This is a genomic window from Fibrobacter sp. UWB2 (assembly GCF_002210425.1).
In the GTDB taxonomy this organism is placed as follows: Bacteria; Fibrobacterota; Fibrobacteria; order Fibrobacterales; family Fibrobacteraceae; genus Fibrobacter; species Fibrobacter elongatus.
In genome coordinates this window covers 519043-686621 of the sequence record NZ_MWQK01000002.1, presented here as the reverse complement: position 1 = coordinate 686621, position 167579 = coordinate 519043, and the positions used below count along the sequence as shown (strand labels likewise).

The 167579-nt window shown below is 49.3% G+C and carries 134 protein-coding genes and 1 tRNA gene (1 of these 135 running past the window's edge); 36 read left to right on the top strand and 99 right to left on the bottom strand.

Features of this window, described 5'->3' with window-relative positions; genetic code table 11:
• Window positions 1-110 precede the first annotated feature (110 nt).
• Entirely contained in the window at window positions 111-719 is a 609-nt protein-coding gene (gene ruvA / locus B7982_RS06265) for a Holliday junction branch migration protein RuvA (RefSeq protein WP_109572183.1), read from the top strand.
• Between the two features lie 64 nt (window positions 720-783).
• Window positions 784-1821, top strand: a complete 1038-nt coding sequence (gene ruvB, locus B7982_RS06260) for a Holliday junction branch migration DNA helicase RuvB (protein WP_088659999.1) — start codon at window positions 784-786, stop codon at window positions 1819-1821.
• A 6-nt stretch (window positions 1822-1827) separates the two neighbouring features.
• On the opposite strand, the gene B7982_RS06255 is transcribed toward ruvB, so the two are convergent.
• Window positions 1828-3018 carry a polysaccharide deacetylase family protein gene (locus tag B7982_RS06255; protein ID WP_233138402.1) on the bottom strand — a complete coding sequence of 397 codons (1191 nt, stop codon included), beginning with the start codon at window positions 3016-3018 and terminating at the stop codon, window positions 1828-1830.
• A gap of 253 nt (window positions 3019-3271) precedes the next feature.
• Here B7982_RS06255 and B7982_RS06250 point away from each other — a divergent pair, with 253 nt between their 5' ends.
• Window positions 3272-4501 carry an endo-1,4-beta-xylanase gene (locus B7982_RS06250; RefSeq protein WP_233138401.1) on the top strand — a complete coding sequence of 410 codons (1230 nt, stop codon included), beginning with the start codon at window positions 3272-3274 and terminating at the stop codon, window positions 4499-4501.
• Window positions 4502-4510: 9 nt separating this feature from the next.
• On the opposite strand, the gene B7982_RS06245 is transcribed toward B7982_RS06250, so the two are convergent.
• Window positions 4511-5620, bottom strand: coding sequence for a hypothetical protein (locus tag B7982_RS06245; protein ID WP_088659996.1), 1110 nt, complete (start codon window positions 5618-5620; stop codon window positions 4511-4513).
• 164 nt (window positions 5621-5784) lie between these two features.
• On the opposite strand from B7982_RS06245, the gene leuB reads away from it, so the two are divergent.
• Window positions 5785-6876: a 3-isopropylmalate dehydrogenase gene (gene leuB / locus B7982_RS06240; protein ID WP_014547244.1), complete on the top strand. Its 1092-nt coding sequence runs from the start codon at window positions 5785-5787 to the stop codon at window positions 6874-6876.
• A gap of 76 nt (window positions 6877-6952) precedes the next feature.
• Here leuB and B7982_RS06235 read toward each other — a convergent pair whose 3' ends face one another.
• The 10 genes from B7982_RS06235 to B7982_RS06190 all read right to left on the bottom strand — a co-directional run bounded on the left by B7982_RS06235 (window position 6953) and on the right by B7982_RS06190 (window position 17860).
• On the bottom strand, window positions 6953-7831 hold the full coding sequence (locus B7982_RS06235) for a hypothetical protein (protein ID WP_088659995.1): 879 nt from the start codon (window positions 7829-7831) through the stop codon (window positions 6953-6955).
• 37 nt (window positions 7832-7868) lie between these two features.
• The gene (locus B7982_RS06230) at window positions 7869-9182 is read right to left on the bottom strand and encodes a hypothetical protein (protein ID WP_088659994.1); all 1314 of its coding nucleotides are present in this window, start codon (window positions 9180-9182) and stop codon (window positions 7869-7871) included.
• A 17-nt stretch (window positions 9183-9199) separates the two neighbouring features.
• Window positions 9200-10504, bottom strand: a complete 1305-nt coding sequence (locus tag B7982_RS06225; RefSeq protein WP_088659993.1) for a hypothetical protein — start codon at window positions 10502-10504, stop codon at window positions 9200-9202.
• Between the two features lies 1 nt (window position 10505).
• Window positions 10506-11339: a TIGR02147 family protein gene (locus B7982_RS06220; RefSeq protein WP_088659992.1), complete on the bottom strand. Its 834-nt coding sequence runs from the start codon at window positions 11337-11339 to the stop codon at window positions 10506-10508.
• 306 nt (window positions 11340-11645) lie between these two features.
• Window positions 11646-12242 carry a nucleoside monophosphate kinase gene (locus B7982_RS06215; RefSeq protein WP_014547240.1) on the bottom strand — a complete coding sequence of 199 codons (597 nt, stop codon included), beginning with the start codon at window positions 12240-12242 and terminating at the stop codon, window positions 11646-11648.
• A 51-nt stretch (window positions 12243-12293) separates the two neighbouring features.
• The gene (locus B7982_RS06210; RefSeq protein ID WP_088659991.1) at window positions 12294-13622 is read right to left on the bottom strand and encodes a TldD/PmbA family protein; all 1329 of its coding nucleotides are present in this window, start codon (window positions 13620-13622) and stop codon (window positions 12294-12296) included.
• 78 nt (window positions 13623-13700) lie between these two features.
• On the bottom strand, window positions 13701-13937 hold the full coding sequence (locus B7982_RS06205; protein WP_088629222.1) for an XRE family transcriptional regulator: 237 nt from the start codon (window positions 13935-13937) through the stop codon (window positions 13701-13703).
• A 94-nt stretch (window positions 13938-14031) separates the two neighbouring features.
• On the bottom strand, window positions 14032-14298 hold the full coding sequence (locus tag B7982_RS06200) for a GIY-YIG nuclease family protein (protein ID WP_233138400.1): 267 nt from the start codon (window positions 14296-14298) through the stop codon (window positions 14032-14034).
• Window positions 14299-14422: 124 nt separating this feature from the next.
• On the bottom strand, window positions 14423-16285 hold the full coding sequence (locus B7982_RS06195) for a hypothetical protein (protein ID WP_088659990.1): 1863 nt from the start codon (window positions 16283-16285) through the stop codon (window positions 14423-14425).
• Window positions 16286-16324: 39 nt separating this feature from the next.
• Window positions 16325-17860 (bottom strand): SUMF1/EgtB/PvdO family nonheme iron enzyme, encoded by a 1536-nt coding sequence (locus tag B7982_RS06190; protein WP_233138399.1) that lies wholly within the window; start codon window positions 17858-17860, stop codon window positions 16325-16327.
• 111 nt (window positions 17861-17971) lie between these two features.
• Here B7982_RS06190 and B7982_RS06185 point away from each other — a divergent pair, with 111 nt between their 5' ends.
• Window positions 17972-22405 (top strand): acyl-CoA dehydratase activase, encoded by a 4434-nt coding sequence (locus tag B7982_RS06185; protein WP_233138398.1) that lies wholly within the window; start codon window positions 17972-17974, stop codon window positions 22403-22405.
• A 149-nt stretch (window positions 22406-22554) separates the two neighbouring features.
• Here the strand turns inward: B7982_RS06185 and B7982_RS06180 are convergent, their stop codons facing one another.
• The 9 genes from B7982_RS06180 to B7982_RS06140 form a co-directional block, all read right to left on the bottom strand.
• Window positions 22555-24786, bottom strand: coding sequence for a hypothetical protein (locus tag B7982_RS06180; RefSeq protein ID WP_088659988.1), 2232 nt, complete (start codon window positions 24784-24786; stop codon window positions 22555-22557).
• A gap of 404 nt (window positions 24787-25190) precedes the next feature.
• On the bottom strand, window positions 25191-26639 hold the full coding sequence (locus B7982_RS06175; RefSeq protein WP_088659987.1) for a glycosyl hydrolase family 8: 1449 nt from the start codon (window positions 26637-26639) through the stop codon (window positions 25191-25193).
• An 88-nt stretch (window positions 26640-26727) separates the two neighbouring features.
• The gene (locus B7982_RS06170; protein WP_088659986.1) at window positions 26728-28521 is read right to left on the bottom strand and encodes a hypothetical protein; all 1794 of its coding nucleotides are present in this window, start codon (window positions 28519-28521) and stop codon (window positions 26728-26730) included.
• Window positions 28522-28540: 19 nt separating this feature from the next.
• A complete protein-coding gene (locus B7982_RS06165; protein WP_233138397.1) occupies window positions 28541-31462 on the bottom strand; it encodes a TIGR02171 family protein in 2922 nt (973 codons plus the stop codon).
• Window positions 31463-31540: 78 nt separating this feature from the next.
• Entirely contained in the window at window positions 31541-34297 is a 2757-nt protein-coding gene (locus B7982_RS06160; protein ID WP_088659984.1) for a TIGR02171 family protein, read from the bottom strand.
• Between the two features lie 25 nt (window positions 34298-34322).
• Window positions 34323-37073, bottom strand: coding sequence for a TIGR02171 family protein (locus B7982_RS06155; protein ID WP_088659983.1), 2751 nt, complete (start codon window positions 37071-37073; stop codon window positions 34323-34325).
• The gene (locus B7982_RS06150) at window positions 37070-39916 is read right to left on the bottom strand and encodes a TIGR02171 family protein (protein ID WP_088659982.1); all 2847 of its coding nucleotides are present in this window, start codon (window positions 39914-39916) and stop codon (window positions 37070-37072) included. Before B7982_RS06150 ends, B7982_RS06155 begins: the two co-directional genes overlap by 4 nt.
• A gap of 95 nt (window positions 39917-40011) precedes the next feature.
• Window positions 40012-40710, bottom strand: coding sequence for a transglutaminase family protein (locus B7982_RS06145; protein WP_233138396.1), 699 nt, complete (start codon window positions 40708-40710; stop codon window positions 40012-40014).
• A 40-nt stretch (window positions 40711-40750) separates the two neighbouring features.
• The gene (locus B7982_RS06140; protein WP_088659980.1) at window positions 40751-42703 is read right to left on the bottom strand and encodes a hypothetical protein; all 1953 of its coding nucleotides are present in this window, start codon (window positions 42701-42703) and stop codon (window positions 40751-40753) included.
• A gap of 88 nt (window positions 42704-42791) precedes the next feature.
• On the opposite strand from B7982_RS06140, the gene B7982_RS06135 reads away from it, so the two are divergent.
• From B7982_RS06135 to B7982_RS06120, 4 genes are read left to right on the top strand one after another with little or no spacing between them, the layout of a single operon-like run.
• Entirely contained in the window at window positions 42792-42983 is a 192-nt protein-coding gene (locus B7982_RS06135) for a TM2 domain-containing protein (protein WP_015732344.1), read from the top strand.
• Between the two features lie 7 nt (window positions 42984-42990).
• The gene (gene rdgB / locus B7982_RS06130) at window positions 42991-43617 is read left to right on the top strand and encodes an RdgB/HAM1 family non-canonical purine NTP pyrophosphatase (RefSeq protein ID WP_088659979.1); all 627 of its coding nucleotides are present in this window, start codon (window positions 42991-42993) and stop codon (window positions 43615-43617) included.
• Window positions 43618-43619: 2 nt separating this feature from the next.
• Window positions 43620-44585 carry a tRNA-dihydrouridine synthase family protein gene (locus B7982_RS06125; RefSeq protein ID WP_088659978.1) on the top strand — a complete coding sequence of 322 codons (966 nt, stop codon included), beginning with the start codon at window positions 43620-43622 and terminating at the stop codon, window positions 44583-44585.
• Window positions 44586-44629: 44 nt separating this feature from the next.
• Entirely contained in the window at window positions 44630-45502 is an 873-nt protein-coding gene (locus B7982_RS06120) for a radical SAM/SPASM domain-containing protein (RefSeq protein WP_233138395.1), read from the top strand.
• Between the two features lie 11 nt (window positions 45503-45513).
• Here the strand turns inward: B7982_RS06120 and B7982_RS06115 are convergent, their stop codons facing one another.
• Window positions 45514-46008 (bottom strand): nucleoside deaminase, encoded by a 495-nt coding sequence (locus B7982_RS06115; RefSeq protein ID WP_085490664.1) that lies wholly within the window; start codon window positions 46006-46008, stop codon window positions 45514-45516.
• 92 nt (window positions 46009-46100) lie between these two features.
• On the opposite strand from B7982_RS06115, the gene B7982_RS06110 reads away from it, so the two are divergent.
• Entirely contained in the window at window positions 46101-46973 is an 873-nt protein-coding gene (locus tag B7982_RS06110) for an arginase family protein (protein WP_088659977.1), read from the top strand.
• 5 nt (window positions 46974-46978) lie between these two features.
• On the opposite strand, the gene B7982_RS06105 is transcribed toward B7982_RS06110, so the two are convergent.
• From B7982_RS06105 to B7982_RS06095, 3 genes are all read right to left on the bottom strand, one after another.
• Window positions 46979-48667, bottom strand: coding sequence for a carbohydrate-binding protein (locus B7982_RS06105; protein WP_088659976.1), 1689 nt, complete (start codon window positions 48665-48667; stop codon window positions 46979-46981).
• A 116-nt stretch (window positions 48668-48783) separates the two neighbouring features.
• Entirely contained in the window at window positions 48784-49284 is a 501-nt protein-coding gene (locus tag B7982_RS06100; protein ID WP_088659975.1) for a hypothetical protein, read from the bottom strand.
• 11 nt (window positions 49285-49295) lie between these two features.
• Entirely contained in the window at window positions 49296-49676 is a 381-nt protein-coding gene (locus tag B7982_RS06095) for a hypothetical protein (RefSeq protein ID WP_088659974.1), read from the bottom strand.
• A gap of 76 nt (window positions 49677-49752) precedes the next feature.
• Between B7982_RS06095 and hisC the strand changes: the two genes are divergently transcribed.
• Window positions 49753-50862: a histidinol-phosphate transaminase gene (hisC, locus tag B7982_RS06090; protein ID WP_088659973.1), complete on the top strand. Its 1110-nt coding sequence runs from the start codon at window positions 49753-49755 to the stop codon at window positions 50860-50862.
• Window positions 50826-51701, top strand: a complete 876-nt coding sequence (locus tag B7982_RS06085; RefSeq protein WP_088659972.1) for a pseudouridine synthase — start codon at window positions 50826-50828, stop codon at window positions 51699-51701. Before hisC ends, B7982_RS06085 begins: the two co-directional genes overlap by 37 nt.
• Here the strand turns inward: B7982_RS06085 and B7982_RS06080 are convergent.
• Genes B7982_RS06080 through B7982_RS06060 form a run of 5 tightly spaced genes read right to left on the bottom strand, consistent with a single transcriptional unit; the run spans window position 51698 to window position 56643 of the window.
• Window positions 51698-52582, bottom strand: coding sequence for an NAD(+)/NADH kinase (locus B7982_RS06080; RefSeq protein WP_015732341.1), 885 nt, complete (start codon window positions 52580-52582; stop codon window positions 51698-51700). The two genes, B7982_RS06085 and B7982_RS06080, sit on opposite strands and share 4 nt — an antisense overlap.
• A gap of 41 nt (window positions 52583-52623) precedes the next feature.
• Entirely contained in the window at window positions 52624-53991 is a 1368-nt protein-coding gene (locus tag B7982_RS06075; RefSeq protein WP_088659971.1) for a 3-phosphoshikimate 1-carboxyvinyltransferase, read from the bottom strand.
• 19 nt (window positions 53992-54010) lie between these two features.
• On the bottom strand, window positions 54011-55195 hold the full coding sequence (locus tag B7982_RS06070; RefSeq protein ID WP_088659970.1) for a prephenate dehydrogenase/arogenate dehydrogenase family protein: 1185 nt from the start codon (window positions 55193-55195) through the stop codon (window positions 54011-54013).
• Window positions 55195-55458: a chorismate mutase gene (locus B7982_RS06065; RefSeq protein ID WP_014547164.1), complete on the bottom strand. Its 264-nt coding sequence runs from the start codon at window positions 55456-55458 to the stop codon at window positions 55195-55197. The genes B7982_RS06070 and B7982_RS06065 overlap by 1 nt, the downstream gene beginning before the upstream one ends.
• A 21-nt stretch (window positions 55459-55479) precedes the next feature.
• A complete protein-coding gene (locus tag B7982_RS06060; protein ID WP_088659969.1) occupies window positions 55480-56643 on the bottom strand; it encodes a mechanosensitive ion channel family protein in 1164 nt (387 codons plus the stop codon).
• A gap of 57 nt (window positions 56644-56700) precedes the next feature.
• Between B7982_RS06060 and galE the strand changes: the two genes are divergently transcribed.
• Window positions 56701-57717, top strand: coding sequence for a UDP-glucose 4-epimerase GalE (gene galE, locus B7982_RS06055; RefSeq protein WP_088659968.1), 1017 nt, complete (start codon window positions 56701-56703; stop codon window positions 57715-57717).
• Window positions 57718-57842: 125 nt separating this feature from the next.
• Here galE and B7982_RS06050 read toward each other — a convergent pair whose 3' ends face one another.
• The 3 genes from B7982_RS06050 to B7982_RS06040 form a co-directional block, all read right to left on the bottom strand.
• Window positions 57843-58358 carry a hypothetical protein gene (locus B7982_RS06050; protein ID WP_233138394.1) on the bottom strand — a complete coding sequence of 172 codons (516 nt, stop codon included), beginning with the start codon at window positions 58356-58358 and terminating at the stop codon, window positions 57843-57845.
• A gap of 234 nt (window positions 58359-58592) precedes the next feature.
• Window positions 58593-59183, bottom strand: coding sequence for an inorganic diphosphatase (locus tag B7982_RS06045; protein WP_014547160.1), 591 nt, complete (start codon window positions 59181-59183; stop codon window positions 58593-58595).
• A 119-nt stretch (window positions 59184-59302) separates the two neighbouring features.
• A complete protein-coding gene (locus tag B7982_RS06040; protein WP_233138393.1) occupies window positions 59303-60574 on the bottom strand; it encodes a BamA/TamA family outer membrane protein in 1272 nt (423 codons plus the stop codon).
• A 98-nt stretch (window positions 60575-60672) separates the two neighbouring features.
• Here B7982_RS06040 and B7982_RS06035 point away from each other — a divergent pair, with 98 nt between their 5' ends.
• Both B7982_RS06035 and B7982_RS06030 read left to right on the top strand, forming a co-directional pair.
• Window positions 60673-61137 (top strand): hypothetical protein, encoded by a 465-nt coding sequence (locus tag B7982_RS06035; RefSeq protein WP_088659966.1) that lies wholly within the window; start codon window positions 60673-60675, stop codon window positions 61135-61137.
• Between the two features lie 121 nt (window positions 61138-61258).
• A complete protein-coding gene (locus B7982_RS06030; protein ID WP_088659965.1) occupies window positions 61259-63892 on the top strand; it encodes an ATP-dependent helicase C-terminal domain-containing protein in 2634 nt (877 codons plus the stop codon).
• A gap of 38 nt (window positions 63893-63930) precedes the next feature.
• On the opposite strand, the gene B7982_RS06025 is transcribed toward B7982_RS06030, so the two are convergent.
• From B7982_RS06025 to thiL, 14 genes are all read right to left on the bottom strand, one after another.
• The gene (locus B7982_RS06025; protein ID WP_088659964.1) at window positions 63931-65511 is read right to left on the bottom strand and encodes a choice-of-anchor I family protein; all 1581 of its coding nucleotides are present in this window, start codon (window positions 65509-65511) and stop codon (window positions 63931-63933) included.
• A 19-nt stretch (window positions 65512-65530) separates the two neighbouring features.
• A complete protein-coding gene (locus B7982_RS06020; RefSeq protein WP_088659963.1) occupies window positions 65531-65980 on the bottom strand; it encodes a hypothetical protein in 450 nt (149 codons plus the stop codon).
• Between the two features lie 10 nt (window positions 65981-65990).
• Window positions 65991-66950 carry an adenosine kinase gene (locus tag B7982_RS06015; RefSeq protein ID WP_088659962.1) on the bottom strand — a complete coding sequence of 320 codons (960 nt, stop codon included), beginning with the start codon at window positions 66948-66950 and terminating at the stop codon, window positions 65991-65993.
• Entirely contained in the window at window positions 66950-67840 is an 891-nt protein-coding gene (locus B7982_RS06010) for a rhomboid family intramembrane serine protease (RefSeq protein ID WP_088659961.1), read from the bottom strand. The genes B7982_RS06015 and B7982_RS06010 overlap by 1 nt, the downstream gene beginning before the upstream one ends.
• A complete protein-coding gene (gene coaD, locus B7982_RS06005) occupies window positions 67827-68408 on the bottom strand; it encodes a pantetheine-phosphate adenylyltransferase (RefSeq protein ID WP_088659960.1) in 582 nt (193 codons plus the stop codon). Before coaD ends, B7982_RS06010 begins: the two co-directional genes overlap by 14 nt.
• Before the next feature lie 19 nt (window positions 68409-68427).
• Entirely contained in the window at window positions 68428-68970 is a 543-nt protein-coding gene (gene rsmD, locus B7982_RS06000) for a 16S rRNA (guanine(966)-N(2))-methyltransferase RsmD (protein ID WP_088659959.1), read from the bottom strand.
• A gap of 1 nt (window position 68971) precedes the next feature.
• Window positions 68972-69961 carry a hypothetical protein gene (locus tag B7982_RS05995; protein ID WP_088659958.1) on the bottom strand — a complete coding sequence of 330 codons (990 nt, stop codon included), beginning with the start codon at window positions 69959-69961 and terminating at the stop codon, window positions 68972-68974.
• On the bottom strand, window positions 69958-70869 hold the full coding sequence (locus B7982_RS05990; protein WP_088659957.1) for a hypothetical protein: 912 nt from the start codon (window positions 70867-70869) through the stop codon (window positions 69958-69960). Before B7982_RS05990 ends, B7982_RS05995 begins: the two co-directional genes overlap by 4 nt.
• Window positions 70870-70902: 33 nt before the next feature.
• Window positions 70903-71385: a helix-hairpin-helix domain-containing protein gene (locus B7982_RS05985; RefSeq protein WP_233138392.1), complete on the bottom strand. Its 483-nt coding sequence runs from the start codon at window positions 71383-71385 to the stop codon at window positions 70903-70905.
• Window positions 71372-72124, bottom strand: a complete 753-nt coding sequence (locus B7982_RS05980; RefSeq protein WP_088660020.1) for a 3-deoxy-manno-octulosonate cytidylyltransferase — start codon at window positions 72122-72124, stop codon at window positions 71372-71374. Before B7982_RS05980 ends, B7982_RS05985 begins: the two co-directional genes overlap by 14 nt.
• 58 nt (window positions 72125-72182) lie before the next feature.
• A complete protein-coding gene (gene gatC / locus B7982_RS05975) occupies window positions 72183-72464 on the bottom strand; it encodes an Asp-tRNA(Asn)/Glu-tRNA(Gln) amidotransferase subunit GatC (protein WP_015732335.1) in 282 nt (93 codons plus the stop codon).
• A gap of 133 nt (window positions 72465-72597) precedes the next feature.
• The gene (locus tag B7982_RS05970) at window positions 72598-75129 is read right to left on the bottom strand and encodes an ATP-dependent helicase (protein WP_088659956.1); all 2532 of its coding nucleotides are present in this window, start codon (window positions 75127-75129) and stop codon (window positions 72598-72600) included.
• Window positions 75130-75324: 195 nt separating this feature from the next.
• Entirely contained in the window at window positions 75325-77250 is a 1926-nt protein-coding gene (locus tag B7982_RS05965; protein ID WP_233138391.1) for a GspE/PulE family protein, read from the bottom strand.
• A complete protein-coding gene (thiL, locus tag B7982_RS05960) occupies window positions 77247-78233 on the bottom strand; it encodes a thiamine-phosphate kinase (RefSeq protein WP_088659955.1) in 987 nt (328 codons plus the stop codon). Before thiL ends, B7982_RS05965 begins: the two co-directional genes overlap by 4 nt.
• 65 nt (window positions 78234-78298) lie before the next feature.
• On the opposite strand from thiL, the gene B7982_RS05955 reads away from it, so the two are divergent.
• The gene (locus B7982_RS05955) at window positions 78299-78754 is read left to right on the top strand and encodes a hypothetical protein (protein ID WP_144065927.1); all 456 of its coding nucleotides are present in this window, start codon (window positions 78299-78301) and stop codon (window positions 78752-78754) included.
• A gap of 17 nt (window positions 78755-78771) precedes the next feature.
• Window positions 78772-79746: a hypothetical protein gene (locus B7982_RS05950; protein ID WP_088659953.1), complete on the top strand. Its 975-nt coding sequence runs from the start codon at window positions 78772-78774 to the stop codon at window positions 79744-79746.
• Window positions 79747-79757: 11 nt separating this feature from the next.
• On the opposite strand, the gene B7982_RS05945 is transcribed toward B7982_RS05950, so the two are convergent.
• Entirely contained in the window at window positions 79758-81332 is a 1575-nt protein-coding gene (locus B7982_RS05945; protein WP_088659952.1) for a sialate O-acetylesterase, read from the bottom strand.
• 192 nt (window positions 81333-81524) lie between these two features.
• A complete protein-coding gene (gene efp, locus B7982_RS05940; protein ID WP_014547140.1) occupies window positions 81525-82109 on the bottom strand; it encodes an elongation factor P in 585 nt (194 codons plus the stop codon).
• Window positions 82110-82150: 41 nt separating this feature from the next.
• On the opposite strand from efp, the gene B7982_RS05935 reads away from it, so the two are divergent.
• Entirely contained in the window at window positions 82151-83119 is a 969-nt protein-coding gene (locus B7982_RS05935) for a KamA family radical SAM protein (protein WP_088659951.1), read from the top strand.
• Here the strand turns inward: B7982_RS05935 and B7982_RS05930 are convergent.
• From B7982_RS05930 to B7982_RS05885, 10 genes are all read right to left on the bottom strand, one after another.
• Window positions 83116-83877 carry an outer membrane beta-barrel protein gene (locus tag B7982_RS05930; RefSeq protein WP_088659950.1) on the bottom strand — a complete coding sequence of 254 codons (762 nt, stop codon included), beginning with the start codon at window positions 83875-83877 and terminating at the stop codon, window positions 83116-83118. The genes B7982_RS05935 and B7982_RS05930 overlap by 4 nt on opposite strands.
• Before the next feature lie 29 nt (window positions 83878-83906).
• Window positions 83907-85748: a hypothetical protein gene (locus tag B7982_RS05925; protein WP_088659949.1), complete on the bottom strand. Its 1842-nt coding sequence runs from the start codon at window positions 85746-85748 to the stop codon at window positions 83907-83909.
• Window positions 85735-86571, bottom strand: a complete 837-nt coding sequence (locus B7982_RS05920) for a TIGR02147 family protein (protein ID WP_088659948.1) — start codon at window positions 86569-86571, stop codon at window positions 85735-85737. Before B7982_RS05920 ends, B7982_RS05925 begins: the two co-directional genes overlap by 14 nt.
• 221 nt (window positions 86572-86792) lie before the next feature.
• Entirely contained in the window at window positions 86793-87851 is a 1059-nt protein-coding gene (locus B7982_RS14880) for a hypothetical protein (protein ID WP_088659947.1), read from the bottom strand.
• Window positions 87852-88037: 186 nt separating this feature from the next.
• Window positions 88038-88622 (bottom strand): imidazoleglycerol-phosphate dehydratase HisB, encoded by a 585-nt coding sequence (gene hisB / locus B7982_RS05910; RefSeq protein ID WP_014547135.1) that lies wholly within the window; start codon window positions 88620-88622, stop codon window positions 88038-88040.
• An 11-nt stretch (window positions 88623-88633) separates the two neighbouring features.
• Window positions 88634-89578, bottom strand: a complete 945-nt coding sequence (locus B7982_RS05905; protein ID WP_088659946.1) for a helix-turn-helix transcriptional regulator — start codon at window positions 89576-89578, stop codon at window positions 88634-88636.
• 3 nt (window positions 89579-89581) lie between these two features.
• Window positions 89582-90154 (bottom strand): nucleoside triphosphate pyrophosphatase, encoded by a 573-nt coding sequence (locus B7982_RS05900; protein WP_181369047.1) that lies wholly within the window; start codon window positions 90152-90154, stop codon window positions 89582-89584.
• The gene (locus B7982_RS05895) at window positions 90147-92579 is read right to left on the bottom strand and encodes a putative LPS assembly protein LptD (protein ID WP_233138390.1); all 2433 of its coding nucleotides are present in this window, start codon (window positions 92577-92579) and stop codon (window positions 90147-90149) included. Before B7982_RS05895 ends, B7982_RS05900 begins: the two co-directional genes overlap by 8 nt.
• A gap of 147 nt (window positions 92580-92726) precedes the next feature.
• Window positions 92727-93536: a PDZ domain-containing protein gene (locus B7982_RS05890; protein ID WP_088659944.1), complete on the bottom strand. Its 810-nt coding sequence runs from the start codon at window positions 93534-93536 to the stop codon at window positions 92727-92729.
• Between the two features lie 98 nt (window positions 93537-93634).
• Complete coding sequence (locus tag B7982_RS05885; RefSeq protein WP_088659943.1) at window positions 93635-94417, bottom strand: BspA family leucine-rich repeat surface protein; 783 nt, start codon at window positions 94415-94417, stop codon at window positions 93635-93637.
• Between the two features lie 268 nt (window positions 94418-94685).
• Here B7982_RS05885 and B7982_RS05880 point away from each other — a divergent pair, with 268 nt between their 5' ends.
• Entirely contained in the window at window positions 94686-96971 is a 2286-nt protein-coding gene (locus tag B7982_RS05880) for an ATP-binding protein (RefSeq protein WP_088659942.1), read from the top strand.
• Window positions 96972-97070: 99 nt separating this feature from the next.
• A complete protein-coding gene (locus B7982_RS05875) occupies window positions 97071-97631 on the top strand; it encodes a hypothetical protein (RefSeq protein ID WP_088659941.1) in 561 nt (186 codons plus the stop codon).
• Between the two features lie 2 nt (window positions 97632-97633).
• Here the strand turns inward: B7982_RS05875 and B7982_RS05870 are convergent, their stop codons facing one another.
• From B7982_RS05870 to B7982_RS05780, 19 genes are all read right to left on the bottom strand, one after another.
• Window positions 97634-98746, bottom strand: a complete 1113-nt coding sequence (locus B7982_RS05870; protein WP_088659940.1) for a hypothetical protein — start codon at window positions 98744-98746, stop codon at window positions 97634-97636.
• A gap of 10 nt (window positions 98747-98756) precedes the next feature.
• Entirely contained in the window at window positions 98757-99563 is an 807-nt protein-coding gene (locus tag B7982_RS05865; protein ID WP_088659939.1) for a metal ABC transporter permease, read from the bottom strand.
• A 17-nt stretch (window positions 99564-99580) separates the two neighbouring features.
• A complete protein-coding gene (locus B7982_RS05860; RefSeq protein ID WP_233138389.1) occupies window positions 99581-100309 on the bottom strand; it encodes a pyrimidine 5'-nucleotidase in 729 nt (242 codons plus the stop codon).
• Window positions 100293-101600 (bottom strand): deoxyguanosinetriphosphate triphosphohydrolase, encoded by a 1308-nt coding sequence (locus B7982_RS05855; RefSeq protein ID WP_088630291.1) that lies wholly within the window; start codon window positions 101598-101600, stop codon window positions 100293-100295. The genes B7982_RS05860 and B7982_RS05855 overlap by 17 nt, the downstream gene beginning before the upstream one ends.
• A 17-nt stretch (window positions 101601-101617) precedes the next feature.
• Entirely contained in the window at window positions 101618-102610 is a 993-nt protein-coding gene (locus B7982_RS05850; protein ID WP_088659937.1) for a metallophosphoesterase, read from the bottom strand.
• Window positions 102610-103422 carry a thymidylate synthase gene (locus B7982_RS05845; protein WP_072827012.1) on the bottom strand — a complete coding sequence of 271 codons (813 nt, stop codon included), beginning with the start codon at window positions 103420-103422 and terminating at the stop codon, window positions 102610-102612. Before B7982_RS05845 ends, B7982_RS05850 begins: the two co-directional genes overlap by 1 nt.
• A gap of 22 nt (window positions 103423-103444) precedes the next feature.
• Window positions 103445-103699: a hypothetical protein gene (locus tag B7982_RS05840; RefSeq protein ID WP_088659936.1), complete on the bottom strand. Its 255-nt coding sequence runs from the start codon at window positions 103697-103699 to the stop codon at window positions 103445-103447.
• 62 nt (window positions 103700-103761) lie between these two features.
• A complete protein-coding gene (locus B7982_RS05835; RefSeq protein WP_088659935.1) occupies window positions 103762-106086 on the bottom strand; it encodes an OmpA family protein in 2325 nt (774 codons plus the stop codon).
• Window positions 106087-106255: 169 nt separating this feature from the next.
• Window positions 106256-106960, bottom strand: a complete 705-nt coding sequence (gene radC / locus B7982_RS05830; protein ID WP_233138388.1) for a DNA repair protein RadC — start codon at window positions 106958-106960, stop codon at window positions 106256-106258.
• A 92-nt stretch (window positions 106961-107052) separates the two neighbouring features.
• Window positions 107053-107979, bottom strand: a complete 927-nt coding sequence (locus B7982_RS05825) for a porin family protein (RefSeq protein ID WP_088659934.1) — start codon at window positions 107977-107979, stop codon at window positions 107053-107055.
• Between the two features lie 175 nt (window positions 107980-108154).
• The gene (locus B7982_RS05820) at window positions 108155-108976 is read right to left on the bottom strand and encodes an amino acid ABC transporter ATP-binding protein (protein WP_088659933.1); all 822 of its coding nucleotides are present in this window, start codon (window positions 108974-108976) and stop codon (window positions 108155-108157) included.
• A gap of 8 nt (window positions 108977-108984) precedes the next feature.
• On the bottom strand, window positions 108985-109644 hold the full coding sequence (locus B7982_RS05815; RefSeq protein ID WP_088659932.1) for an amino acid ABC transporter permease: 660 nt from the start codon (window positions 109642-109644) through the stop codon (window positions 108985-108987).
• Window positions 109645-109650: 6 nt separating this feature from the next.
• Window positions 109651-110397, bottom strand: coding sequence for an acetolactate decarboxylase (locus tag B7982_RS05810; RefSeq protein ID WP_088659931.1), 747 nt, complete (start codon window positions 110395-110397; stop codon window positions 109651-109653).
• A 6-nt stretch (window positions 110398-110403) separates the two neighbouring features.
• Window positions 110404-111195, bottom strand: coding sequence for an amino acid ABC transporter substrate-binding protein (locus B7982_RS05805; protein WP_088659930.1), 792 nt, complete (start codon window positions 111193-111195; stop codon window positions 110404-110406).
• 288 nt (window positions 111196-111483) lie between these two features.
• Window positions 111484-112260: a succinate dehydrogenase/fumarate reductase iron-sulfur subunit gene (locus B7982_RS05800; RefSeq protein WP_014547104.1), complete on the bottom strand. Its 777-nt coding sequence runs from the start codon at window positions 112258-112260 to the stop codon at window positions 111484-111486.
• The gene (locus B7982_RS05795) at window positions 112260-114173 is read right to left on the bottom strand and encodes a fumarate reductase/succinate dehydrogenase flavoprotein subunit (RefSeq protein WP_014547103.1); all 1914 of its coding nucleotides are present in this window, start codon (window positions 114171-114173) and stop codon (window positions 112260-112262) included. Before B7982_RS05795 ends, B7982_RS05800 begins: the two co-directional genes overlap by 1 nt.
• 11 nt (window positions 114174-114184) lie before the next feature.
• Entirely contained in the window at window positions 114185-115033 is an 849-nt protein-coding gene (locus B7982_RS05790; protein ID WP_088659929.1) for a succinate dehydrogenase cytochrome b subunit, read from the bottom strand.
• Window positions 115034-115073: 40 nt separating this feature from the next.
• On the bottom strand, window positions 115074-115526 hold the full coding sequence (ndk, locus tag B7982_RS05785; RefSeq protein ID WP_014547101.1) for a nucleoside-diphosphate kinase: 453 nt from the start codon (window positions 115524-115526) through the stop codon (window positions 115074-115076).
• Between the two features lie 42 nt (window positions 115527-115568).
• The gene (locus tag B7982_RS05780; RefSeq protein ID WP_088659928.1) at window positions 115569-117650 is read right to left on the bottom strand and encodes a peptidyl-prolyl cis-trans isomerase; all 2082 of its coding nucleotides are present in this window, start codon (window positions 117648-117650) and stop codon (window positions 115569-115571) included.
• 234 nt (window positions 117651-117884) lie between these two features.
• On the opposite strand from B7982_RS05780, the gene B7982_RS05775 reads away from it, so the two are divergent.
• Complete coding sequence (locus tag B7982_RS05775) at window positions 117885-121856, top strand: hypothetical protein (protein WP_233138387.1); 3972 nt, start codon at window positions 117885-117887, stop codon at window positions 121854-121856.
• Window positions 121853-123784: a BamA/TamA family outer membrane protein gene (locus B7982_RS05770; protein ID WP_088659926.1), complete on the top strand. Its 1932-nt coding sequence runs from the start codon at window positions 121853-121855 to the stop codon at window positions 123782-123784. The genes B7982_RS05775 and B7982_RS05770 overlap by 4 nt, the downstream gene beginning before the upstream one ends.
• Before the next feature lie 17 nt (window positions 123785-123801).
• Here B7982_RS05770 and B7982_RS05765 read toward each other — a convergent pair whose 3' ends face one another.
• From B7982_RS05765 to glyA, 7 genes are all read right to left on the bottom strand, one after another.
• On the bottom strand, window positions 123802-124629 hold the full coding sequence (locus B7982_RS05765) for an ABC transporter ATP-binding protein (RefSeq protein WP_088659925.1): 828 nt from the start codon (window positions 124627-124629) through the stop codon (window positions 123802-123804).
• Window positions 124626-125324 (bottom strand): hypothetical protein, encoded by a 699-nt coding sequence (locus tag B7982_RS05760; RefSeq protein ID WP_088659924.1) that lies wholly within the window; start codon window positions 125322-125324, stop codon window positions 124626-124628. The genes B7982_RS05765 and B7982_RS05760 overlap by 4 nt, the downstream gene beginning before the upstream one ends.
• A 153-nt stretch (window positions 125325-125477) precedes the next feature.
• On the bottom strand, window positions 125478-127097 hold the full coding sequence (locus B7982_RS05755; RefSeq protein WP_088659923.1) for a carbohydrate-binding protein: 1620 nt from the start codon (window positions 127095-127097) through the stop codon (window positions 125478-125480).
• Between the two features lie 172 nt (window positions 127098-127269).
• Window positions 127270-130869: a fibro-slime domain-containing protein gene (locus B7982_RS05750; RefSeq protein WP_088659922.1), complete on the bottom strand. Its 3600-nt coding sequence runs from the start codon at window positions 130867-130869 to the stop codon at window positions 127270-127272.
• Between the two features lie 296 nt (window positions 130870-131165).
• Window positions 131166-131288: a hypothetical protein gene (locus B7982_RS15135; protein ID WP_255396740.1), complete on the bottom strand. Its 123-nt coding sequence runs from the start codon at window positions 131286-131288 to the stop codon at window positions 131166-131168.
• Window positions 131289-131371: 83 nt separating this feature from the next.
• Window positions 131372-132184: a fibrobacter succinogenes major paralogous domain-containing protein gene (locus B7982_RS05745; RefSeq protein ID WP_088659921.1), complete on the bottom strand. Its 813-nt coding sequence runs from the start codon at window positions 132182-132184 to the stop codon at window positions 131372-131374.
• Window positions 132185-132461: 277 nt separating this feature from the next.
• Window positions 132462-133745 (bottom strand): serine hydroxymethyltransferase, encoded by a 1284-nt coding sequence (gene glyA, locus B7982_RS05740; protein WP_088659920.1) that lies wholly within the window; start codon window positions 133743-133745, stop codon window positions 132462-132464.
• A gap of 69 nt (window positions 133746-133814) precedes the next feature.
• Between glyA and B7982_RS05735 the strand changes: the two genes are divergently transcribed.
• Window positions 133815-134468: a bifunctional 2-polyprenyl-6-hydroxyphenol methylase/3-demethylubiquinol 3-O-methyltransferase UbiG gene (locus B7982_RS05735; protein ID WP_088659919.1), complete on the top strand. Its 654-nt coding sequence runs from the start codon at window positions 133815-133817 to the stop codon at window positions 134466-134468.
• On the opposite strand, the gene B7982_RS05730 is transcribed toward B7982_RS05735, so the two are convergent.
• The 5 genes from B7982_RS05730 to B7982_RS05710 all read right to left on the bottom strand — a co-directional run bounded on the left by B7982_RS05730 (window position 134469) and on the right by B7982_RS05710 (window position 143823).
• Window positions 134469-136163: a polysaccharide lyase family 1 protein gene (locus B7982_RS05730; protein WP_088659918.1), complete on the bottom strand. Its 1695-nt coding sequence runs from the start codon at window positions 136161-136163 to the stop codon at window positions 134469-134471.
• Window positions 136153-137070 carry a TIGR02147 family protein gene (locus tag B7982_RS05725; RefSeq protein ID WP_088659917.1) on the bottom strand — a complete coding sequence of 306 codons (918 nt, stop codon included), beginning with the start codon at window positions 137068-137070 and terminating at the stop codon, window positions 136153-136155. The genes B7982_RS05730 and B7982_RS05725 overlap by 11 nt, the downstream gene beginning before the upstream one ends.
• A 403-nt stretch (window positions 137071-137473) precedes the next feature.
• On the bottom strand, window positions 137474-139222 hold the full coding sequence (locus tag B7982_RS05720) for a GDSL-type esterase/lipase family protein (RefSeq protein WP_088659916.1): 1749 nt from the start codon (window positions 139220-139222) through the stop codon (window positions 137474-137476).
• Between the two features lie 96 nt (window positions 139223-139318).
• Entirely contained in the window at window positions 139319-141178 is a 1860-nt protein-coding gene (locus tag B7982_RS05715; protein ID WP_088659915.1) for a GDSL-type esterase/lipase family protein, read from the bottom strand.
• An 11-nt stretch (window positions 141179-141189) separates the two neighbouring features.
• Window positions 141190-143823, bottom strand: a complete 2634-nt coding sequence (locus B7982_RS05710) for a carbohydrate-binding protein (RefSeq protein ID WP_158212974.1) — start codon at window positions 143821-143823, stop codon at window positions 141190-141192.
• 308 nt (window positions 143824-144131) lie between these two features.
• Between B7982_RS05710 and B7982_RS05705 the strand changes: the two genes are divergently transcribed.
• Window positions 144132-145061: a YihY/virulence factor BrkB family protein gene (locus B7982_RS05705; protein WP_233138386.1), complete on the top strand. Its 930-nt coding sequence runs from the start codon at window positions 144132-144134 to the stop codon at window positions 145059-145061.
• Window positions 145058-145657 (top strand): hypothetical protein, encoded by a 600-nt coding sequence (locus B7982_RS05700; RefSeq protein WP_088659913.1) that lies wholly within the window; start codon window positions 145058-145060, stop codon window positions 145655-145657. Before B7982_RS05705 ends, B7982_RS05700 begins: the two co-directional genes overlap by 4 nt.
• Before the next feature lie 127 nt (window positions 145658-145784).
• Here B7982_RS05700 and B7982_RS05695 read toward each other — a convergent pair whose 3' ends face one another.
• The gene (locus tag B7982_RS05695) at window positions 145785-146534 is read right to left on the bottom strand and encodes a fibrobacter succinogenes major paralogous domain-containing protein (protein WP_088659912.1); all 750 of its coding nucleotides are present in this window, start codon (window positions 146532-146534) and stop codon (window positions 145785-145787) included.
• Window positions 146535-146891: 357 nt separating this feature from the next.
• On the opposite strand from B7982_RS05695, the gene B7982_RS05690 reads away from it, so the two are divergent.
• The 6 genes from B7982_RS05690 to B7982_RS05665 all read left to right on the top strand — a co-directional run bounded on the left by B7982_RS05690 (window position 146892) and on the right by B7982_RS05665 (window position 155167).
• Window positions 146892-149402 (top strand): ATP-binding cassette domain-containing protein, encoded by a 2511-nt coding sequence (locus B7982_RS05690; protein WP_088659911.1) that lies wholly within the window; start codon window positions 146892-146894, stop codon window positions 149400-149402.
• A gap of 123 nt (window positions 149403-149525) precedes the next feature.
• Window positions 149526-151148 (top strand): glycosyl hydrolase family 8, encoded by a 1623-nt coding sequence (locus tag B7982_RS05685; protein ID WP_088659910.1) that lies wholly within the window; start codon window positions 149526-149528, stop codon window positions 151146-151148.
• Window positions 151149-151245: 97 nt separating this feature from the next.
• Complete coding sequence (locus tag B7982_RS05680) at window positions 151246-152484, top strand: glycoside hydrolase family 18 protein (protein ID WP_088659909.1); 1239 nt, start codon at window positions 151246-151248, stop codon at window positions 152482-152484.
• A 74-nt stretch (window positions 152485-152558) separates the two neighbouring features.
• The gene (locus B7982_RS05675) at window positions 152559-152975 is read left to right on the top strand and encodes a Fur family transcriptional regulator (protein ID WP_088659908.1); all 417 of its coding nucleotides are present in this window, start codon (window positions 152559-152561) and stop codon (window positions 152973-152975) included.
• Between the two features lie 35 nt (window positions 152976-153010).
• Window positions 153011-154168 carry a GTP-binding protein gene (locus B7982_RS05670; protein ID WP_088659907.1) on the top strand — a complete coding sequence of 386 codons (1158 nt, stop codon included), beginning with the start codon at window positions 153011-153013 and terminating at the stop codon, window positions 154166-154168.
• A 93-nt stretch (window positions 154169-154261) separates the two neighbouring features.
• A complete protein-coding gene (locus B7982_RS05665) occupies window positions 154262-155167 on the top strand; it encodes a TIGR02172 family protein (RefSeq protein WP_088660016.1) in 906 nt (301 codons plus the stop codon).
• 3 nt (window positions 155168-155170) lie between these two features.
• On the opposite strand, the gene B7982_RS05660 is transcribed toward B7982_RS05665, so the two are convergent.
• Complete coding sequence (locus B7982_RS05660) at window positions 155171-156661, bottom strand: glycosyl hydrolase 53 family protein (protein ID WP_088659906.1); 1491 nt, start codon at window positions 156659-156661, stop codon at window positions 155171-155173.
• A gap of 97 nt (window positions 156662-156758) precedes the next feature.
• On the opposite strand from B7982_RS05660, the gene B7982_RS05655 reads away from it, so the two are divergent.
• The 5 genes from B7982_RS05655 to gatA all read left to right on the top strand — a co-directional run bounded on the left by B7982_RS05655 (window position 156759) and on the right by gatA (window position 161886).
• A complete protein-coding gene (locus tag B7982_RS05655) occupies window positions 156759-158105 on the top strand; it encodes a class I SAM-dependent methyltransferase (protein ID WP_088659905.1) in 1347 nt (448 codons plus the stop codon).
• 16 nt (window positions 158106-158121) lie between these two features.
• Complete coding sequence (gene ung, locus B7982_RS05650; RefSeq protein ID WP_073423075.1) at window positions 158122-158799, top strand: uracil-DNA glycosylase; 678 nt, start codon at window positions 158122-158124, stop codon at window positions 158797-158799.
• A 120-nt stretch (window positions 158800-158919) separates the two neighbouring features.
• Window positions 158920-160056, top strand: coding sequence for a cation diffusion facilitator family transporter (locus B7982_RS05645; protein WP_088659904.1), 1137 nt, complete (start codon window positions 158920-158922; stop codon window positions 160054-160056).
• A gap of 85 nt (window positions 160057-160141) precedes the next feature.
• Window positions 160142-160468 carry a DUF4321 domain-containing protein gene (locus tag B7982_RS05640; protein ID WP_088659903.1) on the top strand — a complete coding sequence of 109 codons (327 nt, stop codon included), beginning with the start codon at window positions 160142-160144 and terminating at the stop codon, window positions 160466-160468.
• Window positions 160468-161886, top strand: coding sequence for an Asp-tRNA(Asn)/Glu-tRNA(Gln) amidotransferase subunit GatA (gatA, locus tag B7982_RS05635; RefSeq protein ID WP_088659902.1), 1419 nt, complete (start codon window positions 160468-160470; stop codon window positions 161884-161886). The genes B7982_RS05640 and gatA overlap by 1 nt, the downstream gene beginning before the upstream one ends.
• A 65-nt stretch (window positions 161887-161951) precedes the next feature.
• Here the strand turns inward: gatA and B7982_RS05630 are convergent, their stop codons facing one another.
• The 7 genes from B7982_RS05630 to B7982_RS05605 form a co-directional block, all read right to left on the bottom strand.
• Window positions 161952-163040: an expansin-like protein gene (locus tag B7982_RS05630; protein WP_088659901.1), complete on the bottom strand. Its 1089-nt coding sequence runs from the start codon at window positions 163038-163040 to the stop codon at window positions 161952-161954.
• A 179-nt stretch (window positions 163041-163219) separates the two neighbouring features.
• Window positions 163220-164677, bottom strand: coding sequence for an IMP dehydrogenase (gene guaB, locus B7982_RS05625; RefSeq protein WP_014547067.1), 1458 nt, complete (start codon window positions 164675-164677; stop codon window positions 163220-163222).
• Window positions 164678-164871: 194 nt separating this feature from the next.
• Window positions 164872-165975, bottom strand: coding sequence for a glycoside hydrolase family 11 protein (locus B7982_RS05620; RefSeq protein WP_088659900.1), 1104 nt, complete (start codon window positions 165973-165975; stop codon window positions 164872-164874).
• A gap of 106 nt (window positions 165976-166081) precedes the next feature.
• A complete protein-coding gene (pth, locus tag B7982_RS05615; RefSeq protein WP_088659899.1) occupies window positions 166082-166636 on the bottom strand; it encodes an aminoacyl-tRNA hydrolase in 555 nt (184 codons plus the stop codon).
• Window positions 166637-166659: 23 nt separating this feature from the next.
• Window positions 166660-166812: a hypothetical protein gene (locus B7982_RS14875; protein WP_158212973.1), complete on the bottom strand. Its 153-nt coding sequence runs from the start codon at window positions 166810-166812 to the stop codon at window positions 166660-166662.
• Between the two features lie 84 nt (window positions 166813-166896).
• Window positions 166897-167523: a 50S ribosomal protein L25 gene (locus B7982_RS05610; protein ID WP_088659898.1), complete on the bottom strand. Its 627-nt coding sequence runs from the start codon at window positions 167521-167523 to the stop codon at window positions 166897-166899.
• A 30-nt stretch (window positions 167524-167553) separates the two neighbouring features.
• Window positions 167554-167579 (bottom strand) — tRNA-Gln (locus B7982_RS05605) (it continues 46 nt past the right edge of the window).

Genomic DNA, 167579 nt, shown 5'->3' with positions numbered 1-167579 from the left:
ATTTACAGCCAATAAAGATTTTTAACGCAGCAATACGGAAAGGCTTGACAGAGCCTTAAAAATAGTGTATATTCGTGCAGTAGCACAAAAGTGCATATTTTGGAGATTTTATGATAGAACGGGTTCGTGGCATCTTGGTACAAAAATCCCCCACATTTGTAGTTGTGGAATGTGCAGGAATTGGTTACGGCATCAATATTTCGGCATTTACGGCAGGCAAGTTGCCCGAAGAAGGGGCCGAAATCACTTTGCACACGAATCTCGTCGTACGCGAAGATTCCATGACGCTTTTTGGATTTGCGGATACGACAGAAAAGAACCTGTTCCTGATGCTTCTAGAGGTCAACGGAGTCGGTCCAAAGCTCGCACAGCGGATTCTGAGCGGGAGCACGCCAGCAGACCTTTTGAACATGATTGCTAGTGACAACAAGTCCGCACTTGGCAAAATCAAGGGGCTTGGCAAAAAGACCTGTGAGCAAATGACATTAACGCTCAAAGAAAAGGCCTCGAACATGTTACAGGCCCTCGGCGATGTCGAGGGCAGCGGTATTACAAGTGTCGGAGCGTTGACAGGAGCAAAGCTCGAGGCCGTTTTGGCTCTGCATACGCTTGGAGTAAAGGACCCAGCAGCAGAAAAGGCTGTCGTGAAGGCAGTAGAGGTTCTTGGAGATGCGGCAGATGCCGCAGCACTCATTCCGGAGGCTCTCAAGTATTTGTAAAATGGTGCCCCCGGCACGGAGGCCGGGCATGACAAGGATAGACGGCGGACGAGACAGGAAAAATATGGAAGATCAGCGTATAATTTCACCGCAGAAGTGTTCTTTTGACGAAGGCGATACCGACCGCAACTTGCGACCGCCTAGCTTGAGTGAATTTACAGGCCAGGACGACATCAAGGAAAGCCTTTCTATCGCCATTGAAGCCGCAAAACAGCGCGGCGATGCGCTTGACCATTGCTTATTTGCTGGTCCTCCGGGACTCGGCAAGACTACGCTATCAAGCATTATCGCCAAAGAGATGGGCGTAAACATCCACATCACAAGCGGTCCCGTGCTCGAAAAGGCGAGCGATCTCGCGGGACTCCTTACAAGTTTACAAGAAAATGATATTTTGTTCATCGATGAGATTCACCGATTGAACCGCGTGGTCGAGGAATACCTCTACCCCGCTATGGAAGATTTTCGCCTTGACATCATGCTAGATTCTGGACCTGCGGCAAGAAGCGTAAACCTCCCGCTCAAGCATTTTACGCTCGTAGGCGCCACCACCCGCAGCGGGCTTTTGACCGGACCGCTCCGTGACCGTTTCGGGCTGCAGTATCGCCTGGAATTATACAACGAAAAAGACATTGTCAAAATTTTAATGCGTAGCGCACGCATTTTAGGCGTAGAACTCTCGGAAGAAGCAGCCAAAATTCTTGGCGGGCGGTGTCGCGGGACGCCACGTGTGGCGAACCGCGTGCTCAGGCGATGCCGAGACGTGGCACAAGTGCGCGGAACGGGAGTCATCGACGAACGAGCAGCACTCAAGACGCTCGAAATGCTCGGCATCGACAGCGAGGGTCTCGACCCGACCGACCGCAAGATTCTCGCAATGATGATTGACAAGTTCAATGGCGGGCCCGTCGGACTTGGCACCATCAGCGCCGCCATGGGCGAAGAACCGGATACACTCGAAGAAGTCTACGAGCCGTACCTGCTCCAGAAGGGGCTTATTTCACGCACTCCGCGCGGCCGTATCGCCACGCAGAATGCCTACAGGATGCTCCACAAGCCGATTCCAAAGTCCATGTTCAACGAACAGACTGAGCTTGAGCTGTAAAGCAATTTACTTTATCCGTTTTCTCGTCATTGCTTTAAGTCCTGCGGCTTCGGCGCGGACAATATAGGTACCCTTGGGGTAATTTGCGGGAATAGTCCAGCCATTTGTCTCGCCGAGGCAATTTCCGTTCATATCGAATATGGTGTATTTCGAATAACCTTGATTCGCGAAAGGCGATTTCGGGAGAGCGATTGTCTCGTCATTTGAGCTAGACTTGCGCACCTTGAGTTCTTTCGCCATGAACTCGATGATGTAGGAGCCATCGCTTTCAGGAGACAGTTTTTTGCCACCCTGTTCCACAACTGCATTTTCGCCAACGCTCTTCGTATCGATTTTCACACGCAGCGGAACGCTTTTCGGCATGTGTTCATTCGGGATTTCCCATTTCACCGTAAAGCCATCGTCTGTTAAAGTCGAAGTTGCGGCATCAACCACAAAGTGCGCCCGATGGTAAGCGCCGACAGTCCCGAACGGAGCAGTCCACAATTTATTTTCGACGGCATGTTCAAAAATTTTCTTGATGTCCGATGGATCAATAGCATAGTCATCCCCCGCATCGTCCGTGACACCGTGATTCAGCACAACAAGCCAAGAACCACCCTTCACCTGCACGTCCCAAGGGTTTGCGCCTTCGAAATTTCCAATGAAAGCGGCCGTATCAAGCGCCGAAAGCATTTCGGTAACGGTCGCACCCGAGCGCGTCCAGATTTTTGCCTGAAGACTCATCCAGTCCGGTTCCGTATCCCAATCGTTACGGCCATGCCAACCGCAATCGCGATTGATGAAATGCCGCTTGGCAATCACGCTTTTGATTTTGTCATTGTTTTCGCAGAACGGAGTCGCAAGAGAAGTCACCTTCACATCGGCGCCCTCCTCAGCAAGCGTACTTTCAATTGTATTTGCAAACTTGACGATTTCTTCTTCAAGTTCGCTATCGCTGGCTCCGGTCAAATGCGGATGCGACTGGGTATGGTTCCCAATCTCATTCCCCGCTTTCGCAAGCGCGGCAAAACCCGCGGCATTCTGCGTCAAGCCATTCCCCATGCTCGTCAGGAAAAACGTCACGTGGACATCCGGCAGGTCATCTAGAATCGGTTTAAGATTTTCCACCTGGTTTGCGTAAGCATCATCGAAGGTAAAACTTACAGCCCCGACATAGCCGTTCCAAGGAATGGTTTTTATAGGAGTTTCTGCCATACAAAGTCCTGCCAAACTAAGGGAAACAGAGCTCGCCACAACCGCGGCACGCATTGCTCGTTTCAGAAAAAATATTTTCATAATTCTAATCCATTAAATATCAATAAATATAGTTCATGACCGTAGATTGTAGACGTTTTGTCAATGGTAAACATCGCCTCATTGGACATTTATCCGCAAAGTGAAAGTATGTTTATATTGGTAAATTATGTGTTCTAGAACCTTAAAAATTGCGTTTTTAGCCCTTTGGGGCGTGGCAGTGAGTAGCGTTTCAGCCCTCGGCCTTGCCGACGGTGCCGCAAAGTTCGTCGGCAACATTCCGATTGATGGCGAAGTTCCGTCTGATTTCGCGAAATACTGGAACCAGATTACCCCTGAATTCGAATGCCTGTGGGTCCAAATCGAAGCGACTCGTGGCGAATTCGACTTTTCCAAGTGCGATGCCATTTACAACTGGGCAAAAGAGAACGGAGTCCTATTCAAGTTCAACACACTCGTATGGGGCTCACGCTACCCAGGTTGGGTCAGTCAACTTAATGTTGAAGAAACCAAGGATGCCATTACCGCCTGGTTTGATGCCGTCGCGGAACATTACCCCGACCTAGAAATGATCGATGTGGTAACCGAGGCTGGCCGATCAGCGACAAACCAGTACCACTCTGGATTCGGTAGAGGCAATCTCTTTATCGATGCCCTAGGCGGTGACAACGATGGCGACTACAATTTCGTCACTACGGCCTTCAAGATGGCTCGCGAGCGCTGGCCCAAGGCGATCCTCATTTACAACGACTACAATACGTTCCAATGGCAAAGAGATGTCGGAATAAATCTTATCAATACCATCAAAAAGAACGGTGCGCCAGTCGATGGCTACGGAATGCAAGGACATGATTTAATGGCTACGGGCTCCAGCCCGACAAACTGTCTCAACTTCAATATCCTAAAAAAATACCTACAAGAAATTATAGACAGTACGCAGATTCCATTGTTCATTACCGAATACGATATTGCGACTTTGGACGATGAAATTCAGAAAAGATGCTATTCAGAACAAATCTCCCTCTTCATGGAAGAGGAGCATATTGCTGGCATTACCCTTTGGGGCTATATCTACGGCAAGACATGGGCATCTTGCAACGCAAGGGAACAAGGGTGTTCCGGCATTATCAGGGATGGCATAGACCGCCCGGCAATGACCTGGCTCAAGGAGTATTTCAATTTTCAGGAAGATACTACTGCGAAGGATTCGACTATTGGCGATTCCACGATTGCAATCGGTAGCGGCCTCCACCTGCAAGCGAATACCCTCCAGGCATACGACGTCTTTGACGTAAACGGAGTGCGCCTCGGCCGCCTGCGCGCCTACACCATGGACGAGGCCGTCTCGACACTCCAGAACACCCGCGACATCAAGGCCCAAGGCATCTACATGCTCCGCTCCGTGAAGAACGGCATCGTAAAGCAAGTGCGGATTGCACGGTAAAATCAAATATTAACGTATTCCCGCGATAAGGGTTCCGTCCTTTTTGCGGAGCCCTACAGTGGCAAGGGGAATCTTATCAAGATAGTCTAACTGCTCTAACGTAAAAGATAAGTCCGTCATTTTAAAGCGATATAACGCCAACCATCCCAGAAAGCCCTCTTCATGTTCTTTGTTTCTGCGGGCAAGGGCAAATATTTCATCACAGGTTTTCCCGGCAGTAGATTTACAAGTATGTAGGCCAGACATTCCATCCAGGGCAAACGATTCCATTGTCCATATTCTATGGCTCTGGTGAGATAGAGCAATCAATGTGTCGCCATCTTTTTCAATAGCCCGTTGAATGCGGGAAAAGTCTGTTGAAGACAAATTGCAAGGGTATGCCAAACCGTCTTTAAAGCACATTTCAAACGGAATAACACCGTCACCTTCATAAGGGTGTATTCGCTTGTAATAAATAGAACTAAATAGGTAATCTGTTTCAAAGCGTTCTGCAAAAATTGATTCATCGACATAGACACTATATTTTTCTTCCACCCAAGGTATTTTTTCGGCAGTAAGAACGCTGTCCGGGAAAAGTTTCTTTGAAACAACAACTCGAGCGAACAATTCATCGCATTTTAAGCCATCAGAAGACTGACACAGCGCCTGATAGGTACTGTCGTCATTAAGATATATAGGCGAATAGAACGGATCACCCTTAAAAATCAAGAGGCCATCCTTTAAGACTAAACTTGGAGAGGAATTTTCGTACGCATTATAGTAGACATACTGCAAACGGACCCTTATTCCCTTTTGGGGATCGCTATAGTTCAACTTCTTGGCAAGACTCACAAGCAAGGCTGAATCCAGGGAACAAGGATGTTTCACCGAGACGCTATCAACGTCCGAAAAACAGACGTCGTACAATAATTTTCCACTTGTGCTGTCCAGACTATAATCTGGTTTAAGAAAATCAATGGCGCGCGAATATTTATCATCACTCGTGTCATAAGGAGTGAAATAATTATTGAATTGTGCGGAATCTAGCACCCTATAGGCTTTTACGGAAACCGTCTCGGCCTGCTGGCCACACCCCGCCAAAATCGCTAAAATCAAAAGAATCAGAACTCTATAAAGCATACATCAATCGTAAAAAAGCGCCCTTCACCCATAATTTTACTAAATTGGCGCTCTTTCAGAGCGCAGATAGTGCGGCTCGGTCATGTCAAAGTGTAAACACTTTGCCGCGACACTCACCTTTTACTATCTTTGAACCCGTTCAAATTATAAACCAAGGATTAACAATGAGCAAGAATTACAAGATTGCAGTGCTCCCGGGCGACGGTATCGGTCCGGAAGTGATGAAAGAAGCTGTCCGCGTGTTGGACGTTGTTTCCAAGAAGTTCGGTTTCGACGTGAACGCCGAATGGGCAAACGTCGGTGGTGCCGCATACGACGAAAGCGGTTCTCCGCTTCCGGAAAGCACCCTCAAGCTCGGTGAAGCTTCTGACTGTATTCTTTTCGGTTCTGTCGGTGGCCCGAAGTGGGAACACCTTCCGCCGAACCTCCAGCCGGAACGCGGCGCTCTCCTCCCGCTCCGCAAGCACTTCAAGCTTTTCTGCAACCTCCGCCCGGCCCGCGTTTACAAGGAACTCGCAGGCGCTTGCCCGCTCCGCGCTGACATCGTCGGTGACGGTTTCAACATCCTCACCGTCCGCGAACTGACGGGTGACGTTTACTTTGGCCAGCCGAAGGGCCGCGAAGGTGTTCCGGGCTCCAAGGAAGAAATCGGTTTTGACACCATGAAGTACAGCCGCTACGAAGTCGAACGCATCGCTCGCTTCGCTTTCGACGCAGCTATGCTCCGCAACAAGAAGGTCGCTTCTATCGATAAGGCCAACGTGCTCACCACGAGCGTGCTCTGGCGCGAAGTCGTGAACGAAGTCATCAAGGACTATCCGGAACTCACACTCGAACACCTCTACGTAGACAACGCCGCTATGCAGCTCCTCAAGCGTCCGCGTGAATTCGACGTGCTCCTCTGCCCGAACCTCTTCGGCGACATCCTCACCGACGAATGCGCAATGCTCACCGGTTCCATGGGTCTCCTCCCGTCCGCTTCTATCGCCGAAGGTTCCTTCGGTCTCTACGAACCGGCAGGTGGTTCTGCTCCGGACATCGCAGGCAAGGGTATTGCAAACCCGCTCGCACAGATCCTCTCCGTGGCCCTCATGCTCCGCTACACCTTCAAGGAAGAAGAAGCAGCAAAGGCTATCGAAGCCGCTTGCGAAAAGGTCATCGCTCAGGGCTACCGCACTGGCGATATCTACCAGGAAGGCTGCACCAAGGTCGGCACGACTGGCATGGGCGACGCTATCATTAAAGCACTCGCTTAATCTTTGCGACAAAGCGCACCACAGCGCAAAAAGCGACCGGATTTCTCCGGCCGCTTTTTTATTCCTCCTATCGATTTTATTTTTCTTGAAGAGCCTCTATAAACCTTTTTATAAAATCAATGGCGCTATCGCTATTAGATTTTTGTCGTTTCCACACGTTTAGTTCATCAACAAAGAATTCCCTAATCGGAGTATTCGTTGAAAGCGAGCCCTTATTGCCAAAGGCATTTGCAACCTGCAATGGCGATGCATAGGACGACCATTCAACAATCAAATTCTCTAGCAGGTTATTGACAATTTGGTGGTCTTGATTACGAACATATTCTCTTTTGTCAAAATCGAACGTTTCGCCAGAAAGTCCAACGGCACTCATGATTTCTTTATCGGCACGTTCTTTGGCATCGACCAAACTGTAGCCCAAGCGGACTAAACGGTGCAAACGAAAAGTTTCCAAAAATGTCATCGCATTTATATCGACAGTTCTCGTTTTTCTCAAATCGACAATCACACCATACGTCGCCACAAAACGGTCTTTTTCCTGATCAAACATATCAAAGGACCAGTCGCCATTCCATTGCCATGATTCGCTTTCTGCATACGGAGCGATTTCAATTTTCACATACGGGCCACGAAGTGAGACATGGTCAAACGCAAACTCACCTGTAGAGCCATCGCAGCGGCTATAGAACACCACTCCTGTTGTATCCAAGGTAACGGAATCCAGTTCCGCCATCCTTACCATGGTACCCGCATCCGCCACACGTCGCAACATCGTTGAATTTGTTGCGGTCGATGCAGATAGATGCGAGGCATGGCCTTCGACCGTGATATTGTCAAGAGCTACGCGATTATCTTGTTCACTCAAGGCAGGATCCGTCACCGAATCACCGACATCCGAGCAAGCAGTCAACGTTACAGCCACCAACATGGCATAAGCAATTTTAGAAACCTTCATATTTCACTCCAACTCGTTTTTATGATTCAATTACAATTCAATTATTTAACGACATGCAATAGTTAAAGAGAGAATCCGTAGCCGTCGCCACTCCACCAAGCGATTCTACCATCTTACTAAATTCCTCTTGTATTTCTGCATACTCAAGCGATTCGCTTTCAGTTCCATCGGCACATCTAAACCTTAGAGGTTGAGGATTGTCACAAGGACGTGAAACGTCATCTGCTGATTTCTCTGCATGCAAAGCGCTCAAGCTATCAAGGGTACTTTTTAGACATTTTTTCGATGAATCAGACAGTGGTACAGAATCATTTTCCGCATTGTATTTTTTGTCCGCAAAATTCAAATAGTTCCAAAACGCAATATGTGAAAAAGCTTTTTCTTCTGAGTAGTCGCACTCACAGAAGGTTTCGAGCACCGCAATCGGTGCACACGTTTCATTGACAGGATGAAGATTCGTCGTTGGAGAATTAGCCAAATGGTACCGACCAATACTTATAATATTAAAGTTTGTATTTGTCTCACTAAAGTGGAAGTAGAAACGCACTCCTTTTAAATGGGCGACAACATTTTCAATTGGAACGAATACCCATTTGGGCATTTTTTCATAACCAGCTAAAGATGCAGTTAATCCAAATTGATTCCAAGGGAAACACAATTCTTTACTTTCAGACAAAGAATCATCATCTTTATCCACGGGAGGACGCAACGAGACTGTATAACTAAAGACATTAAGTAAGTCAGCAATTGAATCATTGGGTAAAAGTTCCAGTTTAGCAACATTCCCCGAATATTCAACACAAATTCCCTGCATGACGCTAACATCCGCGTCTTCTACATTGCCCGAAGCATCCTTCCCTGCAAAATAGAATTCAACATAAGCACGACCATTTGATTTGACATACGCTGCAGCGGAATCAACTTTATTTTCAATCGGTTCATATACGACCTTTCCGCATAAGCTACCACCACACTTGTCTATAACATCGGCAAGTGCCATCGAATCATATTCTGCTGTAGCTGTTCCAGGCCAATCAATGCTAACACTGTTATAATATCCCTGTTCTACATGCCATGTCCAAATACCCGAAGTATTCGTCCCGTTATCGTAACCAGTGCGAACGCGGTATCCCGATGTACGGCTCCACATTTCAGGCGACCAAATGCAACCTTTTTCAATGGCTTCCAGTGAATCCGTCACGCCCATTACACTGCACAGCACAGGCGTGTTCGGCATTAAATTATTTTCCATATTCGGGACACTCGTCGAGCCCGAAATCTGCGAAGCATTGTCGGAGCATGCGGCAAACAAAACAGCCCCGAGAGCAAACAAACTATAAAGCTTTTTCATACGATGCCTCCTGCAGATCAGTCTTTTAACGACATGCAATAGTTAAAGAGAGAATCAGCAGATGCAATCATTTTTTCTTCAATCGGTTTTTCAATCTTATCCATATATTCCCCGTATTTTTCATAAAACTCGATCGTGGTACTATGAGATCCATCAGCGCACGCAAATGCAAGAGGATGAGGATCGTCACAAGGTAGACGACCAAATGCATAACTCCGTCTTATCTCACGTAAACTATCCAGGCTATCAAGGGCATTATCTAAACATTCTTTCGTTAAATCAGAAAGGACATTATCATTTTCAGCATTATTTTTCCATCTCTCGAGTTGGAATCTTGCCTCAGTCGTAGCCACGTCAAGAGCTCTGTCTTCCGTAGTAAACTCGCAATCACAGTAAGATGCATCCACGTAAATCGGTTCACATGTTTCATCAGAAGGATGAGCATCCGTCATTGGAATTTTAGTTATATCATACCAATCAATACTTATAATATCAAAGTCTGTATTTTCTTCATTATAGTTGAATATGATGCGAATACCCTTTAAATGAGCGAGCACATCCTTTATTGGCACAACTTTAGACCAATCCATTTCACCAGATGTGTAAATTCCAAATCCCCCAAAAACATTACACGTCTTTATACTTTTAGACAGAAGATTTTCAGGATTAAACAAATTTGTACGGATCCCCAAATGAGTAGATATTTTATTTAAATTAGTAATAGAATCACTAGGTATTAGTTCCACAGAAATATCTCCCGAATATTCCACACAAATTCCATGCATAGCGCGGGCATCGATTTCTCCGACATTTCCCAAAGAATCTTTCCCCGCAAAATAAAATTCTACATAAGCACGGCCATCATCCTCAATATATTTCATTGCGGAATCTATTTTATCTTCATTCGGTTCACGAATAACCTTTCCGCACAAGCTACCACCACATTTGTCTATAACATCGGCAAGCGCCATTGAATCATATTGGTCCGTAGCGACACCAGGCCATTCAAACCGAATATTATTATAAACACCCTGATCTACATGCCAAGTCCAAATACCCGAAGTATTTGTCCCGTTATCAACACCAGTGCGTGCACGGTATCCCGATGTGCGGTTCCACATTGTAGGTGACCATATACATCCTTTTTCCACGGCTTCTAGGGAGTCCGTCATGCCCATCACGCTGCACAGCACAGGTGTTTTCGGCATTAAATTATTTTCCATATTCGGGACACTCGTCGAGCCCGAAACCGGCAATGCATTTTCGGAGCATGCGACAAATAAAAGAGCACCGAGAGTAAACAAACTATAAAGCTTTTTCATACTAAGCCACCTCATCTTTATTTAATTTCCAAGTTAGCGGGAACAGTTGCATATTCAAATGATAGATTTGATCGGCATCTTCTGTTTCCGATGCCATTGCGGCAATCTTTTTGCGGAACGCATCGATTTCTTGTGCAATACGTTCGTAACTTTCGCGATTGACCGTAAGGGTCACGCTCGACACGCTGCGCTCTTGCGGTTCAAAGCGTTCAATAGATTCACTGGCAAGTCGCAACATTTGGCGTTGCATCGAGTGTACGGCATAGGCCATGCCTTCCTTTGACGCAGTCACGTTCTTTTCGGTCTGTCGATACGAGCCGTCCTCGCCTTTTTTTAGGAACCCCGCTTTCGTCAGGAACTCTAGCGACTTGCTGACATCGGCAGCGGAGATTTCGTTGCAGCATGTTTTCGCCATCTGCCCTGGGGTGGCCCCATTCATCATCGGTGCAAGTTCGCGAACGACCTGATTTTTCCAACCATCGAAATATTCAACAGCCTCCTTATCGACGACGCGTACTTTAAATTCAAGCGCAATCTGGCGCATTTCTTTCCAATACGGCTTTTTAGCTTCATCGTCCTTGGCATTGCAAAAATTGACGAGCGCAATGAAGTAGTTCGCTTCATAGCCCGCAAGCCCCATTGCCGAAATCATGCGGTTCATAGACACTCGGCTCAAGTTGCTCTTGCCTTCGCTCACAAGTCGCAAGTAAGTCGGTGAAGAGAACCCCGCGAGTTTCGCGAATTCCCGCCAGGAGAAATACGAAGTCCGCTTTTGCGCTTCGTAAAAATCCTTGATCAAGGGATGGTAATCTTTATATTCTGTTATCGGTTTCATGTTACCAAATATACCCTATTTACAGGTTTTTATGACACAAAATATGTGTTTTTAGTTAAAATTCAATATCAAATTTAAAGATTTTTCGTATATGACACAGCATAGTGTTTTGCGATACAAGAAGGCGATTCCCTCCCCATACGCGGATCATGCTCACATAAGTGCTAAAGCACTAAGTGATCAAAGAGATCAAGTCGGGAATGACATGCAAAAGAGGGGATGCCCGCTCGGTGGCGGGCATGACAGTTCAAAAAAAACACCCTGCCGCGGGGCAAGGTGCATTCTGAATAAAGTTCAGCGAACGAATTAAGCGTTCTTCGTGAAGTCCACGTATGCCTTGAGCACGTCGAGGAAGACTTCGTCCGGAGTGTTGTCGCCAACGATGTGGCTGATGATCTTCGGATCGTACTTTTCGAGAACCTTAGCGGTGGATTCCTTGTAAACCTTGAGACGGTTCTTGATGACGTTTTCGTCAGCGTCGTCCTTACGGCCTTCGATCTTGGCGCGGTTGAGGAGGCGAGCAACGATAGTAGCTTCGTCCTTGATGTCGAGAACGAAGATGTGCTTCACATCGACGATCGGCTTGATGAGATCGACCTGAGCAACCGTGCGAGGAATACCATCGAGGAGGAGGGTGTCCTTTTCCGGGTTGAGCTTGTTCGTGTTCACGAGGCCTTCAACAAAGCGGCCGAAGATTTCAACGGTAGCTTCGTCCGGGACGAGGAGACCCTTGCTGGAGTAAGAAGCAAGGAGCTTGCCGGATTCGCTAGACGGAGCGATGCCACGGAAGATGTCGCCCGTGGAGAGGTGCTTGAGAGCGGTCGTAGCGGCGAGCTTTGCGCCCACAGTGCCCTTGCCAGAACCCGGAGCACCGAAGATAAGAACTGCAGAAATCTGAGACATTTATAACCTCATAGGTTGATTGTTAAAATTTTCACCGCAAATTTAGAAAAATTAGGCGCTCACGCTCAACTCACTGATGGCAAGTGCGGGCACTTTGTAGCTTGCAAACGGATCGCGGTATTCGTTGCCGACCGCCACGATGTTCTTGATGATGTCGAAGTAATTGCCGCTGAGCGTCACGCCATCGACCGGATGTTTAATAGTCCCGTTCTCGCACCAGAAACCGTGCGCCCCGATGCTGAGTTCACCGCTCACGGAATTGCAGCCGGAATTGCCTTCTAGGCGTACAACGAGCAAGCACTTCGGGAAGAGCTTCAAAAGTTCCATGGTCGTCATGCTTCCAGGCGGCACGAGCATGTTGTAGAAACTCGTGGACATCTTGCTACCGAAGCTGCGAGCGCCATTGCCTGTCGTTTCGCGGCCCGCCTTGGCAGCCGTTTCAAGGTTGTAAAGCGCCGAATTGAAGACGCCGTTTTCGACGACCTTCACGCGCTTCGTGAGGCAACCTTCAGAATCGAAATAGAACTTGTGTTCAAACATTTCGCCTGTCGGATCGTTCCACAACGAGAACACGTCACTTGCAATTTTTTCGCCTTCCTTGCCGTCGAGACGGGACTGGCCCTTCTGCATCGTTTCGGCGAAGAACGGCTGGCTGTACATGCCGAGGAAACGTGCGGAAATGCGTTCCGAAAGAATCACAGGAATCTTGCCGCTCTCGATTTTTTGGGCGCCAAAAAGTTCCGTTGCATATTCGGCTGTCTTGCTTGCAATTTCATCGACAGAAAATTCGTTCCAGTCGCGGCCATTCTTGACAAAGTTGCCAAGCTTCTTGACGCCACCCCGGCTTGCGACTGCACCGGCACCCGCAGAAGCGCAGTTCGAGCGGGCTTCGTAGAAAAGTCCCGTGTTGTTTGCGACGATGGAATAATCCTTTTCGATATCGCCACCGAGGTACGGGATATTTTCGATTTCCTTAGACTTTGCAAAAGTCGCCTTTTCAAGCTCTATGCAGAAGTCCTTCATCATCGCAAGGTCGAGCGATTCAAGCGCCGGATTGTAATTCGGTTCGCCCTTCGGGAGTTCAACGGCCTGTGGGAGCGTAATGTCGATTTTTTCAGTCCACTGCGTGTGACAAAGAGCGTCCTTGAGCGTCTGGTGCAAGGCTTCGTCGGTGAGGCGTTCTGTATGCGCGTAACCCGGACGGCCATCCTTGATGACGCGGACACCGAGACCTACGGAATCCGAGATTTCGGTATTCTGCACCTGGCCCTGGAAGACGGACAAGCCTTCGGAATGGGTGTTAGAAGCGATGACATCAAACTGTTCGGCTTCGCCCTTGGCGAGGTCACACATAAAAGAAACGGCATCTTTAATATTCATATCGCAAGTATAATAATTATATAGTCAGGCAAAACTACTCTAATTTGTCATGCCCGCCTCCGAGCGGGCATCTCCCATTTATCGAGAAGCGCGGCTTTTTCGTTCGAGCATTTTCCAATAGGCGGCGGGGCTACCCGTCACGGATTCAAGCGCATTCGCCATCTCGGTCGAGATGCTGATTTCACCCGCAATCAGCTGGTCGAGCATTTCTACAGAAACGCCTACCCTACGTGCAAATTCCGGCTTGTCGATTTTAAGCCATTCAATTCCTTCGAGGATCGCCTGTCCCGGCGTCGGGGTTCCATGTCTTGGCATATCTTAGTCACTAGTTAAAGGTCAATAGTTAATAATTAGAAATGAAGCAAACAGTGTCATTCTGAGCGAAGGGCGTAGCCCGTAGTCGAAGAATCTAAGAGTCATCCTGCAAAAGATCCTTCCATAAAGGATTCATCTGCATAATGAGGATCTCCTTTTTCTCTCGCCGCCAGCCTTTCAACTGTTTTTCACGTTTTATTGCATCTGTAATTTCCGTATATCGTTCAAAGTAAATCAACTTATTAATCTTATATCTTGAAGTAAAAGTAGCTCCACAACCTTCAATATGCTCTAAAGCGCGGCGACTTATATCATTTGTAACACCTACATAAAGAGTTGTATTACTTTGATTTGTCATCATATATGTATAATAACTATTTGGCATACTTAAAATTATAGATCCTTCGACTCCATTACATTCCGCTCAGGATGACACAAAGCATAGATTCGATATTCAACAACATCTTAATCCCAACGCCCGATTTTTAAAATTCCACATCTTTCCAGCCTTCAGCGCCGAAGCGGAGGTCACGTTCCACGAATTCCCAAATGAGGAGCTTTTTGCCCTTGAGCACACTCGCCTTGCGGGCAAGCTTTTCACGGACAAGCGTCGAGGCGCCGCCGTCACTTACGATGGATGCGACCGGGCGGTTCATGTTCTTCGCGAAGTGCGCAATCCATCCGGCGTTCACCGGCGAATCGGTCTGGTAAATACGGCTGAAGCTGTCACCGAGAATCAAAATTTCGGACTTGCGGAAATCGTCTTTGAATGGAGTGATTGTGGTGTCGTAATAAAGCGAATCATTTTCCTCGCATGGATTCAATCTAGTATAATAGCAAGAATCAAAAGCACTCCCCTTAGGACAACTTTTCGTCAAAGCCCGTACACAAGCCATATCTTCTTCATCACACGGATTTCTTTTTACTCTAAAACAAGAATCATCTCCTTTAGGGCATTCTCTCTTTAACGAATCCAAACAATTAGCACTACTCTGAGCCATATCAATTCTTTCTTCTATATTCTGCTGCATTACGACATGGCCTGTCACTTTCTGTACCTTGAACACATTGAACTTGTTAAGCCCACTCATCTCGCCCACGTCGCCCATACGGTCTGCAACGGAATCCTTTGTTACAAAACTCAAAGGATAACTACCATCCTCATGCTTCTGGAGTTTTTTCAACTTAATTTTACCCTCGGATTCCAAACGATTTACGGCAGCCGCAATTTCACCCGCCGCAAGTTCAGCACCGCGCGGAGTCCAGTGCGTATCGTCGTTCAGGTAAAGCGCACCTTCAACGGAATCGCGAGACTTCGCCGCCAAAAGCGGAGTGTACAAATCCACTGTGTTAAAGCCAGCACGCGTGAGGGAATCAAGAATCTTCTTGCCATGCGACTGGAGCCCGGCGGCGTTTCCAAAGTCGGCATTCCCGACTGCGGCAGCATTTCCAGCACCATCTACGCGAGAATCGCGCCCCGTCAAACGTTCGGTATAGATGCTCGGTTTGCCCGGCGTAATCACCACCAAGAGTTCCACGCCTTTCGCCTTGAGCTGGTCGCGGAACTTTTCAATCGCTTTCACTGGATTGTCGAGCTTGGCACTACGCACATCAAGCGGAGACGGCTGCACCAGGAATTCCACATCCTGGCGGTAGAAAAGCCACTTGTCTTCGGGCTTGGCATTTTCCCTGCCGCACGACTTGCCGATGCAATCGCCAGCAGCGCCGAGTACCACCTTCTCGCCCGGATCGCTAAAGAGGTTCCACACTGCAAGTTGGTACTTGGGACGCAGAGCCAACACAATAGCGCTCTCGTCATCAATCTTATTTTCAAAAGCACGCAAATAACGGCTCGTCCACACGCCGTAATGCTTCACATCCAAGAAAGCACGCCACAGCGACACATGTCCAAGGTCAGCCACGAGTGACTTGATGCAAGAATCCGCCTGCGGGAACGATTCCGGTTCATCCTCCAACTTCGAGAGGAGCGTATCCGCCAACTTGAGGCTCTTGTAACGAGCTTCAGATGTATCAAGTTCGGCATACGTATTCACCGAAAGCACCGCCGCTTCCAAGTCCGAAAGCGAAGACGTCACAGGCTCCAAAGCATCGGCCACCTCAGCACCCGCAGCAATAGCCTCTCGCGCCGCACGCCACTTCACATCGAGCGAGTCCGCAGCCGCAGCGACCTTTTTCTCGCGCACAATCGGAGTGTAAACCACATCCTTGAAAATGTCAAACGGCTGGAAGCGCTTTTCGCCACGCAAGTCGGCAACCGCCTGCACGCCAAACGGGACCAGCAAAAGGACTGAAAATACAATAACGGATATTAAATATTTCTTATTCACGAGAAATAAGATAGTATTTTGTTGCTTAGCGGCAGGTCACTACTCTTTGCCAACTGTTTTAATTTTGGTCCATTTGGCATTATTGCCGATGTTGCGGATGAGGCGGAAACCCGCTCCATTACCTGGATGACCAGGTTCGTAATATCCGTAGTTTATCCATTTCCAATAAGGACTTACGGTATCGTCGAACCCATCTTCTAGAGAAACGTGATAATCTCCGCCCTTCAAACAAGACGCAAACCCCAAGTTTCCTTCAAACAAATCGTATTCAAAAAGAACATGCTCTTGAGCGAGACCAAACATATCGTATAATCCGTATCCATTGGGCATCAGTTGGCCAACGGGTTCTGTTTCAAAGGAAACCATTTTTGTTTTAAATCTAGCGTATTTTTTTGTTTTTTCAAAAGAGCCCGAAGAATCTCCCCAAGGGGCCTTATTCTTTTTGTCGCCACCACGAGCAAGCATCATCCATTCATTGTAATATGGAAGTCTATAACCGTTCGAGGTACTGTCGTCAGAAACTTGAATATATCCGAGAACATATTGTTTAATAATACGTTGTCGAGCCGATAAAATACTTTCTCTTTCTGCATATTCTACAGGAGAAAATATATAATAAGGCTTTAGACCTTCACGAATACTGCGCACGTTGGCATATTCCATAGCCCAAAATAGAGATACAGTATTTGCGGCCGTGTCTTGAGTTATGCAGTTTCCATTACGTGTAGAAGCCCTTTTTCTGTTTTGCCACTTATAATCAAGAAGACTATCATCCCACATCAGTTGTGTAAATTCGCAGTTTGTAACAGGATATTTATCGACTAAGTATGTACCAGTAATGGAAACAAGCCTTTCTGGATCCTCATTTTTGGGACCACAAGCTATTGTTCCGTTCTCCTCTGTATTGCAAAACCCTTGCATCTGTAATTCTTTTTCGGAGTATCGATTAAATCCTAACAGAACTTCTTCGTTTTTGAAATCAAGATACTTCATACCGACAGCTAAATTGATTTTCTTCGAACTATCCGAGTCAAGGAAATACACATTAATGGTTTCAACTCCAACAAGCGTCGGTGTTTCGAATGTCAGGCACAAATCGCTAGATATAATCGCCTTTAACGATGTTTCCCACGCGACAACAGGCGCATCAACACAAATTTTAACGATTTCGTTCTTTTCGACTTCGAGCCACTTTTCTTTGTTCAAAGTATCGCGATTTACATTAAATGTTCTTTGGATTTTATTTTCAGGAATCTTTTCCAAATTTTTTCTCGGCTTGACACCATCAACCGGCTTTTTCACCAATATCGGACCACGAAATCTTTTTGCAAGCCCAACAAGCTTTGAATACTCCAAGCTGTCCTTATACGCACCGCGACTTTCTCCATGCTTGTCGTAATAGAATTGAGCATTCGCAAACGTAACGCATATCGTTAGGAACAACAAAATTTTTTTCATACAGTTGAATATACAAAATTCAGGCGTTTTAAAGAACTCCGCTGGATCCTTCCGCTTCGCGTCAGGATGACAAGATTGAGGATGACGCAGTTGCGCCGCATTTCGTGTACTACTCATGCGAGCAATTACCCAAAATTCGCCAAATTGCGCGTTTTATCGCCTTAAACGCCAAAAAACATTTTCAAATAATGAAAAAAAACTAAATTTGGCTTCACTATGAATACTTCTATGAACGATTTATGGGTGGGTGTCGACGTAGGCTCCACCACTGTGAAAATTGCTGTAGTCGATCCCGAGACATCTAAGCTTTTACACTATACATATCAGCGTCATAACGCCATGCAGGCGAAAAAGGTCTACGAGGTCCTGCGCGAAGCCCATGCCCTTTTCCCGGGCAAGAACTTCAGGGTCACGTTCTGCGGTAGCGGCGGTCAGCCGTTCGCCGAGGCCACTCACGCCTTCTTTGTGCAAGAAGTAGTCGCAAACGCACTTGCGGTGCGTGCCACCTACCCCGATTCCAGGGTCGCCATCGAACTCGGCGGTCAGGATGCCAAGGTTGTGTTCTTCGAAAAGGACAAGACCACCGGTAAGCTCATCGCCTCCGACATGCGCATGAACGGTGTGTGCGCCGGCGGTACAGGTGCATTTATCGACCAGGTCGCGGAACTCCTCCGCATCAAGACAGAAGTATTCGAAAGCTACGCCAAGCGTGGCCAAAAAGTCTATGAAATCTCGGGCCGTTGCGGCGTGTTCGCCAAGACGGACATCCAGCCGATGCTCAACAACGGCATCGCCAAAGAAGATATCGCCCTTTCGAGTTTCCACGCCATCGCGAAGCAGACCATCGGTGGCCTTGCCCAGGGCATGGAAATCAAGCCGCCTGTCATTTTTGAAGGAGGCCCGCTCACATTTAACCCGACTCTCGTGAAGGCATTCAAGGAACGCTTGGGCATCTCCGACGAACAGGCGATTGTTCCGGAACATTCCGAAGTGCTTGTGGCCATGGGCGCCGCTCTCGCTAACGGTTCCATGTTCGCAAACCAGGAATGCATGTACCGCGAAGAGGGTTCTCTCGACGCGCTCGTTCACTTCAACGAAATCCGCCAGGCCGAGAACAAGGCAAAGGCTGCCTCCGACCTCTTCTTCCAGAGCGAAGCAGAATACAAGCTGTTCCTCGAAGAACACAAGATGGCGGACAACCATTACCCGCAGCCGCCTTCCGGCACGACCATCAACGCCTACCTCGGCATCGACGCAGGTTCTACCACCACGAAGTTCGTGCTCATCGACGAAAACGAAAAGGTCATCGACGGCTTCTACGCGAGTAACGACGGTGAACCGCTCGCCGTCTTGAAGCGCGCCATGGTGGACCTCGCCGACCGCTACGAAGAATACGGCGTGAAGCTCAACATCTTGGGCGTGGGTACAACCGGTTACGGCGAACAGCTCTTTGCAAAGGCCGTCCACGCGGACTACCACACGGTGGAAACCGTCGCCCACGCAAACGCAGCCCAGCGCCTCTGCCCCGATGTTTCGTTCATCTTGGACATCGGCGGTCAGGACATGAAGGCCATCTCCGTGCAAGACGGTGTCGTCACGGGCATCATCCTCAACGAAGCCTGCTCCTCGGGTTGCGGTTCATTCATCGAAACGTACGCCCGCAGCCTCGGCATCCCGATGGAAAAGATTGCGGAACTCGCATTCAACTCCAAGAGTCCGTCTCAGCTCGGCAGCCGCTGCACCGTGTTCATGAACAGTTCCATCATCACGGAACAACGCGATGGCAAGCAGCCCGAAGACATCATCGCGGGTATCTGCCGTTCCATCATCAACAACGTTTTCACGAAGGTCATCCGCATCCGCAACCTGAACACCCTCGGCAAGAAGGTCGTGGTGCAGGGCGGTACGTTCAAGAACAACGCCGTTCTCCGCGCCTTCGAACAATATACGGGCCTCAAGGCCATCCGTCCGGAACGCCCGGGCGAAATGGGCGCTATCGGTATCGCTCTCCTCACGAAGAAGTTCATGGAAGAAAAGCGTGCCGCAGACCCGAACGTGCAAAGTAAGTTTATCGGCCTCGAAGCCATGCGCACCTTCAGCTGGCACAACCAGCCGGGTCAGCTCTGCCAGTACTGCACCAACCATTGTTCCCGCACCATCGTGACCTTTAGCGATGGCCAGAGCTTTGTGACGGGCAACCGTTGCGAACGCGGCGAAGTCACCGCCGACCCGAACGATCCGGCAACGAAGAAGCTCATCGCCGAAATCAACAAGAAGATGCAGGCCGTGCCGGACATGATCAAGCGCACGAACCAGCTTTTGGTCAAGGACTACGCTCCGCAGATTCTCTTGCCGCAGAACGGAAAGACCATCGGTATCCCGCGCGTACTCGAATTCTGGAACAGCCTCCCCTACTGGAAAGCATTCTTCACCGCCCTCGGTTACACCGTTGTTGTAAGCCGTCAGAGCGACTACAAGATGTTCGAAGCTGGTCTCCACAGCGTGCCCAGCGACACGGTCTGCTTCCCCGCCAAGCTCGTCCACGGTCACGTGCTCAGCCTCATCGAAAAGAAGGTCGACCGCATCTTCTTCCCGATGATGATTTCGCTCCCAAGTGACCACACCAAGTTTAACGCAACGACGGTCTGCCCGGTCGTGCAAGGCTACCCGAACATTTGCCAGAACACGGACGAACCCGAAAAGAATTACGGCATTCCGATGGACCAGCCGATTTTCCACTGGGCAAACACGAAGCTCCGCAGAAGCCAGACGATTGACTGGTTCCACGACAACTGGAACATCGATAAGAAGATTTTGGACAAAGCCGTCACGGAAGGCGAAAAGGCACTCAACAACTACCGCACCACGCTCCTCGAAGAAGGCCAAAAGATTCTCGACGAAGTGAAGGCAAACGACAGCTTTGCCGTTGTGATTGCAGGCCGCCCCTACCATGCCGACTTGCTCATCAACCACAACATCGCAAGCCACTTTACCGCAATGGGCATTCCGGTGCTCACCACCGAATCGCTCCCGGGCGTATACGACCAGGACGTTCCGAGCCACACCCGCGTAGAAATCAAGAACACGTTCCACTTGCGCATGCTCGGTGCAACGATGATTGCTTCGAGAGACCCGCATGTTGAACTTGCCCAGATCGTGAGCTTCGGTTGCGGACACGACTCCGTCTTGACCGACGAAATGATGCGCATGATGCACCGCGATTCCAACAAGGAAATGCTCATGCTCAAGCTCGACGAAGGCGACGCAAGAGGCCCGGTCGGCATCCGCATCAAGAGCTTTATCGAAACCGTGAAGGCCCGCCGTGCGGCAAACCTCCCGGAAAAGCCGATTTCGAACGAACCGCAGTTCCACACGCCGTACGTGGCAAGCGACAAGAACAAGCGTATCATCTTGACGCCGAACCTTTCCCCTGCATTTGCAATCCTCGCCAGTAGCTACATCCAGGGCAAGGGTTACCTCTCGGATTACCTCCCGGTTGCAGACAAACGCGCTATTGAACTCGGCAAGAAGTACGTGCACAACGACATTTGCTTCCCGTGCCAGATCAACATCGGCGAATGCCTCAAGTGGCTCGAAGAACACCCGAACGTTCCGCAGACCGAAGTTTCAATGTGCCTTGCCAAGAACTGCGAAAACTGCCGCGCTGTGCAGTACTCCGTGCTTGGCCGTAAAGCTCTTGACGAAGCGGGTTACAAGGACGTTTCCATCATCACGACCGGCATCGACTATAAAGGCATGCATCCGGGATTCCAGCTCGGGCTCGACTTCCGCCTCCATACGCTCTGGGGCCTTGCATTCATGGACGCCATCGAAACGGCATACCGTGCACTCCGCCCCTACGAAATCAACAAGGGCGATTCCAAGAAGATTTACAGCAAGTGGATGCCGGAACTGATGAAGACCGCAGCCACCCTCAAGAAAACGGAACTCGGCTCTGCCAAGCGCCTTGTCGAAATGCTGCGCCAGTGCATCGACGAATTCAACAAGGTCGAAATCACGGAAGCCCGCCAGAAGGGCATCCGCAAGCCGCGCGTTGCCGTGCTTGGCGAAATCCTCATGAACTACCACCCGAGCGCAAACGGACATGTCGAAGACTACCTCATGGACAACGGCATGGAAGTTTACCTCCCGGGCATGATGGACTTCTTCCGCGTCGACGAAGTTGTGCGCGCCGAAAAGATCAAGCGCGGTTTCTCGGCCAATCCGATTGCAGACCGCCTCGAAGGTAGCGTCACATCAAAGCTCTTTGAACACGCCGCAGCAACAGCCAATAAGGTTATGCAGTCGTTCAAGCTCTACGAACACCACGCCGACTGCTTTGAACTCGTGAACTACATCGACGGTATTATCGACCCGACGTACAACACGGGTGAAGGCTGGCTCATCCCGGCAGAAATCCTTTACAACTCGAAGCACGGCATCAACAGCTTCATCATTGTGCAGCCGTTCGCCTGCCTCGCCAACCACATCAGTGGCCGTGGCCTCACGAAGGCAGTGAAGGAACGTTGCCCGCACGTGCAAATCCTGAGCTTGGACTACGATCCAGATACCAGCTTCGCCAACATTGAAAACCGCTTGCAGATGCTTATCATCAACGCTCGCGAACTCGAACGTGCAAATAAAGTAAACGTTAATCGCTAGCCAGTAAGCAGTGTCATCCTGAGCGAAGTCGAAGGATCTAAACATTAGAAGAGGAACCCCCGACGGGATTCCTTTTTTGCATTTGCAACAAAAAAGGCTTCCTCTTTCGAGGAAGCCCTTTTTCACTTTGACATTAAATCGTTAGCGAATTAGCGGACTGCAATGCGCTTCGTAGCGAGGACCTTGCGGCCTTCAACGAGGCGAACAATCACAGCGCCCTTGCCAGCAAACTGAGCCATGTCAACGGTCTTTGCAGCACCGGAGAATGTTTCAGAGAGGAGCATGTCGCCGCGAACGCTAAAGATCTTCACGGACTTCGTGCCGTTGGAGGTCGTTGCGATGCTCAACATGTTGTTGGCAACAGCCATGCTAGCCTTGGCTTCAACAGCCGTGGCGAGAGCGGTCGTGCCATTGTCGCGACCGATAACCTTCTTCGGTTCCGGAACCGGTTCCTTGAGAATAATAATTTCCGGTTCGTCTGCGCAAGAAACTTCGGACCACCAGTAGGTATCAACAGCACGGTTGTTGATCCAAATGTCATTAACCTGGCCACGATCCGGGTTCAGAGCATAGCACTTGCCTTCAGCCATTTCATTGAGACCAGCGTTGAAGCACTTGCCATTGTAATCACCAGAGCCGTTCACGAATTCGACGCACTTGGTGACGACGATTTCGCTAGAGCTGGATTCCGGTTCAGAAGAGCTAGAGGATTCTTCGCTAGAGCTGGATTCTTCAGAGCTAGAAGATTCTTCGCTGGAGCTGGAGACTTCTTCGGAGCTGGAGGATTCTTCGCTGGAGCTAGAGACTTCTTCGGAGCTAGAGGATTCTTCGCTAGAGCTGGAAACGACGACTTCGCCGCATTCCGTTTCTTCCCACCACCAGCTATCGTTGGCGCGGTCGTTGATCCACTGCTGACCCTTAACGTCGTTAGCGCGGTCGTCCTTCAACTTGTAGCACTTGCCTTCTTCCATGTCGGCAAGGCCAGCGTTGTAGCACTTGTCCGTCGTGTAGTTGCCTGCACCGCGAACGAATTCTTCGCACTTGGAAACGACAACTTCGCTGGAGCTAGATTCTTCAACAGAGCTGGAGGATTCTTCTTCGCTGGAGCTGGATTCTTCAACAGAGCTGGAGGATTCTTCTTCGCTGGAGCTAGAAACTTCTTCAGAGCTGGAGGATTCTTCGACAGAGCTAGAAGATTCTTCAACACTGGAGCTAGATTCTTCGACAGAGCTAGAAGATTCTTCGACGCTAGAGCTAGAGACGATGATTTCTTCGTAGCACGGAGTTTCGAGCCACCAATTAATCTTTTTCTTTCCAACTTTCTTAGTCTTGGTAACATTCGTGCTATATCCTTCATAAGGACTTAATTCCGGATTAATGGCATAGCAAGTTTCCGGTTCCATCTTAGACAAGCCCTTGTTATAGCAATGATCAGCTACATTTTCAGCAGTGATCTTCTTGTTGTACTTAATGCAACGTTCGACGAGAACGACTTCCTGGCTAGAGCTAGATTCTTCAACAGAGCTGGAGGATTCTTCGCTGGAGCTAGAAACTTCTTCGGAGCTAGAAGATTCTTCGCTGGAGCTGGATTCTTCGGAGCTGGAAGATTCTTCGCTGGAGCTAGATTCTTCAGAGCTGGAAGATTCTTCGCTAGAGCTAGAGACTTCTTCAGAGCTAGAAGATTCTTCGCTGGAGCTGGATTCAACAACTTCACCGCAGGAAGTTTCTTCCCACCACCAACTATCGTTGGCGCGGTCGTTGATCCACTGCTGACCCTTAACGTCATTAGCGCGATCGTCCTTCAACTTGTAGCACTTGCCTTCTTCCATGTCTGCAAGGCCAGCGTTGTAGCACTTGTCCGTCGTGTAGTTGCCAGAGCCGCGAACGAATTCTTCGCACTTAGAAGCAACGATGATTTCGCTGGAGCTGGAGGCCGGTTCTTCGCTAGAGCTGGAGACTTCTTCAGAGCTAGAAGATTCCGGTTCTTCGCTGGAGCTAGAAACCGGTTCTTCACTAGAGCTGGAGAGCGGTTCTTCGCTAGAGCTAGATTCTTCAACAGAGCTGGAAGATTCTTCGCTGGAGCTAGAAGATTCCGGTTCTACACTGGAGCTAGAAACTTCTTCGATGCAAGGAGTTTCAATCCACCACCAGCTCTGAGAGGCAATGTTATTGACCCACTGCGGAACAGGATTTGCATCAATGCGATCCGGATTGAAGGTGTAGCACTTGCCTTCTTCCATTTCGAGGAGGCCGGAATTATAACAATGCTTGTCATAATCACCAGAACCGTTGACAAACGGAATGCAGGCAGAGCCATCCTGAGCAAAAGCCATTGCAGAGGCTACGCCCAAGACGAGGGTTGTTATTTTGGTTGTTTTCATTTATATGACCTTTTTTAGTTTATTTTTAAGGTCGTACAAATTTAGTAAATGAATCATACAAAATAATTTCAAACATACAAAAATTATATATATTATGGATAAAACGCTTAAATTTTTAAAATTTGAGCAATATCACATATTTTGTAATTTTATTTTTACCATTTGACAGTAGCAAATTTCGTTTAGTTGTCATCAATTATACGCAAAAAAGCAAACAAATATTTACACATAAAGATTGTTCAAATTAGTTCGTTAAAAACCGCATTAATTCGTCTTAACACTAAACAATAAAAGGAGATCCCCGCCTTCGCGGGGATGACAACGTAAAACAAGAAAGCCCGAGAATTCACAATTCCCGGACTTTTAAAGTTTTTCCGCAGAAGCGGGCTTCGCTGTTTTAGCTTTTAGTCGAGTTTGATTTTCTTGAGGCTCGTGACGCCAGCATTTTTCACGCGAACGACATAGAGACCGTTCGGGACAGACTTCAGCGAAACATTCAAAGAACCATTGGCATGATTGTCGAAAGACTTCAACACGCTACCCGTCATAGAAATCAAATCTACGCGGACATTGCCATTGGCGGCAATCTGGAGAGTCCTGCCAGAAAGGGTCATCTTCGGAGATTTCGTTGCAAGAGTCGGCAAGGCAATCGTAGCATCGCTGGAGCTAGACTCCGGAGTCACAGAGCTCGAAGAAGTCGGCTGAGTCGGAGTAGCTGCGGCGAGGTTCGGCATGTTACCCGAAACGAGCAAACCATTCAAAAGCTTGAGAGACTGGTTGAAGTAGTTTTCGTCACCGAGAGCAACCGCCTCTTTCCAGTATTCATCAAGTTTAGCCTGGTACTTTGCATCAGAGATAAGCGAAGTCATGAGAGAGGTCACGAACGTGCTGTTGTGATCGTTACCGAGGCTACCGGACTTTCTCATCACAGGGCCACTCATACTTGCAGCACTGACGGTAGAGACAAATTCAGCCATTTTCTTGTCGAGTGCGAGTGCGCGCTGATCGCCATGCCAGCAGACGGCCTTCGCATTACGCCACGGAGCGCGAGAAGCGTCGTAGCTGTAATAGTCGTCTTCGCTCTTGCCGTTCTTGTCGGTCCAGTCATCAATGAGGCCCGTCGACGGAGCGTCAGAAGCACTTGCTTCGTAAAGGCTCATGTTGGCTTCGTAAGCGGTTTTGCTCCAGAATTCAGCATTTTCGGTATCGATCATGGCAAAGACAGGCATGTAGGCCGGATCAAAGTAACCCGGATTCTTGCGGTTGTAACCCGCATCGCCCCACTTGTCGCCCGGCAAATGCAAGCCGTTCGATTCGAATTCGGACTTTTTCATGGACTGGATGAGCTTCTTGGCGTCTTCCTTGTACTTTTCATCGCCAAACTGGTAGTAAGCCATCACGAGAGCGGCGGCAGCATCGATATCGCCATCGAGAGCGGCACCGTTACCGGCATCCCACGACTGAGAAAGGTTACCGACCTTCCAAATCATGAAGCCGTTTTCGTTCATCATCTTCTTGTAGAAGTTCCAAATTTTGTCGAATTGCGGCTGATAGCTCGTCGTATTGTCACTAAAGTAGACCATCAGGAGCATGCCGTAGCCGACACCTTCCGAGAAATACGTATCGGAACCCGGATCGGAACGAACACCGGCAACATCGCCCTGTTCGTTGTACATGGCCTTCATCCAGTAAGCAAACTGGGACTTCAATTCTTCGGAAGCCTTGGCCTTGTCGCTCAAAAGCGTCGCATTTCCACCGTAATCGGACATTTGCGGGAACGGGAAGTTCACCTTAGCCTGGGCAAGTCCAAAAGCGAACAGGCCGGCAAGACCCATTTTCACCAAACGATTCATACACAACTCCAATGCCCACACAGGGCCGTTAAATCTATCTAAAAATAAATTATTAGCGACTAAATTTAAATTTTTTTAGTCTTACGATTTAGCGCAATGTGCGGTCCATCACGACAAAAAGGGAGTCGCGGTACGCAACGTGCCATTTTTCGCTAGAATCAAGCGTTGCAAGCAATTTATCCCACCTTGCATAATAGCGAAGCGGGAGCACAACACGGTCGATATCCTGCGAATCGGCATCCACCAAAAAGAGCCGAGGCATATTCGCATAGGCCAGATAACGTTCAAAGAAATCTGCCGTTTTCAAGATAAAACGCCCATCGATGTATATCGAATCGAGCGGGTTCATAAAAGCCAAATAGCCTCCCGCACGGTCATCGTTAAACAACCTGCCCGGATGCGGATTTTCCATCATCCAATGCGCGGCCCCCACAGGCACACGCTGGTAGGCCACCATAGAATCGTAAGCCGAAAGCGACTTGCTCCAGTGTCCAAATACAAAAGCCAAAACAACAGCCGCAAGCAAAAATTCCGACGTCAAAAGCGGGCTCAACGTATGGCTCAAATTGCGCGTTTTTTGAGCCAGTTTCCCTTTAAGCTTTAGCTTAGAGCCAAGCTTTCGCGACTTTTCAGCAAGACGGTTCTTGAGCTTTATACTTGTATTTTTGATTTTCAATTTTGTATTCTTGAGTTTCACGTTTGAACTCGACGGCCGCATCGAAAAATGCACAACAATGGCCACAAAAATCGGCAAAAACAGAACAAAGTTGCGTTCGGCAACAAGAGCGAGAATCGCAGTGATAAATAGCCAGGACGGGAGCATCCTGCGATTAAAAATAGCCTCGACACGTTCATTCGTCTGCCACGACAATTGCCACGAAGCGTCAGGCGAAGGTTGCAAATACCAACGGACCGCAGCAAGAACAATCCCAGCCACACAAAGCACAAGCATCAAGGCGGACTGCAACACATTTTCACCGTTTAGCAAAAGCGTAATCGGCGAACGGTTCTCCGCAATTTCATTCGAAAAAATAATTGCCGAAGGAGAAAGGCCAAGCAAACGATCCAGCAACTCAAACGGATAAGGAAGCAAGTCCAAACCATCATGGTGGAAGAACGGCATTGCAAAAAGGAGAATCACAAAGAGAATCTGCCATGCAATCGTCCTAAGCGGGATTCGTACCCCATTCCATTGCCTTACCTTTCCGAATCGCACCCAACGCCGGAACCAGAGACTGTACGAGAAAAAGCCAAATGCCAAGACCAATCCCAGAATATACAGCCCCTGGCATTTGCACCAAATCCACTGGATAAAAAGGATTAGAAGCACACCTAGAAACTTAAACAGTTTCGTCACATCATGGAACGTCAGGTGCAGCACATGATGAAATTTCTTGGATATCGAGCTACGCTCCACATTACGTTCGCGCCAACCGAAAAAGAGCCAAGGCAACACGTTCCAATAAATGCCGAGGAACAGCATGCTTAAAAGCACTGGACGCATTTCAAATTGGTAGCGGAAAATAAAGAGAAGGACCGCAATCCCCGCAAACGTTACCGGAGAAATATCGCCACGAGAATCAACGGCGTTTTCGTTATTCAAATTTGGGGAGAGCATCGAGGGCAACAAGAACAGCACAAAGACAATGCCCCAAAGGATAGCCTTAAACGCGACCAACAGCGGAGCGCCACCAATATCATAAACAAGCGCTACAGTCTGTTGAAAATACTGATGCACGTTCACGACAGGCTCGCGCACAGGAGTCCATGTCGTCACCCATTCACGCGCACACGCTAAATGCCACCAGATATCGGTATCTGTCAGCGGAAAAATCGCAAAGAGCGCAACCGCGATAGGGATCAATATCAGAGGCAAAAACATAAACGACCTGCTCTAGAATTTACTTGGACTTGGCTTCCAGCGACTTTATCAACTCGTCAATGCGAGCCGTGACTTTCTTAGCGCCGTCCTTGTTCAAATGGTCAGAATCATTTGCCATAGAGGATGCGTAATCGTGGTCACCAAAGTTATTCTCGTTCATGATGACAAAGTTCGACTTGCCTTCGGCCCACGTTTCAATCTCTTCGATCAAAGCCTTTGCGTGGCTGCGGCGCATACCGTGACGTCCATAAGTTCCGGTAGTCTTGTAATACGGGCTAATCGGGAACATCACGCCAATCACCGTAATGTCGTTTTCCTTGGCCAAGCGCACCAAGTCCTTGAGCTTGTCCACATCGCCCGAGAAAATAGCCAAGCACTGGTTCAAATCAGACTTCGCAAGGCACATGTTCAAGTTCGTATCCGGCACGCACACATCCATCGTGTAATTGGAAAGGCACGTATTCTGGTCCATATCCACAAGGCAATTGGCAAGGTTCTTGTTGAACAGGCAATCGCTCCAGGTTGAATCTCCGCTCATGACGGAAACACCATTTTCGTCCGTCCAGCCGAGATTTTCCGTGGCGGCATGCCAACCACGCGCCTCAATGATTTCACCGGCATCGTCCGTAGCGTTATCCATGACCAGCTTTACAAAGTTAGCATCGACGCCTTCCGGGTAGAATTCATGACTTTGGTCATACACAAAGCCCGCTGCGCCACCCATGCCCGCATTGATATCAGTACGCGGGTCGATATTGTACCACAGGTCGATATCAAGGCTCAAGACAACATATTTCACCTTCGGGCAATGGTTCAAGACATAATTTTTAAAGAGGTAATGCATGCAGTGCATATCACACGGCACAACGCCCATGTTCATTGCAGGCTTGCTCATTTCGGGAGCCGCAAAACCTGCCCACAAGTGAGAATTGCCAAGGCCAACGACTTCGACAGAGTCCTTCAGGTTCCAGAACATTGACATCTTGTGCGAAAGCAGGTAATTCGTTTGGTTTGCCGCAGACACGTAGTGGCCAACGCTATCAGCGTCCCAATCCGATGCAATCTGGGACTTATCCGACGGCGTCCAGAAACACGGATGCCAAAGTTCATCACCTTCGACAATATCCGTCACAGAATTATCCTTCGTGTCCACAAGAACAATCTTCTGATGAGCGCCATCAGCATTTGTAAGGGTGGCAACGGCCATTTTTTCGTCATTCAGAACCCATTCGCTATGGTCGAACGTATAACCCGCAGGAGCCCCGACAGAAGAAACCAGCTTGCCATCGCTATCGGCAATCAGCAAGCGTTCATGCGTGCGGTATTTGGAACCGACAAACTTGATTCCCGTTTCGTCACCAAAATCAAGGAACAGCGTACGCTTGGTCGTCTTGTTGAGCGAAGCATTGCAAGCCTGTTCGTTACCATACCAGACAACATCTTCGGCCTTCGACTTTACCGTCGATTCCTTTGCGGCAACACGGGCGCGGAGCAAGCGAGCGCCAGAGACCGTCAACGCTTCATCGGAGCTAATACCACCATGATAAGCGCCATCGAAGAGTTTGGATGGTTCGCCAAACTTGCCATCTGCAAACTTCACCTGCCATGTAGACGCAGCCTTGAAAGTAGATTCGTCCTTGTTGTTGCCAGCATCCGTCACGTACACAATCACGGTATCGCCATTTTCGAGCACGCGCCAGCGCGGAATCGCCGCCGACTTCACGTCAAGCTTTACAAGTGAGCTCCCGTCTGCATCCAAATTGCGGACGTAGATTGCAGAATTACCGCTAATGCCCTCCTGCCCCGTGCAGAAAGCCACGCGCTTGCCATTTGGCGAAATATCGGGATGATAAACACTGAGCGAATCCTTGATTTCAACAACCGTTGGAGAAACCCTTGAAAAATCAACATAAGCCAAGTTTCCCGTCACATCGTTACGGAACGCAAGCTTAGAACGTGAAATTCCAAAAAACGACGAGATTTTTTTCGAAGAGGTCACAATAGAAATGTTCGATGCCACGACATCGCCCGAAGCATCAAGCCAAACCGGATTGCTTATTTTGCCATACGCCAGACGGAAGCCGAGATATTCCGAAGAACTCGCTCCCGTAACCGTATAGACATCGCCACGTGCATACAGGGTAATTGCAGAAGTTTCACTCCTGAAGCTACCGCCCTTGATGACGCGTTCGCCAAGGCTACCACCATTCGTGGCACCCACGTAATCTGTAATTGTCGTATCGCGGAAACTCCCAAGCCAGTCGTTCACCCATTCCGTCACGTTGCCGAACAAATCGCAAAGTCCGTTTTCATCTTTTTTGCCACAGACTTCGTGAGCCTTGAAATCGGAATTTCCGGCATTCCAGCTGTTTTCAGCATTCGAAGAAATCCCTGCCGCAAAAACCCATTCGGCTTCGGTCGGCAAACGGAACGCATCGACATTCGGATCAAACTTGAAACCTTCCAGAAGGACGCAATTGCCACTTTTATTGAATTCTGCAGAAGTATAGCTATAGGCCGAATCTAGCCCTGCCTTTTTGCTTTTGGCATTGGCAAAGAGAACGGCATCGTAGAACGTCACGTTGACGGCAGGTAAATTTTTGTTCGAGCACTCCAACTTAAGGTGGCTATCTTTACCCATCACATCGTTGAATTCACCACAGGTGACTTCGTGCTTGCCAAGCTGGAAATCGTATGCAAACTTGACATCCATCTGGGGGCGTTCTTTTTGCGGAGCGGACTTGACATTCGTCCCTAGTTCCGTATACTTTCCAGAAGACTTGATCAGAGCAAAACCATCCTGCAAAGAAACATCACGGCAGTTTTCGGACGATGAGCAGACAAGGGACGAACCCATTTCAGTCTGCGTCGGAGAATCCGAACAGGATTCGAGGAAAGTTACGGATAAGGCTGTAACACCCAAGACTAAAGCTTTACTCATTCCAAAAATTTTCATAATACGATTCCTTGGAACTAATATACAAACTTTCCATCATCCCAAAAAGTACCAAATCCGTTATCACTTCAGCGTTTTCAGTAGTGAATCAATACGCCCCGTGACTTTGGCCGCACCAATTAAACTCAGATGGTCCGTATTTACCGCACAGTCATCCTCATAGTCATGATATCCACTCTTATTTTCGTCTAGCACATGGAAATGCGGATACTGTTTCTGGAACTTGCTGAGGGAATCCATGATATCCTTGGCCACAGAGCGTCTCGGTCCGTAACGGCCCCAAGAACCGGTATTGCGGTACCCCGGATTCTGCGGGAAAATGACGCCAACGATATTCACGCCCAAAGGTTCCGTTTTGATAATGAAGTCCTTCAAGCGCTTGATGTTCCATTCAATCTTTTGCATGCCGACATCGCCATGCCAGTTAGAGTCAAGTTCCACAGAAGCATTCCCCCAGCCCGAGCCCACATCGCTAAAGAATCCACGTGTAGGTTCATAAATCGTCCTTGCCACATCGGAATACTGCGAAGAAAGCTCAACCGCTTCCAAGAAGCCATCCGGCAATCCAGAAGTCCAGAATCCATGGCTAGCATCGTACACAAATCCCGGTGTCGTCGCAATCAGGATTTCCGTATATTCCATGGAGTTGTGCCAAAGGTCCAAATCCAGGGATACCACGATGCTCTTCAGTTTTTTCAAATGGTTGAGGCCATAGTTTTCGGCAACATAAAGCGAGGCGTTCATGTCGTTACCCGAATGCCCAGTGTTCAGAGCAAAACCAGATGTAATCGACGTGACCATCACACTATTTTCGGTTCTCGAGCTACCGACGCACAGGATTTCGACATCGTTTCTGTACTTCCACAAAAGCGACATCTTGTAGCCCATCGAAATGTGCGCCCAGTCTTGCCCTTCTCTAAAGTACACGCCTGCACTATCGAGATTGAGCATCAAGTCGTCATCCAGGTCAAAATCCTTTTTCACCCACAGATTCGGGTGCCAAAGTTCATCACCTTCAGCGAGTTCGATTTGCTGATCTTTCGACAAATTAAGCAGCACAATCTTTGAATGCGCACCATTTATGTTTGTCAACGTTGCAACGGCAATGTTACGGGCGCCAAACGCCCATTCGCTATGGTCAAATGTAAATCCGCTCGGTGCCGCCACCGACTGGACAAGCGTTCCCGTCGAATCCACGACAAGCAAGCGTTCATGCGTCATGTAACTCGTTTCAGCAAAGCTCTGACCAGTCTTGCCGCCAAAATCGAGGAACAAGGTACGCTTACTGCTATCCTTTGCAAGCGAGGCATTGCAGGCCTGTTCCGCCTCGTCATTATACTTGTACCAAACCGTGTCAACCGCATCAGTCATAACTGTAGAACCCGGCTTTGCGATACGTGCACGCAGGATTCTCGCCCCTGTAACGGCAAGGCGATTGTCTTCGCTGACACCACCGTGATAAGCGCCATCAAAAAGTTTTTCAGGTTTGCCAAACTTGCCATCTGCAAACTTGACCTGCCACGTAGACGCGGTCTTGAATGAAGCTTCATCCTTGTTATTGCCCGCTTCCGTCACATACACAATCACAGTATCACCGTTTTCGAGCACACGCCAGCGCGGGATTGCGGCACTTTCGACATCGAGTTTCACGAGGTTTGATCCCGAGGTATTCAAGTCGCGCACATAAACTTCAGACTTTCCTGAAAGGCCTTCAATATTCGTGCAGAACGCAACCTTTTTCCCATCAGGTGATATTTCAGGGTGGTACACGGGGATGTTATCCACAATTTCATTTACAACCGAAGCGCCGCTCGAGTAATCAATATAAGCCAGATTTCCCGTAAGGTCGTCACGGAAAGCAAGCTTCACTTTATATGTCCCCGTCTGAGAACGAATGACTGTAGAATTGGCAAGCGATACAACGCGGCTTGTTGCCGGCTTTCCATTAGAGCCAAGCCACACCGCATCAGGAATAGAGCCATAAGCCAGGCGGAACCCGACATAGTCCACATGGCTCGAGCAAGTTACTGGGTACACGTCGCCACGATTGTAGAGATGGATTGAATTTAACGCATTCCTATAGCTACCGCCCTTGACCACGCGCATTCCAAACATGCCCGCATCCGGAGACCCCACATAGTTTGTCAAAGTCGTATCCAAAAATCCGCCATACCAATCGTTCACCCATTCCATGGCGTTACCGAGCATATCGCAGACTTTCGTATTCTTATCAAACTTGCCGCAAACTTCATGGAGCTGATAGTCCGAATTCTCGGCAGTCCAGCCACCAGCGTTCCAAGCTGCCTTCGCCACAAGAGACCATTCGGCTTCGGTCGGCAAACGGTAACCATCGACTTCGGGGTGGAAGGCAAAACCATCCAAGTTCGTACAATGTTTTCCATCATCAAACTGAGTCGCGATATACGTATAGGCGGTATCGCGCCCCTCGGACTTGCTACGTTCGTTCGCGAAAAGCACCGCATCGTAATAAGTCACATCCGTTGCCGGATACATATTCGTAATGCACTTCACCTTGAGCCCCGTTGCCGGTTTCATCAAGGCATTGAAGTCTCCACAAGTCACCTCATTTTTTCCAATCGAAAAATCATAGGTCAACAGGACATCCATTTGCGGGCGTTCCGTAGACTTTGCCGTAGCGTCATTTGTTCCCAAGTGAGCCACGGCATTTCCAGAAACACGGATCATACCCGAAAGGGAATCTTCAGCTGTATTCACAGCATCTTCGTTAAATCCCGTTGTACTGTTAGAATCAGTACATGCATATAAAAGCGCCGATAAAGCAATTAAAAGATATCTCATATTTGCTCCCCTTATACCTTATAATCTACTTTTTTAAAGTCGACAATAACGAATCAAGTCTATGGGTGTACTGTTTTGCACCTGATGTACTCAAGTGGTCAACGTTATACGCCATCTCGTCCGTATAGTCATGAGCTCCGAACTTGTATTCATCAAAAAATATAACATCCATTGCCTTTATGGAATCAATAACATCCTTGGCAATACTCTTTCTTGGACCATAAACGCCAAACGAGCCCGTCTCTGCGTATGCAGGATTCTGCGGTAGGATTGTCACAACGACCTTGAGCCCCTTCTGACGAGCTATTTTTATCACATACTTAAAGCACTCAAAATTTTCCTTGTAGACCGGAGAATCAAATTCAGCCTCCGTGGAATCTCTCAGCAATACCGGATACCCCCATGTAGCATCCGGAAGCAAGAAATCTTCTAGCGTATAAGGATGCTGAAGCGCCGTTTCCGGGCGCGGGGTCACCTTTACGGCGTCGACAAAATGTTCCGGCAAGCCATCAACCCAGAAATTGTGGTTTTCGTCGTACTTGAAGCCCGGGACCTTATTGTATATAATATTTATCCATGTCGAAAAGCCGTCATACCATAAGAAGTCCGGAGAAAGTTCAAGCACCAGGACCTTCAAATTCTTGAGATGGTTCAGCACATAGTTGACAAACAAATACCCCATTCCCGTAATTTGCCCCGCGGAATAGGCCATATTGAGCAAGTGGTGCGATTCGACATCCTTGTCGTGCAAGGCGAACATCGTGCGCGAAGAGCCCAGGGCGACGGCTGTAATTTCATCGCGATTTTCCCAGAATCGCTGCATTTTCACACGAAGTTCCAAAGCGCTATAATAGGCACTGGACAAATAATAGACGCCTGCGCTATCGGTATCAAGTTCCTTGCTGTTATAGAGGTTTTTAGAATGCCACAGGCACGGATGCCAGAGTTCATCGCCTTCGGCAAGAGTTGTCACCGTGCTATCGGACAAGTTAATCAATACGATTTTCTGATGGGCGCCACTGGCATTGGCAAGCGTTGCAACAACGTAATTAGAGCCACCCAGCACCCATTCCGTATGGTCAAAGGTATAACCCTTCGGAGCTGCAACACTCTGTATGAGTTTTCCCTTCGCATCAGCAATCAAGAGGCGTTCATGCGTGCGGTAAGACTGGCCTACAAATTCTGCACCCGTCTTGCCACCAAAATCGAGGAAGGCCGTTCTATCGCTACCGTCATTAGCCAAAGACACATTACAAGCCTGTTCACCGCCATACCAGACGGTATCGATTCCATTAAGAACCGTTTTCCCGCTCGGGGCAACTCGAGCACGCAAAAGTCTCGCGCCAGAAACAGCGAGTTGCTTTGTCGCACTCACGCCGCCATGATAAGCGCCATCAAAGAGCTTTTTGGGCTTGCCAAACTTGCCATTGTTAAAAGGCACCTGCCATGTGCTCGTAGCCGCAAATGCTTCATCGTCCTTGTTATTTGCGGAACTAGTCACATAGACAATCGCCGTATCGCCATTTTCCAAAAGTTTCCAGCGCGGGATAGCGGCATTTTCAACATCCAGCTTGACAAGGTCCGAACCCGTTGCATCCAGGTTGCGCACATAAACGCTAGATACTCCACCCAAACCTTCAATGCTCGTGCTATACGCCACGCGCTTGCCATCTGGTGAGATATCGGGGTGATAAGCCTTCTCCGTATTGTCGATTTCGACAACGGAAATAACGCCACTTCCAAAATCAATAAAGGACAAATTGCTCGATATGTCATTGCGGAATACAAGCTTGGATTCAAACGTTCCCGTCAAGTGTTTCATTTCGAAAATGGCTATCTGCGACTTCACGACAGATTCCTTGACAGAGCCGTTTTCGTCAAGCCAAGAAGCGTTGGGAATTTCACCTAAAGCAAGCCTAAACCCAAGATAATCGCCCTTGCTTGAGCCAGTCACCGTATAGACATCGCCACGGTTGTACAAGGTTATCGCCAAAGGTTCATTCCTGTAACTGCCCCCCTTGACAACGCGTTCACCAAGGCTACCTTCATCGGCACCGCCGACAAAATTAGTCACCGCCTCTTTCTGGAAATAAGTCATCCAGTCATTTACCCATTCAAGGACGTTACCAGCCATGTCGTAAACGCCAAGAGGGTTCGCCGGAGATGTCGCCACATCATGGAACGTATAATCCGAATTGACGCTATTCCAGCCCTTTTCAGGATCCCAGCCCTTGCTTGCCACATAGACCCATTCGGCTTCCGTCGGCAAACGATACCCCTTCACAGTTTCATGGAAGATGAGTCCCGTCAAGTTGTCGCAACTGCCGGACGCATCAAAAGAAGCGCTAGTGTACGTATAAACGGTATCAAGGTTTTCGCTCTTGCTTTTGGCATTGGCATAAAGGACTGCATCATAAAAAGTCACGTTCGTGATGGGACTTTTGTTACCATATATGCCATCGCACTTGGCACCAGCCTCCTTGCGCAAGGCGTGGTACTCACCACAGGTAACCTCATGCTCGCCTATGTAAAAGTCATACGTAAAATAAGCTTCCATCTGGGGCGTATCGCTCTTGCGGGCACTATTCAAATTAGTCCCCAAAAGTGCCGACCGACCACTAGCCTTTACGAAGGCAAAACCTTCAATATCCGAATCGACAGGCGAAGGTTCTCCCGAAGAAAGAGAACTGTTGTGATCGGTACACGAATTCAAAAGCGCTAGAGTCAACGCAAAAAATGCAAGGAACCCGATATTTGCAAAGGCTTCTCGTTTCATTTTTTTGCCTCCCAGGACAACAAGAGATCATTCAGTCTAGAAGTCAAAACAACGCTACCGCCATAGCAGAGATGGTCTTCATCTACAGCCATCATATCGGTATAGTCATGCTTCCCCATTTTATTTTCATCCATCACAACAAAATTCGGATATTCCTTATTCAAGGACTTAAGCTCGTTAATCAGCTTTTCCGCAGAACTACGACGGAGTCCATAGCGGCCAAAGGCACCCGTTTCTGCATACGCCGGGCTTTGCGGGAAAATGAGACCCACCACGCGGATATCGCGTTTTGCGGCTTCCTTGATAATAGTCAGGAGCGCATCCTTGCTATCGTCAATCAAATTTCTGTGTTCATCCAGGTAAAGACTGTCCTGTTCGATTTCGGGCTCTTCGCGCCAGGAACCGCAATTGGCATTCGAATAGCGTCCACGATCCTTCATGTAATAGCGTTCATCCGATGAGCCTACCGAGTTTTCCGTAAATTCAAGCAAGCCTTCCGGGTAGCCGTCTTTCCAGAAATCATGGTTTTCATCATAAATGTACCCAGGGTAATTTCTGAAATCGGTATAGAAGAAGTTATCCCCGTACGGGCCATCTACCTTGTGCCAAAAATCAATGTCCAGCGAAACCACAATGTACTTGAGGTTCTTCATGTGATTGAAGATGTAATGGTCCAAGTAATCTCTCGACATGTATATGGAATTCGGAGTTTGACCAAAATTCACGGCAAAGAACTTTTTATTGAAACCAAGCGGAGTCACGCCAAACATCGGCCTCGAAGACCCCAGAATGACCACATTCGCAGAATCGCGGTATTTCCAGAGGAGTTCCATCTTATAGCGCATAATGACGGATTCCCACTTATCGGAGGGACGCAAGTAAACGCCTGCGCTATCGGGGTCCAGCTTATCCGTTTCTGGCACATAAATCTTTTTACGCCAGATACTCGGATGCCAAAGTTCATCGCCCTCGACCAAATCCAGAATAGAGCCATCCCCCACATTCACAAGGACTACTTTTGTATGGGCTCCATTGGCATTCGTAAGGGTCGCCACAATCAGGCCACCATCCGGGTCCGGGCTCACATAGTTCAACGCCCATTCTGCATGGTCAAAGCTATAGCCAACCGGAGCGGCAATCGCCTTAATCAGTTTACCAGTGCTATCGGCAATCAACAAACGTTCATGCGTTCCGTAGCTTTCCCCCACAAAATCGGCACCGGTTTTGCCGCCAAAATCGAGGAAAGCCACACGTTTGGAGCCATCCGTCGCAAGCGACACATTGCAAGCCTGTTCGCCATTGTACCAGACGGTATCGCGCGCATTCGCAAGCGTCCCCCCTGCAGGAGCCACTCGAGCACGCAACAAGCGCGCTCCGGTCACAGCAAGCTTATAATCATCCGAAATTCCGCCATGGTAAGCACCATCAAAAAGTTTCTGAGGCGTACCAAATCGGCCATTGCCGTACGTCACCATCCATGTGCTCTTGGACTTGAACTCGCCATCATCTTTGTTATTTCCGGCATCGGACACATAGACAATCGCCGTATCGCCATTTTCGAGCACGCGCCAACGCGGAATCGAGACGTTTCCATCGGCCTTGACTTTCAAGGGCTTTGTGTTACTTGTCGAAAGCGAACGGATATACGCCTCGGACTTTCCAGAAACGCCTTCCATACCAGTGCAGAAAACCACAAGCCTTCCATCCGGTGAAATATCGGGATGGTACGAATCTATCGAATCCGAAATTTCGGTAACGGAAAGAGTCCCGTTGACGTAATCGACATACGCCAAATTGCCCGTGACATCGTTTCGGAAAACGAGCATGGTGCGGTACGTATCAAAAGCGTTCTTGATGTTTGTCGCACTCGCCATCGGAATGATTCGGCTATCACGAGCCTTGCCATCGCGCCCCATCCACACAGCCCCCGGAATTTTTCCAAACGCAATGCGGAAACCCAAATATTCAGACTTTGCGGCAGAGGTCACGACATACACATCGCCACGACTATAAAGCTTAATGGCAGAAGGTTCGTTGCGATAGCTGCCGCCCTTGATGACGCGCTCGCCAAGGACGCCCCCATCGGGCCCACCGACATAATTTGTAATCGTCGTATCCTTGAAATAGCCAAGCCAGTCCGAGACCCATTCCTTGACGTTACCGCCCATATCGCAAAACTCCCCGTGAAGGCGAGGATACGAGCAGACATTTTTCGGTTCGAACCCAGAATTTTGCGCATTCCATTCCCCAGACGGGTTCCAGTCACGGTCAGCCGCCATGAGCCACTCCGCTTCGGTCGGCAAACGATAAGCATCAACTTCCGGATGGAACACAAGGCCTTCCATCGAAATACAGTTTCCATTGCCATCAAACGTCGTTAATGTGTACGAGTACGACGTGTCATAGCCTTCGCGCTTGCTCCGTTCGTTGGAATAAAGGACGGCATCGTAATAAGTCACCTTGGTCACCGGCAAAAGATCCGAATCTTCGCCATTGCAACGTTCGTCAAAAGTAGTCCCCATGATGCTTTTGAACTCGGCACAGGTGACCTCGTGCATGCCCATGGAAAAATCATAATTCAAAGCGGCGCGTAATTGCGGACGTTCGCTCGCCTTGGCTGACGACGCATACGTACCCAAGTACGAAAGAGTTCCGCCACTCGAATTTTTTACCTTCGAAGCCTTGATGAGAATCAGTCCGTCATGGGCGTTGTCCGCTTCGACAGGGGCATTCAGCCAGACGTGTTCTCCAAAAAATGTATCACAACCAAAGAAAACGAGCAAAAACGGTACTAAAAAGAGTACCTTTCCAAAGAAGAAAGTATGAGCAAAGGACTTCGACATTTTCTCCTAAAAATAGCTTTTTAAGCTAGCCCAAACCACTCGTTCTCTAGCCGTTTTCCCCTTTAAAACAGCGATTCATCAATTAAAATAAGTAATCAGAATGGATTTGGCAATCTATTTTTCGCAATGGATTGATTTGCCTCAATTCCCGGATATTCCGGGAAGAATTCTTCGGCCATGCGGTACCACGTGAGCGCACGCGGAATGTCGTTTTCGAGGTACAAATTGCCGATATCAAACGCAGCAAGCCCGATGAACTGTCGCGATTCAAGCGGTTTAAATTCGAGGCCAGTCCAAGTGCCTTTTTGGTACTTTTCACGATATTCTTCATCGGTATAGGTAAAACCACGACGATTCGGTTCCAAGTTCACGGAACTGTCCGAAGAGCCGTAACGCAAAAAGACATGCCCCGGGAGAAGAATGGCGTCAAGATGCAAGTCTCGCGCTTCGGCCACCATAAGCGCAAGCCAAGAAAGCCCCATACAACCGGATTTTTTGTTTGCAAGAACGCGGAGCGGGAGCACCGATTCTTTTGCAACAGCCGCCTCGCCCGCCCCTGCAAATTCAATGTTCCAGAATTGCCAAAGCAGATTCTTTAAGGATTGCAAAGTATCGTGAGTCGTTGCAACGTTACTATCAAAGTAAGCAAGTCCCGCATGCCAGTCGCTAATGGAATCAAGGCAACCCGGCGCGCGTTCTTCAAAAACGCACGCCATCTCGCGATAGCTCATGGATTCGCTTTTCCCGTTCCAAAGCAGAAACGGGAGTGCAATCACGAGCGTCGCGAAGAACAAAGGCCAAAAAATTCGCGCAAGCATAAATGCGCCGAAGACGCTACAGGCCGTCCCATTCCATCGGGCTTTGCCAGTAGTCGCGAGCGGTCATCATGTAAATCACGAGGCGCTTGCTCAACATGTCCTTTTTCATCTTCTTGAGGCGAGCACGAACGCCAGGGCCTCCGCCCCAGCTCGTAAGCACCTGTACATCGAGACCTGTTGCATAAGCAAGCAAGGAACCCGGGCCACCACTCTTCTGGTCCACAGATTCAAACACACCCGTGAAAGAATCTCCCATCAAGAGGATCGGAGCATTTTTGCCACCCTTGTACGGCTTGTCGCCCTTGTAGATTTTCATGCCCGCAAGAGTATCTGCGGCATACTTGGACTTTTCCTTATCCGGCAAATGAGCCACCAAGTCCCCTTCGCGGAGCACAACCGTATCCTTCATCACGAGGCTACCCGGCTGCGGATTGGCATCGGCATACCAACTGTACTGCGTCACGCGAGAAGCGAGCTGTTCCATTGCGGCAAGCATGCCCGGCAAAGCCCAGTGCGTATCGTAGCGCTGGTAGCTGTAATGCGGAGCGTCATCGCCACTGCGGGCCGCCATCAGAGACGGGTAAAGGTCGAGCACATCAATCCCGGCAGCGAGCATTTCGCGGATAAACTCACGGCCGTTCACGTTCACGCACAAGTCTGCAGGTGTTCCCTTTACAAGCTTGTCTGCATAGATTTCTTCTTTCACAGGAACAGGAATCACAAGAAGCTGAACGTTCATGGAATCCAGGTACTGCTTGAGTTCAATCATTCTCGGGAGCGGATTGTGGAGGCTATCCTGACCGCTAATTTTATCAGCAACGAGGTAGTTTGCATTACGGCGGAACCAGAGCATTCCGTTATCAGCCCAGGCATTCTGTTCCTTCGGGAGCTTGGCAAGCTTTTTCTTCAAGGCTTCGCGGAACTTCTTTGTCGCAGGCGTTGCAGGGCAGCTATTTTCCATAGCGGCAAGCGTTTCCAGGCGAGCATAAGAACTCGTATCAAGCGTGCGGTTCACCGGCACCACTTCACCCGCAGCAGCCAAAGAATCGGCAACAGCAGCGGCACGCAACTGTTCATCCGTCAAACGGAACGCCGGAACTTCAAAAGCAACCCACATGGGACTTCCCATCGGGTTTCCGCGCATCACCGCAAACGGGCGGTTTGCACTCGAGTTTTCCCAAATAGCGCCCGGAGTATGTTGTTCCAAATCGGTATTCAAAGTCGGGTACCAATAAGACGAAAGCGTACGGGCCCAGTTCATCGCCTCTTCATTGTTCATCTCGGCCGTCATGTAGTAGTTCAAGACTTCGAGAGATTCACCACCCGAAACGACCTTGAGCTTACCGTAGAACGGAGTACGGCCAGTCCAAACGGCAGGCATGACTTCGGCCCACCATTCAATCTTTCCCTGATTTTCACCAGTTCCAGGCACACCCCACAAACGGCTTACCGTCTGGAAAGCGCGGAACACATCGGGTTCATTCCACTTGACCGCCTCGACTTCATTCAAGGCTTTTGCAAGAGCATCATCACCAGTCTGCGCGTAAAGGATCTTCGCAAACGGTTCCCACGCAATCGGGGCTACACCGGCAACCGCGGCAGGCTCATAATCCGAAATCGAGTCGAGCATCGGGAACGGGAATTCCTCAAGCTTTGCATTTGCCATCTTGCCCGTGTAATTTTCAGGCTTTTCATCCATGCCCGCCATGCGGATCGGGTTTGCAAAGTACGCCGCAAAATCAAGAGCGGCAAACGTCGGCTTTTCGACGACGCGGACTTGCTTATCCCTGTCGAGCACGCGCATTTCGAAGACGGTCACAGGAGCCGCATAAACCGGGACGTGAATCGTCGGAGCAGCTTCATTAGCCTGCACGGAAGGATTGACAGACGGAGCAGCACAGGATGCCGCAAGGAACATGCCCGCAGAAAGCCCTGCGAGACTCAATAAGGAAAGAGATAATTTTTTCATTTTCACGTAAGGAATTATAATAAAAATATAAGTACGGATGTGGGGCTATGAATTTTCTAAATTATATATCGTTAAAAAAGGAGTCTTTATGCCCGCTACTGGTGAACACAACAAGTGGATTGCACTCGCCCTCTGTATCCTTCTCGGATACCTGGGTCTGCACCGTTTTTACGAAGGAAAAATCTGGACTGGCATTCTGTGGCTTTGCACCGCAGGTCTCTTTGGCGTAGGCGTTGTCGTTGACGCCATCTTGATCGTCATGAAACCGGAACATTACTAATTCAACTATGAAACACCTTTTTGTTATTGCAACCGGTAGTGCCGGAAAAATTAGAGACTTCGCCCATATTTTGGGCACAGACCATTACGAATTCAAGACTTTGAAAGACATCGGTTTTGACGAAGACATCGTTGAAGACGGAAATTCCTTTGCCGAAAACGCCATCATCAAGTCGAATACAACGGCTCAATGGCTCGCCAAGCGCAACATCGAAGCAACAGTTCTCGCCGATGACTCCGGCCTTGAAGTTTTCGCTTTGAACGGCGAACCGGGCATTTACAGCGCCCGCTATTGCGGCAAGCACGGCGATGACGAAGCCAACAACGTCAAGTTGATGCAAAAGCTCGAAGGCATCGGAGACCGCAAGGCTCGTTACTTCTGCGCTCTTTCGTACCAGACCGTGACCAAGAACGAACAAGGTGAATTTGTCATCAGCAAGCCGATTATTTTCGAAGGCGAATGCCGCGGCGAAATCAACCACGCTCCTGTTGGCGACATGGGCTTTGGCTACGATCCGCTTTTTGTTCCGGATGGTGAAACGAGAACGTTCGCGCAAATGGAACTTGAAGAAAAGAAGGTCATCAGCCATCGCGGAAACGCCATTAGGGCTTTGAAGAAAGCGCTCGGGAAATAAAATTGAAAATTCTATTCGCACCGCTACAAGGTTACACGACGGGAATCTATCGCAGAGCCCACGCAGAAATCTTTGGTGGTGTTGATGCTTATTACGCACCTTTCTTGCGAATTGAAAACGGGAAACCGCGCGAAAAAGATTTGCGAGATTTAAATTCGTTTGATGGGAATGCACGCGAAAGAAATGCACGCGAGGGGAATGCGCGCGAGATTCCGCAGATTATCGCGAACAGCGTCGATGAATTTAAAATCCTCGCAAACGCGCTAATCGCCAAAGGCTACACTGAAATCGACTTCAACATGGGATGCCCCTTCCCGATGCAAGTCAACCGTCATCGCGGCGCCGGGCTTTTAAGCGACATTCAAGCAGTCCAAGCAATTATGGACGAAATCAAAGCCACACCGGTAAAATTTTCCGTCAAGATGCGCCTTGGGCAAGACTCCCCCAACGAAGCCTTTGCTCTCCTCCCGATTCTAAACGAAGCACCGCTCTCGCAAATCACGCTCCACCCAAGACTCGGCAAACAGCAGTACAAAGGCGCAATAGACTTCAAGTCGTTCGAAAAATTTTATGCAGAATGTCGCCATCCGCTCGTTTATAACGGCGACATCACAAGCGTTTCGCAAATCTGTGAAATAGAACGACGCTACCCGAAGCTTGCAGGCGTGATGATTGGACGAGGAATGCTTGCGAGACCAAGTATGGCCGCGGATTACAAGGAATTGCGCGATATAAACTGCGCCGACCCGCAGGATTTTCTCAGCAAGCTTTTCCAAATGCACCAGGTCATATTCGACCACGCTTGCAAAACGTACCAAGGCGACAGCCAAATTCTCTCGCACATACAAAGTTTTTGGGAATACCTCGAACCAAGTATTCCCAAAAAGATTTTCAAGAAAATCAAGAAAGCAGGCAAGCTCAGCGAATACCAAGCAGCAATCATCGAGATAACATCGCATCTTCCTTGAAAACGTCATCCTGGAGCGTAGCGATAGGATCCATAATTTTTCCAATGATTAACAGCGTCTACATCGAAATCACGAACGTTTGCAATTTGCATTGTAGCTTTTGCCCCTGTGGCAAAGAGCCTGCGAGCCGCACGTTCATGGATTCCAAGCTGTTCGAAGATTGCATCGCTGGCGCGCAAGAAATCGGCGCAACAAACGTCTACTTTCATGTTCTCGGTGAACCCACGCTCCACCCCGGCTTTGCGCATTACCTCAAAAAGTTAGAACAAACGCCATTAAGGCTCACGCTCACGACAAACGGCACAACGATTGAACGTACAGGTCGCCAAATTCTAGCCTCGCCCGCCGTTCGCCAAGTCAACTTTTCGACGCATGCCTACGCGGAACTCCCCCGAGAAACCGCGGAACGACATTTGCAAAACGCCCTAGATTTTTGCACTCTCGCTATTGTTGAGCGCCCCGATCTCTACATCAATTTACGCTTATGGAACGTCGGCGCCGACGAAGCCTCCTCGTGGAACAGCTACATGCTTAAACGTATCCACGAAACTTTTGGCGTTGAGGTTACACCAGGGCATTTTTGCAGCCGCCACAAAAGTTTCAACATCACCGGACGAGTTTATCTGCACGAAGACACAAGATTTGAATGGCCAAGTCTAAGCGAGAGGACGAGTGAGGAAATCGTCGCGGGCACATGCCGTGCGCTTGACACGCACATAGCAATCCTCCACGATGGGCGCGTTGTCGCCTGTTGCCTTGACCACAGCGGACAAATTACGCTCGGTCACATCGGTGAACAAAGCCTTGACGAAATCATCAATAGCCCAATGGCGCTAAATATAAAAGAAGGGTTCGTGCAGCATGAACTACGCCACCCTTTTTGTCAAACTTGCAATTTTTGCAAACGATTTAAATAAGCGAATTCAAATTAATAACGGGTTTTGTCCGTCTTTGTCGCCCACTTTTTGAACGCGACGAGCGCTTCGTTTCGCATAAAATGATCACACTTGATAGCACGTTTTTCGTACGGCAAATCGAGTTGGTCATAGATAAAAGAATCGTCGAATTCGATGGCCGCGGCATCGGCTTTTGTATTGGCGTAGCAGATGCGTTTGACTCGAGCCCAATACAAAGCGCTCAGGCACATCGGACAAGGTTCACAGCTCGTGTAAACGGTACAGCCATCCAGCATGAACGTTCCGAGTTTTGCGCAAGCATTGCGAATTGCAGTCACCTCAGCATGAGCCGTCGGGTCGTTATTCGGCACAACGCGATTTGCACCCGTAGCCACAACCTCGCCATCCTTGACAATCACAGCGCCAAACGGACCACCACCATTATCAACATTTTCAACGGACAACTGAATTGCCATCTGCATAAAACGCTTGTCTTCGTCCGTAATATTCTTCAATTCTTCTTGCATAAAAACTCCTTGACCTCATTAAAATAATCAAAAACTCAAGGAAAAACAATAAAAAGCGCTCGTCGTAGCCCCATCTTAGCTATTTTTGAATCATGATGATTACGGTTCAAGATTTCACGGGCATTTATGCCGAGCAAGCCTTTATGCAAAAACTGCGCACCGCCGCAGGAACAAGCAAGAATGTTCGTTGGCTCGACTGCACGAAAATCGTAGGAACCGACTGCTACTGTGATGATGACGCCATCAAGGAAATCAACGAATTGATTGATAACGCTGAAAGCAACAGCAAAAGTGAATGCAACCGCATTATCGAGAATCGCGACAATTCCACAAACGACATTGCGCCGCAACCAAGTATTCACTTCTTTGACAACGGCAATTACCATTACATGAGCAAGCTCTGGACCGATAGAGTCCAGGAACCATTCACGCTCATCGTATTCGACCATCATCCCGACATGCAACCGCCCCGATTTGGCGGAATCTTAAGTTGTGGCGGTTGGGTCAAAGAAGTCCTCGATAACAACAAGTTTATTCAAAGCGTCATCATCATCGGTGTCAAAGACGAACTCGTTGAAACCGTCCGCGAAGAGCTTTCGCAATCCGGGGAAGCAAATATTTTAGAGAAGGTTACGTTCATCAAAGAAAGCGAACTCAGCACACTCCCGTCTATAATCTGCAGCGATTCTGTGAACGTTTTCTCGTCTAATCTCTACATTTCCATCGACAAGGACGCACTCTCGCCATCCTATGCTGTAACCAATTGGGACCAAGGCTCGCTTATGCTTGACGCCCTCAAAGATTGCATCACGACACTTGCCTCAGGTCGCAAAATTCTTGGTATCGACATCTGCGGCGAACGCGCCCACGATTTCGAAGGCGACGAGCACCACACCGTTCAAGAGGCTGATTCGCTCAATAGCGAGCTGAATCGCGAACTTGTTGTGTTTTTAAAGAATCTTTAAAAGTATTACTTCACGGCAATAAACTTGCGGCGTTCCGTATTTGCGCTCTTCAGCTGCATCACATACAAGCCAGCAGGCAGGCCACGGGTCATCCAAGCGACATCGCCGACTTTTGCGGATTCCACATTCATACGACGCACTAAAGCACCCTTCGTATCGAAAATGCTAACGCGATAAACGCTCGGCTCAACCACAGCAGCTGTTTTCGTGTGAATCGACGTCGGCTTTTCCGTCGAATCTTTTTCCGCAGCCTTTACGAGCGTGACATCGAACTGGTCGATGTTCGGGCCATCATTACCGCCAACGGTTGCAAACTTCACTGCATTTTCGCCTGCAGCAAGATTCACCAAGACCTTAGCCGTTTCCCAGACAGTCCAGCCACCAGTTGTCTTGAAAGATGTCGTTGCCGTATCTAAACCAGCAGAAACCGCAAGAGAGCGTGCTTCGCTAGAGCCGTTCGCGAAATCGATATCGAATTTGTATTGACCAGCCGTATCGACTTTCACGTTCACGACGACATCGCCGCCCTTATCGAAATTCACATAGCCATCACCGTGGTACCCGCCATTGCTACTTTCAGAAACACCACCTGTAACCGTACCCGTTTCGGTCTGGTACTGTTTATCAGGTGTCGGCGGTTCCGGTTCCACATAATTAGCATCACATTCCGTCGGACTCTTGAGCGTAGCGCCCGCATTCGCCTTCACGGCAGCTTCAACTTCGCTCGCCTTGAGCATAAAGCTCGTGTATTCATACGGCGGTGTAAAAGAAGTCCCCGTTCCCTTCGTATTGCCTGAGCAGTTTGTGAAAATGTTGTCTATAACTTCATTCACGCCCGTGCCATTTGCAACACCTGTATAAATCGGATTATTTTCGTTGATGAACACATTGCGTTCGGTGCGCACTCTGCACATATGCCCTGCAGCAACACCAAGCACATCCGTACCATTCGTGATGCTAGCGTCACCCGTAAAAAGGTTGTTCACCACATGCACATTACCATAGCGGCAGCGAGGTTTGCGCTGGTTTGCAGCCTTCCACCAGTTGAACATGTAAGTCACATTCAATTTGCCTTCGCTCACGGGCTCGTTATCGGAACTGCCAATGAGGTTAGATAAGTTGTGCGTACTCTTTTTCTTGTAGCCAAAAATGCACCATGTGAATGTTACGTTATCAGAACCTTTCACCACGTCAGCGTTGCCATCTTGACCATCCCAAAATTCGCAGTGGTCAATCCAGATGTTCTTCGATTCACCTTCAATCGTGAGATTGTCCCACGCCTGGTCTGCATTGCTGCCTGGACCCTGAATCACGATATTGCGGATGATGATGTTCGAAGCCTTGCTCGTGATGTGGATGGGAGCTTTCAAAAGCGTTCCCGGCTTGAGTCCGATAATCGTCTTGTTCGATGCGGTGATATTCAGGCGACTGCCCGATGTTCCGCTCCAGCCATCGCCAAGCGTACCATCAATGTAAATCACACGCGGAGAAGAATCCTTCGCGTACTTTTGCAAATCAGCAAATGTTTTTACGGTAATGGGAGTCGAGTTTCCGCCACCGGTCACATTAAATTCGGTCGACGTACGGCCCGAACGAGTCACCCAACCAATCGGCTTGCACTGATCTACCGCAGCAGACGCACAAACAGCAAGTCCGCACAGCACCGCTAAAATTCGATTCGAAGCTTCAAACATCTCAAAAAATTCCTTATTTTACCAATATATAATCTACATTCCCAAAGCCATTATAGGGCGCAATTCCGAATTAAATTTCTAGACATTTTGTCAAGAAACGCTAAATCGCACAAGATTCATTCACTGGCACAGGGCTTATTGTCGTAAATAAGATATTCAATAAAATCCTTTGTCGTTTTATTTTCACATAATACTTTTTTGTCTATTGAATATTTCTTCTTCATTTTTTCGTTCACCAACATTCGGCCCGCATTTTTAAGCTTTACGTTTTTATTCTCAACCAAATATTTTAAGCTAGCGGGAGACAAGAAAAACACGGTATCAGGGACAAAAGTCATCCACAGTAAATGATTTAGATTATAATCGTACTTTTCCTTTTTTATAATGGAATCGAGAATGCAATTCATTTTCTGATACCCTAACGGCAAAAGAATATCGGCATCATCAGCTTCATATTGACCATAAACGTTTTTTTCATATTTGTCAAAAGCTTGACCCAGCTTTGTATTCCACTTGCAACAGGACTTTTGCGAGCAATTGGAAGATGCAAAAAGTGGAACTTCGCAGAATAATACAAGAACGAGAATGATTAAGAACGACAGACGGCAGTATTTCATATTTCAAAGCCTTATTCTTTTTCGCTCATTGACGGCCACTGAATGATTAACGGCGTTTTATGAATAAACCTATTTAGAACAACTTCAATCCAAGTGGCTATACCTATGCACGGGCAAAACAACAAAAAGGTAGCATTATCCCAAACACCACCATCAGACTGAATCATCCGAGGAAGCACATCGAAAACCAACCATGCAATTGGAACAAATAGGGAAAATAAGAAATAAACATTTAAAGACGAATTAAACCGCATTATTCGAGAGAAAGCCCAAATTAAAAACGAGAATCCCAAAAGCGGGAAAAACAAGCCATCACATTTAAAACTCAAACCAATTACAATGGCAAGAGCTTCTAACGATGCGACAACGCTAAAAACGATAGATTTCGTCATAACCCTAATATAAAAAATTGCTATTATTCCTTACGGATTACAAATAATCAATAACTATAACTAGCAAATAACAACTATGGATATCAATCAGCTCGCACAACAGCACATTTTGAAGCAGCCGCTCTACGTGACCGGCAAACCCATCGCCTACACCGCTCGTGAATTCGGCCTCGACCCGAAAGACATCGACAAGCTCGCCAGCAACGAAAACCCGTTTGGTCCGAGCCCGAAGGGCATGGCCGAAGCTCGCAAGGCTTTGGAAGAAGTGAACCTCTATCCGGATGGCGGTTCTTACGACCTCATCGGAAAGATTGCTGAATTCCGCGGTGTGAACCGCGACCAGATTGCTGTGGGTAACGGCAGTAACGAACTTTTGGACATGATTGCCCAGGTGTTCCTCGGCCCCGGCACGGAAGCCGTCATGGGCAACCACAGCTTCGCTGTTTACAAGCTTGCCACGATGGCCATGAACGCCAAGATTGTTGAAGTTGACATGCCGGCTCCGGGATACAACTACAACCTCAAGGCTATGCGCGACGCCGTGAACGAAAAGACCCGCATCGTGTTCCTCGCTAACCCGAACAATCCGACGGGTTCTGACCTCACCGCCAAGGAAATTTTGGACTTCGCCGACAGCCTCCCGGAAACTTGCGTTCTCGTGATGGACGAAGCCTACACCGAATTTATCGAAGACACGCCGGAACTCGTCCCGGATTTCAACAGCCGCATCGCCGCTGGCAAGAACATCATCTGCTGCCGTACGTTCAGTAAGATCTACGGTCTTGCAGGGCTGCGCGTGGGCTACTGCATCACCCGTCCGGAAATCGTCGCCCTCATCAACCGCGTGCGTGAACCGTTCAACGTGAACAGCATCGCTCAGGCAGCTGCCATCGGCGCTATCGACGACCAGGATTACGTGAACAAGGTTCGCGAACTCAACAAGAAGGGGCTCGAACAGCTCAAGGCAGGTTTCAAGGAAATGGGCCTCCCCTACGTCGACAGCCACGCAAACTTCATCGCCGTCAGCGGATTCAAGGATCCGATGGACGCCTTCAAGTTCTTGCAGGCCAAGGGCACCATCATCCGTCCGCAGCCGGCTATGGGTGACGTGCTCCGCATTACCGTCGGTACCGAAGCTCAGAACAAGAAATGCCTCGAAAACATCAAGGCATATCTCGGCAAGTAAACCGGGAAAGAGGCTGCACAAAGCCCGCGTCTGGCGCCACTAACGCCAAAGCTCACGGCGTTGCCCGTGTGATTTCTAAGCGCGGTTTTTGCAGCAGAAGCCAAGCAGAAAACCTGGTCCGCGAGGGCCGGGTTTCTTTGCGTGGTAAAATTGTCCGCGATCCGGACACTCCCGCCCGTGAAAATGATGAAATTTGCGTTGACGGAAAGCCCGTAAAGGCAAGCGAGTTCGTCTACTTTATGATGAACAAGCCGCGCGGCTATGTCACTACGGCAAGCGACGAAAAAGGGCGCGCAACCGTCATGGACCTTTTCCGCGAGCAATACGCCAAGATGTTCCCTGGCAAGCCAGTGCCGCACATATCGCCCGTCGGCAGGCTCGATGCCGCTAGCGAAGGGCTTTTGCTATTTACAAACGATACGCAATGGGCGGATGCTTTATTAAAGACGAAAGACGAGAGACGAAAGACGAGAGACGACAAATGCGTAGAACGAGAGTCGCGCGGCCCCACCCACACAAAAATCTACCGAGTGCAGGTTAACGGGCACCCCACCGCCGAAGAACTTTCGCAAATGGAAGCAGGCTTCAACGTCCCACCCCGCGTTTTTGGCGAGCCCGAAGAATTCATGCACGCCGTCAGCGCCAAGCTCTATAGCGCAGGCGAAAAGAACTGTTGGTTAGAAATCACTTTGGACGAAGGCAAGAATCGCGAAATTCGTCGCATGCTCGCGAAGCTCGGCTACGAAGTTTTGCGCCTTGTGCGCATCAAGTTCTGCAATTTTGAGTTGGGCGATTTAAAGCAAGGCTGCATCAAAAAAATTGACGCCCCGCAGCATTAAGCAGAACGCGGCTTCCCCGTCCAGCCAAGCTTTTCGCGAAGAGCGCCTACAAATCCCGTGTGACGCATACGAATAAACGTCGTCACAAGCTTACTTTCAGACAACATCACATATTCATCCGGTTTCATTTCAAGCGTGATGCGCCCGTCAAAAACGAGGTCGAGCGAGCAATTCACCGCCGAAGCCATTCGCAATTTTTTATCCGTAAGCGAAAGCACAAGCGGACGCACCGAGAGGCTGCTCGGAGCCACAGGCGTGAGCACCACCGCAGGCGTCGAAGGGTGGATAATCGGGCCACCAGCAGCAAGGTTGTATGCAGTCGAACCCGTCGGCGTCGAAACGAGAATCGAATCCGCCCAGTATTCCGTCAGGCAAGTATCGTTATAAGCCACGTTGACGTTCACCATGCGTTCCGGAGCGTGTGCACGCACATGGACTTCATTCAGAACAGTCTGCTTTGCAATGCACTTTCTGCCGTGATAAACCGCAGCCTCGATCATCATGCGTTCGCGAGTCGAGAAGTCGCCAGCAAGCAAGCTATCAAGCGTCTTGGTCAAGCCTTCCACACGCGATTCCGCCAAGAATCCCACGCGCCCGGCATTCACACCAAGAATCGGAATGTTATGGCCAAGCGCCATATGCGCAGCCGTCAGCACCGTGCCGTCACCGCCAATAGCAAGCAGCAAATCGGTCTTCTGCAGCGCGGATTCTTTCACCACGCGAATCGGCTTTTTCACGAGTTCCTTGAGGGAATCGAGCGCATAAAATTTCACCTGCGGGTGTTCAAGCGCCCAAGAAGTAATCTGCTTCAAGGCACATGCCAAATCGGCACTTTTGTCCTTGAACCCGACAATTCCAATGCTGCTGAAAGACTTTTCCATAACCATCCTCAAGCTTCGCGTTCACTCAAAGCGTAGCCTAATTATTCCTTCTTCTCGGCATTTTCTGCCACAAGCACATTCTTGAGCTTGTCGACAACACCCGGGAACATCGCTTCGACCTTGTCCATATTTTCAACCAGTTCATCGTTCTGGAGCGCAAGCGACAACACGCTCAAGGCAAGCCCCATCTGCGCCGAATCGCCACCGTCAAAATCGCTACCGTTCACAATCGTTTCAAGGCCGCGAATCACAAGGCCATCGTCGTACACGCCAACTTCGGCACCCGTCTTGCGCAAGTTCACCGCCAAAAATTCATTCACGGGGCGCATTTCCTTGCGGACTTCCTTGGGCACGCGCAAAATCGTTTCGCCTTCGCCATAGCAAGCCGCCACTGCCAACAGCGGGTATTCTTCGAGCGCAGTCGCAATCACGTCTTCGCTAAAGCGGCGGCCCTGCAAGCGTTTTCCAGAAGCAAGCGGCTTGATTTCAACATCGCCAAAAACATCACCATACTTTTCACGACGGCTCACCGTTTCAACATTCGCGCCCATACGTTTGAGGCATGTGAGCGCACCCGCACGGCTGCTGTTCAAGTCTACGTTCAAAAGCTTGATGACGTTGTCCTTCGGCATATTCCCAACAGTAGCAAGTACCGCAAACGCAGTCGCTTCCGTCGTATCACCCGGCACATAGTATTCACGCGCGGTAATCACCTTCGTCTCCGAAAGTTCCGTAAACTGCGTACGTTCAATCTTCTTGCCCTGAGCAATCATCAAGCGGCGTTCGAATTCGCTCAACTGTTCCATGCCACGGCCTTCATATTTCACAGCCGCACCAAAGTAGATGAGCATTTTCGTCCACTGGTCATGCACCGTAGACTTTTCTTCAAAATTCAAATAGTCATTGCGGATAAGCGCACGGAGCAAAAGCCTGTTGCGCATCACAGACGAAACGTTCCCCAGAGAATCCTTCTTGACGTTCAGTTCATCGCGCAAAAAGTTAAAGACAAACTTTGCCGGTTCATCCTTTTGCACCTTAATCTTGAAATACTTCTGGAGCGTTTCCTTTGCCGCATTCACACGGGCAATGCCCGCATCATCAACTTCAGCAGCAAACGTGTATAGCTGTTCTTCGTCCTTGCTCGCGAGCGTCCAAAGCATCACGTTATCAGCTTCGTTGAACTTGAACGGAAGCATGGTCGGAATAGAGTACTGGAACCCCTTGCCATTTAAGACAAGCTGATGCCCTTGCAATTCGTAAGTGAGACCAAATTCTTTCAGCGCCTCGGCATACTTTTCACTACCACTTGCCCACGCAAAATTTTCCAACACGGTGCGGCCATTCACCAAAAGCGCCATCACCAACGTCAAATTCATCCGTTCACGGTCGGGATTCATCAAGAATTCCATCGTCTATTCCTTAAGCAAATTAACGTCTTTCTTTAACTTCGTATTCCAAATATTGCAGCGTCTTCACGGCACGTGCCGCTTCTTCTTGAGTCTTGAACGCAAGCAAAAGCGTACCCGCCACATTTTCGCGGACCTTCATGAGTTCTATGTCGCGAATGTTGATGCCTTCTTCGGCAAGTGGCTGCATCACGCTCAACAGAGCGCCCGGCTTATCCTTGAGCTGGACCGTAATTTCGTAGAACGAGTTGGTGTTATTGCGACCCGGAGCAAACAAGCTCGCACGGCCATCGTTACCCGCCTTGAAAATATCGGCAAGCGCCTGCGAATTATCCGCAACCACGCTATGCTCGTCATTTTCAAAATCACCCGAAGCAGGCTTACCGTCCTTCACGACGTTGAGCCCGTTCATCGCCGCAATCGTCTTGTCGAGACCATCACGGACTTCGCAAAGCGCACGAGTTGTCTCGTCGCGATTCGTCACGGCGATATCGTGCCACATTCCCCAACCCGAAGCGGCAATGCGCGTCATGTCGCGGAAAGCGCGGCCTGCAAAATGCTGGTAGTTGTGCTTGAGCAAGCGTTCCGGCAAGTTCCCGGCAAGCGTTGAGCTCAGCATCTGCGGCATGTGACTCACCCATGCCATCGTGCGGTCGTGATGTTCCGGCGGGAACACGACAGGATTTGCGCCCACAAAGCGGATAATTTCCAGAAGCGGGGCATAAACAGATTCAGGCGTTCCATCTGGCGGGCAGACAAACCAATATGCATTTTCAAAAATCGCAGGATCGTTGTATTCACAAGTGCGTTTTTCGGAACCCGCCATCGGGTGGCTGCCGACAAAGCGGAACGGAGCCGGCAAGCGCACGCCCGCCTTGCAAATTTCAACTTTCGTCGAACCGATATCGCTCACCAAGATTTCTCGGCCAGCATTAGCACCAGCCCACGAAACTTTACCGAGCGCATCAATCATCTTCAAAATGTGGAGGATCGGCGCACAGAGCAAAATCAGGTCGCTATCCTTCGCCCACTTTTCAGTCTCACCGTATTCAAAAAATTCATCGGCAAGTTCAAGTTCACGAGCACGCTTGAGCGTTGCAGGAGAACTCACAGCACGAATCTTCGTCGGAAGCTTAGCCTGTTTGATGGCCGCAGCAATCGAGCTAGCCAAGAGGCCAAACCCCACCATAGTAATGCGGGCAACCATTATTCTTCCACCTTGCGAGTTTCTTCCATGATGACACGGAAAATATTCTGGAACGATTCCGGAGAAAGCGGGCCACCGGCCTTTGCGGCCTTCTCGGCGACCAAATTCAAGACAGACTGTTCGCGACCTTCATCAAAAACGGGCAAACCTTTCTGTTTCTTGATTTTCCCAATTTCAGCAGCGTATGTAGCCCTCTTGTTGAGGAGCGACATCAGTTCATCATTAAGTTCGTCAATGCGAATGCGCCATTCATTAATATCCATATTGACGAATGTAGAAAAAAATTACGGCACGCGGTTTGCATACTGGTACAGCGAAAGCCCAAATTCCGGGAGCGATGCAATCAGAAAATCAAAAATATCGGACTGAATATTTTCGTATTCTATCCATTCCACCGTATTGGCAAACGCATAGATTTCAAGCGGGAGCCCCGTCGGCGTTGGCGCAAGCTGACGCGTCATGAGCGTCATGTCTTGAGCAATCGTCTTACGGCTGCGGAGATACGCCGTGCAATAAGCCCTGAACGTTCCGATGTTTGTCAAATGGCGACCATTCAGTTTTGTCACAGTGACGTTTTCCGACACGCCAGAATTTTCACCGATTTCATCCAGCTTTTGTTCCAAGTACGGGCGCAGCACATCAATCTTCATGAACTTTTCAATTTCTTCAGGCGTCAAAAAGCGGATGCTCTGCTGGTCAATAAAAAGCGAACGCTTGATGCGGCGACCGCCCGATTCCTGCATACCGCGCCAATTACGGAAAGAATTGGTAATCAAGTCGTACGCCGGAATCACTGAAACCGTATTGTCCCAGTTACGTACTTTCACAGATGTAAGCGTAATGTCAATGACCGAGCCATCAGCATGGTGGCGTTCAATTTCAATCCAGTCGCCCTTGCGCAAGAGGTCCGACAAGTTTATCTGGATTCCAGAGACCAATCCCAGAATCGAGTCCCTGAAAACCAATAACAAGACAGTCGCCATGGCACCAAGTGTCGACAAAATAATCACCGGACTTTTATTCACAATCTGTGATGCCACCAGAATCGTCGCCACGCAGAACATTGCAAGTTTAATGGCCTGGAAAATGCCACGCATCGGGCGCAGCTTCATTTTCACATTGCGTTCATTTAGGCTTTCAATGACATCGAGCACCGCACTCGCGAGCAAGAACGCCGCTACCGTGAATAAAATATTTCCGATATGTTCGCAAAAGTCGTAAAGCCAATGCTCTTTAGCAATCACATACGGGAACGACTGCACTAAAATAATAACCGGCACAAAAAAGAGCGCACGAGAAATCACTTTCTTTTTCACAAGCAAGTCATCAAACTTGTTCGGAGTCTTTATGGCAATCCATTTCGCAAGCGGATGCACTACGAAATACAAAAAGGCATAAACAGCCAAAACAACTGCAGAAAGTATCGCAAATTGGTAGTAATCGTTCATGCCTACAATCTAAAAATTTCGTATATTATGCACCGAACTTTTATCATTGGAGCAGACATGAAAATAGCTGTTATGGGTGGCGCAGGTTATATCGGTAGCCACACCATCATCGAACTCTACAAAGCAGGTCATTCCGTTGTCGTCGTCGATAACCTTGTAAACTCAAGCAATGAATCGCTCCGCCGCGTAGCAGAGCTTGTCGGCTCCCCCATTCCGTTCGTCAAGGCCGATGTCCGTGACGCTGCCGCCATGGACAAGATTTTCAGCGAAAACAAGTTTGACGCCTGCATCCACTTTGCAGGTCTCAAGGCTGTCGGTGAATCCGTCGCGAAGCCACTCGAATACTACGAAAACAACATGAACGCCACTTTCGTGTTGCTCCACGCCATGCGTAATCACGGCTGCAAGAATCTCATTTTCAGTTCTTCGGCAACCGTTTACGGTAACCCGGCTCAAATCCCTATTACCGAAGCTTGCCCTAAGGGCCAATGCACCAACCCCTACGGACAGACGAAGTCCATGCTCGAAGAAGTCCTCCGCGACGTGCAAAAGGCTGATCCGGAATGGAACATCGTTTTGCTCCGTTACTTCAACCCGATTGGTGCACACCCGAGCGGACGCATCGGCGAAGACCCGAACGGCATTCCAAACAACTTAATGCCTTACATCACGCAGACCGCAGTCGGCCTCCGCAAGGAACTCGGCGTGTTCGGCAACGACTATGACACCCCGGATGGCACCGGCGTCCGCGACTACATACACGTTTGCGACCTCGCTTCTGGCCACGTGAGCGCACTCAAGGCTATCGAACGCAAGTGCGGCCTCGCCATTTATAACTTGGGTACAGGTCACGGCTACTCCGTGCTCGATGTCGTAAAAGCATTCGAAAAAGTCAACAACGTCAAGATTCCGTACAGCATCAAGCCGCGTCGCGCAGGCGACATCGCCACTTGCTACTGCAACCCGCAAAAGGCATTCGACGAGCTCGGTTGGAAGGCCCAGTACGGCATCGAAGAAATGTGCCGCGACGCTTGGAACTGGCAAAAGAACAACCCCAAGGGTTACAAGGGCTAAGCCAGCATTGTCATTCCCGCCTCCGAGCGGGAATCTCCTTAACAAAAAATTCAGCCTCCCGCTTTAAGCGAGAGGCTTTTTAATTTCAGCAAGCGAGCAGACGTTCGCTAAACTTTTACGCAAAGTTAGTCACGATAGCCATGACGATTGCGGTCATGAGCACGGTCAACATTCTGCTTATGCAGCGGCGACGCATCCGGACGATCGACGTTATGGCGAGTCTTTTCGCATTCGCGAACGCTGTTTACCGTATAGAACTTATGACGCTTCGGGTCCATGCACTTGATTTCTTCAGCGCGGTCACGGCGGTAATCAATCTGCATCCAGACTTCACCATTGTCGCAATAGAAATCGAACTTGCGTTCCTTATCGCCACGATAGCATTCGCCACGGCTGTACATCTTCTGATCGTTTCTATAACGTTCAGCATGAATTCTGTCATGACGGTCGCACTTCGGTTCTGCAAACCTGCAAGTAATCGTCGACGTGTTTGTAGAAACAACCTGAGACGGAGGTGGCGGAGGAGGAGACACGGTATTAGATTTTTCCTCCTTCTTCGGATTGATGTTAATCGTCAAAGCCATTGCAGATGTGCTAAGGAGCATCAACGACATGGCGCAAGTAAGCACAAGCTTATTCATATGACCTCATTATACTTTAATTGTTACAACAAAAATAATATATTAAATATTTTGTAACAAAACAAACATTTTGATAAAAAAATTTAATGGTCCCGCCAAGCAGGCAGGACCATAGATAAATTCTATAATGCGCAAATTCCAAGACTTTAGATAAATAAAAAACAACTTCGTTGTTTTTCTAGATATTGCGCCTCGGTCATGTGAGCCCGCAAGCGGTCTCCCGCGACTCTCGGCTTATATCAACTCCTCAGCCGTTATTTTTTCATCATGTTCGGGTTCCTGGTAGCAGGATTCCGGCACCTGGACTTGGTTCTGAAAGTAGGCCTTGTGAGCGGCAATCACCTTTTCACGGGCAAAAGCGGCATCCTTCCATTCACCAATTTGTACGTCCTTGCCTTCCAGTTCCTTGTAGTTCTGGAAGAAGTTCTTCGTAATGCGGAGGAACATCTGGTCCACGTCAGTAATGTCGCAGAACGGACGCGGGTTAAACACCGGCACGCCCAAAACCTTGTAGTCCTTTTTGCCACCATCGGTCATGTCAAGTGCGCCAATCACGCGGCACGTACAAACCGTACCCGTAATCATAGATGCCGGGCTGTAAATGAGCATATCCAAAGCATCACCATCGTCAGCCTTGGTGCTCGGGATAAAACCATACGTGCAAGGGTAGCTCATAGAGCTCAAAAGACAACGGTCAAGACGGAACACATGCAAGCGTTCGTCATATTCATACTTCAAGTTCGTGTCTTTGCCGATTTCCACGACGCAGTCCACTTCGTAAGGATACTTGCGTCCAATTGGAAGATCCAAGTAGTTTATTGCCATTTATTCTCCGTCGGCCCACATTGAGCCTCATTATCTTTTTATTACAAATATAATCCCTAATTTAGTATTTATTCGGAAATTGTAAAGTCTTTTTTTACCAAAGTATATTCAAAACCGAATTACCTACTCCGCCAGCGCTGCGTTGTCGTTTTGCCCAAGATACCCCAACTAAACTTCGGTTTTCCCGTATCGGGGCTGTAGCCAACTTCAAAACGGATTCGGTCAAGCGCAGGGATTACGATGTGCAAACCACCATAGACAGCCCCTTCGTAATTTTTCCAACCAGGAGCCCCCTTGTCCCAAAGCACGCTTGCATCAAAACCTGCCACCAGCTGGATTCCGTAAAAGAAGTTAATTCCCCACAGCGATGCCGAACGGCGTTCCAACAGCACAAAACGCTCTTCAAGATTCAAGAGCATTTCATGAACGCCCAAATGCTCCGCATCCGGACTGTTAAGACCACGGAAAGAGTTTGTACCGCCATGATAGAAATAATCATAGCGCTTTACATCGCCCGGACGCAAACGAACAAGCGCTGTTGCCCCCGTAACAAAACGACCGATCGAATAGTAAGCGCGAGCATCTTCCAAGAATTCGACAAAATTTTCGCCGCGCTTTCCGCCAACGCCCACATGCGTCACATCGCTTTCAAAATAAATTCCCTTGCGGGTATCGAGTTCGCTATCGCGGTAGTCCACGGCAAAGCCAAGCCCAAATTCCGGTAGCACGCCAGGTCCTTTTTCAAGATAGCGATAAGTCAACTTTCCTAAAAGCGAATAATGCGGAACAAATTTCCAATTCAAGTCCAAACTCAACAACCAACTCGCGTCCTTGAATTCACGGAGATCGTCCCAGCTATCGGTTCGCGTAAAATCAATATTCCAACCAAGCGGGATGCCAAACAAATATGGCGAACTCGCGTAAAAGGCATACTCGTTATTTTCAAAGAACGGATCGATAGCCGTGCGGTAGTGCACTTCGGCACGAATGTCTTCGCCAAGCACATTCAGGTTCGCAAGCGCAAGTCCAAGCATAAGACCATCGCGGTCAGTTGTCTTGCTATCCGGCGATGGAATCCAACGGAAGATTTCTTTGAAATTATAAACGACGTTTCCATTTTTACAAGAAACGTAAATATCCGTAAAGAGGTCCAAGTCTTGGAGGCGAAGCTTCTCCGATTCAAAAGCCTTCTGTGAAAAAGTGCCCCCAACCTTGTGCGTAAGTTCGCGCCACACCACACGAGGCTTCGTATGTTCCAGGCCTTCAAACTCAATCGATTCGATTTTTGCACCATCGCTGCACAGGTCGGAATCCACACGCAGCGAATCCGACTCTGCGGCATTTGCAGATGCAAAGGCAGAAACGAGCCCCGCCAACAAAAAAGTCTTCACAAAAAATTTCACGAATCAAAGATACAAAAGGCATTCGCATGCGGTTTTGGCGAAACTCATAAAAATTGCTATATTTGAGGCACCAAATTGAGGTGATTATGTTAGACTTTTTAGCAAACAACTGGCCCTACCTGATTATCCTGGTCGTGGTCGTCGCTTTATTTTTTGTTATCCGTGGTGCGCTCAAGGGCCTGAAAGCCAGAAGCCCGTTCAACATGGAAAACATCCGCAAGAGCACCGAACCGAACTTCCTTGCCCTCCAGCAGAAGTCCAAGGCTTTGCTCGCCGATGCCGACATGATTTGCGAAATCAAGCCGGGCAGCGATCAGGTGATTCCGAAGAAAGAAGATATCAAGTTTTTCCGTCGTGCCGTTTCGCAGAAGTTTAAGCTCGCTGTGTTCCAGGTTCCGGGTACAAACAAGGTCGTGTTCTTCTTCTGCAAAACTGAAGCAGGTATCCGCAGAAGACTCCAGAACCTGGTCATCAACCAGAAGTTCCGTGAAGGCAAGCACCCCTACATTGATGAAGCTACCGGCGAAAAGCTGAGATACCCGAAAGCTTAGTCAGACTAAAGACCGCTTCGCTCACAGACTAGAGACGAGAGAAGCGAAAAGATTTAATTTATATACCCCGGTCAATGCGCCGGGGTCTGTTGTTTAAAGAAACCTAAAGAGAACATCTACAATGCGCACGTACAAAGATTTAGCCATTGCCGAAGAAGAACAAAAGCTCGTAGACGCAGTCAACAAGACGAACAACTTGCTCGTCGAAGCGCCCACCGGTAGCGGTAAGTCTTTGTACATCCCGTGGTTCTTGAGCAATCACTTTAGCGGTCGCATTGTCGTGTTGCAACCGAGACGCATCGCAGCCCTCGCCCTCGCGCAGTACTCAGCAAAACTCCACAACGAGCCCTGCGGCAAGACCGTCGGTTACCAGTTCCGCCAAGACAGTTGCAAATCTAGCGCTACGAGAATCTTGTTCCAAACGTACGGTAACTTTTTGCAGGAGCTTCTGCACGGCAAGATGAATGCGGAATGGGTCATCTTCGATGAATACCACGAACGCAAAGCCGACATGGACTTGCTCTTTGCGTACTTGCTCAAATTGCAAGCAGCAAGCCAAACTTCAGGTAGTGAAAGTATCAAAGCGCCAAGAATCGCCGTCATGAGTGCAAAGCTCAACCGCGAAGAAATGGAACAAGCGCTCGGCGTCAAATGCTTGGAACTCGGGCATCCGCTTTATCCCGTACAAATTCTTCACCAGAAGCCCGCAGCAGGCACAAACATCAGCGCAGGCCAAGGAATCGAAAGCGAAGTCGTCCGTGCATTGCGCACTTTGTACCGCAATAACGTTTGGCAGACAACGCTTGTATTCTTGCCGGGTAAAGCCGAAATTGCCAAATGCCACACCGCCGCGAGCGAAGCTCTGGGCGACAATATCGCCGAGTTCCTTGAACTCTACGGCGGTCAAGACCGCGAAACGCAAGACCGCATTTTCGAAGAGACGGAACGCCCGCGCGTCATCTTTACGACCAACATTGCAGAAACGTCTATCACAGTCCCCAACGTCACAGGCGTTGTCGATAGCGGCATTGAGCGCGTCAGTGAATATGATGATAGTGAAAAAGTGAACGTTCTCCGCACGCTCCCGATTTCGTTGCAGAACGCCATCCAGCGCAGTGGCCGTAGCGGCCGTACACAGAACGGTTGCGCCATCCGCCTCTGGACCGAAGATGCCGAGAAGCACATGCCACAAGGCATCGTGCCCGAAGTCTTGCAAATCGAGCCCTCGGAACTTTTATTGCAAAAAGCAGCGCTCGAAGATTCATGGGCCCTATCGCCTAACGGCTCCAGGGTGACAATTGATGATGACGTCATTGCGAGCCCCAAAGGGGCGAAGCAATCCCAAATAAAACTGCCTACGGCAATTCCAGAAGCGCGCGAAAAAGTCGCTACCGCGATGCTCGAGAAATTCGGCATGCTGCAAGACGGCCGCATCACAGAACTTGGCAAGCGCGCCATCCAAACGCCAATTTCAAACATTCCGCTCGCATTGATTTTGGCTAAAGCCACTTGCGCCGCAGACCTCCCCGACTTGCTCCTCGCCGCCATGGCTTGGATTCATTCCGGCACAGAGTTTGTACAGAAATCTAAAAATACGCTCAACTTGCTCACGCTTGCAAGCGATACACTTTCAAAAGCCATCAACGTTCCGCGAGAAGTCTCGTTCACGCTAAAGCAACTGCGCGACTTCCGCGATACACTCAAGGAGACGTCCGCTCGTCCCTCCCCCAAAAAGAGCGAAGCTCTGTCTTCACATTTCATCGCGCAACAGCTTCTCGCCGCATTCCCGGATGCCCTCGCCACTCCAAGCGGAAACGTTTACAAATTGAGCAACGGCAACACCATCCGTTTGCAAGTGTCAGAGCCGCCTTACGCATTGCTTGCGCTCTCCATGCTCCGCACGGGTGGCGGTAGCAAATCCGAACTTCGCGTGAGCCTTTACGCGCCCGTGCCCAAAGAATTGCTCGGCGGAGAAAGCGATATCATTCGTTACGAACTTTTATGGCGCAGCGGTCAAGAACGCTTTATCGGCGTCGAGATTCACGAAAGCGAAAGCCCCAACGGCGACGTTCGCGAAACAAGCCGTAAAGAAATTCTCCCGCAAGAAGCATCGCCCAAAATTCTCGAAAAACTCAAAGAGCTCACCGCCGAAGCTTGGCGCGACAAGCTCGAAAAAGAAAACTGGAGTGGCCGCTACCTCACAGAAAATTTGCATACGCTCCTCATCAAGATGCGCCTTGCCGCAAAGCTTTACCCAGAATACGGGCTCCCAGAATTCAACGAAGAAGATATGGAACTTATCTTCAACGAGCTCACGGATGGCATATTCCTTTTGCGAGACATCAACGAAGACCGCTACCGCAACATCGTCGAAGATTACTTCGGAAAGTCGATGTTAGCCTGGTTGCAAAAGACATTCCCCGATCATTACGTACTGCCAAACGGCAAGCGAGCCCGCTATAGTTACCAAGCGGTCGCCACAGCCGATGAACAGAGCAGCGGCAAGATTGTACAAAGTGCAGACGGCGTTCTCGTTGAGATTTCTGCACGCATAGAAGACTTCATGCAACTCCGCGGCGAGCATAAAATCGCCGACGGCAAGCTCAAAGTGCGTTACGACATTCTCGCACCGAACTTCCGCACGATACAAAAGACATGGGACCTCACAAGCTTCTGGCAAAACACCTACGCCGAGGTCCGCAAGGAACTCCGCGGGCGCTATCCAAAGCACCCGTGGCCGGAAAGTGTAATGTAGCCATGGCGTCATGGCGGACCCAAACCGCCATCTAAGTTCTATTTCACGCTATATACAGCAAGAGTCTTGCTGTACTCAAAGCCTACAATTAAAAGCGGTTCGCCATTCGGGCTCTTTTCGGCAGGGATAAACAAGATGCCTTCAGGGCCGCGATCTTTCGGATTCAAGTAATAATCCACAATCTTCGGCGTATTTCCGTTTTCAACGCCCGCAATGTCAAACACGGCAACGACACTCGAGCGTTCCAGCCCGACAAATGCATAGCGCTTATCGCCAACAACACCCGTTGTCACGTTTTCCGGTTCGCAGCCCTTATCTTCGCTGCGGGCATCCATCTTGACTTTACCCTTCTTGGAATTCCAGTTAAAGTAATCAGGCGCCATCTGGGCCATCATCTGTTCAAAAGCGTCGCCCGAATCCCACATCAGGTGCCCTGTTTCGCCATCGAAAATGCTAATCGAGCGCGTTCCAAAGCTGTACATGTAAGGACACATTCCATTTTCGGTCTTATCAGGCACAACATTGCAGCGTTCCAAATTGCTCACGGAGATGTTCTTCACATCTTCAAGCACTTGCGACGTAAACACACTCGGATCAATGACACCATTCTGCAAGAGCATCATCGGAGTTGTCACATCCGTCCAGGCCTTGTAATCGTTGACCGGAGCGCCCTCGTTCGCCGTGAGCACAAACGTCTTTCCACCTGCGCTGAACGCCGAAATTCCATCGGGTTGGCGAAGGCCGCGCAGCGGATAATTCTTGATTTCAATTTTCTTGTTCTTCTTGATGTCCAGGCCAAATCCCGGCTTGGAATGGTCCACATAACCGAGCGGGAACACATCCAGGATTTTCTTCGCTTCGACATCAAACTTGACGATTGCATTGTTTTCCTGCAAGCTCACCCAAGCCGTCTTTCCATCACCAGAAACCGTAATGTATTCCGGTTCAAGCGACTGCGCAAAACTCTTCACGCCCGTCTTACGGATGCCTTTAGCCATCAATGCAAGCGAATCCAGTTCACCAAATCCGACAACCGTCTTTTGCGGCTTTTTCCAAGTCCTAGCTAAATCAGCTGCACTCGCCGACGCATTCACGCCTGCAATCGACAAAACGCCAATGCCGCCTTCCGGATCTTCCGAGAACGTCTCGTCCGGAGAGCCTTCGCAGGCCACGAGCAAATTTGTACCATCCGGCGTAAACGTAATCATATCGGGCATGTAGCACAGTTCATGCTTTCCAAGAACTTCGAGTTTCTTGTTGTAGCGCATCACCTGCACATGGCCCATTTTCCATTCGGGATTGTTCAAGAGACTTACGGCAACAAGGTCTCCATTGACCGTTACGCTAGAGGCGCCCCCCGGCAACTTGATTTCGCTTATCTTTTTCGGATTTGCGGGGTCAGCCAAATCAACCACTTCGAGAACATTTTCTCCGCCAACGACAAACAGCACCTTCTTTTCGGGCATAAACGCCGAAATTTCAGCAGTGGTCATGGGGATTGAAGCAATTTGCTTAAGCGTCGTTCCCCAATGGAACGGTCCCGTCGGAACATCAGACTTTTTAGCGATTGCAAGACCTGCGCCCAAAAGCAAGCTCAAGACAAATGTCGTTTTTTTCATTTCAATCCCTCAAAAAAAGTTAATCCAGAATCAGCCACATGATAAGCATGCCAAGTCCAAAGCTTGCCGCCATAGATGCAGACTGCATCACGACATCAGACTTTTCCTTTTCTTTTTCCTTGGCTTTTTGCTTTTCAGCCTGTTCCTGACTTGCCTGTACAGCAACGCTCAACGCCTTGGCGCAAGTTTCGTTGTTCTTCTTCAGTGTGTTATAGCTCTGTTCCCAGTTTTCGCACTTGGCTCTTTCGATTTCTAAGTCCGAACGGAGAGCTTTCTTTTCAACGATGCAGACGCTGTCGTGAATCGCCATCACGCTATCGCGCACGGCAATTTCAGCGACAAGTTCAGCCTTTTCGGCATCACTTTTTTCAGCAGCATTTCCAGCCGCATTTGCAGCACCTGCAAAAGCAAGCACGATTAAGGCACTCAAAGTCCACGACTTCACAAAAGAACGAACAACAGAAACCATATACCCTCAATTACATCTGGGCGTAAATGCGCTGCCAGCCTTCTTCCGGAATCTGGGCGCCCATCACCTGGACCACTTCGTTCGAGACGATGCTACCGAGCTTGCCCGAGCGTTCCATATCCCAGCCGTTCATGTAACCATAGAGGAATCCCGATGCCCAGAGGTCACCGGCACCCGTCGTATCAATAGCCTTTGCAGCACCCGCAGATACGCGAGTCACCACGCCATCCTTAGCAATCAAGGCGCCACGCTTGCCAATCTTCACGACCGCAACCTTAGCCTTCTTGGCCAAGACTTCGAGGGCAGCTTCTTCCTTGACGCCTGCATAAGCGTAAGCTTCGTCTTCGTTAGCGATGATGATATCAATCATCTTTTCTTCGAAAAGTTCATCGAACAATTTGCGGCAAGCTTCGACAACGCCGAACGAGCTAAAGTCAAGAGCCGTTTCTACACCGAGGCTGCGAGCCAGAGTAAACGACTTCTTGAAGCATTCACCGTTAAATGCGCGATAACCTTCTGCATAGAGGAGGCCCACACCATCATAGAGAGCCGGAGTAAAGTCATCCGAACCGAGGAAGTCCGAAGCGCCAAGGTAAGTCCACATGGAGCGCTGGGCATCCGGAGTCACGGCAGAGAACACGCAACCCGTAGCGACATCGCTCATTCCGAGCTTCGATTCCACGCCGTTATTCTTCAAGTGTTCCTGGAAAAGCTTGCCGAGTTCATCATCGCCAATCTTCGAAATAAAGGCAGCCTTGCCATGCAAGCGGGAAAGACCGACCATGGTATTGCAAGTAGAGCCGCCCGGCACGCGAATCGGATTTTCGAGTGCACCAAGGAACTTTTCCATCTGCGGCCAGTCGACCATGTTCATGCCGCCCTTCTGGACACCCTGTGCAGCAATCCATTCATCGCTCACGTTTGCCAAAATATCAACAAGGGCAGCGCCCATACCAAGAACTTTCTTCATTAGAATCCTCCGCGACGGCGACGCAACTTGTCACCCGCTTTTAATAAAAAATCACGTTCCGATTCACTCAAGGACTGGAGGCCTTCGCGTTCCACCTTCTTGAGGATTTCGTCCATGCGCTTCTGTTCATTTACGTAGAACACTTCACCTTCGAGAACTTCCGGTTCTTCAACGCTATCGCTATGGGAAGAGCGCGAAGAACGGCCTCGATTATACTTTTCAGGATTGCTGGAGAACAGGCGGAAAATAGCCGAAAGCGGAGAGTTGTAAAGCACCTTCGGTCCGTTCTGGAAAACCGCCATGTAAAGGAAACCGGCCACGACACCGCCCAAGTGGGCAAAGTGTGCAATCATGTCCCCCGAATTTGCAAAGAGAATATCAAGCGCAATCATCACCCACATGGCGTTCTTGATTCGCATCGGGATGACAAAGAACATGAGGATGACACGATCCGGGAAGAACTTGTAGTAAGCGACAAAGACACCCATCAAGGCGCCCGACGCACCGATAATCGGATTGTTCGTGAGTCCGAGCAAGCACATGAAGAAGCTGAACAGCGCCGCAAAGATTCCACAGAAAAAATACATCGAGATAAAATGACGCGACCCCATCCATTCTGCCACTTCGGAACCGAACATCCAGAGCATCAGCATATTGAAGAAGAAATGCATAAAGTCAAAGTGGATGAACATGTACGTCACGTAGCGCCACAGTTCAAGCGGGACTCTCGGCATAAATGCGCCATAATAGCTGATGTAATCCGTGAGGCTCCCGTAACCGGCGCCCAGGTTGATTTCAAGTCCGCGTCCCAGGAATGCGATAATAAAAACAGCGGCATTCGCAAGCAACAGCGTCTGCAACGCCTTGGGCAAATATTTAAATGGCTTCATAATTCTTCCTAAACTCTTTTAAAAGCATGGAGACCATGTTCTTTGGCACATATTTAGAGAGGAGCGATTTCTGTTCGGATGCGCTCTTAGCGGCACCGCACTTGAGGAGTTCACGCACGAGGGTGCTACTCACCACGAGGTGTTCCTGCGCACTGAGCAAAAGCACCGTCTCGACATCGCCATCCCCATAGATAACCTTATTGTTCCAGGCTACAGCCTGTTCGGCATCTAGGTCTGCGGAACTGCGAACGCCACGAACCAGGTAATGCGCCCCGACGGACTTCATAAAATCAACTGTCAAACCGCCATGGACAGCAACCTTCACATTTGAGAATTCAGAGACTGCCGCCTCCACCATCGCCTTGCGCGTCTCGGCGTCAAACAAGTTTTTCTTGCTTGCATTCTGGGCGACAAGCACAACAAGGGTATCAAAGAGGCCTGCGGCACGCTTCACAAGGTCAAAGTGACCTACGGTAAACGGATCAAAGGAACCTGCAAACACCGCCACACGGCGTTCACGGCCTGCCTCCACAATCGATTTCTTCTGTGCTTTTGATTTCCACACCATGTGGTATAATTTACAAAAATCACGCCCTGAAAATAATCAGCGACGACTCGCCATAGCGACGAACTTGCCCCTGAAAATCCTCCCCCTTGGCCCATTCGGGCAACTTGCGGCTCGGAGCCTCAAAAACGGCCACTCCACCAAGGTTAAGCCATTCGATAAACGGGCGCAAGTCCGGGTAATCCATGTCCTTGAACGGCGGATCCGCATAAATCAGGTCAAAACCGCCATCCGCACAGACAATTTCCTTTTTCAAAGTCAAAACGCTCGTTTCCAAAAGCCTGAGTCTGGAATCCATACCGACCGACTTGTACGAGCGTTCAATCATCTTCGCCTGCACACGAGCAAGTTCCACAGCTGTAACGCTTGCGGCCCCACGGCTCAACGCCTCGAGCCCCATAATGCCACTGCCGGCAAAAAGGTCCAGCATGCGGAACCCATCGACGCCTTGCAAAATGTTAAAGAGAGCTTCCCTAGTGCGGGAAGCCGTCGGACGCGTTTTCATAGTATCCGGGGACTCGATGTTGCGCCCCCGCAACGAACCGCCAGTAATACGAATCGGCATACTAACGGAGAACGAACATTTCGACACGCATGTTCGTAATCAAGAACTTCTTGGCGAACTTGAGTTCTGCCTTCGGGATACCCATGCGGATCGGGGAATTTGCAAATGTGTTCAAGAAATTCAGCAAGTCGGCAAAGTCCGCCGTCGACGAAACGTTGTACGCATAGCGCTTAAACACGCCAAAGTCTTCGACAACAGGCTTTTCGAGGCCCTTCAGCTGTACCTTATTCGTAGTCGCAAGAGACTTGAAAGCCTTGACTTCTGCACCAATTTCAGCTGTGGGGACAAAGCCACGCACGGCATCGAGGCGCACCTGCGGAACATTGAACTGGCCAAACGCAGCCACTTCGGTAGCCGCTTCAGAGGCAATCGGCGACTGGAACTGCTTACTCACAGCCTTAAGTCTATCCATGAGAGTATGCTGCGAAGAAGCCTTCATGGCAACACCGCGCAAGTAATAATAGTTCGGAGCCTGGAACACACATTCCGAGAACCCGATATCGTCCGGCACAGCCGTGTTCAAGAAAGAGAGGAACTGCGGAAGCGAAGTCTTCTGGAACGAGAGCTTTTCGAGAGGCAAGTAACTGCCGTAGCCTGTTCGTTTGTTATTAAACAGAGCCTGCGGCTGGATTTCGCCAACGATGTCCTTTACAGGCATGGCGGCACGAGCCTTTGCCAAGGCTTCCTTCTGTTTTGCAATCTCTTCGGCGGTCGGACCGGCAGAGGCCGTCTTAGATGTCGAAGCCGACTTAGCCCCAATCAAGTTGAGGTAAGAGTCCGGGAACACGCCTTCCAACGCCGCCGGAACGCCATTCATGCTCAAATAACCGCTTAAGCCAAGAACTGCAGCCACAACTATAGCGGCAACAGTCAAATACTTTCTCTTATACTGGCGTTCCACATCCGCGACATTCGTGACATGCAGATGCTGCGAAACGCTACCGATGGAGGAATTCTTTTCCGCCACCGCAATAAGGTTCATATGAATCATACACCCTCCATCTGATTGAGCGCAGCACCGACGGCACCGACACAGCAAATCATATCAACGGGGTTCACGCTTTCGTCACTCGGGAGCTGAGAGAACTCGGTCATCAACGAGACCTTGTAGTCGCCCAACTTTCCTAAGAGAATATTCACAAACTCTTCGTTCGAAGCCATTTCACCGCAAAGGCGCACGTCTGTCACACCATTGACGGCGTTTTCGGACTGGACAAGCTTCATCTGTTCAACAATTTCATTGGCGAGAATCGGGTACGCCACATCTTCGGTCTTGCCGACCATCGAAAGCGTCGAGACGCAGCGCAAAGCGAGGAGTTCGTCACGGCGCATCCAGGCAAGCGTCACGCCGGCGAAGTCCGCCTTCACCACGCAAACCGCATCCTTGATTTTTTCGCCAACATCCATCACGTTCATAAGCGAGAGCACATCGACTTCCATCGACTTCGGCGAGAGGATACGGGAACGGAAACCCTTGCGCAGAGCTTCGACCCATTCCTTGCGGACAGCCATGATGAGTTCGTTATACCCCAAGGTATCGTCGCCACTTAACGTAATCGAGTCCACAACGTAGGCGCTCACATCGGCGTTCGAGAAAAGTTCCATATACCACTTGAGGTACTGATCCTTGTTCGCGACAGCCTCCTGCGGCACATAGACCTTGCGGATAATCGACATCGTCGCAGGCATCGTGACAGAAGTCGCCTCGATATCCTTGATCTGGTTCTCGTCCACCCACTGCTGGAGCATGCTTTCAAAAAGGAAAATATCGTAAATGGGGTTGCTCTCCGTCGGGAGAACAGCCGCCTTGACCACCTTCTTTGCAGAAGCGTCCACAAGGGCAACCTTCATGGAAGTATCACCAACTTCAATGCCTAGATATAACTTCGTATCGCTCATAAATATGCTTATGTAAAGTTTTATATCCTAAAACTAATCAAAAATTATCGATTGTAACATTGTTTCAAGCTTTTTCTTTCCAATTCCATGCACTTTTTTGAGGTCAGAAGGCCCCTTGAACGGCCCTGCAGCAGTCCTACGCTCGACAATTTTCTCGGCAAGCTTGGGTCCCACCCCCTTTATGGCGCACAGATCATCGGCGCTCGCCGTATTGATATTTAGCGGAAACGAGACTTTTTTCTTTGCTTTCCGGTGATGTTCGGAGGAATGCTCGGTCGATTTCGGGCCTGGATCCGCAAGGGGTATTACTTTGTCGGTATCGCTAGCCAGGACCGCACTCGTATCCGCAGGAGGAACTCCGTCAGTAATCGCCGGAGATGCATTTGCAACAATAATGGCGTCACCGACTTCGAACGTTTCGATAGACGGGAGTCCCCACGGGAGGTAGCGGACAGTTAAGCCAATGATAAAGAGGATGATTGCGAGTTTGAGAATTCTTTTTTCAGATGCGTTCATTGCCTTTTTTGAGAGGTTCATCAAAACAAGGATATAACAAGCGATCTAGCAAAATATTCTCGACGTGGGCTGCGTCCGCAGGGACGTCCACGGAAATGCTCGGGTAAGCGCTCTGGACAATGCGGATGGGGCGGCGCCCTAAGATTCGCATCTGCTCTAACGAGCGTTCCAGCTCAATCTTGTTCTGCGGGAGCGATGCAAACTCGTCACGGGCTTCGCGGGAGTATGCGTAAATGCCCTGGTGCTGGAACCAGCGGTTCGCTTCTGCAGGCGGCACAGACCTTGTAAAGTCAACCGCCACACCGTCGCGCACGAGCACTTTCACGACAGTCTTGAGTTCAGCTTCTGCAGGGTTCAACGGGCATGCGACCGTCACCCAGCAGTCGGGGTGTTCCGAGAGGTCTTTCGCGACATCGCGGAGCACGGAAGGTTCAACGAGAGGCTCGTCGCCCTGGAGATTCACGACCAGATCAAGGCCGAGCTTTTTAGCGGCCTCCGCCACGCGGTCGGAACCTGTTGCACATTCGCCAGTCATCACGCAATCAAAGCCAGCCGCCGTGACCACAGCCTCGATTTCGGGACTGTCCGTTGCGCAGACAATGCGGTCAAAGCAATCCGCAAGGAGCGCCCGTTCCATAGTACGGACAATCATCTCCTTGCCGTTGAGCTTCAGGAGAGGTTTCCCCGGAAATCTGGACGAGCCCATGCGGGCAGGAACGATGCAGCTGACCTTGTTCAAAGCGAAATGCGTAACGAAATGCGCGAAATTCGGCAAATGCGTCGGGCAAGTGCGCCGACTACATCACCTTCGGGATGGCGAAGTGGTCGTTTTCGACAGCCGGAGCATTTGCAAAAGCCTGATCGAGCGTAAAGCCCTGCACCGGCACGTCTTCGCGGAGGATGGTTGCGCCGTTTTCGACAGCGGTCATCGGTTCCACGTTAGAAAGGTCCAAAGCCTTCAATGCTTCGAGATGGTCGAGCATCTTGTCCAAGTGACCCTTGATTGCCGGAATATCTTCTTCTGCGATGCTCAAGCGAGACAACTTCGCGAGCTTCAAAACTTCTTCACGTTCAAGCATGATTACCTCATTTTTCGAGAAATAAAATAGAATTTTTATAAGAGTTCCTAGTTATGAGTTACTAGTTACTAGATGATTTTTATTAAAAATTCTAATAACCACCAACTATTAACTAGTAACTGCAGCGGAGCCGCTATCCAATCACTTCCAATGCAGCGTATTTGAGGATGATGGTGCGGTTCATGTTCTCGCGGTCGAAGCGCACATCGACACGAGCGTTGTCGCCATTACCATAAGCCTTCATAATCACGCCCGTTCCATACCTGGAATGGCGAACGCGTGCACCCTCGTGGTACGGATTATCGTACTCGATAGTCGGGCCGGACGGAGCAGGAGCCTTTACAACCTTCACCGGATTGCGGTAAACAATGTGCTTATCGTTCTTCTTGATGGACGCCGGAACAGGTGCCGGGCGAGAACCAAACGAAGACCCGCCAAAACCGCTACGGGATCCGCCAAAGCTACTGCCGTGGGAGGCACCGCCAAACGAGCGGTTTCCATAGGAATTGCCCGTGCCCGAATTGCCATAGGACGGACGAGAGCCATAGTTCGACGAGCCGTAAGAACCATAAGAAGGCTTGGAGCGCGTATTGCCGACAAAATCAGGAACAGACGGACGTGTATTCAAGCACGGCGTAAAGTCGACAACGGACGGATCCAATTCCTTTAGGAAGCGCGACGGCGCAAACGGACGGATATTCCCCTGGAAGAATCTGCGTTCCGCATGGTACAGATAAAGTTTCTTTTCGGCACGGGTACAGCCCACATAGAACAAACGGCGTTCTTCTTCCATCTGCTCGTTGATTTCGGCCATCGAGAGCATAGAAGTTCCACGCACAAGCGGGAAGATTTCGTCATCGCAACCCGCCAAATGAACCGTATTGAATTCCAAGCCCTTTGCCATGTGAATCGTCATGAGCGTCACAAGGCCCTTCGACGTATCGACCTTCTTGTCGCCATCCGTCAAAAGCGAAATATCCTGCAAGAACGCATCGAGCGTTGCGCCCGGATGTTCTTCGTCAAATTCACGGATAGCGTTAATCATTTCGTCCAAGTTCGCAATTCGTTCGTCGGCAGTGACTTCGTCTTCCTTGCGCAAGAAGTCCTTATAGCCCGTATCGTTGATGATATGTTCAGCAAGAATCGGAAGCGGATACTCGCCAGAAGTCATCATGTTCTTCCAGTTCGTCACAAGGTCCGTAAAAACCTTAAGCTTCGGAGCGCCGCGCCCCGTGCCGTTCGCCTCGGCCAATAAATTGTCCCAGAACGAACCCTCGCCCGCTTTCACCTTGGCGAGCACGCCTTCGACTGTAGTCTTGCCGATGGCACGCGGCGGAGTGTTAATCACACGCAAGTAAGCGGCATCGTCTTTTTCGTTAGCGAGCACGCGCAAGTAGGCAAGTACATCCTTGATTTCCTTGCGGTCCCAGAATCTTGTACCGCCAAAAATCACCGACGGGATGCGCAAATCGTTGAGCGCCTTTTCAAGCACTCGGGACTGCGCGTTCGTGCGGTAGAAAATTGCCGTCTTGGCATAAAAATCAGGACCCGCCTGAGCCACCGTCTTTGCAATGTTCGATGCTTCGGCACGGTCATCTTCAAAATAGCGCACGTGAATAAGCTCGCCCGCTTCTTCTTTGGAGAACACGTTCTTCTGCATTTCGGCAGGGCGGACGTTATGCGCAATCACAGAACCAGCGCCTTTAACGATGTTCGCGGTCGAGCGGTAATTGCGTTCGAGCTTGACAATCGTCACCGGAGCAAAATCGCGGTGGAAGTTACGGATAATCTTGATGTTTGCGCCACGCCAACCGTAAATACTCTGGTCGTCATCGCCCACCACCGTTACGTTTTTCGTATCCCTGTTGATGAGCAACTTCAAAAGTTCATACTGGACGTCGTTCGTATCCTGGTATTCGTCCACGACAACGTACTGGAAACGCATTCTCAGCTGTTCCGCCAAATTCGGGACCATCTGCAACATGCGAACCGTATTGAACAGCAGGTCGTCGAAGTCCATCGCGTTCGATTCCGCAAGCTTTTTCTGGTAAGCCGCATAATAGCGGGCCTTGCGTTCTTCATCGGCAAATTCAGCGTTCAAAGCCGCCACATCCGGCGTCTGCAAGACAGCCTTGTCATTCTTGTACAAGACCGTATTCTTGAAACGGGAAATCGCGCTATGGACCTTCTTCAGCTCATTTACATCGTAATCATCGCCAAGATCGTCCTTCAAGATTTCCTTGAGGATGCGTTTCTGGTCGTCGTCATCGTAAATGGAAAAGTTTGCATCAAACCACTTGCCGCCAAGCGCCTTGATTACGGATTCTTTCGCCAAGCAGAGCTTCAAAAGCTTAAGGCAAACGGAGTGGAACGTGCCCATCCACGTGAACGGCTTACGGCAATTCAAAAGCTTCTGGATACGGTCCTTCATTTCGCGAGCGGCCTTGTTCGTAAAGGTCACCGCAAGCACGCGATTGGAATCGATATTGTGGTACGAAACCAGATGAGCAATCTTGTAAGTAATGCAACGCGTCTTTCCTGAACCTGCACCGGCCAAAATCAGCATCGGGCCGTTAATTTTCTTCGCGGCAGCGGCCTGTTCCGGGTTCAACTCTTTATCTAAAACACTATCATCAACAACATTGCATTCTACAAAATCGTCCATCTAGCACTCCTAGTCGATATACAGATGTGCAATATAGAAAATAGGTTGTAGGTTTTAGGGGTTAGGCATTAGGAAATAGCCAATGGTTATTGGTCAATGGTCATTAGTTATTAGTTTAGACTCTTACAAAAATAGGAGATCCCCGCTCGGAGGCGGGGATGACAAGATTAAAAACTCGGAGCGACAAGCTTCGAACTATTCGTCGGCTGTGGATGCGCCGATGGCCTGTTCCAACGTGGTCTGGCCCTGGAGCGCCTTGTTGATGCCGTCCATACGGAGCGTAATCATTTCGCAAGACTTGATGGCCTCGCGCTTGATTTCGTCACCGGATGCGCGCTTGATCACGAGGTTACGCACAGCTTCGTTCGGCACGAGGAACTCGTAAATACCGCAACGGCCCTTGAAGCCCGAACCATCGCACTTTTCGCAACCGCGGCCATGGTAGAACTGCATGTCCGGCGAGAGGTGGAGTTCTTCGCGAAGTTCCTGCGAAATTTCAACCGGCTCCTTGCAGTTTTTGCAAATGCGGCGCACAAGACGCTGGGCCAAGACACCCTTAATTGCAGTAGACACAAGGAACGGTTCCAGTCCCATTTCGAGCAAACGAGGGAATGCACCGGCAGCGTCGTTCGTATGGAGCGTACTGAAGACCAAGTGACCCGTCAAAGCAGCTTCGATAGCCATCGTCGAGGTTTCCTGGTCACGCATTTCACCGATCATAATCACGTCCGGGTCCTGACGGAGCAAGGCACGAATGCCCGCCGCAAAGGTAAAGCCTGCGGCATTGTTAATCTGGCCCTGGTTCACACCGTCAATATTCAATTCCACCGGGTCTTCCATCGTCGAGATGTTGATCGTGGAATCCAAAATTTCTCGAATAGAAGCGTAAAGCGTGGTAGACTTACCGGAACCCGTCGGACCGGTAACGAGCACAATGCCGTTCGGGGCATTAATCGCATCGATAAACTGCTTGAGCACGCGGGCGTCAAAGCCCATTTCCCTGAGCGGGAACTGACCCGAATTCGGGTCCAAAATACGCATAACGATCTTTTCGCAGACACCGCGCTTACGCAAAGAAATCGGGAATGAGCTCACACGAAGGTCAACTTCGGATCCCTTGTAACGCACCGTGAAGCGGCCGTCCAACGGCTTACGCTTTTCAGCAATGTCCATCTTGGACAAAAGCTTGATACGCGAAAGAATCTGCGGCATGAGTCGTGCCGGAATCGGAGACATCACCTGCAAGTCACCATCAATACGGTAGCGCAACTTGAGGAACGTCTCTTGCGGTTCAAGGTGAATATCGGAGGCGTGACGGGCAATGGCTTCATGGATCAAGGTCGTCACAATCTTCACGACCTGGCGGCCTTCTTCGTCAGTCAGTTCCGGTTCATCGCTATTGCCATTTCCGCGTTCGACCGTTTCAAGTTCATCCTCTCCAGAACCTCCAATAAGTTCTGCAAGGGATTCTTCGGCCGGGCCGTGCCCCGCAAAAAGGATATCGATAGTCTTCTTGATGTCCTGTTCAGACGCCATGACCACATCGACATTGCGCTTGACCTTAAACTTGATGGAGTCCCTGAGGCGCACGTTTGTCGGGTCCGCCATGGCAACCACGAGAGCCTGGCGAGAGTCCTTCGTCACGTACAGAGGAACAATCTTGTTCGCCTTGCACTGGTCTTCGGCAATGAACTCATAAACCTTTTCATCGAGCTTGATGGCATCAAGCTTTACAAACGGGACTTCGAACTGGCAGCAAAGAATGTCCGTGAGCTTCTTTTCGTCGATAAACTTCAAATCGACAAGCACACGGCCGAGGCGCTTGCCCCCAGACGTCTTCTGTTTTTCAAGAGCTTCGTTCAGCTGGTCTTGCGTGATGAAGCCCTGGTCCAAAAGCATTTCACCAATACGTTTCTTGGTGACACTCTGCATCTGGACACCAAGAATATCCGTCAGCTGTTCCTGCTTGACCATGCCAGCCTTCAAAAGAATCTGGACTAGGGTCACCTTTTTGCCCAACTGAGCCTGATACTTGACTTCGTCTTCGGCGTACTTCAACTGGTCTTCGTTAATCAGGTTAACGCGAACCAGCAACTGCCCTAAACTATTTGAATCTTTCATAGATGCGACCACGCCTGAGCATTCAGGAGCGTCTTAACTCCATCTTGCCTTTTCATATAAACACCACTCCCACGAGATACCAAACCGATATCGTGGATTTCGCCCTTTGGGGGCGCTCCTTCTAAATATATACTTTTTGTAAGATTAGAAGTGAACAGAAGTTCGTATTCTTCGCCACCATTTAGTGCAAATTGGAGGGGTGACAGGCCAAAATACCTGCACATTTCCAAAACATCGGGGTCAATCGGCAGTTTTTGCTCGTCAATTTCGATGGAAACATCCGACGAAAGCGCAAGGTGGTTCAATTCGGAACTAAGGCCATCGCTAATGTCCATGCAGGCGCCACGCACCCCCTGCTTGACCAGTTGGGCCCCCGCATCCTCGCAAATTTTGGGTGCCAGGTGGTATTCGACAAGCCTCGGGAAGCGTTTTGATTCTTCGGGATGGTTCATCAAAATCCAGAGGCCGGCGTCAGATTTGCCGAGAGTTCCCGCCACAAAAACGTGGTCTCCCGGTTTTGCGGCGCTACGGAGGAGCGAAATTTCTCCATCGGTCGTGCCGAGGAGAGTTGTCGAAAACATCCCGACATCGCCAGAGACCGTATCTCCGCCAATCAACGTAATTCCTCTTCTCTCAAAGCCTTGCGCAACCGCTTTTGCAATTCTGTTTCGAGTTTCTTCGCTCCATTTTTTGTTTACGCAAAGTCCGAACAGCGCAATCTTGGGCCGACCGCCCATGGAAGACACATCCGAAACGTTGGACACAATATGCTTCTCGACCGCCTGTTCCGGACTCGACCAGTCCAGGCGAAAGTGTGTGTTCTCGACCGAGAGGTCCTTGGTCGCAAGCCAGCCGTCAAAGATGGCGCAGTCATCCCCGACGTTCAGCCAGCTGCGGTGTGCCGGCGGTTCGTTCTTCAAGGGGTGGGCCCCTTCCAAAATTTTGCTGACGAACCTAAATTCGCCAAGGTCTGGGAAATTCATATTTTTCTAGGGTAATTCAATTTTTTCTGCCAATAATTTAACAATAAACTTTCTATACTTTAGGCGTGGGACACATATTTTTTATAACGCCATCATCGCCAGGCAGCCTCGACAAGCTGAACCAGTGGACCTTCCGCTGGCTTTTAGAACATGGTAACATGGCGGAAGATTCCACCCTCTATACTTGCAATTCCATCGAAAGCGCCCAGAGCCTTTTGGAATCGGCACTCATCATCGGCCAGTCGCCATCGCTCATCATCTTTGACCATGCCGACCACGCGACCGAGAAGAACCTCGCCTTCAGCAAGGAACTCCACAACGGCATTCCCGAATCGTGGATTATCGAAATCATTCCGGACGACATGCCTCTCCCCGAAGATTCAAGGGACGACAGCACGTTCTGGATCAGGCGCCCCATCAACGAAGAAGAATGGTACGCCACGCTCGAAAATGTGCTACACAAGAACTGCAGCCCGCAGTGGGCCAAGTGGACTCAGCACAAGAGCTTTAGAGGAATTTAAAACAGAGGTTTTCAACCGTGATTAAAGGCGTTAGCTACTTTGGTGTGCGCTCTCCGAAGCTCGCACGCATGGACCTTGTACAGATAAAAGAAGCAGGATACAACGCAGTGCTCCACACGTGGAGCGAAGAAGACCTGCAATACTATTACGACACCATGAAGCAGATTGTGAACGAGTCCGCCGCCATGGGACTTTCCGTTTACGTGAACCCATGGGGTGTCGGTCGCGTATTTGGCGGTGAAGCGTATTCGGAACTCACCGCCAGGAATCACGACATGTGCCAGGTCGCCATAGACGGAAAGCCGAAGGTCGCCGCCTGCCCGAACCACCCAGAGTTCCGCGCCTACATGCACAAGTGGATTGCGACTGTCTGCGACACAAACGTCTCTACGATTTTCTGGGACGAGCCACACTTTTATTTTGAAAAGGGTGGGCTTAGCAACTGGAGCTGCCGCTGCGAAAAATGCCGCGCAAAGTTCCGTACAAAGTTTGGTTACGAGATGCCCGCCGAACTTACAGACGACGTAAAGCAGTTCCGCGAAGAAAGCCTCATTGATTTCTTGGACGAGATGACTCAAGATGTTAAAGCGCGCGGCAAACGCAACTGCGTTTGCATGCTCCCGCCGTGGTTCCCGGCGGGGCTCGACGACTGGGGTCGTGTCGCGCGCCTCGATGCCGTCGATGAAATTGCAAGCGACCCGTACTGGGAGCGCGGAGCAAGTGAAGAATGGGTCCGCGAAAAGTACCGCGAAACAGCAAACAAGCTCGTCGAAGTCGCAAACCGCTACGGGAAATCCGTACAGATGTGGGTCAAGGCGTACCAAATTGAAGCGGGCCGCGAAAATGACCTCGCCATCGCTGTCGCTGAAAGCCGTGCTGCAGGCATCAAGAACATTTTCGCCTGGAGCTACCGCGGTACCGAAACGTTAAGTTGGCTTAAAAGCGATAACCCGGACGAGGTCGCCCAGGTCTTTAGAAAAGCCATTCTTTAGAATCGCAAAAATTACTTCATCACGCGGATGGCCGCGGAACTGTTACGGGACTTCACGAGGTACGTGCCGTTCTGCTTCACGAGTGCGCGGACTTTCTGCGAGACATCCTGAGCAGTTGCTGCTTCGACACGGCCGACATGCGCCCCGAGCAAATCAAACACATCATAAGTTTGCGGACCCGATGACGCAACAAATTTCGGTTGAATGGCAAGCCTCGGATCGTAAACATTAATCCAGTCAATGTTCACGTAGTTGCCTGTAATCAAAAGCTTCAGCACGTGCTCGCCCTCAGTAAATTCAACCTCGCCCAATTCCAACACGTCATAACTATTCCAATCCTCGCCTGTTTTTGGAACCTTCGTAGACGGAACTATTTCCTTATCATCCAAGAGCAAGCTGAAGCTAGACGATTCTGTACCTGAAGCCACAAATGCGCAAATACCGTACTTGCGCGTTTCAGTCACGTTCACGGTGTATTCCAGCCATTCACCTTCTTGCGTGTAGCCAATAGCATAATTGTTACCGCCCTCATAAATATCAACGCCATCCTTGCGGTACACACCGCCCCTGTTTTCGGAATCATTATCCGCATAAGAGGAATTGCCTGTGCCGACGCCATTGATGTCATAGTTTTCAGCCTCGATCCTGCCCGGGATTTCCGCCGGTTCGCCTGCGACAACACTATCGCCCACCACTTTGCCAAACGGCTTCTGCGGAACAGGTTCCACGGGCTTGCGGTTCACAGCTTTGAGCATCTGCGCCGCATAGCGTTTGCCGAATTCCACATAGGCATCGTGATTGAAATGGTAGCGGTCCACGCCATTGCCCTTCAAGTTCTCGGACGAGGCGTAATAGGTGTTGTCCATCGTGTTCGGGAGTTTCGACACGCGGTCGGAATAGCAGCAGCCTTCACGCAAGAGCTCGCCCGCCACGAACGGCACCGTATCGGAGCTCAAGTTGAGCGCCTTGAGAATATCGTCGCGAGTTTTCTTCACAATTTTCGGCCAGTCCGAGTAGCCGCCATCCGTTTCGCCCTGGTGGAAGATGATGCCCTTGATAACGCCCTTTTCCTGCGCCTTTTTTGCGATGTCGATAATCGTCTTCGTCACGTTGCCATCGCTCGCGTATTCCTTCGCGTAATTCTGGAGCCAGGTTTCTGCGGTCGAGAGGTAGCTCTTGTACTGGTCCTGGTCGAAGAGTTTGATACTCGCACCGCCTACCGCGACCGGAATAATCGCAACCGTCACATCGGGCATGCTGTCGGCCATCGTGCGCCCAAACCAGTCAGCAATCGAAATCGTATTGCCGCAGTTAAAAAGCGATGGCACCGCCGGGTAAACATCGCCAAGCGTGTTACGACCCTTGCCCGAGCATTTTTGAGTCGCAAAAATCTTGAAGCGCGAATTTTCGACCTTGTCCGCACTCTGCGCATCTGCCGTGCCGCCCATGTTGGACTGGCCATACGCAATGTAGATGTGGAAATTCGGGTCCGGAGCCGCCTCGGAAGAAGCCGCACCAAACAGCACAAAGCCCGCAGCAACACACACCGCGGACGCAAAACCAGAAACCTTATTAAACATTCCCATATATCCCTTTGGGTTAAACAACAATTATAAATTATACAGAAAAGAGGCTAAGCGCGCGACTGCCCCCAGAAAAACTATAGACAGTTTGTCTATGCGACTTCGCCGCAGTACAACAAAAGCCCCGTCGCTTGGACGAGGCTTTTGAAAAATCACTGGATCCCATCGCGCTACGCGCTCCAGGATGACAATGTCTTACTTTGCGCGTTCGAGGTAAGAACCGTCGCGGGTATCCACACGGATCTTGGTGTTGTTTTCGATGAAGAGCGGAATCATCACCTTAGCGCCAGTTTCGAGAGTAGCTTCACGCATCACGTTACCGCTGGTGTTGCCCTGAACTGCCGGAGGAGCGTCAACGATCATCAAGTCAACGAAGGTCGGCGGGATAACTTCGATCGGAAGCGTTGCCTGAGTCTTCGGGTCCTTCCACCAAGTGACTTCGACAGTAGCGCCATCAAGGAGCCAAACTTCGCAGCCATTGAGAGCTTCCTTGGAGATTTCTTCAGTTTCCTGAGTTTCGCTGTTGAGGAAGTACCAAGTAGAACCGTCGTTGTAAAGGTATGTCATTTCGGTGTAGGTCACATCAGCTTCTTCCACCGTATCACCGCTCTTCCAGGTGCGTTCGAGAGTACGGCCAGTCACCAAGTTCTTGATACGAACGCGGTTGAAAGCCTGACCCTTACCCGGCTTCACAAACTGGTTTTCGATGATTTCGTACGGCTGACCATCAACCATGATTTTCAATTTTTTACGGAATTCGTTGGTGCTTACAGTACCCATATTATCCTCTTTTGGTTTTTGATTCTAAATTTAGCAATATAATGGAAAAATCTGTTAAAGTTTTCACGCATATTCCTGAATTTTTAGACTATTTGGGCAAAGATTTTAGCGGTTTGACAAGAGATTTGCTTGCGGACCTCGACCTTAAACCTTCATTTGCCTTTTACTGTTCCAAGCACTATGCCGACTTGATCAAAAAATCCAGCGAGCCCGTCAAACTGCTACGCGAGGTTCTACCTTCGAAAGACGAGCTCAAGGACGCACCCGGGTTCGTCGACGACCCCGTCGGGGACCTCCCCGCCGGCAAGTCCGAATGCATTCTGCAAAAGTACGACAACCGCGCCCTCATCGTTTCGACTTCGGCATGCGGTGTGCGTTGTAGATTTTGCTTCAGGCGCAACTACCCCTTCCAGGACACGCAGAACATCGCAAGCGAAGTATCGAACTGGCTCGACGTCCACACGAACATCTGGGAAATCATCCTTTCGGGCGGCGATCCGCTGACCCTCGGCCCGGGCGCATTCCGCGACCTCATCGAAGCGATTGCGTTCCACCCCTCCGTTACGACGCTCCGCATCCACACGAGACTCCCCGTGATGCGCCCCGACCTCGTGATGCAACATTTCGAACTCTTGCGTGAACTGCCGGCCCGCTTCAACTGCGTCCTCGTCGCCCATGTGGACCACGAGGACGAACTCGACGAAGAATCCGCCACCGTCTTTGCACAACTCAAGTTCAGTGGTTGGACGCTCTTGAACCAAAGCGTCATGCTGAAGGGCGTGAACGACGATGCCGAAACGCTCGAGCGCCTAAGCCGAAAGCTTTTTGAACAAGGCGTCCTCCCCTACTACCTGCACCAGCTCGACCACGCAAAAGGCGTCGCGCATTTTGAAATCAGCGATGAACGAGCCAAGGAGCTTATCGCGCAAATCCGCACCAAGCTCCCCGGCTACCTCGTGCCGAAACTCGTCCGCGAGATTGCCGGCGAAAAAAGCAAAACGCCGATTTAAAACCAGTAGCCTACGCCAAGCTGGATTTTGTTGAACAGGTAATACGAACCGACCATGTTTTCGTCGATATATTCGAATTCCTTTTCGACAACTTCGATTCCAGTCGTATTGTCCGTACGGCTACTCCCTCCAGAAATAGTGTAGCTGCCGCAAGTTTTATCAACCGTCACGACATCGGTCAATTGATACGACAAGTGTACATCGACAAAGAGACCAAACGAAAATTCGTGTCCAAAACCTACAGATAGGCCAGCTCCGAAAAAGCGGTCATCGTGGCATTTGTCTTGCCGATGTTCTTTCGGGATATAGAATTCACTTTTTCGCATAAGCAAAAAGTCAAAAACCGGCCCTGCCTCGAAATAAAATATTTTTGGAATTTGAAACTGCGCTAGTACGGGGATTTCTACATAAAGCAGATAGTCTTTATTCTTCCCTTCCCAAGAACTGTTTCCGCCACAATCGCAACTGCTTACACCCATTTGCTGATCGTCCGAAACAAAATAGCGGTAGTCCAACCCGATGGAAGGATGCAGCGCAAAACGAGTCGAAAACGGGTACAGCGCATCAAACGAAAGAGTTGCGCCAGAACCGACGCCATCCGCATAAACGCCCCATGGAGCATCGGTAATTTCGTTAACTTTACTCAGGCTCAAGTGAGTTCCAAATTGCAAAGGCTTATCAGCCGCAGCAATCGATTCAGCTACGCCGACCAGCGACAGGACAAGCGCGGCAACCCGCATCATTTTTCCAAACAACATATTCTCCTCCTAACACAACTATAGCAAATTTATTCAAGACCGACAATATCCTTGATGCATTGTTCAAACTCAGAACGATTGTCCTTTTTATATTGCAGAGCATCTGATTTCGAATCATTTCTAGAAGACTGTAGATAAGCAGAATTTTCTTCACGGCATAATTCGGGTGGAACATCATTCTTCTTGCTATAATTGCCAACGCAAGCTATTCCATTAGACGAAAGAGTTACTGCCACGGTATCGCTATAACGAACAAAATCCACTTTCAAGTCAAATGTGCGACCTTCATGTGTAAACTTCATACTCTTTTTCGTTTTTTCTTGAACCGTAATTCCATATTTTTCGGGACTAAAGTCAGACCTTGAATAAAAAACATCTTCAATCATAATGGAGTGTTTACCGTTCAAGAAACCGAATATATCCCCCACAAAATTCGTGTTCATATAATCATAGTTTGGCACATCACCAACACGATGTTCTAAGTAGTCTCCATCAAGCTTAAAAAACTTTTCGTAAGCATCATTGCCGCAGCCATAGACACTATCGACATAGAGGCACGGAAAAGTACGCCAAGTGCCATCCAACACACCAGAAGTTCCGCCAACCCATTGTACAGTAACAAGCTCTTTTGCTATTTCATCCTCATCAATGTACGAAAGTTGCAAAGTATCATTACGGAAGTTATAAGCAAAACGATCAACATCTTCAAAATAATAGTCCGCATCATAGTAAAGCTTTCCATCTTTTCTAAAGCATCCCCCAGAAATTCCAAGTACAAATGTTACAGAATCTTTGGATTCATCAACAATAGCTTTGCCCACTCTATTCAAACGAGCTGATTCAAAAGCAGTCTGCACATCATTATTGCCAGACTTATCACTCAAAGAAGCATTCGTTTTGCGATTAACAAGGGTTTTCACGCAACTAGCAAATTCCTCACTATTGTCTTTACGGTAGCCCAAGCTCCCTTTGCCATTTTCATAAAGGTAATCTGCATTTTCTTCGCGGCAAATTTCAGAAGAAACATCATCACGTTCACTCAAATAAGCTGAACAAGACAGCCCTTCAGAGGACAAAGTTACAGAAGCTGAATCAGATACTTGAACATAATCTACATTCAATTCATATTGGTGTTCTTTATAAACAAATTTCATATTTTTATTTGTTCTTTCTTGAACTGTAAATCCATTACCTGAAAGATCATTATCCATACTCATCACTTGACCGCGCAAATCAAAATCTATACGATTTTCATGTCCCGTCATAAATAGCGCAAGATTAAGAACAAAGCTAGAATTCATATAATCATACGTTTTATTTTCAGAAACGCGGGTTTCCACACTTCCATTATTGAATTGGATAAATAAATTTTCCATTTCATTAGGACAACTATGTTCATCACCAAATGAGGTACATGGCAAATACATCCATACTCCATTCAAATCACCGGGATTACCACCAATAAGATAAAAGTTTAAGTCGTATAGCGAGCCCTTTTCATGATTGATGAAACCATAGGACATGACGAGCGTATCACCATGGAAACTATAAGCATAAGTCCTTGAATTGGCAAAATAGAAATCGGAGTTATAGGCATAAACGCCATTATCATTTTTCAGGCAGCCGCCAAAAGTTTCATAAACAATCGTTAAAGAATCCTGAGATTCATCAACTATAACCTTGCCCAATCGCGACACGCGTGCAGAAGCAAAAGCAGCCTGCACATCAATGAGTCCGCCATTATCATTCGAAGATGTATTCGTATCTTCGGTAAAACCGGAACACCCCGCAAGTAGCGATCCCCCCGAAAGAACCGTTACGCAAGCAAGGCTCATGGCAAATAAATTTTGCATCAAATTAATCTTTTTCATTTTTTTCTCCAACTTGTTTGCTCAATGGAAAGAGCTGTAAATTCATTCGATAAACGCGATCGTAACTTTTCACGTTTGATAAAATTTCCACTACTTTTTTGCGGAATACATCAAGTTCTGCGGCTAGGCGCTCATACGCTTCTCGGTCAAGCCCCATCGTCATGCCCGAAATGTGGCGGTATTCTCGCGTGTAGCGTTCTAGGGATTCAACCGCCAAATGCGCATATTGCTTTTGCATGTTGACGACCGTCGCGGAGATTACTTCACGAGAGCTCGAAACACCTTCGCTTGTTTGCACGTAATTTCCGCATTCATCTTTTTTCAAGAGCCCAAGCGATTCCTGAAGTTCCAATGATTCACGAGCTTCGGCAGCAGAAATGGCAGGCACAAGAGCATGTCCCATTTCAAGAGGCGTTGCGCCCTTCATAATCGGGGCTAGTTCCCTGAGTGCCGGGTTTGCCCACGACGAAAAATATTCAAACGACTTTGCCTCTAAAAAATCAATCTTGTTTTCTTGCGCAATTTTCATCATCCGTTCAAAAGCGACTTGACGGACTTCAGAGCGAGCGGAATCGCAAAATTCAACCAACGCACGGAAATAATCAGCCTGCGCGCCAGACAAGTTCATTGCAGGCAAGACTTTTTCAACCGCAACTTTTGAAAGTCGCGTTTTGCCATCGCAAACAAGTTTCAAAAATCCCGACGAAGAGAAACCAGCAAGTTTCGCAAACTCGCGCCACGTAAATGCGGAACACCTTTTACGGTTCTCGTAAAAGTCTCGCATGTATTCGCGGTAATCTCTATATTCAAAAACGGATTTCATTTTTCACAACCTTTACACCAATAAAGATAAATCACACCACCACAAAATTCAATATTAATGAAACAAATTCTATTAATTTTCTCTATTTTTAGTAATTTTTGTTTAAAATTTAAAATTTTTATTTAAGCATATAAAACAATTTGTTTCATATAAGAGATGCCCGCTCGATGGCGGGCGTGACAAATCAATTCAAGACTTCACTAGAGTCGAGAAAGACGGTTCTAACAAGCGAGCACAGACTCAATAAATTTCCGTTCCAGGAAATCGTCAAAATCCATTGGACGCATGATGCGCAATCCAGAATCTTTGCTATAAACTAAGCAATTTCCTTCAAGCCCACCATACCAATTCATTCCCTTGAATACAAGCGTCATCCAGTCATCGATTGCATAATCTATAGCATCGTACTCGGAATCAGGCGTATCGTTCGCACCACCCAGGTACGGATGGAAAAGCGCGGCGTTGTACTTGGGCTTGAACTTTTCGATAAAGACATTCTCCGCATCCATCGCAAGCAAATCGATAGATGGCAAAGCACGCCTGTTTAAAGGGAGTTGGAATTCGTTAATCGAAACCGCGTTACCGATTAAAAGGCTGTTATCCCGTTCTTCGGCATCAAAGAACAGAAGCACAACATCGTCGCGAATATCCTCACAATCTTCAATTTCAGATTCGAGCATATCAAGGAAGGGCTCGCGAGCATGGCGCATTTCCGCTCTTTTCACCACCGGTCGCACAACCTTCCCGATAAACATCGGTTCGTAATTCCAAAGGAAACACTTGGTTTTATCCATATTCGGGATTCGAATTAACCTGTTCGAATAAAGGTATAAGAGTTTCTCTGGCGTAAGCCAAGCCACAAAAGAGTCCTCGTCCAAGCACTTTTTCAGTTCCTTGTCGCTTGCCTTTTCATAGAACGCCGTATCAACTTCATAGAATTTTATTCCATGAGTCTTTGCAACAATTTCATCTTTAGCGAGAACATGCGGTTCGTTAGTGCCGACATCGACAACAAGCATTTTCTTTGCACTCGGCTTAAAAAGCGGTTCATCAGCAGGGATAGAAGCGCTTACGCGACCGCATTCGCTTACGAGGTCAAGATCAATTTTATGGCCCGCAAATTTCACATTGCAAAAATCAACGCGAGGCTTTTTGGCCACCATATAAACACGAGCCTTTCCAAGCGATTTTCGATAGTCGACATCGTTTTTAGCCCACGCAATATCGCAATAAGCCAAAGGGCAACACGCCAACTTCAATGTCGTAGAAATCACCTTCATCTTATCCTCGCTAAATCACCCAAACCAAGGCAAAACATAAAACTTTTACCACAAAAATTCGAGAAATGGGCCGTAAATAATTACGTTAAATTTCTTACAAAGAGTCAAAATTTTACAGAAAATGGCGAAACCGAAGTTTCGCCATGAAAAGTTTTACAAGATGTGAAAAGCGATTTTTTCGCGACCTTATAGCACACCCTTGCTGCTGGGGACGCCCTTCACATTGCGGGAAGGAGCAACAGCCATAGCAACAGCACGTGCAAAAGCCTTGAAGATGGATTCTAGGCAGTGATGGTTGTCATTGCCATAGAAGAGTTCCACGTGCAAGTTCATGCGAGCATTTTCGCAGAGGCTCTTGAAGAAGTGTTCGAACATGCTAGCTTCGATTCCGCCTGCGGTTGCAGCCGGGAGCTTCACGTTCCAGACAAAGCCGATGCGATTGCTAAAGTCGATGCACACGCGGCTCAAGGCTTCGTCCATCGGGACAAAGTAAAAGCCATAACGTTCGATGCCCTTCTTGTCGCCGAGGCATTCTACGAGAGCCTGGCCAAGCACGATGGCGATGTCTTCCATGCTGTGGTGCATATCGACTTCGGTATCGCCCTTGCAGGTCAAATCGAGATGGAACCCGCCATGCACTTGGAACAAATTCAGCATGTGATCCAAGAAGCCCGAGCCCGAGCTAATCTTGCCTCTAGAGCAATCGTCCAGATTCAAGAAAAGTTGAATGTCGGTTTCACTCGTCTTGCGAGAAATCTTAGAAGAACGCATCTTAGCACCTCTTATTTAAGGACACGACCGTCATAAACACTGAAGCGAGCCACACGGCCAAACTTCGGCACAGGAACCGGAGTTTCCACGCCGTTCAAGTACATCTTGCCAATGGCACGCGGTTCACCAATCACAATGTAGAGCGTACCGCTAGCAGTATAGACAAGCTTGTTGTCCACCGTTGCAATGTTCGCTTCTTTCACAAAATCATCATCGTCTTCGTCGCGCTTGATGCCGACCCAAGAACGCATTTCGCCGGAACCGACAAGTTCTATGCGAGTGCGACCGTTATCCGAAACCGGCCCCGTCACCGTCGCCGTATCTTTCTTGGACGTCGAAGAGATAAAAATTGTTGCTGATGCCGGAAGATTTTCAGCCTTTTTCACAGCCTTGTCGACTTCGGCCTGCGTCACTTTCTCGTTCTTTTCATCCTTGATGGAATCTACCGGGACCTTGATTGCGCCTTCAGGCATGTCCTGATTGACTTCCGTAGAGTCTTCGGCAGCGACCACCGCCGGCGGATTGGCGCCATCGTCAGAAGTCGTTTTGCCCTTAGTCACAAAATGAAGAGCCACAATGAAAAGAGCCAAGATAATTACGATGGCGACAGGCACAGCCTTGCTACGCGGCTTCTTTTCTTCGTCCGTCATCGGAGCGATATTCTTGATGGGTTCAGCCTCGCGGACTTCATAGCTCGAGCCCACTTCTTCGGCATACATTTTAAGGATAGCCTTTGTATCCAGGCCAAGCTTTGAGCTCACGGAATTCAAATAGCTGCGGACGTAAGCTTCAACCGGCAAGGACTTCCAATCACTCGATTCAATAAAGTGAAGCATCTTCACCGAGATTTTTGTGCGCTCGGAAAGATCTTCGATAGAAAGTCCCTGAGATTCGCGAACGCGGGCCAAAAAATCACCAAGGCGTTCGTTTGGATTTTTCTCTTCCAACTGAATCATTTGCTATACCCTAACTTGTAAACCATCCAACATTTCCAGTGTACGTGCAACTGGTAACCCAACCACGTTGTAGTAGCAACCGTTGATAGACTTGATCAAGCGCGCACCATTCGTCTGAATGCCGTAAGCGCCGGCCTTATCCATCGGGTCCTTAGAATTTACATAATCTTTGAGTTCCTGTAAGGTGCAGTTTCTGAAAATGACCTCTGTTTTCTCTTCGGACGCACTAACGATTTCACCATTACGGGCGATGGCGACTCCGGTGATGACAAAATGACTGCGATTGTTTAGCTTGCTTAACATTTCGAGAGCGTTCGCTTCGGATTTCGGCTTGCCCAGCGGAACGTTATCCAAAAACACGAGCGTATCAAAGCCGAGCACGTAAGCATCGCGTTCCTGGCGGGATACGGACAAAGCCTTGATGCAGGCGTTTTCGCGCGGGAAATCGAGCGGGTTTGTGCTCGTGGGCTTTTCATCTTCGCCCGAGACGACCACGCGGAAGTTGACACCTAACTGTTTTAAAATTTCGGAACGGCGCGGCGAACCGCTTGCAAGAACAATTTCAGATTTAGTCATAACTCTTTGTATCGGTGCTGCCGGCGTTAAGCTTGATATCGGGCAAGTCGCGGACATACACGGAGAAGCTCCACCCTGCGGCAGGGCCCGTCGGCGTCCATGTAAAATCGAGCTGCCAGCAATGCAACACACGCTTGAACGTAAATTCATGAGAGACAAACTTACCTTCGTTGTAATCGTAACGGGTGCTGTAAGAGACATCCCAGTTGACTGTCGGCTGGAACGATGCAGAAATACCCGTAGAATGAGATATGTTGTCCTTAAACAAATTCTTGGCTACACGCGTACTGCTAAACGAATAGCGATAATCCAAGCTCAGCGACCACTTGAGCATTTCGTACTTTTCGAGCTGCGAAGGTAGCCCGCCATTAAACGTACCGCTCCAGTTAAAACTCTTTGAAAGTTCATAGCCCCAATACGTGAGTTCCGGGAACCTTACCTTATTCGGATTCGTCTCGTACTTGTGGTAGAAGCTATGGCGAGTGTTGATGGTAAACATATAATCCGGCAAAATCTGGAACCCGAACGAAGACGAAATATCCGAGAAATTGAGCGAATCAGCCGCAAAGTTGTACGAGAAACTATGCCTTGTCGTAAGCAAGCGACGAGTACCATACTGGTCTTCTACAGCCTTCGCCCGCTTTGCTGAATCACCACGACTCGTATCGGCACGCGCCGCCACCTTGAGGTACTTGATATCAAAGTCATTACTCAGGCTGAAGCCAAGTGTCTGCTGTTTCTGCTGGTACGGATACTGTCCCAAATACGGGTGCGGAGCAAACTTTTTGACCGTATCAATTTCAGGGGCATACGTGTAAGAAATGCTCGGCGAAAGCACATGGCGGACACCGGTGAAGCGACCTATTTCAGGAACCCAAATACCATAAAGTTTCGTATCGGCAGTCAAGCTGTAATTGTGGTTGTATGCGACATTACCAAACGATCCCTCGTCCGGATTAAAACTCATATAACGTTTTCTCTTGTACAGAGAATCGTTCGGATTGCGCCAAGCAGTACCCGTCCAAAAACCAGTAAATGTCGCACGCGGTGTAATGTTTATCACGTCAAATAAGCGCCCCGAGTAATCCAAGGTGTATGTACCCGTATAGCCCAGGTAATGAGCCGTTGTATCCTTATTCAACGTCGTATCACGTTCGCGGTGAGACTTGTAGTTAAAGCGGTTCGTAAAGCTGTAATTGAACTTTTCAAGGAACGACTGGAACGAGCCGTCCTCTGCAGCCACCTCGCCTTCTTCCAGTTCAAAGCTGAAAAGGTTTCCGCTCATGCGGTACTGGATATCAGGCAAGTCCCTTTCGAGCATACCCGTCGTGAGGTTTTGGTTCTGCGAGACCTTGACCGTCAAGCTCTTGTTGTTGCCGAATTTACCAGAGTAAGCCAACGAGGCATTCGCCTGCTGGTTCAAAATAGTGCTTGCTTCCAAGGAATTTTTTTTACGGACATCAGTGCTACTTACAAACGAGCCCTGACCACTCAACGTATGCTTGGCATCAGGAGTCAAGTTTTGGTTATGCGAAAAATCGATATCGTAACCGCTACGACCAAAGTCGAATTCCTCAAGGTAGCTCGTATACTTGATATGACCATCCAACAAATATCGTTTCTTATAGCGTATTTCACCCGAGAGCGTAGATCGTTCGAACCTAGCTTCGTCGCCTTCAATAATGTCTGCAGCAAGAGTTGCATCCCAATAATCGTTGGCGGCGTAATAGAAACCGATATTGCGCAAGTAGTAACCCTGCTTCTGGTCACCACCGAACTTCGGCGTCAAAAGGCCCGACTTACGACCACTCTTGAGCGGCGCCACAATCATCGGGAGAACCGCCACAGGCACATCGGCGATATTCAAGACCACAGGCCTTGCAGTAATCGTCTCCTTGGGCTTCACCACCATGCGGCGGCCATAAAAGTAGAAGTGCTGGTGCGTCGTATCGTTACACGTACTGAAGTCGCCACGCGCAATCTGGATTCGAGTATCCGGAAGGCGACGGACTTCCATACCGTTCAGTTGCTGATTGTCCTGGAACGTCGTTGCATAATACACCTCACCGATTTTGGACTTGAGGTTGTACTTGAGGCGCATCCCCGAAAGGGAGGGATTCTTGGATTCGCGAAGAATCGGGTTTCCGCTTGCGGCGAGAATCTGATTTTTCTGGTCCATCCAAATGGTATCGGATTCCAGCGTTGCCGTGCGGTACTTAAGCTGTGCCGACTTATTCAGGTTAAAAGTCGAGGTTTCTACATCGTACACAAGATCGACCGCGTGGTATTCAATCGTATCCACTCCAGTCGTGTCGTTCATCCAGTCCACCTCAGTCGTATCTTCAGCAGGCTGTTCGCGCTCTTCGAGTTCAAAGCGGGTCATCTCCTCGCCATAAGAGCAAGGAGCAAAGACCGCAGCGATCATTGTTGCGAAAACGGCCCACAAAAAGCGATGGGTTTTGGATAAAATCACGGTTTCACAAGATAGAAAAAATGAACGCTTCAAATAGAAGCGTCCATCAAATTTTTGTGTTAAGCGGAATTTAATTTCGCGCGATAGAATCGACGCGAATTACTTCAACACTGCGTTTGCACCGCTCACAGCGCCATTGTGGTCAATGGAAATAACATAGCGGCCGCTCGGCACCTGAGCACCATTCCAATTGAGCGTGTTCACGCCTGCGACGGCATTGTCAAGGCCAAGCTTTGCCACCTGTTCACCATCGGCATTCAGGATGGTAACAGTTGCGCGGCCCGGAGACTTGAGCGTAAACGAAAGAGCCTTGCGGTTGAAAAGGCGGAGGCTTGCATCACCCGAGCGGACCGGAGTCGTCTTGGTGAACTTCGGAGTGGTCTTTGCCTTTTCCACATAAACGCCATTGACATCAGCAGAGGCAACAGAAACATCGTTCTTGATGAGGTTTCCGCGGCTGAGCACAGCGACGAGCTGCTTGTCATTTTCGGTAGCGCTAGCAAATGTTTCAAGTTCCTGAGCGTTCACGCGTTCCTTATCGCCATACCAGTTCTTGACGGCCTTGTTGTCCAAGTCCTTCACGGTAATCTGGGCGCGACGAACCACTGTAGAATAGGTTTCGCCATTGCTCGTGTAAGTGATTTCAAGCGGCTTGTTGACCTGGCCACGGAGCTGAGCCTTGGAAAATTCGATGTCCTTGCCCTTGAGGCTTACACCGTCAACAGCGGTAATCACATCGCCGGCACGGAGTTTAGTCTCTGCAGCAGGCGTACCCGGGATGACTTCAGCCACGTGAACACCTTCGCCCACCTGGTAAATGGTGATGCCGACGCCACCAAAAGATTCGTCAGCCATAAGCGGAGCCGTCATCATCGCGGCGATCAGAGAAGCCTTAACGAAAGAATTCATAAAAATCTCCTTAAAATTTTACTTCATTAATATACATTAAAAAAATGCTATTTCAAGCGACATAGTCTAGAAAATTGAGCCCAAACGGACGCAAAAGCCTAAAAAGGCAGGTTTTTATCCTCGTCATCGCCAACGGAGTCCATTTCGTCGAAATTTTCAACAACATCCTGAGTTTCATAAATATCCCTATACCATTGCGGGAGGCGTTTATTCCAGTCCAGCATCGACCAGTCCAACATATCAAAAGTCATGAGATCCGGATTAACAAGATTCCAACGCTCCAAATCGCCACAAAAGGCACTACGATAAAACATACTGCAAAAATTTCTACACATTCCAACATCCCAATTTGAGATATCACCATTAAATACTGATCCCAAAAACATTTCATCCATAGAGGTTACGTGCGACACATCCCATTTAGAGATATCCCCGTTAAATTTTGAATAGCGGAACATTTCATCCATATGCTTCACTTGGGAAACATTCCATGCAGAAATATCTCCATTGAAAGCGGTCCCCTCAAACATATTACTCATTTCCCGAACGTTTGAAACATCCCACTCAGATATATCACCGTTAAATGCGGAATGTTTAAACATTCCGTACATGCTTTCTACGTTCGACACATTCCAACGACTGATATCGCCATTGAAATCAGAACCCGCAAACATGTCATCCATATTTATCACATTGGATACGTCCCATTGGCTAATATTCCCATTGAACGTATGGTTCGGGCAAGTAAACAGCCCCGTCATATCTACCATTGGAGATACATCTATAAAGTTCAAGTCACAATTTGGCCCCAAGCGCAGAATGGTATCATAAACCAACTTTCTCAACTCCTCAAGATCGCGCACCACAACTTTATCCGACATACAATTCACCTCTTTTATTTTAATATCGTTTTATATATTGCAATTGTAAACTATTATCCGAATGATTGTCTCACATTTTTACTCTTGACAAAAAAAGTCATTTTTACTATATTTGGGACGTGATGCAAAAGTCATGCATACACTAAATTTCATTTTTAAAATTTAATTTCCATAAAATTCTTTTTTAACGCCCCCATGAAAAAAAATTTGGGGATATTGTACCCTTTTGAATAAAAGGTGCGGTATTCTCGCTATATATGAGGTCATCATGAATAAAAAAGAATACTTCCAAAACATCGCCAACAAGCTCCAGAGCAACACGCCGCAAGGCTGTACAAGCTCCAAGTTTACGTTTTTGAAGGTGTTGGAATATTGGGTGCGTTACTTGCAAGCCAACCCCGACTACCTCAACCCCGAAGCAGTCATTGGCCTCATGGATTTTGAAACGCAAACGGAGCTCGTCAATGCGCTCGCCCAAATTGACAGACAAAACAAGCTCGATGGTTCAGCCCCGCTCGCCGTTGCACGCGGCAACTACTGCGGTCCGCACGGAGCAATTTTTCTCAAGAAATACCCACACAAAGATTTCCACATTGAAGTCGCCCGCAGCATCGAAAACATCAAGCACCTCTCCAAGGACGTTTTCACCGATAATGAATGGAAGCGTTTTCTCAACACAGTCATTCCGCTGTTCATGAAATTCGCCTGGCAGGAACTCAACAAAGGCACCGACGAAAGCGACTCCACTATGCAGCGAGTTGAAAAGCTCCAGGAAATGTTCCACCTGAATGACGATGAAATTGAACTCATTCTCTATCTCTGGATTCAGGAATACGACGAAATGGAAGTCAAGGGCATCAAGAAGCGCTTGACTTGCGGGATGAGGACCCGTTTCACGGAAAAGGACTTGGAACTCATCCCCATCGCGACCGGACTTTCCAAGCAGCGCCTTTCAGAACTGACCAACAGCGATGCGCTCATTTCCAAGCTCGGCATTCTCGACAACGATATGGATCTGGACGGTGACATCGTCCGCCACCTGAACGGTCAAAACGAGATTACCAAAGTTGGCGATATCGGCATTGCCGAAGATTCCAAGATTCCGTTCGAGACGCTCGCCAAGGACCGCCCGGAAGCAGACACGCTCGTGTACTTGCTCGCCAATCACGATTACAAGAAGCCGCTCAACATTCTTTTCTACGGTCGCGCGGGTACTGGCAAGACAGAACTTTCAAAAGCACTCGCCAATGAACTCGGGCTCAAGATGTACACCATCAAGGCGCCGGCGGAGCAAGATCGATTCGGTGGCGAAGGCGGCATGTACGACGCGATTCTTCGCCGCCGCGTGCGCACACTCCGACTCGCAGCCTGGCAATGCGAAAACACAAACGCCATCATCCTCGTCGATGAAGCCGACCAGATGCTCAACTGGCTCGAAAAAGGGATGCTCAACATGCTCATGGAAGACATCCACACGCCCATCATCTGGATTTCGAATTCCATGACGTTCGTCGAAGAAAGCACCCGCCGCCGTTTCGACTTTTCGATGGAATTCAAGAACTTTACCGCAGAAAAACGTGCATTGCAGCTGCACTCCGTGTTGAACGCGCTCCACGTTCCCGACATGATTAGCGAAGAAGAAATCCAGAACATCGCCGCGGAATACCCCGTCACCGTCGGAGGCTACACCAAGGCCATCCAAAACGCCATCCCCGCCGCCAAGCAGGATAAGGGAATCGCGGTCACCGTCATCCGCAAAATGCTCGACGCCCATGCGAACTTGCTCAACATCGCCCGAGACAACACCCGCGAAAAGACAACGCATGCCCCCGCCTACACGCTGACCGGGCTCAACATCGACCAGAACATCGACGACATCGTTGAAATCGCCGAGAACTTCAACGGTATTTGGGACAAGTTAAACGACAAAGACGCAGCGCAGTCACTGAACATTCTGCTCTACGGCGCACCGGGAACAGGCAAAACTGAATTCGTGCGATTCCTTGCCCGCAAGCTGAACAGGAATCTCGTCGTCAAGCGCGCTAGTGACTTGCTCGGGATGTACGTCGGCGAAACCGAAGCCAAAATCAAGGCGGCTTTCAAAGAAGCCGAAGAACGCAAAGCCATTCTCTTCTTCGACGAAGCCGACAGCTTCTTGAACGACCGCAACGGAGCCGTCCGCAATTTCGAAGTGACGCAGATCAACGAACTCTTGACGCAGATGGAAAACTTCAACGGGATTTTCATCGCCGCCACAAATTTCAACGCAAGACTCGACAACGCCTCCCGCCGCCGCTTCGCGCTCAAGGTCAAATTCGATTACCTTACCCGCGAAGGAATCGAAACCGTGTGGCACTCGTTCTTCCCCAAGCTCGAATGCCCCGCACAGGTCAAGCACATGACAACACTCGCCCCGGGCGACTTCAGCGCGGTCTACAACCAATTGCGTTACTTGCCAGCACACAAGCTCACCGCCGAATGCATCGCTGACGCTCTCGAAAAAGAAGTCGAAGCGAAGGAAGGTGGTGATAATAAAAGAAAGATGGGGTTCTAAAGAGAAAAATCACGATTTTTGTCAAGGTCATTTTCTGTCACTTATGTTAGTTGACAAATATAAGCAAAACAACGATACAGAAAAAAAAAGGAGATTGTTATGAATTCTGCTACCGTTATTTTTTCTAACATGGGCGACACGGACACGTTGGTTCTCAAGCATATCTGGAAGGATCTCCCGAACGTCAAAGTCATCGAGATTAACAGTTTCAACGGTCCATGGTCAAAGAAAGTCGAACAAGCGTTGCTCACCGAAAAAGACACTATTATATTATGTGGGCATGGCTACCCAAGCGGACTCTTGTCCCCGCAAACCCACGGCAATCCATTTATTATATCAGAAAAGAATGTCCGTCACATTAGAGCGAAACGCGTTATTGGGATCTGGTGCTACGCTTCGTCATTTGCAAAAAGCATGAACCTCTGCGGATTTTTCTCGTCCATGTTCATCAGCAACCCCACCGAAGCTCTCATCAACGGCTGTACAAAATCAAACGGCGAAACAATCACCCGCGAAGAAATTCTGTTCGGTCAACGATTAAACACGCTCATCGCAAGCGATATTCCGATGAGCGAATGGAAACAAAAACTGGTCGAACAGGCCGACACAAGCATCGATGTCGTTAAATTTAATTACAGCGGGCTGACGTACTTAAAATAACATTATTCCGTCAATTCACGAGCTTCTTCATTAGAAGGGCGGTCGTCTTCATAATCCTTGATGGTCTTGTCGCCCGGCACAACGATAAGTCCAAGAGTTACCGGCTCGCCCTTCAAATTGATGTAGGCTTCCAGATAAAGTGTTGTGGAAAGACGAATCAAGCGCAAATCCATCATGGTTCCGCCCTTGTGGATGCTCATCGGATTGCGATTGAAGAAGAGGAACTTCTTGTTGATGTATTCAAAGCGGTCTTTTTCGTAATTGATGGACCATTCCGTATCGCCATCGTTTTCCTGGCGGTAAGTGCAACGGTCGTTATCGATATCGCATTCGAAGCTTGCGCTTTCCTGGTAACGCTTGTTCCATTCGCGGCTAAAGGCGCAAGACTGCACGCGGGAACCACCATTGCGCTGTTTGTTCAGCTGGTCATTGATGACCACGTAGTCCATCTTCATGTTCTTGACTTGATTGTAGACATTCATGAGGATGATGTAAGCTTCGATATCCTTCGGGCACTTGCCGGTGAGATTCACATCTTCGTGAGCCTTGAGAAGAGTCTGCTGCAAGTCAATGTCAATGGCATCCGGAATTTCGCTTTTCTTGATTCTGTCAAGAGTTTCTTTAGGCGGCACGTGGATAATCTTGTCGCCCTTCTTGATGGCGTAACCAAGCTGGTCGCGCACATAGTCCAAGCACTGCTGCACGTGAATGTGGACCGTATTGGATCCTGCAGAAACGAAGTCCGCGCCGATACGAACGTTCCATTCGTCAGCGGTATTTTTCGCAGCCTTGTCGAGTTCGCAGAACGGTTCTTCGCGTGTACCATCCACAAAAATCAAGTTCACATGAAGCTTTGTCACGAGGGATTCTTCTTTGTTGATGGCGCTACCCAAGCTCCAGAAATTCGGATTCAGGCGAAGCACTTCGGCAAAAGCTTTGTCGCCATCGAATGCCGGCAACAGCGAGTCGTTACGGGCATTTTTCTCTTGCAAAAGTTCGGAATAAGACGTCTTGACGTCCATGTTATCGAACGAATTACGGGCAACGGCAGAGAATGCAGACGTCGCCAAGAACGAACACGCTAAAGCGACAGAAACGCGCAACATTGAAAACATTTTCCCTCTCCTATTTTTTCACAATCTTTTTAACGGCAAAGTTAAGCAAGTACAAGATGACGCCGCCTGCGATAATCGTGGGGCCAACGACAAAGTTCAACTGGCACGCGACTAAAAGTCCAAGCACCACAAGTACAAGCGAAACCAGAACCGAAATAACCATCATCTGGAGTAAATTTTTGGCATAGCATTCCGCGATGTATGCGGGAATCGTGAGGAGCGCAATCACGAGAATCAAGCCCACCGCCTGCACGGCAATCACGACCGTGAGCGCAATTAGCGCAATCAAAAGCATGTAGTAATTCAGCACAGGGATGCCGCGGACGCGAGCAAACTCAGGATCGTATGAAATCGAAAGGAAATTGCGGAAGCAAACCGAAACAGCGCCCAAGATGAACACGAGCAACGCCCCCATCCACCAGAGAAGTTCTGTCGGCACGGTCAAAAGGCTACCGAACAAGAAACTCATCATTTCGCCACTGTAACCAGGCGTCAAATCCGTCAAAATCACGCCAAGCGCCATGCCTGCCGCCCAAATGATTCCGATAAACGTATCAGCATGTTTGCGGTCGCGCCAAGTGAGCGCACCCATGAGCATCGCGCAGGCGAGCGCAAAGCCAAGCGAGCCAAGCATCGGCGAAAAACCGATAAAGCAAGCCAGCCCCACCCCACCAAAAGAGGCATGAGCCACGCCACCCGAAAGCGCCGTCAAGCGGTTCACCACGACGTACGTCCCCATAACGCCACAGGCAATGGCCACAAGCACCGCTGCGATGAGGGCGTTCTGCAAAAAATCCATGGAAAGTAAGTCGAGCATGTTTTCGTTTTGGGTTATTAGTGGTTAAGAACTAGCTTTTCTTTTAAATTTAGTAAATGCGGAATATGAAAATCCACCCAACTAGGCGCTTGAATGTTCGGATTCACAAGAACAGTCGTCCAGCCGCGTTCATGAGCGGGTTCCAAATTGCGTAACGAATCTTCAAGCAACACAATTTGCGACTTTTCGGGCGATTCCTGAGCCAGGACACCTCGCGCCACAAGCCATTTTTCGATTTTATCGTATGCGCTCACGTGAGGCTTGCCTTCCCAATCCATGAGCTTGAGGTCAAAAACATCCTCAATCGCAGAATCGAGCTGCATGTGCGCCATGCCCGCGCGGCTCCAGTCCCCTCGCCCATTCGTAAACACAAAGCGATGCCCCACAAGCGACTTCAGGAGTTCAAGCTTTTCAGGCGCCACCTTCGGGTAAATCAGGTATTCAGGTTCATGAATAAAGTCAAAAAAGTCGTCGGGATGCGTACCGTTCATCGCCATGAGTCCCGAAAGCGTCGTGCCAAATCGGTGCAGATAATCCTTGCGGATTTCTGTGGCACTTTCAAACGTCCCGCCCACGGTCTTTTGGACAAATTCTGCAATACGGTGGTCGAGCGAATTTAAGACAAAGCGTTCCTCTTCGCCGTAAAGCGTCAAGTCATAATCGAACAGCCAAATTTTCGAAGCATCGTTCTTGATGCCGATATCTAGCGCACTCACGGAGCAAGACCTCTTAGTAGCCCATCGCAAGCCCGCCAATTTGACGAGCGAGGTAAGTAGCGTAATTGTCCGTCATGCCGCTCACAAAGTCGAGCACCTGGTGGTAAGCTTCGGCAGTCGTCACACTTTGGCCAATCTTGGCTTGCCCAATCAAGCGGACAATGCGGTTTGCGCGGTACGAATTGCGGTCATTTTGGCGGTAATCGTAAACGCCATTGATAAACGCATCGAGCACGGTGCTGAGCGTCGTATAGCTACCGACTTCAAGTTCCGTCTTGCGGCGGTCAGGGTAAATGCGTTCCACTCCCAAACGCTTTGCAATGCGGATGCCTTCCATTGTATCGGAACGGGAAAGGTCAATCAAGTGCTTGTCGAGCGAACCTTCCATGATGCGGTCGTAATGCTTTACAAAGAGCACAGCCACGTCATCAATCAGGTTCTGGATAGCGCGCCCGCGGATGCTGCTGAGGAAGTCTCTGAAGTTCTGGCCGTTTTCTTCGAACTCGCGGTCGATATCGACTTCCGGCCCGCACAAGAAACTGAACATGTTGCGCACATCACCAAACGTCAAAATGCCAAGTTCAATTGCATCTTCAACATCGAGGATGGAATAGCAAATATCGTCTGCCGCTTCCATCAAGTACACGAGCGGATGGCGAGCCCAAACGCCGTCCTTAATTTCCGGGATGCCCAGAATCTCGGCCGTTTCGCGGTAGAGTTCTGCTTCGGTGCGGAATAAGCTCGTCGGGCAACCGTAATACGCAAGTCGCGGGTACTTGATCATCGAACCGATTGTCGCATACGTGAGTCGCATACCGCCATCGAGGAAGTGGTATTCGAGCTTACTCAAAATGCGGTGGCCTTGAGCATTACCGTCAAAGTTTTCAAAGTCCGCAATTTCCTTGTCATTGAGTTCAGACATCGGCGCCGAATGGCGATTTTTGCGGAACCATTCGCGAATTGCAGCTTCGCCCGCATGGCCAAACGGCGGGTTTCCAATATCGTGAGCAAGGCATGCCGACTGCACAATCGTACCAAACTGGTATTCGTTCACGTACTTCGGCAAATGCTTTTTTATCAGGTGATACACCGTAATCGCAAGGCTACGGCCCACACTCGAAACTTCGAGGCTGTGCGTGAGGCGGCTGTGAACGTGGTCATTCACCGAGAACGGGTGAACTTGAGTCTTGCGGCCTAAGCGACGAAATGCGGTAGAAAAAACGATGCGGTCGTAATCGCGATGGAAGTCAGAACGGTTCGGATCCGGATCGGCCGGGTGACCGTAACGCGTTGCAGAAAGAAGCGTATCCCATTGTAGCATATTATAAAATATAGTTATTAGCGCGCAGCTTCGACCGAGACGAACTTTCGGTTATCGAGTTTCTGTTCACCATCAAAACGGTAAGCAACCAGGCGCCCATCACCGCGATAACCTGCAACACTGTAATCCAGGCAGCAGACGTTATCACAAATAAGTTCAGGCATTCCCGTCAACCAATAATGCCCAAAGAAAACCGGGCGTTCATTTTCGCCATAGAAATCGCGAGTCTGAATTTCGAGCGGAACTTCGCGTGGAGGCAATTCTACGCCCGGCTGGAAGCTGAGTTCCTGCAAAGTGACGTTCTTCGGATTGATCCACCAGCGGATTCGCGTACGCTTGCGATTGACACATTCAGCATCGCGGAACGTCACGCCTTCCGGCAAATCCAATTCCGGGCCTTTCAAGAACAAACTTATCGGCCAATACAGCGAATCGTCGTATTCGTCATTCTTGTCGTTCGCACGTGCAATAAGCTCGTCGAAATCGCCATCCATAAAAGAACGGATACCTTCGGCTTTAAGCACTTCTGCGCATTTCAAGTCAAAGCAAGCGTGCTGCGCACGGAACAAGTCTGTTTCCAAGTAAAACGGGAGCGTTTTGAGGAAATCAAGCATTTCCTGAAATTCCGCCTTGCGCCCGCGATAACTTTCAACAGTCTTCACATGAATCGCTACTTTGTTAAAAGAATGCTCACGCAAATAGCCGCCGTGAATCGATTTTATGGGTCGCCCACCGGCGCCATTCTCGTGCCAAAAGCTAAGTGCATTGAACTCGTGATTGCCCATCAGCGCCACCGCAGAACCCGCATCGCGCATAGCACGCACGAGATTTACCGTATCGCGCACACGACTCCCGCGGTCAATGTAATCGCCTAAAAAGACGACCGTTCGAGCATCGCCCGGATAGCGGAAAGCGCCACCACGTTCTTCGTAGCCTAGCTTTTTAAGGAGCACCACGAGTTCATCGTAGTGCCCATGAATATCGCCAATGAAGTCAATCGAAGAGTCCATTAAACCGCAATCGGAGCCTTGATGGTCGGCCACGGATCGTAATTCACAAGTTCAAAATCTTCGAACTTGAAATCGAACAAGTCCTTGACATCAGGATTCATCTTCATCGTCGGGAGTGCACGCGGCGTACGAGAAAGCTGTTCACGAGCCTGGTCAAAATGGTTGCTGTACAAATGCAAGTCACCAAAAGTATGGACAAACTCACCCGCTTCGTAACCGCAGACCTGGGCAAGCATCATCGTCAAGAGCGAGTACGATGCAATGTTGAACGGTACGCCGAGGAACATGTCGGCACTGCGCTGGTAAAGCTGGCAGCTGAGCTTACGCTTACCGCTAGCGCCTACACCGCCCACGTAGAACTGAAACAGGCAATGGCACGGCGGCAAAGCCATCTTGTCGACTTCGGCAACATTCCAGGCGCAAACCAAGTGACGGCGGGAATCCGGATTATTCTTGAGGCTATTGATCAAATTCGCAATTTGGTCGATGTGTCCGCCATCGGGTGTCGGCCAGGAGCGCCATTGGTGACCGTAAACCGGACCCAAGTCGCCATTTTCATCGGCCCATTCGTCCCAAATCGTAACCTTGTTATCGTGCAAGTACTTGATATTCGTATCGCCCTTCAAGAACCACAGCAGTTCGTGAATGATACTGCGCAAGTGGAGCTTCTTGGTCGTGAGGCACGGGAAGCCCTTGGAAAGGTCAAAGCGGGTCTGGCGGCCAAACACAGAACGAGTGCCGGTGCCAGTGCGGTCGGAACGGTCCACACCGTTATCGATAATATCTTTAAGAAGATCTAAGTATTGCTGCATATTGTTAATGTAATAAAAGTTGCTAAGCGACTTCGTCGTTTCCGAACACTTCCACGCGCTTGTACTGCTTCACAACCTTGCCGTCCACTTCGGCGGCGGTTTCCAACAAGCGCTTATTCAAGGCCTGCAGAATCAGGTCTTGCGTGTGCTTCGGCACGGGCTTCTTGCCAAGGCGCGCCTTCTGCACCATCTTGTGGTTCAAGTTCACGGGGAGCATTTCAACGAGATCGTGATTGCTAAAGTTGTTTGCGGTCAGAATTTCATCAAGTTTTGTCATGCCGTAAATGTAGAAAAGCCCCGGGCTTATGCCCGGGGCTTTGGTTGAGACTCTAAAAGTTATTAGTCACCAACGTAGTTGCTTTCGCACTTCATACCGTCATTTTCCGGTGTGACGAAGTGCATTTCAATACGACGGTTCATTTCGCGACCATCTGCCGTGGAGTTATCGTCAACCGGGCAGGTAGAGCCGAGACCAACAGCCTTGATGCGGTTCTTGGCAACGCCGAACTTCGTGAGCTGCTTCATAACGGCCTTAGCGCGGCGGTCAGAGAGCTTGAGGTTCTTCTTAGCCTTACCGCGGTTGTCGGTATGACCCTGGATCACAATCTTGAGATCCTTGTAAGCTTCGTCTTCCTTAAGCTTCTGGGCGATACCCTTAAGGATTCTCTTAGCGTTAGCGTTGACAGTAGCAGAGCCGCTCTTGAAGGAGATACCTTCGAGCTTTTCTACCTTCTTCTTCGGGCAGCCGAAGCCATCGTCACCAGCTTCAGCCGGGCAGCGATCCATACCAGCGCAGACACCTTCGAAGAGGTTGAACATGTTCCTTTCGGTGACCCAAGCATCGCAGACGCCATCCTTGTCAAGGTCCGGATCCGGGAGCGGGCAACCATCGTTAGCGGCAACACCGTGTTCGAGCGGGCACTTGTCGAGACCCTTACAGGTCTTGGAGATGAACCATTCCTTAGCAACAGATTCGTCTTCGGCAGCCTTTTCGAAGTAGTAGCCGAGCTTCTTCTGAACAACCCATTCGTCGCAGATACCGTCGCCGTCGCTGTCCGGATCATCCCACGGGCAGCCCTTATTGCCGGCAGCACCAGCTTCACCCGGACACATGTCGTAGCCCTTGCAGACGCCGGCATACTGGTCAAGCTTGTTCTTGTCGGTGACCCACGGAGAGCAGAGACCGTCGCCATCCGGATCCGGATTGTCTTCCGGGCAACCGTTGTTGACGAGCGTACCAGCTTCAGCCGGGCACTGGTCGATGCCTTCGCAAATTTCCTTGAACTGATCGAGAGCGCCCTTCTGGCTTACCCAAGCATCGCAGACGCCATCCTTATCCGGGTCCGGATCATCCGTCGGACAACCATTGGTGCTGTTACCCTTTTCGTTCGGGCACTGGTCGATACCTTCGCAAACATTACGGAATTCGTCAAGCATAGCCTTTTCGGAAACCCAAGCGTCGCAGACACCGTCTTCGTCGCTATCCGGGTTACCCATCGGGCAGCCTGCGTTCAAACGATGACCATAGTCATCCGGGCAACGGTCATCAGAGTCAGCCACGCCGTCACCATCGCGGTCCTGCGGAGCGAGGAAGCCAGACCAGGTAAGGCCGCCGAACAAGGCGAGCTGCGGGTTCACGCGAGTCTTCGTAGCCGTGATGCCGGTGAGGTAGTTTTCTTCGTTTTCCATCACGCGGGCAAAGTGGACATAGTTGTCATTGCCAACGTAGACAGAAGCGCCGAGCTGGATGTCGAGGCCAATCGGCAAGTGGAACACGGCACCGCCAGTCACCTGCTTCATGTCGAGCTTTTCGGTGAGGCCGTACTGAGCAACGTTCCAAGTAAAGTCTTCGGTCTGGATATCCATGTAGAATTCACCGAAGAACGAGAGGAAGTCAAGCACGTAGAATTCAAGAGCAGCGCTTGCAAACGGGAAGGACATGTAAGCCTTGTCCATGGACATACGGTAACCACCGTTGATGTGGACGAGGAGAGGCATCACGTCAATCTTGGAAAGGTCGAACGTCAAAGCGGCACCGACGGTCATCACAGACTTAGCAGTACCGTACGGGAATGCCATGCCAACTTCCTTGGCGATGTATTCCGGTTCACGAATCCAGACACCCTGCTTGGAGTTCTTGGAAGTCTTGAAAGAATATCTGAAGAAAGCAGCGAAGTCGATAGGCACATCAGCCGGAATCGGAGCGCGAGCCTTCAAGCTAGCTGTCACGTTACCAATGTAGCCAACCTTGGTACCAGCGAGAGCAGCCGGGTTGCAGCCTTCTGCTTCACCACAAACAGCATTGCCGTTGAACTGGTCATAGAAGACCGGCAAAGTCACACCGATATCAAAGTAGTCCAAAAGACCGATAGCGAGGCCAACGTAGGCACTGATACCGCTATAGTTTGCGGCTTCAGCCTTCTGGTTCGTGTATTCATTCGCAAAAGCGTAGTGATAGCCGTTTTCAGGATCAGCCTTGAACATGCTATTACCAAATGCGTAGTCGCCCAAAGCCGTAAACACAAGCTTTGAATGACCGAGAGACTGGGCAGACTGTGTCTTGTTGACACCGACGAAGCCCGTCTTGTTAATCGTATTGGCATGACCAGCAAAGGCGGATGATGCCGCCAAGGCCAGGGCCAATCCCATTGCTACTCGTTTCATAGAGTCTCCTTGTTTTGACCAACCCTTGGATAGAGTGGTCCTTATAGTAATGTTTAAGTGAAATATAACTCTTTAAAAAAAAGTCCGCACTTTTTCTAACGCAAATTAATGGATAAATAATACATAAAATTTAATTTTCGCCATTTGATTGATTTTTTTTTACACATTTTTATTTATAAAACGTGCTTTCGAAGATTTCCGGGTAGCAACGACACAAACTTGTAAACCCACTTTTACCAATGATGATATGGTCCAAAACAGGTATTTGCAAAATTTTACCTGAAGCACACAAAACGCGCGTGATAGACATGTCTTCAGGGCTCGGTTCTAGCGATCCAGAGGGGTGATTGTGGACAAAAATCACAGAAACGGCACGATCTTCAATAGCGAGGGCAAAGGCTTCGCGCGGGTGGACCGGAGTCTGATTCACAAGCCCGGTCGTAAGTTCGTGGACGCGAATGATGTAATTTGCGGAATTCAGGGAAATAACGACAAGATGTTCCTGCGATTCGTACTTCATATACGACACGCGCGAAAGCACATCTTCGGGAACAGCCACGGGAATCGCCTTGTCGCTTAAAATAAAGCGCCCTGAAAGTTCCAGGCACGCCAAAATCTGAGCCGCTTTGACTTTTCCAAGTCCACGAATTTGCTTGAGACGTTCAAGCGTCGGCACAGAAGTTTCTGTCGACAAAAAATCGGAAAGTCGTTTGGAAAGTTCAAAGACACTGCATTCATGGCTACCACTCCCCAAAATGATAGCCAGCAGTTCTTCGTTGCTTAAAGCACCGACACCAGCGCGTTCCATTTTCTCGCGCGGCATCAGGTTGAAATCGGGTCTAGCAAACAAGGCCAATTGATTATGAATCATCATTTTTTCTCCTGCTAAAAAGCGTCTACTATATTAACACGCTTTTCGCAGGCGATTGGCCCATTTTTTCTTTGAAAAATTTTCTTAGCTAGACCTTAAAAGAACATATTGAGTACAAGTTGAATAGCGAACAAGCTCGATTCGTTTTCGATAACCTTTGCTATGCGCAATTTTTTATTTTCCATAGCATAGATTTCCTTGTCATTTTCTTCAATACCCCTAAGGTCCCAAATAAAGCGGAGACCGAGGTCACACTGCAATCCGCTAGCAAGGAACGTTGTACCAAGGCCTGCAACAATGGACGGAATAAACGTCTTGACTTTCCATTCATCTTCGGCATCGCGCTTGACCGTCTTGTAATCGTCGTCCTCATAGTCATAGTACTTCAGAGGATTGCCATCCTTGTCCGTATATTCGTATTCATGGTCCGTATCGATATTGAAGCTAAGACGGACACCGCCTTCGAGATACACATACGGGGCCTGCAAGCGCAACATGAGCGGGATGTTGATATTGTAGAGCGTTTTAGCGTCATTTACCTTATATTCACCCCAGAAGTAATCGTCGCCACCGGCGTCCTTAATTTCTTCGGAAAGGTAGGCCATTCCAAAGTTCAATTCAGGAACAAACGAAAGAATCGGGTTCAAAGGGAACTTGAGAATCAAACCGATATCGCCAGAAACACCGATCCATTCGTTATCGCCATACTGTCTGACAAATTCTTTATCGGTCGGATAATTGGCCAAAAGGGCAGCACCGATACCAAGGTGGATACCCAAACGCGTACGCTGGTTATTGTTGTTTCCGCTATTGCCAGAGTTGCCGTAAGAAGAAGCAGAACGAGCTTCTTCGAAACTCTTGTATTCAGGTTCGTTTGACGGGAGCTTATTGCCGTAACCGTCATCGACGGTTCCTTCGGACCTTGCTGCCGGGATATCGTTACCGTAACCGTCATCTTCGGCAAAGGCATTTGCGCTAAGGCACATCATGGCGATAGCAGATGCAATAAAGAGCTTTTTCATTTAATCTCCTTCAAATAACACAAATGTTATTTAAAAATTCAAAATTTGTTAGATGAAGGATAAAATACAAAAATAGTAGACAACATTTCTAGGACTTATTACAAAAAAATCCCAAAAATGTTTTAAAATTCTACAACACGTCGAAATTTGGGGAAGAACGGCAAATTTGGATGTATTATGTTCTCGAGAATCTTTCCAGGAACGAGCTCAAGCGCTTGTTCTGGGACTGGTTGAACACAAAGTCCGGAGTCCCCTGTTCCACGACAACGCCCTGGTCCATGAACATAACCTTGTTCGCCACATCACGAGCAAACGCCATTTCATGCGTCACGATGACCATCGTCATGCGGTCTTCAGCAAGTTTCTTGATAATCTTGAGGACTTCGCCCGTGAGTTCCGGGTCCAATGCGCTCGTTGGCTCATCAAAGAAGAGAATCCTTGGCTTTAAAGCAAGCGCACGCGCAATGGACACACGTTGCTGCTGACCACCCGAAAGTTCGCACGGGTAAGATTTTTCCTTACCTTCGAGGCCCATCTGCTTGAGCAAGAATCGAGCCAGCGCACGAGCATCTTCACGGGAATCACCGAGCACGCGAATTGGCGCAAGCGTCAAGTTCTGGAGTACAGTCAAGTGCGGGAACAAGTTAAAGTTCTGGAACACAAGCCCCGTAGAAAGTCGAATGTCACGAAGCGTCTTTGCGGGAGCGTACTTGATTTTACCACCAATGTTAGAACCGGGAACAACCATATCCTTGCCATCGACACGCACCTCGCCCGCCTCGAACGTTTCAAGCTGCGTGAGGCAACGGAGAAGCGTACTCTTGCCTGAACCGGAAGGCCCGATAATCGACAGTACCTCGCCCGCATTGAGGTCAAACGAGATATCCTTGAGCACATGCAAATCGCCAAAGGACTTCTTTAAATGTTTGACTTCAAGAATTGGAGAAGAATCTATAGGCGCGTCCTTGATGATAACAGACTGAATTTGAGAATCCATGACACGCCTCACTTGTAGTAATTCAACTTACGTTCCACGTAAGCAAAGACAACGCTCAAAAGCAAATTTGCGATGTAATAGAACACACCCGCCACAAACAACGGATAAATGCTCGCGTAAGCGGCCTGCTGTTTTTTCGCGAGTGCAAAAAGTTCCGTCACGGCAATCACCTGAGCCAAGGAAGTATCCTTCACAAGCGTAATGACTTCGTTTGCACTTGCAGGCACAACACGCTTAACCACCTGCGGGAGAATAATGCGATAGAATGTCTGACCGCGAGTAAGACCGAGCATGGCAGCGGCCTCGTACTGGCCCTTCGGAATCGACTGGATGCCACCGCGGAAGATTTCGGCAAAGTAAGCGGCATAGTTTATCGAGAAGGCGACAATCACTGCCGGAAAACGGTCAAACGAGAACTCCACTCCCGTGTATTCGCTCAAGTAGTACGAGCCAAAGTAGATCGCTACAATCTGGAGAAGTAGCGGAGTGCCACGCATCACCGAGATGTAGAACGATACCGGGTAACGCACAATGCGGTAGCGGCTCATCTTGAGAACCGCTACAAGCAAGCCGAGCGGAATCGAGAACAACAGCGTGAGCGCGAAAATCGCGAGCGTCGTGCAGAAGCCGCCCCAGAGAATCGGGAGTAAAGAGTTCAGGTCAGACATAAAAGATTACGATTCTTTATTATTAGAAATACTGTTGGAGTTTCCCTGCTCAACATCCTCGATTTCCTTCTCCGAAGCTTGCTTTAACGAGTAGGTATCAAAGGCCGGTTCGTCAGGGAGCTTAAGTTCTATGGAGTTTATTTTTGAGATAAATCCCCTCCCCTCTCGCATCACGATTTCAAACACATGGCCACCATTTTTTCGGTCTTCAGATATAAAATGGAAATGCCAGCCAGACGCGTTAATTCCGTCCATAAAGTCCGGGAAAAACACACCCACAAGCGTCCCCTTTATGTTCTGGAATTTAAAGGACTTCTGCGTCTTTTGCAAAATCGTCTTTAAGGAGACATGCATGGACCTATACGCCGATTCAGATCTGGCATCGACAACATCAAACACCCCATCAATACGCACCATGTGCATACTGTTCAGTCCAAAATGGGCGTCAACGATATTGTTCAGTTCGGCTTTCAGACCTTCGACATTTCCGCATTTGCCAAACGCAATGGGCTCGACCGTATCCATAGTGCAAACCGTCGAAAAAGGAACGCCGCGGTCGCTTTCGGCGACAACCACATTCCCATCGTCTTTCGCGCGGTAACAGACACCGTCAAGAACGATCATTTCCCCATCAATATTATTGAATGTCCCAAGCCCAATATTGCCATGCTCCAACAACTCTGCAACCGTAATTACAGGGTTTGTGTATCCAAGCATCAGGGCTTGCAATGTCGAGACCTGAAAAATCTTCATATAAAATTACTTGCCGAACCACTTCGCAGAGATTTCAGCGAACTTGCCGTCTTTTTTCATTGCAGCGAGGACATTATTCACAGAGTCACGGAGAGCCTGGTCCTTCTTGCGGAAACCCACAGCGTAGACTTCGTCGGAGAGGCCTTCCTCGAGCACCGTGTAGTCCTTCGCGTTCGTCACAATCCAGTACTTGGCCACGATTTCGTCCAGGAACACGGCATCAACACCGCCCTTGTCCAAATCCATGAGAGCCGTCTGGTTGTCGTCAAACGGAACGATTTCCTTGGCAGCCTTACCAGCATCGGAAGCGTCCAAAAGCTTCTGGGCGGTAGAACCGTTCTGCACGGCAATCTTCTTGCCAGCGAGAGCAGCGAGGTTCGTGATAGCCTTGTCCTTCACCGTGAAAATCATGCGGTTCTTGAGGTATGCATCGCTCAAGTTCATGACCCTAGCGCGATCAGAATCAACACTCATGCCGTTCCAGATGCAGTCAATCTTGCCGGTATTCAGTTCCTGTTCCTTGGCGTCCCAGGAAATCGGCTGCGTCTTGAGCTTGATGCCCAAACGAGCGCAAACTTCTGTCGCGAGGTCAATATCAAAGCCCACGATGTTGTTGTCCTTGTCGCGGAAACCCATCGGCGGGAAAGAATCGTCGAGGCCAAGCACGAACACACCTGCCGCCTTGACCTTGTTGAAGGAGTCATCTGCAGCAGTCTTCGTTTCAGCCTTCTGGTCGTTACAAGCAGAGAATACAGCGGCGCAAGCTACCGTCGCAAGAATTGCAAAAATCTTTTTCATTTTAGATTCCTTTTTTAATTTCTGATGGAAATATAGGAAAGAGAGTGGTTATAAGGCGCCGCAAATGCCATCAGGCTACAATTTCTTTCAGAGATATCCCGAAAAAATGACCTTTTCACGAGAATTTTGGACAATTGCAGTTTACATACAAAAAAGGGCCGCATCGCTGCGGTCCCTTTTAATGCCTTGGATCCTATCGGGGCTACGCCCCTCCAGGATGACACAGGAAAGGTCGGTGAGCCTGCCGAACCGACTATTCAGTTCACTTCGGCAAGCTCAGTGAACTTATTAATCCTTTCCGTAAACCTTTTCGGCGTAAGTGACTGTTGCGCCGAGGTATTCGCGGTTCATCTTGGCGATGTAATCGACGGTGATACCCTTCGGGCAGGCAGCCTGGCATTCGTAAAGGTTCGTGCAGTTGCCGAAGCCTTCCTTGTCCATCTGGGCGACCATGGCCAAAACGCGCTTCTTGGCTTCGACCTTGCCCTGCGGCAAGAAGCTGAGGTGAGAAACCTTAGCAGAGACGAAGAGCATAGCAGAGGCGTTCTTACATGCAGCGACGCAAGCACCGCAACCAATGCAAGCGGCAGCGTCGAATGCGCGGTCGGCATCAGCCTTCGGAACCGGAATCGTGGATGCTTCAGGAGCAGCACCGGTGTTGACGGAAACAAAGCCGCCAGCCTGGATGATGCGGTCGAATGCGGTACGGTCGACAGCGCAGTCACGGATAACCGGGAATGCAGCAGCGCGCCACGGTTCGATCACGATGGTGTCGCCATCCTTGAACTTACGCATGTGAAGCTGGCAGGTAGTCGTTGCATGGTCAGGACCGTGCGGCATACCGTTGATGACGAGAGAGCACATACCACAGATACCTTCGCGGCAGTCGTGGTCGAAAGCGAAGCCTTCCTTGCCCTGCTTCATCTGTTCTTCGTTCACAATGTCGAGCATTTCCAAGAAGGACATGTCCGGAGAAACATCGTTGATCTTGACAGTTTCGAACTGTCCCTTGGTCTTGGCATCCTTCTGACGCCAAATCTTCAAAGTCAAATTCAGTCCGCTCATTATTTGTAGCTCCTAGTAGCAAGGTGGACGTTATCAAAGGTAAGAGGTTCCTTGGAGAGTTCCGGTGCGATACCGTCGCCCTTGTATTCCCAAGCACCGACGTAGCAGAAGTTTTCGTCATCGCGCTTTGCTTCGCCTTCCGGAGTCTGGCTTTCTTCACGGAAGTGGCCACCGCAAGATTCTTTACGATGGAGAGCGTCGAGAGTGAGGACTTCGGCGAATTCGAGGAAGTCAGCAACGCGGCCAGCACGTTCGAGGTTCTGGTTGAAGGAACCTTCGGAGCCGAGCACGTTGACGTTTTCCCAGAATTCCTGACGGAGTGCCGGAATCTTTTCGAGAGCCGTCTTGAGGCCGGCTTCGTTACGAGCCATGCCAACGTATTCCCACATGATGTTACCGAGTTCACGATGGATATCGTTAACAGTGCGGTGACCCTTGATGGAGAGGAGCTTGTGGATGCGTTCTTCGGTCTGCTTCTTGCAGTCTTCGAAGGCGGCATCGGATTCAGAGACCTTTTCGAGCTTGGTACCTGCGAAGTAGCCACCGATGGTGAACGGAATCACGAAGTAACCGTCGGAGAGGCCCTGCATAAGAGCAGATGCACCGAGGCGGTTTGCACCGTGGTCGGAGAAGTTTGCTTCACCGAGAACGAAGCAACCCGGGATGGTGGACATCAAATCATAGTCAACCCAGAGGCCACCCATGGTGTAGTGGATAGCCGGGAAGATGCGCATCGGGACCTTGTACGGGTCTTCGTCTGTGATCTTTTCGTACATCTGGAAGAGGTTGCCGTACTTGGCAGAGACACCTGCAACGCCCATACGCTGGATAGCGTCGGCGAAGTCGAGGTACACAGCCTGCTTGGTGTTACCCACGCCGAGACCTGCGTCGCAGACCTGCTTGGCGTTACGGGATGCCACGTCACGCGGGACGAGGTTACCGAAGCTCGGGTACTTTTCTTCGAGGTAGTAGTAACGTTCTTCTTCCGGGATCTGGTCCGGAGAACGGGTGTCGCCAGCCTTGCGCGGAACCCAAATACGACCGTCGTTACGGAGGGATTCACTCATCAAGGTGAGCTTGGACTGAAGGTCGCCATGACGCGGAATGCAAGTCGGGTGAATCTGCGTGTAGCAGGGGTTAGCGAACAAAGCGCCGCGCTTGTAAGCACGGAATGCAGCCGTGACGTTGGAACCCTGAGCGTTCGTGGAGAGGTAGTAGACGTTACCATAACCACCAGTGCAAAGGCAGACAGCGTCTGCAACGTGGCTTTCGAGTTCGCCAGTGATGAGGTTACGGACGATGATACCGCGAGCCTTGCCGTCGATCACGACGAGGTCCATCATTTCGCGACGCGGGAACATCTTCACCTTACCGGCGGCAACCTGACGCATGAGAGCCTGGTATGCACCGAGGAGGAGCTGCTGACCCGTCTGACCACGAGCATAGAACGTACGGGAAACCTGCGTACCGCCGAAAGAGCGGTTGTCCAAAAGGCCACCGTATTCACGACCGAACGGAACGCCCTGAGCGACGCACTGGTCGATGATGAGGTTGGAGTTTTCTGCCAAGCGGTGCACGTTAGCTTCGCGAGCACGGAAGTCACCACCCTTAACGGTATCGTAGAACAAACGATAAACGGAGTCGCCATCGTTTTTGTAGTTCTTTGCTGCGTTGATACCGCCCTGGGCTGCAATGGAGTGTGCACGGCGCGGGCTATCCTGAATGCAGAAAGACTTTACGTTGTAACCAAGTTCACCGAGGGATGCGGCAGCAGAAGCACCAGCAAGGCCAGTACCCACGACGATGACCGTGAACTTGCGCTTGTTGGCCGGGTTAACGAGTTTGAGTTCGAACTTGTGCTTGGTCCACTTTTCTTCGATGGAACCACCGGGGATTTTAGAATCAAGAATCATTAGTGGGCTCCTTACTTTTCAATATTGAAAGAAACTTGTACTTCGCCAACAGACGGAATGACGAAAGCAGCCTTGTCGGCCTTGGCCTTCTTCTGCTGTTCGTACTGCGGCTGGAGGCTACGGGACTTTTCGATGAGGGCCTGGGTTTCAGGCTGGTTAGCGAGGTAGTAAGAGGCAACAGCGGTGATGCCGAAGCCAAGAGCAACGACGACGCTATAAACGATACCGGCGATGTCGATAATCGGGGTCCACTTCTGGTGAGCGATACCCATCGTCTGGAATGCAGAGGAGATGGCGTGGAAGAGGTGCATACCGATGACGAACATGCTAACAACATAGAAAGCAGCCCAACCCGGATTTGCAAACATCTGGATCGTGGTGAGCCACATGTCGCGAATGATTTCGCCCTTGTCGTTCACATAGAGGTAGTGTTCGCCGAACTTGAGCATCATGAGGTGCTGGATGAGGAAGCCAACAATGAAGAGACCAGACCAGATCATGGTGAAGGTTGCGAAAGTCTTCTTGCCCTTGCGTGCGTTGACTTCGTATTCGATTCCGCCACGAGCCTTCTTGTTTTCAATCTTCAGCGTAACAGCGAGGAAGATGTGAATGGCAAAGGCAGCCACGAGTACCAGTTCGATGAGGTAAATCATCTTCACCGGGAAGTGGAGCGGGTTGAATCCGGTCAGGAATTCGGTATAAGCGTTGTAGGACGCCTGTGCCGCAGCCTGGTCGAAGTTCAAGAGCTGGAAGTTACCACACATGTGGCCAAAGATGAACAGAGCCAAGAAGGCGCCAGTGCATCCCATGATCTGCTTCTTACCAATGGACGAGGTAAGATACTTGATGATCCATTGCATTTGAGTCTACTCCTTAGAAGGATGGTTTTATTGTTAAAAATTAGAGGACGCAGCAGGCCTTGAGAGAAGGCATTTCGTAAGCGTAGCGTTCTTCCTTCTTGAACCAGAAGTCGAGTTCGCGTTCTGCAGAAGCCGGACTATCGGAGCTGTGAACGACGTTTTCGGTCATGGAAGGAGCAAAATCGTAGCGGAGGGTACCCGGTTCCGCCTTGGCCGGATTGGTAGCACCGTTAATGGCGCGGACCTTTGCAATTGCGTTTTCGCCACCGAGAGCAAGCATCACGGACGGGCCCTTGGTCATGTAGGCTTCGAGTTCCGGGAAGAACGGCTTTTCGACGTGTTCAGCGTAGAAACCGCGTGCATCTTCGGAGGTCATCTGGTGCATCTTGACGGCGCAGACAGAGAGACCGGCACTGATGTAGCGATCGATAATACGACCAACCAAGCCAGACTTGACAGCGTTCGGCTTGATCATTGCAAATGTCATTTCCATAGTAGTACCTTTTAAGTTAAAGATGTGAGAAATATAGATTTTTTACTCTTCCGCTTCGATTTTCTTCATCAAATCATCGGCGAGTTTGCCGTTGCTCTTGATGTTCTGGACAAGCCAATCGACAGATTCGGTAAGGTCGCTCTTCGGGTAGAGCTTCTTGAATTCTTCAAAGACCTTGAGCGCTTCAGCATCCTTGTGCAAATTCTCGTTCAGAATGAAGCCGCGACTGAACATAGCCTTTTCAGCATCCGGAGAATCCGGCCATGTGCGGTAGAAAGCCCTGTATTCGCGCTGGGCCTTGTCGTACTCTTCCCTATCGCTATAGACATGGGCAAGTTCGAACGTAGCCTTCTTCGCCACAGAATCGATATCCACATAGCGTTCACGAATTCCAGACCAGGCTAGGTAAGCCTTTTCGAGGCTCTTGGCCTGCGTATAAAGAGAATCAGCAGACTTCATGGCAAATTCCACAGACCATTCCTGCGGCAAAAGCGTTATGTTGTCAGCAAAGAGATCCACCTTGGCGGTACCCCAGGAGGTCACGACTTCCTTGTCCCAACGGCCAGAACGGAACACCAGGTAAGCCGTTTCAAACACCTGATTCTTAGCCTCTTCGTAGGTTTTCGGGAGGTAGTCTTCTTCGGCGTAGTAATACGTTCTCTTCATGAGATTTTCAGGGATTTCAAACCAGTCGCTGAGCTCAGAACGGGACTGTTCATACGTCAAAGTCGGGTGTGCCGGATTGCCCATACGTTCGTAGAGGGCCTTGAGAGAGTCTTCCGGAACCACGATGTGGTTAAGGACCTTCATCCTGTACATCTTGATGATGTAGTCGACATCGCTCTGGCGCTTGAGGGCGCGATATTCCCAAGTGTGGTCGAGTCCGACTTCGCGGGCTTCGGCAGCAAAAGCAAGCTGAAGAGCAAGGGATTTAACGACCTGGTCATGAGTTCTGCGAGAACGGACCATCATCCCATTATCATTGTATACAGCAAGGACATCCTTTTCACGGATAGCGGGTTCGCCATTTTTCGTGACGAGCACATAGTTCGAATCGAGTTCGTAATTAGCGGTTGTCGCCAAATCATGTTCAATGCTCTTGCGTACGCGATCAAGCGGTTTCTGTTCCGGCTGAACAACGGACTCGCGGTAGAACACATGATAACGGCCCGTAGATTCAGACTTGATCACCGAGGAAATAGCTCCATCTTTCAAGGTGTCAAGAGCGACAAACATATTCGGGACAAAGCCTATACCATACGGAAGCGGATGGCCATGAACAACCTTACCGACAAAGCCCTTAGCGGCCTTTGTGTCCTTGTTTTCGCTAAACTTGGACGCAATCTTCATGAAAGCCTTGAGGTCCATCTTTTTACCCTTAAAGCGTTTGGCCAACTTAGCAGAGTCCGCAGATTCCACGTGGTAGACCACAAAGCCACCCGGAGTCATATACAAGTTCTTGTGATTTTCGTAATAGGCATCCGCAGAAGGCATCTGGATTTCAGTTTCCTGAATGTTGTACTTTTTCAGGAGAGCCGGTCCCGTTTCACGAACAATCCGTTGGCGATGGTCCGAGACAAAACGTTCCTTGATGTCGTATGTAATCTTGACTTCACCCGTAGAATCGTCCAAGCTCCTGTGCAAGAAAGCATAGGATTTCAGGGAATCGTAATTGGACTCGATATACTTTGCATCGGCCACCTTGTCGCGAAGATTCATGTAGGAAAGCGAATCGGCAAACTGGTCACGGTGCTTGTCGTAATAGAAGGCAAGTTCATCGTCGGTGTACATCAGGCGGTCCATCGTATAGAGGCGCTGATACACGAACGTGAGGAGGTAGTTTTCGAGAGCCTCATTGTGGGCCGCGAGTTGTTCCTTCAGTTCAGGATTCTTCTGGAGCGCCACCGTATAAAGAGCCTTGCGGCTGAAAAGGGAGCTAGAGGCTTTTCTCATCTGTTCCGTATTCGGGACGATGTTCCCCACACGCATCATGAAGGCGTAGTCTTCCTTGAAAATCGGTTCGCCATTCACCCTGGCAACGAGAGTATCCTTGTCTCCAATGGAATTGCAACCCGAGAAAACCAGGGCGCAGAAAGAACAAAACACAAGCAAAGCTTTTTTCATAAAGTCCTCATGAATATGTGTGCGTGAATATAACAAATTTTTTGTTAATAGATACTAGTTATTAGTCTTTAGTTGCTAGAAATGAAATTTGCCCTACAATTACTTTATTCTAAATAAATAATAATTTACAGTTCTATATACGTTCAAGCGTAAGTTCCACGTAAGCATACATTTAATAAACACCAACATTATCTATATTAGGGGCACTTGAAGAGCATACTATCGATTTTCTTTGTGAAAGCCGCCATAACGACGGCTATCGTGGGCGCCGTAGCAGTCGGCGTCTGGTATGTTCATTTTGCCATCGAAGAACTTCTTTCGTCCCCGCACACGTTCGGGAACGTGACTCTCACCCCCTACGGGCACCGCCAAAACAATCTTCTCGAGCACTTTTACGATTCCATCAAGGTCGAACAAGGGCTATCAACCTACATGGTCCGCGGACCGCACCTCGACATTACACCGTTTGGTGAAAATAGGGGAATCCTCCTCGAAGCAGACGAAGTGTCTGCAAATTTCGTTCCGGACACCGCGACGAGCAAGCCAGCAAGCAAGGATACCACAAAAGCGCTAGAGCCGATAGAATTTCCTGAAAAGATTCGCATCCCGTTCCCGGTAAAATTCAATTTGGGAAAGCTTGACTTTACCATGGGAGACATGGGATGGAAAGTCCAGAACATCCATCTACAGAATGTCGGGCAAAAAAACGTCACGTTTAGCGCCGACAGCATCGAAGGTACATATATAAAGGATGCGGCATCGCTCCAGCTCGACGTAGACTTTGCAGACAAGAATCTCATCGTAAACGGGAACATCAAGACAGCAAACGACCATGTGGCTTTAAGTGCGACAGCCCCCAAGAACGACCTCACCCAGCTCAAGGCATCGACAAACATAAGTGTCAAGGAACCGCTCAAGTGGGCCCCGATGAAGCTTTCGAAGTCCATCCCGGGAATCAGCAACCTGAACCTGAACGGAAACGTTTCGACGTCGCTCACCAAGAAGACGCTACAGTACAACTTTACGCTCAAGACGCATATCGGCGAGTTTTGGCCGTTCTTACCGCTCGACGCCACCATCAAAGTCTACGGTTCACCAAAGCAGACCAACATTGAATCTGCATTCCGCAACAACGAAGGCGGGCACATCAATCTCGACGGCGTCATCAACGACAAGCTGGACTTTGACTTTTCGGGTGAAATTGCATACATGAGCGCCATGTACGGTCCCCAGATGATGCCGATGGACATGGACATCCAGTCGATTACAAAAACGGGCGACGACATAGACGCCTCCATCGAAACCCGCGAAGGCTCTGTCGTCAGGGCTCACGTCAAGACGAAGGATAGCCTGAAGGTGTTCTTTGCGGCAAACCTTTCCGCCATGGAACCGTGGGCGCTAGACTGGGTCAAAGGGAACGTCGAAATCGGAAAGAACCCAAAGATTATCGGATCTTTCCAGAACAACAAGTTACGCGCTTACTTAAAGGTTGATTCCATCATCAACGCATACCACTTCAAGGCAGACTCGCTACGACTGCAGCTAGTGCTTGACCTCGGCCGTAAATACATCGATTTTCCGAAGGCAACCATCTACACCCCTGTCGAAGAAATTTCCATCAATGGCGATGTCGACTACCACGAGCCCACGCTCCACACCTCCTGGCGCCTGAAGCAAAAGAACGGTGGCTCAGCAGAAACCATTGTGCATGTCGGTGATTCGCTCCTCGTCTGGGCACAGGCGGACCACGCCGAAATTTCAACAATTCCGTTCTCGGACATCGAGCTCAACGACAAGCTCAAGGGTACAGTCACAGGTACAATCGATTACAATCTCGATTCCAGAGTCGGCGTAGCAGAGCTTGATATCGACGGCAATGTGGAGCCGTTTATCGTACACGGGCACACAAAGATTAGAGAAATTGGCGATACTGTAATTGTCGATACAGCGGTATTCACGCACAACAGCAACAAGGTCGCCATGGAAGCGTCGTTCGTTTTGCCGAACGATTCGAACCCGGACTTTAAGCCAACCGCCATGCTCCCCATCCAGGTTCTGCATTCCTGGGCCTCGGCACAAGACTTCAACTTGCCGATTCTTTTGGAACCGCTTGGCGATACAACTCTTGCTTCGGGTAGTTTCAACGGCGAGATTTCTTTCAACGAAGAAGCCGGCTTGCTTGGAAACATCGAGTTCAAGGACTTGAGCTTTACAAACATTCCTCCGGAGCTTTTGAACCTCAAGCAACTGAATGTTTCGGCCAACAAGAACAAGGTTGAACTGCTGACCAACTTCGATATTATGAACGGCGTGTGGACCGGCATCACGAATATCGTCGTCGATGACGTTTTCGACACGACAAGGCAGGTCCACCTGACCTACAATAGCCCCAATGGTGGCTTTATCAAGGGGGCAGGTTCAATCAACAACGATCTCGATTTCATAGGTTCCATCAAGCTCGGCGGTACATGGCTCATCCCAGAAACCCGTGCTGAAATTGAAAAGACCGACATGAGGATAGACGTGCAGGCCAAGCTCCGCGAAGGTCTGCCGGGAATTGCAGCAACGCTTTGGTCCGACTCCACCATCGTCCGTTACGGGACACTTCCCATGGATTTCCCGCTCCGCGTCAGAGGCGATCTTAAAGAAGGCTTGCTCGCCATCAACGAGATTTCGACGCAGAACGACCGCGGCGACCTGATACTTGCAACTTTGCTTTATGATTTGAAGACTTCGAGACTTGAAGCTATCGATATCAGCACCGAACGCTACACGCTCGAAACCGACAACCACATCGTCACCTTGCGTAACGTCACGAGCCATCTGGAAGATTCCGAAGACCAGATGTCTCTCGTCGCAAACATTCCATCGATTCAGTATAAGTTTAACGACGAAACGTTCGGTACGGCAAACCTCACCGGAAAAAGCGATATCACACTCAATATCCCGCATACGAAAGACAGACAAATCAAGAACAAGAGCGTGAGCGGCAACTTCATCATAGACAAGCTCGTCTATAGGAAGGACCTGGACATCGAAATCACCCCGAGCTCGCTCGACAAGCTTTTGTCGCTCGTAAACAATGCCATAGCAAACCTCCGCAACAAGGAAAAGACCGAAGCCAAGATTTCTGTATCGAGCCCCATCGACCTGTCGTTCCATATAAGCGATTCCCAGAGCGACTCCGTCGAAATCATCACGCCGTTCGCCACATTCCCGCTGACACTTGATATTTGGGTTCTCGGCACGACGACAAGACCGCTCTTGCGCGGTGACGTCACCAATGCAGACAACGGCTTTATTGGCGTCAAGGACCTCTATGAATTTGAACTGAACACGTTCAGCCTTTCCTGGAACGATGTTCCGTGGCAGCACGGCATCATCGACGTTTCGAGCACGCAGGAACTCCCCTATTGTACAGAATCTAGTGAAAACGAAAAAGAAACCTGCCCCATCAACCTAGACATTCAGGGAACGATTACAAACCCGCAACCAAATCCAAGTTCCAACTGCGGAACAGAAGCGACAGCTGCAGATACATACCGCAATATCTTCTTGGGCTGCGTTGCTACAGAATCGGACGGTTCGACAGACTGGAACAAGCTTGCGGGCCGCGCGATTGGCAAGTTCATCTCTTCTACGGCCAACAAGACACTTGGTGGCGACTACATCGGCGATATCGACATGAAGGTGATGTTGTTCGACAACTCCGGCAACGAAAAGGACTCCTCTTATTTCAAGGTTCCGATTTCGCTTGACCGCTGGGTCAAGAACTTGAGCCTGATTTTTGGCTACACCCAGGAACAAAGCGAGACATCGACACAAGCACTCCAGTTCGGTGCCTCCTATACGCTCCCTGTATTCCAAGGCAAGGAATACTCGCACAAGAACCATTTCTCTCCGTCCCTCTCGCTTAACGGCCTCCTGATTTCGAAACAGTACCAGTCCAACACGGGTGCCGAAAGCAATAACGAGCATCGTGTCGAAAAGAACATCGGCATGAACTATACGTACAAGTTCTGGAACCCCTGCATCTTGGGCATTGGCCACTGCGAAACGGTACGCCCGCCCAAGGCGATGTTGCAGCCTAACGACCCGGAATCTATAGAGCAGAAGAACGAAAAGAAGTCGGACGAGAAAAAATCTACGGGAAAGACCTCGGAAGAAAATACTAGCGAAAAGCAGTCCACGGAGAAAGCAAAATGATTCTACTGATTTGTGCATTATTGTTTTTCTCTTCACTAGCATTTGCCGACGCAGACGACAAAAATCCATGGTCGGTCACGATAAACGGAAACAAGATTTTCTCGAAGTTCCAGCTGAACGAGCAACTTGACATTCCTGATGAATTCGGGCAGCTCGATACGATCAAGCAAGACTTCTTGATGAGACTTTCTTCGGAAAACGTTCGTGCGCTATACTTTTCACGCGGCTATTTCAGCCTAGACCTGAAAATGGAAATTCTTCGTGAGCCATTGTCTAACGGACATATCCAACGAACCTACAGCATCACCGTTAGCGAAGGCGACTGTTACCGATTCAACGACGCCAAAATTATTTCTTCTGGCGATGAGCCTATCCCTATAGACCTCGCAACACTCAAGATTACCAAGCACCAGTATTACAACCAGGAAGACATTTCTGAAGACCTCCAGGAAATCCAGAAAGCGTACCGCAAACAAGGCAACTTGCACGTTTACATTTCTTCTGAAGAACACGTCGATACAACGGCAAAGCAAATAAACGTTATCATCAACGTGAACCCAGGCCCTAAAGTTTTGATGGGTAACATCATTACCACAACGCAGCGCGTCATCAACAAGAACGAAAGAAAGCAGACACCCGAGCAAGGGCTAACAGACACATCCTGGCTATCTTCGCTCTGGCGCATCCCTCATGGCGAAATCATTGACGGTAACCAGTATTTCAGCTTTAAGAACAAGCTCTATTCCACCCAGTTATTTACCCAGGTAAAGTTAAACGATGAACTCCGAGAAGATGGACTTTCGGACGTGCACCTGGATGTTATCGAACGCGTCCCTGGCGAGGCCCGCTATGGATTTTTCTTTGAAGAAATCTACGGTTTCGGCGCCATGGCGTATGCCGACCACAAGAACTTTTTTGGCAAGTTCCACGAATTTTCAACAAGCGTCCAAATTGCACAGCACAAACAAGAAATCACTCTTGGTTACGCAAACCCGCTTCTGTTCGGTACGGCATTCACGTTCATTCCGACCGCCATCCGCTTTGTAGACCGCCTATCGTTCAATCACGAAAAAATCAACCCGCCTGCATACCCCGATAGCGTTGAAGAGCGCTACGAAATCATCAACCGTGGTGACTTGACATTCGGCATTACAAACAATGTCAAATTCCGCGGAACGATTGATACGCGATACGTGAACAAAAACGAAGACAAGCTTTTCAAGCTCAAAGGCGAAATCGGTTTGACATTCGACTATACCGACGATTACTTCAACCCGACAAAGGGTATCCGCTTTATGCCGACCGTCGGCTTAGGGACAAACTTTATTCAAAATAAAAACAATAGCGAATATTACGACCCCTCCCCCTACGAAGATGGGCATATCTACACCTATAGCGAAGGAACGCTCAATCTATACATACCGCTATTTTGGACTTTTTACGGAGCGCTTAGCGGAAGCATCGGCAGTTTCTTCAACACGGCCATCGAAGATGACGCCCGCGTATTCTACCAGGGTGGTTCCCGTTCTGTCCGCGGTTTCGATTTCCGCAGCATTTACGCCGGTTACGAAAGGAACTTCTATAAAGAAAATAGCGAAACCCAGGAAATTGACACCACAGTCGTCAAGTACACCGCATTAACCCCAATGTATTACCGAATCAACGAAGAACTTCGCTGGACTCTACCATGGAAATCTTTGAGAGCATGGCAAATCGTGCAGTTCTGTGACTGGGCTTTGGTAAAAGACATCAAGGACGACATTTACAAGCGCAAGCAGGACGGAAGCCTAGGCCTGGGAATCCGTTACCATTGGCAGTTCTTGACGTTCCGCCTAGACTATGCATTTAAAAAAGGATTGACCAACTGGCACAAGTCAGAAGGTTTTGCCTGGAAGCGATTCGACTTCGACCTTTCACAGGCATTCTAAAGCGGTAGCACCGCTATTTACTGAATTATCGAACGATAAAGCTTTGAAAGGCTTGTGTGTTCGAGATTAACGTCTGCGGAGATTCCTGCGGCAGCAAGAGCAGAACAAATTTGTTCTAGAGTCGTGCCAGTTGCATTTATCTTAAACGAAGTGGTATCGGCACCGACATCGGCAACTCGCCCACTTTTCAAAACGCGACCGCAGTCGATAATGGCAAAATCCGTTGCCCACTGGTCCATTTCAGCAAGCACATGAGAACAGACAATAGCCGTTCCGTTTTCTTCTTTGCGCCATTCGTCAAGCAATTGCCAAACCGTATCTCTTGAAATCGGATCGAGATTTGCAACAGGCTCGTCGAGAATCAAAAGCTTCGGGCTATGCAAAAGCGCACGGACAATCTGCACTTTTTGGCGGTTTCCGAGTGAAAGCGTTTCCAAACGTTTGTCGAGAGGCGGCAACTTGAGGCGTTCAGCAAAAGAGTTGCAGCGCTCTAGCAGGTCTCCATTTTCGCGCCAATCCTCTGCGCCAAAGCCATAAAAGCCTGTAAAATACTGGAGGTATTCCTTGATGGAAAGTTTCGGATAAACGCCCGGATTTTCAAGAAGCACACCGTACTTTTCGGCATTCAGAAATCCCGCAGAATTGCGCAAGGACTCGTCAATTTTAACAGTGCCCTTGAAAGCGCCTAAGCGCCCGCAAAGCAAGCGCAACAAAGTCGTCTTGCCGGCCCCATTCGGGCCAATCAGCGCAAAGAAGCTCCCTTGCGGGATATTGAGAGAAATATTAGACAGAGCATCTGCCGTGGATTTCGGATAACGGAATGTCACCGAATCGAGTTCAATCACGCGCAGAATTCCTTAACAGCAGGAGCCGGATTCTTGATAAGCTTGAGGGCATCCTTAGAAGCCTTGACCGCTTCCATCTGCACCTTTTCGCTAGCACGCTGCAAGTACTGGATGCAACGCCAGTCCGTGCGGACGGCAGCGAGCTGCACCGGTTCTGTACGGCGGCGGATGCTCACGTATTCAAACGCATGGTAGTCCTGCTTGACCGCAGCCACAACGACAGCCGCCGTCGGGACTTCGATTTCCTGGATGTACTTCCAGTCGCGTTCAACAGCGGCGACGAGCACTTTTTCGCCTGGGTTATGAATAAACTTCAATGCATCCGCGCTCTGACGAACGGCCTCGGCCCAAAGGTCATCGGAAGCGCCATCGATCTTACGGACAATGCGCCAGTCCTGCGATACCGCAGCCTTGAGAAGTACCGGATTCGTAATAAACTTGAGCAAGTTCGGTTCGGCCTTGAACGCAGCGAGGAACTTGACCTCGTCCATGGCGTTCAGCGCCTGCTTTAAAGCTTCGCACGGACCACATTTCACGTAAAGGATGGCCTGCTCATTTTTTTCAAATGCAGCCTTTTGCACTGTTTCAGTCGGGTTCTGGATAAGACTGATGGCATACCAGTTCAGCTTAATCGCTTCAAGCTGCTGTTCTTCTGTGGGGTTTTCAATATTCTTGATTTCGGTCCAGGACTGCATAAAACCTCGTGTTTATGATACAAAGATAGTTTTTAGACGAAAGACGAAAGACGAAAGACGAAAGTTTTGTAATAAAATCAGCCCTCAGTGACGAGAGCTATTTATCATTGGTTATTAGTCATTAGTTATTGGTTGTTAGTTAATAGTCTTTGGCTATTGCAAACGAACCTTCACGACGTGCGAGCCTTGTCCCGCTTCGCCGTAACGCATGATGTAAGCGCCTTTTCGGAGCCCCATCTTTACAAGATTCCAGGCTTCACGTACAGAACCCGCCATCACGTTTGCGGACTTGACCAATTGACCGTTCAAATCGAACACCTGGCAATGCACCATCGCAAGGCCATGTTCAAACGCAATTTTTCGCGCGATATTCGTTGTCCCCGACTCATCCACGAACTTGATCCAATCGACATTTATATAATTTGTATTGATTGTAAGGCGGAGCGTCTGCTTGCCCGCAGCAAGCTCCAACTCGCCCGCTTCGACTTCGGAATACGTATTCCAATCGCCCTTAGACGGAATTTCCGTTTCAATCTTTTTATCGCCTACAGAAACCGTCACAGAAGACGCTGTAGAATTACCCGTTGCGCCATTGATGACAACTTTGTACTTACTCGCCTTTTTCACATCAAGCGTGTATTCGAAATAATCGTCAGCACTCGTGTAGCCAAGCGCATAGCCAGAGCCGCCCTTGACAATGCCGGCATCATCGCTGCGGTAGCCCGTTTCATCGCTTTTGCCATCGGCATCACTGTAAGCGTAAGTGTCGTAGTTTTCTGCTTCGACTGTTCCCGGAATTTCAATTGCGCCCTTGAACGGCTTGACTTCAATCGGTTCACCAGAAACTTCAAGTTCAAGCGCCATGAATTCAATCGTGTAGGTACCGTCGGAATTCGGCTTGACCTCTTTACCCTTCTGGCTTACAGTCTTGCCTTGTGCGCCCTGAATCTTTACGCGAAGCGGCACGCTCTTTGGCATATGCGCATGCGGAGATGTCCACTTGACCGTAAATCCGTTCGCCGTATTCGTCGCAGTCGCCTTATCAATCGTGAAATGAGCACGCAAGTAAGCGCCCACTGTGGAGAATGTCGCAACCCACAAATTCTTGCTAACCGCATATTCAATCAGCGTCTTGATGTCCGCCGTCGAAATCACATCCCAGTTGCCCGCAACACCGTGATTCAGCTGAACATGCCACTTGCCGCTTGCCGCCTGATCGAGGCTACTCTTGAAACTCGCGACATTGCTACTTGCCTGCCAGTAGTGCGAATCAATCTGCATCCAGTCCGGTTCGTTATCCCAGCCCGTGAGGCCGCCGCCACCGCACCCGCGATTGATGAAATGTTCCTGGTTAATCGCATTCTTAACGGTCGCGTTCTGGGCGCAATAAGGCGTCGCCAAGGAAGTCGCTTCTAGCCCCATGCTACGGAGCTTTGTGGCAGCACCGCCAATTTCTGAATTGAGATCCGCACCCTGCGTCAAATTTTTGTGGTTGACCGTGTGGTTCCCGATTTCGTGGCCTTTCTTGGCATAATTCAAGTGCGGTTGCGAATTGGTCGAAAAATCCATCGTTCCCGTGCAAACAAAGAACGTCACCTTTGCATCCATGTTGTCCAAGAACGTAAGGTTGTTCGTTTGGGAATGGAGACCATCGTCAAACGTGAAAGTGGCTGCACCCGGATGACCGTTCCAAGGAACCGTTGTGATGGGGCCCGCAAAAGCCGAAACAGCGGCCAAAGAAAGCGCAGCAAAGGATAATTTTAAACATTCCATACATATCTCCCATACATTTTTCTATGCATGAAAATACCCTCTTTTAAGGTAAAGAGAACAAACTACGTTACAAAAAACATTGACAAAATGCTAAAAGCACCCTGAATTGCAAAACGCAGGCTCTTTCGAGTCTGCGCATTTGGAGTCTGTGGGTGTTGTATATGTTTCAATTTCAAAGACTATTTTTATGAGACAACGCGCCACCTTTACGGCGTACGCCCATCAATTTATCCCGAACCTGGTGTATATTTTTTTTCCCGTTCACGATAACCTTGATTTCAAGGCGTTCGATATAAACTCCGGTGCCCACTAAACGGCCATTATTAGAGCGCATATTCCAAGCTAGGAAAATTCTTCCCTTGGTTTTTAAGCAACCTTCTTCTCCATATAAATCACGATCCGAACATTTAATTGAACTGGAATAATCTCCAACAAATTCTCCCAAGTGACTGAAATACCGCGTATGGTAATAAAGTTCAACATCATCACCCGAAATTACAGTTTTTTCGCCACTGCGATATTCACCGATATTGAATTCATTTACATCGCCATTTTTTATGGCATCAATCAGTTCTTGGCTTACACCGGCTTGCAAAAGTTCTCTATCCATTTTTCCTTGTCGAATTGCATCGAACAAGTCTGCCTGCGTTACAGATAAAATTTCATCTATCGCAATGGTGGTATCGCGGCTCGCATCAACATTCGCTTCGACCATCGTCGCGATAAGCACCTGGTCTTCCGGTCGAACTATTAATTTATAATTACCCTCGTTTATAGCTCCGTCTAAAATCCCGTTGACCGTCTCTTCGCAAAACCCGTAAGACGTATCCACAACTACGGTACGGATGTCGTTAAAAAGTTGCACAAGAGCTTCTTCTTCGCTGATGCTTGTAACGGTGGTGTCGTAGTGGACCGTATTATCAATTCGAGATTCAATAAACGCATCAAGATGATTCACTGCAGTCTGAGTCTGTTCAATCATAATTTTCGAGACATCGAAATCGACAAGACTTCCCTGAACGCCAAGAGAATCCCCTATTTCCTGAGCATTCTGCGCTGTGTTAGGAATAAGCAGAGCCTGTGTAACGGCATCCTTCTTGATGATATCATAAGGATCTTCGCCAATCAGTACCACATTGGGACTTTCAAGAGAAAGTTCCTGATTCCCGGCTATGACAACCCAAGGGTTCTCTTTATGGGCCTTATTTTGTGCAAGGTCTGTAACAATTCCATCAACGGTAAAACGAACGCGATCACCACTAGTCGGGAGCACCGCATCTTTTGCAGTCGCCCCGTAAATGAGCCACATGGTTTTATCAGCCCCTCCTTGCAGCATCGGATTTTCAGGAGTACGATTTTCTCCTGAACGTACACAGAGGAAATCGAACATTTGTACAAAATTCTTTTTGGATTCATCGGACACGGTTTCGCTGAAAGTAAGCACGAGCATTACATTTCCACTATTATTTTTTGATTTTACAGCCGTAAGAATAACAGGCCCGACCCCATCAGCAATGGGTTCATTTTCCATATAGAAGCGACCAGTCTTTCCTTTGTCTTCATAGGTAAACCAATTGTTTAAACTTCCGACATAAACGTCCGAGGTGCCCCCTGTAAAGACCTTGCTTCCAAAGCCGCACACATCCCCAGAGCAATTTTGCGGAGTCAAGTTTTCAGCCGTAATTACAATATCATTTTCATTGACAATCGTAAACTTGGAGGTCGTATTAAACGATTCCCCAAAAGTAAACTGGATAGAATCGAGTTTGCTCTTTTGCTTGAGAGATTTATCAAAATGCACATACAAACTATCGGCACGACCATCACCGTTTCGGTCAATCGCAATGGCATTTGACACACGGGGAACCGGCGGAGCCGCAAACACAAGGTCCGTCCACACGGACACACCTGCAGCAGCACCCTTCGCCGTAAGCGTCACGCCCGACACAGGCGCATTAGCACGGACAAAGAATGTTGCTTTTCCATTTGCATCCAAATTCACAGCATTGATTTTATTTCCGTCCACAGTATCCAAAATATCAATATTCACATCGGAGAATGATAGATTTATCTTTCGATTGTAATTGTTGACCTTCGCCCATTCTTCAAAGAAGGCAATATTCACTTGATAGGTCGCATACGCCCATTCGCCAATTTGCGCAGTATCGCCAGAAACATTTTTCCCGAGAATAGTCCAATCCGTCTTCATAAAAGCAACGCTTGGCACCGCATAAGAGGGAACCGTAATTTCAACTTTAGTCTTTTGGCTGGGATCTGCCTTCAACGTAATTTCCAAGAAGTAATGACCAGGAGCAAGGGCAACATTCGACACAATCGCCGCCGAGTCAATGTAGAATGTCGAATCGCTTGTAATTACGATGCCTTCGTAATGCGTTCCGACATCAAGAATTTCAGGTTCTGCAAGATTTCCGCCGGTGAGCGTAAACGTAGAGGCGCCTCCAATCGTATCCAGTTCCGTTGAATTTGCATCGTAATTGCAAGACAGCTTATTTTTCTTATTGATTTGCCAAATTTCAAAACGCTTTCCTTCATCGCGATTATCAGACGTCAAGAAAATCGACGCATCCACATGCAAGTCAATGGAGGTGCGCATGCGGAAATTCGAGGAACCCGTATGGCGTTCAACGTAAAAAATGTGGAAATCATAAGTCTTTCCAGGAATAAGCTTGTTCCCAGTATTTTGACCAATCGTATCGAGATCCACGGCACCCGCCACTTGGGCGTGCTGGCCACCGATATCTACAGCCAATCGATTATCAATAAACACCCAAACGTCATCGTCTCCATAAAAATCAAAATACTGCCCTGGAACATATTCAAAGGTCGCCTGAATTTTTGCAGTATAGCCAAAATTATGCTTGCCGATTTTTGTTCCCTTAAGTTGGTCAAAATAAGGATTCGGAACGGTCTTTGCATCATCGAGATATTCAAAATCATCCAGTAGGAACATGCCATCTGAATTCTTTTCGTTGCCTTCCGATATGCGGTCTTTCGACACTTCTGCAAGCCAAAATCCATCATCGTCCAAAGAAACATAAAGGTCGCGGCAAGTCATATTGGTGTACTCGTTACCCGCAGTATCCATGCCGATAACCTGTGGCAAGAACCAGCTATCCAAATGATCCGTAATCTTGCAGTTTTCCGGGAACGGATTTGCACGAACAGGAACGCCGTTTGGACCGAGATTGTATTCGACCATGCCCGTCACAGCCTTCGATTTGCCAGAGCATCCTCCCGACCCAAAATCAGCGCTCACACCGTTTGCCGGGTCGCCATTTTTACCGCTACCGTCTCCATCGCCCTTAGTTCCATGAAGCCAGTCGTAAACCGTCACAGGAATTTTCTTTAGCGGGCAATCGCCAAGAACGCCAGGATATTTCGAAAATAGCGCGGGCACATCCGTCTTGTAGCCTTGAACCCAAATCGTATCCGAAAGGGCCGCCACAGAATCAAGCGCAATTTCAGTCGCCATAGTCGGTTCCGTCGAGACCAAGCCTTCGGCGCCGACATAATTAAATCCGACGGTCTGTTTAAAGTAAACCTTGAAATCGCTTTCAGGGGCATCTACCGTAGCCTTGAACCACCCGCAGTAATTTTCAAGCGAAGTCATGGTGGCTACAGAATCGCCGCCCATATAAAGGACAGCATTCGTATTCGACCACGGAGTAAAGAAAGCAATTGTTTTTTGTTGGCCGCTTGCAAAAGCAGCCGTAATGCCTAGAAACAGCCCTAACACATATTTTTTCAACATCCCGACACCTTTTTTGGGGATAAATCTAAAACGGGAAGCGTACAAAATCACACAAAAAAAGGGCGAGCTTTGCAAAGTGTCCTCTACAGACAACACTTGTTTGGATTCTATCGCCACTGCGTGGCTCCAGAATGACAACAGCAGTGTCCAGCAGCAATTCCTAACCACTGTCTACTTGTACATTCACTTCGTTCAAGTACCAATAGTGTGCAAGGTTATGACGCAACTGAATACTTGTATTCAGATATGGCATAACCGCAGCCACGAACGCCAACGGCGTTAAATGCTGGTCTCGGTCATGTCCAAACAAGTTTGGCTGCGCCCGGATGACCGTTCCAAGGAACCGTCATGATTGGGCCAGCAAAAGTAGAAACAGCAAGCGAAAACGCCGCGCAAAGAGAAGTTTTAAAACATACCATACAATATCTCCCGTATGGAATATATGCTTATTTTGCGAAATTAGGCGTTTTTAGGCTAGGTTAATCGTTGACAAAATGAGAAATTAGTCTTTAACACAACGGATGGAAATGGCTTTGTCCTTTTCGAGCCCCCATCGAGCCCCCTCACTATTATGTTTTTGCAGCCCCACATAGCGAGCATTATACCAATCACGTTCTGTAGAGCTCCAAAAATACGCTTCGGTACTATCGCCATAGAAACCGCCAATAAAATCCCTGTGTCCCGCAGGAAGAGCCGAAAAGCCGAATAAATCCGTGCCATTTCCACTGTTAAAACTCCAACCCGATACAGACTTGAGTTTTGTTCCAATAGAATCGTCTGCCATCGCAAACAACCTATTCCATTCGCTAGCATCAGGAATATGCCATCCGTTAAAGCAAATTCCACGCACTGGATACGTTGGCGAACATTTCTTGCCATAACCGCAGCCTTCGCCATTTTCACTAAATACGCCAACACTATCCATTGCAGCTGTCCAAGTATAAAGTCGTCCGTATTTAGAGCAATTTTTGTCGTTATTGTTATAACAATAGCTATCTACAGTTTTGTAGTTGAGGTTTTCCGCCATCCATACCTGATTACCAATTTTTACCGTTTTATACGTTTGTCCATCACGCAAATCTTTGAGCGTATTTGCCTTTGCATCATAAACACAATCTTCATTAACTTTTTTTGCGGACTCACTTGATTTAGGTTTTACAGAGCTACTTGATTTTGCGGAACTGCTACAGGATTTTTCATAAGATGATAGAGAGGAACCCGTGTCATCAACGGGATTCACAGACGAGTCGCTTTCACCGCACGCGGCAAGGAAAAACATTGCGATAGACAAAATAAGAGCATAAATATTATTCATTCCAACGCTCACTACAAATGAACCATTTTTTTGTCCGCAATATACAAAACAAGCTATAAAAAAAACACATCAAAAAAGCCCTCGATTTTAATCGAGGGCAAAATTCACAGGATCCTTCGACTCCGCCTTACGGCTTCGCTCAGGATGACGTAATGCGCGGAGCGTTCACCCCGCTACATTTTACTCCGTGAGCAACAAAGCCCCAGTTATTAAACTGGGGCGGTTGCGAGAGCGAGGCGAAGACGGAGTCCCCGCCTTGCATAAGAGCCGAGCGGTCTTATTTGTAAAGCGGGTGCTTCTTGCAGAGAGCGACGATGTCTTCGCGAATCTTGGCGAGAGCTGCTTCGTCATCCTTAGCCTGGATAGCGCGGTCGATGATGCGTGCCACTTCGCGGGTGTCTTCTTCGTCGAAGCCACGGGTCGTGATAGCAGCAGTACCGAGACGAACACCGGACGGGTCCATCGGCTTGCGCGGATCGAACGGAATCGTAGAACGGCTGCAGGAGATGCCGACCTTTTCCATGGCAACTTCAGCTTCCTTACCGGAAACGCCCTTAGAAGTCATATCGACAACGATGAGGTGGTTGTCGGTACCATCGCTGATGACCTTGTAGCCGAGCTTCTGCATTTCGGCGCAGAGAGCCTGAGCGTTCTTGATAACATTCTTTGCATAGACCTGGAATTCCGGCTGCAAAGCTTCGAGGAATGCAACGGCCTTACCGGCGTTGATGTGGTCGTGCGGACCACCCTGCATGCCCGGGAACACGCCCTTGTCAATTTCCTTAGCGAGGGAAACTTCCTTGAGTTCGCCCTTCACCATCTTCTGGATCGTGCGGTCCTTGCACATGATGATAGCGGAACGCGGGCCACGGAGAGTCTTGTGGGTCGTGGTCGTCACGATGTCGAAATACGGCACCGGAGAATCGATAGCCTTACCGGCGATGAGGCCTGCAATGTGAGAAATGTCAGCCATCGTGAGAGCGCCAACTTCGTCTGCGATTTCCTTGAAGCGCTTCCAGTCGAGGTTACGGCTGTAGGCAGAGAAACCAGCGAGAATCATCTTCGGCTTTTCGCGAAGAGCAATTTCGCGGACCTTGTCCATATCGATGCGACCAGTTTCCTTATCGACTTCGTACTGCACGAAGTTGTAGAGCATGCCGGAGAAGTTCACCGGATGACCGTGAGAAAGGTGTCCACCGTGGTCGAGCTTGAGGCCGAGGACCTTGTCGCCCGGTTTGAGAACGGCGAAGTACACGGCAGCGTTAGCCGGAGAACCGGAAAGCGGCTGGATGTTCACATGGTCGCAACCAAAGAGCTTCTTGCAACGATCGATAGCGAGAGCTTCCATTTCGTCGATAACTTCGTTACCACCGTAGTAGCGCTTGCCAACGTAACCTTCACTGTACTTGTTCGTGAGCACAGAACCCATGGCTTCCATCACAGCCTTGGAAGTGTAGTTTTCAGAAGCGATAAGTTCGATACCATATTCCTGGCGTTCGGCTTCCTTCTGGATGATGTTATAGATTTCCGGATCGGTCTGTTGCAATGTAGATTTAAGCATTATAGCTCCTTTAAAGTTCGCACCGCAAATATAGTAAAATTTTGTATATTACCCCCAAAAGGATAGACCATGTACCCAAATAAAGTTCGCCGTGATATTGCCATTCTCGTTCCGCCCGATGTTAAAAGTGTTCTAGAAATCGGAGCCGGATCCGGCAGAAACTGCGTTCTTTACCCGAAAGACGCCTACAAGGTCGCCATCGAGCCCGAAAATCGCGAAGATATGCAGACTGCGGACAAGGTTCCAGGCGGGTTCAACGAATACCACCACGTCTTTTACGAACAGTACACCGAAGACCGCAAGTTCGACCTCATTGTCATTTGCGATGTCTTGGAACATGTAAACGACCCGGTAGACATGATCAACTTCTGCAAGAAGCATCTAAATCCGGAAGGCCACATCCTGATTTCACTTCCGAACTTCTTGAGCATCGAGACGATTTTCCAGATTCTCGTGTTCCGCGACTTCCGCTATGTGCGCGTAGACCAGGGCGAACGCTGCTATGGCGTCCTGGACATCAACCACAAGACGTTCTGGACCAAAAAGAGCTTCCGCCGTTTCGCAAAAGAAAACGGTCTCGAAATTGAGCAGACTATAGGCATTAGAAAACAGCTCAAGTTTATGCCGAGGTTTCTCGCCCACAGCAACTTCTTGCCGTTGCAGTACGGCTTTTTAATCAAGGTTAAGGATTTCAAGCCCAACGAACGTCACTGGGGAATGTAATTACCGAGGACCGGCTTCATTCCTCACACGGACCGCCAACTCCGCGCTAGAATCATCTACAGAGACCTTGTAAGCAGGCCTAAACCCAAGTGCATCGCCTGAAATATTTTCGCCACTACGGCCAAACCAGTTGTCTATCATGTAAACATAGCCTTCCGTAGCCTTATCCGGCGAGCCATCTTCAATTTTCAGGCGATAGTCCCGAACAGGCACATTGTTATTGTAAACATTACCTTCAATGTAACAAGACGCCGAATCCGAGCATTCCATTCCAGCATCCCCCACATCGTAGATGAAATTGTTATAGGCATGAATTTTACCACGACGCGCAAGCACGCCTCGAAGTTCCAAGTTCGAGAAGTAATTGTGATGCAAAGTCAACGTCTGTGCTGAATCAACGAAAAGGTCCGGTTCCAGCCCAAATAAAATGCCTGACTGTGCATTTTCAAAACGATTCCACGAGAGCGTAACCGCATTTGAACCGCGCTTGACATCCACCAGAATTAACGGATATTCTTCGAACGTACAATGGTCCACCCAAACGTGGTGCGTGCGGTTGTGGATCGAGAGAGCGCGACGGCTTGTTGTATCATGAGCTGTTATCGCAGGCGCCGTAAAAGTCAAGTTTTCAAAAATGAGATTGGACGATTCATTTGTCAAAATTCCCATACCGGTAATGCGAATATCGCGCCCACGGCCGTCCACAGTTTTATCAGACTTTATTCGCAGTGGAGAGCGTAAATTATACGTACCATCTTTTTCAAAAAGAATCCAGACAGGTGTTTCCTTCTCGGCGCATTCACGGAAAGAGCCCTGGGACAAGGCGACCTTCGTCCCGTAATTTCCCAACGAATCCACCTTTGAAGAGTCGACAACATCAATTAAATCATCCGTTGTCGTAACAATGCAAATTTCGCCTTCGGTCTTTTCAATTTTCCCCGTGCTGTCGGTTCGGCCAGAAGCTCCGAGCGTCCCTGCAGCATAGCCTTGAATTTGTTTGAGCAATTCATCGTGAGCGCTCCAGTCGCTCTCAGGGTATTCCGTTGCAGTTGACGTTTTCGACATCACCACCTTAATGGTCGATGACGTGTCGGAACCATCCACAAACAAAGTGTCCCCCGCATTGGATTGCACCACCGTCGAATGGACTTCTTCCGGGTCGCCAATTTGCACATCGAAGCTTCCCTGCGGAAGCGAGTCAATCACAAAATGGCCCGTACTATCAGGAACAACGTAACGGTCAAGACCCGCCACGCGAACGACAGGCGATTCACCAAGCACCACATAACCTTCGATAGACGAAAGCTCGCCAAGCTTGATGGTATCGACCTTGGAATCCGATTTGGCAAGAGCTACAGAATGCACAGCGCCCGAAGCCTCAGACTTGTTCACGTTACGAGCTTCAATGGTGTAGCGGCCGTTACGGACTTCAAACGAGACTTGCCCATCCTCATCTGTTTCGTTCCAAGCATTTTCCGCAGGGCCGCTAGAAAGGTAATTGTCCGGCAAAATGCGGACGCGCGCCATCGAAGCGGGCGTTCCATCCGCCATTTGAACATACAAAGCAATAGTTGACTCGGCTTCGGTGCCACCAGCCACTTTGCCGTTATCACCACAAGCCACAAGGCCAAAAGAAATCACGCCAAGCAAAGCCAACAAGCGCATTTGAGCAACCGTCATCCAACTAGTTTTCATGATTGCCCCCTTGAACTTCTTCAGGTTCGCGAGATTGCTGCATTTCTGCACCGCGAATGCGGCGCTTGCGACCACGCCTCTGCGGTGGCGGATACGGGTCCGAAAGCGGAAAAAGCTGCATGCCGAGCTGGAAAACGCGATTCGGCTTTTGACACGCACCTACTTTAGCAAGCACTTCGCGACGGAACCTGCGCACCATTTCGACAAGCTCTTTATAAGTCGTTTCGTCACAACCAAATGCGAGCGTCGAAAGATTGCGTTCACCGCGATCAAAGCGGTCCATCGCCGTTTGCGCCACGTCCAGATTCTGTTGGATGTAAGCGTTCACCGCCGTATTGTACGATTCAAAGCCACTTGAAACAAGACCTTGCGTTTGTTCATAAAATCCTGTTTGCTCGTTTTTCTTGATCATCGACAAGCGTTCCAAAAGCGCAATCGAAGACTTGACCTGACTTGCAGAAATCGGCGGGCGCACCATAAGGCCCAAGGCGGCATCGTCACCCACATACGGGTAAAAAGTCACAAGTTCACGAACGACAGCATGGTACCAATGGTCAAAATATTCAAACTGGTCCTTCGCCAAGTTTTCCACCTTGCATTCCTTGGACGCGACAAGCTTTTCCAGGAATTGACGGCTTTCGGTATGCGTTTTAGCCTGGTTAAAAGCAACCATGTTTGCAAAGTACGCTTTTTCGCGTTCGTCACTGCAAAAGATAGACGCAAAAACTTCGACAATGCGGTCGGTCAAATTGCGTTTGCCCTGCAAAATCTTATTGAACATCGATGAATCGAAGCCCGCTTTTTCGGCAATAAAACGATGGCTAAAACGCCAATCGCTTGCATGGCGCTCTTCGTAGGCGTCTTTCAAAAAATCGCGGTAATTCAAATATTCAAAGATATTGATCATGTTTTAGTAGGCAGTTAGAAGTAGACAGTAGGCAGGAACTGCATAACTTAATATACATTATTGTCCACAGTTTTGCAAATTTTATGTCCACATTATGTTATAAAAAAATGTGTTATTTTTTTTGAAAAATCTAAAAAAGTTCATTTTTTACGTGAAAAATATCGAATTATCAGATTTTCTCACGTAAAAATTCAGACAAACTTATTAAAAATTCAGCAAAAAGTATCTTTCGCCACCTTTTAGACAGTGTTTTAAGCTTTAAAAGCTCAAAATTTTTCATTTTAAAGCAAAAATCCGCATTCAAGCGGATTTTAACTACATACAACATCAAAATTTTACGTGAATATCAAGCTTATTTTGAAGATATTCACGTAATTTTTGACTCAAAATAGAATTTTGGTTTTTAATAGCGGAAGTAGTTGCCTTTGGGGAGGTTTCGCAAATCCGACTGATCGCGAACATTTTGCACTTTTTGGCCAAGCGCATTGACCGTGATGCCTTTGGCTCGCGGCTTTGTCGCAAGTTTTGTCGGAACAATCGAAACAGGTCCCTGCTGATTTTCGCGAGCGGCCTTGCAACCGGTACGATAAACATCCTTCATATCAAACGCAATCATGTCGATATTCGGGCCGCCATCTGCCGTCGCCGACTGTAAAATCACTTTGAAGTCCAAGGCATCCACCCAGACGTTGTCGATATAGACCGTATCCCACTTGTCCCAGCTTCCGGTGGACTTGAATGTCACATCGTAGGTGCCATTATCTACCGTAACCTTCATATCGCGATTAGCGCTCCCCGAAAACGAATAGCGGATCATCACACGGGCCTTTTCTGCAGACTGGTCCGAAGTCACCATGTACGTGGCCTTGCTGTAGGCAGAATTATCAAGATTGAAGAAACCGCCGCCAGTATAGCCTTCATGATTCTTTTCAGTCCAGCCATCTCCAAATTCAGGTTCCGCCATGTCAATCACTGACGGCCAAGCATCCGTACCAGCCTTGAGCGAGCACAGAGCTTCGTCAAGTTCCTTGACTTCCACTTCACCGCTTGAACTGCTCGAACCACCACCAGGACCTTCTTCGTAAGAATCTTCCGAAGCATGAGAAATCGGCGTGCAAGCGGCACCGCCCTTGAACATCGCCGTGTATGTGATGTCACGGGCCTTCGTCTTGAAGCCATAATAAATCATGTCCTTCGAGAGCTCGTTGCAGTCATCATCGACCCACTTTTCAAACGTCTGGCCGTTCGGCGTCACGCGGAGCGTCATCGGGGAACCCGCCGGGAAATACTGCGTCTGCGTAATGAGGCCGTTGTAATTCGAGAGGTTCGTCTTGACCTTGATGGTATAACGCTTCTTAATTGCAGACACAAGCATCGTAAGCGCAGCCTTTGCATCGGCAGAGAGGTTCGTGTTGGACTTGAGATTATCTGCAAGCTCTTCGCAAATCATCTGGGCGTGGCCCATCGAGCCCATTTCCTGGAAGTGCGTCGTACCATCGTTCACACCATCAGGGAAATTCGGGTATTCACCCTTTTCCAGCTTTTTATAGAGATAGCGGGTCACATAATCGCCCATACCTTTGTACGTATTGTTATACGTGTTGTACGACTTCATGTTCAAATCGACAAACGGAATCTTGTTGTTCTTGGCAACCGTCTGCATCATGCCGCGGGCATCGTAGTTGTTAGAGCCCGTCGAGAACACGTTGCGGCTACCGTTCAAGTTCATCGGAGAGACGAGGACGACATTGGCGCCCTTGCCCTTGCCAGCATCGACATACTGTTGGATGAATCCAGAGAACTTCGACGGCTCCACATAACGCGCGGCCTTTGAATAGTCGCGGTCATTATGGCCAAATTGCACAAAGAGGTAGTCGCCCTTTTGGAGCTTTCCCTTGACCTCGTCCAAGCGGCCTTCTTCGATGAACGTTCTAGAGCTACGGCCACCGATTGCATAGTTAAGGACTTTCACACGGGAGGCGTCAAAGAAATGCCCAAGCACCTGGCCCCAGCCCGTTTGCGGATAGACGTTATCCTTATACGTCTGTACGGTCGAATCGCCCACCACGTAAATCGAGAATGACGTCGAGTCGCTCACGGCAACACCCGTAAACACGGCAGCAGCGAGAAAGATTTTTATAAACTTATTCATAGCAAATCCTTTTATTGTCATGCCCGATTCAGTCGGGCATCTCCTTCTTGTATTATGAAAGGTGATCCCCGCCTACGCGGGGATGACAATTTGCACCTATTTCACCTTTGCCCAAGTCGCAACAAGCTTTTCACGACCCTGGCGAACGACAACGCGGTAAACTCCGTTTGTACGCACGAGAGAAGACATATCCACCTCACCCGCCAAAACAGCCTTACGCACGACAAGACTTCCGCTCATATCGAACACGCTTATGTCAGCACGTTCCGGAAGCAAAAGCTTATCGCCAAGGAGCTTTGCTCTAGCCGCCATCTTGATACCTTGCAGCGATGTCGGAATTGAATCCTTAGCATCCTTGCAATCCACACCAACACGGCAGACACCATCTAGGTTAAAGCCAAACGCATCAAGGTTCGGAGCACCATCAGAAGTCACCGACATAAACTTGAGTTCGGCTTCGCCCTGCGGCGCATCCATCACAACGTAAGCGGTATCCCACTTGTCCCAGCCACCTGTCGGAGGGGCGCTCAAATAGTAGTCGTGGTCAAGGTAGGCATTGAACATACGGTCTGTAGAACCGCCATTGGCGTAACGCACAGCAAGCGTCACGTAGCCTGCACCGGGGAACTTCACCTTGTAACTTGCAAACGACACGTTCGTGTTATCCAAGTTGAAATAGCCATCGCCAATATAGCCAGTCCATTCCGTTTGGGTCCAGCCAATTCCTGCAGTATCCGGCTTACTTGCGTCAAAGAATTTCTTGATATCCTTATCCACCTTGGTTTCTGTCTCCTGACTGCCATCAATCGGCGTGAACGGTTCAAACGTCACATCGTCAAGGCTCTTCGGGGTCGTTGTCGGGAATGCGGTCAAAGCCTTGCCATCGCCCGTGTACTTCTGAGCGGTACCGCCTTCATACACTGCAGTGAACTGCGTCGATGCAGAACCCATGACAAATGTGTGGATGTACGGAGACTTTACATTGGAGCGGCTCGGGGCGCCGACCTTGTTGCCGTTACCGTCATACCAGCCCAAGAACTTTTTGCCGGACTTCGGAATGGTCTTGAGCATAACCGTCATGCCCTTCGGGTAGTAAGCGCTAAGAGAAGTCGCTTCGGCAGCGCCTTCCGGGCTCACCTTGACATCTACCTGGTACATAGGCGCCATGTAGTCACCAAGTTTTTTCACAATCGGATCCTTGTGGGCGCGCATCTGTTCTGTAATGATACGTCCAAAGGCATTCGCACCGTTCATCTGTAAATGCACCTGGTCCGTCTGGTCACTGCCCAAGTTGCTATATTCAGATTTTGTAGCATAGTTGAAGATAAACTGTGCCGAATAGCGTTCGCCCACAGAAATCATGTAGTTCGCGACCATTTCGCTCATATCGATAAACGGAACGTTCAATTCCGTTGCAAGGCTCTGGTTAAGAGCCGGGTAGCCACGATAGCTGTTATGAATCTGCGTTGGAGAATCATAGTACAAGCGACGAATCGGGCTCATGATAATCGGATAAGCGCCTTTCGCCCTGACATCGCTCACAAGCTTTTTCATGTTGGAGGCAAAGAAGTCTTCCGTGCTGTAGTTCACGTCGTTAATACCGAACTGGACAACGACATAGTCGCCAGCCTGCAACTTGTCCGCAATGCAACCACCATTGGAGCAGCCCTTCTTAAAGAACATGTCGTAATAGCCGACCGCGGTGTTACCCTTTTTGTCCTTACCGCCGCCACCAAGCGACATGCCGCCCTGTCCACGGTTCACCACTGCCGCCTTGTTTACATCGAACCAGTAATGAAAATCCTGGCCCTGGCCCTGTTTGGGATAATAACCATCAGCCCAGTCCTGCATGGTGGAATCGCCAAGCATATAAATTGTAACCTTAGCCATTGCAAGTGGAGCCGCAATCATCGAAGTCGCAACAACGCCCTGCCAAAATTTGCTAAACAGTCCCATATTCAAACCTCTTACTTCGCAGCGTTGTGCATGGACTTCGAAATCACGCGACCGTTCAATTTCACAACCATCATGTAAGCACCACGCGGGAGCATTTCGCGGTCAAACATCACCTTAGACGTTCCGGCAGTCACATTGCGGGAGATTCCGCCAACGAGCTTACCTGTCACATCAAAGGCATAGATTTCAGCAAGGCCTGCTTCGCGCGTTCTAAGAATTCCCGTTACCGGATTATAAACATTCGGCCTGAACGACTGAGGCGCAATCGATACCGGCTTGTCAACAACCTGCGTTCCATCGTAAAGTTCTACGCCGTCAATTCCGAACGTGAACATATCGATATTCGGGCCACCGTCACTTGTCATCGACGTCAGCTTGAGCGTATTGACGCCAGCCTTCAGCTTCACATCTACAGAGGCCTCTTTATACGTTGTCCATCCTGTAGCCGGGAAACTAACCGTACCTGCCGACTTGCCATTCACGCTAACAGCCATGCTACGATCAGCATTTCCACCATTGGCGTAACGGATTGTCAAAGTCGTCTTAGCCTCGGTCTTCGAGAAGATTTCCCAAACACCATAGCTAGAAAGTGTGTTATCAAAATTGAAGTAACCGTTCTTGAGGAACCCTTCGTTTGTTTTTTCGGTCCACCCCACACCATCCTTCGGCGTAGAAGCATCGAGCATAGACAAACCGTCGTTCACAACCGGAGTCGTATCGACCGGCACTACGACATTTTCACCGACCACGTAAATATCCGGCTGTTTGAGTTTCTTCACCATGTCCGGCATAAAGAATCCCACATGCGGCGGCTGGTTGTATGCCGTATTTTCGGAGGCAACCGCAGTACGGTACGTGGCGTCGTGCATCAAGGTATAGACGCGGTGCGGGCTTGTAACCGGAGTGGCAATGATATAAATCGTCGTCGGATCCTTTTCAGAGCGCACAACGAGTTCTTCACGCCAGTCACCAAACAAGTCTGCAATAAGGCTCGGAGTATTCTTGGTGCCATTGCAACCCGTTACGCCAAGCGCCGTCGGGCCATCAAAGTAAACCTCGGCCTTGACATCCTTAGAATTGAACTTGGTCACGTAAGCACCGTCCAGAAGTTCATCGTAGGCGTCACCGTCGAAGTAAATGCGGAAATTCTGCGAAACAGCCGGAGAACCGATTTTTTCGTGCTTTACAGTAAACATTCCACCGCCCTTTGCAGACCACATTTCGTAACCGCGATGGGTAGAATCTACGTCAGCAGCCATGCCGCGTCCGTTATCTACGCCAGGGTTCGGCTGAGCCGTTCCCCAGATAATCGTACCATCATGGGCACGTAATTCATCAGTGTACTTAGCATCCTTGTGTTCATGCACATCCCAGGATTCAAGCCCCGGATGGTCCGGATCCAGATCACCGATATGGTGAGCGTCGCCATGGCCAAGACCAGTGCGGTAACGCAGGGTGCCATCGTGATTCAAGGCTGCAGCACCGAAAAACACTTCATCATAACCATCGCCATCGAGGTCAGCCGCCTGGAGGCTGTGGTTTCCTTCGCCATAGAGACCCTTGCCCGGGTCTTCAGACTTGTGGTACCAGCGTTGCTTCAATGTTTTGCCATCAAAATCATACGCAACCACATAAGCAGACGTGTAATAACCACGTGCAAAAATTGCACTCGGATGGACGCCATCCAAGTAGCCAGTCGCAGCCAGGTAGCGTTCGCAACGGTTACCGTAGTTGTCGCCCCAGTAGCCCTTGCCATCCTTGCCCTTCACATGCTGGTTGATGTCTCGACTCGGCACAAAATCAACCGTCGAAACCGCAGCGCCATCAGCACCGCGGAAAACAGTCAAGTATTCCGGCCCCTTAAGCACAAGGCCGTTACCGTCACGATAATCCTTGGACTTGTCGCCCACAGCCTTGCCCGTACCATCAATCGTTCCGTCGGCAGTCTTCACAATCATTTCGGCTTTGCCATCGCCGTCGTAGTCAAAGACCTGGAATTGCGTGTAATGAGCACCTGCGCGGATATTCTTGCCGAGGTCAATGCGCCAAAGGCGCTTGCCGTCGAGCTTGTAGGCATCGATAAACACCGTACCCGTATAACCCGTTTGCGAGTTATCGTGAGCGTTAGACGGATCCCATTTGAGAACCAATTCATATTCGCCGTCACCATCGAGGTCAGCCGTGCTCATATCGTTCGGAACGTAAGTGCACGTTTCACCATTCGGCATAGTCTGTGCTGCAGGCGGCTCCACTTTAAAAGTCTTATATGGGAAGGATTTTCCGCTATTGGAGACCGTTTTATCCAAAACGAGCGACAAACCAACCTGAGATTGCTCCTTGCCATCGACAACGGCAGCCACCGTGTACTTGGAGGTAGCGGTGCCAGCAGCATCAAGGTAGCTCGTGCCGGCAGACTTGCCAATCGAGGCAATCTTCTTTCCATCACGATAGAGAACAAATTCCGTCGTCGGGTCATCTGTACCCAACAAGCGCCAACTGACAAGCATACCCTTGCCCACATTGGACGCCACAAGACCGCGTGTCAAGTTTTCCATTTGACGAGGCGCAGCAAAAGATGGAACAGCCAAGCCCGCAGCCAACAGCGAACTTGCCAAAATAGCCTTGAAATTATGATTATATCCCATATACAACGCTCCTAACGGTGTAAAACCAAACTCTTGTTTCTTTCAAATATAATCTCTTTTCAATAAAAAGTCCACATTTTTTATTATACTTTTAACTTTCAAACAATAATTTGCTAGAAAAAGTCCACAAAAGGAATTTATTATTTGTCTACATTAGTAAACCTGTTTTTAGGAAATTTCGACCACAAAAAGTACAGTTTTTCGTAAAAAAACGAAACGAAACGCGCCAAAAGTTCTCGTAAGTCGTTCCTTTAACTATATTTAACACGAGTATGCCGCATTGGTGGAAAAATTTTTCGTGGGAGTGGTTGTTCGATCATATCGCAGCCCGTTCTCCGACGTTCGTCAAAATTATGGTTGTCACCGGAAAGTCGTTCCTGTACTATCACGGAATGACCCGTGCCGCATCTTTGACCTACACGACGCTCGTGGCAGTCGTTCCACTCCTCATCATGCTCACTTCCATCACGCTCGCCGTCGGGTTCGGTAACTTCATTTCGGACTACCTCCCCATCGTGATTGACATGCTCAATTTGGACTGGCCGACCGAGCAAATCATGGACATTGTCGAAAACGCCGAACACATTCCCATCAAAAAACTCGGATTTATCGGTGCAGGCGGTCTTTTTGTCACATTTATCCTCGCGTTCGGAAGCCTCGAAACGAACTTCAACGTCGTCTGGGAAAACAAGACTTCCAGAACTTTGATTCGCCAGATTAAGATTTACACGCCGTTCCTCCTCATCGGAGCAGCCGTGGTCGGCATGTTCGCAGGATTCGTGAACCACGTGCAGAACGTGCTCAAGGTCATCATCGTTGACGGATTCCACTTTTCGCCCGAAGTCATCAAGGCGCTCATCACCGTATTCTGGTACTCGGCCTTCCACATCGCGGCCCTTCTCGTGATTTTCATCATGCTTTACGCGCTCCCGGCTCGCCCGGCAGGCCACAAGCCCTACACCCGCCGTAAGCTGTTCTTGGCGTCGATGCTCTCGACTTTGCTTTCTTGGCTTGCCATCAACATCTACGTGAAGATTTTGATGCTCATCCAGACCGCTATGGTCACGCGTATGTCCATTTTCTATGGATCGCTAGCTTTTATTCCACTATTCCTCTTCTTGCTCTTTGGCGTCTGGTCCATCATTTTGTGCGGCAACAGTCTCGTGTGGACGATTTGCCACTGGCCCGCAGTCAGCACAAAGAACTGGAGATGGGAAGGAAACACGGACGGACTATGAAAACTAAACTTTTGACATCTATCCTCATGGCGCTCACGCTCGCCGTAAGTTCCCACGCCGAACTCCAGGGTTCCCAAGATTACGAACCGGGCCAGGCAGAAAAATCCGAATGGAGCGCCCTTTTTGGCGTTAGCGGCGGTAATTCGCTGATTGCCCGCGACGGGACGATTTTCATGAACATCCGCATCGGTATCGCACTGAACCCCTACATCAGCTTTGGTGCATACCATTCTTCCATCATGAGCAACGTGAAGAACCCGAAGGTTCGCCATTCCCAGATGATTGACTACCATGCTTTCGGCGTTTTTGCTGAACCGACCGTTTACCGCAACGGATTCTTCTCGATTTCGCTCCCGGTGAGCATCGGCGGTGGCGAAGTAGACTTCATGGACAAGGGTGACGAAGACGGTTTCAAGGCCGAAGACGGATTCTTTACCGCAGACTTTTCGGCCCAGTTCAACTTCCGCATGACAAAGCTCTTTGAAATTTCTATCGGTGGCGGTTACAGGCTCTTTGCTGGCATCGAAGAAAACAACCTGAAGAACAAAGATTTCCGCAGCCCGTTTGGCGAACTGAGATTCACGTTTAAGGAATAGGCTTAATTCCTTCAATAGCCATTAGAAAAGCCCGGCAGTATGTGAACTGCGCGGGCTTTTTTTTTGCAAATTTCGGACAGCCCAAAGCTGTCCATTTTCTACGGAACTTCTGCAGAGTCCCTTGTTGTTAGTCCTTTAGGCAACGAACCGGGAAGGCATTGTTCTTGCTGAAGTCGTACAGATACCCGTCTCCATAGTAGTAGCGCAGGTACATGTTGTTGGCATAGCCGCTAGTGAACTCCGTAGCACACCAAAAGTACGCGTATTTGCCACCATCGTAGAAATAGCCATCCCCTTCCCTGTAGCCAACGGGCCGTGCAGAAAAGCCGTAAGCATCCGTACCGTTTCCATTTTCGTCCCAACCACTCTGGGACTTAAGAACCTTGCCCGCATTGTCCTGGCCACCCACTGCCGCGAACAACGTTTTCCATTCTGCCGGACTAGGCAGGTGCCAACCGCTAGGACAAATCCCCTGCACCTTGCCAGAAAGACCGCAGGTTTTGCCAAAACCGCAGTCCAACGAATTCGAGGCATCGTTTGCAAGTTTCACCGAGTCGATGGCTGCCGCCCAGGTGTAAAGGCGACCTGCCGCTTCGCAATTTGCGACCGAATCATTGTAGCACCAGCTCTTCCCCTTGAGGCTCGGGGTATTGGCACTGTCGGCGTAGTTAAGGTTTTCGGCCATCCAGGTCTGGGAACCGATTGTCACGGTCTTGTACGTTTTACCATCGCGGCTGTCGGTAAGATTTCCGTTAGTCACATCGGCAGGTTCAGTGACCTTACTAGAATCGCTGACGCCACCGCAAGCAGCAAGGAGTGCCAGGGATCCTACAGCCACTACGCGGCTCCAAAGTCGCAAATGTTTCAGGTATTTCATAGGACCTCCATAATAAGCTTTTTGTAAGAAATCTATAATTTAATTTTACGAAACGTAACAGAATAGGGCAAAAAAAATAATCATTATTTGATATTCCGTTCGCCCGTTAACAGCCACCACGTTTTTCCCAAAGAGACAAAATCATTGTTTTTAGACTGTAAACAGGCAATTTTATGTCTAGAACCACTAAGAAATTTCATAATCGTAGATTTTACCTCGAACAGTAAAATATCAAGGAGCGTAAAATTAGTGGAAATGACACATAGCGAGCCTCCATGGAATTCAAGAAGCAAACTTCGGCGATATTAGCAATCATTGATAAAAGGACCTCCACACTTAATAATTATCTTTTAAACGATGCTTGATTTTATTTCTCTTCGCGGTTGCAGACTCCATAATTTAAAAAATGTCAACGCCCAGTTTCCGCTGGGGAAAATCACAGTTGTGTGCGGACCGTCGGGGTGCGGGAAATCAACGCTCGTGATGGACACGCTCCACGGCGAAAGCAAGCGACGTTACCTTGAAACGCTCTCACCTTTTGCGGCAGATTTGCTCGGAGGCAAGCGAACTATTCCGCTCGACAGCGCCGAAGGACTCCCGGCGAGCTTGGCGATTGCCGCCACGCGCGGAGAGGCTCCCGCGAAAGCATCAGCACTTTCAATCGCCGAATGCGACAACGCATTGCGTACATTGTTCGCTGCATTTGCAAAGCCCGCCTGCCCCATTTGCGGAGCTCCGATGGTGAGCCAGAGCCGCGAAGAGATTATCCGAGAAATTGCGGGAATGCCAATAGGGACAAAGCTACAGTTCTTGGCGAAGATTGAAACGGAGAAGGAGATGGGGCCAAAGCCCCAACCCCAGCGGTTCGGTCATAACAGTCTGCAAGCAGACTGTTGCGACACTCACCTTGATGGCAGTCCCAGTCAAGCCGGGAATGACAAAAAGAAAGCGCAGGGCAAGAGTCGCACGACGTTGGATAAGCTTTCTGCGGTGTTTTTAGCGCAAGGTTTTACACGCGCGATTGCCGATGGCACTATGTATTCGCTTGCAGACTTGCTCCCTGGCGAAAAGGTTTTGACGCCCAAAGAATTTTTCATCATCGTTGATAGAATCATCGTCCGTGAAAACACACGCACACGAATCGCAGAAGCTGTTGACGGAACGCTAAAGCTTACACATTCCGCAATCACGCTTGACATTGCTGGCGAACGCAAGTTCTATAGCACAAAGCCGTGCTGCCCGAATGCAAGCGATGAGCAGCATCAATCGCAAAAGTCAAACGAAACCGTCGCCAGCCTGGACGCACGCGCGTTCTCGCCATACAGCCGCACCAGCGTCTGCGAATACTGCGACGGCACAGGACTTATTTTGGAAGCCTCGGAAAGCGACGAGGACGAAAACGCAGAATGCCCGCACTGCAATGGTCTCCGCCTCAAAAAAACATACTTGAACGCCACCGTAGACGAAGTCAGTTACAAGCAAATTCTTACGACGGAATTTGCAGAATTGCCCGCACTTTTGCACAAAATTTTCGATAATAAAATCGGGCAAAATTTAAAGGCGACATTCAATTCGCTCCTCGACCGTATTGAAGCCATCAACGATTTGGGCATTGGCTACCTCACGCCAGGGCGCGCAGGTCAAACGCTTTCGGGAGGTGAATTGCAAAGACTCAAGCTCGCAAGCCTCAGCACAGGTCACTTGAATGGTCTTTTGATAGCCCTTGACGAACCCGCTAGCGGTCTCCATGCTAGTGACGTCTCTGCACTTTGGAAAGTCCTCGAAAAAATCCGCAAGCGCGGCAACACGCTCGTGCTTATCGAACACAATCCGCAAATCATCAAGCGAGCTGATTACATCATTGAAATGGGGCCAGGCGCAGGCGAAAAAGGCGGCGAGATTTTGTTCCAAGGTACTCGCGACGAAGTGATGAACAATCCGGAATCGCCCACAGGAAAGTGGATTAAGGAATTAGGAGTAAAAGGGGATTCCCGCTCGGCGGCAATCCATAGCCCCAAAGAAAGCGCAGCAATCCTCGTCAAGAACTTCGCGAAGTTCGACATGGCGCCGGTAAACGCCACCTTCCCCATCAACAAATTCAGCGTGATTACAGGCCAAAGCGGCAGCGGAAAATCGACACTCCTTTTCGAAAACATCGCCAAACGTGCCAAAGCCGAAGAATTCAAAAAGCTCGGCATCGACGCTCTTTCGATTCTCACGACCGGAGATTTTCACGGGAGTAAGCGCAGCACCGTCTTGAGTGCCATCGGCCTCACCACGCTATTGCGAGACTTGTTTGCGAAGCTCCCCGAAAGCAAAGTGCGCGGCTACACCGCCTCCAAATTCAGCATGCACGCCCCCGGTGGCCGTTGCGAGAACTGCAAAGGCGAAGGCGTCATCTACGATCCGCTCGGTTACGAAGAATCCGAATGCCCCGTGTGCCTCGGCAAGCGCTTCCGCGATGAAGTCTTGGAAATCCGATTCAAGTCGCTTTCCATCGCCGATATTTTGGACATGGAAATCGGCAGTGCATACAAGCTATTCACAAACATGAAGCCGTTCGCCGAAAAGCTAAAACCGCTCGTAGACACAGGCCTTGACTACCTGAAACTCGGACAAACGACAGCGCACCTCTCCGGCGGCGAACGCGCAAGACTCAGGCTTTCCATCACGCTCGCACGTGCCAAAGCGCCAAACACGCTATTCCTCTTTGACGAACCCGCCCGCGGTCTCCATCAAAAGGATATTCAGCAGTTGCTCGGCCTCATTCACGGGCTTTGTAACGCAGGCCACACCGTCATCGCCATAGAACACGCACAAGATTTTGTTGATGCCGCAGATTACGTTGCAGAGCTAAAGCGAAAATAAAACTTTACCAAAATCCAATATAATTGCAGATTCACAAATTCTGCGTTTTTGTTGTAAAAACTTACATCGAGATTTTAACGAAACCACTATAAAAACGACCTAAATGAAAATATAATTGTTGTCATGAAATCAACAAAACTTTCTGCATTCTCTCTCTCTTTGCTGTTCAGTGCCGCTATGGCCACTGCAGCCGATACCGCAGGTAATTTCTTTGACGAAAACGGCGCCTACTACGGCCCGGACTGCGATAAAGAAAAAAACTATTCCGGCGCTTACTACACCGGTAACTATGAAAGCCCGTTCAAGACCGTCTTGGGCAAGACCGACGAAGAAATCCAGGAAAAAATGGATCAGTTGTGGAACCATTATTTTAAGGGCGACAACAATTCCAAGGTCTATTACGACAAGGGCAACGAAGCTTACATTCTCGACGTGAACAACAGAGACGTCCGTTCTGAAGGCATGTCTTACGGTATGATGATTGCTGTGCAGACCGGCCACAAAGAAGAATTCGACAAGCTCTGGAACTGGGCCAAGAACCACATGTGGCACAAGAGCGGTGGCTGGGATGGCTACTTCGCTTGGCAGCGCAACGAAAGCGGTTCCGGCGGTGACGACAACTGCGCTCCGGACGGCGAAATGTATTTTATGATGTCGCTACTTTTTGCAGCGAACCGCTGGAATGACAGCAAGTACATGGACGATGCCCAGTACATCTTGAAGAAGATGTGGGACAACGGCCAGCATAGCCTTTTCAACCCGCAACATTACGTTATCACGTTCCAGCCGCAGGGCAACGAAAACAACTTCTCCGACCCGTCTTACGACTTGCCGGCTTACGTTGATCTTTTCGCTCGCTGGTCCACCTCCAATCAGGATAAGTGGAGCAAGGCTGCAAAGGCTACACGCGATCACTTGTACAAATCCTCCAACACAAAGTCCGGCTTGTTCTCGGATTACAACAACTTCGACGGTACTCCGCACGGCGTAAGCTACAACGGCAATGCTGAAAAGTACATGTACGATGCCATGCGCTGCGCTATGAACTTCGGTATGGACTACTACCTCTTCGGTGCTGATTCTGCACGCCAAGAAGAAATGGCCCGCCGCATCATCGACTTCTTCGAAAAGGACAACTACAAGCATGCCCGTTTCAACTGGGACGGTTCCAATCCGCAGGAACAGTACACGCTTGGCGAAACTGGCGCAAACGCTGTGGCAGCAATGGCTTTGATCAACGATTCAAAGTATGATGAAGCCGTCAAGAAGAATCTCAAGATGGCTTGGGACGCAAGCCTCATGACTGGTCAGTACCGCTACTACGATGGCTTGGTGCACTACCTCGCCATGCTCCACTTGAGCGGAACGTTCAAGATTTGGAAGCCGAAGCCGGAAGTGACTGAAAAGGAAGTCACCGCCAACGAACACAACGGTGTCAAGATTGCTAAGGATACGACGTTCTATTCGTTCGAATCTTGCAAGCTCTACAAGGTGAACGCAAAGCCGGAACCGGAACAGGCCATCAACACCACAATCAGATTGAACAACAACGTAAGAGTTTGGTCCACCAACAGCGCCATCGTTATTGAAAACGCTGTAGTCGGCTCCAAGTTCGCCGTGACGGACATGAATGGTCGCGTGCTCAAGTCTGCAAAGACAAGCTCCCCCATGCAAGAAGTCCGCATCAACAGCAGAGGCAACTTCCTCGTCATTGTTGGCAACAAGACTTACAAGGTCGTGAAGTAATAATGTAAATGGGTGACTTCCAAATTGAGGTGAGATTGACAACTGAGCGTACAGAAATGTACGCTCTTTTTTTATAAAAAAAACTTAAATTACAAATATGTCTAGTACAAGAAACTTACTTAAAGCATTTTGCATGCTCGGCGGAATTTGCTCCGCGTGGGCAGCACCGCTGTTTATCGGCTATTACCCTGATTGGGGCAAATGGCACAAGCCCGCCTACACTGTAGATAAAGTTCCGTACAACAAATTAACGCATGTGCTGTGGAGTTTCATCACGCCTAACACGGACGGGACGCTCAAAGGCGATGCAGCAGAAGACCCCAGAGCCCTTGACGAAATGGTAACGCTCGCCCATGCGGCCGGTACAAAAGTCATCGTCTCGCTTGGCGGTGGCGGACAGAGCGACAATTTTGTGCCCGTAGCATCAAACGATGCGCTCCGTCAAAAATTCATCGCAAACCTCGTCAAATACGTCGCAGACCACAATCTTGATGGTCTTGACATGGATTGGGAATGGGAATACAATCCCGTCCCCGAGGCAGACACTATCGCCTACAGCAAATTGCTCACAGAGCTACGCGAAGCCCTCCCCAAAGACAAAAGCCTTTCGGCAGCACTTCCCTGCTCGCCCTATTACGGGAAATGGTTCACAGCCGAAGTCCTCGTGAAAAACTTGGACTGGTTCGGATTCATGACCTACGACATCACCGGCGACTGGGACGAAAAAGCCATGTTCGATTCGCCGCTCTACCCGCACGAAGGTTATACCACCTGGTCGTGGGAAGAAACGCGCGACTATTGGAAAAAGCGTGGCGTCCCGACAGAAAAGATGGTCTTTGGCATACCCTCATTTGGCTTTCAGTTTCAAGGAGCAACAGGCCCTGGCACCGACTTTACCAAAGGTACCGCCAAGCAAATCGCATACAAGGATATCGTCACAAATACCGACTGGAAATACTTCTATGACAGCGTCGCTGTAGAACCCTACGGCGTATCTTCGACCGGATACGTGACCTTCGAAGACCCGCATTCTTCCACCGTCAAATCGCGTTGGGTCAAGGAAAACGGTTACGCCGGCATCATGGTCTGGGAAGTTTCTCACGACTACATCGAAGGCGTCGGAAATCCGATTCTCGATAGCATCGCTATTGTATTGCACGAAGAAACGACAGGAATCCGCGACATTCACAAGAAGCGCGCGACGAGCTCTCGGCTAGACGCCTCGAAAAAACCGAATGCGCAAACAAAGCGCGTAGATGCACTCGGAAAAAGCGTACAAAACAAAGGCCATGAAAGTCGCCTAAAGAACAAGTTTATTTTTAGAGTGGAACCGTAAATATACCTTTCCCCTTGCCAAATATCTTTTACTTTAGTATAATTTGATAACAGTTATCAAATTTCGAGATAAGCATGGGCGTTATTAAATACAAAACAAAACAGCAGGAACTTCTCCTTTCCTGCTTCAAAGCGATGCAGGGCCGCCATTTCACAGCAGAAGACGTGGCGACTTATTTCCAGAAGCAGAACATTTCTATCGGCATTGCAACTATCTATCGCCAGATTGAAAAGTTTGTGGCGATGGGCGTTGTTCAAAAGTATTTCCTTGGCGAACAGAATGCCGCCTGCTTCCAATACATGGGCGAAGAATGCCACAAAGAAGTTTCGCATTTTCACCTGAAGTGCGAAAAATGCGGCACGCTCATCCATCTCGAATGTCACGATCTTGAACAGCTGAGTTCGCACCTGATGGCAGAACACGGTTTTGCACTTGATCCATTCCGCACTGTTTTTTACGGACTCTGTGAGAACTGCCGCCTAGCGACCTAACAACATAATTACATAATTTTTAGCAAAGGATTCTTATGAAAAAGAATAAGAAACCGGTGGTACTCATCACCGGGTATTTGGGGTCGGGTAAAACCACGCTTTTGAACAATCTTCTCAAACAAGAAAAGAGAAAAGTCGCCCTCATCGTAAACGATATGGGAAGCATCAATGTCGATGCCGAAATCTTGAAAAAGAACGGTTCGAACGTCACCGAATGCCCGATGTTCGAATTGCAAAACGGTTGCATCTGCTGCACGTTGCGCGATGAATTCATTGAACATGTTGAAAAAATTTCCAACCTCGATTCCATTGAAGTCGTGTTTGTCGAAGCCTCCGGCATCAGCGACCCGGGTGCGGTGAGCGCCAGTTTCCTCGCTTACGAAGAAGACAATCCAAATACGAATGTCTACTTGACTTCCATCGTCACAGTCGTCGATGGCGATAGAATTTACCGCGAATTCCTTAGCGAATTAAAGCAGAAAAAAGAAGAAAGAGATAGCCTCGCCGAAAAGTACGACTTGAGCGATGAAGAAATTTCGACACTGATTGTCGACCAGATTGAATTCTGCAATTTCATCATTTTGAACAAGTGCGATTTGCTCAGCGCAGACCAGCTCAAGGAAGTGGAATCTATCGTTCGCGATTTCCAGCCGCGTGCTCCGATTATCCATTCCGTCAACGGCGATATCGACATCGAAAAAATAATGACAACAAAGCCGTTCAACTACGATCAAATTGATTCCTCTTCGGCCATTCAAAAGGCTACCGCAACATTAACCCAGCCAGGTCGAAAGAACAATGGTTGCGTAGACGAATACGGAATCACATCGTTTGTTTTCGAAGCCAGGCGCCCGTTTAACAGAACACGCTTTATGGAATTTGTCAACAACAGATACCCGTCACAGCTCATCCGTTCCAAGGGCTACATCTGGTTCTCGGATGCCAGCAAGGACGTACAGCTATTCGAACAGGCCGGCAGAAATTCCTCGATTTTGCCCGTTTCGTATTGGATTGACGCATTGAGCGAAGATGTAAAGCAATCGTACATTGACGACAATCCAGAAATCAAAGAAAACTGGGACACTCAATTTGGCGACCGCGAGAACCAGGTCGTGTTCATCGGCAAAGGCTACAACAAGGATGACATCATTGTCGAGCTTGAAAAATGCCTTGACGAAAGAGCATTTGCTTAACGGGTATCACAAAATATTTGTTTAACCGCAAAAAATTCGAAAAAAGGGCGACCAGACAATCACTGAGTCGCCTTTTTGTTTATATTCATAATTATGAATTACAAACAGATCAATTTAAATGACTGGGAATTGCAAGGGGAAGGGGCTTTCGGAGAAAGCTACTTTTCTAAAACAGATTCGAGCATTATGCTCAAGCTCATGAAACCAGAGGGGCGCAAGGAAGACATTATCGCAGAGTTTGAAAATTCTAGAAAGATCGCTTCCGTCGGCTTTAAAACTCCTGCAGCAATCGAAATGGTTGAAGAAAGTCAATCGGGACGCCTTGGCATAATCTATGAGAAAGTGCAAGAAAAAATTTCGTTCACAAGGATGATTCACGACAATCCAAGTGACCTGCCCCGCATTGCCAAAATCCACGCCGAAGAAGCGAAAAAATTTCATGGCATAAACTGCGACCCAACCCAATTCTTGTGCTATAAAGAAACCATACGCAAGGCCATTCCAAAGCTATTCACATTCAAGAAGTACAAAGATATCTTGAAGGCCACTATAGAGCTAGTTCCTGACAGCTATGGATGCCTACAGTACGATTTCCAGCCTGGCAATATCGTACATTCAAACAAGACCGGTGAAAATTACTGGATAGACATGGGCGATTTCGGCTATGGGCATTACCTTTTTGATATAGCCTTTCTGTACATGTTTACCAACATTCTTTGTACCAAAAAAAGCGTGCAACAAATATTTCACATGACAGAACAACAGTTGCGCGATTACTGGGTGGAATTTACAGCCGCATATTTTGGCAGATCAATTCAACCAGACGAAATGTTCGGGAAAAAGATTCGGCTTCACTTAGCCTTGGCTGTGACTATAAAATACCACATAATCCCTGCACCTGGGCCTATAAAGTATATCATATTGAATATTATGCTTAGAAACGCCCTCAAGGGAATCATTCTGGAAGACGTTGCCGACATAATGGCGGCGGAAGTTTAGTTCCTAGAAAAACTCTTCGAAAGCTTTGGCGTTTGCGTAAAGGTCTTTACCGCGCCAGTCAAAAAGTCCCGAACCCCACGCGCCGCCGATAGTCGGTTCCCAGAAGAAGGAGCCGATCCAACGGTTCATTTCACGGACGGATTCACGAGTCTTTTGGCGGGATTTGTCGAAATTGTAGTGGTTATCGGAATCACCACCGTTGTATTCTGCAACGATAAATTCCAATTTTGAATACTTTGTCGTAATCGTATTGAACAAATTCTTCCACTTATCGGGTGTGCCGTCACCATATGCTGTGTAAGCAGAGAAACCCATCACATCGGCAGGGATTTTATAGTCATCAAAGATGACACCCATCCACCATTTAACTGTTTCTTCTTTGCGGATACGTTCAATGTGAAGCACCGTTTTCGTTGTCGGTGAGACTTCTTTAACAGCCTTGATGCCAGCATTGAAATACTTGGCGGCATTTGCCTTGCCTGCGGCAGTTCCCATATCGCCATTGACGGAAGTCGCCGCCTTATCGACACCATTTCCCCAACAGTCTGTTTTGCTGTTTGGCTTGTGGATCAAGATGCCAGGAGTCGTTTCATTGCCAACCTGCACCATGTCCGGCGTTGCGCCAGCATTCTTAAGAGCAATCATCAAATCCTTGGTGTATGCGTACACGGAATCAGCCATCGCATCAGCGTTGTTCACGTTACGCCAGCGTTCGGGGATAATCTGCTTGCCAGGATCCGCCCAGACATCGCTGTAATGGATATCCACAAGGAGCCCCATGCCCGCAGCCTTTACTTTTTTCGCATAAGCGACCACATGGTCCTTGTCACCATACGCTTCGGAATCATGACCGCAACCGCTTGCCGCATAGCCGTACTTTGCCTTAGGCGATACAAACGTGCGCAAGCGAATGGAGTTGAATCCGTGATTTTTTAGAATCGTAAAAATGTCGCTTTCTTTGCCATCGACATCGTAAAACTTTGTGTTATTTCGTTCGTATTCCTGGACTTCGGAAATATCCGCGCCATTGTAAAAGTCAATTTTTATAGGTTGAGCGGAAGATGAGCTTGGAGTTTTCGAAGAAGAACTAGACGCTTGCGATGACGAGGATTCTGCCGCCGATGACTGAGCTTCGGACGAGGAGGAACTCTGCAACGTTTCAGACGACGTCGGTTCTACCGCAGACGATGTCGCGACGGATGAAGACGATTCTGTCCCCGCCGACAAAGAGGTTTCCGAGGACGAGGAACCACCTACATCTTGGCCTGAAGATGATAAATTTTCAAAAGATGACGACGATTCTTGAGCCGAGGACTCCGGCACGCTCGATGAAGATTCCGGATCAAGTCCGGAATGACATGACGAAGATTCTTGCACAGACGAAGAACTCAAAGCATAAACAGGTGACAATGCCGTATCGTCACCACAAGATTGCATTAGCAAAGCAACAAAAGCGCAAGACACGCACGCCGCAAGATTTTTCAAAAACTTCATACCAACCCAGTCCTTTTCTTCCTTAAAAATACATCTTTATCGGCAATCCTCAAAATTTTAAATTGTAAAATTCCCGCATAAAAATTAAATTTCTAGCATGTTCAACGCGGATTTACTCACTTCGGCTAAAGTTCAGGATTTCATCAAGCTTGCAACCAAGAAAAAATTGGATGCATTGCAAGTTTCGACGCAACTTGCCAAGGAATTCAGCAACGAAGAACGAGCCGTCATTATGGACTATATGGCGCTTGTGCCGAAATTCCGCGAGAAATTCGGAATCGAGAGTACCGCATTCCTCCTTTGCGACAAACTAGCGCTGGAACAGAGCACCGCGCAAGATATCGGACGCTGGAAAGCAAACTTGTGGCCAAGCGGCCCCGAAGCCGTCGGCAAAACTGTTCATGACCTTTGCTGTGGCATGGGTGGCGATTCCTTCTTTTTGCCGAAGGAACTAACTGCAATTGGCGTTGACCTCGACGAAAACCGCCTTGCAATGTATCGCTACAACAGTTGCATAATGCGTGGCGTTTCGCCAGAAGCCTGCAACGCACACACCATTCTCGGAGATGTCCGCGAAGTCGCCAAAGAAAACGATTCCAAGAATGCGACGCTCACCCGCCCCAAAGCCGATTATTTCACGATTGACCCTGCCCGTCGAGCGATCGAAGGCGAGAATCAGCGTGACCTGCGCAACCTCACGCCCACATTCGAAGAAGTCATCGAGATTTCAAAGCATTACAAAGGCGGCATGGCAAAAATTCCGCCTGGCTACCCCATTTGCGAAATTCCGCGAGGCACAGAAATCTTGTACATTGGCTCCCGCACGGACTGCCGCGAATGCTTAGTGCTGTTCGGCGAACTCGCCCAAAATCCAGACCAAGTCCGCGCTGTAATGGTCGACAAAACAGGAAACGAAATTGCCAACTGGACGTTCGCCCGCGACGAGAAGCGCGAAGCTCGCAACGAGAGCGAACAATCGCAATACGACCACAATTACGAGCTCGAAGGCCGCGACCGCATTTACCGCACATCGAGCAGCGAATCCGACTTGCCACTCGGCGGGATTTCAAAGTTCATCGCAGAACCCGCGCCGGTGTTGCTCCGCAGCCACCTCTTTGGAGTGGTCGCCATCGCCCACGACGCAACAACACACCTGATTTCGCCAGGCATCGCTTACGTGACGAGCGAAAAGCCGCTCCCCGCCCCCGCTTTCGCCAACTACGAGATTTTGGAATCGTCCGAGATTTCGACAGGCGCCGTCCGCGCGATGCTCAAATCGCACGACATCGGAAAACTCACGCTCAAGCTGCGAGGCGTCAAAGTCGACCCCGACCAAGAAATCAAGCGCCTCAAGCCCAAAGGCAAAAACAGCGCAACGCTATTCTACACACGCCTCGACGGCGAGAAAATCGCGATACTCGCGAATTCTGTAAAGAACCTATAACCCAATAACAGCTATTATGTCCGTCAAACTTGAAGAATCTTGGCTAAAACTGCTCGCCGACCAGTTCGAACAGCCGTATTTTAAGCAAATCAAGGCAAAACTTTTGCAGGAACACGCGGAGCATCACGTGGTGTATCCTCCTGGACCGCAGATTTTTGCAGCCCTCGACTATTGCCCCGTCGATAAAGTCAAGGCCGTCATCATCGGACAAGACCCGTACCACAATCCAGGTCAGGCTCACGGGCTTTGCTTCTCGGTGCCATTTGGCATTGAACCGCCGCCATCCCTCGTGAACATTTTCCAGGAACTTCATGATGACTTGGGCATCACGCCGCCGCCACACGGGAATTTGGAAGGCTGGGCTCACCAGGGAATTTTGCTTTTGAACGCATCACTCACGGTGCGCGCCCACATGGCGGCAAGCCACGCAGGCATTGGCTGGCAGCAGTTCACGGACACGATTATCCAGCGACTTTCGCAAGTCCGCGAGAACCTCGTCTTTTTGCTCTGGGGCAGTTTTGCGATTAAAAAACAGGTTCTCATCGCGCCAAACCGTGGCCACCTGATTCTTACCGCTCCGCACCCGAGCCCGCTCTCAGCATACCGCGGATTCTTCGGTTGCAAGCACTTCAGCAAGGCAAACGCTTACCTTGTCAGCAAAGGGCTCGAACCCATCGACTGGAGCATAAAATAGACGAGAGACGACAAATGCGAAAGCCGAGAGTCGCGACAAAACTTGTTTTGGCATGACCGAGGTTAGCATTTGGGATTAGAGCAAAGCGATAATCCAAAGAAAAATTAGTAGGAGAATCATATGGCAAAGAACTGCAATGAAGAAAAGCACAACGAAGAAAACCGCAATAAGGTCATCGTCAGAACTAGCGTTGTCGGGATTGTCACCAACGTCATTCTCGCGAGCGTCAAGGCGGTTATCGGCCTTATGGCAAACTCCATTGCCGTCGTTCTCGATGCTGTGAACAACCTCTCGGACGCACTCTCGTCCATCATCACGATTGTCGGTAACAAGCTCTCGCGAAAATTGCCCAACGAAAAGCACCCGCTCGGTTACGGCCGCATTGAATACCTAACCGCCATGGTCATCGCCTCCATCGTGATTTACGCGGGCATCACCTCTTGCGTGGAATCCGTCAAGAAAATCATCCATCCCGAAGAAGCCGATTACTCCACAGTTTCGCTGATTATCATCGCCATCGCCGTCGTCGTGAAAGTCGTCCTCGGGCGTTACGTGAAATCGCAAGGAGAACGCGTAAATTCTGGTTCGCTCATCGCCTCCGGTTCCGACGCGCTCTTCGACGCCATCCTCTCCCTTTCCGTTCTCGCCTCGGCACTCATCTTCATTTTCACAGGTCTCTCGCTCGAAGCCTACGTTGGCGTCCTCATTTCCATCTTCATTATCAAGGCCGGCTTTGAAATGTTGAAGGACACCGTGAGCGACTTGCTCGGCAAGAAAAATGACAGCGAACTCACCAAGCAAATCAAGAGCCTCATCCGCAGCGAAGAAGGCGTCCACGGTGCATACGACCTCGTCATTAACGATTATGGTCCAGAAAAGAAACTCGCCTCCGTGCACGTGGAACTCCCCGACTCCATGACTGTCGCCAACCTGGATTCCCTCACCCGCAAACTCGAAAAGAAAGTCTACCGCGAAACAGGCGTCATCCTCACCGCTATCGGAGTCTACTCTTACAATACCCAAAACGACGAATCCGCCAAAATCCGCGACACGATTTCAAATAAAGTCAAATCTCACAATTGGGCTCTCCAGATGCACGGTTTTTACGTAGATATCGAAGCCAAGGAAATGCGCTTTGACGTGGTCATTAAATTCGGCGTGAACGCCCAGGAAGCCCTCGATACCATCAAGAGCGAAGCGGCAGAGCTCTACCCCGATTACAAGATTCAAGTTTCACCCGACATCGATTTAGGTTAATGAGCTTATAGACGAGAGATAAAAATCCCCTAGTAACTAGTAACTAATAACTAGTAACTCATTTCCAAAATACTATATTTGCGGCATGACTCACAAGAACTCACTAGGACGTCTCTTACTATTCATTTTTGTCGGCCTTATTTTGGGCGGCATCTTGAGCGAAGCTCTCGGAGCTTTGTTTGGAGAACTCGGAGTCCTCTTGAACGCTGGTGGCTACGATAACATTGTACACACCTTCTTTACAGAAGGTCCCGATTTCAGTATCGGGTTTTCTGGCGATACACCGCAGCCCGTCGTCATTGATTTGTACTTTGTCAAATTTGCACTTGGTTTTGGCTTCAAAGGGAATGCCTTAGGTGCAGTTGGCATGGGCTTAGCTATTTACATCATGAAATGGTCCGGAGAAAGATAATGCAGACTATTCAGGAACTTCAGGCTCAACTGGCTAACGGCAGCACCACTGCCGAAAAGCTCGCAAAAGCTTCCCTCGAAAAAATTGAATCTACAAAGAATTTGAACGCCTACATCTCGGTGCTGAACGACCGCGCTCTCGAACGCGCTAAGGAAAGCGACAAGCGCCGCGCCGAAGGCAAATCTCTGGGCGCCCTCGATGGCATCCCGGTCGCCGTGAAGGACAACATGTGCTTGACCGGCACACGCACCACGGCTGCCTCCAAGATTCTCGACAACTTTGTTGCTCCATACACCGCAACGGCTCTCGAAAAGCTCGAAGCCGCAGGCGCCATCATCGTCGGCAAGACGAACATGGACGAATTCGCCATGGGTTCCAGCAACGAAACCTCTTACTACGGCCCGGTCAAGAATCCGCTCGACGAATCCCGCGTTCCGGGTGGCTCCTCGGGTGGTTCCGCAGTCGCCGTAGCCTCTGGCACAGTTCCCTGCGCTCTCGGTTCCGACACGGGTGGATCTATCCGCCAGCCGGCTGCCTGCACAGGCGTTGTCGGTTTGAAGCCGACCTACGGCCGCGTTTCCCGTTACGGCCTCCTCGCCTACGCAAGCTCTCTTGACCAGATTGGTCCGTTCGGTGCAACCGTTCGTGACTGCGCAACGCTCCTTGGTGCGATTTGCGGCATTGACCCGCACGACAACACCACGAGCACTCGCCCGACCGAAGACTTTACCGCAAAGCTCGGCACTGGCGTGAAGGGCAAGGTCATCGGCGTTCCGAAGGAATACTTTGGCGAAGGCCTCGATGCAGAATGCAAGGCCGCTATCGAAAACATGCTCAAGAAGATGGAAGCCGAAGGCGCCACGATCAAGGAAGTGAGCCTCCCGCACATCAGCTACGCTGTGTCCAGCTACTACATCATCGCAACGGCAGAAGCTAGTTCCAACCTCAGCCGCTACGACGGCGTGCGTTACGGCTACCGCAGTCCCGAAGCTCGTAAGCTCTTCGACCTTTACGCCAAGTCCCGCAGCGAAGGTTTCGGCAAGGAAGTGCAGCGCCGCATCCTCCTCGGAAGCTACGTTCTCTCCGCCGGTTTCTATGACGCTTACTACGTGCAGGCCCAGAAGGTTCGCCGCCTCATCACGGACGACTTCACTGAAGCATTCAAGACTTGCGACGTGATTGCAAGCCCGACGATGCCGGGTCTCCCGCTCAAGTGCGGCATGAACGAATCCGATCCGATGGCCGTTTACCTCTCCGACATCTATACCGTCAGCTTGAACCTCGCCGGTCTCCCGGGCGTGAGCGTTCCGTGCGGTATGGCAGGCGGACTCCCAGTTGGCCTCCAGTGGATTGGCAAGCCGTTCCAGGAAGCAGACTTGCTCGCAGTTGCCGAAGCAACGGAACGCTTGAACAAGTAAAAAAAGTGCGACTTTAAAAGCCGCGACTCTCATAAAAAACGACGCCCACCAAGGCGCCGTTTTTTTTATTCCTTCCTGTGTTCGTACAGATAAAGGTTCGCCTCAGGAATTGTTAATTCGGAGCTTTCTAAAATCCATTCATCGTCAGTACCGCTGCGATACGTAACGACTACGCTATATTTTTTATTGGACTGCAAAATTTCTTGCGGAACGGTCCAGAAGTTTTCCGTCCCCACAACAAACTCAAGCGTATAAGACTTGTCACCATCCAACTCATTGAACACGATTTTGCGGACAGCATCTTTCGGGTTACGAACCTGGATAATGCTCCAATACGTGCTTGCACCTTCTTTGACCCAAATGGATGTGGAATCACCCCACACGCCTTCAACACCTTCGCAGCTCACGAATTCCCATTCACCGTAGTAGCGGCCGACCTGGATTCCCATGATATCGCTAGCGGGCGCACCGCCCAAATCCACGCCGCAGTTTGCATCCGGGCAACGGTCCGTAATGCGTACCGTCACTTCTTTCCAGCCATCCGGCGTTTTTGCCTTCACATGAACGCAGCCTCCGCAAGCAGCGCCGCCATCCCACGGGCCTTTGTCATCGCCCGGCGAGACATTCACATGGATAGCCGCATAATACTGAATATTCGTCTGTCCGTAATTGCAGGCGCCACCGAGACTCGTTTCTTTCGCAGTGATGCTCCCGTAAGTTGTCACAGAGCCCTTACCGCCGTTTTCCACAAGCGTCGGGTCTGCCGCCGTATAGCTATCGCAGTTCGTGCAAACACCGCTATCCGACGATTCCGCAGGCTTCTCGGAAGAAGACGATTCTGCGGCCTTCTCGGCACTAGAGCTTGATGATTGCGTGACCTTTTCAGAAGAAGATTCCGCGGACTTTTCCGAGCTCGAGCTTTCGGACTTCACCGAGCTGGAACTTGCAGAAATTTTCGCAGAACTGCTCAATGGCTTCGCGGATTCTTGAGAAGACGAAGATTCCGCCAACATCTCGGAAGAAGATAGATCCTCGCCCATAGCAACCGGCGCACCATCAGTCGAATCGCCACACGCCACAAACGCAAACGGCACCGCAAGCGAACCTGCGAGCACCGCCGCCAACAACCAACTCGAACGTGACCTTTTATTCATAAAAAACGCTACCTTGCTGTCATGCCCGTCGATCCCGTCACTTCGTTCCAGAATGACAGAGCATCTCCTTTTCACCAATATATATCAAAAGACCCGCAACATCAAGTTACGGGTCTCTTAAATAATCATTTCCAAAAAGGCGCGCTTTCCCGATTAAGTCTCGGGCATTCAGCAAACGATTAGTCGCCCGTTCTGTAGTTCGGGGCTTCCTTCGTGATGGTCACATCGTGCGGATGAGATTCACGGAGGCCTGCGCCCGTGATACGGACAAACGTAGCCTTCTTGTAGAGTTCTTCGAGGTTCGCAGCACCGGCATAACCCATAGCAGAGTGGATACCGCCAATGAGCTGGTAAACGGTGTCGCGGAGCGGTCCCTTGTACGGAACACGGCCTTCGATGCCTTCCGGAACAAACTTGCGCGGTTCCTGAACGCCACCCTGGAAGTAACGGTCAGCAGAGCCAGCCTTCATGGCGCCGAGAGAACCCATGCCGCGGTAGCTCTTGTAGCTACGGCCATCAGCGAGGATGACTTCGCCCGGAGCTTCTTCGGTACCGGCAAAGAGAGAGCCCACCATCACAGCGTGACCGCCAGCAGCCAAAGCCTTGACGATATCGCCAGAGAACTTGAGGCCACCGTCAGCGATAATCTTCACGCCGACCTTGCGAGCCATCTTGCCGCATTCCACGACAGCGGAGAACTGCGGGTAACCGACACCAGCAATGATACGGGTCGTGCAGATGGAACCCGGACCGATACCCACCTTGACGATGTTGGCACCGCACTTGGCGAGTTCTTCGACAGCTTCCGGCGTGCAAACGTTACCGGCGCAAATCGTGAGCTTCGGATATTTCTTGCGAACGGTCTTCACCATGTTACGCACACCGATGTGGTGGCCGTGAGCCGTATCGATAATCAACAAGTCAACGCCAGCATCCACGAGGGCTGCGACGCGTTCAAGAGTATTTGCAGAAGTGCTAACAGCAGCACCAACGAGCAACTGACCATTCTTGTCGAGGCTTGCGTTCGGGTTGTTTTCGCGCTTCAAGATGTCCGTCATCGTGATGAGGCCCTTCAAAGCACCAGAAGCGTCCACGAGCGGGAGCTTTTCAATGCGCTTTTCGGCGAGGATTTCCTTCGCCTTGGCGAGGCTCACCTTCGGGCTTGCCGTCACCGGATTCTTGGTCATGACCGTGCTGATTTTCACGTTCATGTCGCTAACGGTGCGGAGGTCGCGGCTCGTGAGCATACCGACGAGCTTACCCTTGGAGAGAATCGGGAAACCGCTCACCTTGTTGCGAGCACGCTGTTCAAAAGCAGCAGACACCGGTTCATCGGCATCGAGCGTCACCGGATTGGTCACAATACCGGACTGCCAGCGCTTGACCTTGCGGACTTCTTCAGCCTGGTCTTCAATGGACATATTCTTGTGGATAATGCCGAGGCCACCCTGCAAAGCAAGGGAAATAGCGAGCGGAGCCGTCGTAACGGTATCCATTGCAGCACTGATTATAGGAATGTTCAGCTTGATATTCGGGGCGAGCTGGGTGCTCACATCCGTCTGAGCCGGAAGAACAGAAGATTCAGCGGGAACGAGTAAGACGTCATCAAACGTCAAAGCTTCTGGCAAAAGTTTCATAAAGTACCTCTTTTGCGCATAGAATATAGTAATTTTCGGTTTTAAATCCTAGCTCTAAACCACTAGAATTATGTAAAAAGTGGTTATTCGTTAGCGTTTTAAAAAGGGGGAAGCCTCCCCCTGGTTCGCACTACGTCGCTCTCCACCCCTTCGAACGGGCGCTCAGTCGCCGCCCCGTAACGCCCCGGCTTGTATTATCGCTCGACAGCAATCGTCTTGGCAAAGGCCCCACGCTTGACCAGATAAACGGACGAACGAGCAAACTTGTTTGCTACAGCCTGCTTAAGCGACAAACCACTCTTCAGTTCAACCTTGCCGAGGAAATTTCCCTGCATATCGAACACTTGATAAATCCCCGCCTTGTCAAAGCGCTGTACCGTAAACGGAATCGCATCGGTCCCCGAACTCGAAGAACCGCCAACACTGCTCGAAGATTTCGCTACCTTCTCCGATGACGAACTCGGCACCATTTTTGACGAACTCGACGCCACAGAACTTGAACTTAAAGCAACGGAACTGGACGACGGAACTTCTTCACCTTTGACGTAAACCTTTATGTGCGGGAAATCAGCCGTACCGGAAACGCCGTTACTCATGCTCCCCGCTTCGCCAAGCACCTTGGCTTCGTAGAGTTTTCCCATCTCCATGCCCAGCTTTTCCCACTGTCTCATGTGAGCGCTAATATTGATGACTCCGCAATCACGGGCATTTTCACGAATGCTGAAATACTGCAAGAAAGTCGTATTGCCCTGTGTCTTGATGGCCGGCCCCGTATGTTCACCCCAATAAACGGAGTATTTGGCACCATCGATTGTGTAATCGCCCATCTTATGGCTAGCGACCCAATCGCCAGGCCTCCACCCCGTCAGCCAGTTATCGACAACATAATATTCGACCAGTTTGCTCGGGGATTTCGAAACTTCTTCCATCCAACCGTAGACACCGACATAGGAGTAATCGGCACCATTGATATTCTGTTTCACGAGCTTGAATTCCGCAAGCATATCGCCGCCAAGTTCGTCATACTTCTTGTCGCTATCGAACGAAAGCCCCGCACGGCAAAGGTAGTCTCCAGCACTCTGGAAAGAACATGCCATGGATCCATCTTCATAAATTGTAAGCGAACCTGAAGTAGCCCTGTCGTACCAAAGCTCGTAACCGACACCGTTGTACGAGCTCACTTCGTTCCCGTTCACTTTTTTGCTTGCACCAGTATGTTTCGCTGTATTGCAAAAATCCTGTGCCAATGCCCCCGCCGTGAGTCCCATACTCAAAGCGATAATAATTTTATTCACCATACATACCTCCACCAAAAGGTTACTTTCAATATAATAAAAAAGCCCGACAAGTTAATCACTAGTCGAGCTCATAACAATTTTAATGTATCCGTTGCATATAACGGCTTTACTTCCCGTTGTAGCGTTCCATGCACTTTTCCATGCCGAGCTTAAAGTAGCATTCCACAAGGGCAGGGACCTTTGCGATTGCTTCATCGAATTTCGGGCGGTCTTCGGGCGAGAACTTCGCCAAAACCCAGTTGCTGAGGTCAAATTTCGGAGGGCATTTGCCCACGCCAAAGCGGATGCGCGGGAATTTGTCGCCCACATGCTCGATAATGTTGCGTAGCCCATTCTGACCGCCGTGGCTGCCGTCCTTGCGGCAACGGATACGGCCAACATCCAAATTAATATCATCGCTAAAAACGAGCAAATGATCAACCTTGACCTTGTACCACGTCATAAGCGCCTGAACCGCTTCGCCGGAGAGGTTCATGTAAGTCTGCGGCTTCACGAGGAGGCATTCTTCGCCTGCAATGTTCACCTTCATGGTGAGCGCCTTGTGTTCCGATTTCCAGTCCTTGCTCGGGTCAGCGAGCTTTTCAACTGCCATAAAACCGGCATTGTGGTGCGTATTCGAATACTGCGTTCCAGGATTTCCAAGACCGACAATTAAGTACATAATAAGACCTTTAAAAAATATCGTTACTTTTCCGCATCGAGTTCGCTATACGCTTTTGCGGCATTTGCGCGAACTTCATCAGCATTGCTATCCTGTTGCTGCACGACAGGTTCAGAACTAGCACACCCAAGAAGGGCGATAAAAGAAAGGCAAGATAAAAGCTTGAGTAATTTCATAACTTAAAATATAGAATTTTCAACGAAAAAAGACCCGCCCCAATCGGAGCCGGTCTCTTAATGCCTTTCAGCTTGTTGCCAGAATTAGTTGGCAGCCGGAGCAGCGGCAGCGGCAGCGGCGTCAGCAGCCGGAGCAGCAGCAGCGTCCTTCTTCTTGGACTTAGAAGAAATCGTGAAGATAACGGTGCGCGGGCCAGAAGCGAGCGTAACGTTTTCCGGGAGCTTGAAATCCTTAGCGTAGAAGGTCACGTTCGTTTCGAAGTTGGAGATGTCCAATTCGAGAACAGACGGGATGCTTGCCGGCTTAGCAGCGAGCATGAGATAACGAGCTTCCTGAGAGAAGAGACCGCCCTGAGTCTTCACGCCAACCGGGAGACCGGAAAGCTTGACCGGGATGCGAACCTTAACGAATTCGTCATCAGCGATCTTGATGAAGTCAACGTGCGTGATCTTCTGGGTGAGAGCGTCCTTCTGGACACTGTAGACGAGAGCCGGATTGCCAGCCTTGCCATCGATTTCGAGGTCAAGAAGCGTGTAACGCTTGCCCGGAGCAAGAACCTTGCGCAAGTCGATTTCGCTGACGCTGATGTTCTTAGCTTCGATACCCTTACCATAATAGACGGCCGGAATCTGACCAGCCTTACGCAAACGGGCGTTGTCGCGGTTTGCACCTAGCACTCTCGAGGCAGCTTTGAGCGTTGTGAGTTCCATTGTGTTATCTCCATTAGATAAAAAAATTCATTGGGGTAGCAGGATTCGAACCTACG

Excerpts from the sequence above, each read along its gene's own strand:
- B7982_RS06080 (WP_015732341.1), bottom strand. The coding sequence starts at position 52,582 with ATGGAAAAGTCTTTCAGCAGCATTGGAATTGTCGGGTTCAAGGACAAA.
- B7982_RS06115 (WP_085490664.1), bottom strand. The coding sequence starts at position 46,008 with ATGCAAGAAGAATTGAAGAATATTACGGACGAAGACAAGCGTTTTATG.
- B7982_RS05885 (WP_088659943.1), bottom strand. The coding sequence starts at position 94,417 with ATGTCGGATAAAGTTGTGGTGCGCGATCTTGAGGAGTTGAGAAAGTTG.
- B7982_RS06160 (WP_088659984.1), bottom strand. The coding sequence starts at position 34,297 with ATGAGATATCTTTTAATTGCTTTATCGGCGCTTTTATATGCATGTACT.
- B7982_RS05815 (WP_088659932.1), bottom strand. The coding sequence starts at position 109,644 with ATGTCTGACCTGAACTCTTTACTCCCGATTCTCTGGGGCGGCTTCTGC.
- B7982_RS05875 (WP_088659941.1), top strand. The coding sequence starts at position 97,071 with ATGAATTCTGCTACCGTTATTTTTTCTAACATGGGCGACACGGACACG.
- B7982_RS05725 (WP_088659917.1), bottom strand. The coding sequence starts at position 137,070 with ATGATCAATATCTTTGAATATTTGAATTACCGCGATTTTTTGAAAGAC.
- B7982_RS06225 (WP_088659993.1), bottom strand. The coding sequence starts at position 10,504 with ATGAAAAAGCTTTATAGTTTGTTTACTCTCGGTGCTCTTTTATTTGTC.
- B7982_RS06180 (WP_088659988.1), bottom strand. The coding sequence starts at position 24,786 with ATGAAAACAACCAAAATAACAACCCTCGTCTTGGGCGTAGCCTCTGCA.
- B7982_RS05760 (WP_088659924.1), bottom strand. The coding sequence starts at position 125,324 with ATGCAGTCCTGGACCGAAATCAAGAATATTGAAAACCCCACAGAAGAA.
- B7982_RS06155 (WP_088659983.1), bottom strand. The coding sequence starts at position 37,073 with ATGAAACGAGAAGCCTTTGCAAATATCGGGTTCCTTGCATTTTTTGCG.
- B7982_RS05630 (WP_088659901.1), bottom strand. The coding sequence starts at position 163,040 with ATGAATAAAAGGTCACGTTCGAGTTGGTTGTTGGCGGCGGTGCTCGCA.
- ruvB (WP_088659999.1), top strand. The coding sequence starts at position 784 with ATGGAAGATCAGCGTATAATTTCACCGCAGAAGTGTTCTTTTGACGAA.
- B7982_RS06060 (WP_088659969.1), bottom strand. The coding sequence starts at position 56,643 with ATGAACGATTACTACCAATTTGCGATACTTTCTGCAGTTGTTTTGGCT.
- B7982_RS05825 (WP_088659934.1), bottom strand. The coding sequence starts at position 107,979 with ATGAAAAAGCTCTTTATTGCATCTGCTATCGCCATGATGTGCCTTAGC.
- B7982_RS05735 (WP_088659919.1), top strand. The coding sequence starts at position 133,815 with ATGTACCCAAATAAAGTTCGCCGTGATATTGCCATTCTCGTTCCGCCC.
- radC (WP_233138388.1), bottom strand. The coding sequence starts at position 106,960 with ATGATGATTCATAATCAATTGGCCTTGTTTGCTAGACCCGATTTCAAC.
- hisC (WP_088659973.1), top strand. The coding sequence starts at position 49,753 with ATGGATATCAATCAGCTCGCACAACAGCACATTTTGAAGCAGCCGCTC.
- B7982_RS06215 (WP_014547240.1), bottom strand. The coding sequence starts at position 12,242 with ATGTCTCAGATTTCTGCAGTTCTTATCTTCGGTGCTCCGGGTTCTGGC.
- B7982_RS05620 (WP_088659900.1), bottom strand. The coding sequence starts at position 165,975 with ATGGTGAATAAAATTATTATCGCTTTGAGTATGGGACTCACGGCGGGG.
- B7982_RS06025 (WP_088659964.1), bottom strand. The coding sequence starts at position 65,511 with ATGAAAAAAACGACATTTGTCTTGAGCTTGCTTTTGGGCGCAGGTCTT.
- ruvA (WP_109572183.1), top strand. The coding sequence starts at position 111 with ATGATAGAACGGGTTCGTGGCATCTTGGTACAAAAATCCCCCACATTT.
- B7982_RS05640 (WP_088659903.1), top strand. The coding sequence starts at position 160,142 with ATGACTCACAAGAACTCACTAGGACGTCTCTTACTATTCATTTTTGTC.
- B7982_RS06030 (WP_088659965.1), top strand. The coding sequence starts at position 61,259 with ATGCGCACGTACAAAGATTTAGCCATTGCCGAAGAAGAACAAAAGCTC.
- B7982_RS06185 (WP_233138398.1), top strand. The coding sequence starts at position 17,972 with ATGAACGATTTATGGGTGGGTGTCGACGTAGGCTCCACCACTGTGAAA.
- B7982_RS15135 (WP_255396740.1), bottom strand. The coding sequence starts at position 131,288 with ATGGTATGTTTTAAAACTTCTCTTTGCGCGGCGTTTTCGCTTGCTGTT.
- B7982_RS06045 (WP_014547160.1), bottom strand. The coding sequence starts at position 59,183 with ATGGCAATAAACTACTTGGATCTTCCAATTGGACGCAAGTATCCTTAC.
- B7982_RS05720 (WP_088659916.1), bottom strand. The coding sequence starts at position 139,222 with ATGAATAAGTTTATAAAAATCTTTCTCGCTGCTGCCGTGTTTACGGGT.
- B7982_RS06245 (WP_088659996.1), bottom strand. The coding sequence starts at position 5,620 with ATGCTTTATAGAGTTCTGATTCTTTTGATTTTAGCGATTTTGGCGGGG.
- B7982_RS05675 (WP_088659908.1), top strand. The coding sequence starts at position 152,559 with ATGGGCGTTATTAAATACAAAACAAAACAGCAGGAACTTCTCCTTTCC.
- B7982_RS06100 (WP_088659975.1), bottom strand. The coding sequence starts at position 49,284 with ATGAAATACTGCCGTCTGTCGTTCTTAATCATTCTCGTTCTTGTATTA.
- glyA (WP_088659920.1), bottom strand. The coding sequence starts at position 133,745 with ATGCTTAAATCTACATTGCAACAGACCGATCCGGAAATCTATAACATC.
- B7982_RS06255 (WP_233138402.1), bottom strand. The coding sequence starts at position 3,018 with ATGGCAGAAACTCCTATAAAAACCATTCCTTGGAACGGCTATGTCGGG.
- B7982_RS05835 (WP_088659935.1), bottom strand. The coding sequence starts at position 106,086 with ATGAAACGAGTAGCAATGGGATTGGCCCTGGCCTTGGCGGCATCATCC.
- B7982_RS06110 (WP_088659977.1), top strand. The coding sequence starts at position 46,101 with ATGATGATTACGGTTCAAGATTTCACGGGCATTTATGCCGAGCAAGCC.
- B7982_RS05805 (WP_088659930.1), bottom strand. The coding sequence starts at position 111,195 with ATGAAAAAGATTTTTGCAATTCTTGCGACGGTAGCTTGCGCCGCTGTA.
- B7982_RS05990 (WP_088659957.1), bottom strand. The coding sequence starts at position 70,869 with ATGAGCGATACGAAGTTATATCTAGGCATTGAAGTTGGTGATACTTCC.
- B7982_RS05655 (WP_088659905.1), top strand. The coding sequence starts at position 156,759 with ATGTTCAACGCGGATTTACTCACTTCGGCTAAAGTTCAGGATTTCATC.
- B7982_RS06070 (WP_088659970.1), bottom strand. The coding sequence starts at position 55,195 with ATGGTTGCCCGCATTACTATGGTGGGGTTTGGCCTCTTGGCTAGCTCG.
- B7982_RS05985 (WP_233138392.1), bottom strand. The coding sequence starts at position 71,385 with ATGAACGCATCTGAAAAAAGAATTCTCAAACTCGCAATCATCCTCTTT.
- B7982_RS05840 (WP_088659936.1), bottom strand. The coding sequence starts at position 103,699 with ATGACAAAACTTGATGAAATTCTGACCGCAAACAACTTTAGCAATCAC.
- B7982_RS06210 (WP_088659991.1), bottom strand. The coding sequence starts at position 13,622 with ATGAATATTAAAGATGCCGTTTCTTTTATGTGTGACCTCGCCAAGGGC.
- B7982_RS05690 (WP_088659911.1), top strand. The coding sequence starts at position 146,892 with ATGCTTGATTTTATTTCTCTTCGCGGTTGCAGACTCCATAATTTAAAA.
- B7982_RS06190 (WP_233138399.1), bottom strand. The coding sequence starts at position 17,860 with ATGAGTAGTACACGAAATGCGGCGCAACTGCGTCATCCTCAATCTTGT.
- B7982_RS05645 (WP_088659904.1), top strand. The coding sequence starts at position 158,920 with ATGGCAAAGAACTGCAATGAAGAAAAGCACAACGAAGAAAACCGCAAT.
- B7982_RS05795 (WP_014547103.1), bottom strand. The coding sequence starts at position 114,173 with ATGATTCTTGATTCTAAAATCCCCGGTGGTTCCATCGAAGAAAAGTGG.
- ndk (WP_014547101.1), bottom strand. The coding sequence starts at position 115,526 with ATGGAAATGACATTTGCAATGATCAAGCCGAACGCTGTCAAGTCTGGC.
- B7982_RS05865 (WP_088659939.1), bottom strand. The coding sequence starts at position 99,563 with ATGCTCGACTTACTTTCCATGGATTTTTTGCAGAACGCCCTCATCGCA.
- pth (WP_088659899.1), bottom strand. The coding sequence starts at position 166,636 with ATGTACTTAATTGTCGGTCTTGGAAATCCTGGAACGCAGTATTCGAAT.
- thiL (WP_088659955.1), bottom strand. The coding sequence starts at position 78,233 with ATGAATTTCCCAGACCTTGGCGAATTTAGGTTCGTCAGCAAAATTTTG.
- B7982_RS05680 (WP_088659909.1), top strand. The coding sequence starts at position 151,246 with ATGTCTAGTACAAGAAACTTACTTAAAGCATTTTGCATGCTCGGCGGA.
- ung (WP_073423075.1), top strand. The coding sequence starts at position 158,122 with ATGTCCGTCAAACTTGAAGAATCTTGGCTAAAACTGCTCGCCGACCAG.
- B7982_RS05895 (WP_233138390.1), bottom strand. The coding sequence starts at position 92,579 with ATGATCGCTGCGGTCTTTGCTCCTTGCTCTTATGGCGAGGAGATGACC.
- B7982_RS06120 (WP_233138395.1), top strand. The coding sequence starts at position 44,630 with ATGATTAACAGCGTCTACATCGAAATCACGAACGTTTGCAATTTGCAT.
- B7982_RS05665 (WP_088660016.1), top strand. The coding sequence starts at position 154,262 with ATGAATTACAAACAGATCAATTTAAATGACTGGGAATTGCAAGGGGAA.
- B7982_RS05965 (WP_233138391.1), bottom strand. The coding sequence starts at position 77,250 with ATGAAAGATTCAAATAGTTTAGGGCAGTTGCTGGTTCGCGTTAACCTG.
- B7982_RS05660 (WP_088659906.1), bottom strand. The coding sequence starts at position 156,661 with ATGAAGTTTTTGAAAAATCTTGCGGCGTGCGTGTCTTGCGCTTTTGTT.
- rsmD (WP_088659959.1), bottom strand. The coding sequence starts at position 68,970 with ATGCCGATTCGTATTACTGGCGGTTCGTTGCGGGGGCGCAACATCGAG.
- B7982_RS06140 (WP_088659980.1), bottom strand. The coding sequence starts at position 42,703 with ATGAAAAAATTATCTCTTTCCTTATTGAGTCTCGCAGGGCTTTCTGCG.
- B7982_RS14880 (WP_088659947.1), bottom strand. The coding sequence starts at position 87,851 with ATGAAGGTGATTTCTACGACATTGAAGTTGGCGTGTTGCCCTTTGGCT.
- B7982_RS06220 (WP_088659992.1), bottom strand. The coding sequence starts at position 11,339 with ATGAAACCGATAACAGAATATAAAGATTACCATCCCTTGATCAAGGAT.
- B7982_RS05925 (WP_088659949.1), bottom strand. The coding sequence starts at position 85,748 with ATGAAAAAGATTAATTTGATGCAAAATTTATTTGCCATGAGCCTTGCT.
- B7982_RS06150 (WP_088659982.1), bottom strand. The coding sequence starts at position 39,916 with ATGTCGAAGTCCTTTGCTCATACTTTCTTCTTTGGAAAGGTACTCTTT.
- efp (WP_014547140.1), bottom strand. The coding sequence starts at position 82,109 with ATGGGTACTGTAAGCACCAACGAATTCCGTAAAAAATTGAAAATCATG.
- B7982_RS06165 (WP_233138397.1), bottom strand. The coding sequence starts at position 31,462 with ATGAGTAAAGCTTTAGTCTTGGGTGTTACAGCCTTATCCGTAACTTTC.
- B7982_RS05905 (WP_088659946.1), bottom strand. The coding sequence starts at position 89,578 with ATGATTCAGTTGGAAGAGAAAAATCCAAACGAACGCCTTGGTGATTTT.
- B7982_RS06035 (WP_088659966.1), top strand. The coding sequence starts at position 60,673 with ATGTTAGACTTTTTAGCAAACAACTGGCCCTACCTGATTATCCTGGTC.
- B7982_RS05670 (WP_088659907.1), top strand. The coding sequence starts at position 153,011 with ATGAAAAAGAATAAGAAACCGGTGGTACTCATCACCGGGTATTTGGGG.
- B7982_RS06065 (WP_014547164.1), bottom strand. The coding sequence starts at position 55,458 with ATGGATATTAATGAATGGCGCATTCGCATTGACGAACTTAATGATGAA.
- B7982_RS05845 (WP_072827012.1), bottom strand. The coding sequence starts at position 103,422 with ATGCAGCAATACTTAGATCTTCTTAAAGATATTATCGATAACGGTGTG.
- B7982_RS05745 (WP_088659921.1), bottom strand. The coding sequence starts at position 132,184 with ATGAATAATATTTATGCTCTTATTTTGTCTATCGCAATGTTTTTCCTT.
- B7982_RS06085 (WP_088659972.1), top strand. The coding sequence starts at position 50,826 with ATGCCTCGAAAACATCAAGGCATATCTCGGCAAGTAAACCGGGAAAGA.
- B7982_RS06175 (WP_088659987.1), bottom strand. The coding sequence starts at position 26,639 with ATGAATCGTTTGGTGAAAATGGGTCTTGCCGGCCTGTTCGCTTTTGGA.
- B7982_RS06050 (WP_233138394.1), bottom strand. The coding sequence starts at position 58,358 with ATGAATAAGCTTGTGCTTACTTGCGCCATGTCGTTGATGCTCCTTAGC.
- B7982_RS06010 (WP_088659961.1), bottom strand. The coding sequence starts at position 67,840 with ATGAAGCCATTTAAATATTTGCCCAAGGCGTTGCAGACGCTGTTGCTT.
- B7982_RS05880 (WP_088659942.1), top strand. The coding sequence starts at position 94,686 with ATGAATAAAAAAGAATACTTCCAAAACATCGCCAACAAGCTCCAGAGC.
- B7982_RS06075 (WP_088659971.1), bottom strand. The coding sequence starts at position 53,991 with ATGGAATTCTTGATGAATCCCGACCGTGAACGGATGAATTTGACGTTG.
- B7982_RS05710 (WP_158212974.1), bottom strand. The coding sequence starts at position 143,823 with ATGGGATATAATCATAATTTCAAGGCTATTTTGGCAAGTTCGCTGTTG.
- B7982_RS05945 (WP_088659952.1), bottom strand. The coding sequence starts at position 81,332 with ATGGGAATGTTTAATAAGGTTTCTGGTTTTGCGTCCGCGGTGTGTGTT.
- B7982_RS05920 (WP_088659948.1), bottom strand. The coding sequence starts at position 86,571 with ATGAAATCCGTTTTTGAATATAGAGATTACCGCGAATACATGCGAGAC.
- B7982_RS05730 (WP_088659918.1), bottom strand. The coding sequence starts at position 136,163 with ATGAAAACTAGTTGGATGACGGTTGCTCAAATGCGCTTGTTGGCTTTG.
- B7982_RS05890 (WP_088659944.1), bottom strand. The coding sequence starts at position 93,536 with ATGAATTCTTTCGTTAAGGCTTCTCTGATCGCCGCGATGATGACGGCT.
- B7982_RS05695 (WP_088659912.1), bottom strand. The coding sequence starts at position 146,534 with ATGAAATACCTGAAACATTTGCGACTTTGGAGCCGCGTAGTGGCTGTA.
- B7982_RS06200 (WP_233138400.1), bottom strand. The coding sequence starts at position 14,298 with ATGATGACAAATCAAAGTAATACAACTCTTTATGTAGGTGTTACAAAT.
- B7982_RS06205 (WP_088629222.1), bottom strand. The coding sequence starts at position 13,937 with ATGCCAAGACATGGAACCCCGACGCCGGGACAGGCGATCCTCGAAGGA.
- rdgB (WP_088659979.1), top strand. The coding sequence starts at position 42,991 with ATGAAACACCTTTTTGTTATTGCAACCGGTAGTGCCGGAAAAATTAGA.
- B7982_RS05970 (WP_088659956.1), bottom strand. The coding sequence starts at position 75,129 with ATGGACGATTTTGTAGAATGCAATGTTGTTGATGATAGTGTTTTAGAT.
- B7982_RS06015 (WP_088659962.1), bottom strand. The coding sequence starts at position 66,950 with ATGAAGAAAGTTCTTGGTATGGGCGCTGCCCTTGTTGATATTTTGGCA.
- B7982_RS05715 (WP_088659915.1), bottom strand. The coding sequence starts at position 141,178 with ATGGGACTGTTTAGCAAATTTTGGCAGGGCGTTGTTGCGACTTCGATG.
- B7982_RS05780 (WP_088659928.1), bottom strand. The coding sequence starts at position 117,650 with ATGAAAAAAGCTTTGCTTGTGTTTTGTTCTTTCTGCGCCCTGGTTTTC.
- B7982_RS06235 (WP_088659995.1), bottom strand. The coding sequence starts at position 7,831 with ATGAAGGTTTCTAAAATTGCTTATGCCATGTTGGTGGCTGTAACGTTG.
- B7982_RS05855 (WP_088630291.1), bottom strand. The coding sequence starts at position 101,600 with ATGCTACAATGGGATACGCTTCTTTCTGCAACGCGTTACGGTCACCCG.
- B7982_RS05900 (WP_181369047.1), bottom strand. The coding sequence starts at position 90,154 with ATGACTAAATCTGAAATTGTTCTTGCAAGCGGTTCGCCGCGCCGTTCC.
- gatC (WP_015732335.1), bottom strand. The coding sequence starts at position 72,464 with ATGCTTGAACGTGAAGAAGTTTTGAAGCTCGCGAAGTTGTCTCGCTTG.
- B7982_RS05995 (WP_088659958.1), bottom strand. The coding sequence starts at position 69,961 with ATGATTCATATGAACCTTATTGCGGTGGCGGAAAAGAATTCCTCCATC.
- B7982_RS05755 (WP_088659923.1), bottom strand. The coding sequence starts at position 127,097 with ATGGAATGTTTAAAATTATCCTTTGCTGCGCTTTCTTTGGCCGCTGTT.
- coaD (WP_088659960.1), bottom strand. The coding sequence starts at position 68,408 with ATGGTGTGGAAATCAAAAGCACAGAAGAAATCGATTGTGGAGGCAGGC.
- B7982_RS05870 (WP_088659940.1), bottom strand. The coding sequence starts at position 98,746 with ATGTTTTCAATGTTGCGCGTTTCTGTCGCTTTAGCGTGTTCGTTCTTG.
- B7982_RS05790 (WP_088659929.1), bottom strand. The coding sequence starts at position 115,033 with ATGCAATGGATCATCAAGTATCTTACCTCGTCCATTGGTAAGAAGCAG.
- B7982_RS06230 (WP_088659994.1), bottom strand. The coding sequence starts at position 9,182 with ATGAAAAAGCTTTATAGTTTGTTTGCTCTCGGGGCTGTTTTGTTTGCC.
- B7982_RS05750 (WP_088659922.1), bottom strand. The coding sequence starts at position 130,869 with ATGTTGAAAAAATATGTGTTAGGGCTGTTTCTAGGCATTACGGCTGCT.
- B7982_RS14875 (WP_158212973.1), bottom strand. The coding sequence starts at position 166,812 with ATGAAATTACTCAAGCTTTTATCTTGCCTTTCTTTTATCGCCCTTCTT.
- B7982_RS06020 (WP_088659963.1), bottom strand. The coding sequence starts at position 65,980 with ATGGTTTCTGTTGTTCGTTCTTTTGTGAAGTCGTGGACTTTGAGTGCC.
- B7982_RS06170 (WP_088659986.1), bottom strand. The coding sequence starts at position 28,521 with ATGTTTTTGCCTCTGATATTGATCCCTATCGCGGTTGCGCTCTTTGCG.
- B7982_RS06105 (WP_088659976.1), bottom strand. The coding sequence starts at position 48,667 with ATGTTTGAAGCTTCGAATCGAATTTTAGCGGTGCTGTGCGGACTTGCT.
- B7982_RS05700 (WP_088659913.1), top strand. The coding sequence starts at position 145,058 with ATGAAAACTAAACTTTTGACATCTATCCTCATGGCGCTCACGCTCGCC.
- B7982_RS05800 (WP_014547104.1), bottom strand. The coding sequence starts at position 112,260 with ATGAGCGGACTGAATTTGACTTTGAAGATTTGGCGTCAGAAGGATGCC.
- B7982_RS05685 (WP_088659910.1), top strand. The coding sequence starts at position 149,526 with ATGAAATCAACAAAACTTTCTGCATTCTCTCTCTCTTTGCTGTTCAGT.
- galE (WP_088659968.1), top strand. The coding sequence starts at position 56,701 with ATGAAAATAGCTGTTATGGGTGGCGCAGGTTATATCGGTAGCCACACC.
- B7982_RS05820 (WP_088659933.1), bottom strand. The coding sequence starts at position 108,976 with ATGGATTCTCAAATTCAGTCTGTTATCATCAAGGACGCGCCTATAGAT.
- guaB (WP_014547067.1), bottom strand. The coding sequence starts at position 164,677 with ATGAAACTTTTGCCAGAAGCTTTGACGTTTGATGACGTCTTACTCGTT.
- B7982_RS05810 (WP_088659931.1), bottom strand. The coding sequence starts at position 110,397 with ATGAAGATTTTTCAGGTCTCGACATTGCAAGCCCTGATGCTTGGATAC.
- B7982_RS06095 (WP_088659974.1), bottom strand. The coding sequence starts at position 49,676 with ATGACGAAATCTATCGTTTTTAGCGTTGTCGCATCGTTAGAAGCTCTT.
- gatA (WP_088659902.1), top strand. The coding sequence starts at position 160,468 with ATGCAGACTATTCAGGAACTTCAGGCTCAACTGGCTAACGGCAGCACC.
- B7982_RS06135 (WP_015732344.1), top strand. The coding sequence starts at position 42,792 with ATGCCCGCTACTGGTGAACACAACAAGTGGATTGCACTCGCCCTCTGT.
- B7982_RS05935 (WP_088659951.1), top strand. The coding sequence starts at position 82,151 with ATGGAAAAATCTGTTAAAGTTTTCACGCATATTCCTGAATTTTTAGAC.
- B7982_RS05850 (WP_088659937.1), bottom strand. The coding sequence starts at position 102,610 with ATGGACTCTTCGATTGACTTCATTGGCGATATTCATGGGCACTACGAT.
- hisB (WP_014547135.1), bottom strand. The coding sequence starts at position 88,622 with ATGCGTTCTTCTAAGATTTCTCGCAAGACGAGTGAAACCGACATTCAA.
- B7982_RS05770 (WP_088659926.1), top strand. The coding sequence starts at position 121,853 with ATGATTCTACTGATTTGTGCATTATTGTTTTTCTCTTCACTAGCATTT.
- B7982_RS05610 (WP_088659898.1), bottom strand. The coding sequence starts at position 167,523 with ATGGAACTCACAACGCTCAAAGCTGCCTCGAGAGTGCTAGGTGCAAAC.
- leuB (WP_014547244.1), top strand. The coding sequence starts at position 5,785 with ATGAGCAAGAATTACAAGATTGCAGTGCTCCCGGGCGACGGTATCGGT.
- B7982_RS05930 (WP_088659950.1), bottom strand. The coding sequence starts at position 83,877 with ATGTTGTTTGGAAAAATGATGCGGGTTGCCGCGCTTGTCCTGTCGCTG.